This is a genomic window from Leptotrichia sp. oral taxon 221 (genome assembly GCF_018128245.1).
In the GTDB taxonomy this organism is placed as follows: domain Bacteria; phylum Fusobacteriota; class Fusobacteriia; order Fusobacteriales; family Leptotrichiaceae; genus JABCPH02.
In genome coordinates this window covers 115343-346028 of sequence record NZ_CP072378.1, presented here as the reverse complement: position 1 = coordinate 346028, position 230686 = coordinate 115343, and the positions used below count along the sequence as shown (strand labels likewise).

Sequence of the window (230686 nt, the reverse complement as noted above, 5' to 3'; positions counted from 1 at the left end):
AAGGCTGAAACCGTTGAAATAATTATTGAATTAAATGATGGAGAGTTTGAAGCGACTGCTTGGGGATGTGACTTGAGTTATGATTATGTGAAAATTAATGCGGAGTATCATACTTAATAATTTTTAAAATAAATTTATGATTTTAAGAATTTTTTGTTAGTAGATTTTTCAAGATAATTTTTTAAAAGAATTATTTATAAAATTAAATTTTTGAAAAACTAAAAAAATAAGAAAAATTTTAATAAAAGAAAGGGAAAATATGATTTCAAATTTAGATAAAGCGAAAATTTTAGTAAAGGCGTTGCCATTTATAAAAAAATATCATAATAAAACGATTGTTATTAAATATGGCGGAAGTGCGATGGTTAATCCTGTTGCTCGGGAACAGTTCATTCAAGATGTGGTTCTTATGAAATATGTTGGAATAAATCCTGTGCTTGTGCATGGTGGAGGGCCTGAAATAAATGAGATGCTTCAAAAAATTGGAAAAGAAAGCAAATTTATTGCAGGAAATCGTGTGACTGATGAAGAAACGATGGAAATTGTGGAAATGGTTCTTTCTGGAAAAGTTAATAAAGGAATTGTGTCAGATATCAATAAATATGGCGGAAAAGCTGTTGGCCTTAGCGGAAAAGATGGAAATATGGTATTCGTTGAGAAAAAGTTTGTTGAAGTTGATGGAGAAAAGGTTGATATTGGATTTGTCGGAGAGATTAAGGAAATTAATACGGAAGTTATAAAATTATTGGAGTCGAATGATACGATTCCTGTGATTTCTTCAATTGGAGTTGACAAAAATGGTCAGACATACAATATTAATGCAGATTATGTGGCAGGTGCAATTGCTGGAAAATTACAGGCTGACAGACTGATATTTTTGACAGATGTTGATGGAATTTTGCTTGATTACAATGATAAAAAAACTCTTATTGATGAAATTGATGTGAAAAGAGTAAATGATTTAATAGAACGGGAAATTATCAGTGGAGGTATGCTTCCAAAAGTTACAACTTGCCTAAATGCGATAAAAAATGGCGTAGAAAATGTTGTTATTCTAAATGGGAAATTGGAACATTCCGTAATCCTTGAGTTGTTTACAGTTGAAGGAGCTGGAACTTTAATAAAAAAAGAGGAAAATTCTGAAAGTTAAAATTATCCTAAAAATAAAAATTTGTAATGATAGATAATTCATTTACTTAAAGCAATTATTCTAAAATTAAAAATTATAAATCTATTGAATATTTAGAAGATTAAGAAAAATAAGAAAGAGGTAATAATATGTTATTAAATGTATATAGCCGTTACAATAAAGTTTTTGAAAAAGGGAAGGGAACATATATCTATGATGATGAAGGCAATGAATATTTAGACTTTGTATCAGGAATTTCAGTAAATTGTTTAGGGCATGCAAGTCCTGTAATTACAGAGGCTTTAACGGAGCAAAGTCAAAAATTAGTACATATTTCTAATTTGTATTATAGTCAGCCACAGTTAGATTTAGCTGATAAGCTTACGGATAATAGTGAAATGGAAAGCGTTTTTTTCACAAATAGCGGTACTGAAGCAATTGAACTGGCATTAAAAATTGCTAGAAAATACGGAAATAATTTATCTTATGATAAAAATGGAAATAAAATTGCCGATAAGACAGAAATAATCTATATGAAAAATTCTTTTCACGGAAGAAGTACTGGAGCATTGGCAGTCACTGGTCAGCCGAAATATCAAAAACCGTTTGAACCATTGATGAAAAATGTTACTGAATGTAATTTTAATGATGTTCAAGATTTAAAAGCGAAAGTAAGCGAAAAAACTGCTGCCATTATCCTGGAGCCAATTCAGGGAGAAAGTGGACTTGAGAGTGCTAAGCCTGAATTTATCGAAACTATAAAAGAATTGAGTGAAAAATATAATACTCTTGTGATTTTTGATGAAATTCAATGTGGAATGGGAAGAACTGGAAAATTGTTCGCTTACGAGAATTTTGATTTAGTGCCAGATGTAATTACGATTGCAAAATCTCTTGGTGGCGGAGTTCCAATCGGAGCTTGCCTGACAAAAGGAAAGGCAAATGATGTGTTAGCTCCTGGCGACCATGGTTCAACTTACGGAGGAAATCCTTTAGTTTGTGCCGTTGCAAATGCTGTTTTATACGAATTAATTGACAACAAATTAATTGAAAAAAATGTTGTGGAAAAAGGTCAGTATTCTGTGGAAAAATTGGAAAAATTAAAGGAAAAATTCGATTTTATCGAAGAAATTCGTGGAAAAGGACTTCTTTTAGGAATAAAATTTGATGAGAAAAAAGTTTTGGCAAAAGATGTTGTTTTAAAAGCGTTGGAAAATGGATTGTTGCTAGTCGGAGCTGGAAATAATGTTGTGAGATTTTTTCCACCATTTAATGTAACAAACGATGAAATTGACAAAGCTATTTCGATTTTGGAAAAAGTTTTTGAAAAAATTTCTTTTTAGTAATTGAAAATTATAATTGTAAATTAAAAATTATTAAGGTAAAATTATACTGAAAGAATGAAAAAATTTAGAGTTAAAGGGAGATTTTTATGAAAACCTTTAGAAAAATTGCGATACTTTTTCTTTTGGTAAGTTTGATGAATTTTGGTGCGTCGAATATCGAAGGGAAAATTGCTCAGATTAGGAAAGATTTTGCAAGTACTAATGCTGTGAAAAATTATGTTATTAAGGAAGTTGAAGATCCAGAGCAAAGTACAGATGGTGGCGTTGTGAAGTATTTTTCGCAAAATAGAATTGTTAAAAAAATTGTAGTTGAACATTTTGGAGAAAGTTGGAATAGTTTGACAGAATATTATGTAAAAAATGGAAAAGTTTATTTTATTTTTGATAAGTCTGAAAAATATAATGTGCCATATTATGTGGATTCTAAGTGGTATAAAGAAAATAAGCTAAAAAATGGAGAAGTTTTTGATAAAAGAAAATCGAAATTTTCTGAACAACGATACTATTTTGATGAAAATGAAAAATTGATTCGGTATATAGGTGAGAATAAAAAGGTTGTTGAGAATAGACAAAAATTGAAGGAAATTGAGAAAGATATATTGAAAGAATATTATAGAATAAAAAATTAATATAGTATAGAGTTATAAATAAAAATTGGCAAAATTAAATAATAGCAAGGGACAGAATCTTTTGTTATGATATGATAAAAAATAAAAATTAAGGAGAAATTATGTTAAAAGGAAAATCATTTTTAAAATTATTAGATTTTACGACGGAGGAATTGCAGTATTTACTGGATTTAGCGAAAAAATTGAAGATAGATAAGAAAAATGGGACTGAGAAAAAAACGATGGTTGGAAAAAATATCGCTTTGATTTTTGAGAAAACTTCTACTAGAACGAGATGTGCGTTTGAAGTGGGAGCTTATGACCAAGGGGCAAATGTCACTTACATTGGGCCTTCTGCATCACAAATTGGAGATAAAGAATCTATGGAAGATACTGCAAAAGTTTTGGGAAGATTTTATGATGGAATTGAATATCGAGGATACGGTCAAGAATTGGTCGAAACTTTGGCTGAACATTCGGGAGTGCCTGTTTGGAATGGACTTACAACTGAGTTTCATCCAACACAGATTTTGGCGGATTTTTTGACAATTACAGAGAAAAAAGGTAAATTGAAAGGAATAAAATTCGCATTTTTAGGCGATGGAAAAAATAATATGGCAAATTCTTTAATGATTGGTGCTGCCAAATTTGGAATGGATTTTAGAATTGTTTGTCCAAAAGAATATTTTCCTGAAGAAAAATTAGTTGAAAAAGCTAAAAAAATTGCCGAAAAAACTGGTGGAAAAATTTTGTTGACAGAAGATAAAATTGAAGGTGTGAAAGATGCCGATGTCGTTTATACTGATGTTTGGGTGTCGATGGGAGAACCAAAAGAAATTTGGAAAGAAAGAATCGACAAATTGCTTCCATACCAGGTAAATGCTGATTTAGTAAAGCATTGTTCAAACGATTACTTATTTATGCACTGTTTACCAGCGTTTCATGATTTAAATACGAAAGTTGCGAAAAATATTGAAAAAGAATATGGTTTGAAAGAAATGGAAGTTACTGACGAAGTTTTCAGAAGTAAAAATTCTGTTGTATTTGATGAAGCAGAAAATCGTATGCATACGATAAAGGCTGTGATGGTGGCAACTTTGGGAGAAGGAGAATATCCATTATAAAAAATACAAGAGTGTCTACAAATTTGTAAAAAGAGAGTGTCCATAATTTTGTGTAAATTAATAGATGAATTCAGTAAATTCAATACTTTGCTATTTGGTTCTATTTACACAAAAATTTTTACACTCTCATAAAATATAAGATTTTTATACACCTTTTTACACAGAAATTACACTCTCTTTTTTATTTTATTTAATTATTAAAAATACAAATATAATTATAATCTATCAGATTTTCAACTTCTGTTTCATAGATTTTTTGCTCAGAAAATTTTGATAAGAATTTTCTTTTCCCCTCAGATATTTTCTTCTCTTTTATTAAAGTTTCATCTTTTGAAAATCCTAAAATTCCTAAAAATAAAAAAATCAAAATTAATTTATTCATATATATTCCTTTCATGATTTTATAAAAGTTCCAAATCCAATACTTTTCCTTTTCCCAATTGAGAAATAATCTGGAAATTTCAAATTTACAGAGAAACTTCCTATAAACGCTATCATATTTACATTTTTTAAATCTCTTGATCTTATTTCTAAATTTTGAGATACATAAATTTTATCTTCTCTATCAAGCCAAATTCCTAATCCTTTTAAAACTTCTAATATATTATTCGTAATAGCTTGTTCCAATGTATATTCTCTTTTCAAGTATTTTGCATAATTTTTTTCATTTAATGGCAAATAAGGCGTCACAAATCTATACTCATACATTTTATCGCCTGTATATTTTATCTCTTCATCGCATATTTCCAGCTCTTTCTGAATATCAAAAATAAAATTTCCATCAATATTTAAATAATCAACTTCCTCAAAAAGTTTTTTATTTATTTCAATAACCTCTTCACCAATTCCCATCACAGAAAGTGTATTCATAATCAATTTATACTGTAACTTAGGATATGAATAATTATATCCATCTGATAAATGATTATGAAATAATACATTTTCTTTATATTTATCTGCCAAAAAGCCTCTTAATTTTTCTAGATCTCTCATTGAGTGTTTTTCGTTTCTTTTGAATTTTAATATTGAGTATTTCACTAGTAGAACTCCTTAAATTTTATTCATATTTATTTAAAAAATTTTATTTAATAATTATAAAACTCAAAGTTTTATAATTATTTGTCCAAATCCGTAATTAGAAAATTTCCCTATTCCATAAAATTTAGCAAATATAAATATCGCATAAATTAAATTTTTATATTGTTCTTCTATTATTTTAATTTCAATCTCTCCTAAATAAGAATTTTTAATTTTTTTATTTCTTTTTATTTCTTTTATATAATATTTCTCTTTTTTAACAAGAAAATTTTTTCTATTATTTATCCAATTAAAATTCTCGTTGCAGTATTCAGAAAAGTTTTTTAAAATTTCACAAAAGATTTTATCAAATTCAAATATAAATTTATTACTTTTTTCCTCAATTACAGGTGTCACAATTTTTATTTTCAAGTTACTTGTCAGTTCATCAAAATCCTTTTTCAATATTTCTTCTAAATTATAGTATCCAGTCCAAATTTTATCATTTGAAATTATGCCCTTTATTTTAAACTCATTTTCACCAATAAAAATAATTTCTTTATTTAAAGCTTTTCTAAATAATTTTTGAATGACCGAAGAAAAATATTCTGTTTTTTTTATTGTTATCATTATTTTATAGTTTTTTTCTTTATCAACTATAAAAACATTTTCAAAAAAATATCCAAAAAAAGATGATACTCTAAAATCATTTATACCCATTTTAGGAAATATTTTATTAAAAGCTTCATGTATTTTTATGCTGTAATCAGCTTCTGTAATAATAGTATTTTTAACAGGGGATAATGCAACTAAAAAACTATTCATTAAATATCTACCTCTTCTACTTTTATTAAGACCCATCCCATAGGATAATTATTTTCATCTAAAATTGTTCTTGAATTTTCACTGGGATTTGTTGTTAGCAAGTTTATAGTTTTATCATTAAATCCTGTATATTTCCCTATTCTAACTAAACTTATATTCTTATTCTTAAAACTATTAAATATTTTTTTTAAAAATTCATAAAAATTTCTTAGATTGTAGCTGTCTTTTTCCCTTTCTTTTTCAATTTCAAAGTTTAATATATTTTCCATTTTATCATCTAAAGAATCCAACAATTTTTTTATCCCTAAATTTTTTTTATATTCCATTTTAAAATTATTTTTTAAATAATATTCTGTCAACACAATATTAAAATTTATTCCTTGTTTAAAATCTATTTCATTTCCAAAATTTATTTTTTCAATGTTATCAATTTTTTTATACATTCCACCTAAAACTTCACAAAATAAATTTCCTTCTTTTATTTGAAGAATATTTACAGAAAATTTTTCCAACTCAATTTCTTCTGTATCAAAAATTTTAACTGTTTTGAAAGGATCTTTTTTAGGCTCTAAGCCTAGTTTTTCTCCTTTTTTATCTATTTTATTTCCATATCTGTCTTCTTTTTCAGCTAATAAAACCTCTGATTCCATTATTTTAACTTCTTTATCAATCTCTTTTCGATTATAGACTCTTTTCCCATTTTTTATTTCATAGCTACTTTTTATTTCATATTTTTTCTCATTTTCTAAAAAATCACTGTATATAAAAGCTGTTCTTAACGCTCCTTTTATTGAACTTCCTGGAATATATTTTTTATTATTATATCCGATAAATTCAGAAATACTTAGCTGACTATTTTCTTGACTTTTATCATCTAACTTCTCTTTATAATACTTTTCAAAATCAGAAGATACTTTTTCTTTATAAATATATCCCCATTCTTCCTTATAATTATTATATATCCAACTTCTTATATTAAAAAAATTATTTTCTTGAAGTATTTTATAAAAATTTTCTTTTTCAGAATCATTCATCTTATCAAAAACTTCTGACATATCAATTCTATACATATATTTATCTTTAACTGTATATTCATATGCCTCTATATCTTTTCCGCTTCCAATATAAATATCTGTCAATGGAATTAATTTCACATTGTATTTTTTTGCTACATTCATTAGTCATCAACTCCCACAATAAAAGGAATAAGACACTGAATACTTTTCTCATCATCTTTTTTCAGATTTTTCAATACTCTCCCTTTAACTGAATCAGGATTCCCTTTAAAATAAGAACCCTCTGTATAGCAAATAAAATAATCTTTAAAAGGATTTTCTGTCATATATGCTTTAGGTTTTTTAGTAAGAAGTTTAGAATTTATAACTTCTATATTATCCTTTTTATTTGGAATATAGTTAGAAAGAACTACAAAACTATTCTTAGCTTTTCTTTCACTAAATACTTTTTCTGGTTCCATTTTAATGATTTCAAATTGTCCTTTACCTGTACTTGCACTTTTTCCATATCCATTAAAAGATATATATTTTAATCCTTGTTCAAATTTTTTCATATTAAAATTATCTCTTATTTTTACAAAAATTTCTATTTCTGTTTCTTCAAAAAATCTAATTTCATTTTGTTCAAATAATCTTATATCATTTTCTTTTTCACTAATAATTCCAAGTCTGTTTATTTGATTTCGTATTCTTCCTTCTATCTTAAAAAATTTATTTTCTTTATTTATTTTCTTATTTTCATCTGTTGTTCCATTTAACATTTCTTCCAAAAAATTTTCATTAATTCTTGAATTACGAGGATTTTTTCTTTTTTCTAATGTAGAAAAATCCCTTTTTCCTTCTAAAACCTCCAAATATATTTGTTCTAATTTTTTACCATTTAAAAGTTCTTCAAATACACTTCTGCTAATATATTTTTTCTTTTTCATAGCTTTATAAAATTCTATTCTTTTTCTATCAAATTTTTTTAATTTAGTATTATCTATTTCATCTAAAAATTCTTCACTCAATTCTCCAAAAATAGGATAATTTCCATTAATTATAGGATTCGAAAAAATAAAAGGTGGATTATAATTTTTTGTTTCTTCTACAATATTTTCAATAAATTTTTCTCCTTCTATCATTTTCAAGGCCCAGATCATTGATCCAAATAAAGTATCCGACTGAATAGGTGTTATAAATGAACTTTTTGGTTTTAAGTCTATTTTCCAAATACTATAATTCATGTTCTAATCTCCTAATTTTATATCATTTAAATTTAAATTTTCTTCTTTTTGTTGTTCATCAAATAAATTTTTTATTTTTAAATTTTCAAATTTTATTTGTCCACTTCCTCTTGAAACTGCTCCTCCAAGCCCTTCTATTTCAACTAATTTTAATCCATCTTTTATTATTTTTTCTATTTCATCTTTTTTATCTATATTTAAAACTTTAAAATTAATTTCCATATCAAAAATTAGATTTCTTGGAACTCTCTCTAAATTTCTTGGATTAGCACTTGAATCAAGTCTATTTATACTATTCTCTATTTTTAATTCTGTATCCGTTCCCGTTCTCTCTTTCATTTTCTTTACTTCTTTTTCTGAATCCTCACTCAAAAATATATCTTTTACTGTTATTCTTGTAGGACCTTTTCTACCATTTCCACCTGCCGTTCCACCAAATACATTTAAAAGTGTATCACCTTCACTATCTTTTGATAAATTTTTTCCATCATATACCTTTCCATCGCTAGTCACTTTTCCAGTATACCATTCCAATAAATATCTCATTTTCCCTTTTAAACTACTTCCTGGTATATAAGGATTTTCTGTTGCTATATCTCTTACAATAGGATTATCATTTCCTCCAATTTCTATAACACCTTCATCTCCACCGATATGTAATCCTGTTTCTAATTTTATTTGTCCACTTATTTTATATATTCCCATTAATTTATATTCTGACATTTTTTATTCTCCTTTTCTATCTATTATTTACCCCACCAAGTCCGTACATATATCCTAATACTGTTTCAAAAAATACTAAAAAATCTTTATAACTTTGTATTGTATTTTCTTTAATGACAATGTCAATATTTTTTTCCATAAATTCAGAAAATTCATTTGTTATTTTCTTTCCACCTTTTTTATACTCTAATTTTGATTTTAATATCAATAACTCTATATGTAATTTATCTACATTTTTCTCATTTTCATCTATATATTTTTGCTTTAATTTTTTTAATTCATTAAAAAATGCTCTTAACTGACTATTTGTTATTTTCATATTTTCTGCTATATTTTTAGCTTCTATCGATACAAGCTCTTTTCTTAATACATTTTTTGATTTGTCTCGATAACCTTTTTCTAATATTTCTTTCATTATTTCTGTCACTTTAAATTTTGGACTATTCCAATTATTATTTTGTATATTTTTACCATTCCGATTTCGACTATTACTACCTCTTCTTTCTGAATTATTTTCTTTCTTAAAATCACTAAAAAACATTTTACTATTTCCCATATTCTTCACCTGCTACTTTCTATTCAAATAAATTATATAATTTAAAACTATTCTCATATATTTCGTTAAAAAATTACCTTTTTTATTGTCTATTTCTTCCATAAATTTATTTCTTAATTCTTTAATTATTTCAACTTTTTCTTCCTTATCTTTAATTATTTTTACTATTTTATTTTTTTCTTCATTATCTCTTACTTTTTCAAGTTTTTTTCTATTTTTTTCAATCTCAGATTCAAGTTCCTTCAATTTTGGCAATATATTTCTACCATAGTCATATTCAAATTTTGAAATATATGTTAATAAATTAAAATCTATATTTTTCCCAGCTTTACTATTTTTATCAATTCCTGACAAAGATTTATATAACTTTTCGGCCATTTCTGTATAATTTAAACACCTATATAAAAATGTTTGTGTAATCATTTCTCCTTCTTCTTTATTTCCATATATTTTTTGTAGTCTTTCAGCAAACTCAAATATTTTTTCAAATTCATCCCATTTAAATGATTTATCAAATAAAGTAAGAGCATTTTTATCTTTGTCAATTTCTTTAGATTTTTCTTCAAGTTCTCCAGCTTCATTAATTCCATTTATTATTTTTAATTTTGGGTGTGAAATAGCTATTCCACCAGATAGAGTTATTTCTTCGTTTTCTGTCACAAACTTTTCAAAATTATTTTTTATAAAATATGATACAAAGATAATTTTATCCCAAGGACCTATTATGACTAAATCATCTCCTCCAGAATAAAGAACATATATTTCACTCAGGTCTATTTCTTTCTTAATCTTGTTGCCTAAATAGATTTCTACCTTTCCTTTTTCAAAAATCGAATTCATCCAATACGAAAAAAAGTATTCCATATTTCTACTTAAAGTAGAAATTCTTGAGATAGAACGATAATCTTTTTTTTCTTTTTCATCAGTTTCTTCTAATTTTTCCAATTCTTCATCTGAAAGATTCTTTTTTTTCTTAAGTCCTATACTGAATATCATTCCTAAATTGTCTACATCTGCTTTATAAACTGCTATTTTTTTATTTCCCGTTGCTGTACTAGAAATATCTTCAAAACTTTTCAATGAATTTTTATTTTCTTCTAAAGGAGCATAGTTACTAATAAATCTTAATATTGTGGGATAATTTTCAACTATTTCAATATTATTGAGAGATATTACTAAATCTATTTTCTCATTTTTTCCTGAAATATCAATATCTTTCTTTGATTTAAAAAACTGAATAGACATATTTTCAATCACTTCAAAAGTTTTTTTATTATCTGCTTTATGATTGTATCTTATACCTATAAATTTAGCTTTTGGAATTTCCCCTCCCATTTCCTTAAATTTTTCATTTAATCTATCTAGAGCAGTTGTTCCATCGCTTCTATATCTTACATCAAAAATTGGATTTTCTTTTATTTGATTAAAGAATCTTTTATCTTTTTGCCAATTTAATTTTCTATTCCCCTTTTCAAGAATTTTAGTAAAATTTCTAGCTATTTCATTACCATTTGATTCAATAGTTACAATATTTACAAAAAGCTGCCCAAAAAATTCTTTATACAAATAATCATTCAATTTTTCTTTTATTTCCTCTACTTTTTTCGTTAAATCATCCGTATTTTGAAGTAAAATATAAAACTTTCCACCAGCAGTTAAAATAATATTTGTTAAATTTAACTCAAATTCTTTTATTAAATGTAATGCTATGGCGTCGCTTATCATTTTTACAAAAAAAGATTTCCCTCTCAATGTTTTAGCAGCACCTTCTGATTTTATACCATCATAAATAAAATTCTGAATCCCACTAACATCTCCAACTAAAACTGTAAATTGCTTAATTTCTTTTCTAGGCTGATTCCCATTTTCTAATATGTTATTTTCTTTATGATATTTATAAGAAGCCAATGCTAATGCTGAAGTGCTTTTTAAATGATCAAACAACGAGATATCCGATATTTTTGTTTGTGTGTCCGATGCTATACACCACATATATTTTTCCATTAATAAATATAATTGTGAAAAAAATACATCATAGTTACTACTATTTATATTTTTTATTTCATCAAAAAAATTACATATATGTTTATATAATTCTTCTTCATTGTTTCCTCTAAAATTATTCGCATCTATTCCTGTTGCAAGTCGTTGACAAAAAATAGATTCATAACTAAGGGAATTTAATTTATATGCAAAATATGACGAATCATTTTTGTTTTCATCATTTTTTAAAGAAATTGTTTCAAATATTGGATTTAAAGGTTTTCTTCTCCAATGAGTGTCCTCTCTTTGATCTTTTTCAATAGACTCTTCTCTTCTTTCAAAAGCAGAATAATTATCTACTCTTGCTACTATATTTCCAATTCTTTGTAATTTTTTATCTTCAATATCCTTAACTGAAAGCTTAACTTCATTAAATTCTTTGCTTTCATGATGTTTTAAAACAAGTTCCTTCAAATTTTCTAACAATTCAGAACTTTCTATTATTCTATTTTCTTCTAAAAAACATATAAATTCTTTTGACAACACAGGATGCTTAAATGTTCTATATTCTTTATTTTTTATATTTTTTACATAACTTGATGATCTATTTGTAAACTTTCCAAAATCATGTAACAGTCCAGCCAAGGAAACAACTTGTTCCATATTTTCTAACTTAAACATCGCTCCTCCTTTTTTATATTTAACATTGTTATATATATCCATCTAATTTTATTTTTATTACTATATTTATACCACATTTCTTAAGAAATAACAATTTTTCACTAAATTTTTTTAACAAAAATCTAATTAAAGTAATAAAAATTATCATAATTTTTTATAAATATGCTCGACAATTTCTCTAATTCATTATTTAACCATTTCTCTCACTCCCTTTTCTTTTATAATCTTATTATATACCATTGTTCTAACCTATTTTTATTAATAATTCACCTATTTTTTCTAAAAAAAATAACAACCTTATAAAAGTTGTTATTTTAATTTATATTCTGACTCTATTTCAATCCTTGTTTTAATGGATTCACTTCTTTAACCAATAAGCAAAAAGAACGACAACAACATGCATTTGAAGGTTTCAATCCTTGTTTTAATGGATTCACTTCTTTAACTATAAAGACATGCTAAAAGACAAATACTTCTTTACGAGGGGTTTCAATCCTTGTTTTAATGGATTCACTTCTTTAACGGTTTATAGAAGAATACGGTTGGGAAATAACAGGAACAGCGTTTCAATCCTTGTTTTAATGGATTCACTTCTTTAACTTCCAAAAGGAAATAATTCCTGAAATTAAAAACTTCATGTTTCAATCCTTGTTTTAATGGATTCACTTCTTTAACGGAGCACTTTCTTTTTTTGTTTCTTTGAAGACTCTACCGTGTTTCAATCCTTGTTTTAATGGATTCACTTCTTTAACGAAAAGAGTATCATTAGAAAAAGGAAGACAATTTAGAGTTTCAATCCTTGTTTTAATGGATTCACTTCTTTAACTACTTACAAATTACAAACAAAAAGTATGGAGTTAAAAGTTTCAATCCTTGTTTTAATGGATTCACTTCTTTAACATCAAAAGGATGGTTCAAAGGATATGGTGATGGATCGTTTCAATCCTTGTTTTAATGGATTCACTTCTTTAACTTTGCACATCTTGTCGCATTTGTTGATTCAATCTGTGGGTTTCAATCCTTGTTTTAATGGATTCACTTCTTTAACAAGATAATACACCTAAGGAAAACGCAAAAGTTACAGTATGTTTCAATCCTTGTTTTAATGGATTCACTTCTTTAACGTAGTAAGATTTATGACGATTTGTATGCGATTGAATCGTTTCAATCCTTGTTTTAATGGATTCACTTCTTTAACAGACAAGAAAAACTTATTCATTCAAGAGGACACTAGCAAGTTTCAATCCTTGTTTTAATGGATTCACTTCTTTAACAATGATTTAATTGTTTTATCCATAGCTTTCTCATCTGTTTCAATCCTTGTTTTAATGGATTCACTTCTTTAACACTTAGAAAACAATATCCAAATTGCGGTGCTATGAAATGTTTCAATCCTTGTTTTAATGGATTCACTTCTTTAACAGAACGATGAAGTAGATTTCGTTATCGAACCATCAGGGTTTCAATCCTTGTTTTAATGGATTCACTTCTTTAACTATCCCATACTTTCAAGAAAATCCTTTATTTATAGGTGCTACAGAGATTTTTTCAAACATTAAAATCGTATTTTTTTGATTAATTTTTATCATTTTTTGCTGTTTTTTTAGCATTTTCCGTAACTCCTAACCCTCATTTTTATTGACTTTGAGTAGATTTTCTTTCTCTTTTTTTATTTTTAATAGTGGTAGGAATTTTTACCACGAACTTATTTTACCATACTTTTTTATTTTTTCAAAATTTTTTTTGATTTTTTTGCAAAAAAAAGAGAAAATCTATTTTTGATAATTTTACTAAAAAATGATTTCCTCTATTTTATTTTTTAATATTATCTTCCACAAATTTTTTTGTAATAACAATCTCGACATTTTGTTCCGCCTTCTGCTTCTATCGGGTATCGCTCAGTTTCAATTATTTTTAATACTTCAGCAGCACTTTCTTTTACTTTTTCCAAATCTTTATTTGTACTTTCTATTTTCTTTAATGATAAACCATCTAAAAACAAAATATACCCTTTTTGAGATTTAATTTTATACTTTTCTTCAATTAATATTAAAAACATGGCTACTATATATTTGTATCTATTTTCTTCTCTTGCTGTATATTTAGCATTGTAGTAATAAACTGGAACTATTGTTTCGTCTTCTAAAAGAAGTATGTCGTCTAATTTCCCATAAAAATGATATTTTTCTGAAGATAATTCTTTGTTAAATTCTCTATTATACCAGTATAGTATATTTTCTTGATTTGAATTTATCATTTGTTCTATATTTTGTTTTTTTAATTTCAATCTATCCCATATCCATTTCCTATTTATACGATTTTTTCCTTTCACCCTTTCTTCTTCTTCCTTGTTAGAATCTTCCTTTTTTTCTCCAAACATTTTTAGCACATTTTCATAATATATTATTCTAGGACAAAAAATATAGTCCAAAACTTCAAATATTGATATTTTCTGAGATTTAATAACTTCCATTTTTATTCACCTCTTTTAAAAAAATAATACTGGCTTCTCATCTTTAACGATATCTTGTTCAAAAGATAATCCCAGCAATGTTGCCTTTTTGTAATCTGCTTCACAAACTGGGAAAATATATACTGAATCTTCTCGTAAATCAATTGCTTTTTTTGTTTCCACTATAATTTCATCAACTTCATCTTTTTCTATATTTCCTAGAAATACCGACTTCTGAACTCTGTATAATCCATGCTTCTGTGCTATTCTAATAATTTCTCTTCTATTTCTATCATCTGTTATATCGTATATTAACCAAGTCATCATTTTCAATCACCTTCTATAAATAATTCAAAAATAGTCCTCAAGTCCCCAAAATTTTAATTTTACTTTGATATCAAAAAATTTGCTAATTCGTGACATTCAAACTGTAACTTATCTAAACTCGAAATATTTCTGTTATTGTAACGCACCTTTTTTTCCAATCTGTTATAAAAACTCTCAACCAAAACTTTTTTTCCATCGCCTACCAACATAACGCTATTTCCTTCTCTTTTAAAAAAATATTTTTGAACTCTTTTTTGTGTAAAAAGTGAAAATACCGTTCTACTAGCCAAATGTCTGTAACTTTCTATTAAATCAAAAACAAGCGATTTTTTCCCATAATTATCTGTATGAATTATTCCAACATAAGGATCAAGTCCCGCAATTATACAAGCTTTTTCAACTTTACTGTACAGTATTCCAAAAGCATAGTTTAACATTGCATTAAATTCATCTTCTGCTGGATGCATACTTCTTTTTTCAAATTTAAACTCTTCTGGTATTAATTCCGACAATGTTTGGTAGTATATTTTTGCTGCATTTCCTTCATACCCCATCAAAGTTCCTCTTTTTTCACTAACATTTCCTTCTACTAATTTTATTTGATAAATATATCTTTTCATTTCTTTTATTTGTTTATCCAAAAATGCTTTTTTCGCTTCTCTTTTTATCTTCAAATCTTCCAAATGTTCTGCACAATTTTTAATTTTTTGTATCAATATCTGTTTTGCCAATTCAATTCCCTTTTGAGTCCCAAATATTTCCAACTGTTTTCTTCTAATATTAGCTGTTGAACCAAATTTACTTTGCCAAAATCTTCCATAAGGATTTCCAAAATCATCAACAATCACTATATCAATATTATTATCCACTGCCAATTTTATTACATCTGTTGTCAAAAATATTCCTTTAGATAGCACTAATGATTTTATCTTTTGTGGAGCTACTGCCACTTTCTTCTCACTCGTAGTTATTTCAAACAAATCATCTCTCTTTTTTACCACTGTTCCCAAATCTGTTATATATAGTTCCATAGTTTTTTATCCTTTCGTAAATAAATTTTTGATTTTAAATCCAGTTCCAAATTTGACTCAAACTCTTGATTCTTACCCCTTAAAAAACTTTTTTCAAGAGTCCAAGTTACATTTGGCATTAATTTTTACAATTACTTTACTATTCCGAAAATACTTTTTTTGCTATATTCCCTATCGTTAATGTCATTCCTGTGTCAAATACTCCACCTACTACTCCGCCTACTAATGGCATCATTTTTCCAAAATTCACTAAACCTTTTTGTCCAAACTTTGTTACTAATCTGAATCCAACTTGTTGATTTATCTTTACTAATACTTCTACTGGAATTTTTTTTATCACATTAATTACTACTTTTTCACCAATTTTTATTCCTACATTTTTTAATACTTTTGTTGCTGAACTCCCTGTTAAACATGCATAAGCTATTGTTCTTACTTGATCGCTGTAAATATCATAACCATTTATATATGCTATTGCTGCTATCATTCTTAACTGTATATAAATTGTACTCAATATATTTGTTGGTATTGCTACTGGTAATACTAATAATCCACCTAATCCTGTTATAAACCCATTTGTTCCGCACAATAATGTTTGATATCCTATTAAATCGTCAATTGCTTTCTTTTTACTACTACTTTTGTATAAATAATCTTCTGCTAATTCTTCAATTGATTTTTCTCCTGGTAATACACCTTGTAAAGCCTTATCATAACACACATCCAACAAATTCATCATTTCTCTTTCTAGCATAGCTAATACCTCCTAATATTTTTTATAAGATTATGATATCACTTTTTTTTAACTCATCTTTTTCTAAAATAACATACTTTTTTATTTTTCCACTCAAATCCCCTCAGTTTGAAGGGATTCAAGCAGAACAACTTTTCATTTCATTAAATTTTCTTTTTTATGCAGTTTCTAACATTTCGTTTCTTTCAAATAATCTCTTCACTTCTATAAATAAATTAGAAAGTTCATCAAGAAATCCTTCATCCATATCATTATAAACATCATCATTTGTAATCGGAAATTCATACCCATTTTTTAAAATTTTTCCTTTGTTACATTTAGTAAATATTCCTATTGATCTAAAATAAAAAACTATAAAATCATCATTTTCATTATTTCTGAATACTAACATTTGTTCACCGAATAACGATTCCTCACTAGTTTCCAAATCAATCATTGCAATATTAGTTTCAAATATACTTTCAACATAATCCAATACTCTAAAGAAATTTTTTTCCATCAATTTTATTTTAGATTTACCAAGACGAATTTTTGAATCTGTTTTTATTTCAGTATCTCCACAAGAGTAGTATCTTTTTCTCAAAACTAAATTTTTACTTAACATTACAATCACTCCTAAAATTAATTTTTTAAATTTTCTTAATTTCTCTTCTATATTGATATTTTACTACTATTATCTAACTTATTTTTCCCTTATTTTGACTTATTTTTTCTATCCCACCCACCCAAACCCTTAATTCATTTAAAACCAACTACCAAATAAACTTCCAATCGTATCACACACACTACTTACTGCCGAACTAACTGCTCCTACTACTCCACCAACAACTCCTCCAACTACTGAACCCACTGCTGAACCTATTGTTTCTCCAACTTCTCCAAATATACTACCTATCGCTCCACCAACATCTGATCCTGTATCACTACCTTCTGAAATCCCATCTGATGCACCTTCAACTACATTTGCAACTCCATTTACCACATTTGCCACACCTTCTGCTAACACTCCAACTGCTGCTCCTAAAATACTTTCTAAAATACCTTTTCTATAATCTTTCAAATCATCATTATCTTTCCACATTACTTCTTCTTGATTCAAATTTTGCACATAAACTACTCTTTTTTCTTCTGGTGTATTTTGTAATATGTAATATAATAATTTTGATAAGTTGTACGGTTTTTGTTGTAAATATCCTTCTTCTTTGTATCCTGCACTATAATATATTGGTTCTACTTCTATTCCTGTCGCTTCTTTAATTCTCTTCTTTACAGATTCTACTTTTCTATCTAAAAATTCTTCTAGCTCATCCTCAGGCCCATTTTCTTCTTCGTTCCAATATTTCCCCTTCATCGCTACATCCGCTTGATTAATTGCCACTAATATTCTATTTTCTTTATTTTTTCCTAAATTCGGTATAATCACATTATTTATTAACTCATACGATGTTCCTAAATCTCTACTACCACCATCTAAAATCACCAAAACTAAATCTATCAACAAATTCCCATTTTCATCTTTTTCATAAAGTTTATCAATCATTCTTTTACTGTGTCTGTTATCCGCTTCTTTTCCATCACCTAATCCTGGAGTATCCCATACTACTAAATTGTCTAACTCATATCTTTCAATATCCATTGTTTCAGGATCCACACTTGTTCCAACTTTAGCCACTTCTACACCAAATAACGCATTTATCGTACTACTTTTCCCACAACCTGTTGCACCTGTAACCATCAAATTAACTTTCTGTTTTTTCAATCTCAATAAATTACCTAATAATTTTTGTTTCACATTTTCATTTAACTTTTGTTTCATAATAATACTTTCAAATTCTTTCAATAAATCACGTTTCATAATCAATACCTTCTTTCTACTTTTTCTTTTTACATTGTAATTATAATCTATTTCTTTAACTTATTTTTTTAAGTAATTAACTTATTTCTAAAAAAAAGAAACTGCTCCAATAATTTGAAACAATTTCTTTTATTAGTTGTATTTTATCCACACTATTTCAAATGAGATTTTCTAACTTCTTCCTCTGCTTTTTTTCCACCTTTTAATGTTTCTTTATATGATAAATAGCCAGAAACTCTTCTTAATTTTTTTATTTCAATACTTCCGCAACAACTGCATTTTTCTTCAAATATTCCAGTAGTTTTACAACTTTCACAATAATCTAACGGGAAATTTATTCCTAAATAATTTATACCTTTGGAAATTCCAAATTTAACAACATCCATAATCGCTTCACTATTATTTAACACAGGCGTTGAAAATTCGATATAAGAAATTGAACCTCCGTTACAATATTCAACAAAATTTGATTCTAATTCTAATTTCTTAAATGCGTCTAATTCAAGATAAACTGGTATATGAAACGAATTTGTATAAAATTCCTTAGTTTCTTCATCTTCACAAAATCTCCCACTAATTCCTTCACCAGGAGTTGCCAAAACTGAAAAATTCAAACTATACTTTTTGGTCCATTTATCTGTCATTTTTCTCATAAATCTCAATATTTCTCTCGACAATTCTAAATTATTTTCTATCATATCTAAAGATATTTCTTCTTTTACTAAGTAACTTACACATTCAGCCAATCCAATAAATCCAATTGAAAGTGTACCATTTTTAAAAATTTTTTCCATATCATTATTGTTTATTGCCTCTTCAGAATTTTCATAAAAATTATTTTCTAAAATATATTTAAAGTTATTAATTTCTAATTTACATAAAGCTTCATATTTTTGAATTAAGATATCTTTTGATTCTTCACAGATTTTATTCAATTTTTTATAAAAATTATTTAAATTTGTACTTTCTCTTGCTATTTTTGGTAAATTTATTGAAATTGATGCAATGTTCCCTCTTTTTAATGCTCCTTTTTCTCCATTTACATTTTTTGCAACTAATGTTCTGCACCCCATTATTCCAACTTTTTTCTCATCAATATCTTTTACTAAAATGCTATCACAATTAAAATATGTTGGATTCATTCTTTTTCCTGTAACTCTTGTCGCTAATGAAAATAAATCATAATTCTTATCACCTAAATCAAAATTAATACCTTTTTTTACTTTGAAAATTATATTTGGAAAAACAAAAGGCAATCCATTTAATATTTCACCATATTCAAAAGCCTTTAAAAAACATCTAGTTACTTTTCTACCATTTTCACTAGTATCTAATCCTAAATTAAATGAAACATACGCCTTTTCATACCCATTTCTCAATGGTAAATTCAATTTTTGATACAATCTTCTAATTTTTGTTATTAATTTTTCTTCTGAAACTTCTTGTACAAATTCCGCCAAATCACTATCAATATTAATAAACCCTATTCCACCTGATTGATCATTTGTTAAATTTACAATTACTTGAAAAATATAGTCTAGTGCATCATCAATTTCCATTTCTTCTAAATTTTCTTTCAGTTGGTTTAATTTTTCTCTTAATTCAATCCCAATGCAATTATATGAAACCCCTGTATACTCTTTATCATGAATATGAATCCATCTTTCTTCATGCAATTGATTCTTAAATTCTTCATTTTTCAAAATTCTATATGCTGCATTTGTATTTGCATTCGCTTGATTAACTCTCATTTATAATCTCTCCTTTTTCCAATGAATAAAATTTTTGATTACTTGATCCATAAAACTTTTCTTGTATTCTCAATGTATCTATGTATTTTCCAACTTTTAAATACTTTAATTTTTCTAAAATGTTTTTTGGAACTTCCTCTAAATCATATGAAGTATAAAGTGCGATTTCAAAATTTTTCTTGTACATTTCATTAATAAATTCTTCTAAGGCTTCTTTTTGTATCATAGGCTCTCCACCTGAAATAGTAATTTTTTTTACTGGCAAGTTATACGCTAATATTTCTTCACATAAATCTCTTACTTCATACTCTTTTCCATATCGTATATCTTGTATTCTTTCATTGTGACAACCTTTACATTTTACATTACAACCTTGAAAAAATATTGTTGTTCTAATTCCAGGCCCATCTTCATATCTGTTTTTCTTAATTGATGCAATTTTTACTTTCATTTTATACCTCCGCTTACTATCTCTATTACATCAATAATTTTAACAAATATTTTTTCCCCTATTTTTCTCTAAAATAACTCATTTTTCTCTTTAGTATTTACTTATTATAATTTTTTAGTTATATGATTGGCAAAGAACCATCTTAAATTCTAATTTCAAGATGGTTCTTTCTGTTAATCTATCTGTATTTTAAATTTATCTTTAATCCATTTTCATAAATAATAAAATCTTCAACATCGTCTTTTTTAGGATATTTTTCTTCAATTTTTCTCCTGATTATTTGGTTTATCCCAAAAATAATATCTTTTAATTTAGTAACTTTTTGATCTTTTATTCCAAATTTATATTCTAAATCTTTTTTAGAAATCTCAAATTTATTTTTTTCAATATTCTTAAATAACTCTACTATCGGAACATTAATTATACTATCAGAATTATTAAAAAAGATATTTTTTACTTTAGTCTTTCTATCACTCTTCGTAACTATTTTACCATTTTGTATTTCAACTATATCCGATTTTTCTGAAATTTTAAAAGGAAAGTTTATCTCATCTTTATTATTTTTATCAAGTATTTCTTCTAATTTCATTTTTATTTCTATTTTTTTATTTAGTTTAATCCTATTTTCCACTTTTGAAATATCAAATTCTTGTCTTTTATCTCTTTTTCTTATAAAATATTCTTCTTTAAAATTAATTTTTAATATTTCCAATTTCCCTTCATCTTCAAAAGGTATATCTAGTATTCCGCCTTTATATTTAAGCAATCCTACATTTTTATCTGCTAAATCAGGTATTTCAAGCTCTTCTAATTCATATTCTTCAGTAAATTCTTCAAACAAGACATTTTTTATAAGTTTAATTTTTTCATCTTCACTTATATCAACCGAATCTCTTACTCCAATAATCTCTTGAATCATTTCTTCTTCATAATACTCTTCTAAAATACTTTTTAAATGATAATTCGAAATTTTTTCAAAAATAGCTTGTTTTAATAAAAGATACAAAAAATAGTCAACCATATCAATATTTTTCTCTAATCCTTGATCATTTTCATCTTCATCATCTCTATCTGAATTAAAATCTATATTTTTTAAACTCTCGTCACTTTCTCTTATTTTTTTTATTTCATCATCATCTAATTTTTTCCCTACTACTCCTATTTCTATTTTTTCATCTTTTTCTCTTTTTATCTCATTTTCTGTTATCCCAAAAATATTGTTACTAAATTTTAACCACTTTATATCTATGCAATCGCTTTCAACTCTATAAATTACTCTCGCCAGATACTTCACATATTCTCGCAATCTTGAAATATTTTCTGATAAAAACTTATATTTAAATATTTTTTTCAATGCTTCATTTAAATCGCTATAAAAATTTTCAATATCTTCGTTATACTCTAACATTTTAAAAAAATTAAATAGTTTTCCAATTTCTTCATAGAAAAATCTTAAGTCATCAATTCCTACTACTTCATATAAATCTGAAACAGCTTTACAATTTACTTTTAAAATATTTTCATTTATTTTTCTATATATTCTATTCGATTCTTCTAATGGCTCTTTCATCAAGTTTAATTTTGTAACCAGACTCATTCTAGGTCCTTGACCTTTTCCTTTTACAAATTCATTTTTATTATCATCAACAGGCTTATAATTAGGTAACATTGTTTCACGCCAGTTAATTGATTTAATTTGTTTTTCAACTGAGATTCTATAAAATACAATTCCTATTTCCTTAAAACCAAGTGTTGTATCTAAAACTGTATTATTTTTTGAAATTTTTCCATCTTGTATTAACTTCACTATTTCTTTATATAACATTTCTATACTGTTCTCAATTAAAATACCTTCTATTTCTATTTTATCTCTATATTTACTTGATTCTTTATATTCTAAAAATTTACTTTCAGTTTGATCGGTATACAATAAATAAAGTGTTTTTATATTTGGAAATATTCTTAGATCTTTTTCAAACGGTAATTCTTCAAGAATAGAGTTTTCACTGTAACTATGACTAAAAGCTGACACTATTTTTGTTATTTCGCTTGTATCTACTCCTTCTTCTTCAAGTAGTTTCTTTTCACTTAATAAATGATTCTTAAAATCTTCCTCAAAAATTTTCAAATTAAAATTATTTTCATCAATTTTCATTCCTGATTTATTATTTCTTTCATCATATCTATTAAAATAATAATCTACTAAAAAATTATCATCTATTTTTGAATACTCCTGAATATTTCTATTTTTTACAAATAATTTTCTTATTTCTCGTGCTAATTCTATTCTTGAAATTTTATTTTTTTCCATTTTTTAATTCCTCCTATGTATCATCATTCTAAACTATATAAAATACTAAATAATTTTTTATTTTATTTATTCTATTGCTTCATATTCTTTCTCATATTTTTCAATATCTTTTAAAGTTAATTTATTCATAATTTCAATTGCTTTTTCTAATGAATCTGAAAAATTAATTAGATTTAATCCCTCTCTAATATTAATATGTCCTGCATAATTTCTTACATTATTTAATTTATTTAGATAGTCAATTAATGTTTTTAATTTATTATCTACATATTTATTTTTCAACTTTTCTATTTTTTTATAAAAAGTTTCGCTTTTTTCTTTTGAATCAATTTTAAAAATTTTATATTTGTAAATATCTATTAAGAAAAATGACGCCAATGCATAATTTTTAGAATTTTTCTGATTTTTTACAAATTTCATTAATTCTTCATATGTTTCATTTTTTATTAATTTTACTTCTATAATTTCATATATTTTTTTATTTATTAGATCTAATTCTTTATTATTTATTTTTTCAAATTCTTTGGATATTTCTATAATCTTTTTATATTCATTATATGTATATGCTTCTGAAATTTTTCTCATAATTTTTAATAATTTTTCGTCTATCATTTTAGTATTTTCTAAAAAATTTGTATACTTCGTATAATCTTTAAATTCTACTATTGATTTATACAAATTAATTATTTCTAAAATTGGTATTTTATAAATACTTCCATATTCAGAGTTTAATATTCTTTCTCCATAATAAATCGAACGAAGTACAATATTATCATTTAACAATTCAAACAATCTCAACGAAGTCAACAAATTAAACGGAATATTTCTAAATGAATGAGTAACATCCATATCTATTTCTATTATTTCTTGTTTTTTTATCTTTATTTCATTTCCTATCTTTTGATTTAATTCATTTATATTTCCAAAATTATCAACATGAACATATTTTATTTTCTCATTTGGTAACATTATATCCTTATTTTTAAAATATTCTGTTAAAAGATCCCATCTACCTGTTTCAAGACCAAAAATATAAATTTCATCATAATTTTCTATATAAGGTTCAAATGTATACTGTGTTTCAATAATTTCTTCTTGTCCTTCACTATCACTATTTATATATTTATATAATATTTTTTCATATCCTCTTCCAAATTCGCCTGTTCCTAAGTTCCAAATTAATATTTTTCTTTTTGATAAATTTTTGCAAGCATTATTATTTTCTATATATTTCCCAAATTTATTTAAAGGATGAACAATCTTATTTCTTTGATCCTTTAAACTCTTATATTTTTTATTATCACTTTCATATTTATTGACTATTTCTATTCCATAATTTTTCACATTATTATGATATTTTTCATTTTTCAATGTTTTTAATTCTTTAATTCTTTCTTTTAAAATTTTTTCATTCTCATTATTTACATTTATTTTTGCTAAATCTTTGTAAGTATCATTAATATTTTTAAAATTAAATTGTAATTTTATATACAATTCTTCTAATTTATTCAATAAATTATTATTTTGAATGATTTCTCTTAATTTATTTACACTTCCATATTTTGTAAAAGAACTAGCAGCATCTACAAAATCCAATTTTTCTAGCACATTTGTTATATCAATTATTTGAAAATAATCTAAATTTATATCATTTTGAGAATATAATACTTTTAATTTTAATTTGCTATAATATATTTTTAAAATATTAATAATTGAAATCAATGACAAAAATATTATTCTAAGTCCTCCTGTTATATCAACATAAACCTGATTTCTGCTTTGTTCATCTAAAATTTTTTTTATTTCTTCTATTTGAAAAACTAAATCTGAAACAATATTTTCGTTATCAAATTTATTTTTACTTTCTATAAAAAATATTTTACATTTATCTGGAAATCTTTCTTTAAAAACTTTTCTTATATATTCAACATCATTTTTTTGTTCTTCTAAAAAAACAACATCTTCTTTTTCAGAATAAAAATACTCGTTTAATAAATTATATAAATAATTCCAACTACTTTGATCTGTTCCAAAAACTATTATTTTATTAGGTTTTAATTCTTCTAAATATACTTTTGTCAAATACTCATATTTTTCCAAATCATATTTTTTATTTTCCCATCTGTATTCTTTTTTATTTTTTTTTGCTTTTTCTATATTTTTTTCAAGATTATTTGATAAAGACATTATTAAAATATTATTTTCCATTTTTTCCTTCTTTCTATAAATTTATCGAAAATTTATTTTTTATTACTACTCATACTCAATAAACTTCACATGTTTAAAATAACTAATCTTCTTCACATTCTCCCCATCTTTTATTTCTTCAACATTTCTTTCAGTATAACTATACACAGGAACTAATCTTTTTTCTATCGACCATTTAACAATATTATATGTATATCCCCAGTTTCCTTGAACCAACATCACATCATTTTCATTAAAATTTTCTTCAATGTATTTTTTTATTTTTTTCAGATTCTCTTTATAATTTTCCTTAATTGACACATTTGACCACATTTCTTGTAACTCACTAGACAAACTTACTATTTTTTTTACCTTAAAATTTTCTACCAATTCTTTTTCTTGATTTTCCGTCAACTGATGTGAAAATAATAAAAGTGCTTTTCTCTCCATAATATCATCTCCCTCATTTTTTCTACATTTCAAACTAAACTTTCAAACTTCTTTATTTTACAATAACTATTTAAAATCACAAAAATTCCTATAAACATAATTTTGAAATTTAATATTCATAAAATTCTACTTTAAGTAAAAAATTATCACTCACTTTCTCAACTCCATAAATTGCAACAATTCCTTTTTCTTTTGCCCAATTTACTAATTCAAAAGTTATCCCAACTTCTCCTTCTATCAATAAAATATCACCTGAATCAATATTTCTGTCTATTATATCTTTAAATCTTTTTATATTTTTTTCTTTGTTGCTATCATTTTCAAGATTTTTCCATTCTTTTGCAGTTTCACTGCTCAATTTACTTATTCTTTTTATCTTATATTTTTTTATTACTTCACTTTTTTCCTGCTCTCCAAATATTTCTTTAAATACTAAAATTTTTCTGTCTTCTTTATTTAAATTTATTTTAGGTGCCTGTTTTATTTGAGAACTTCCTTTATCATTTAAATTTACATTTTCAATAGCTTCTAAAAATGACTTTTTCGTTAATATATTTTGTAAATGTCTTATCTTCTTAATTATTTCTTTTGCTGTGATACTTCTAGTATTATTTTTAACTTCTAAAAACAATTTCATTAATTCAGACAACTGCTCTTTTTCTAATTCTTTTTCAAAATTTCCTTTTTTATTATCCAGCCAATTTTTTACAGTATTTTTATTTTCTCCTGACTTTTGTACTCCAAGTTCCTCAAACAAAAAATCATAAATTCCATTAGATGCAACTCTACCAATTTCTGCAAACTGACCATTTTCAGCTAATTTTTCTAAAAAAGTATATGTCTGTTGCATTTTTAAATCTTGTGATTCATAAATCTCACCTTTTTTATATTCAGTTTTAAATATTTCTCTTAATTTTTTTATATTTTCTGGAATTTTTGAAATAATTTCTTGCATTTCTGCTCTACTTTCCAATGTATGCGAAATATTATTTCTAATAATCCTAGAACTTTCAAAAATTTCACTTAATTTTATTCTATTACTTATTTCTTCTTCTGACAAATCTTTATATTTTATTTTATTTTCTTCAGTTATTCTATTTATCCATTCTCTTAATACTTCTTTACCTTTATTTATATCTTCAACTTCTAAAATTTTTCCTGTAAAAGTATAAATAGCTTCAATAATATTTACATAACTCATTGAATATCTTTTTTGATTATAGTGCCATTCTGCTAAATCTAATAATATCTCAAATGTCTCCTGTTTCTCACCAAAATTTTGTGCGAATCTTTCTAAAATATCTGGTAATAATAGTTTGGCAGGTCCATCCAATTTTTTTATTGTTTTTTCCATTTGATTAATTTTTCCGATATTTTCTTTTATATTCCCAATATAGTTCATATTCATTGAATTTGAAAATTCTTCCAATGTATTTTTCAACTTATTATCTTCAATCATATCTAAAAATTCATAAGTATTCCCATATTGCTTAAAAGCGTTCGCTCCTTTTATCCATTTCATTAAATCATAAAATGATTTCAAATTAATTATTGGAGCTACTTTTAAAGGATTCCCATTTAAATCTTTTTCTATTTCATCATCATCCATTTCTTCTAGCATTCCATATGTTATCATTTTTATTTTTATATTTTTATCAATAACTTCTGTAATATAGTTCATCACTAAAAATATCCACATTGCATTTGATCTGAAAGAATGGGTTATATCCAAATAAATTTCATCTTCTTTATTTAAAGAATTTACGATTTCTATAATTTTATTAAAGTTTTCAAATATTTCATTTTTATTCATTCCATATTTTGTCACTATTATTTGTACTTTTTTCTCTGTATTCTCAAATATAGAATTAAATTTTTCACTGTTTATATTTAAAACATCTGTATTTTTATTTGCATTTTTAGTAACATTTCTCAATTCATCTCTATATTTTTCATATTCTTCACTTTCAGTCGAAAATCCATTTTTCTTACAATAATGTGTATAAAGTTTATCCCACATCGACCCTGCTGTTCCAATATATATTGTTTTATCTATATCATAATGTTTTTCTAATACCGATGTTACAAAATATTCATCTCTATAAATTTTATATTCTCCTGTTTCTTCAATTTTTATTTTATAATCTGCTTTTCTGTAATCTCTTTCTTCACTATTACGATCTATCATCCCTTTTCCCAACCCTGCTATCAATATTTTAGCCATCTTTTTCTCCTTCTAATTATAATTTTTCTTTCTCTAAATTATTCTCAATAATATTATTTTACCGCATTTATTTTAAAAATCAATACAACAACTAATTTAGTCCAAGTTATTCCACTTTAAATTCCGAATGATTCTTCCTTCAAAATAGAACTACCATTTTCTCTAAAGATCTCCTCCTAAAATTACTAAACCTATTAAACACAACAACATATTTATCACCTTCCTTTCATTTTTATTCTATTTAATTAAATTCTAATAATCTAGCTTGTAGCAATCCCATTTTAGATTCAGAATAATTCCTCTTCTAAAATAGAATTACTACTTTTACTAAAAATTACCAACAAAAACTATCAAAAAAATTAGACACTTCATTACAAAAATCTTCTGCCATATCTCCCATTGTTGTAAACATTTCATCTGCTGTATTCACTGTTTCATTCAATAATTTTGCTGTTTCATTTACACCTTCTGCCACTGCAACTACGCCTGCTGTTACTAATAATACTGTGCCTACTGTTTCTTCAATTCCTGTCATTTTTATCACCTCCTTTTTTATTTTAGATTCATTATATATTAATTCAATAACTTATTTATGTAATTTTTTCACCAACTTTTTATTCCCACCCACCCAAACCCTCTATTTATCTTCTAAAATATTCCTTCAAAAAAATCAACAACTCCACTAATTATATTTGCTCCTACTCCAACTATTGCTCCACCTACTGTACCTATTACTCTTCCAACTGAACCTAATCCTACTAAACTTCCTATTGCTTGACCTATTGTTCCACCTATTGCCATTCCTCTTGTTACTGATTCCACAAATTTTTCTAAAACTCCCGCTCTGTAATCTTGTAAATCATCATTGTCTTTCCACATAGCTTCTTCTTTATTAATATTTTGTGCATAAACTAATCTTTTTTCTTCTGGCGTATGTTGTAATATGTAGTATAATAGTTTTGATAAATTGTACGGTTTTTGTTGCATATATCCTTCTTCTTTGTCTCCAGCACTGTAGTAAATTGGTTCAACATCTATTCCTGTAGCTTCTTTAATTCTTCTTCTCACTGATGCAACTTTATCTTCCAAAAAATCTTGTAATTTTCTCTCAGGTCGATTTTCTTGTGCATTCCAATATTTTCCCTTCATTGCTACATCCGCCTGATTAATCGCCACTAATATTCTATTTTTCTTATTTTCTCCTAAATTTGGTATAATCACACTATTTATTAATTCATACGATGTCCCTAAATCTCTACTGCTACCATCCAATATTACCAAAACCAAATCAATTAACAAATTTCCATTTCTATCTTTTTCATAAAGTTTATCAATTATTATTTTACTATGTCTGTTATCAGCTTCTCTTCCATCACCTAATCCTGGAGTGTCCCATATTACTAAATTATCCAACTCATATTTATCAATTCCCATTGTTTCTGGGTTTACACTTGTTCCTACTTTTGCTACTTCTTCTCCAAACAACGCATTAATAGTACTACTTTTCCCCACTCCTGTTGCACCTGTAATCATTAAATTAATTTTTTGCTCCTTCATTCTCAATAAATTACCCAATAATTTTTGTCTCGTAGTTTCATCCATTTGTTCATTCATCACTCTTCTTTCAATTTCCTTAAATATATTTCTTGCCATAATCAATACCTCTTTCTTTTATTTATTTTTATTATAATTCTCTAACCATAAACTATTTTTCAAAAATTTATCCTATTTTTTGCTTGAATACATCAATTTATTTCCTAAAATTTGTTTGTCTCTTTTTATTTTAACTCCGTAATATCTCATTTCATTTTCCTTAATCAATCTTCCCATATTTCATTCCTCCAAAAATCAAATTTTTATTATAACTTATGATAACATTTTTAAATAACTCATTTTTCTTTTTAATTAACTTACAAAAACAATTTTTTATACCAAAGTTTCAGCATTCACCACTCCAAAGAAAATTGAATATTTACATTATGCTCTAACTAACGGTCTTCTCTCTACAATCATATTATCTATTATGAAATCTAATAATTTTTCTATGTTATAACCATATTCTGCTGAATAATATACTGGTTTTCTTATTGTTACTCCTGTTGCTTCTTTTACCCTATTTTGTATAGATAACGCTTGTCTTTCTAAAAAATCTACTAACACTTCATCCGGTCTATTTGTTTCCTTATTCCAATGTCTGCCTTTCATCGCCATATCTGCTTGATTAATCACTACCAATATTCTATCTGCCTGTATATTTGGAACTATTACCTCATTTAACAATGTATATGTACTTCCCATATCTCTATTTAAACCTTCTAAAACCACAATTGCCGAATCTATCCAACCATAAATATTTCCATCTAATGAATAAGTTTTATACAGCAAATCCACCAATTTTCTTTTATGAATCTCATCATTCGCAACTCCATCTCCTAATCCAGGAGTATCCCACAATCTAAATACATCATTTAACGAATAAGAATCTAAATCCATTGTTTCAGGATCCACACCATTACCAACTGTTGCCACATTTTTCTTAAAAATTGTATTTAATGTTGTCGATTTACCTGCTCCTGTTACTCCTGTTACCATCACATCCAAAGGTCTAAATCTAGCTTTTTCCAATTTCTTTTCTATATCATTTTTTCTATAATATTTAAAACTCGTCATAATCAATCACACTCCATCTTTTTTATTCTCTTTCTCATTTACAAAATCATTATACCTTTTCTCTCTAACCTATTTTTTCCTAAAAATAACTCTTTTTATTTTTAAATTTCAAAAATTTTTCTCTCTCATTCTTTTCATAATAATTATATCTAATCCTTATAACTTATTTTTTTTACTAATTAACTTATTTCTAAAAAAATATAATCTTATAACTTAACTGTGATTAAATACTTTTTATAAACTTTTAAATTTTATTTTCATTCCTAATACTTTATTTCAAAATTTTATTAAATAAAAATGTAGCAGTTTTATAATTTCTAAAAAATAAAATTACGATATCTTTATAAAATTACCAACTTAAATTATTAAAAAAATCTGTTACTCCTTCACAAAATTCACTTGCACTATTTCCAAATTCTTTTCCCATATCTCCCATTTTTGTAAACATTTCGTCCGCTATATACACTGTTTCTTTCATTATTTTTACTACTTCTTTAATATCTTCTGCTGCTCCAACTATTTCTTCTGTTATTCTTTTTACTACCATGAAACCAACTTCCTTTTATTAATTTTATGATTTATTATATATTATTTTTTTAACTTAAATATATCTTCTGATAACTTACTTTTTTCTCCTCCTTTTATGTCGATAAAAACCAAATAATATGATATAATTAACCTATAAAAATTTGAAATTTTCAAAAAGGAGAATCTTTATGCTAATTAGAGAAGTATCAGAAAAAACCGGCATAACAAGTGATACTCTTAGATATTATGAAAAAATAGGATTAATAAAAAATATTTCTAGAGATAAAAATGGTATTAGAAATTACTCGGATGAGGATATCCAGTGGCTCGAATTTGTAAAATGTATGAGAGGAGCTGGTCTCTCTATTGATGTATTGAAAAAATATGTGAACCTTATGGATAAAGGAAATAATACGATACCTGAAAGAAAGCAACTTTTGGAATCTCAATTAGAAATATTAAAAAATAAAAAGAAAGAAATTGAAAAAACTATTAGTAAATTAAAATATAAAATACAAAATTACGAAAAAATTTTTAATAAATGATATATAGAAAATTATTTTCAAATGTAAAAACAATTTACTACAAATTAATAAAAAAAAGAGAAAAGAAAGAGTAAAATGATGAAAATATTGATAATACGATTTAGTTCATTTGGAGATGTTGTTTTGACAACACCAGTAATAACAAAGATAAAGGAAAAATATCCTGAAGCACAAATAGACTTCATTGTCTACACTACTTTTTCTGAAGCAATAACTCTAAATCCAAAAATACGAAAAACTATTTTGTTTGATAAATCCAAAAGCAAAGATAAAAAATACATTCGTGATTTAATTGATCAATTAAAATTAGAAAATTATGATTACGTAATTGATTTACATTCAAAATTATTATCTCGAATTATTGGAAAAGGAATTTCTTTAGGAAAAAATACAAAATATCTAAAATACAAAAAAAGAAAATGGTGGAAAACTCTGTTGGTAAAATTAAAATTAATACCTTATCATGCAGATTGTACGATTGTGGAAAGCTATTTTTCTGCTTTAAAAAAATTAAATTTGAAATTTGAGACAAAAAATATTGAAGAAGGAAAAGGAGATGCTCTCGAATTTTATTTCAGTAAAGAAATGGAAGAAAATCTAGTACAAAAATATTCTTTAGATAAAAAAGATTATATTGTTTTAGCTCCAGGAGCTTCTAAATTCACAAAAAAATGGCCTTACTACAATGAATTATCAAAAAAATTTTTAGAAAAAACCAATTTTAGAATTTTCGTTATTGGTGGAAAAGAAGATTTTGAAAGTGTTGAAAATAATAATGAGAGAGTAATTAATTTATGTGGAAAAATATCTTTTAAAGAAAGTGGAATAATTTTAAAATATTCTAAATTATCCGTAGTAAATGATTCTGGACCATTCCATATATCCAGAGCTGTAGGAGCAAAAACTTTTGTATTTTTTGGACCAACAGATCCAAAATTATTTTCTTTTGAAGAAAATACGTATTTATTCCAAAATCCAAATTGTCCACCACATTCTTTATATGGTGATGATAAATTTCAAAAAAAATATTCAAGATGTATGTCAGACATAAAATTAGAGGATGTTTTTAAAAAAATTATTTCAGAAATATAGAAAATTTAACAATAGATAAATAAATTATCTATTTACAATCAAAAATTTTTAGAAAGGAGATATCAAAATTTTAATTAAATTAAGAATTTGATATAGAAAATATGAAAATATTAGCTTTTGAAACTTCATGTGATGAAACTTCAGTTGCAATTGTTGAAGATGGAAAAAAAGTTTTAAGTAACATTATATCAACTCAAATTGATATTCATAAAGAATATGGAGGTGTTGTTCCTGAAATAGCATCACGTCATCACATTGAAAATATATTACCTGTTTTTATGGAAGCTTTAGAAAAATCAAAATGTAGCCTAAATGATATTGATTATATCGCAGTCACAAATACACCTGGATTAATTGGTTCTTTATTAGTAGGATTAATGTTTGCAAAATCAATAAGTTATGCAAACAAAATACCACTATTACCTGTAAACCACATTGAAGGTCATATTTTTTCAAACTTTATAGAAAATGACATCCAATTACCAGCTATTTCTCTAGTTGTTTCAGGTGGACACACAAATTTATACTATTTAACAGAAAAAGATTCAAGTATTAATATTGAATTATTAGGCGAAACTCTTGACGATGCTATCGGTGAATCTTATGACAAAGTTGCACGAGTATTAGGATTACCATATCCTGGCGGACCTGAAATTGACAAGTTATCTTTAAATGGAGAAGATACTTTAAAAATTAAAAAACCTAATGTCGAAGGATACGATTTTAGTTTTAGTGGAATCAAAACATTTGTAACAAACTATGTCAATAATCAAAAAATGAAAAACAACAATATTTCAAAAGAAAATGTTGCAAAATCATTCCAAGAAACAGTAATTGAAGTCTTATACGACAAAGTATCCAAAGTAATTGAAGACAAAAAAGTAAAAACTGTACTTGTAGCAGGTGGAGTTTCAGCAAATAAACGATTACGTGAAAAGTTTGAAAGTTTAAAAAATAAAGTGGAAAATATATATTTTCCAAAATTTGAATACTGTACTGACAATGCAGCAATGATTGCTGCTGCCGCATATTATAATTTAAAGAAAGAAAAAAATTTAAAAAATATGTATGAAATCGATGCTAAATCAACTAAAGAAATATAAATATTTATAAAAAGAGCTCAAAATAATGCATCGTAAAATATTGTAGAAATGGATAAAACTTAACAAACAGATAAAAGCCTATATCAATAAAAAATTGATGAAGTAGGCTTTTAATATTCTCATCATAAATATGACTGGAACCAAAAAGGGGACTATTTAAGGGAAAAGAAGTGTATCAATAGAATAATTATGATTACTATAAAAATAGTGAATGTACTAATAAGGAAACATGATATATAGGAAAACGATGGAAAGTAAATTTTTTTAAAAATAGTTCATAGAAATATTTTTAAGAGCTATTAATAAACGAAAGAAACAGGACGTCTATTACTTCTCCCATCATCTTCATCTTCACCAAATTTAAATCCAATAAAAAAATTATGGACTAATCTCAAAAGAAAAGTAAAATATATCACCCATAATTTTACTTGAAGAAACAATTAATTCTATTTTATAGTAAAACTACTTTAAAACCAAACTTAAAAGTTATGCTTGTTTACTCGAAATCTAAAGTTATACAATTTTAATAGTTTGATTTTAAATAGGTTCAAGTATATTTAAGTTTAAGAGTGTGAAAATTTTTGTGTAAATAAGAATTCTGGATTTATATAATCAGTTTACACAAAATTCTGGGCACTCTTTTAATTTTATATAAATAATTGTTCAATATATTTATCACGTAACTCTACAAAAAATTTCGCTTTTTTTGAATTTGGCTTTATTGATTGAAATAAATGAAATACTCCAGATATTACATTCAAATCAACTTTTACCCCTGCTTCTAATAATTTCTTTGCAAAACTTATATTCTCATCAACAAATAAATCCAATCCTCCTACAATAATAAAAGTTTTTGGTATTCCTTTAAAATTACTTGCCATAATAGGTGAAAAATATGGAATTTGATCTTTAGGAATCATCTTATCACCTGCTAAAACTTTCCATGCAAACTGATTAGAAGCTTTCGTCCAGACAAATTCTCCAGCATAATTATTATTATAAGGACAATCATCCCCACCTGTTCTATAATCAAGCATTGGAGCAATTAATATTTGTCCAATAAGATGATACTCTCCTTCATCACGCACCTTCAAAGACAATCTTGCAGCTAATCCTCCTCCAGCACTTTCCCCCATAATTGCTACTTTTTTCTCATTTATTCCAAGACTTTCAGCATTCTCAAATAAATATTTCAACCCCACATATGCATCTTCTAAATCTTGTGGAAATGGTAATTCTGTCGCTAATGTATACTCTACACTGATAATTTTCACATTGTTCTTGTTAGCTATATCTTTTAAAACATTTTCATTCATTCTAGCATCACCCATTATATAACCACCACCATGCATATAATAGATAACTGGTAATTTCTCAGTCATTAAAGTATCTGGTTCAAAAACATACAAAGTAACGTCTCTATCACCATTCTTCACAAGAATTTTCTCACTATACTTAACCGTTTTCGATGCCCTTTTACCTCTTACTAGATTTTTTAATATTCTACTATCTGTTATATCCAGCAAAAAATTATTAGCTATCATTTTATATTCTATATCTACTAAACAAAGTGATTTAAACATTTTAACACCTCTATTCATAAAATAATAAATTTTTATTCACTATATAAATTAATAAAAATTCTTAAATTAACAATAAATATACTCAAAACTATTTAAAATTATGTAAATTTAAGAGTTGAGTAAAATAGTCATAGTTTTTGAGTTTAGTTTTAAAGCAGTTTTACTATATTTAAACTTATAAGTTAATATTAATATTTTTTATAAATATTAAAGAAAAAGACCAACTCAATTTTTTAAGTTGGTCTATATAACACTTTCCAAAGTTCTATAAAAAAAGTTTGGCAATTTCCTATTTTCCCTAGATAACTCTAAGTATCTTCGGCGTAAACAGACTTAACTACTGGGTTCGAAATGTAACCAGGTGTATCCCTGTCGCTATTGTCACCAAACTTAAAACTTAATAAAGACAATGAGAAATAAATAGTACGGTAAAAAGAATATTAAAAGCTTTCGTAATATTAGTACTGGTCAGCTAAATATATCTCTATACTTACACCTCCAGCCTATCACCACCTGTTCTCGATGGATACTAAAAGAACACTCATCTCAAAGTGGGCTTCTCACTTAGATGCTTTCAGCGATTATCCCTTCCAAACGTGACTACTCAGCCATGCCACTGGCGTGACAACTGATACATCAGAGGTTTGTCCATCCCGGTCCTCTCGTACTAAGGACAGATCTTTTCAATATTCTAGCGCCTGCAGTGGATAGGGACCGAACTGTCTCACGACGTTCTGAACCCAGCTCGCGTGCCTCTTTAATGGGCGAACAGCCCAACCCTTGGGACCTTCTCCAGCCCCAGGATGAGACGAGCCGACATCGAGGTGCCAAACACTTCCGTCGATATGGACTCTTGGGAAGTATCAGCCTGTTATCCCCGGGGTAGCTTTTATCCGTTGAGCGATGGCCCTTCCATACGGAACCACCGGATCACTAACTCCTACTTTCGTACCTGCTCGACCCGTCAGTCTCGCAGTCAAGCTCCCTTATGCGTTTGCACTCTTAGGTTGATTTCCATCCAACCTGAGGGAACCTTTGAACGCCTCCGTTACTCTTTTGGAGGCGACCGCCCCAGTCAAACTGCCCACCTAGCACTGTCTCCGATACCAGATTAGAATTTCAACAACATATGGTTGGTATTCCAACAGCGACTCTGTAACAACTGACGCCATTACTTCATAGTCTCCCAACTATCCTATACACACATTGCCAAAACCCAATGCCAAGCTACAGTAAAGCTCCACGGGGTCTTTCCGTCCTACTGCAGGTAGTCGGTATCTTCACCGACATTACAACTTCACCAGGCCTCCAGCCAAGACAGCTCTCAAATCATTTCACCATTCGTGCAGGTCGGAACTTACCCGACAAGGAATTTCGCTACCTTAGGACCGTTATAGTTACGGCCGCCGTTCACCGGGGCTTCAATTCGGATCTCTCAATCCTCCTCTTAACCTTCCGGCACTGGGCAGGTGTCAGCCCATATACGTCGCCTTTCAGCTTAGCATAGACCTGTGTTTTTGGTAAACAGTTGCTTGAGACTCTTCACTGCGACCTATTTCCCCTTGAAGTGTTTCTCTTCTCAAGTAATATAGGCACCCCTTCTCCCGAAGTTACGGGGCTATTTTGCAGAGTTCCTTAGCTAGAGTTAGCCTGTCGGCCTTAAGTTTCTCACTCTGTCCACCTGTGTCGGTTTACAGTACGGGCACTTAATTTCCTCCTTAGAAGTTTTTCTTGGCAGTGTAGGATTTGTGACTTACACCAAGAGGTGCTTACCCATCAGTTCTCACGTTTAAGCATACGGATTTACCTATATGCTCACGCTACTTCCTTAGAAAGGCTAAACCGTCAGCCTTCTCACATACCTTCCTGCGTCACTCCATCAGTAAAAACGTTAATTAAGTGGTATAGGAATATTAACCTATTTTCCATTCGCCTGCGCTACTTAGCCTCGGCTTAGGTCCCGACTTCCCCAGGGCGGACAAACCTTCCCCTGGAAACCTTGGACTTCCGGCCGGCGGGATTCTCACCCGCCTTCTCGCTACTCATTCCTGCATTCTCACTTCTGATACCTCCAGCAGGCCTTACAGCCTGCCTTCATCGGCTTACAGAACGCTCTCCTACCAAGATGCAAAAGCATCTTCCACAGCTTCGGTTTATGTCTTAGCCCCGTTACATCTTCGGCGCAGATACTCTCGACCAGTGAGCTATTACGCACTCTTTTAAGGTATGGCTGCTTCTAAGCCAACCTCCTGGTTGTCTGTGAATATCCACCTCCTTTCCCACTTAGACATAATTAGGGACCTTAGCTGGTGGTCTGGGCTGTTCCCCTTTTGTCCACGGACCTTATCATCCATAGACTCACTCCTAATCATTAATATATGGTATTCGTAGTTTGCTTGATTTCGGTAAGCAATACGCCCCCTAGATCATACAGTGCTCTACCCCCACATATCTTAAAATTAAGGCTGCACCTAAATGCATTTCGGAGAGAACGAGCTATCTCCTAGTTCGATTGGCTTTTCACCCCTAGACCTATCTCATCTCCCAACTTTTCAACGGCGGTGAGTTCGGTCCTCCACTAAGTCTTACCTTAGCTTCAACCTGGACAGGCCTAGATCACTAGGTTTCGCGTCTATGACATACGACTTATCGCCCTATTAAGACTCGGTTTCCCTTCGGCTCCATTCTTTTTAACCTTGCCATATATCATAACTCGCAGGATGATTAACCAAAATCCACGCAGTCACTCTTGCGAGCTCCTACCGTTTGTAAGCACACGGTTTCAAATTCTATTTCACTCCCTTACTCAGGGTTCTTTTCACCTTTCCCTCACGGTACTCTTCTCTATCGGTCAACAAAAGTATTTAGCCTTACGTGATATGGTCCACGCTGATTCACACCAAATTCCTCGTGCTTGATGCTACTCGGGTGCTTTAAGTTTCACTAATAGTTTTACGTTCTACAGGACTATCACCTTCTTTGGTCCAGCTTCCCAGCTGTGTTCCACTTACTCTACTAGTAAAATAACTTTATGGCTATCAGTCTATTAAAGTCCCTCTACCCCATATACACAACGTCGCCAACTTACATGTATATGGTTTAGGCTATTCTCCGTTCGCTCGCCGCTACTTAGAGAATCGTTTTTACTTTCTTTTCCTCCCGTTACTTAGATGTTTCAGTTCACGGACTTACCTCTTTCGTATATGTGATTTACACATATAGGTTTTCCCATTCGGACATCTTGGCATCAAAGGTTATGTGCACCTCTACCAAGCTTTTCGCAGCTTATCACGTCCTTCATCGGCTTTTGTTGCCTAGGCATCCTCCGTGTGCCCTTAATAGCTTTTTATTCTAACTCTAACAGTTTTCCTGTTTTCATTGTAATCTTTTTACCTACTATTCATTTCCCATTGTCCTTATGCTAGAAGAAACATAATCCAAACAGATTTAGTATTTATATACTCCTTAGAAAGGAGGTGATCCATCCGCACCTTCCGGTACGGATACCTTGTTACGACTTCACCCCAATCACTATCCACACCTTAGGTACCTTCCTCCTTACGGTTGAACCAGTAACTTCAGGTGCAAACAACTCTCGTGGTGTGACGGGCGGTGTGTACAAGACCCGAGAACGTATTCACCGCAACATTGCTGATTTGCGATTACTAGCGATTCCAACTTCATGAAGTCGAGTTGCAGACTTCAATCCGAACTTAGATTGGCTTTTTAGTTTTGCTCCACGTCACCGTTTTGCTCCTCTTTGTACCAACCATTGTAGCACGTGTGTAGCCCAGATCATAAGGGGCATGATGACTTGACGTCATCCCCACCTTCCTCCTGCTCTTCGCAGGCAGTCTAGTTAGAGTCCCCAACTTAATGATGGTAACTAACTATAGGGGTTGCGCTCGTTGCGGGACTTAACCCAACATCTCACGACACGAGCTGTCGACAGCCATGCACCACCTGTCTCTACGTTCCCGAAGGCACGGCCTGTTCTCACAGGCCTATGTAGGATGTCAAGATCTGGTAAGGTTCCTCGCGTTGCGTCGAATTAAACCACATGCTCCACCGCTTGTGCGGGTCCCCGTCAATTCCTTTGAGTTTCAACCTTGCGGTCGTACTCCCCAGGCGGATTACTTATCGCATTAGCTTCGGCACAGACACTCTTCATGCCCACACCCAGTAATCATCGTTTACAGCTAGGACTACCAGGGTATCTAATCCTGTTTGCTCCCCTAGCTTTCGCACTTCAGCGTCAGTTGCTGTCCAGTGGACTATCTTCATCATCGGCATTCCTACACATATCTACGAATTTCACCTCTACTCGTGTAGTTCCGTCCACCTCTCCAGCACTCTAGATATACAGTTTCAAAGGCAAGCTTTGAGTTGAGCCCTAAGTTTTCACCCCTGACTTGTATATCCGCCTAGATGCCCTTTATGCCCAATAATTCCGGATAACGCTCGCGACATACGTATTACCGCGGCTGCTGGCACGTATTTAGCCGTCGCTTCTTCTGCAGGTACCGTCACTTTCTTCTTCCCTGCTGAAAGCACTTTACAATCCGAAAACCGTCTTCGTGCACACAGAATTGCTGGATCAGAGTCTCCTCCATTGTCCAATATTCCCCACTGCTGCCTCCCGTAAGAGTAAGGGCCGTATCTCAGTCCCCTTGTGGCCGTTCATCCTCTCAGACCGGCTACCTATCTTCGTCTTGGTGAGCCGTTACCTCACCAACTAACTAATAGGACGCAAAGCTCTCTCTTAGCATCTCTTTTCATTAAAGCTTCATGCGAAACTTTAATAATATCTAGTCTTATCAGTCGTTTCCATCTGTTATCCCAGACTAAGAGGCAAGTTCTTTACGCGTTACTCACCCGTCCGCCATGGTTATCACGGTGCAAGCACCGTTTCCCCATTGACTTGCATGTGTTAAGCATTCTGTCAGCGTTCATCCTGAGCCAGGATCAAACTCTTCATTCAATATTTATTTTCACCTTTTAAAGTCTTATTGACAGGAACTTTTTATTATTAAAAGTCCTTATTTATCACATCTTTCATGGTATATGCTTCTTCTATTTATTTGTTTATTGTACATGATACATTTTCGTATCGACAAGAAATATTATATCAAAAACAAAAAAAATTGTCAACTACTTTTTTTGTTTTTTTCAATAATTTTTATTTTTTAAGATTTTTTATTCTCCAGCCATTCTTTTTGATTTTTCTGTACAAGCAACAACTGCTTCTATCAAATTTCCACGAAAATTACCATTTTCCAAAGCTCTTACCGCTTCGATTGTTGTTCCACTAGGAGAACACACTTCATCTTTTAACTGTCCAGGATGTTTTTCTGTTTCAAGAAGCATTTTTGCTGAACCTAATACAGCTTGTGATATGATTTTGTAAGCTTTATCACGAGGCATTCCTTCTAAAACACCTCCATCGGCAAGTGCTTCCATAAACATATACACATAAGCTGGTAATGAACCACTAATTCCAGTATATGCATGCATCAATTTTTCTTCGATTTCAATACTTTTTCCAAAACTGTTTAATAATTCAAAAATTGTTTTTTTCTCATTTTCTAAAATATTTTTATTGAAACAAACTGCTGTCATTCCTTCTAAAACTTGTGCTGGAGTATTTGGCATTGTTCTAACAATTTTTTTATCTGCTCCTAAAGTATTTTCCAATACAGAAATACTTATTCCTGCTGCAATTGTCAAAATAATTGTATTTTCTTTTACATTTCCTTTCAATTTTTCTAAAACACTTGGAATTATATGAGGTTTTACTGCCAAAATGACAATATCACTATTTTCAACTAATTCTTTCTCACTGCTTAAAGCATTAACTTCATATTTTTCAACTAATGTTCTCACTTTTTCTTTATCTAAATCAAAAATATTTATATTTTCACTTTCTACAAATTTTGAAATAGAAATACCTTTGATTATAGAACTTCCCATATTTCCTGTACCTATAAATCCTATTTTCATTTTTCCTCCTTCTCAGTTTTTTACAATAGTACATTTTTCTAAAATTCTAATAAATATACCCGAACCTATTTGAAATCAAACTACTAAAATTGTATAAATTTAGATTTTAAGTAAGTAACCATAACTTTTAAGTTTAGCTTTAAAGTAGTTTTACTATAATTTCAGATTTAAAAATTATTCTCTAATTTGTCCATTTCCGCGGATTACATACTTAGTTGTTGTTAATTCTCTTACACCCATAGGCCCACGAGCATGTAATTTTTGTGTAGAAATTCCAATTTCTCCACCAAATCCAAATTCTCCTCCATCTGAAAATCTTGTTGAAACGTTTAAATAAACTGCTGCTGAATCTACTTCATTTAAAAATTTTTCTGCATTATCAATGTTTTTGGTCATGATTGAATCTGAATGATGAGTTCCGTGTTCATTTATGTATTCTATAGCTTCTTCGACATTATCTACTAATTTCAACGACATTATCATATCCAAATATTCTGCTCCAAAATCTTCTTCTGTAGCTAATTTCAAATTTTCCTTGTGATCAAAATCAGTATTTTTCACTATTTCATAAGCCTCTTCACTATATCTCAACTCAACCTTATCTTTCAATAACATTTCTGTCAATTCTGGTAATATTTTTTCAGCTATTTTTCTATGAACTAAAACTGTTTCAATCGAATTACAAGTACTTGGTCTTTGTGTTTTCGCATTTTCTATTATTGGAAGCGCCATTTCAATATCTGCACTTTCATCAACAAAAATATGGCAAACTCCTGCTCCTGTTTCAATTACAGGAATAGTTGCATTTTCAATTATAAATTTTTTCAGTCCTTTTCCGCCTCTTGGAATTAAAACATCAATAAATTTATCTAAAGTTATCATTTCTTTTACTAATTTTCTATCTGTTTTTTCAATTAATTGAACTGAATTTTTAGGTAATCCAGCTTTTTCTCCAACTTCATTAAAAAGTTTATTTAGATAAATATTTGAATTTATTGCATTAGATGAACCTCTTAAAATTACTGCATTTGACGATTTTATTGAAAGTCCTGCTGAATCAATTGTTACATTCGGTCTTGATTCGTAAATCATTCCAATTACACCAAGTGGAACTCTTTTTTTGGCAATCGACATTCCATTTTCATGATTCCAACCTGTCAAAATTTCTCCAATTGGATCAACAAAAGCTGCAATTTCTCTTAAACTTTGTGCCATCCCTTCAATTCTACTGTCTGTCAATTCCAATCTATCCAACAATGCAAAACTCAATCCAGACGCTTTTCCATTTTCCAAATCAATTTTATTCGCTGCTTTAATTTCATCCTTTTTATTAATCAATTCGTCTGCAATCGCCAATAAAGCTCTATTTTTCGTTTTTGTATCTAATGTCAACAACTTTTTTGACGCAATTTTTGCTTTTTCTCCAAGTTCTTCTATATAACTCATATTTTCCCTCATTTCTCATTTTTTAATTTATATATATTTTTTTATTTTTTTACTACAACATTATCAATATGAATCACTGCATCATCATATTTATAACCTAAAATTTCTTCAATATTTTCACTTTTAACACCTTTTATAAGATTAATTTCTTCTGCCGAATAATTTGAAATTCCTGTTGCGATAACTTTTCCTTCTAAATTTTCGATTTCAATAACAGCTCCTTTATCAAAATTTCCTTCAACTGATTTTATTCCAACAGATAATAGGCTCTTACCATTTTTCAAGGCTGTTTTTGCACCATTATCAATTGTTACTACGCCTTCTTTGTTAGGACCGTAAGCAAGCCAATATTTTTTCAAGCTGATTTTTTTATTTTTCTTCACAAAAAGTGTTCCAATATTTTCTTTTTCAACAATTCTAGTTATGTTTCTAGGGTCGTCTCCACTTGCAATAACTAAACTTGTTCCTATTTTTGTTACCATCTCTGCAGCAACAATTTTTGTAATCATTCCACCAGTTCCAAATTTTGAGCCTTCTGCTCCTGCCATATTTTTTATGTCTTCGTTAATGTCTCCAACCATATTAATTAGATTAGCATCCTCATATTTTCTAGGATTTTTATTATAAAGCCCATCAATATCCGACAAAATAATCAATAAATCAGCATCAATCAATCCTGAAACAAGTGCTGACATCGTATCATTATCACCAACCTTTATTTTTAAAGCATTTGATACAATCGCATCATTTTCATTTATAATTGGAATAATCTTTCTTTTCAAAAATGCGTTACAAACGTTTCTCATATTCAAATATCTTTTTCTATTTGAAAATTCCTCTTTTGTCAACAAAAGTTGCCCAATTATTTTGTTATGTTCTTTAAAAAGCGTCTGATAAATCTGCATAAGCGAAACCTGACCAACAGCTGATAACATCTGTTTTTCTGCCAATGTTTTAGGTTTTTCATTTATATTAAGAAGTCCCATCCCAGCACCAACTGCTCCAGAAGTTACAAGTATCACGTCATATCCCTTATTTTGCAAATTACTTAGTTCCATTACAATTTTTTTTATTTTATCAATATTTAAACGTCCATCTTCAGTCGTAAGGGTCGATGTTCCCACTTTTACAACGACTCTTTGAACATTCTCTAATATTTCTTCTCTCTTATTATTATTTTTCATTTTTTTCTCCTGTTCAAACATTTCTATATCATACTTCCTTGATTCTAGCTAATTTTTTCGCACCCAAACAGCGATTTTTTCAGCTTTTACTCTAAAATCACCTTTTCCTTCTTCATTAATCACAACATCCTCAAATCCACTTCCAGTAACTTCTTGCCAAATTTGTCCAGCTCTTTCTCTTCCAACTTCTACTTGAATTTCACTATCATAATCAGAATTTGAAAGTACCGCAACACAACCTGTCCATTCATCTTTACCAGTTCTATGAACCGCAACTACATTTGGATTATCGAAATAATTTATTTGGTCTCCGTAAGCATTGTTTTTTCTCACTTCTAAAAGTTTGTCAATTATCCATTGATGTGGACTTTTTTCACCACCTATACCGTAATAATTTCCATAAAATAGGCATGGATATCCATCTTTTGCTAATAAAATCAAAGCATATGCATGTGGAACAAACCAATCTTCAATTTGTGATTCTAAAGCACTACCTCTTTGTGAATCGTGATTATCTACAAATGTCACAGCCTCTAACGGACTTGCAGCAACTATCGTATTATCAAAAATTCTTCTCAAATCATAATCTCTTCTATTTTTTGATGCTTCAAACATATTGAAATGCAGTCCAACATCAAATAAATCAGTTTCATAACCAACATTGTTCAAATATTCCTTCAATTTCCCCAAATCATTACGCCAATATTCTCCCACAGAATAAAAATCTTCTCCATAAGTCTCTCTTATTCTCGTCAAAAATTCTGCCATAAATTCATCATTTATATGTTTTACGGCATCCATTCTAAATCCATCGATTTTCAATTCATTCACAACCCATTTTCCCCATCGAATTATTTCTTCACGCACTTCTGGATGTGAAAAATCAATGTCAGCGTTCATTAAATAGTCATAATTTCCCAATTCAGAATCTACTCCCTGATCCCAATTCTTATTATCTCCAACAATTTTATAAATTCCATTTTTTCCAGTCCGATTATCGTAATCAACACCATCAAAAAGAGTAAAATTCCACTTAAACGCAGAATACTTATTGTTTCTTCCAGGAAAAGTGAATTTCGTCCATCCATCAATATCGAATGGTGCTGATATTTCCACATTTCGATTTTCAGGATCAACTTCTATTGCTAAAAACGTTTCAGTTTCATCTGCTCCACCTTTATGATTCAAAACAGCATCCAAATAAACTTCAATATCGTATTTATGCAATTCTTCAATCGCCTCAATCAATTCCTGTTTCGTCCCATATTTTGTTCTAACAGTTCCTTTTTGATCAAATTCTCCCAAATCCCACAAATCATAAGCTCCATAACCAACATCAAATTGCGAAGTCCCTTTATATGCAGGTGGAATCCAAACTCCAGTAACACCAATTTCTCTCAAATGTTTTGCATCTTCCTTCAATCTTTGCCAATGTTTTCCATCATTCGGTAAATTCCACTCAAAATACTGTATCATTACTCCATTTTCCATAAAAATCCTCCTTCAATACCCCTAATCTAATTTTATTCCATTTTTTTCAATAAATTCAATTACTTCTTTTAAATCTTCCTCTGTATCAACACCAATCACGCTCGATTTTGTCTCAAGAACCTTTATTTTGTGACCATTTTCCATAAATCTCAACTGCTCAAGTGACTCAATTTTTTCAAGCACCCCTTCTCTCAAATTCTTCAATTCATTCAAAAATTTCGTTGTGTATCCGTAAATTCCAATATGTCTAAAATGTTTAAAATTCTCATTTTTATTACGTTCATAAGGAATTGGCAAACGACTAAAATATATTGCATTCTCATTAAAATCTGTTATCACTTTCACAATATTTGGATTTAAAATTTCTCTTTCCTCACGAATTTCCTGCTTCAACGTAATAATCTCCGATTTTTCATTTCGATAATTATTCGCTAAAATATTAATTGATTCAATATCAATCAAAGGTTCATCCCCTTGAATATTTATTACAAAATCATAATTTTTAAACTCATTTTTATTTATAACTTCAATTATTCTTGAAGTCCCATTTTCATGCTCACTCGATGTCATAACCACATTTCCACCAAAATTTTTCACAGCCTCAAAAATTCTCTCGTCATCAGTCGCCACAACTAACTCATCAATATCTGCATTTTTAGCTCTTTTGTAAACCCACTCAATCATAGAATGTCCACAAATATCTTTTAATGGTTTCCCCTCAAATCTTGTTGAAGCATATCTCGCTGGTATTACTCCTAGTATTTTCATCTCCATCTCCTTTTCTATTTTAAAGTTCTTCTAATTACTGATATTTTCATATTTTTCAAATTAAATTTTTATTACTCTCTATTATGCTTTTTTCAATATTCATTATACCTTATGCAAAAATTTATTTCAAATTTTTTATGAACTATCATATTAAAATGACAGAATAAAAGTATTATATTTAAAATATTATAATATTAAAATAAAAAACGCCAGTTATCTATGTCAAAAGACATTTGCAATCTGACGTATTTTTTATGAAAATTTCTTAAATATTTCAAAATATTAAATTAAACCAAAAGTCACCGTTCTCAATACTTTTTCAAACAAAGTAAGCGCCTTAGAATCTTCTTCTGCTAAAATATCAACATTTTCAACAACTCTTCCTTTAGATAAAACTTCTAATTTACCGATAACATCACCTTTTTTTATTCCATCTTTTCCAGCAACTGTTTCTAAATCTTTTACTCTAAATTTGTAATCAGTCGTATTACTTAATTGATACACGTTTTCAGATAAAATCCCTTTAATTTGTTTTTTCTTAACATTTTTTACTTTGAATTTACTCATTTCTTGACCTTCTTTGTAAATCATTTTTGTCTTTTTCTTGATGTCAATAAATTCTGTTTCTTGATCTTTTGTTCTATCCAAATCACTCTTACTTCCAAGAGAAACTGAAATTATATCTAAATTCCCCATTTTACTAGCTACCATCATATTATATCCAGCTTGAGCATGAAATCCTGTTTTCAATCCATAAATTCCATATTTATCCAACAAATGATTTCTATTATTATAAACCACTTGTTCCCCTCTAGGATTCATTAAAACTAACTCTTCTTCACTTGCCCATTCGCTAATCCTTTTATCTTTAACCGCCGCTTTCGCCAATAAATAAACATCATATGCTGTAGACATATCCATTCCTTTTTTTGTAATAGAAGTTGGCAGTCCAGCTGGTGTATGAAATTCGGTATTTTTCATTCCTAATTCTTGTGCCTTTTTATTCATCAATTTCACAAAATTATCCAAATTCCCTTTCCCAATATGACTAGCTGCCAAGTATGCCGCATTATTTGCAGAATAAATAATTTCTGCTCTCAGCAAATCTTTTAATGCATAACAATCTCCAGGTTGAGCATTTAACCAGCTTCCACCAGTATTAACCGTATCAGATGTAAAACAAACTTTATCACTTAATTTTGCATTTCCTTTATCTACTTGGTCCAAAACAACTAAAATATTCATAACTTTCGTCAAAGATGCAATCGGATGTTTTTTAGTTTCTTCCTCTTTTTTCAACACCTCTCCATCAGTTGTCGCTACAAACTGAATTAAATTACCAGTATATTGAGATTCTCCTTCATTTTCTTTTTCCACTGCTTTAACTACAGGTTTTTTACTATCTATTTGTGCTCTTTTTTTATTTAATTCCTTAGCTTTTTTGTCGTTTAAAATCTTATTTGCTGTTTCGTTTACTGGTTTTGAAGAAACTCTTGATATAATTATCTCATTATTCTCTACTTCATTGTTCTCTATATTTTCATTTTTCACAGCAGATTTGTGAGATTTAGAAGAATAATTCTCTGATTTTTTTATTGATTTTTTCTGCTTTTCATGAATTTTACTACTTCCAGATTCTTTTTTCTTAGAATGAATTTCTTCCCTTTTCACTTCAAATTTTGGTGAACTTTTTTCCTCTCTAACTGTCACTTTCTCAGATGTTGCTGATGTTGAAGCTCCTCCTTCCTCAGAAGTTCCCTCTGCATTTAATAAAACTGCAAATAAACTTGTTGCTATAATTACTTTTTTTAACTTACCGACCATTTTCTTCCTTTCTTCAATTTTTATATATAAATTTATTTTTTTATCTTCTGTAATTGCTCATAATGTTTACAAAAATCCCTAATTTCACACTCTTCGCACTTTGGTCTTCTCGCAATACATTTGTCACGCCCCTGTAATATTAAATAATGCGAATACTCAAACCAATTTTTTTTGGAATAAATTTCATCAATTCCTTTTCTATTATTTCTGGATTATCACTTTTCACAAATCCAATTAAATTCGATAATCTCTTAACATGAGTGTCAACCACAATTCCCTCTCGTATATTCCACAATTCTCCCAAAACAACATTAGCCGTTTTTCGTCCAACTCCAGGCAATTCCACTAGTTGCTCCATTTTATTTGGAATTTTATCATTATATTTTTCCAAAAGCATTTCGGCATTCAATTTAATATTTTTAGCCTTATTCTTATAAAATCCAGTTGATTTTATATACTTTTCAATCGTTTCTAAATCCATTTCTCTAATATCTTTTGGCTCTTTCATAACCTTAAAAAACTCTTTTGTTACAATATTTACTCTCACATCTGTACATTGTGCCGATAAAATCACCGCTACCATCAACTGATATGGCGTCTCAAAATCCAATGCACATTTAGGTTTACCAAACTTATTTTCTAATATTGGAAATATTTTTTTAAATCGCTCTTTTTTTGTCATTTTAACTCCTGTTTTTTTACGTACTCCCTTTTCTAAGTTTTTTAAAAAACTCCCTCTAAAACGTCCTTTTATTTTAACATATTTTTCTCATAAAATAAATAATAAAATTTATAAAATCCCATTATTTTTTTATTTAATTAAAAATTTATTAATTAACTCTATCACAAAAAAATGTAATGGATAAAATAAATAGAAAAAATACTTCATACTCTTCCCTTTTTTTCCATTATACAAAAAAATAAATATTAACGAAAATATCGAATAAAACTGTATTTCACTCAAATCAAATATTTCTGGAAAATATACAATTATTAAATTTAAAAACAAAAAACTGACAAAAATCAATATTTTTCGATTATAAAAAATATTAAAAATCATTATCAACAATATTCCGTATATTGAATAGTCAAATTCAAATTTTTTTGTTATATAAAACAACGAAGCGATTATTAATATTTTTGGAAAAATATTAACTTTTTTTGTGTTCATAATTGTAATAATTAATAAACCTGTAAATAATGTAAAAAATATGTTCATTGGATATTTAGTACTTGAAAAAAATAAAGGTAGTTGTATTACCAAAGCAAGTATCCCTAACCTTATTAAATATAATTTTAAATTTTTTGTATGTCTGTAACCTTCATTTAATGCAAAAGCAAATATTGGAAACGCGACCCTCCCAATAATATTCAGAATTCTTGGACCACCAATAATAAAATAATAGTGATCCAAAAACATTGACAAAATTCCAATTATTTTTAAAATAAATAAACTCATTTTCTATTTATCCTATTTTAAAATCAAAGTTATATTGATTTCAGAATCTTCCAAAGCATTTCCACTAATAAAATTTTTCCCATCAAAATGCAAAATATCTCCTGGAACCAAAATATGTTTTTCTTCTCCATTTAAAAATATTTCCATTTTTCCTTTTAATACAGAAAAAATAATTTCTTCATTTTCATGATTATGAGAAGGTATTTGCTCTCCTAAATTTATCACTTTTTTTACTACCTTGAAATTATTCCCTTTAAACAATAATCCTGCTTTATTTTCCACTGTTCCTAACATTTATATCAACTCCTATTAATTTTTGTTCTGATACCAATTATATAATAATTTTAGTAAAATTTCTATATTTTTTTTATTAATTTTTTTGCATTTTTTTATTTTTTATAAAATCAATTTCCACTAGTATTTTAGCCATTTACAAGCACTTTTTTCATTTTTGCAAAGGAAAAATACACTAAAATCCATACAAAAAATATCTTTTTATCAATTGACTTATAAGTCATTTGAGGTATACTACTGGTACATCAAGGATAACAACAAATCTTTGATAAAAAAATAAAAGGAAAGTTTATAAAGGAAAGGTGATTAACATGAAAAAAATGTTATTAGGATTATTTTTAGTTGCAGGATTAGCTTCTTTCGCTAGTGCTCACAAAATTGAAGTAAAAGGTGGATATGATTTAGGTGGAAAATATAAAATAAAAGATGCTAAAAACAATACTTATATCAAAAATATTGATGAAGATATTGATGCTAAAAGAAATGCTTTTGAAGCAGGAGCTGAATATAGATACGAAGTTACTCCTGGTTTAGAAGTTGGAGCTGGAGTAGCTTATCAACAACATAATGATTTAAAAGATTCAAAAGGTGAACTTTACAATTCAGTACCTATTTACGGAACTGCAAAATATACATTTGACACTCCAACAGTTGTTAAACCATACATTAAAGGAGATTTAGGATATTCTGCTAACACAGATAAAGCTAAAGATGGTTTATACTACGGAGCAGGTGCTGGAGTTAATGTTAATAATGTAAATGTTGACGTTATGTATAAAGAAAACCAAGGAAAATATAAAGCTGGAAACGATAACATTAAAGCTAACTATAAAAGAGTTACTCTTGGTGTAGGTTATAACTTCAATTTAGGACAATAATTTAAAAATCTTAAATGATTGATTCTTAATTATATCTTCAACACAAAAGGAGCTGTTTCATTTTGAGACAGCTCCGATTTTTAATTTTTACACACCTCTACAAAATTATAGTTTCTCTCACATCTGAATTTATTTTATCTAGTAAACTTTCATAATATACTAAAGTCTATTATGATGTCCTTACTATTTTTTACTAAAAAAAACTAATAAAAATATATCTTATAAATATTTCTATTAATAATAAATATTTTAATTATCAATGTATTTATGTTATAATTAAATATTCAATTAAGATGTTTTATAAATCATTAATTAAATTTTATATTTTTGAAAGGAGAAAAACAATGAAAAAATTACTATTCGTAATGTCATTATTGTTATTGTTTGTTGTTAGCTGTGGTAGTAAAAAAGCGGCAGATAGCAACGTAATTAAAATTGGAGTTATCGCACCACTTACTGGTGATGTTGCTCAATATGGTGTGGCTGTAAAAAATGGAGTTCAATTAAAAGTTGATGAATTAAATGCAGCTGGTGGAATCAATGGTAAAAAAATTGAACTTGTTGTCGCAGATAGTAAAGGTGAATCACAAGAAGCTGTTAACATTTTCAAAAAAATGGTTTCACAAGATAAAGTAAACTTAGTTATCGGAGAAGTTATTTCTTCTGCTTCAATCGCAGTTTCAGAATTAGCTCAAAAAGCTAAAGTTCCTATGATTACTGCATCTGGAACAGCTTTAGATATCACAAAAGGTAAAGATTATGTATTCAGAACTACATTTACTGATCCTTTCCAAGGAACTGCTGTTGCAAAATATGCTAAAACAAAAGGTATCAAAAAAATTGCTGTTTTAACTAATACTTCAAGTGATTATTCATTAGGATTAGCTGAAGCATTCAAAAAACAAGCAACTCAAGATGGAATAACTATTGTTGAAGAAAAATATACTAAAGATGATAAAGACTTTAAATCAATTTTAACTAAAATTAAAGGACAAAATCCTGAAGCTCTTTATATCCCAGATTATTACAATACAAATGGATTAATTGCTACTCAAGCAAATGAATTAGGATTTAAAATTCCTTACTTAGGTGGAGACGGTTGGGATGGAATCCAAACTAACTTTGGAAAAGTTGCTGAAGGTACTATCTTCTCGAGTCAATTTGCTCCAGATGATACTGATCCAACTGTAGTAAAATTCATAAAAGATTACAAAACTAAATTTAACTCTAATCCTTTAGTATTTGCTGCATTAGGATATGATACAGTTATTGTTGTTGAAAATGCAATCAAAAATTCTAAAGACTTATCAGGAGAATCTATCAGAACTGCTATGGCAGCTACTAAAGGTTTACCTCTAGTTACTGGAACTTTCCAATTTGACGCTGATAGAAACCCTAATAAAAAAGTTACTTTCATAGAAGTTAAAGGTGGAAAACTTACATTAAAAGAAAAATTATAATTTTAAATTCTATTAAATGATACAATTCAATTTAATTAGAAAATCTTAAAATAATTAGAATATGAGTAATTTTTATGAAAAGAAGATAGGTTATTTTACTATCTTCTTTCAGTTTTTATTCATATAAAAAATAAAATTTGAGGAGTAAAAATGTTAAAAAACTTTATAGAACAGACTATCAATGGTCTTCAAGCTGGTAGTATTTATGCGTTAATTGCATTAGGTTATACTATGGTTTATGGGATTGTTGGACTTATAAATTTTGCACATGGTGATATATTGATGATTGGATCTTACATTGTTTTAGTTTGTCTTTCATTTGGAATACCGTTTATTCCAGCACTTGTAATATCTATTGTTTTTTGTGCTATATTAGGTGTACTTATTGACTTTTTTGCATACAGACCTTTGAGAAATGCACCAAAAATTTCTGCATTGATTACTGCGATTGGAATGAGTTTCTTGTTAGAAAGTGTTGCTTTAATTGTGTTTGGAGCTAATCCAAGAGTAATTAATACAAATGCTATTCCTTCATTCTTGTCGGCTGATAGCAACATTAAATTAGGAGCTATCAACATTAGTGTGCTTACTATTTTTGTTATTGCGATTACTTTAATCTGTATGTATGTTTTAAATTTATTTATCAAAAAAACAAAATTAGGAAAAGCTACAAGAGCCGTTTCTCAAGATACTGGAGCTGCTAAATTAATGGGAATTAACGTTAACTTGACTATCGCAATTACTTTTGCTATTGGTTCTGGATTAGGAGCTTTAGGTGGAGTTTTATATGCGATAATGTATCCAAGAATAGAACCTTACATGGGTATGTTACCTGGATTAAAAGCGTTTATTGCAGCCGTATTTGGTGGAATAGGAAGTATTCCTGGAGCAATGGTTGGAGGTTACGTTTTAGGAATTGTTGAATCTTATACAAAAGGTTATATTTCTTCTACTTGGGCAAATCCTATTGTTTTTGGAGTATTAGTTTTAATACTTATATTTAGACCAAACGGATTATTTGGTAAAAATCAAAAAGAAAAAGTTTAATAGGAGGAAAAATGCAAAAAAATACACAAAAAACTACAAGTGTATGGGGAGATTTGAACTATTTCAATAAATTTAATAAACAAAATTATAGTTTGACTACCATATTCATTATAGTTTTATTCATTATTTTAAATTTTAGTTTTGATAGTAAAGATATGTTTAGTTATACTGCTGGTGTTTATATTAATATTTTGATTTATATATTGTTTGCAGTGAGCTTGAATATCGCAGTTGGATTAATGGGACAACTTAGTTTAGGTCATGCTGGATTTATTGCTATTGGAGGATATACTGCTGCTCTTATTTCTAAATCAATGGTTGCCGCTAATTTACCTGCTTTCGTTCAATTACTTATTTCTTCAATAATTGGTGGAATCGTTGCAGCGGTTTTCGGATTTTTATTAGGAGCGAGTACATTAAGATTAAGAGGAGATTATTTGGCAATTATTACATTGGCTTTTGGAGAAATTATAAAATATGTTATTCAAAACTTAGATTTCTTAGGTGGAGCTGCTGGATTAAAAGATATTCCGACAATAACTAATTTCCAAATTTCATTCATTTTCGTTGTTGTTTCGGTTATCGTTATGACAATGATTATGACTTCAAGAAAAGGTAGAGAAATTATTTCGATAAGAGAAGATGAAATTGCTGCTGAAAATATTGGTATTAATATTAAAAAAGCAAAATTATATGGATTCACCTTATCAGCTTTCTTCGCTGGAATTGGTGGTTCATTGTTCGCACACAATATTGGAATTTTAACACCTGATAAATTTGGATTTATGTTCTCTATTGAAATATTGGTTATGGTTGTATTTGGTGGATTAGGAAGTATCACTGGAGCAGTTATCTCTGCAACTGCCTTAACTGTATTAAATGAATATTTAAGAGAAGTTTCTCAATTTAGATATTTAGTTTATGCGATTATCTTAATTGTGTTAATGATTTTTAGACCATCAGGACTTTTTGGAACAAAAGAATTAACAATACCAAGATTTGTAAGAAAAATTAAGAATATAAAAAATAAAACTTTGAATAAAAACAAAAATAAAAAATAGGAGTATTAATTATGTCATTATTAAAAACGACGAATTTGGGAATATCATTTGGTGGACTTAGAGCCGTTGATGATGTAAACATTGAAATTAAAGAAGGCGAATTGATTGGATTGATTGGACCTAATGGAGCTGGAAAAACGACAATCTTTAACCTTTTAACAGGTGTTTACAAGCCTACTGACGGAGATATTTCAATAAACGGAACAAGCGTTAACAAAAAAACTACTCCACAAATAGTTACACTTGGAGTAGCTAGAACTTTCCAAAATATTAGATTATTTAAAAATTTATCAGTTTTAGATAATGTAAAATTAGCTTTAAACAATAGTATGAGTTATTCTACATTGTCTGCTGTTTTAAGACTTCCTAAATACTGGAGAGAAGAAAGAATAGCGACTGATACTGCATTAGACTTATTAGATATCTTTGATATGGCGGAAATGGCAAATATTACAGCTGGAAACTTATCATATGGTCAGCAAAGAAAATTGGAAATTGCGAGAGCACTTGCAACTTCTCCAAAATTATTATTGCTTGATGAACCAGCTGCGGGAATGAATCCTAACGAAACAAAAGAATTAATGAATACTATCCGTTTCATTAGAGACAAATTTAAAATTTCAATTTTATTAATCGAACACGATATGGATTTAGTAATGGGTATTTGTGAAAGATTATATGTTTTAAATTTTGGAAGAATTATTGCTTCGGGATTGCCTGAAGAAATTCAAAATAATAAAGAAGTTATTACTGCTTATTTGGGTGAGTAAAAATAGGAGGATTTTTGTGGATATTTTAAATGTAAGTGATTTGAATGTTTATTATGGTGGAATTCACGCTATAAAAAATATATCATTCAATATAAAAAAAGGAGAAATTGTTTCTCTTATTGGAGCTAATGGTGCTGGTAAAACTTCTACATTGCACGCAATTTCTGGGTTAGTTCCTATTAAAGCTGGAGAAATTTCTCTAAATGGTGAAAATATAACTAATATTGAAGCTCACAAACTTATAAAAAAAGGAATGGCACACGTTCCTGAAGGAAGAAGAATTTTTACTCAACTTACTGTTGTGGAAAATTTAGAAATGGGAGCTTACACTAGAAACGATAGAGATGAAATAAAAGCTGATATGGAAAAAATGTTTAAACTTTTCCCTAGATTGGCTGAAAGAAAAAAACAACTTGCTGGAACGATGAGTGGAGGAGAACAACAAATGCTAGCAATGGCAAGAGCCTTGATGTCTAAGCCAAAATTGTTACTTCTTGATGAACCATCAATGGGACTAGCACCTTTACTTGTTCAAGAAATTTTTAAAATTGTTGAACGTATTAATAAAGAAGAGGGCGTTACAATTCTACTTGTTGAACAAAACGCCAATATGGCACTTTCTATCGCTGATAGAGGATATGTTTTAGAAACTGGTAAAATTATTTTAGAAGGAACTGGTAGAGGATTATTAGTTAATCCTGAAATTAAAAAGGCATATTTGGGAGGATAAATTATCCTCCTTTTTTTATTAAACTATCTATTTTTCAGAAAAACTTATCATCGCAGTTGCTCTCCCTGCATTTTTCCCTTCTCGTCTATGCGAATGAAATTTGTCGCTCCTATTCCCTAATTTATCAATTTCTCCAAAAGTATCTTCGTAAGAAACAATTAAATTTTCTGGTTTTATGCCAAGTGATAGAGCCATTATCTCATTAAATTTTGTATTATCAAAATGATATTTCCCAGTATTTTCATTCCATTTAAACGATTTTTGTATCAATTCACTTTCTTTTCCAAATTTATTCACAAAATTTTCATAAAAATCTAGACCAACTTCATAATATTTTTGTTGCATTCCAATTCCTAATCCCATTAAAACATCCTTTGGATCAGTCCCAAAAACTTCTTTCATTTTTTCAAGACCACTTTTCATCATCCCTTTAAATGTTCCAGGCCAACCTGAATGCCATACTCCAATAACTTCATTTTTTTTATCATACACAAAAATTGGAAGACAGTCTGCATAAAAAGTAAAAATTGCAATATCTTTCCTTTTTGTCAAAAATCCGTCAATATCACATTCCTTCTCATAATAATATTTATCAATATTTTCATCAATAACAAAAACATTTGCTGAATGTGTTTGAAATGCCATAACTTCTTGCTTTCCTTCAAGATTTAATTTTTCCAATAATTTTTTTCTATTCTCTTTTTGAATACCTTGAACTTGATTTTCAAGGGGACAATAATCCGACATATTTCCAGCATTTTTCTTCGTATAAACTGCTTTTATCCCAAGTTTTTCAAACTCTTCAATAAAATAATAATTTTCCTTTTCTACAAACATCGTTTCTCCCTTTTTATTTTTTTCGATTTCCAAAATAATCTGTCAATTCAACAAATAATTCATTCCCATCAAAATATTTTTCAATAATTTCATTAGCCTTTTTCAAATATTCCGACAACATTTCTTTACTTTTCTCAAGACCATACAAACTCGGATAAGTCATTTTGTGATTTTCCTCATCATTTGATTCTTTCCCAGTTTCCAAAAAATCCCCTTCAATATCCAAAATATCATCTTTTATTTGAAACGCAATCCCAATCAATTCCGAATATTCAATTAATTTTTTCTTCTTCTCCCCTTCAATTCCCAACGCAATTAAAGGCAATTCTATCGCCGCTGTGAGCAATTTCCCTGTTTTATGCTGATGAATATAACTCAATGTCTTTCTCGCTTCAGCCACACCTTTTTCACTCTTTTCAATGATTTGATTTTCCGATTTAATGTCTACAAATTGTCCACCAACCATTCCGTAAAATCCTGCATATTTAGATAATTTCAAGATAATTTCCACTTTACTTTTATCACTAATTTTATCAGAATTTGAAATCACATTAAACGCTTCCGTTAAAAGTACATCTCCAACTAAAATCGCTGGTGCCTCACCATATTTTACATGCGTCGTCAATTTCCCACGTCGATACATATCATCATCCATTGCAGGTAAATCGTCGTGTACAAGCGAATAGCAATGAATAAACTCCAATGCTACCGCCACATCTTCCACCGCTTCATATTCCTTCCCAAACAAATCACAAATCATATACATCAAAATCGGACGAATCCGCTTTCCACCATTCATTACAGCATATTCCATACCTTCTGCCAATTCATCAGGATATTCATACTTTTGTAATTTTTTTTGTAAATTTCCCTCTACAATCTCTTTCTTCTCACTCAAATATTTTTTCAACATAAGCACTCACACCATTTTCTAAAATAATTTTTAAAACACAATTTTAAATTTTTTCAATAAAATCCTCTTTTTTTATCAAAAACTTTTTTAATCTAAATTTTCAGTTTCAAGTTTTCCATTTTTTTCTAAAACTTTTAAAACTTTCCCTTCCCCAATTTCCAACAATTTTTCTGATTCTTTAATCAATTTTATCGCCTTCTCATACTCATTTATCGAATCTTCCAACGATAATTCTCCATTTTCCAATTTTTCCAAAATCTCATCAATTTGTTCAATATTTTCTTCATAAGTTTGTTTTTTTCCTGCCATTTCTATTACTTCCCTTCTTTTTATTTAAATAAATAGTTGCATTTTTATTTATTTTCACAAAAATTATTCATAACAATAAAAAGTTACTATTTTTTTATTGTAATTTCTTTCATCATATTTCACGAAATTTCCTATTTTTTCAGGCATTTTTTCATAGATACTGTGTTCTGAAATAATTATTCCACCTTCAGCTAAAATATTATTTTCAGATACTTTTTCAATAGTTGATATTGATATATTTTCCTTGTACGGTGGATCCAAAAAAATAATATCAAATTTCTCATTTTTTCTTCCTAAAATTTCAATTGCTCTTGAAACATCATTTTTATAGGCCCTACTCACATTTGTCAATCCCAAAGTATCAATATTATCAATAATTATCCGTAATGCCTCTTTGTCTTGCTCAATCATAACAGCTCTTTTCGCACCACGACTCAACGCTTCAATCGCAATATTTCCAGTCCCTGAATACAAATCTAAAAATTTAGCATCCACAACCTTATCTTCTATAATACTAAAAATTGCTTCCTTAATTCTCTCCAATGTAGGACGAGTCTCTCTCCCTTCTCTTGACTTTATTTTCCTATTTTTCAATGTTCCTGCAGTTACTCTCATTCTAATTTCCTTTCTTTTTTTGATTCTCTTTCCCAATCTCTTTATCTATTTTCAAAAAAACTATTTAAATCTAATCACCAAATTATCTTCCAAATTAACATCCCCAACTAACAATTCATAATGTTTTGCTCTATCATTTTTCTTAGTAACATTTTTAAAATTATAACCTTTAAATTCGATATTTTCAATTGGATAATTTGATTTATTGTAAATATTTACATACAAAATTTCTGCTTTATTTTTATTAAAAAAATTGTTTACTAGATTGAAACTATAAATAAATTTTTTAGTTCTAGAAAAATCTGTATTTACTAAATCATAATAAACATTCAATTTACCTTCCTTTTGCGATTCCAATACTTTCGATACTGCAAACCATTCCCTTTGAACATTATCGTTTTTTTGATTTTCGTAAATATTTTCATCAAAATTTATTACAGCTCTTAAATTTTGTGATTTGTCATAATCTGAATAAAATTTTAAATTTTTTAGATATTTCCCTCGATTATTTTTATTTGCGTTACTATAATCTTTTGTAGGATTTTCAAGATTTTGGTCCAACCAAAACATAAATGTCGATTTCACATTGTAATTTCCAATATTTTTAAATGTGTACAAATTCTCAACTTTTATAGTTTTATCCTTCTCAATCGTAATATTTATATCCTCTCTCTTTATAACTAACGGCTCTTCTCTAACAATTTTAACATTTCCAACAGCTAAAAATTGACTTTTTTCTGCGAAAATAAAAGAACTCATAATCAAAAATATCATTATCACAAATAATTTCAAAAAAATTTTTTTCATATTAAATATAGAAAATACTTTTATTTTCTAAAACTCCTCTCTATAAATTATTCTAATATTTGCTAAAATTCCCACTCATTTTAATTAACAAGTGGGAATTTTCTGTTATTTTTATTTTATTTAAATAATTTCAAACATAATGTGAAAAAAATTAATATATTAGCATCGAATCTCCAAAACTATAAAATCTATATTTTTCTTCTATAGCCTTTTTATATGCTGCATCTATCAATTCTTTTCCTCCAAATGCCGAAACTAACATTATCAATGTTGATTTTGGTAAATGAAAATTTGTAATTATCGCATCCACTACTTTAAATTTATAATCTCCATAAATAAAAATACCTGTATAACCTTCTGAAGCAATTAAATTGCCATTTTCATCAACAGAAGATTCCAATGTTCTAACAGATGTCGTTCCAACAGCTATTACTCTGTGATTATTTTTCTTGGCATTATTTATTATTTCAACAGTCTCTTTTGGAACGCTGTATTTTTCTACATGCATCTTATGATCTAAAATATTTTCAACTTGAACTGGTCTAAATGTTCCCAATCCAACATCTAAAAACACCTCTGCAATAATTATTCCTTTTTCTTTAATTTTTTCTAACAATTCCTCGGTAAAATGCAACCCTGCTGTCGGAGCAGCAACTGACTCACCTTCCTTAGCATAAACCGTCTGATATCTATTTTTATCTTCCAATTTTTCTGAAATATACGGTGGCAACGGCATTTCACCTAATCTATCAAGTATTTCCTCAAAACTTCCTTCAAAATTAAATTTCAGTACTCTGTTTCCATCTTCCTTTACTTCCAACAATTCCGCTTCCAATTCCTCAGAAAATATTATCTTTTGTCCAATTTTTAATTTTCTAGCTGGTTTTAATAACACTTCCCAAGTATTCAAGTCTATTCTCTTCAATAAAAAACATTCTAGTACTACTCCATTTTCTTTCTTTCCAAAAAGTCTTGCTGGTATTACTTTCGTTCTATTTAATACTAATACATCACCTTCTTTTAGATAATCAATAATATTATAGAACTTTTTATGTTCCATAGTTTTTTCTTCTTTATTCAAAACTAACAATTTTGAATGATCTCGTGGATTCACTGCATGCTGAGCAATCAATTCCTTTGGTAAATCAAAATCAAATTCTAAAATATTCATTTTATTTTTCCTTTTTATATAAAATTACTAGAAATTGCTACTGTAAGTAGATCCAGCGCTTCCGATTTCAGTAGAACCAGCACTTCCAATTTCAAATGTTTTATATGTATCTACTCTATTATACCACCCTTGTAGCCATCTTCTTTCATTTCTCGGTGCATTGTTTACTCTTCTTGTTAACACAGCTTTTGCTGAATTACTAAATTCTACTAACGCACTTTGACCAACCGCAGTTCCCCTCATATTTTCCAACACTTGTCTTAATCCCCAAGCAACATTATTATATGAAGAAACTCCTGATAATCCTTCACCTTTAAAGTTTACATAATCAATTAAAGCATACAATCCATTTGGTGTTTCAACCATTCTATTAAATTGATTTTTTAAGTTTTCTTTATTTGAAGAAGCATTTAACATTTTATCAAGTGATGATTTTAATCTTTCGTAAATAAACATTACTTGAATATCTCTTGTACTATCAAAGAAAGAAATTAATTCTTGAATATCTTTATCCCCTCTAGCTTTTTTAGCCATTAATTCTGATTTACTTTGCCATGGCGAGAATCTATTTTCTTCTAAAATTTTAGGTAATTTTATACCTTGTTTTCTGTAGTAAGCTACCATTTCTGGCAAACTATCTCCAAATCCACTTCTACCTCCACTTGCTTTAAACCAAGTAAAATGTCCAATTCCTAGTGAAGGAAAGTTTTCTCCATCATTCCAAGCAACTAATTCGTTTATTGAACCTCCTGTTTCATTTTGGAATATTTTATCTGCAACAGACAATAATTGTTCTCTAGTTAAATTCAAGTCTGGTGCACCTTGTATTCTTTTATTTGCTGTATATTCTGGCATTCTATTTACATTTCCAGAATCTCTATAACTTGTATTTGTATTTGCAGATTTTTTATTTATATTTAAATCTGTATTTCCGTCTTTATATTGATTTCTTATTAATTTTTCTAATTCCGTATTTTTAGTAGTGTCAGCTGTTGTTGCAGCAAAACTTGAATATCCTAAAGCTAAACCGAACATTAAAATTGCAGTTTTCTTTAAAATTTTCTCACTCCTACTCATTCTCTCATCTCCCTATTTTTCTTTAATTTGTAATTTTTATAATCATTGAATCAATATCCTTTTAATTTGATTCAAATTTTTTCCGAATATATTATACTCTAAAACTGCAAAAATTACAAGTTTTAGATAATATTCTTTTTAAATATCAGACATTTCATATAACCTCAACTAAAAACACAATCTAAAATTGAAATCTAAAGTCAAAACTGCAAAATTCTGATATTTTTATTAATAAAATAAATTTTATTAATTATTTAATTTTTGTCCTACGACTACTCTGTCATTTCCTGCTAAATCTTTTATTATTTCTACATTCTTGAAACCATATGTTTCCATCATTTTAGCAACAATTTCTCCTTGCTTATACCCTATTTCAAATAACAAATATCCATTCTCATCCAGATATTCCATTGCTTTTTTTGAAATTGAATTATAAAAATACAATCCTTCACTTCCAGCAAATAAAGCCTCGCTTGGCTCATGCAACAAAGCATCTTCAGACATTACATCTGTTTCATCAGACGAAATATATGGCGGATTCGATACAATCATATTAAATTTTTTATACTCAATATTCTTAAATAAATCTGATTTTATAAATTTAATATTCCCAGCCTTTAATATTTTCTTATTTTTAGAAGATATTTCCAACGCCTTTTCAGAAATATCAACTCCCATTACTTTAGAAGTCGGTACTTCCAATGCAATTGTAATTCCAATTACACCACTTCCTACTCCAATATCCAAAACTTTTGGCTCTTCAATCGATTCCTCATTAAGTATATTCAATGCCTTTTCCACAAGAACTTCCGTATCTAACCTAGGTATTAAAACACCTTTATCAACATAAAAACTTCTACCATAGAATTCTTGCTCATTTAATAAATATTGAATAGGAAATTTCTCTTTTCCAATTTTATGAATATACTCTCTTATTTTATTTTTTTTCTCTTCATCTATTTCATCTCTATACTTAGTAAAAAGCATCATTCTTTCAATTCCCAAAACATTTGAAAAAATAATCTCTGTCTTCAATCTTGCTTCAGGAATCTCATTCTTTTCTAAAAAACTGACACTTTTATCTAACAACACTTTCAAATTTTCTTCTCTTTCAGCTGTTATTATATCAGATTTATATTCATCTTTTTTTAATATCCCATTTAATTTTTCTTTTATTTTTGCTATTTCTTTTTGTGATAATTCTCTCTCAAAATTCGCATAAAGCATAATTCTCTGCATCGATAAAACTTCTGCGAGAATACTCTCCACTTTTAATCTTGCTTCTTTAATTTTTCGCTTTTCTAAATAATCAACCGATTTATTTAATATTTCTAGCAAATTACTCATTATCACCAACAGCTTTTAACATTTCTGCTTGATCATAAGCGATTAACGCATCAATCATTTCATCTAAATCTCCATCTAGCACCGCTTCTAATCTGTGTAATGTCAATTTAATTCTGTGATCTGTAACCCTTCCTTGAGGGAAATTATATGTTCTTATTTTTTCAGATCTATCTCCACTTCCTACTTGCGATCTTCTTTCACTTTCAACTTCTTTTCTTTGTTTTTCGTATTCCATTTCATATAATTTTGAAGCTAATACCTTCATTGCTGCTTCTTTATTTTTTATTTGCGATCTTCCATCTTGAGAAGTAACTACCAATCCTGTAGGTAAATGCGTAATTCTAACTGCTGAATCTGTAGTATTTACGTGCTGTCCACCTGCACCACTTGATCTATAAGTATCAATCTTCAAGTCACTTGGATTAATTTCAACTTCACTAACATCATCAATTTCTGGCAATACTGCAACTGTAATTGTCGAAGTATGTACTCTTCCAGAAGATTCTGTAGCAGGAACCCTTTGCACTCTATGAACTCCACTTTCAAATTTCAATCTAGAATAAGCTCCATGCCCTTTAATCAAGAATGTTACCTCTTTTAATCCACCTACTCCAATTTCATTTTTTTCAATGATTTCAGTTTTCCATCTATTTCTTTCTGCATATCGAATAAACATTCTGAAAATATCTGCTGCAAATAAAGCTGCTTCATCTCCACCTGCTCCAGCTCTAATTTCCATAATAACATTTTTATCATCATTAGGATCTTTAGGTAATAAAAGTATTTTTAATTCTTCTTCCAATGTTGGAATTTCTTCTTCTATCGAATGAATTTCTTCAAGCATCATTTCTTTCATTTCATGATCTTTTTCTAATTTTAAATCTTCTTTAAGACTTTCCATTTCTTCTTTTTGCGATTTGTAATATGTATATTTTTTTACTATTTCATCTATGCTGTTTAAAGCCTTGTTGTATTCCATAAGCTTTTTAGGATCTGATATTACTTCAGGATCCATCAGCATTTTCGTTAATTCTTCGTGCTTTAATACAACGTCATCTAATTTTTGAAACATATTTAATTTCAACTCCCATTTTTTATTAATATATTATTTATTTCCGTAACTCAATATTTGTATATTTTATCATATTTTGTCTTTTTTTTCAAACAAAAAACATTGATAAAATAAGAAAAATCGTCCTAAAATTTAGAACGATTTCTTTGAAATATTTTTTCTTGACCTCGGTTATATCTATTATATAATTTTGCTCTCAAAGAAAGATTGTCATATGAAGACATATGCGATTTTTGGACAATGTAACTGTAGTCAGCTTCATATCCGTATAAACTTATTGATTTTTGCATTAACTTTATTGCATCATCAAGTATTCCTAAAGCTGCTGCAAACGGAAGTATTCTTTTAAAATAATTTGCCATCTCATCAACATCATTAAATTTCTTAATTTGACTATCTTCAGCAGTTTTCAAATACAATTTCATACCTTTGATATACTCTTTTTTCTTGATAATATCATTCGTATATTTCCCAATCAATTTTGAATAAATTAGAAAAATAATCAATAAAACCATTAAAATTATAGAAGAGCAAACTACACTTTTTATCATAATAACTACTCCAACAACCGCCAATACCGCAAACACTATTTTAGAACCAATTTTCACTGATGATATCAAAATTTCAACAATAACAATTCCAAACGTCAACACGATAAATGCAAAAAATATATTCTCATCAAATCCCACATCTTGCAAAAATCCATTTCCAATAACTGCCATTAGCACAATCAAAGTAACGCTCAAAATAAACGGCATTAAAAATCCAAGATTCTTTTGATAAACAACTTTTTCATGAATTTCACTAAAATAATTCAAGATTTTATTTGATATAATATACAATTTCTCACTTTCTTGAAATGTGTCATTCTTCTCGATAAAAAAAGTTTCCAACAACATTTTTTCTTCCTTAAACAATTCTTCTCGATTTTTCCCTCTTGAAATCAGATATTCAATATTTTTTCCATCACCTTCTTTATCGACTGCCTTTATAAATCCTTTAGAAATCAACGACAGTACTCCTATGTTTATAATTTCTTTAGGATCTCTCGTCCCATTAATATAAGCAACAAACATAGAAGACATATCTTTTGGTGGATTAAATTCTGGTACAATTGCTCTTTTTACTGGATCTTTTCCAAAAAATGCCCAAGAAAAAAACGCATAAATTATCAAAAGAATTACTAATGCAGGTCCTATTACTAAAACTGGATTAGTTACCAGCAACATTTTCAATGTATCAAAATCAGTAGGTGAAATTTTATCTGTTTTCAAATTTAACCAAAATGTTATTCCATTACTTATATCAAATTGATTTGTCGAATTTATAGTAATTTTCCCAAAATTCTTTACTACTTCATAATCATTAGATGAATCGCCAAACTCTCCCGAATAAACATCAAATTTTGCGATCTCATCTTCCTTAATAACTTCCCCATCATACATTTTTATTGTAACATTTGCCTTTTCTATCGGCATTTGCCAAAATTTTCCAATCACATTAAAATATATTTGATAAGCATCTCTTCTCCTAAGCAGCATGTTATAAATTTTATACTCAATTTCATACTTATTCGAACCAGTAATTTCCTCAAAACCATCTCCTATCGCATATCTCACCCCATCAAAAAAATTCTGAGATCTATATTTTTCTTTCATACCATTTCTTGTTACTGACAACATTTTCACATAAGGTTTATATAAATTATCAATTTTTTCTTTTGAAGCCAACGAAATATCATGATAGATTCCATGCCTCATTCCATCAAATTCATAATCTATTTTTTCTTTTACTGTCAATGTAGCATCTTTATTTATCGTCACTGTTACATCATAATTTTTTATACTTTCAGCATTTAAAAAAATTGAAAATACAAAAAAAATTGTGAGCAATATATTAAAAAATTTTATTTTTTTTAAAATTTTCACAATTTTTTCCTCCTTCATATGCACAAATCTAACTCTTGAATTACAAAATTATTCTCCAGTTTTGTCGTATTCCTCTTTTCTCTTATAAATAAAATCTGTCAATTCTTCCCTTCCAGTATTTTTCAATGATGAATAGAAAAATACATCTTCGTTATCGAACTGTAATTTTTTCTTAATTTCCTTCAATTGTCTAAACTTCTCATTATTTGATAATTTATCTGATTTAGTAAATATAATATAATATTCTACCTCATAATGTTCCAACCATTTCAACATTTCCATATCTTCTCCAGAAGGAATTCTTCTCAAATCCAACAATAAAAATACTATTTTCTTTCTTTTTGAAGTTAAATAAGTTTCTATTGTTTTCCCCCAATCTTTTTTCACTGTATCAGGCACCTTCGCAAATCCATACCCTGGCAAATCAATAAAATAAATTTCATTATCTATCAAAAAATAATTTATTAATTGTGTTCTTCCTGGCGTTTTACTCGTTCTCGCCAAACTTCTTCTTCCTGTCAACGAATTTATCAATGACGATTTTCCTACATTTGATCGCCCTATAAATGAAAATTCTATACTGTTAAATTCTGGATAATCTGCTTCTTTTACTGCAGATTTCACAAAATCAGCTTTTTTTATTCTCAATTTTTTTCTCCTTTTTAATAATTTTTATTCTAAATTTTTTTCAAATACTATTAAAATCCTAAATTAAAATCCATTGAAAAATCTTCTTTTGCCTTTTCCAATGATTCTTCATTCGGAATGAAATAATAAATTCCATTCATCATTTTTCCGTCTCCTGTAATTTCCTTCTGAGTTATCCCATCTTTTTTCAACAATATTGCAGGTAACACAGCTAACGCTTTTATAGGATTAGCAGATATTTCCATTCTTTTATTTACATATTTATAAACTCTTGGAATATATTTCCAACCACTTGGTTTTACTAATTTTTTTATAATTTCTTGCATTACTTGTCTTTGTCTTCCATCTCTTTCAAATGCACCGTCTGATTTTCTATGTCTTGTATACGCTAACGCTCTTTCTCCACTAATTCTATATTTCTTACCTTCATCAAAATGTTGCTCATCTTGTGTAAATGTATGGTTTGCAACGATATCAACTCCACCTATCAAAGTTGTCAAATTTATTACATCATCAAATCTAAATACAACACTATAATTTATCTTTGTTTCCAATAAATTTTCAACAGCTTCAATGGTACATTTTCGTCCTCCATCTTTCCCATCTCTCACACTCCCAAATGCAAACGAGTGCGTTATTTTATCTCTTTTCCAATTATCCTCACAAGGAATTTCTGCATAAGTATCTCTTGGTATAGAAATCATATCAACTTTAGCTAGTAACGGAACAACCTTTACAAGAATCAACCCATCTGCTCTAGTCCCTTTCATTTCTTCCCAAGGTCTCGCATCACTTCCAATTATCAACAAATTATATGGTAAACACAACCATCCAATTAGCAATATTCCAATTACTAATATTACTAATTTAAAAAAATTTTTCATTTTTCCACCTTTCACGAAATCTTCGTCTAAACTTCCAATTCTTTTAAAATTTTTTCAATTTCCAATTCCACTTCTTCAATTTTTTTTGTATTATCTATGACATAATCACTTTTTTTCTTTTTATCTTCTAGATTTATTTGAGAATTTATAATTTTTTCAACTTCTTCAAATGTTCTGCCATCACGCTCCATCACCCTTTTTATCTGTGTTTCCCTATCAACATAAACCAGCAAAATAACATCAAATTCCTTCTCCCACTTCACCTCAAACAAAAGCTGTATTTCCACAAATACAATTTTATTTATTTTTTCCAATAATCGCACTTGCCTTCGCATTTCAGCCAAAATTACAGGATGCATAATCGAATTTATTTCTCTCAATTTTTCTTTATTCCCAAAAACAACTGCTCCCAATTTCCGTCGAGAAATCTTTCCATTCTCATCCAAAATATCTTCACCGAAAGCCTTCACCAATTTTTCAATAACCTCTGGATACTCAATAACCTCATGCGATATTTTATCCAAATCAATCAAAGGATAACCTTTCTTCTGCAAAATCCTACTTACTGTACTTTTTCCACTCCCAATTCCGCCAGTTAAACCAACTACCACTTTTCCCTCCTCAAAAAATTTCACTTCCCTCATATTTTATATCTTTTTTACCTTAATTGCAACAATTATTGAATATTTTTCATATTTTTTTAAACATTTACCATATTTATTGTCACATAACCTAAAATCATTTGCTAATTTCTTTTTTTTGTGCGATAATAAAATCATATATAATTTTTTTGCTTTAATTAGAGCAATGAAAAAATAATTTAGGAGGATGTAAAGTGAATAATAGAATCGTAGTTACAGTTATTGGTAGTGATAAAACAGGTATTGTAGCAAATGTATCAAGTAAATTAAGTGAATTAAAAATGAATATCATTGATATTACACAAAAAGTTTTTGAGGATGATATTTTTGCTATGATTATGCTTGTTGAAGCTGGAGAACACAAGGATATTAAAGCTCTTCAAGATGAATTTAAAGTATTTGAAGAAAAAATTGGTGTAAGAGTATTTTTACAACATGAAGAAATTTTTAAAACTATGCACAGAATATAATATAATATTTAATAAAAAGTAAGGAGAATATAATGAATTTATTACCTGATGAGATACTTGAAACGATAAGCATGATTGATATGCAAAATCTAGATGTAAGAACTGTTACATTAGGAATTAGCTTATTGGATTGTATCGAACATAGTGCTGAAAAAACAGCCGAAAATATTTATAACAAAATTGTAAAAAATGGTAAACACTTGGTAAAATATGCAGAAGAAGTTTCTAGCAAATATAACGTGCCAATCGTGAATAAAAGAGTGTCAGTAACACCTATCGCTATTGTAGGAAACGCAACTGATACAGATGACTACACAATTTTTGCAAAAGCATTAGACAGAGCTGCAAAAGAAATTGGAATTGACTTTATTGGTGGATTTACTGCTCTTGTTGACAAAGGTATGACAAAAGGAGATATTAACTTAATAAATAGTATTCCTAAAGCTTTGAGCGAAACAGACAGAGTTTGTTCATCAGTTAACGTTGGTTCAACAAAATCTGGAATCAATTTAGACGCAGTTAAAATAATGGGAAAAACTGTAAGAGAATTAGCCGAATTATCAGCTGACCAAGATGGACTTGCTGCAGCAAAATTTGTAGTATTTACAAATGCTGTTCCTGACAATCCATTTATGGCTGGAGCATTCCACGGTGTTGAAAATCCTGATTTAGTATTAAATGTAGGAGTTAGTGGACCTGGAGTTGTAAGACATGTCTTATCTCAAATTGATAAAAATGCAAAAATTGATGAAATTACAGAAGCAATTAAAAAAGTTAGTTTCAAAATCACAAGAATGGGAGAATTAGTTGGTAAAGAAGTTGCTGCCAAATTAGGTGTTGACTTTGGAATTATGGATTTATCTCTAGCACCTACTCCTGCAATTGGAGACAGTGTTGGAAACGTTCTTGAAGAATTTGGATTAGAATCTGTAGGAGCTTACGGAACTACACTTGCATTAGCTATCTTAAATGATGCCGTTAAAAAAGGTGGAGCAATGGCTGCTTCTCGTGTCGGTGGATTAACAGGAGCATTTATCCCTGTCAGTGAAGATCAAGGAATGATTGATGCAACAAGTAAAGGTTACCTAACATTAGAAAAATTAGAAGCAATGACTTGTGTATGTTCAGTTGGATTAGATATGATTGCTATCCCAGGTGATACTCCAGAAGCTGTAATTTCTGGAATTATCGCAGATGAAATGGCAATTGGAATGGTTAACAGTAAAACAACAGCCGTTCGTATAATTCCTGTTCCTGGTAAAAAAGCTGGAGATAGAGTAGTATTCGGTGGACTTTTAGGAGAAGCTGACATCATAAATATCAATAGTCTTGATTGTTCAGTATTAATTAATAGAGGTGGAAGAGTTGCCCCTCCAATTCAAGCATTGAAAAATTAATTTATTATTTCGAATTAAACTTAATATAAAAAAATTCGATAGCCTAAATTCTAAATATAATAGTTTTTAGATTATCGAATTTTATTTTACATTAATACTCTATTTTGTTGAAACTAAACTGTCAACAATTCTTTTTCTTTAGCCGCCAATGCAGTATCAATAGCTGCAATATATTTATCTGTAGATTTTTGAACTTTTTCTTCACTTGCTTTTAATTCATCTTCAGTAATTTCGCTATCTTTTTCTAATTTTCTCAATTTGTTATTTACATCTTTTCTAACATTTCTAACAGCTACTTTTCCTTCTTCAGCTTCTTTTTTTACAACTTTTACATATTCTTTTCTTCTATCCTCAGTCAATTCAGGTACTACCAATCTAATGATTTTACCATCATTTGAAGGATTAAATCCTAAGTTTGCTTGTAAAATTGTTTTTTCAATCGCAGGAATTAAAGATTTATCCCAAGGATCAATTACTAATAATCTAGCTTCTGGTGCTGAAACTGTCCCAACTTGATTTAATGGAGTTGGAGTTCCATAAGCTTCTACTGAAACACCATCTAACATAGATACATTAGCTCTTCCTGCTCTTACATGTGAAAATTTTTCTTTTGTATTTTCAACAGATTTTTCCATTTTGCTTTCTGCTTCTGCTAAAATAGTATTTAACATATTTATACCACCTTCTATTTTTTATTTTATTTTTTTCTGAATCAAACTCACAAAGTTATTTTTTTATCTTTCTTCAAGCGAGTATTTTTAAAAATAACCTATCCTTTTCAATTAATCAGTTACAACTGTCCCAATGTTTTCACCTTGAGCCATTTTCAAGATATTTCCTTCTTCCAAAGCATTAAATACAACTATTGGCATCTCATTTTCTCTACATAATGAAAGTGCTGCAGTATCCATAACTTTTAAATTTTTAGAAATAGCTTCTGCATAGCTAACAGTTTCATATCTTACTGCATCTTCAAATTTCATAGGATCTTTATCATAAATTCCATCAACTTTTGTTCCTTTCGCCAACACATCAGCATGTATTTCTACAGCTCTTAACGCTCCAGATGAATCAGTTGTGAAATACGGATTACTTGTACCACCTGCAAAAATAACAACTCTTCCTTTTTCAAGATGTCTTATCGCTTTTCTTCTAATAAAAGGTTCTGCAACTTGTGGCATTTGAAGTGCACTCATCACTCTTGTTGGCACACCTAAATTTTCGATAGAATTTTGCAATGCAAGCCCATTCATAATAGTTGCAAGCATTCCCATTGTATCTCCAGTCACTCTATCAAAACCTTTTTCCATTCCACTTATTCCACGGAAAATATTTCCACCACCAATTACAATAGCTACTTCTACTCCTTGGTCATGAACTTCTTTTATTTGTCTTGCAAAACTTTCAAGTACATCATTTGAAAATCCAAATTCTTTATCTCCAGCAAGTGCTTCCCCACTCAATTTCAATAATATTCTTTTATATTTAAGCATATTTCATTTCTCCCATTCATGAGTATATTATACAAAAATAGGGGGAAAATCCCCCTAATTTCTAGTTTCCAGAAATTTGTGCAGCTACTTCTGCAGCAAAATCTACTTCTTCTTTTTCGATTCCTTCTCCAACTTTAAATCTGTCAAATGAATTTATTGTGCTAGGGGCAATAAACTCTCCGATAGTAACACTGTCATCTCTAACATATTTTTGTTGTACTAAACAGTTTTCTTCGTAGAATTTTCTCATTTTTCCTTCTAATATTTTTTCAATAATATTAGCCGGTTTTCCTTCAGCAGTTAATTGGTGTCTTGCAATTTCTTTTTCTCTTTCTAAATCTTCAACTGTAACTTCTGATTTATCTAAGTATTTAGGATCCATTGCTGCGATATGCATTGCAACTCCTTTTGCTTTTTCAACATTTTCAGGAGTAGCTTCTCCTTCAACATTTAATAATACTCCAATTTTTCCACCTAAGTGAATATAAGTTTCGATGAATCCGTCAGTAGAAACTACTTTTAATCTTCTGATGTTCATGTTTTCACCAATTTTAGCAATTAATTCTGTCAAATGAGTTTCAACAGTTTTTCCTTCAAATTCAATTGCTTTTAATTCATCTTCACTTGTTAAATCATGGTTTAAAGTTAAGTCTACCAATTTTTCTCCAAATGATTTGAATTCATCATTTTTAGCAACGAAATCTGTTTCAGAGTTGAATTCCAAGATAGCACCTTTTTTTCTATCTTCAGAAACTGCTGCGAATACCAATCCTTCAGCTGCTACTCTTCCTGATTTTTTAGCTGCTTTAGCAATTCCTTTTTCTCTTAACCAGTCAATTGCTTTTTCGATGTCTCCACCGTTTTCTTGTAAAGCTTTTTTACAGTCAAGCATTCCTGCTCCTGTTCTTTCTCTTAATTCTTTAATAAGTGCTGTTGTAATTGCCACTTTTTTTCCCTCCTATAATTATTAAAATTTTCTGTGTTTACAAGAATCGGGGAATGGTTTTATTCCCCTATCCTTTTATTTTATTTATTCTGTAATTCAATTATGCTTCTGTATTTTCATTTTCAGTTTCAGTTACTACTTCTTCAACAACTTCTTCTGTAACTACTTCTTCAGGTGCAACTTCTTCAGAAACTCCTTCTACTCCACCGTTTCCTTCAACAGCTGCGTTTGCAATAACTTGTGCGAATAATTTTACTGATCTAATTGCATCATCATTTGCAGGAATTCTGTAAGTTACTAATTCAGGATCTACGTTTGTATCGATTAATGCGATTACAGGTATTCCTAATCTTTTAGCTTCTTCTAATGCTAAGAATTCTTTTTTAATATCTACTACGAATAAAGCTGCTGGTAATTCGTTCATTTCTTTAATTCCACCGATATTTTTAGACAATTTAGCCATTTCTTTTCTTAACAATCCAGCTTCTTTTTTAGTATAAGCTGTATCTAAAGTTCCATCAGCATCCATTTCTTCTAAGTCTTTTAATCTTTGTACTCTTTTTTTAATAGTTTCTAAGTTAGTTAATAATCCACCTAACCATCTGTGGTTTACATAGAATCCTCCAGCTCTTTCTGCTTCTTCTTTAACTGCTTCTTGAGCTTGTTTTTTAGTTCCTACGAATAATACTTTTCCACCTTCAGCTGAAATTTCTCTTACGAATTCGTATGCTTTTTCAGTTGCTCCTAAAGTTTGGTGCAAATCTAAAATATGAATTCCATTTCTTTCTGTAAAAATATAAGGTTTCATTTTTGGATTCCATCTTTTTGCTTGGTGTCCAAAATGTGCTCCTACTTCTAATAATTGTTTCATTGTAATTACTGCCATTACTAATTTCCTCCTAAATTTTTTTTGGTTTATCTCCCACTTATCTCCAAAAACAGATTACCTCTAATAATTATATTCGATAACACCCTATTTTTGAATAAATGCAAAGTGTGATTTATAATCGTTATATATTCTATCATTTTTTTCATTAATTGTCAAACTTTTGAAATCCATTTTTTATTGATATTTTAAATATTTATTATATGACTATCTGAACTATTCCTACATGTAGAAGTCGGAGACTTCTTGCTATCTTTTATCAAAAAACATCATTTGGATCCTAAAATAAAATATCAAAAAAGGCTGGATTTAACTCCAACCTTTGAATGTAATATAACTAATAAACTAATTTCACAAATAAATTTCTCTCCAAAAATTCATTTTAATTTCTTAATGCTTCAACTTCTTTTTCAAGCATTCTGAACATGTTCCTTTTAAGTAAAAATACGTTTCTTCAATTTCAACATTTCCCAATTTTTTCAAATCTAATTTTGAAAGATCAATATCAAAATCAATTATATTTCCACAAGTTTTACATTTAAAATGTCCATGGGTAGCTGTAACTACATCATATCTCACTTCGTTTTCTTCGATAATTATTTCTTGAACGATATCGCTTTTAACAAATATATTCAAAGTGTTATACACTGTTGTCTTTGATAAAGTTGGTATTTCGCCAGAAAGATTTCTAAAAATATCATCAACGGTGGGATGAGTATGATGGTCTAATAAATATTGAAATATTTTAATTCTTTGAATAGAGGGTTTAATTCCATTCTCTTTCAAATATTCTCCTACATTTTCTATATACATTGGCCCTCCTTACTACACAAAATTTTAATTTCTATTTATTATATTTTAACTTTGTATCTATTACAATTCTATAATCTTTTTTGTAGTTTGTCAAATTTTTTTTTATTTTTATTATCAAAGTATTAATAATACAATAGCATTTTTAACAAAATAAAAAGCCGAGAATTTATCTCGACTTTTATTAATGATAATCTCAAGGTTATCGTAATAAATTAATGTTTAAATATTTAATTATTTAACAGTTAATCCTACTTTAACTCCTGCTCTTAATTCATTAGCTTCTGTTGTTGTTTTAGATGTTTTATTAGTAAGTGCATCTCTTTTACTTTCAGTATCTTTGTGAACTGGTCTATATCTTAAGCTTGGATTAATTGAAATTGTTCCAACTGAAGTTTCGAAATCAGCTTTATATCCAACTCCTGTCCATACAGAAAATTCATTTTCATATCCATATTTAGCTGTATGTTTAGACCATTCATTTTCAGGGTTAACAAATGCATATAATCCATGCCATGAAGGAGTATCATAAGTTAATCCTACTGTGTAGTCTAATTTAACATTTGATTTATTGTTTTCTCCATTAGCATCTCTTAAATAGTGTTCCAATGTTGTATAGTAACCAATTGAACCGAATCCACCTTCTAATAATTTACCATCAGTTCCTAAGATTAAGTTAGCTCCCCAACCGTGGTTAGCATTGTTATGGTTAGCTGCTCTATAATATCTACCATCTTGGTCACCAGTACCATTTTGTGTAAAGTAAACTGCTTCTAAAGTAGTTTTAATGTTTTGTCCAAATACATTCATTCCAAAAGTTGGTCCGAAATAAATTTCGTTAGATTCTCCAGTAGTTTCTTTGTGACCTACACCAGCTTTTTTAGTCCAGTGTCTAACTCCTAATTTAGTGTTAGTGTCTAATGATCCCCATTGAATGTTTTTAGATAAGTTTGCATCTACTAAATCAGAACTTTTTTTAGTTGAAGTTCTATCTCCTCCAGCATAGAATCTATCTTCCTCATGTTTGTAGTATAGATTTGCATCTAATCCCCATTCATCGTTTAATCCTAAAGTTGTTCCAGCTTCAGTTTTTACTCTGTATCTTTCTTTGTTAGCTTTTTTGAACCCTTCATTTCCTAATTCATTTGCATCAGTTCCAGATTTATCTGTATAGCTTTGTCTGAAATCTTGATTTAAATAAACATTTTTTACAACGTCTTGATCAGCAGAAGCAATTCCAGAAACTGATAAAGCTAATGCTAAAATTCCTAATAATTTTTTCATAATCTTCCTCCTAAATAATATCTTAAATTATATTTTCAAACAACTTGCGTATATTATAGCACAATTATTGTCTTTTGTAAAGTTTATTACCTTTAATCTTTTTAAAAGGCAATAAACTTCTTATTTTTTAACTAATTTTAAATGTCTTTTACTTCTAGAGTAACTACTATTTAGTAATAGTTGCAACTACTCCTGAAGCTACTGTTCTTCCACCTTCTCTAATCGCAAATCTTAATCCTTCTTCCATTGCAATTGGGTGAATTAATTCTACTGTCATTTCAATGTTATCTCCAGGCATTACCATTTCTACTCCTTCTGGTAAGTTTACTTCTCCTGTAATATCAGTTGTTCTGAAATAGAATTGTGGTTTGTATCCTGTAAAGAATGGAGTATGTCTTCCTCCTTCATCTTTTGTCAATACATATACTTCTGATTTAAATCCTGTATGTGGAGTAATTGTTCCTGGTTTAGCAAGTACTTGTCCTCTTTCCACTTCTTCTTTCTTAGTTCCTCTTAATAATGCTCCTATATTATCTCCAGCTTGTCCTGAATCTAATAATTTTCTGAACATTTCTACTCCTGTTACTGTTGTTTTTGAAGTTGGTTTAATTCCTACGATTTCTACTTCTTCTCCAACTTTTACTACTCCTCTTTCTACTCTTCCTGTTACAACTGTTCCTCTTCCTGTAATTGTGAATACATCTTCAATTGGCATAAGGAATGGTTGGTCAATTGGTCTTTCTGGTGTTGGAATATATTCATCCACTGCATCCATCAATTCTACAATTGCATCTATCCATTTTTGTTCTCCATTTAATGCTCCTAATGAAGATCCTTTGATTACTGGTACGTCATCTCCTGGGAATCCGTATTCGTTTAATAATTCTCTTACTTCCATTTCTACTAATTCTAATAATTCTTCGTCGTCTACCATATCTACTTTATTCAAGTATACTACGATGTAAGGTACACCTACTTGTCTTGCCAACAAGATATGTTCTCTTGTTTGAGGCATTGGACCATCTGCTGCTGATACTACTAAGATAGCTCCATCCATTTGAGCTGCTCCTGTAATCATATTTTTTACATAGTCAGCATGTCCTGGACAGTCTACGTGAGCGTAGTGTCTTTTTTCTGTTTCATACTCAATGTGAGCTGTGTTAATTGTAATTCCTCTTTCTCTTTCTTCAGGAGCTTGGTCAATGTTTTCAAAATCAACTTTTTCAGCCAACCCTTTTTCAGCTAATACTTTTGAAATTGCTGCTGTTGTTGTTGTTTTACCGTGGTCAACGTGACCAATTGTTCCTATGTTTACGTGTGGTTTACTTCTCTCGAATTTAGCTTTTGCCATTTCTTATTTCCTCCATTTTTATTTTTTAATATACTTATTTTTGAATGAATTATAACATATCACTTAAAAAAAATCAACCTTTTCAAATTGAAATTTTCAAACGCTAAAAAAAAAGCTCTCCAAAAAGATAGCTGATTCATTCATTAAAATTTTATTTTATGTTCTTTGTTTTATGTAATTATGGTGCCGCTTGTCGGACTCGAACCAACCACCTACTGATTACAAGTCAGTTGCTCTACCAGATGAGCTAAAGCGGCAACATCATTATGATATCATATCCCCTTCTCTTTGTCAATCATTTTCTTATTATTTCCAAAATAATTTATCTAATATTGTTTTTCTAGAAGGCATTCCTTTTACTTTTTTACCTCTTTTTATCCAATATTTTTCTTTTGCCAAATCGAATAAAGGTTTATCGGCTAAACTATCTGAATAAAATTTTATTATTTCGTATTCGATATTATTTTCTTTCGCCCATTTATTCAATTTTTCGACTTTCTCTTGACCTTTATTGTTTTCCCCTTTAATTTTTGAGATAAATTTTTTTTGACCGTCACCTTCAAATTCTGTTCCAAAAACTAAATCATAGCCTAAAGATAACAAAAAATCATCTATTATGAATTTTGGTGTTGCAGAACTGACTATTACCATATCGGACTCTTGCTTATTTTTAGCCAATTCAGCTTTTGTCCAATCGTAATTCATTTTCCCGTATTCTTCCCAAAATCCTTTTATTAAATTTTTTCTTTCTTCTTCGCTATGTTTTTCCAAAAAAACAAAAAATCTTTCCTTCAATTTTTTTAAATCTATTATTTTTACTAAATAAAAAATTACTTCTTTTATATACGAAAGAGAAAATAGGAACGCTTCCAAAGGATATTTTTTCATATAGTATTGAAAAAAATTTGTCCCACTTTCTCCACCGTATATTGTTTTATCAAAATCGTACACTATTATCTTTTTTTTCATGTGCTTCCACTTTCTGCATTTTTACTAATTTTTTAACTAAATTCAAATGCATCCTTTTCAAAAATTAGATTTTTTTCTATTTTTTCATTTACATCCATTGAAAAATCAATGTATTTTGCTGTTTCTAATTCTTTTATTTCTTTTTTTACTTTTTCTCCTAACTCATTTTTTTTCAGAATATTTTTCACTTCTTCGTTAAGATAAAGTATTTCATTTATGACAATTCGTCCGTCGTAGCCGTTATTACACCTATTACAGCTATGTTCGTCTAAATGATTGCTGTAATTATCGCATTTTTTCCCAATTAATCTTTGAGCTACTACGCCTATCATCGAGTCTAAAATCAAATATTTTGGAATTCCCATATCTACAAGCCTCGTTATCGTTGCAATTGCATTATTTGTGTGAATCGTCGATATTACCAAATGTCCTGTAAGTGCTGCTCTTACGGCAATTTCTGCTGTAATTTCATCTCTAATTTCAGACACAACAATTATATCTGGATCATTTCTTAGACAACTTTTTAAAACTTCTGAAAAAGTTACCCCGATCTCATTATTCACCTGCACTTGCACAATTCCTTTTATTTTATTTTCAACAGGATCTTCCACCGTTATTATTTTTCGCTTTCCATCGTTCAATTTTTCAATCATCGATAACAAAGTAGTTGATTTTCCTGAACCAGTTGGTCCACTAACTAAAATCATACCATATTTTCTCTCTAGCATTTTTTCCAAAATTTCTTCACTTTTATTTGAAAACCCCAATGTTTTTAACTCCGTATTTTCCAAAAAACTTTTCAATATTCTTAAAACTATGCTCTCTCCATTTATTGTAGGCATATATGCTACTCGAACATCATACCTTTTTTCATCCAATAAAAAAGAAAAACTACCGTCTTGTGGCTTTCTTTTCTCTGCTACATTCATTTCAGACAAAATTTTTATACGCGATATTATCTCTACAACATTTCTTTCCAAAATCTTTTTATCAATTACATCAAATAATTCTTCAACTTCCTGCAAAATTCCATCAATTCTATATTTTATTTCCATTCCATCCAAATCATCAAATTTGATATGAATATCACTTGCTTTTTTCAAAATTCCTTTTTTAATAATTTCATTCACATACGAAATTACACTACTCGACAATAACTTATTATTCAATTTTCCCTCACCCTTTTATTTTAATTTTTTATTTTTTCAATTTTTTGTAATTTAAAATTACTATTTATTTCCCTTTTTCCCTCAATTTTTTTACTAAATTATTTCTTTTTAACATTCCCACTGTTAACATTTTCTAAAGTTTCTTCAGTTTGTTTTTTCAACATTTTGTACATACTTTTTTTCAAAAAATTATACCATTTTAAATTTTTTGATTGCATTTCTATCCCTTTTATAGTTTCTTTCAACTGTAATTTCAAGAAATCAACTTCTTCATACGAAAGCAAAACATCTTTTGTTTTTTCTTTTTTGTTTGCTTTAGTCACTTTTGTTTCTTTTTCTAAATAATTAAAAAAGTTAAACAAATTTGGTAATTGTTTTTCGTATGCTATCATTTGTTTTTTCATTTCTTCAATTAATTTTGCTACATAACTTCTCGTAGTTTTATTAAATGTTACAGTCACTCTTCTTTTACCTTTTCCAATTTTTTGAACTAACTGAGACATTTTTGCTTGTGCTTTTGCATTAATTATTTCCATATCGTTAACCGAATTTGGATTCACCATTTTTGCCATTAACCTTATCACCTTTCCTTTTAAAAAATTATTTTTATATTTCTTTTCGTATCTCTTTTAACGAAATATTTCCTTTTCTCAACAATTCAATTTTACCATCATCAAATTTTATAATTGTTGAAGGCATTCCCGTCAATTTCATTCCTTTTTCTTTAATCACAAAATCAACATTTTCTAAAACTTCTACATTAATTTTTTTTAAATCAGTAGTCGCTGGTTCTCCTGATAAATTTGCACTTGTTGTTAAAATTATTCCACCTGCATTTCTTATTAATTCTAAAGCAATTTTATTTTTAGGAATTCTAATCCCTATTGTGTCCAAATTTTTATCAAATTTTTTCGTAAAATTTTTATTTGCATTAAAAATAATTGTTAGTTCTCCAGGCCAAAATTTATCAATAATCTTTTGAATTTTCTTCAAATTTTGAGGTGTCTCGTCAATCATTTCTTGAATTTTTTCTACATCACTCACCAACGCTATAATTTTTTTTGAAAAATCACGATGCTTAATTTTATAGATTTTTTCTACTGATTTTTTTTTAGGGAGAGCCCCTATTCCATACACTGTATCGGTTGGAAATATGACAACTCCCCCTTTTTTTAATATTTCTATTGCTTTATTTTCAATTTTTTCCAATTTGATTATCCTCTTTTGTTAATTTTTTACTATTAATCTTCTACTGGAATTTCAAATAAATCACTTATTGCTTCACTTGTTGTTATTCTCTTAATTGTTTCAGCAAACATTTTACTTGTTGTCAAGACTCTCAATTTATCAAATTGTTGATCTTCTGACAATTCAATTGTATCTGTTATTACAACTTCTGTAAATGCTGAATTTTTTAATCTTTCAATAGCTGGTCCCGAAAATACTGCGTGAGTCGCACATCCATAAACTTCTGTTGCACCTTTATCTATCAATGCTTGAACTGCATTACAAATTGTTCCAGCTGTGTCGATCATATCATCTATCAAAATTGCTTTCTTACCTTTTACATCTCCAATTATGTTCATAACTTCTGACACATTCGCTTTTGCCCTTCTTTTATCAATTATTGCAAGTGGCGTATGCAACCAGTTTGCCAATCCTCTAGCTCTTTTTACTCCTCCAACATCAGGCGATACTACAACTGTATCTTCTGGACTGAATCCATATTTTATGAAATGTTTTGCTAAAATTGGCAATGCTTCCATATGATCTACTGGAATATCGAAGAATCCTTGAATTTGTCTTGCGTGTAAATCCATTGTAATTACTCTTGTCGCTCCTGCTACTGTCAATAAATTTGCAACTAATTTTGATGTAATTGGCTCTCTTGGACTTGCTTTTCTATCTTGTCTTGCATATCCATAATAAGGAATTACTGCTGTTATTTCTCTTGCTGAAGCTCTTCTCAACGCATCAATAAATATCAATAATTCCATTAAACTTTCATTTACTGGTTTTGAAGTTGATTGAATAATAAATACTTTACAACCTCTAACACTTTCATTCGATTTTACAAAAGTTTCTCCATCTGCAAATTTTACTATCTGATTTGAAGATAAATCTATTTCAAGGTACTCTGCTATTTTTTTTGCTAATTCTTTACTCGATGACCCCGCAAAAATTCTTATTTTTTCTTTATCTTCTTTACTCAAAGCTATCATTTTATTTGTTCCACCCTTCTTTGTTTATCTGTTTAGCTCTACCAAATGCTAAAGTTTCATCTGGTATATTTTCGGTAATTACTGATCCAGCTGCAGTAAATGATTTTTCACCTATTTCCACCGGTGCAACTATTATTGAATTACTTCCAATAAATGAATCTTTTCCTATTTTTGTTTTATGTTTATTTTTTCCATCATAGTTACAAGTTATTGTCCCTGCTCCTATATTTGTTCTCTCTCCAACTTGTGCATCTCCAATATATGTCAAATGTCCTGCTTTTACGCCTTCTTCCAAAGTAGCATTTTTAATTTCTACAAAGTTTCCTACGTGAGCATTCAATTTTAAGTTAGCTTTTGGTCTTAAATGTGCAAATGGTCCTACTGTAACACCGTCTTCTAAAGTCGATTGTTCCACAACAGAAGCCTCAATTCTCACATTATCTCCAATTACCGAATTTTCAATTCTCGTATTTCCTAAAATTTCACAATTTTTTCCAATTTTTGTATTTCCTTGAATTGTTACATTTGGATAAATTACTGTGTCTTCTCCAATCTCAACATTTTCTTCGATATAAGTAGTTGCTGGATCTAACAAAATTACTCCATTATCCATTAATTCTACATTTTTTCTTTCTCTTAAAATTCGATTAGCTTGAGCTAATTGGACTTTTGAATTTACTCCTAAAACCTCGTCTTCATCTTCAATTTGAAAACTTTCAACTTTTTGTCCTTCGCCAGATAAAATTTTGATTACATCTGTCAAGTAATATTCACCTTTTGAGTTGTTATTATTAATTTTTTCAACTGCTTCTAACAATTTTTCATTTTTAAAAATATACACACCTGTATTAATTTCATCAATTTTTCTTTGTTCATCAGTCGCTTCTTTTTCCTCAACAATATCAACTATATTTCCATTTTCTTTAATAATTCGCCCATATCCAAAAGGATTTTTTACTTTACATGAAAGAACTATGCAATCTAAATTTTTTTCTTCAAAGATTTTTTTCATTTTATTAAAAGTTTCAGATTTTAATAAAGGTGTATCTCCACAAGTAATTAAAACATCTTCTTTTAAATTTCCTAATTTTTCTTTTGCAATTAAAACTGCATGTCCAGTCCCTAATTGTTCCTTTTGCTCAACATACATTACATCGCCCATTGCTTCAAGAACAACTTCTTTTTTGTGCCCCAAAATGAAAAGATTTTTTTCAATTCCAGAATTTTCCAAAACTTTTACTACTCTTTTCAACATAGGCATTCCATTTACTTCATGCAAAACCTTAGGTTTTTCAGATTTCATTCTTGTACCTTTTCCTGCAGCCAAGATTAATGATATCATTTTTCCTCCTCTAAACAATAATCTAAAATTTGCTTTTTAACCAAATGATAAATTTTTTTGAAAACAATAAATTTTAATAAACATAATATTATCATTTAATTTATATATATTAGATTATAACAATTTTTTCTTTTTTATTCAATCATTATACGCAAAATTTATTTTTCATCGTCATCATCATACTGACAATGATTTAAGTGGATTTTTAATGCTTCCAATGAAATATGTATTTCTTTTAATGTAAAAAATAGCGACGCAATCATCAGTATCAAACTAATCACGAATGTTATCATTCCAAATAAATCTAATTTAAAAAACAAGAAAAACATCGAAAGTACACACATTAAAAGGCTACTAACTCCATAATATTGCATCTTTTTTATGTATTGCAATCTTTTTCTTAAATTCTCAATTTGACTTATCTCATATTCATTAGGATTACAAACATTCATTTGCCGAACCAACCCAGCAATTGTCAAAAATCTATTCGTGTATGCTAACAATAATAACGATACTGACGGAAATAATACTGCCGGTGTTGTAATTTCTAAATTCATCTTATCCTCCTAACTTTTTTAAATTTATAATATTTATTTTTCGCTTTTCTTCCTAGAAAATAAATTTTTAATCGAAAATAACGGTTTATTTCTAACAATTTTTTCATTCCCAATAAAATCTCGCATTGTTTTCAACGTTTTACCTGCATTTTTCACTACAAAATTAAACGTTCCTGCACTTTTTGTATCAACAAAAAATCCTCTTATATATTTATCATTAAAAAATATTTGAGCTCTAACAAGTTTTATTTCTTCCCACGGAATTTGAACATAATCTTCTGGATTCCTCGAATTCTGAACCTCCCACGACTAAAGTCGCAGGGTTCTAAAATCTTTAAAAACATTTAAAAATTTTCTAAGAAGTTTGATAGCTTTACACTACCCTTATTCTTTTAGGTGTGTTCAGTTCACCTCTATTGTATAGGATACTTAAATCCACAACTTTACTTTTTCTTAATATATTTAATGCTCCATTACAATCCGCATTTATGATTTTACCTGTGCTTGTTTGATATAGTCCTCTTTTTATTCTTTTTCCACTGAATATATATTCTTTTTGATTTTCTTTATCATATATTGGAATTTCATCTCCATCAAAGAAACTTGCTTTTGATGTATAACTTTCTTCTTGCAGTTTAAATTCTATTCCATATAGTTTACATAGATATATTAATTTATCTCTTAATTTTCCATATGGTATATTTACAAAGTTTTGATTATTTATACTTCCAATATTTGATTTCCTTTGAAAATCTTCATTGTATCCTAGAACTAGTTTTCCTATATCATTATTAAGACAATAATTTATTATTATTCTTGCTGCTTTTGAAAGATAATCTTCTATACGATTACTTCTCTTTCTAGCTATTCTCTTTTGTCTTAATGTTATATGCTCTATCTTTTGCTTATCTTTAATGCTTTGCAATTTTGCATTTGTCTTGTTATAGTATTGATTTATTGATTTTAATTTTCTACCATCTATTATGAATGATGCTCCGTTATTAGTTACACAAGTACAAAGATTATCTATACCTAAATCAATTCCTAGTGCATTTTCTTTATTTAATTCCCTTTGAATTTCTTCTATCTCATAAGTATATTGAATTTCAAAGTACCTAGAATGTTGTTTTGGTATTATTCTAATTTCTTTTATCTTCTTACCTTTCAATACTGGTGGCAGCTTAATTTTAACTTCCTGATGAGTTTTCTTAAACGAATTTGAATAAGGAACTATCAGAATATCGTCTTTTAATCTAACAAATCCTATAACAAGAGTTGTAAAACCATCTTTAGCAAGATATTTAGGTAATTTTATATCTTTAAAATTATATTGACCATTCCTAGCAAGTTTTAAAAGTCCAAAAAATGATTTGAAACTTCCGTCTACTTCTTTTAGAATTTGCTGAGCCATATTAGAATTTAACTTCTTATAGTTCTCAATATTTTTAAGCATTTTATAGTTTTCATTATAACTTAAATACTTTTTATTTTCAAAATAGTATTGTCTAACATTGTATATAGCTTGATTCTTTAAATTTTTAGCTATATGGCACAAATATTTTAAATTTCTAAATTCTTTTTTGCTAAGGTGTTTTACTTGTTGTTTTAAAGTTAAATACATAGATATCACCTCCTTTTCATCAGAGGTATTATACCATGTATTCTACATTTTATCTGTCAAAAAAGTAATATTTTTATTTATTTTTAAATATTTTTAAAGTTTTTAAAACCCCACAACAGCGGGAAGCGTCGTTCACATAAGTTCGCTACTACTTATGCAGTTCTCTTGGCATATATACTCCTTAATAAATTAAGGAGATTAGCCTTGAACTTCTTGTTATCTCTAACAAGCACAGACTATATCTTATCCATAGTGTATCTCAACACCTTAGGCGAAACCACTTCCAATACCTATCGCTTGTATTGTACTCCCCTCACGAGGGATAGTCGTTGAACTTTCCTTTTCAGGCTTAGCTGCTGATTGTCTATTGTATGCCTTTCTATATGGCTCAGTGTTTAGGATTTAACCTTGCACCATCTAGTATATTTTTTCTGCTTTCGCTACCTTCACACTTATACCATATTTGAACGAAGGTATTATGTTGTGGTTATACTAGCTTTAAGAGTTCCCAGCAATTCAGTTTCTTTGTTGCACGGTTTTGCTCCGTGTCTACATACAAGTTTCCCTATATGCTTACTAAAATTTTCGTGCAATTCATCTCACGACTAAAGTCGCGAGTGTTCTTACACTATTTAATAAAATTCAAATGCTTTATCGCCTACTAAAATATCACCATTTTTATTTCCTACCATTCCACTCAACAAATTTCCTTTTGTGTTAAATAAAACTTTTGTATTTTTTGAAATTGCCAATTGTTTCTCCTTTCCTTTTTATTTTTATTGTAAAATTTAAAATATTTATAAATTAAACGTTATAACTAATTTATCCTAAATGAAAATATCGAATATAATTTTATTCAACACCATTTATTCTATTATACAAAAAAGAACTATTTTTAACAACAATAATTACGAATATTTTTCTAAATTATCTCATTAAAATAGTTCTTTTTCTCATAAAAATCTCCAAATTTAATTTATTAATATTGATTTTTTTTTAAATTTATTAAATATTAGAAAATTCCAACTACGTGTCCTACAATTCCAACTATAAATAATCCGAATATTATTAAAATTGGACTTACTTTTTTCTTAAGTAGCCACATACATAAGAATGTCAATAATAATGCTGCAAATCCTGGAATCAATTGATCTAAGTTATTTTGTAATGTAGTAACTTTTTCTGCTGAAAGTGAAACTCCACTTGCTTGATCTCCTAAAATTTGTTGCAATTGTGCACCTGTAACTGTACCTTTTGGAAATTCAATAAATGCTCCTTTAGATAAAGGTACTTTTGATACTATCATTGGGAAATTAATTGATGTCCATCTTTGAACCAAAATTCCCATAACGAACATACCTAAAATTGAAGCTCCTTTAGTAATTGTTTGTAACAATCCACCTGATAAATCTTTTGTAATTTCTGAACCTTTTTGATATCCAAATTCTTGTGTATACCATAAGAACGAAATACGAATTACATTCCATAAAATAAAGAAGAATAATGGTGCAATTACTGAACCACCTGTAGCAAGTGATGCTGCTATTGCTCCTAAAATTGGACGTACTGTAAACCAGAATACTGGATCTCCAATACCTGCTAATGGTCCCATCATTCCTACTTTAACCCCTTGAATTGCTGCATCATCAATTGCTGCTCCGTTAGCTCTTTCTTCTTCTAACGCCAAAGTAACTCCTAAAATAGGTGCTGCAATGTATGGGTGAGTGTTAAAAAATTCCATATGTCTTTTTAAAGCTGCTGACGCATCTTCTTTTTTCGGATACAATTTTTTCAATGCTGGGATTAATGAATAAGCCCAACCTCCATTTTGCATACGTTCATAATTCCAAGAACCTTGTAAAAATTGAGAACGAAGCATTACACTACGACGATCAGCTTTTGATAATTTTATTTTATTTTCTGCCATTTTTACTTTCCTCCTAAATTATTAATAATCATTCAATATATCTCCAAGTGGATCTCCTGAACCTGATGAAGTTCCTCCACCATTGTTGCTTCCTCCACCATTTTTTGTAACATTTAAGTAAATAATTGCTGCACAAACTCCGATAATTCCTGTTGCAATTAATGTTAATTCTTTTAATGGAGCCAATGCAAATCCTAAGAAGAAGAATGGCCATACTTCTTTAGTAGCCATTAAGTTGATAACCATTGCATAACCTACTGCTACTACGAATCCACCACCGATTGTCATTCCTTTTGTAAACCATTCTGGTAATAAACCTAATGTGTGTTGAATTACTTCTGAAGGGATGAATAACAACAAGATTGCAGGGATAGCAATACGTAATCCTTGACATGCTAATGCAACCATATGCCAAAATTCAACACCACGGAAGTTACCTTGTTCTGCTGCACGGTCTGCTTGGTGAACAATAACTACTGACAATGTACGAACTACCATTGTTAATACTAAACCAACTGTCGCTAGAGTAATTGCTGCTGCAATTGCTACGTTACGACCATCTGCAGTAAAGTTTCCTGCTTTTACAAAAATAATAGCTGAAGCTACTGAAGCTAAAGCTGCATCTGGAGCTACTGCCGCACCAACATTTGCCCATCCTAATGCGATAAGTTGCAATGCTCCTCCTAAAATAATACATTCTGGCATATGCCCTGTTGCTAATCCAATTAATGAACACGCAATAATTGGTTGATGGAATTGGAATTGGTCAAGGATACCTTCCATTCCTGCCAGAAATGCAACTATTAATACTAGAATAATTGAAACTATATTAAAATCCATAATATCCTCCTAAATAAAATTAAAGTTTTAATCCTTCATTTGCTTTTTCTGAAATTAATTTGAATAAATCTGCTCTCTTATCAGCAGCAACTTTTCTTACGTCGAATTTTACACCTAAATCTCTTAGTTTTTTGTAAGTGTCAACATCTTTTTGATCCATTGAAAGTACGTTATTAACCATAACTTTTCCAACAGTATGTGCCATCGAACCTACATTTAACTCTTTAATATCCACACCTTTTTCAATTACATAAAGTGCATCTTGAGGATTTTCAAATAACAACAATGCTTTTGTATTTCCAAATCTTGGATCTTTTGAAACTTCCACCAATTTATCAAGTGGGATAACATGTGCACGTACACCTGGAGGCGCCGCTTGTTCGATTAATTTTTTACGTAATTCATCTTTTGAAACAGAATCTGACACAACGATTATTCTGTTTGGATTAGTTGCTTTTGTCCAACTTGTAGCAACTTGTCCGTGTAACAAACGAGTATCGATACGAGCCAATACAAATTTAATTTTACCATCACCTATAACAGTTCCTTCTGGAATTGCACCTTTTGGTGTGTCATCTTGTGCTGCTGCAGTTGCTTTTGCTTCTTTTGGTTCCAATTCTTCAGGTCTAACTTTAACTTGGTCTTTCCCTTCTGGAACAATAGCTTTTGCTACTTCATGAGCTGTGTCATAATCTTCTCTTTCTGACAATGCTGCAAGTAACATTGGTAAATTAAGTCCTGCAACAATTGCTCTCTTTTCAGGTGCTTCTTCAAAGAAACGATTAGACTGATTAAATGGACTTCCTCCCCATAAATCAACTAAAAATAGAACTTCTTCTGTCCCTAATTTTTCAATGGCGTCTTGAATTTTTTTATATAAGTCATCTGGTCCTTCACTCGGCATAAACACAACTGATTCCAATAACTCTGCTTCTCCCAGAATCATTGAAGCCGATTGTTTAATACCAGCAGCAAATTCACCGTGACTTGCCACGATAATTCCTACCATATTTTTACTACCTCCTCCTGTAATACTTTCGTAAATTTATTATAAAAATATACCTTTACTCTCTACTTTTAAGTTTACCTTACAAATCTACAATTGTCAAATTTGTTTTTTATTTTTTTTCATAAATCTTCAAACTTTTTCAAAATTTCTTTTTTCATAATTTTTATAAATTTTCTAACAATTCATCATTTGAACTAAATCTTTTTATCAATTCTTTTAATTTTCTTATTCCATCACTATCAGATTCTTTATCCAATTCTCTTCTTAATTTCCATATTTTCTCCAATTTATCTTTAGGAATCAATAATTCTTCTCTTCTTGTACCACTTTTCAAAACATCAATTGCTGGGAAAACTCTCAATTGTTGAAGTGCTCTACTTAAAATAATTTCCATATTTCCAGTACCTTTAAATTCTTCGAAAATTACTTCATCCATTTTACTTCCTGTTTCAATAAGTGCTGTAGCAATTATCGTCAAACTTCCACCATTTTTAATATTTCTTGCTGCCCCTAAAAATCTTTTTGGATAATACAAGGCATTTGGATCAATACCTCCTGAAATTAATTTTCCGCTTGAAGGAATTGTAATATTGTACGATCTAGCCAATCTTGTCAAGCTATCCATTAATATTAAAATATCTTTCCCTTTTTCAACTTCTCTTTTAGCCATTTCCAATACTTTTTCAGTAACTTGTGTATGAACTCTTGGATCCTCATCAAATGTCGCTGAATAAACCTCTGCATCTTTAACATTTTCCTTAATATCCGTAACCTCCTCAGGTCTTTCATCAATTAGCAAAATCCAAACGTCAATTTCAGGATTATACTTAATAATATCATTTGCCAATGTCGATAAAAGCACTGTTTTACCAGCTTTAGGCGGTGCCACAATCAATCCTCTTTGTCCTTTACCAATTGGTGCCACAAGATCAATTATTCTTGAAGCAATGTGCCCTTTTCCTAAATTAATTTTTTCATCTGGATAAGATGGAATCAAATCATCAAAATATGGTCTTTGCGATGATTTTTCTGGCAAATCTCCATTTATTAATAACACCTTCAAAATCCCATAATTTTTTTCCGTTCCAATCGGTACTCTCAACTCTCCAAATACCGTATCACCATTTCTCAAGTTAAATCTTTTTATTTGAGAAATCGAAACATACACATCAGGTCCAACACTTGTCTGTCTCAAAAATCCATAACTTCCTTCATTAATTATATCCAATTTCCCAAAACCATATGTTTTCCCGTTTTCTTCACCTTTTTTCATCAAAATCTCATTTACTAAATCATGTTTCGTCATTATTGAAAAATTAGGAATTTTATATTCTTTTGCCATTTTTTTCAGCGGAGTTATCTTCGTTTCTAAAATATTTTTTATCAATATTTCTTCATCAGAATTTTTATCCTCCTCAAAAAAATTTCTCTCTTTTTTCTCTTCTATATTTTTCTCTTTCTCTGTATCTTCTAAATCTACCATTTCTTTCGTAACTTTAACTTCTTCTTTCTCTTTTTCAAAATTTTCAACTTTTTCAATTTCTGTATTTTCTAGTTCTTCTTTTTTCTTTCTACCTCTTTTCACAGGCTCTTTTTTTTCAACTTCTTCAGTCTCAACTTCTACTTTTTTCCTTCTACCTCTCTTAGCAGGTTCTTTCTTTTCTTCTAATTCTACTTCTTCTTTTTTTCTCCTACCTCTTTTTACTGGCTCTTTTTTTTCTTCTGCCATTCGATTCAACCTCTTTTCCTCTTCAAATTTTTAATTTTTTTGAGATAAATTTTTTTAACACTTTTACTCTTCCAATATACATAACAATTTTTTTAATATTTTAAAACATAAATTCTTGATTTTTAATTTGATAAGATTACATAAATCTGTTTTTGAATAGACTTTTATGTGAACTACTCCCACTTTTAAAGGCAGGAACTTTGCTATCTTTTGTAAAAAAAGAGAAACAGAGGCTATCCGAAAATAACCTTGCCTCTTCTTTTTTTCTTACAATTATTTATTTGGTCCTATAGAAGGTATATCCAATATTCTTACTTCTTCTGGTGAACTTTGTGGTTGTACTGTTACTCCTGGTGTATCAGTTGTTGTTGGAACATATCCTCCATCGATATATCCACCATTTTGATACAATTTATCTTCAGGAATTCTGTAATTTCTTATTTTACTTACTGTCAAAACTCCATCTTTTGAAACTGTTCCACTAACTTTAAAAGTTACTAAATCCATATCAGAAACACCATATTTTTCAGCCATAAATTGATAAATTCCATCAATTAATCCTGTTTGATCATTTAATGTATATGTTACTTTTTTGTTAGGTAATACCAATTTATCTTTTACATAATAAAATGTATTAGTTGCTTTTAAGTATTGACCTTCGAATTCTTTTGCTGATGTTTTTTGTTTTTGTTTTTCTTCTTTAGCTTTTTCTTTCGCCTGTGCTTTTGCTTTTGCTCTTGCTGCTCTGTCTTCTCTTCTAGTTTCTTTAGTCTTTAACTCTAAACTAAATGTACATACAGAACATACAAGTAACATCATCAATACTAATAATTTCTTCATTATTCCTCCAAACTTATCTATGAAATCCCAAATCTGCTGGATTTACATCTCCTGAAATTTTTTTTATTTTACCATTTTCTCTTTCAAATTCTTCTCTTAACTTCGAGACTTTTTTTATTAACTCAATAGTATCCATTTCTAAATTATTTGCATTAAATCTACCTTTTGACCAATAATCAATCACAAGCATACTATCACCACAAATAATACTTTTCCCATATTTTGCAGCAATTTTCAAAGCGATAAACAATCCAGTAAGTTCACCAAAATTATTAGTTCTTGTTGGTGCAACATTATAATTTCCATGTTCATTTATCTTTTTTGGAGACATAATTTGATAGAGTAAAGAATTTCCATCAAAATCAGTCACTCTAACTTCAACACCTTCTCCTCTACCAGTTCCCGCATCAAAATAAATCGCATCCCTATCAAGTTTTTCTAATAATTTTTCATTTACTTCTTGCTTTTTCTCATATTCTGCACCATTAATTAACCATTGAGTAGCCTCATCTAAGTCTTTAAAAGATTTATATCTTGCTTTTTTACCTTTTGTTGCTGCTTGACACTCTTCCCAAGTATCTACAATATCAGTTTTCCCAGTTTCTAAAAGATAATATGCATAAACTTTTTTATTTTTTTTCATAAATTATAAGTTTAATCCACCGTCTATTCTTAAAACTTGTCCAGTAATAAATTTAGAATTGTCACTTGCTAAGAATAATGCTGCATTTGCTACATCTTCAGCATCTCCCATTTTTCTTAAAGGTGTGTTATCTAGAACTTTTTCTACAACTTTTTCTGGCAACACATGTGTCATATCTGTTTTAATAAATCCTGGTGCCAACGCATTCGATCTTAAATTTTTTCTTCCAAATTCTTTAGCCCAAGTTTTAGACATTGCAATAACTCCACCTTTTGTTGCTGCATAGTTAGTTTGTCCTAAGTTTCCGTCAACTCCAACTACTGAAGCCATGTTAATTACGCTTGATGCTTTACTTTTTAACAATAATGAAACGAATCCTTGCATTACATTGAAAACACCTTTTAAGTTAATGTCTACAACTAAATCCCAATCTGCTTCTTTCATTCTTTGTAATAAAGAATCTCTTGTAATTCCTGCGTTATTTACTAAAATATCTAATCTTCCATATTTTTCTTTTAATTCTTTTGCAACTTCTTTAATATTTTCTCTATCGGTTACATTTAATTTAATGTGAGTTATATTTTCGTGTGTATAATCAGCATCCATCAAATCTCCTGAAATTACAGTTGCTCCATTTTCTGCAAATTTTAAAGCTATTTCTTTTCCAATTCCCCTTGCTCCACCTGTTATTAAAGCTATTTTCCCATTTAACACTGTTTTTCCACCTTCCTACTTTTTAATTTTTTTTTCTAAATATTTGTATAACTTAAAATTTTAAAATTTCAAATTGTTTATTGAAAAATTTTTTTATTTCATCACTTCTAATTTTACTCTTGTTACTCCTGCACTTATGCTAGCAATTTTTGAAAATGCTGCTTTACTTAAATCTATTACCCTTCCTTTGGTATAAGGTCCTCTATCATTTACTCTTACAATTACTGATTTTCCATTATTTACATTTGTTACTCTAATTTTTGTTCCAAATGGCAATTTTCTATGTGCCGCAGTTAAAGCGTTATTATTAAATCTTTCACCACTTGCCGTTGCTGAACCATGTAAATTACTGCTGTAATAAGAAGCCATTCCTGACTGATAATGTGTGAATTTATCAAGATCCTTTTCTGGTATTGTAATTTTTTTATTACTTTGTTCTGAAACATTGACATCTAAATCATTATCAACGTTGTTCTTTATCATTTCTTCTTTTATAAAAATTGTTCCTGTTTCTTTTGCTGTTGTAATCAATGAAGTTGATAGAGATAATCCCAAAAGTAATGCTATTATTTTTTTCATAAAATCTCCTCCATATCTTTATTATCCACACATTATAGCATATTTTACTAACCCAAGCGCTTAGAACATTCTTAGTTCTTGATTTCTGGTTCTTTTACGTGTTGAATTTTTTCACTACTTGTAGTAATTACTTCAAAGCTATATCCAGCCTTTTTATATCCATCAATAATAGTTTGTAATGCTTGAACAGTTGTTCCTTTAACATTTGTATCGTGCATTAAAACGTCAATTTCTGGGTGATTAGTACAAATTCCATATTTAATTAATTTTTGTACAGGTACTCCATTTCCACTAGCATCTGTTGAATCACAGTTCCAATCGTGATAAATATATCCTTCTCTTGCCATTCTAGTAATAATTTGTTGTTTCAAGGCTTTTGATGCAATTGCATTACTAGAACCTCCAGGGAATCTTGTAATTTTAACATCTTTTCCAGTTTTAGCTTTTACAGCATCACGTAATCTATACAAATCTTCAAAGAAATTATGTTCATTTGCATAAATATATTTGTATTCATGTGTATAACTGTGCAATCCTATTGCATGACCTGCATCTACGATTTTTTTATATTGATCTTGATCACGTCCTATTACAAAGAATGTTGCTTTTATATTGTTTCTTTTCAAAATTGCTAAAATTTTGTCAGTATTGTTAGAAGGTCCATCGTCAAATGTTAAATGAACTATTTTTATTTTCCCTTCTTTTTTCATTTTTTCATATTTTTCTTTCACTACTTCTTCTTTTTTAGATATTTCTGCAAGTTGTTTCTGTTTAGTTGCTTTTTCTTCATTTAATTTTTTGATATTACCTTTTAAACTACTACTTTGTGCAATTTTCGATGTAGATCCATAAATATTCAATCCTGAATAAACAAATCCTGCACAAGCTATTAAAAATCCAATAATTGATAATCCTTTTTTCATTACTTTCTCCTTTATTTACTATATTTTTCTACGATTTCTTGAGTTTTTTTTGTTCCTTCTTCGGTCATTTTAATTCTATCGTCTATTTCTTTAACTTCTTTTGCTACTTTTTCTTTTTCTACTTTCAATGTAGGAATTTCAGATTCTACAGTTGCTTTTTTATTAACTAAAACAAAATGTGTAAACGCTGTCAACACTATTGAAATTAGAAGTAAAATACCTACTTTCTTTAAATTTTTGCTTTCATTTTCTTTTTCTCTTTCACGGGTATAAACATATCCGTAATTGTCTTTTTTTCCCATCTTTCTCCTCTTTTCCTTTTTATTTTTGTACTTATACTAATTTTAATGAACCGCTCCTTTGTCTATTTCTTAACTTTTTATTATTCAAAAACTAAATAATAAAAAGACCTCTTAAAGAAGAGGTCTTTATAAAAGGGGGGGTTAATTGAGGTTTCAGATCTTTTTGATCTGAATGTATTATACTACATTTTCATTATTTTATTATTAACAAAAAATTAATTCTCAATTAAAATAAGCCTCTTCGGTTCCATTACTCATTTAGTATATAATATATTTTGAAAAAAATAAAGACCTATTTTTATATTTTTTTGAAAAATTTCTTTCAATTTTACCATCTTTTCAATAAAAATTATACTAAATATCGGTTCTCGTTTAAATATATTAACCAAATAATTTAGAATAAATTTTTTTACATCGTCAAATGCTTGTAAAATTATAACTTTTAGACTATAATATACACAACATATTGAAATTCATGCAATAAATTTAAAATATAATTTTTTAGAAAGGAGAAAATTGTTTTTAAAAAATAATTGGAAAAATAGAAATTTTACATTTTTTGAAGACAATTTATAATAAATAAATGGAATTATTAACTAATCAATTAAAAAAAATATTTTCAGAAAATATAAATAATATTTTTAAACAAGATTTTTCTGAAAAAATAAATATTGAAAATTCTACAAAAAAGGAATTTGGTGACTTTCAAACAAATTTTGCAATGATGAATTCAAAAGCAATCGGTAAAAATCCTAGAGAAATTGCAACTACCTTAGTTGAAAATTTTAAGGAAAACGATTTAATTGAAAAATTAGAGATTGCGGGACCTGGATTTATTAATATTCATTTGAAAAATAATTTTTTGAATAATGAAGTGAAAAAGATTGATAATGAAAAATATGATTTTTCGTTTTTGAATGTTGATGAAACAGTTATTATCGACTATTCTTCACCAAATATTGCAAAAAGAATGCATATTGGACATTTGAGAAGTACGATAATTGGTGATGCAATTAAAAGAATTTTAGATTTTATTGGGTTTAAGACGATTTCTGATAACCATATTGGAGATTGGGGAACTCAATTTGGGAAATTAATTGTGGCGTATAATAAATGGTTAGATAAAGAGGCTTATGAAGCTGATCCAATTGGTGAATTAGAAAGAATTTATGTTTTGTTTTCTGATGAAGCAAAAAAAGATCCGACTTTGGAAGAGGTCGCAAGAAATGAATTGAGAAAATTACAAATGGGTGATGAGCAAAATAATAAACTTTGGAAAGAATTTATCGAAATTTCTTTAAAAGAGTATAATAAAGTTTATGATAGATTAGGTGTTAAGTTTGATCACTATTTTGGAGAATCATTCTATAATGATCTGATGCCAGATGTGTTGGAAGAATTGAAGGAAAAAAATATTGCGAAGGAAGATCAAGGAGCTTTGGTTGTTTTCTTTGAAGAAGATAAATTGCCACCTGCTCTTGTACAAAAGAAAGATGGAAGTTTTCTTTATGCAACTTCTGATTTAGCGACAATTAAGTTTAGAAAAAATGAATTAAATGTGGATAAAGCTGTGTACGTAACTGATGAGCGTCAACAAAATCACTTTAAGCAAGTTTTTGAAATTAGTGAAATGCTTGGAGCACCTTACAATTATGAAAAATCACATGTTTATTTTGGAATTATGAGATTTGGAGATGGAATGATTTTCTCTTCTCGTAGCGGAAATATCATTAGACTTGTAGATTTGCTAGATGAAGCTAAAAAACAAGTAAAATCTGTTATTGATGAAAAAAATCCTAATATTCCTGAAGATGAAAAAGAAAAAATTGCTGAAATTGTTGGTACTGGAGCTATCAAATATTTTGACTTGAGTCAAAACCGTACTTCTGATATTTTGTTTACTTGGGATAAAGTATTGAGTTTTGAAGGAAATACAGGGCCTTATTTACAATATACTTACGCAAGAATCCAATCAATTTTGAGAAAATTGAAAGAAGAAAATATTTCTGTTAAAAATAATGATATTATTTTAGATGATATGTTTGATATTGAAAGAGAATTGGCAGTAGCTTTATTAAGATTCCCACAAACTGTTGTAAAATCTTATGAAACTTACAGACCAAATATTATTGCAGATTATTTATTCGATACTGCAAAATTATTTAACAATTTCTATAATTCTAAATCTATTTTGAAGGAAACTGATAAAAAGGTTATGGATGCTCGTATTTTGTTAGCTCAGAAAACAGCATCTATCTTGAAACAAGGATTGAATCTATTAGGAATTGAAACTGTTGATAGAATGTAATAAAGGATTTTATGAGAGCTAAATTGTAGCTCTCATATTTTTTATCCTTATCAAAATTTATTTTTCTAAATATTCCTTATCAAATTTTACCATTTTTTCAACATTCACAATTGCTAGTATCATATCATTTTTTAGAATTTTTTCATCTGGAGAAAGCGATATTCTTAGCTCTTCTCCCTCTCTTTGAATTCCAATAACATTCATTTCATATTTTTTTCTCAAATCTAACTCTTTAAGGTTTTTTCCTATAATTTTTTTGGATGCCTTAAACTCAAAAATTCTATATTTTTCAGAAAATTTTAAATGTTCAGTCAAATTTGGTCTTAAAATTTTAAGAGCTAATTCCTTTCCTACACTTTCATCAGGAAATACAACTTGCATTGCTCCTATTTTTTTTAAAACTTTTCCCTCAATTTTCGTAATAGCCTTACAAATAATCTTCTTTATTCCCAGTTCCTTCAACATAACTGTAACTAATGCACTCGTTTGCAAACTCCCTTCAATACAAATGAAAGCCACTTCAAAATCATCACTATTAACCACTTTCTTTAATGCATTTTCTTCTGTCACATCAAAAGAAACTGCCTCTCCAACAATCTCATCATCTATTATCTGCTGTACAAGTTCCTCATTTTTATCAATCACAAGTACAGTTTGATTAAATTTATAAAGTGTTTTTGCAATAGTTCTTCCAAATTTTCCAGCTCCTATAACTAAATATCCTGCCATTTTTCCTCCTAAAATTTATCCAATTAAAATATTTTCTTGTGGACGACTAATATTTTCTTTCTTCATTTTCGATTTTGATAATGCTAAAGCAATTGTAAGTGGTCCAATTCTTCCGACAAACATTGTAACAATAAGTACGAATTTAGAAATACTTGTTAAATTCGGCGTCAAATCTCTCGAAAGTCCAACTGTTCCAAAAGCTGAATATACTTCAAATGCTAAATCTAAAAGATTTCTGTTTCTTTCTAACAAAGTTAATAAAAATACACAAATTGACGTATAAATAAGCGATATGAACAATATTGCAATAGCTTTGTTGTAAATTCTCCAACTTACACTTCTTTTATTATATTCGATTATATTTCTATTTTTTAATGTCGCCCAAGTTCCTAAAACAATCAGTCCAAACGTTGTTGTTTTTATTCCTCCACCAGTTGAACCAGGAGATGCTCCGATAAACATAAAAATAATAAATAAAAATGATGTAGAAATTTTTAATCCCGAAATTGAAACCGTATTAAATCCTGCTGTTCTGGTAGTTACACTTTGAAAAAATGCTGCTCCTAATTTTTGAAAAAGTGGCAAATTTCCTATTGTTTTTGGATTAGAATACTCTAAAATAAATATTGCTATCGTTCCGATTAAAACTAGGAATATCGATATTTTAATACTTAATTTTGTTGTCGTTGTCAATCTTTTTTCTTTTTTTCTAAATACATTATAACAATTTAATATTGTTGAAAATCCAATTCCTCCTAAAAATATCAAAACTGGAATTGTAATATTTATTATAAAACTATTTTTGAATCCATACAAATTATCGGAAAATAATGCAAATCCCGCATTACAAAATGCCGAAATAGAATGAAAAAACGAGTAGTAAACTGCTTTCAAAAAACTAAACTTTTTTATAAATTCAAAAAATAAAATAATTGCTCCAATAAATTCAATTAGAATTACTGCAAAGATAACTTTCGTGACATATTCCTCAATTTTAAAAGTTGTATCAATATTTATATCTTCCTGAACCACTTTTTTTGTGTAATATCCGATTTTCTTAGAAATCAAAATAATGATAACAGAAGTAAATGTTATCACTCCAAGTCCTCCAAGCTGTATCAAAATTAAAATAATTAATTGTCCAAAAGGATTATAAATACTGGCTATATCTATGCTCGAGAGTCCCGTTACACAAACAGCTGATGTCGCTATAAAAAATCCATCAATCAGTTTTACACTTTTTCCATAATTCACTGAAATTGGAAAAGACAATAAAAATCCACCTAAAATTGTAACTCCCATGAATGATAACAATATTATCATATATGGTGAAAAAAATTTATTTTTTAAAAACATTTTATTTTCCTTCTTTCACTTTTTCTTATATCTTTTTTCTTAGAAGAAAGCTCCTATAACTAAAATTTTTGAGATTCACATACTCACAATAAATTTATCCTGTCCACTTCACATCGCAACTCTTATTATTTCGTATCTTTTTTAGAAATAATCACTGTCGAAACCGCATATTCCTTACTGTGAGAAATACTTACTTGAAAAACAAAATTCTTTGTAAAATCCTTCAAATTATTATACAAAATAATATTTGGTTTTCCCAATTCATCATTCAAAATCTCAATATCCCTCAAAGAAAAATTTCTCACTCCTGTCCCTAAAGCCTTAGAAACGGCTTCTTTTGCCGCAAAACGTCCAGCATAACTCGCATATGGATTCCTCTTTTTTTCAATATGCTCAATCTCATTTTTTGTGTAAACTTTCTCTTTAAAAGTTTTCGTCCTATTAATCGACGTTTCTATTCTTGATATCTCTATAATATCTGTCCCAATTCCATAAATTTCCATCATTTCACCTCCAAATTTCAAAAAAATTTGACTAAAATGCCCCAACCTACATTTTTCCTAATTCATAATATTTTTAATCTTTGTAATATTTTTCAATCACATCCAACAATCCATCTTCTGTATATTTCTCAGCTTCGATATTTACTTTAATTCCATATTTTTCAATAGTTTTTGTAGTAACAGGCCCAATCGACGCAATCACTTTCCCATCTAAAATATTTTTCAATTTTTCAGTTTTATTCAAATCATCAATTCCTAAATTTTTTACAAAAGACTCAAAAGTTGAAGAACTTAAAAACATTAAAATTTCACTTTTTCTAACTTCTCTCTCAACTTTTTCTTCTTCAATCTTAACCTGCTCCGTACTATAAACAACAACTTTCTCATATTTTCTACCATATAATTTATCATATTTTTCAGTATCCACAGGTGAAATATTTGAAACTACAAATAACACTCTCTCATTAGGATTTGTAAATTTCACACTTTCTGCTGCCAGACGTTCCACAGTATATTCTTTCGGATAAAAATCAGGAATTATCTTGTAATTTCCCATTTCTTCAGCAGTTTTCGTCCCGACAACTCCAATTTTTACATTAGCCAACTGACGCATATCCTTGATTTTATTCATAAATCCAATTACAGAATTTGCACTATTAAACAAAATCGCTCCATACTGCGACAAATCAGGCATCTCAAACTCGTTGTATTCAATATTAATTAACGGCAACGAAACAGCCTGTCCACCAAGCTCATTTATTTTATCCGCAACCTTTTTCTGTTTTTCTTTATTCCGTGTCACCAAAATATTTTTTCCACTCAGAACTTTCTTCTCAAACCACTGCATTTTTTCCCGTAAATTTACAACTTCCCCAATAATAATTATTACTGGCGATTTTACATTATTTTCCTTCACAATTTCCACAATTGTTCCTAAAGTTCCAGTATAAGTTTTTTGCTTTGAAGTAGTTCCATCTTTAATTATCGCAACTGGCGTATCCACTTTTTTTCCGTTTTCCACAAGGTTTTCCACAATTTTTTCAAGATTTCCTAATCCCATTAAAAATATTAACGTTCCATCTAATTTCGCAATTGTTGAAAAATCATGCTCACTTCCGTCAATTTTTGTGTGACCTGTAAATACGTGAAACGACGTGTTTATTCCTCGGTGAGTCACTGGTATTCCTGCATAAGCTGGAACCGCTATCGAAGAAGTAATCCCAGGAATTACCTCAAACTCAATATTTTCAGCCAACAATGCCTCAATTTCCTCACCACCACGACCAAATACAAAAGGATCTCCTCCCTTTAAACGTAGTACAATCGCATTTTCAAACGCTTTTTCCACAATTGTCTGATTAATTTTCAATTGCAACTCGCCACCCTCGGTATTTTCTTTCCCCATATAAATCAATTCCGCTCTAGGTTTTGAATACTGCAAAATATTTGGATTCACAAGTCTATCATAAATCACACAATCTGCCTTCTCTAAAATATTTTTCAATTTCAAGGTAATCAACTGTTCATCTCCACAACCAGCACCAGCAATATACACCTTTCCTTTAACTTTATTTTTCTCCATTTTTACCACTCTCTTTATTTTTTCAGCCAATTCCTGTGCCAATTTTTCAGCATCATATTTTTTACCCGTAATTTCCTCTAAAATCCGAGTATCTTCCTCATAAAACATTCCTTTCAAAGTCAAATTTTCTCCATCTATCTTCGAAGAACACCCAATCGGCGTATGGCAACCTCCATCAAAAATTCTAGAAAATTCTCTTTCCGCTTGACACATTAATTTAACCTCGTCATCGTTAATTTCCTCTAACAAAGTCCGAATTTTATCATCATTCTCACGACATTGAATACACAAAATCCCTTGTCCTGGTGCTGGTATAAATTCATTTTCCCTAAAATATTGAGTTATTCTATCTTCCAAGCCAACTCTTTTCAATCCAGCCGCTGCCAAAACAATCGCATCATATTCTCCATCATCCAATTTTTTCAATCGAGTATGAATATTCCCTCTAATCGACTTTATTTGAACATCCCTTCTCAAATTCAAAATTTCCTTTTCTCTTCTTGTACTTCCTGTCCCAACAATCGCATTTTCAGGCAACTCCTCTAATTTTTTCCCATTTCTAGAAACCAATACATCTCGATTATCTTCTCTTAGCGGAAACGAAGCATTTAAAAGTCCATTTGGCGTAACCTGTGGCATATCCTTCAACGAATGTACAGCCAAATCAATCTTGTTCTCCAGCATTTCCCTTTCAATCTCTTTCACAAATAAATCTTTTTGTGAAGTCCCTTGAATCTTCTGAAAATCACGCAAATCTTTATCTCCCTTTGTCACAATAATCTTCAATTCCACATCTAAATTTTCAGCTCCACCAAAAATTTTCGACAATCTCGTATCTCCACTTTTTTTCAATTCTAAATATTTATCTTCAATTAATTGCTTTACTTTCTCCGCTTGAGCTAGTGCTAAAATACTTCCCCTAGTCCCAACTACTATTTTATTACTCATAATCCCTCCTAATGCTTACTTTTTAAGATACTTCTCTCTCTTCAACAATTTTTCAATAGTTTCCTTATATTGCTTGTCAATAATGTAATAAAACTCATCCACAACCTCATCTCTCTTCTTGACATTCTTATTATACTCTTCCCAAATGTCATCTAAATGATACAACATAGTATTACTAGCCTCACCAATACTTGTCTCAATATCTCTTGGAACCGCCAAATCCAAGAAAAATCTCTTCTTCCCATCACTCAAAATTTTTCCCATCTTATCCTTTTCCAAAATCAAATGTGGCGCCGAAGTAGCACTTATCACAATATCACTTTTTTCAACAACATCATATTTTTCCTTAAATTCAGCTGTTTCCACATTATTAAAAACTTTTTTCAATTCTATAGACTTCCTATTACTTCTATTCGTCATAATCAAGTTACAATTATCATATTTATGAAGTATTGCCAAAATCGACTGACTTAAATCTCCAACTCCAATAACGAATATTCTTTTTCCATCTAATTCTCCAAATTTATTTTTTATAAATTTTACTGAAATTGAATCTAACGAAAGATTTTTTTCCGTAATTTTACTTTCCGCTCTAAATTTTTTCCCAACTTCAATTGCACTATTAAAAATAATATTTAAAAAACTCGAAGTCTTTTTATTTTCCAAATGCGCCAAATACGATTTTTTAATCTGAGCCAACACTTGATCTTCACCTTTTATCACCGAATCCAAGCCACATATCACCTCAAATAAATATTTAATCGCCTCTTTCCCTCGACATTCCAGCGTACTCTTCGCATTAAATCTACTTCGCAATTCCTCAATATCTAATTTTTCCGTTATCTCTAAATACATTTCCACTCTCAAACAAGTCTCAGTCGTAATATATCCCTTAATCAATCCCTTTTGCAAATATTCTTCCAATATTTCTTTATACTTGCTTCTCACAAAATTTTCTCTCTCTTCCAAAGGCATACTTTTATAACTAAAACTCAAAATATAGAAATTTGTTGTAATATCACTGGTCATCTCTTCTCCATTTCCTTATATTAATTTTGATACTCTTAACCAAAATTTTACTATTTTCATTTCAGAGTATTTTACAATAAACTTTTTTAAAATTAATAATATAATTATACTACATTTTTCATTATTTATGAACTGGGAAAAAAATTTATTAAAATAAAAATTTGACATTTGATTAAAATTGGTATATAGTATTTAATTATAATTAAATGCTAAGTTAGGAGATGAATTTATGGAAGATTTGATTACAGAAGAAACACGTTCAACTTGGAAAACAAAATTAAGAGCGATGGGGCCTGGTATCCTTATGGCATCAGCAGCTGTAGGAGGTTCACACATTGTATCATCGGCACAAGCGGGAGCAATTTATGGATGGCAACTACTTCTTGTCGTTATTTTAGTAAACTTGTTTAAGTATCCATTCTTTAGATTTGGTGTTCAATATACACTGAATACGGAAAAAAGCTTGGTTGAAGGATATAGCAACAGAGGAAAAGCTTATCTTTGGATATTTTTCATACTAAATGTATTTTCAGCAATGGTAAATACAGCAGCTGTAGGTATTCTTACAGGAGCAATTATGATGAATATCATTCCAAAAAGTTGGGGACTTTCAGTTGGACAAATAACAATAATATTAATAATTTTAATTTGGGCAATGATAATTCTTGGAGGATATAGTGTTCTTGATGGAATTTCAAAATTTGTTATGATTACTTTGACACTAGCAACAACAATTGCAGTAATTATCGCTGCTATTAAAGGTGGTCGTCATATTCCAGCAAATTTTGTAGCACCTTCACCATGGAATCTTGCAGCACTTCCATTTATTATATCATTAATGGGTTGGATGCCTGCACCAATAGAAATTTCAGCAATAAATTCAATGTGGCTGGAAGAAAAGAAACGTACATCAGAAGTTTCATATGAAGATGGATTATTTGATTTTAATGTTGGGTATATTGGGACAGCTATTCTTGCAGTTATCTTTTTAGCACTTGGAGCATTAATCCAATACGGTTCACCGGAAAAAGTAAAACCAGCAAGTGCCGCTTATATCGCACAACTTATAAAAATGTATATGTCTGAAATCGGTTCATGGTCAAGATTGCTTATCGCATTCATTGCGTTTATGTGTCTTTTCGGAACAACAATTACAGTTATTGACGGATATTCTCGTGCAAATGAAGAAGCATTACGTATTCTTTTAAGAAAAGAAAAATCTTCGCAAAAAGCTCTTAATATCTGGTTTACAGTAACTTCAATAATAGGTATTTTAATCGTACTTTTATTCGAAGGAAACGTTGCTAAAATGATGCGTTTTGCAATGATTGCCTCATTTATCTCAACACCAGTTTTCGCATGGTTGAACTTACAACTTGTTAAAACAGGAAAACATAAAGTTTCAGGAGCATTATACTGGCTTTCTGTTGTAGGATTAATTTACCTTTCAGGATTTGCAATTTTCTTCTTAATTGCTTATTTTGGAAAACTTGTATAAAAATTTTAAAAAAATAAAATAATTAAAAAATGTACCCAGAACTAATTAACATAAAATTTAAAAAGTTTTAAGGTACATTTTTTATTTCTAATTTCTAATTAAATTTTTTCAATTCATTCATAAATTTAGAATAAGGACAATATCCATCTTTATCTACTTTACAATTTTTCATTTCTAGAACTGCATGTTTCGGAGGATTTGCTTTTGTCAATTTTTCTGTATTTCTTATTTGATCCATTGACTGATAAACATATTCCACTTTCACTTTTTTCTCTCCAGTTTTTTTATCTTTCCAAACTTCAAAAAATACTTTTCCACCAATTGGTGTACTTTCTACTTGATCTTTTAATTTATAATCTTTAAAATTCAATGCTTTCAACATCGCAACAATATTTGAATCATGCCCAACTAATACTGTAACTTTATGATTTGAAGAATCAATATCATTGTAAATATATTTTATTAATGGTGCCGCTACATTTTTAGCTACTTTATCTGTCGCAAATAACAAATCTTCATATCCATTTTTAATATCTGCTATTTGTTGCCATTTTTCCATCGAATTAACGTTGTTACCTGCTATCTCATTCAAAGGATATCCTTCATAATATTCCAACAACAATGCATCTGAAATTTGAGTTCCCAATTTTATTGGTCCATCTACTCCTGGCTCTTTCCCCTTTTCAATCTTCAATGTCCCTTGTTCATTATATAAAACACATTTACCATCTTTCACACATTCTTCTGACTTAGTATAAGAAATTACATCGCTTATTGTTTGGTACGCACCCTTTAATTTTTCATTTCCTTTATCTAATTTCATTCCTTTCAATGCTTCTTCTTTAAATTTAGCATCGTCAGTCGTAATCACTGGATTAAACACTGGATCCATCTTGCCAATTTCCATTTTATGTTCCGCTTTTATATCACACCCTGGAAAAATCCCAGTAGTAAGTGCCTGACCAGTTGCAATCGTTCTTTGTAAACTATTTGTATAAATATGAACATTTTCAGGATTCAAGCATTCTCCTGTTTTCATCACATTATTTTCAGTCAACCAGTCATTTATATATTGTCCAAAATAAGTTTCTAAAATAGCTCCCTTTTTTGTCAAATGACTAGCTGGAACATCCCATTTTGCCCATTCATATGGGGTAACTTTAGACAATTTACTTCCAGATGCCGTTAATGGCGAACGTAATCCATGTCTACTAAAAATCAGAACTTTTTCCAATTCCATATTTTCACTCGAAAATGCTAATAAACCACATACAACAAACATAAAAAATGCCATAATCCATCTACTTTTACCTTTTAGCATAACTCTCTCCTCACTGAATACTTCAAAATCATATTCCTTCTATATAATATTTATTTTCAGTAAAAGTATAACTTTTATTTGATGAATGTCAAGTTATAGAATATATTAATTTTTAATAAAAGAAGTGCCAAAACCAGAAATTTTAGCACTTCTTCATTTCATTATTTCTTAAATATTTTCTTAAATAAAATTATCTAAAAAGTTCATTTAAAATATTAATAATCGAATACAATTGATTTAACTCTTGTCATACTTTCGATACTATATTTAATTCCTTGTACTCCTGCTCCTGAACCTTTAATTCCTAAGAATGGGAAGTTGTCTGGTCCTCTTTGAGTTTTGTTGTTTATATGAACAGTTCCTACTTCCAATCTTGTAGCGATGTCAAATGCTTTTTTGAAATCATTTGTGAATACAGAAGATTGTAATCCATATTCTGATTCGTTACAAATTTTAACTGCTTCATCTAAATCTTTAACTCTAATTATAGGCAACACTGGTCCAAATGGTTCTTCCCAAGCAATTTGCATATCTAAACTTACATTATCAAACACAACTGGCCATAATAAGTTTCCTTCTCTTTTAATTGGTGTTAATGCTTTGGCACCTTTTTCAACTGCATCATTAATTAATCCTTCAACAAAATCAGCTGATTTTGTATCTATTAATGGAGTAATATCCGCATTATCAAATGGATCTCCTACTGTTAATTTACTTACTTTTTCTTGAATCAAGTTAGCTAATTTATCAGCTACTTCTTCCACAACTACAACTCTTTTAATTGCAGTACATCTTTGTCCAGAATAACTGAAAGCTCCACCAATAATATCTTTTGCAGCTTTTTCTAAATCAGCATCTGCAGCTACAATCGCAGCATCTTTTCCACCTAATTCCAATAAAATAGGTCTCATTCCTGCTAATTCTCCAATTTTTCTACCAACTGGTGTACTTCCTGTAAAGTTTATAAAATCAACAGCTTTATGTGCGATTAAATAATCTCCAATTTCAGAACCTTTTCCTGTTACAGAGTTTAATACTCCTGCTGGAATTCCTGCTTCTTGGAATGCTTTAATTAACAATAATCCACTTATAGACCCTTGTGTAGGTGGTTTAAACAATACAACGTTTCCACCAATTAAAGCTGGTGCTATTTTTGAAGCTGATAAGTTTACTGGATAGTTAAATGGTGCAATTGCTAAAACTAATCCCATTGGTTCTCTTCTTACCATAGCTAATTTTCTGTTGCTTCCTGCTTCAAAACTTCCACCTTCTACGATTTCTCCAAAAGTTCTCAATCCTTCATCAGCCGCATATCTAATCAAATCAGCAGTTCTAACAACTTCTCCAATTGCCGCTTTATGACCTTTAGCAACTTCTTTTGCCAAAATTTCTCCAATTTTATCTTTATCTCTTTCTAAAATATCAGCTGCTTTATACAAATATTTTGCTCTTTCTACAGCTGAAAGATTTCTCCATCCTTCTAACGCTTTTTTAGCAGTTTCCATAGCAATATCAACTTCTTCTTGAGACATTGCAGGTACTGTTCCTAATTCTTCATTGTTAATTGGTGAATAAATAGTAATTTCTTTTGCTGAATGTACCCATTCACCGTTTACTAAGTTTTGATATTTCATTAAAAATATTCCTCCTTCTTTATTCTTCTATATATAAATGATATTTTATATCCTAAATTATTTATCCTTTGAATTCAACCATTCTAAAATTTCATCATAAATTTTATGTTTATTAATCTCATTCAAAGATTCGTGTCTCCCATCTTTATTTTCCAACACTCCTATTTTTATTTTATTCTTTCTCAAATTTTTCAATAATTTATTTATATACCCATAATTTAATGCTCTATCCTCTGTCCCATAAACTACTAAAATTTTAGAATCTTTATTTATCTGTTTATACTTTCGGTTAATTATTCTCATCATTTGAAAAATTCCAGAAAAGAATTTTGGCGAAACTGCATATCCACAAAACTCATCTTGCTCATATTTTTTAGCTTCCATTTCATCTCGTGTCAACCAATCCACTTTACTTTTATTTGGTGCAAAACTTTTATTATACCCAATAAATATTTTATTAAAAGTCGACTTTTTCCTAAAAAACAACAATTTTTCAAAAAATGAAACAACACTTGCACTCCATACAGGTATTTTCGGCTTAACTGGCCATCCTGAAAGAATAAAATATTTAAAATCTTTCTCAATTCCAATTTTTGTAGCCATCAACGAACCCATACTATGCCCAAAAATTACAGTATTTTCTGAACTAACTCCATATTGCGACAAATGTTCCAAAAACATATCCACATCACTATAAACATTTTTTATTCCTTTTTTCCCAAAATCACCGATTTCACTATCTTTCAAATCTCCATGACCTCGAATCTCCATAACATAAACATTATACCCATTCGCCGCCAAAAACTCTCCAAATTCCTCGTATCTCGTAACTGGTTCTGTCATTCCATGAAATATAATCACATTATTTTTCGCATCAACTCTTTTTGATTCAAAAAGTAAATACGGTATTTGTAAACCATCGAAACTCTCAAAATACTTTTTTTCCATTTCATTCCCTTCCCTAAATTGCTTATTTCTTAAATACATTATATCACATTTCTCTACTTTTTTTCTTGTATTTTTTTTACAATTTTCAAAGCTAAGTTTCTCGGAATAAATTTTCCAAAGAAAACCGCAATTTTATTCAATTTGCCAGGAATAATTATACTTTTCCCACGAGAAAAATCTCTATAAGCTATTTCTGCAACTTTTTTCGCACTCATTGTCTTCATTTTATTAAATATGCCACTTATCTCTTCCATTTTTTCAAATTCAGTCATTGTCGGACCAGGACACAATGTCGAAATTCTCACATTTGAACCTCTCATTTCTTCACGAATTCCTTCAGTAAAAGTCAAAACAAACGATTTACTAGCATAATACGTCGCCATCAACGGTCCACCAGGCTGAAACGATGCAACTGATGCCACATTCAAAATCCCTCCCTCATTCCTTTCCTTCATTTTTCGTAAAAAAATCCACGTAAGCTCAACAAGTGCTTTCACATTTACATCTATCAATTTCAAATTCTTCTCAAATTCCTCATTCGATAAATCCGAAAACTTCCCAAAAATACCCACTCCAGCATTGTTAACAAGAACATCAACCTGAATACCCTTTTCCTCCAAAAAATCAACCAATCTTTGAATACTTTCACTCCTAGCCAAATCCAAGACCAACCCATTAATCAAAATTCCAGAATTTATATCCTCAAGAATTTCTTTTTTTAATTCATCCAATCGATTCTCTCTTCTTCCAACTAACACCAAATTAAAACCGTTTCTCGCATATACTTTTGCCAATTCTCGACCTATTCCACTACTTGCCCCCGTTATCAGCACTGTTTTCATAAATTTCACCTCAATCTAACTTTATTATTATAGCAAAATTTCCCCAAAATTGTAATATTTCCAAATTTTTCATAATCTAAATCAATATATTTTATTAATCTTTATCTATAAAAAATAAACTTTTTTTATTAATAATTATCTAAATCAAATATATTTTGATAATAAAACCAATATTAATCATAACATTATTTTTTTTAATACTCAAATGTTTTTCATTAATCATAAAAAATATATAATTTCAATTTCAACAATTTACAAATTTACTTTTCCAAATAAATTCCCATTAAATATCTTCGAGAATTATCCCTGTACTCATTTTCAAGCTCCTCAACAACTTCAAATCGCAATTTTCTATATAATCTTTGAGCCCTTTCATTGTCTACTTCCACCGTTAATTCGATATTTTTAATTCCCAATTTTTCCAAATTCTCCAACACAAATTTTAACAATTTTGTAGCATATTTTTTCCCTTGAAACTCTGGAACAGTAAAAACTCCATAAATATAGGCTTTATCACGATTAAAACTACTCAAAACTTCCACCACAGAAACAATTTTTTCATTCTGATTTTCATCTTGAATCAATGTCGCATATATCTTCCCATACTTTGCAAACGGCTTAACATTCCAATTCCCAATAGACGCATCTCCAAACACTTTATTTTCATGTTCAACTATATCAAATAAGATTTTCTCATCCTTTTTAGCATGTAATTCTCGCATAATAACTTTTTCTTCCATTTCACCACTCCTAATAATTTTCCTATAAAACCTTTCCTAATAATAAACTTCTGCTAAATACAATCCCTCTGACGGTGCCAAAATCTTTTGTCCATCAACATCAGGATTCTTCAATTTTTCTTCAATATAATTCCTATCTTTTTTTCCAAAATAAACCGCCAAACTCGATCCAATCATTATTCTAACCATCGTTTTCAAAAAAGAACTTCCACAAATTTCAATAATTATCCTATCTCCTTCTTCCTTAAAACATTTCACAGAAAATATTTCTCTCACAGGATTTTTCTTCACTTTATCTTTTTTCATAAAACTACTAAAATCATGTTTCCCCACAAAAATTTCCATAATTTCCTGTAATTTATCCGTTTTCACATCATCTTTAATCTTTGTCACACAATGCGTCTCAAATGGTGTTATCACTCTCTCAGACTTCATCACATAAACATATTTTCTACTCTTCGCATCATATCTCGAATTAAAATTCTCATCCACCTCTTCAATCGCCAAAACTTTCACTTCCCCATACAAAGCTTTATTTATCTGTCTTTCAACCGCCTCCAACGGAATATTCTCATCAATAAAAAAATTAGAAACCTGTCCAAGTGCATGAACGCCTTTATCTGTCCGTCCTGATGAAATCATATTTACTTCTTGCGAAAAAACCGTTTTCAAAACCTTCTCTATTTCTCCTTGTACCGTTTTTTCATTTACCTGTCTCTGAAATCCAAAAAATTTGCTTCCATCATACTGATAAATCATTTTCACATTTCTCTTTTTCAAATTTTCACCTCAATTCCACTCCATTCTTTGAATAATCATAATTATATATTTTTTTCTAACTTTTATTCTTTATTTTTATTATTTTAATTTTTACAACTCTAAAAAAATAAAATAAATTCATCATTCCTCTGCATCATTTCTTAAAAAAACGAAATAAAAATTTTATTTTATTAATAAACTTTAAAAATTTTTATTGATTTATTAACAAATAATGTGATATACTAATGGTGAATAAATAATTTAACTTTTTCTTCATAACTTCCTAAAAAAGACTTTGATTTTCAAAGTCTTTTTTTCATTTATGTTTATATATATTCACAAAATTATTTTTTATTATATTTTAAACTATATTCAATCTAAGTCATAATCTTTTTTCTCATATAATAAAAATATTAAATTAAAAAAAAATAGAGCCTCTTATGCCCTTTTCTTAACAAAATATTCAAATGGTGCGAAAGGTGGGACTCGAACCCACATGTACAAAGACGCTAGATCCTAAGTCTAGTGCGTATACCAATTTCGCCACTCTCGCATTCACCTAATTACTAAAATGGTGAGCCATACTGGGATCGAACCAGTGACACCTTGATTAAAAGTCAAGTGCTCTACCGACTGAGCTAATGGCTCATATTATGGGGTGATCGACGGGACTTGAACCCGCGACAACCAGTGCCACAAACTGGCGCTCTACCAACTGAACTACGATCACCATAAATATGCAATTTATTTAATTTTAAATACCCAAAATAAAAATGGAGCGGGAGACGAGGGTCGAACTCGCGACATTCAGCTTGGAAGGCTGACGCTCTACCAACTGAGCTACTCCCGCATTTTTATAGATGGTCGGTGTAGCAGGATTTGAACCTGCGACCCCCTGCTCCCAAGGCAGGTGCGCTACCGAGCTGCGCTATACACCGTATTATATTTTTTATCCTCACTGGACAAGAAATATAATACCATACTTTCAAAAAATTGTCAACTACTTTTTTTCATTTTTTTAGTTTTTTTTCTAAAAATAACTTCAAAGACTTATTTTATCAATGTTTTAATTATTTGATTTTTTGAAATTATTTTTTTGAAAATTATTTTGTTCCAAAAATTCTATCCCCTGCATCTCCTAAACCTGGATAAATATACGCCTTTTCCGTCAATCCTTTATCAATAGAAGTAATATATAAATCAACATCAGGATGTTTTTTAGCTACATTTTCTATTCCTTCTGGTGCTCCAATTATACATAACATTGTTATATTTTTTACTCCAATTTTTTTTAAATAATCAATTGTATAAATCATCGAACCTCCTGTTGCAAGCATTGGATCTAAAACAAATACTTGACTTTCAGTTATATTTGAAGGCATTTTTGCATAATAATAAGTTGGTTTTAAGGTTTCCTCATTTCTGTAAACTCCTAAATGTCCTATTTTTGCATTTGGAAGTAATTGCATAATTCCATCAACCATTCCAAGTCCTGCTCTCAATATTGGAACTAATGTAATTGGATCTTCTAGGATTTTGGCTTTCGTTGCTTGAATTGGAGTTTCTATTTCAATTTCTTTTAATTTTAAGCCTTTTGTAGCTTCATATACCATCAATCCTGCTACTTCATTCAAAATCTCTCTAAAATGTTTTGTATCTGTATTTTTATCCCTTAAATTAGTTAATTTATGTTCAATTAAAGGATGTTTTAATTCGTAAACCGCCATTTTTTATCACTCCTATATTTTATTTTTTATATATCAAAATCTATGACAACTAAAACATAAAGATCTTCTTTGTTAATCAATAAATTTATAAGTTTCCATTACTTCTAGTATACCTCATTTTTTGATAAAATTTTACATTTTTTTATTTTCTATTTCTAAATATAATTATTTAGTTATTTATAAACAAAAAAACAGAGCAAACTATTTAAATAGAAACTCTGTTAATATTAATTTTACTAACATTACAATTATGCAATTTTAGTTTTATTTTGATAATTTATCGAATTATAAATTATATTTTTTCTTAAATTTATCAACTCTTCCTGTTTCATCAACAAATTTAGATTTTCCAGTATAGAATGGGTGTGAAGTTGAACTTGTTGCAACTTTAATTACAGGATATTCTTTTCCTTCAAAAGTAGTAGTTTCTTTTGAACCTTTTGTTGATTTACCTAAGAATTTTTCTCCGTTACTTGTATCTTCGAATACAACAAAATCGTATTTTGGATGTAAATCTTTTTTCATTATTGGCTCCTTTCCTTGCTATAATTATTAAATTATATTATTTAATTTCTAACATTTATACTAATCATATCATATTTTAGTATGTTTTTCAAGAAGATTTTTTTAAAATAGCCTTTAAAATGAAGAAGTGAAATTTTTTAAAGCACAAGACACCCGTGAATTTAATCATGAATGAGTTGTGCTTTTTTCTTAAAAGGCCCAATTTCCTTTTCTAAATACAGGAATTTTCGTTCCATCTTCCAAAATTCCGTCAATATCCATTTCAGCATCACCAATCATAAAATCAACATGTGAAATTGATTGATTAATATGAGCTTTTATTAATTCTTCTTCTGTCATTTTTGTTCCATTTTTTACATTAGTCGGGTATGCAGCACCTAATGCTAAGTGGTTTGAGGCATTTTCGTCAAATAATGTTTGATAATAAAGAAGTCCTGAATTTGAAATAGGCGAATCATTTGGCACAAGAGCAACTTCTCCTATTCTTTTCGAACCTTCATCAGTGTCAAGCAACTGTTTCAAAATGTCATAACCTTCTTCTGCTTCAAAATCTACAACTTTTCCATCTTTAAAAGTCAATTTGAATTTGTCAATAATGTTTCCTTGATACGAAAGTGGTTTTTTATTAGAAACATAACCATCTACACGATCTCGGTCTCCAGCTGTAAACACTTCCTCTGTTGGCATATTAGGCAAGAAATCAGCTCCTTTCGCATTAACACTTCCAGCTGCCACCCAAATATGATTTTTAGGAAGCCCAACTGTCAAATCAGTTCCTTTAGAAGTATAGTGAAGTGCCACGAAATTTTTGCTATTCAAAAATTCAGCTTTTTCATTCAAATTCTTTCTATGTTCTTCCCAAGCCTTAACTGGATCATCTTTGTCAACTCTTACAGTTTTCAATATTGCATCAAGCAATTTTTCTTGTGCAACATCGGTATCTGTTTCGTCTGGGAATACAACTTTTGCCCAATCTGCTGAAGGATAACTTGCAATCGTCCATGAATTTACATCTGTCATAATACATGTTCTGTAATGTTTGTAGGCTTCTCCCGCATTTTTTGCCAATGCTCCTAATTTTTCTGGATCAATTCCTGCAAATAAATTTGGAGAACTACTTAAAATGTGGATAAACACTACATTATTATCAAGATAATCATTTCTCTCGTCAATCGCCCATTGAGGAATGTGAGAATAATCTTCTTTTGACTGGTATTCAGCATGAAGTCTCGACAATTTATCATCTGTCAATTTAACATGAACATCACTCGCTCCCTCTTTATAAGCTAATTCCGTAACTTTATAAACCAATGGCAACGCATCAGTCGTACAGTTTACCCAAACTTTCTGTCCTTTTTGAACATTTGCTCCAATTTTTACGATTACTTCTGCATATTTATTTAATTTTTCTTCAAAGTTGTTCATTTTCTAGTTCCTTTCGATATTTTGTGAACTACTCCCACTTTTAGAAGCGGGAGCTTCTTGGGAAGTATCTACTTTTGTTAGCCAAATATATTTACCAAGCTCTTCGGGTAGTTCCTACCCTGTCTTTTTTTATTTTTCTAATATTCCAACATCAATTTCCCAATTTTTTTTATATTCAGTGCCGCATTGTAATCTCTATCAATCTCAATTCCACAGCACTCACATTTATAGCTTCTTTCTGATAACTTCAGTTCCTCTTTAACATTTCCACATTTACTGCAAGTTTTCGATGACGGAAACCACTTATCTATTTTCAAAAATTGTTTCCCTAAAAACATCAGTTTATACTCAAGCATTCTCAAAAACATTCCCCATCCATTATCTCCTACACTTTTCCCAAAATTTAATGCCTGGCTCATCCCTTTCATATTCAAATCCTCGACAATCACAGCATTATGTTCTTTGGACAAATTTTTCGATAATTTATGTAGAAAATCTCTTCGACAATTTTTGATATATTCATGCAATTTTGATATTTTCACTTTTTGTTTATACCAATTTTTAGAAAATCTCACTTTTCTTGATAATGATTTTTGTAATTTTTTTAATTTTTTCTCCAACATCCTAAAATATTTTGGATAATCAGCTCTTTGGTTTTCAGAACTGACAAATAATTCAGACATTGAAAAATCAAGTCCGATTACTTTATCATTACTTGACATTTTTTGAATTTCTTTTTCAAATTCTGTCAAGACAGAAACATAGTAATTTCCATTACTATTTGTCAATGTTACTGACTTTATTCTGTAATCCTTTGGTATTTCTCTATGATATTTTAATTTTATTCTTTTCAATTTTGGCAAAATCAAATATTCATTTTCCTCAATTCGTATTGAATTATTCACACAATTTGTCGTATAACTTTTAACATTATTCTTTTTAGATTTGAACCTTGGAAATTTTGCCCTCTTCTGAAAGAAATTCGTAAACGATCGTTTTACATTCAATTGAGCATTTGAAAGTGCCAGACTATCTACTTCCTTTAAAAATTGATTTTCACTTTTCAAACTAGCAGGTGTAATTATTTTATTTTTCCCAGTTTCTTCATAAAATTTATTTGCAGCATACAAAATCGTATTGTAAATAAAACGAACACATCCAAAAGTCTTTTTTATTAACAATTCTTGTTCCTTATTTGGATAAATCCTGTATTTGAATGCTAAATTATATTTCATAAAATTACACCTCCTTTTGATTTTGAATATTATTTTTAATGATTTCTCCTCAATATTTTATACAAAAATTTTATCATGGATGTATCCTTTTTTCAATTTTTTTTGCAAAAAAAGCAATTCATCTCCCACTTATAGAAGTCGGAAACTTCTTGCTATCTTTTTGTTAAATAAATTAATCTTTAAATCCATTTGGATTTTTCTTTTGCCAATTCCAAGAATCACGGCACATATCTTCAATTGTATATTTTGCTTCCCAATTTAATAATTTTTTAGCTTTTGAAGCATCTGCATAACAGACTGCAATATCTCCAGCTCTTCTTCCGTCAATTACATAAGGAATTTCTTTTCCAACAGCTTTTTCAAAATTACTTAAAATTTCAAGAACGCTGTAACCTTTTTCACTTCCTAAATTTATCGCATCAAAACCAAGATTTTCATTATTAAATAAATAATTTAATGCTGCTGAATGTCCTGCCGCCAAATCATTTACATGAATAAAATCTCTTATACAAGTTCCATCTGGAGTATCATAATCATTTCCAAAAATATGTAATTTTTCCAATTTTCCAACTGCAACTTGAGTTATGTAAGGTGAAAGGTTGTTTGGAATTCCGTTTGGATCTTCTCCAATTCTTCCGCTTTCATGAGCACCTAATGGATTGAAATATCTAAGAGCAATTATATTCCAAGTATTGTCAGATTTTGCCAAATCCATTAAAATATGTTCGATTATTACTTTTGTACGTCCATAAGGATTTGTAACTTCTCCCATCGGATCAGTTTCCACAAAAGGAACTTTTTCAGAAACACCGTAAACAGTAGCTGATGAACTAAATACGATATTTTTTACATTGAATTCTTTCATTACTTCAAGTAAAGTAACCATTCCAAATAAATTGTTATCATAATACATTAGTGGTTTTTCAACTGATTCTCCAACTGCTTTTGATCCAGCAAAATTAATTACTGCATCAATTTTATTTTCTTGAAATATTTTTCTTAACCCTTCTTTATTTCTAACGTCTAATTCATAATATTTTATTTTTTCTCCTGACAATTCTTCCAAAATACCAATTACTTTTTTTGTAGAATTACTAAAATTATCCACAATTATTGGTGTAAATCCTTTTTTTAATAAATCTAAAACTGTGTGTGAACCTATATACCCTGCTCCACCAGGTACTAAAATTGTTTTACTCATTCGTAATACTCTCCCTCTTTCTAACTTTCTTTACTATTTTTTCAATTTCATCATCTTCCATAAAACCAGTAAGTCTTTCAATGATTTCCCCATCTTTCAAAATCATCATAGATGGTAAACTTTTAATTTTAAGCTCTGAAGCTAACTCACTTTCTTCATCAACATTTATTCTGGCTATTCTATAATCTACACGTCCAGATAAATTATTCAATACTTTTTCTAGCATTTTACAAGGTCCGCACCAATTTGCTGAAAAGTCGACTAAAATTAATCCTTTACCTAAATTTTGCTCCCTTTCAAAATCTTTCCGTGTAAAATTAAGCACTTTACTCATTTTTTCCACCTCTATATTTTAATTTACAATTCATTATAGCAAGTTTAAAATGTTTCTTCAATCATTTTTATTTAAAAACTTCTCCAGCTTCCTTGTACCACAACACCAAATCAAGCTCATCCATTTTTATCCTAGAATATTCCGAGTACTTTTTCATTGCCTTTTCAATTTCATAATATTTCTTTTCTGTCAATGTTTTTGGAATTTCCTCAATAACATTCAATCTTTGCAAATTTCGTAAAATATGCCTATCCAAAATCGCAATTTCCTCACCAAATCCTAAATTTCTCAAAACATGATTTGCCTCTTTTAGTCCCATACCTTTAACATTTTTCAAAATCCACTTTCTCTTTTCAAAAGTATTACCTTTACTTTCCAAGATTTTTTTCGGCTGTAATTTCTCATCTTCCGTCATCAAATCCCTAAATTCCACCAAATATCGCGATTTATTATTCTTAAATCTCACAATATTCAAATATTCCACAATTTCTTCTGCTGAACCTTCATAAAGCAAATTATTTTCCACTAAAGTCGTTATCGCCTGCCAAGCATTTTTCGCCTTTGACTGTGGTGTTAAAATACAAAATGCCATTTCTGCAAAAACCTCTTTTTCTGTACCTCTCCACGCCTTTTTATATCCTGAAATTGCCTTTGAAATATCCTTTTTTATCTTTCCATAAATCCCTAAAATTTCCTCATTCAATTCTTTATTTATTTTGCTCTCAAATTCTTGATTTTCCAAGTTTTTATTTTTTAAATTTTTATCTCCCATCAAAAATTCTCCAATCCCATAATCTTTAAGTATATTATAGCACTTTTAAAGTTCATATCCTATTTTTTTCTGTAATTTAATGCCTCCAGCAAATGTTCCATCTCAATATTTTCTGAATTTTCCAAATCAGCAATTGTTCGTGAAACCTTTAAAATCTTATCGTGCATTCTCGCCGATAACTTCATCTTTTCACTCGCATTTTCAAAAATTTGTTGAGTATCCTTATCAATTTTACAATATTTCACAATTTGTCTTTTACTCATGTTCGCATTTAACAATTCTGTTTTAAATCGTTTTTTCTGAATTTTCCGAGCCTTTTCCACTCTTTTCTTTATTTCCTCAGAACTTTCCGACTCTTCCTTTGAAAAAATCTCTTCTTTTTTTAATCTCCTCATCTCCACATACAAATCCATTCTATCTAAAAACGGTCCTGAAAATTTCTTCTCATAACTTTTTATTTCTCGCAAACTATCAATACAAAGTGGATCATCACTAAAGTATCCGCTTGGAGTAGGATTTGAAGCTGCAACAGTTATATTTTTTACAGGATAAACAACGGATACTGCCGCTCGAGAAATCGTTACTTTCCCATCCTCCAAAGGTTGGCGCAATGATTCCAAAGTTTTACTCGCAAATTCTGCCAATTCGTCCATGAAAAAAACTCCATTCAATGCCAAAGTAATCTCACCAACCCTCGACAAACCTCCAACCAAAGAAACTTGTGTAGAAGAATGATGTGGATTCCTAAACGGTCTTTTAGAAATGATCGGATTTTCCTCATTCAATAGTCCTGAAACACTGTAAATTTTTGTTGTTTCGATAATTTCCTCATTCGACATATCTGGCAAAATTGTTACTAATCTTTTAGCTAACATTGACTTCCCAGAGCCAGGATCCCCAATCAAAAATATATTATGTCCCCCAGCCGCAGCAATTTCCATCGCTCTTTTAGCTAAAAACTGTCCTTTCACATCAGAAAAATCTAATTTCTCCTCAAAGTTCTCATTTCTCTCAATCTCTTCATTTTTTTGAACCGCACTAATCCCACATTTCATTTTTTCCACATAATCTTCAATTTCAATCTCTTCATTCAAGATTTTCAACGTCTCAACCACTGATTTTACTGGAATTACATCAATTCCTTCAATTAACCTCGCCTCATTATAATTCTCAAACGGAACAATTACTCCCTTAAAATTATTTTCTTTCGCCAAAATTGTCGCATTAATGACACCTTTAACTGATTTTACCTCACCGTTCAAAGAAATCTCCCCAATTATCAAATATTTCTTCAAATTCTCGATATTACCAATTATCCCCAAATTTGCAACTATTCCCACACAAATGCTTAAATCAAAATGACTCCCTTTTTTCTTAATATTCGCTGGTGACAAATTTACTAACACTCTTTTTATCGGAAAATCAACTCCAATATTTTTAAAACAGCTTCTAATCCGCTCCTTACTTTCTGAAATTGCCAAATCTCCCATTCCTACAATATTAAACACTGGCAATCCATTAGATAAATCAACCTCAACTTCAACAATATACGATTCAACGCCTAAATAACTATAACTAAAAACACTTATAGCCATAACCCCTCCTATTTTTAATGTTTTTTTAATAGTACCATTTTTAAGAATTTTTTTCAATTATTTTATTTTCTAAAAATTAAAAAAGGCATCCTTTTTAAAATGCCTTTTTTGGAGAGAAAAATCAATTTGTGAAAATTGATTATTTTAGTTATATATATAATATATCTAAAATCATATTTATAAATCGTCTTTTAAATAGACTCGTTTTAATTATAACTCTTTTTGAATTTCTTCTACCCAAGCGTCAATTCTTTCATCAGTTAAATCAGGTTGATTAATTTCATCTACAACTAATCCTAAAAATTTACCATCTACAACGGCTCTTGATTCAGAAAATTCATATCCTTCTGTACTTGTTTGTCCGATTATTGTAGCTCCTGTTTTTTTGATTTCATCATTTATAATTCCTAATGCATCGATAAAGGTATCAGCGAATGTTCCTTGGTCTCCTGTTCCAAAGTATCCTACTTTTTTCCCTTTTAAGTCAAGGTTTGATAATTCGTCTAAAACTGTTTGCCAGTCATCTTGCAAATCTCCAAATCCCCAAGTTGATGCTCCTAAAAGTAACACATCGTAATCATTTAATTTATCTTCGTTTCCATCGATATTAAATATATCTGCTCCATCAATTTTATCTGCTATTCTATGAGCGATATCTTCTGTTACCCCTGTTGTTGTTCCATAAAAAATTCCTACTTTTGACATATTATCAATCCTCCAGTTATTTATTTAAGAAGTTTTACAATCTTTAATTAATTATGACTAAATATACCATATTTTACTTTGATTGTCAAATTTTTTCATTCATTTTTTTTATTATATTTTCTCTTTTTTTGATCTATAAATTCTATATCCACCGTCAATTGTTACTGTTTCACAATTTCCAAAAATTTCTTCTAATTTTTTTTGCGTACTTTTAGCACCATGTTTTGTTTGGATCACACAGTAAAATTCTCCATTTTCATTCAAATGCTCATAAGCCTGTGCATATATTTTAAAAATTGTTTCTTTCCCAGCTCTAATCGGTGGATTTGAAAGTACCACATCAAAATTTTCTTTAATTTCATCAAACGCAAATGACTTCACAACTTCAAAATTTTTCGCATGATATTTTTCCAAATTTTCTTTCGTCAACTCTAAAGCTCTCTCGTTAACATCTGATGACACAAGTGTTATTCCTTTGTAAAATGCCTTCATCACAACAGAAACCACTCCATATCCACAGCCAATATCCAACACTTTAAATTCAGATTTTCCTTCAAATTTTGAATTTTTATTCAATTTTATAAATGTTTTTAACATCAAATCTGTTCCAAAATCCACTTTTGCTTTAGAAAAAACACCGTTGTCTGTCGTCAACTCAAATCTTTCCCCTTCAATCGTATATTTTATCAATTTTTTTTGTGATTTTATCTCAGGATTTTCTGAAAAATAATGATTCATTTTTTCATCTCCTTCCTTCTTTAAAAATTTATTTTTTATAAAAATTTTTATTCTTATTTTCTTAATGAAACTTTATCACAAAACAATACTCTTTTCAACTTTTTTCTAAAAAAAACAAGTATAAAATTAAAAAAATATCTATCTGTATATACAAATATTTGTTGAAATATTATTTTTTTTGTTATATAATGAACATAAGAAAAAATTTGGGAGGTTCTAAAATGAAAAAACTTATTAAAATTGAAGGAATGAAATGTGATAATTGTGCTGCTAAAGTTGAAAATGCTTTATACGGTTTAATAGAAACTGAAGGAGTAGATGTTGACTTAAATGACAAAAGTGCTAAAGTTTATTTGAGTAACGATGTTGATAACAAAGTTTTAACTAATTTAATTAATGCTTCTGGTCACTTTAATGTAACTGATATTAAAGAAATTGACGAGGCTTAATTGATTTTACGTGAATAAATTTTGATATTGATTTTACTACACATTTATGTTATACTCAACTTGTAAGAAATTACAAGAACAAAAATAGTTAACATAATAATCACGCCTAATAAGAGAGAAATTGACAGAGAGAAAGTTTAATTTCTCTCTTTTTTATTTTTACAAACTTTTTATTACACCATTTCCTTATCATAATTTTCAACTAACTCATCAACATCATTAAAAATATTTTTATAAGGTACAAAAGGTCTCTTTAACACAAGAACCATCACACCACATTCCTTACATGCTTCCACTTTTTCTGCTTCACCGCCTGTTGCTCCACTTTCCTTCGTAATTAAATAATCGATTTTGTAGCTTTTCAGTGTAGCAACATTCATTATTTTGTCAACTGGTCCTTGAATTGCGATTATTTTCGATGGTAAATATCCTAATTCTTCTGCCTTTTGAATCGAAGCAGTCGTTGGTAAAATTCTAACATAAAGATTATTTTTCTCTGACATTTCTTTTATTTCGCCTAAATTGTTAGAACCCATTGTACTTAAGATATTTTTCCCTTCAAATTGTCGCACATAATCATTAATTTCTTCAAGCGTATCGAATTTTACAACATTTTCTGTACCATAATCCAACATTTTTCGCTCAAATCTAACATATTTTATACCCAATTCTTCTGTCACCTTTATAACAGAGTTACTCACATTTATAGCATACGGATGACTCGCATCAATAATCAACGAAATATTTTTATCCTTTATCAGCTCTTTCATCTGTTCTTCATTCAATTTTTCCGAAATCGCCTGAATATTTTTTGTTTCATCTGAAGTATATTTTTTCAATAATTCTCCACCATAGGCAGTTGCCGTACTCACAATTATGTTATCTTCTCTCTTCTCTTCCACTAATTTTTGCAAAATATCTCTAGAATCTTTTGTTCCTCCAACAATCCAAATCATCTTCACTCCTTGTTATTCTCTTTCCATTATATATTTTCTAATTTTCTCAATTTTTCCTGTTTTTCAATTATCCTTCAACTATTTCTCAATTTCAAAATATTTCCCATCTTCATATCCAAAGATTTTATATTCTCCATTTCCAATTAATTTTCTCTCGTCTAAATCATGTGCCTCAACATTTTGAATGTAATTAAAAAATAATTCCAATACTGTTCCATGAGTTACAACCAAAATATTTCCTTCTTTATTTTCTGAAACAATTTGATTTAATCCCTTCAAAAATCTATCCAATCCATCTTTTAATTCTTCTCCACCAATAGTTTTAGCATCATATTTTTTTACATCATAAAAATAATTATGATATTGCTCTGGATATTTTTTTTCAATTTCAGCAAAAGTTTGTCCTTGCCACTCACCAAAATAAATTTCATTTAATTCGTATAATTTATTCAATTCTAATTTATCTTCTCTTTCAATTTGGTTCTTATTATGCTCCAAAATGATTTCCGCCGTACCAATTGTTCTCCCAACTTGACTTGTGTAAACCTTGCTGAAAACTATATTTTTCAATTCTTCAGCTGTTTTTCTAACTTTCTCTATTCCCGCCTCTGTTAAAGGAGAATTCAATTGTCCTTGGAATTTTTCTAAAACATTCCACTCTGTTTGTCCATGTCTTACAATGTATAACTTCAACTTATTACCTTCTTTCTTTAATTTTAGATATTTAATTCTGGATATTTTCTTACGTTTTTTGTAATTTGGCAAGAAGCCTCAATAATTGGAAACATCGTTACTGCTCCTGTCCCTTCACCTAATTTCATTTTCATGAATAGTGATGGCTCTAAATCTAGCTCTCTCATTATATATTTCATTCCAGGTTCTTCGCTTAAATGTGAAGCAATCATATAATCTCTGGAATTTTTACAAATTTTGAAGGCAATTAAGGCTGCCACTGCTGAAATGAAACCGTCTATTACGACAGGAACTTGATTTTTTGCACATCCTAAAAATATTCCAACTATTCCAGCTATATCTAATCCTCCAACTTTTGCTAAAACATCAATCGCATCTTTTTCATTGATATCATTATTTTGAATCGCTTTTCTAATTACGTTTTTTTTATGCTCCAAAGTTTTATCATCAATTCCACTTCCGTACCCAACGATATTATCTAACGAAAAATCAGTAAATACCTTTAAAATCGCACTACTTGTTGTCGTATTTCCAATTCCCATTTCTCCAGTTGCAAACAAATTATAGCCTTCTTTGACAAATTTATCTACCATTTCTATTCCAACTTCAATTGCCTTTACTGCTGTTTCATAAGTCATTGCTGGACCGTTCACAATATTTTCAGTTCCATTTTCCATCAATTTTTTGTCAATAATTCCAAATAAATCAATCTCATTTTTTGTGTCTGTTGTTTCATCGATTCCCAAATCTACAACTTTTACATCACTATCAAATACTTTTGATAACGCATTTATCGAAGATTTTTTATTCAACATCGCTTCAACTACATATTGAGTTATTACTCTTTTCGATTTACTAACACCTTCTCGCTCAACACCGTTATCCGCCGCTATCACTAGCACTAATTTTTTCATAGGAAAATAATTTTCTCGCATTCCTTCCAATCTTATTGCCAATTCTTCCATTTTTCCTAGTCCATCAGGCGTTTTCAATATCGAATTTAATTCCTTTGCCTTTTTTTGCATTCTTTCTTCACTCGCTGGAACTATTTTATCAATTACTTCTTTCAAAATTCTCATAAAAATTCGACCCTTCTATTTTTATTTTTTAATTTTTTGAAAAACTTTTTCTAATGCAGAAAAATATTTGTTATAATCTTCATCTGAATGAATGTAAGAAATAAAATGTGCTTCGTATTTTGAAGGCGGAACAATTATTCCATTTTCCAACATTACATCAAAATAAATGCTGTAAAAATCATCACTAGTTTTTATGGCATCTTCTAAATTTTCCACTTTTTCTTTCGAGAAAAAAATCGTAAATAAACTATTTGCATAATTTATAGACGCTGGAACATCATATTTTTCAATTAATTTCTCAACTTTTTCCACAATTTCCTTCGTTCTTTTTTCCAGTGCTTCATAAATTTTTGGATTTTCTTTCAAAATAGAAATTGTTTTTATTCCTGCTGCTACAGAAACTGGATTTCCAGAAAGCGTTCCTGCATGATAAACATTCCCAACTGGTGAAATCAAATTCATAATTTCTTCTTTTCCACCGAAACCTCCAACAGGATATCCTCCACCAATTATTTTCCCTAAGATCGTCAAATCTGGCGTAATTCCATAAAGTTTTTGAGCTCCACCAAGTGTAACTCTAAACCCTGTTATTACCTCATCAAAAATTAAAACCACATTTTCTTTAGCTGTCAATTCTCGCAATTGTTGTAAAAATTCTTTTTCAGTCTCGATTAATCCCATATTCGCTGGAATTGGCTCAACGATTACACACGCCACATCTTTTTCATTTCCCAAAATTTCTTTTATTTTTTCAATATCTCCAAAAGGCGCTGTTATCGTATCTTGTGTCACACTTTTCGTAATTCCATTACTGTCTTGATGCTCAAAAGTTAACAATCCAGACCCTGCTTTTACCAACAATGAATCCGAATGACCGTGATAACAACCTTCAAATTTTATAATTTTATTTTTTCCAGTATAAGCTCTAGCCACCCTAACAGCTGCCATTGCCGCTTCTGTCCCAGATGTTGTCAATCTCAATTTTTTTATAGATGGAAAACATTCCTTCACAAGTTCTGCCAAAATAACTTCCTTTTTAGTTGGTAATCCAAACGAAGTCCCATTTTCAATTTCTTCTTTAACAATTTCCAAAACTTCAGGATAATTATGTCCCAAAATCATTGGTCCCCAAGAACCAATCATATCCAAATATTCGTTACCATCTTCATCATATAATTTGCTTCCATTCGCACTTTTTATAAATATTGGATAATCCTTTTTTACTGATTGAAAGGCTCTTACAGGACTGTTTACTCCTCCTGGAATCGATTTTTTTGCTTCTTCAAATAAAATTTTAGAATTATTTGTATTCATTACCTTTCTCCTTCCTATTTTAATAATTTAATTTTTTTGTTAAAATCTGCTATTTCCCTTTACTTTCTTTAATCAAATCATCTGCCGCATCACATTCTACTGCATATTGTTCCATTCTAGATTGATAAAAATTTGCCCATCTTTTTTTACTTTCATTCAAATGAAGCTCACTGTGATCATAACTTTTTATATCTTTTATCAAAATTTCACTGTATTTCGGCAAATATCCTAATAAAGCCACACAATGACCCTTGTAAGTATTTGGATCTTCTTGTTCACCTTTTCCTGTATTTTGCGAAAGTTCTCTTATTTTTTCATCTGTATATTTCGCCTTAACCTGAGCAATCAATCCCTCTAATTTTGCAGCATCTACAGGCTGATTATCTGTTATTTTTTCATTAAGACTCGCATATTCTTCCAAAGCATCTTTCGTATCTAGCTCAATTTGTTTATAAACTGTTTTCTCCTTTTCACTACACCCCATTATAGCCAAAGCTAAAACACCTATTATCATTATTTTTTTTATCATTTCTTCACTTCCATTCATTTCGGTTTTCAAATTTAAACAAAATTATTTAATTTCTAGTATACATTACTTTTTTCTAGTTTTCAATTATATTTATCGTATTAATTAATTATCAATCTTTCCTAAAATGAATTTACTTTTATTTTTTGTGAGTAAATTTACTCATTCCAATCATTAACAAAATTACGCTTCCAACTGCCATTTGAACAAATAAATTGTTGAAATTTTTTGTGCTATCTACAATATATCCAAAAAACACTGGTATAATTCCACCGATTATATATCCAAAAGCTTGGACAACACTGGTTACTACACTCGCTTCGTTTGCAGTTTTTGCATATTTTAGTGGTAAAATCATCGCAATTGGGAAAGATCCTCCCAATCCAATCGACATTAACATTATGAAAACAATTGTTGACAAAATATTTACAGGCATTACAAGTGGAATGATACACCCAATCACTAAACAAAGTGAACTTGTAATCGTCCATTTTCTAATACTTCCAATTTTATGCATAACCAAAGGTATCACAAATCCAAAAAGCATTTGAGCTGCAACAAATACAGTCAATAACATAATTACCTGACTTTTATCAACATTTTTATTCTCTAAGAACGGAACTAACCAAGTCGATATTCCATAAAAAATACCCGATTGAACAGAAAAGAAAATTATCATTTTCCAAATATTAAAATCATTTAAAACAATTTTTTCCTGATTTTCCTCTTCGATAATTGAGTGTTCTTCTTTTGGAGAAAATATTTGCCAAATCACAGCAGCAATTATCGTCAAAATCCCCCAAATTCCCAATCCAAATTTCCAATTAACCGAAATCGTTATAGCTTTTGTAAAACTCGAAACGATTAAAGAACCAACTCCCATCGCAAATGAATAAACTCCAACTAAAATGCTCGAATACTCTGAAAATTCCTCTTTTATAAATCCTGACAACAACGGTCCAATTATCGCAATTGCAAATCCTATACAAAATGTTGTAACTAGCAAAAATACATATCCTGTCACAAATAATCTTCCAATCGTACTAATTCCTAACAATATTAATAACCATAAAATACTTTTTTGTCTACCAAATTTTGCTTGTACTTTGCTTACTAAAAAAGCAAATATTCCCATACAAACTACAGGAATTCCAACCAAAAGACTCACTTGAAAATTTGATAATCTCAAAGATTCCTGAATTATCGTCTGAATTGGTGGAACACTTGATATTCCAAGTCTTAAATTAAATGCTACTAAAAAAATTAATATCACATAATTAAAATTAAATTTTTTCATTTTTCTCCTCTCAATTTTTTTATTTTATTCTGTTATTTAACAAAAAACTCATATTATCATAAAAAAAGGTTGCAAAAAATAGAAAAACAATTTTTACAACCTCGTTTTACAAAATTATTTATTCAAATCGTAACACACTTTTATTTTATTAAACAGTTTCAAGTGCTTTTTGATCTCTTACTAATTTTGCTAAAATTCCATTTAAGAATTCTTTCGTATCATTATAAGAATATTTTTTTGCAATTTCTATTGCTTCATTAATCGCTATTTCATATCCTACTTTTTTAATAATGATTTCATAAAAAGAAAATTTTAATAATACTTTTTCTAGCGTTCCAAGTCTTTCATAAGTCCATCCATCCAAAGTATCTTTTATTCTTTGAATTAAAATATCCTCATTTTCAATGATTCCATTTATATATTCTTCAAAAAACTCAATTTGGTCTTCTTTTTTGATTTTTTCTTCTTCAATGACTTCTTTTATTCTTTTTTGTATGTCATTATCTATTAATTCTCTTTCAAAAAGAAGTTTAAATATTTCTTCTCTAATTTGTCTTCTCGTCATTAAAATCCCTTTCTAACCAACATGAACTTTCAACTACTCCTAGCACCATACTACTAAAATAATGGATTAAGCTTCATCTGTCTTTTGTTCAACATCAGTAACAGCTGTTTCTTGTGGAGCAGTTTCAACTATTTTTTTCTCAACAATTGTTTCAGACAAAACTTTTTTCAATTTCACTTTACTTTTCTTAACTGTAATTCCTGTTGCATTCATTACATGCTCAGTTAATTTATCTTGAATTGCTGATAATTTGTCATTTAAATTATCCACATTATATGTATCCACAACCGCTTCAATAACAACTGCTTTCCCTTTAGGAAACGATTTCACCTTAGAATTTTTTATTATTTCTTGACTAGACAAAAATTCTTTTGTAACTTCATTAATTGTTTTAATAGTTACTTCTATTTCTCCGCTTTTATTTTTAACTTTTCTATTTTGCGAATATTTTGTTAATTTATTAATATAAGATAACAAAAATATTATCAAATAAATTAACGCAACTAATCCTACTAAAACTTTAACATTCGTATTATTCATATCAATGGCATTATCCATCGTTGCCAAATAATCCGTTTTAAACAATAAATCCGATACACTTGAAAAAACTAATCCAATGAAACCTACTACTACAGACAATCTAGCTAAAAAGCCTAATAATGCTATCATTGCTCCTCCTCTTTATTATTCTGCTGTTTCAGTTATTGCTGGTGTTTCTTCAACTGGTTTTTCTTCTTTTACAACTTTTTGAATAAATACGTTTACTTCTTGAACTTTCAATCCTGTAATTTCAGTAATTGCTTTTACTACTTTATTTTGGATTTCTCCTGCTAATGCTGGTAATTGGTGTCCTAATTTAGCTACAATATACAAATCGATTGTACATTCAGTTTCTCCAACTTCCACTTCAATTCCTTTTCCACCTGAAGATACATTTTGGAAAAATTTAACTATTTCGTTTTTAGCGTTTCCTCCTACTAAACTAGCTACTCCATCGATTTCTGAGATTACTGATTCTGCAATTGTTGCTACTACTTCTTGTGATATACTTACATTTCCTAATTCATTCATTTTTCTATTCCTCCTAATATTTAATATCTTCTTTTTGTTGACACAAAAAGAAGCAAAAAAGACTTTCACTAAATTTTTATAAATATAAATAACAATTTATAAATAATAAATTAAAAAACTATTCAATAAATCCTATTTCAAAACTTCTTTAAAATAAGTTTCTATGAAATTCGTATAGAATTTACCTTCTTTGAATGCTTCGTTTTCAAGAACTTTCAAGTGGAATGGGATTGTTGTGTCCACTCCTTCTATCTTAAATTCTTTCAATGCTCTTTTCATTCTTGCAATGGCTTCTTCTCTATTTTTACCTTTTACAATTAATTTTGCAATCATTGAATCGTAATAAGGTGGTATTTCGTAATTTTGGTATGAATGAGAGTCCACTCTAACTCCAATTCCACCTGATGGAATATATTTTTCTAAAACTCCAGAAGATGGTAAGAATCCATTTTCTGAATCTTCAGCATTTATTCTACATTCGATTACATGCCCTCTTATTTCGATATCCTTTTGAGTAAAACTTAATTTTTCTCCTGCTGCAACTCTAATTTGTTCTTTAACCAAGTCAACTCCTGTGATTTCTTCACTTATTGTATGTTCTACTTGAATACGAGTGTTCATTTCCATAAAGTAGAAGTTCATGCTTTTATCAACTAAAAATTCCAATGTTCCAACACTGTCATATCCAATTCCTTTTGCTAATTTTGCAGCAAATTTACCCATTTTTTCACGAGTTTTTGCGTCAATTCCTGGCGATGGAGTTTCTTCAACTAATTTTTGGTTTCTTCTTTGGATTGAGCAATCTCTTTCTCCAAGATGTGCAACATTTCCAAATTTATCTCCAATCACTTGAATTTCAACGTGTCTTGGCTCTTCAACATATTTTTCAATATATACGTCAGGATTCCCAAAATTTGCTTTTGCTTCATTTTGTGCAACAACATAATTTTCAGCTAATTCTTTTTCGTCATGAGCAATTCTCATTCCTTTTCCACCACCACCGGCAGTGGCTTTTATCATTACTGGATAAGTTATCCATTTTGCAACTTTTTTTGCTTCTTCAACGTTTGGCACAATTCCATCAGAACCTTTTGTTATCGGTACTTTATGCTTAATTGCTGTTTCCCTAGCTGTTGCTTTATCTCCCATCATATTGATTAATTCTGGTTTTGGTCCTATAAACACGATATTATTTTGCGTACAAATTTTTGCAAAAGATGCATTTTCTGACAAAAATCCGTATCCTGGGTGAATCGCTTCAGCTCCTGTAATTTGTGCTGCCGAAATAATATTTGGTATTTTTAAATACGATTCTGAACTACTTGCTGGTCCAATACAAATTGCTTCATCAGCCAAAGCCACATGTAACGAATCTGCATCTGCTTCTGAATAAACCGCAACTGTCGAAATTCCCAATTCTCTAGCTGCTCTTATTATTCTAACCGCAATTTCTCCTCTATTTGCTATTAATATTTTTTTAAACATCAGCCCTCCTAATTTTTACTTCAAAAAATAAAATTATATTTCAATTACAAACAATGGTTTTGCAAAATCAACTGCTGCTTGGTCAGAAACTAAAATTTCTTTAATTACACCTTTAACTGTAGATTTTACATCTGTATCTATTCCAATTGTACTTATTTTCGCTAAAACAGTTCCTTTTTCAACAGTTGTCCCTTTTTCAATTCTTCCTAATTTTATTCTACCCACATTTTGTGATTTTATTATTTCTTCTTTAGGTTTAACTTCTTCAACTTTTTTCTCAACTTTACTCTGTTCTACCTGTTTTACTGGCACTTGTTTATTTTCTTCTAAATTTGTTAATGTCAGTTTTACTTTTCCGTATCTTACTTTCAATTCAGTCAACTCTTCTTTTTTCAAAACCTTCATTAACTCTTGAATATCTTTAAGTTCCATTTTCCTCCTCCTATGAGTTACAAAAATCCGTTTTCTCAATTTTATCACATCGAGAAAATTTTTTCAATCTTAAGTAATTCTTATTTTGTCTATTCCTATCAATTTTATTAATTTTTTTAACTCAATTTCTTCCAAATTAATATTTTTTCTATACTTAATTCTTTCTTTTTTTCCATTTTCTATTTTTACAAAATATAGCTCATGCCCTATTTTCCCTCTAGAATTCTCATTATTTTTTATCCATTTTTTTAAATTGTCACTTTTTTCTTGCGATTGATTTTCTTCAATTAAAATATACAATTTAAAATTTCTATTTTCACCCAAATGATTAATATCAACAATATTTCTCAAAACCAAATTTTTAGTTCCATAACTTTCAGCGACAACTCCTTGAACTATCACAATTTTATCTTCCACAATATCAATTTTAAAATTTTCAGTCTCACGTGGATAACTCACTACATTTATTATACCACTAAAATCCTCTAAAACAAACCTTAACATTTCTTCATTATTTTTTATTCGAAATCTTTCTATTTCTTGAATACTTCCAATTAATTGCATTTTCTTTCCTACAATCGTATTTGCCAATTCAGAATTTTCGTTATGCTTAATTATCGAAATTATATCTTTTTTCTTATCGAGTGGATGCCCTGTCAAATATACTCCCAAGCATTCTTTTTCTAGCCGATATTTTTTTTGATCGCTATTCTTTTTTCCCGTCGTTTCCAAAAAAACAAATTCCCTCTCTTCATCTTGTATCTTGTTTCCAAACAACATTCCCTCAATATCATCTTTTCTACGGTATTCCTTCTCGCTCCATTCTATCGCCTTTCCAAGAGACTCCAGTTTTTGCTCTCTACTACCTTTCAAATCATCTAATGCACCTGAATTAATTAATATTTCCATTTGTTTTTTGTTAATAATTGATTTTTTTGTCATTTTTAAAGCATCTTTTAATGTAACGATTTCCATTTCTTTTCTCGCTTCAATTAATTTTCGTAATTTGTATATAAAAACTTGATATTCTGTAAAATTCTTGCCTTCCTTCTCTCTAAGTCTCACAATTTCTTCTACAGTTCCATCTCCAAGCCCTTTTATCGCCAACAATCCATATCTAATCGCATTATTTTCCACAGAAAAATCAGGCTTTGAATAATTTATTGACGGTTGCAAAACTTTTATTCCTTTTTCCCTTGCTTCATAGAAAAATTCTGAAAATCTGTCTAAATTATACGATTCTGTCGTCATTATCGCTGCAAAAAATTCTAATTCATAATTTGCTTTAAAATATGCTGTCCAATAAACAATTAATGCATAAGCTGCTGAATGTGATTTATTAAAACCGTATCCACCGAATTTTTCCACCAAATCATAAATTTCATTTGCCTTTTTCTCAGAAACACCTTTTTCCATCGATTTTTTCACAAATTTTTCTCGATTTTGCTGCATAATTTCAGGAATTTTTTTCCCAATCGCACGTCGCAACTCATCTGCCTCACCTAGTGTATAATCAGCCATTTCACTCACAATTTTCATAATTTGTTCTTGATACAAAATAACTCCGTATGTTTCTTCCAATATTCCCTTCAAAGATTCGTGCGGATATTTTATCTCGCTAGTATGATTTTTCGCTGCAATAAAATCATCAACCATTCCACTTCGCAAAGGTCCTGGACGATACAAAGCCAATAATGCAATAATATCTTCAAATTTTTCAATTTTCATTTTACGCATCAAATTCCGTATTCCAGCCGATTCACATTGAAAAACTCCCATTGTATCTGCCTTTGTCATTAATTCATACGCTTTTTGATTATCCAACGGAATTTCAGATAACTTCAATTTTAAATTTCGTGTTTTTTCAATATTTTCAACTGTTTTTCGCAAAATTGTCAAGTTTTTCAAACCTAGAAAATCCATTTTTAAAATTCCTAAATCTTCCAGTTCTTTCATTTGGTATTGAGTTGAAACAATCGAAGTTTTCCCATCAGAATATGTTGGAATTTCCTCATTTAAAACGTCTTTAGAGATAACAACTCCAGCCGCATGAACAGACGCATGTCTTGCTCTACCTTCTAATTTTATCGAATAATCAATCAACATTTTCACTTCTTCGTCTTTTGCATAAGACTCTCTCAATTCTCGTACAGATTTCAAAGCCTCCTGCAATTCTGCATTAAAAGGTATTAATTTCGCAATTTTATCAACTTTTTTCGCTTGAATTCCTAAAACTCTACCAACATCACGTATCGCCGCTCTAGCTTTTAATGTCCCAAACGTAATAATATGCGCAACATAATCCTCTCCATATTTTTTCAAGACATATTCAATAACTTGCTCTCTTTGCTCTTGATCAAAATCCACGTCAATATCAGGCATCGAAATTCTCTCAGGATTCAAAAATCTCTCAAAAATTAAATTATACTGCAAAGGATCAATTTCTGTGATATCAAGTGCATACGCAACTAAACTTCCTGCCGCCGAACCTCTTCCTGGTCCAACATAAATCCCATTTTCTTTAGAATATTTAATAAAATCCCAAACAATGATAAAATATCCGTTATACCCCATTTTATCGATAATGTCTAACTCATATTCTATTCTTTCAACAACATTTTCAAAGCCATTTTCTTTCAATTTCTCTTTTATATCATCTTCTTGAATCGCCTCAAGTCCTTCTATTTCCTGCTTCAAATACTTTTTTGCTAATCCTTTAAAAACAATTTTTCGAATATAATCTCGTTCACTAACTCCACTTGGTAAATTATATTTTGGAAATTTAAACTCATTAAATTCAAAATCAACATTACATTCTTCAGCAATTTCATTTGTAAATTGAACTCCTTTTGCAAAAAAATCTTCAGGAAAATCTTTAAAATCTTTTTCTAGCTCTTCGTAAGATTTTAAATATAAATCAGAATATTCATTCTCATTGGTATTTTTACTGTTTTCATCAGATATTTTTTTACCTTCTTTTATAGAATTCACTATTTTTCTTAAAATCGCATCTTCTGAATTTGGATAATAAATATCATTTGAAATCACATATTTTAAGTTAAATTTCTCAACAATTTCAAGCAATTTAAAATTACATTTCAAAATTTTTTTCACGCCAGAAAAGTCAACAACAAAATTTTCTCCAAAATCTTCTGAAAATTTCTTTATCAACGTTTCTGCTTCAGAATAGTTTTTTTGAATTATTTGAGCAATTATTTCACTATTTATTCCACCTGACAAAATATACAAATCTTCCGAATATTCTAACAAATCTCCGTATTTTATCTTATTTCTTCCACGCTGAAAATGACTATACGATTTTGATGACAATTTTGATAAATTTCTGTATCCATTTTTATTTTTGGCAAGTAAAACAAGTGAATAATCATCTATCAAGGTAAATCCCTCGATAAACACTTCCAATCCAATAATTGGCTTTATCCCAGATTTTTTACACTTTTTATAGAACTCTATCGCTCCAAACATAGAAACATCTGTTATCGCAAGCGTATCAATTTCCAGTGCCTTCGCCTTTTCAATGTATTCCTCGATTTTCCCAACACCTTCAAGAAGCGAATATTCTGTATGCAATTTCAAATGTGCTATTTTATTTCCCATTGTGCCACCTATTTTTCTCTAATTCTCTATATTATAATTCTTTTATAACCTCGTAAATTCCGTCTTCATCATTTGTCAACGTAATTCTATCCTTAGGAAATTCCTTTTTCAATTCATCTGTCGCATTTCCGATATAAAAAGTCTATAAAAATCAAAATAAACTTTTATTATGTTGACATGTTGACTATCACTAATTCAACTTTCTGTTTCATAAAGTTCTTGCCGAATAAAATTGACAAGTTTTTCTAACTCTCCACAGACTTAAATTTCCGTATATCGAACGGTATGTTAATTTTTTATATTGTATTATAACTTGCTTAAATTAAGACTTGCATTATAGTCTCTATCTATTTCAAGACCACAGCAATCGCATTTATATATTCTATCTTTCAATGTTAAATCTTTTTTTATATTTCCACAGTTAGAACATTTTTTACTACTTGGAAAAAATGTATCTGCTAACATAAATTTAATATTTCTTAATTTACATTTATATTCAAGTTGTCTTCTAAATTCATAAAATCCACTTTCAGATATTGCTTTTGATAATCTTTTATTTTTAAGTATATTAGAAACCCTCAAATACTCAACAACTATTTTACTTGGCTTGGTTTTTACCAAATGTGAAGTTGCTTGATGTATATGATTATTTCTGATATTTTTTTGTCTTCTAAACAATCGGTGAAGCTGTTTTAAAACTTTAATTCTATTAAAACTATTTTTTAAACACTTTGTAAGTTTTCTTTGGTATCTTTTTATTTTCTTGTAAAGTTTTTTCATTGTCAAAGTCTTATTTATATTTGGTATGATTTCATTTTGTGATGTTACTGCAAAATGCTTTATTCCTAAATCAATTCCAAGTGTAAAATCATTTAATTGCTCTTTTATACACTCTGTTTCAATAGAAAATGTTAGATACCAATATTTATTGTCATATACAATATATGGATTATAATATTGTTTGGCTTCAGGTAATGGTTCGCTAGTTCTTATTTCTCCTAATTTTTCAGCTTTAAATCCTAAATTTGTTTTTTTCAAGCTCTCATAATTCACATAGAAACGGTCATTTTTGAATTTCTTTTTAAATTTAGGTTTTCCTCTTAACTTTTTGAAATAATCGGAGTATGCTTTCCCGCAGTTTTTTATTGCCTGTTTAGGGATATTAGCACTAACTTCTTTTAACCAGCTGTAATTTTCTTGCTTTTTTAACCCCGTAACATATTTTCGCACATCACTCTCTTTAATAAACTTTTGGGAACTATTATTTAAACTAATCATTAGATTATAAGAAAATCTTGCAACACCTGCACATTTTCTCAATAATATTTCTAGTTCAGGAGTTGTTTTTATTCTGATTTTTTTACCTATCAGCATTTTCTTTTACGCTCTTTATCAAATTAATTGTTTTCTTGCTTCTTGCTCCATACAGTCTGTTTGCAAAAATAGTTATAATTTGTATTAAATCTTCTGTTAGTTCCTGTTCCTTAGAAATAGTAGAATTATCTACTATTTCTATTTTAGTATCATTAAGTTTGCAAATGTATTCAATTAAATCATAGCCAAATCTTATAAGTCTGTCTTTATATAAGACAATTATTCTGTCAACTTCTCCACATTCAACTAAATTTATCATTTTTAAAAGACCTTCTTTTTTATAATTTATTCCACTTCCAATATCAGTTATTATTTCAAAAGAATATCCTTTGCTATAAGCATATTGCTTTAGATTATCAATTTGTCTATTTAAATCATCTTTTTGATTCTTAGTAGACACTCTTGCATATAATATATTTTTTTTCTTTATTTTATTAACATTTTTGATATTTCTAAATTTATTTAGTAAATCTTCAGAATAGTATCTATATCCATTTTCTGTAACATAAGTAGGTTTTAATTTTCCTTCCTTATCCCAGTTTCTTAGAGTTTGAATACTTACTCCTAAAGATTTTGCAAATTTTCCTATACTTAACATCTTTTATCACTCCTTGATATTAGCATAGCATAACAATATACAAAAATCAACATTTTCTTGTTTATTTTATATTTTATTATAGACTTTTTATGCATTCACCTTGATACGCAACTATCAAAGCAGTCTTTCCATTGCTGGTAGACTTCTAATATTTTCATATTAGCGTAGACTATTTGTTCAACCTTAAAAAATTAAGGCTGTGAATATTTTTCTTCTGTCATTGATATAAAGCCGTGTCAATATATCTGCTTACAGTTTTACTTTCCTAGTTTTTTTTCTAGTTATCTTTTTTTAAAAGGGTGGCTCAACCACCTAGTCGTTGAACCTTCATCATAACTTAACTAGCCTTAGATGATTGGTAACTAAACACCCATTGTAATAGTTAAATACTATGTTATTGATTTTTTATATTTAACGTAACCTTAGGACTATATAAATAATCAGATGTCACATCTCAATAACTAATTAAATATATAGCTTTTATTTCACCATAGTTCATATTTAGATATTTTTTCTGCTTTCGCAACATTCACACTTACCGTTTCCAGTTATGTTGTAGTTATCTAATTCTTTAGGGTTTCCTAGTTTTAAATTCAAGCTATCTCAGCATTGCTACTGAAATAGGGGTTTTCTATACAATTATTAATATATATTTTTGTTTTTTATATATTTTTAATAACAGTTATCTATCCCATCAAATATCCATATTTTACGGTTTTTAACATCTCAAGGTCATTCCACTGATCTCCAAACGCCATCGCCTCATCAGCTGAAATCCCATACTGTTTCAACAATTCTCTAACAGCACCGCCTTTATTCACACCCTCATTCAAAATTTCCAAATAAGTCGGTTGTGAAAATACAAAGTACACTCCTTCAAATGATTTTTCCAACTCTTCCTTCAATTCCAACAACTTATCATTTGGAGCCAGTAACAATCCTTTCGTCGAATTTTTTCCAATAAAATCATCAAAATTTACCACTTCAAAAGGCATTCCTGTTTTCGCAGCATATTTTTCTCCTTCGCCACCATTTCTTTCAAAATACAATTTATCCTCATTGTACAAATTCAAGTGAATGTCCTTTTCTCTTGCCAACTTTATTATCTTTTCAACGATTTCTGGCTTAATTGCATTCTCATAAACAACTTCATCTGTCAATGGATTTACAATTCTTCCACCATTGTAAGTAATTACAGGATTTTTTATCCCAATTAATTCCAAATAACGTTTAGTACCAGAATAACTTCTTCCTGTTGCAACAAAAATTTTTATTCCTTTTTCTTCTAATTCATTTAATTTATTTTTCAGTTTGTCAGAAACTTTGTGTTCGCTCGTAAGAACCGTTCCATCCATATCCATGAATATTGCCTTGATACTCATAACTTCTCCTTATTCATCTTGATTTATTTTATCATCACAAAAATAACCAAAAAAAGACTTTATTTCAAATTTTTATTTACGTTCAATTTCAACAATTTCCTTCAAATTTTCCACAAAATAATCAATTTCATCTTTCGTCGTATCTTTGCAAATACTCACTCTGAATGATGAATTTAACTCGTCTACTGACAATCCCATTGCTTTTAATACGTGAGACGGCTCTTGAGCTCCCGACATACAAGCTGAACCACCACTAATAAAAATCCCTCTCATATCCAGTCCAATTAGCAATGTTTGAATATCACAGCCTTTTGCAGTTATATTTGTAATTGTTTCTACTCTTTTAGCATTTTCACCATTTATTTTAATATCTGAAATTTCATCTTTCAGTCGTTTTTCCAAATATTCATGAACTTCCTTTTCATTTTTCTGAATTTCATCAATATTTTTATAAATTTTTTCCAACACTATTCCTGTCCCTAAAATTCCTTGAACATTTTCAGTACCTGCTCTTCGGTTTCTTTCTTGTGCCCCTCCCCAAATTTCCTTCTCTATCTGAATTTTTTTATCTAAAAATACAAATCCTGATCCTTTTGGACCATGAAATTTATGAGAAGCCGCTGTTAATGCACCAATTTTTAATTCTTTTGGATTTATAATTTCTTTTCCAATCGCCTGAACCGCATCTGTATGGAAAAATATCCCTTTTTCTTCCAAAATCTCTCCAATTTCCTTAATCGGCTGTTTTACACCTGTTTCGTTATTCACGTACATCACAGACACCAAAGCAGTATTTTCTCTCAATGAATTTTTCAACTGCTCAACATTAACCGTCCCATTTTTATCCACATCAAGATATATGACTTCGTATCCTTCATTTTCCAATTGCTGAAATGTTTTCAAAACTGATGAATGCTCAATTTTTGTCGTAATAATATGATTTCCTTTATCTTTGTTTGCATTCAAAATCCCTCTTATCAAAAGATTATTCCCTTCAGCACCACCAGAAGTAAAAATTATCTCTTGCGTATCAACATTCAAAATTTCTGCAACAATTTTTCTTGCTTTTTCAATAATAGCTCTAGATTTTTGCCCAATTCTGTGAGTTGAAGATGGATTTCCAAAATCATTTTCATAAGATTTCATCATCGCTTCAATAACTTCTGGCAACATTTTCGTAGTCGCTGCATGATCTAAATATACTGTCTTCATTCTACTGTTATTTTCTCCTTTCTAAGAGGATTCAGTTGCCATTTTCAAAATCAGCTTTTATTTAAAAATTTTCTACAAAATCCTCTATTGATAAAACTTTTTCATTCATTCCCAATTCTCGCGCCAAATCACTAATATATGGCTGTTTTACCATACTTTTTTCAAGCGTTTCCAATTCCCAGAAAATATCTCTTTTGTCGCCATCTGCTATAATTTTACCATTTGTCATAACTATCACACGCTCAAAATTATTCACAACAAATTCCATATCATGCGTAATTGTAACAATCGTTTTCCCTCTCTTTTGCAATTCATCAATCAAATCATGCAAAATTTTCATTCCTTTAAAATCTTGCCCTGCAGTCGGTTCATCCATCACAATCACCTCAACATCCATCGCTATCACAGCCGCAATCGTAACAAATTTTCTCATCGAATATGGCAAATTATACGGATTTTCCTTTGAAAATTTTTCCAATTTTGTCAATTTCATTGCATCTTCCACTAATTTTTTTATTTTTTCCTCAGAAAACTTCAATTTTTTCGCACCAAAAGCAATTTCATCATAAACATTGTTATGAAAAATTTGATCCATCGGATTTTGAAAAACATACCCAACCTTTTTACTCATTTTTGCTACGGAATATTTTTGTGTGTTCCACTCATCGACAATTACATCACCACTAGTCGGTTTCAAAAGTCCATTTAACATTTTTACTAATGTCGTTTTCCCAGCTCCATTTTGTCCAATAATTGCTACTTTTTCTCCTTTTTCAACTTTAAAAGAAATATCATTAAGTACATTTTCAGTTCCATTAGGATATTTAAAATTCAAATTTTTTACAGTAATAAAACTCATAGTTTTGTCTCCTTTAAAAATTTTATTAAACAATTATCTTCAATAATTATTTTATTGTTCCAGCTCTTCTTTTTTCCTCTTCATGTATTCTGTAACTGTTCTAAAACTGAAAAAAACTCCAAATATTATAAAAGTTACTGATACTATTAATAAATTTTTATAAAAAAACAGTTGATTAAAAACTTCATTTAATGAATAAAAAAACTCTGCTGTAAATTTTGTTTTCTCAGTTGAACTTATAAAATATGCCAGTTCAATCACATTTCCAATATAAATTGTTATAATTGCTGGAATATATGCGAGAAAAAGAGCTGACAGCAATTCTTTATTTGACGGCTCTTTCTTTTCTTTTGGTGCAAATCTGCTTCTATTCTTATCCTTTTCATTTTCAAAATTTTTTTTATCATATCTGTTTAATCCATATGTCCAGCCACTACATATTCCTAAAAAAATCAGTGCTTCAAAAAAAGGTATGTATTTATTAACAAATATTTTAAAAAGGCAATATAGGCAATAAACAATTGTCATCACAAAAAATAACAAAATAATTCCTAATAAGCCTGACAAGCATCTTTTCATCAAAATTTCCCTTTCTCACTTTCCAAATTTTCTTATTTTCTAATAAAATTTAGGATATTTTTTATCAAAATTTTCTATTAAGTTTTTTAATAAAATTTCCTGACAAATTACTGTATTTTTAGCTTCAATTTCAAGAATCGTATTCTTTTTCAAATCACTTACTGTAATTGTGCCGATTTCAAATTCAATATTATAATTTTCCCAATCATAAATCTCATTATCAAATGTTACAGACTTATTTGATACTTGTATTTTGGGTGAATTTTCAAAAATCTGAGTCAATTTCTGCAATCCTTCTTCGCTTGAAAATAAGAATTTGTTTTTCACAAAACCTTGATTTTGAAATGGAAAAATCTCAACTCCACCATTTTCAATATTTTCTACTGCTTTTGAAAAATTCTTTTCTAAAAAACATTTTTGAAATACTGAAAATAAGTCATAATCATACCCGCTTCCATCTATCTTTTTCCAATTACCACCATCAGGTTTATACAAAATTTTAGAAAACTTCTTCATTTGAAATACTCTATTATCCTTAAAGAAAAAATATTTTAAATTTTCATAATACACTTTCTCTTTTTTGAAAATAAAATAATCATCATAAAATTCTATATTAGGAAATTTATTTTTATAGTAAAAAATAAATAATCCATTTAACAACATAAATAATATAAATAAGACTATTGAAGTTGAAACAGAAGATACGCTAAATCCTTTTTCTATTTCTTTTTTTACTGTGAAAAGCAACATTATATCCAAAAATATTAAAATTCCTAAAATTCGTATTCTCGGTTTGGAATAAAATATTGTCCAGTCTATTTTTATAATTTTTTTCAGTTTCCCTTCTTTCATAAAATTCCTTTCTCTTCCAGTAATTTTTGATAAATTTTAAAATTTTCATTTTTTCAATAATTCCACTGTCTTTTCCTTGGTTATCGGAATTTCTTCAAACTTTGCTTTTCCTGCCTTTTCAAGTTTATAAGCAAGCATCGAATACTGTGTCATTCCAATTCCCTTTTCTAATAAACTTTTATTATTTAAAACTTCACTAGCTTTTCCGCTCAAAATTATTTTTCCTTCATCCAAAACTACAATTTTTTCGGCATATTCTGCAATCAATTCCAATTTATGCTCCACTAAAATTATCGTTTTCCCTTTTTTAGCCATAATATTTATTATTTTGAAAATATCCTGTGTTCCTTTTGGATCAAGCTGTGAAGTTGGTTCATCAATTACTAATATTTCAGGATCCATTACAATGATTGAAGCTAATGCAACACGCTGCTTTTGACCTCCAGACATCTCTTGCGGATTTTTATCCTTCAAATGCTCTATTTCAAGTAATTTCAATGTTTCATTTACTCTTTTTATTATTTTTTCCTTTTCAACCGCAAGATTTTCCAAACCATAAGCAATTTCTTCAAAAACTGTATCTTTTACTCCGCTAATTTGTGTAAATGGATTTTGAAACACAAAACCAATTTTTGTCACAAGTTCTTTTGGACTAAAATTTTTCAAATTTTTCCCATCAACTACAATTTCTCCAGTCACTTCTCCCTTGTAAAAATCTGGCACAAATCTTCTCAGAGCATTACAAAGTGTCGTTTTTCCACTTCCATTTTTCCCAATAACTGCCCAAAACTCACCTTTTTCAATCTTCAAATTCAAATTTTCCAAAACATTCTTATCTTCCAGCGGATATTTATAACTAAAATTTTTTATTTCAATACCCATAAAATCCTCCAAGCAATACATAAAATTAAAAAAATCACAAGTATTATTTTTACAATTTTGTCATTTTTTGTCTCTTTTAATTCATTCAATATCGTTCTTTTTTCTCCTATTGAAAAACCTCTTGCTTCTAGTGTAATCGCTCTTTCCTCTGTATTTACAATCGAACCTAGCACAAGCGGAATAAATACAGGTAAAAGCGCTTTAAATCTAACGAAAACATTTCCTTCAGTTTCCACACCTCTTGAACGCTGTGAATCTAAGATTACACTTGCTTGTTTTCCCATTTCTGGTATCATTTGTAAAGTCAAAAGTAAAATGAACGCTATTTTAGGATTAATTCCTTTTTTTTCCAGTGCAGTTATAAAATCTTTTGCTGGCGTTATTAAAATAAGTAATGTAATTGGTGTTATAATAGCCCATAATTTTGATGTTACAGCAATTGCTTTCAATAGACCTTTTTTGTAAATTACAAAAATCCATATTTTTGCAAATACTTCATCTGATACAAATAATAAACTTTGAGCTAAAAATATTACTAAAGTCAATAAAAATAAACTTAAAAATGCTCTTTTAACATAAATTCCCAATTTTCCATATAAAAAGGCAAATATTCCACAAATTACAAAAAGTAAATATCCATAAATAGTGTAAGGAATGATAAATCCTGATATTATTAGTGTCAGAACTAAGTAAAACTTTGTCAGCGGATATAAATTTTTTAAAAAATTATTCATATTTTCTCCATTTTTCCCATTAAATTTTTTAAAGAGATAAATTCTCTATTTCAAAATACAATTTTTATTTTATATAATTTTCTCCATATTTGAATTTTATCAAATATCTATCTGACATACTTTTTGCAATTAAAACAGCAATAATTATTGTCAATGACTTGTCCATAATTTCTGACACAAAAGTTGCCGCTATTACAGAAAAAACTTCCCCAAATCCTAATTTTATTAAAGTTGATGCAACAACTCCAGTTCCATCTGGTGTAATTCCTTTATAAACCAAAAGTGTAATTACTGTATTTGCAATAACAGTTGTTATAGTTAGTGCCAATATTAACAATATAATTTTTACAACAATATTTTTTATTTTTAATTTTGTAAGATTTCCAATAACAACAGCAATAAGTATTCCAACTGGTAAAAATGCTAAATTCACTGGATTAAATCCACCTGTTGCAATACTCGTAATTACTGCAGTTACCGATCCTACCCATGGTCCTGCAATAAGACTTATAAATACTGTCCCAATAGCATCTAAAAATAATGGTAATTTTAGAGAACTTGCAATAAAAGAACCTGTAAAATTAATAGCTACCGCCACAGGTATTAACAATGTTGACATCAACGAAAAATCTTCTTTTAAACTTTTCATAACTATTCCTCCTAAATTTGGTTAAACCTAATTTTTTATAAGTTTTAACCTTAATAATTTTATTTAAATTCATTATATCACATTATTTACTTTTTTTCTAAAAAATGAGTGAAAAAATTTCAAAAAAAAAACTACTCTCAATTTTCATCAAAAGTAGTTTTCGTAAAATATTTTTATTTTTCAAATTTTAAGTTTTCAATAAAATCTCGATATACTGTTTAACTAAAGATATCTTTTCTGGACTCAATTTCATTAAATCTTTAATTGTTTCCTCAATATCTTTAACAGGAATCCCGTCTAATATTTCATAAAATAATTCCTCTTTTAATTCAGCCATATCTTTATCAGTATAGCCTATTATTTTAAATAATTTAAGATGATCAACTTCCAATATTTTTGAGATTTTTTTCAACAGAAGTGGATTAGTCATAGAATGTTTACCCGCTTCTAAATTAGACAAATAAGCTGGACTTATATTTAATCGTTCTGCCATTTCTCTTAATCCGATTTTTTTTTGTAACCTTTTATTTTTTATGTAATATCCAAGAGCTTCAACTAGATTTGGATTTGTTTTAATATCTTGACTATCTTGCATTTTACCCCTTACTATATAAACTTAAATTATCCTAATTATATAAGACATTTTATTATAGCATATTTCTCGAGAAATTTAAAACTTTATAAAAATAAATTTCTTAATCATTTTTTCTTTTGTCCATAATAAGCATTCGCTCCGTGTTTTCTCAAGAAATGTTTATCTAATAATTCTTGTTGCATAGAATTAACGTCTTTGTTTACTTGTTCAGTAAATAGTGCCATTTTTGATAATTCTTCAAGTACTACTGAGTTATGAACTGCTTCGTGAGCGTCTTTCCCCCAAGTAAATGGTCCATGACTTTGCACCAAAACTGCTGGAATCATATCAGGATCAATGTTTCTTTCTTTAAATGTTTCGATTACAACTGTTCCTGTTTCTTTTTCGTATTCTCCTGCAATTTCTTCTGGCGTCATTTTTCTTGTACAAGGGATTGGTCCGTAGAAATAGTCTCCGTGAGTAGTTCCGTAAGCTGGAATATCTCTACCTGCTTGAGCCCAAATTACTGCGTTTGTAGAATGTGTGTGAACAACTCCACCGATATTTGGAAATGCTTTATAAAATTCCAAGTGAGTTGGAGTATCTGATGATGGATTTAAGTCTCCTTCTACTACATTTCCATCCAAATCTACTACAACCATATCTTCTGCTTTCATTGTTTCATAATCAACACCACTTGGTTTAATTACTACTAGCCCTTTTTCCCTGTCAATAGCACTAACATTTCCCCAAGTAAATAACACTAATCCATGTTTTGGCAACTCTAAATTTGCTTTAAACACTTCTTCTTTTAATTTTTCCAACATCTTAAATAAATCCTCCCTCTTTCATTCTTTCAAGCATCCATTCTTTCGCCTTTTTCACTTCTGCAATTGGATCATCTGATTTTTCAGTCCACATTTCAATTAAAAATGGACCTTTGTAATTTAATTCTTTTAATTTCGCAAACACTTTTGGAAAATCAACACATCCTTCACCAAATGGAACTTCCTTGAATTTTCCAGGAAAAGTATCTGTCACAGCTAACGTATCCTTCAAATGAATACCTGTAATAACTGCTTCTTTCATTCCTAATTCCAATTCGTGTAAAGTGTTATTTTCTGGCCATGCTGTTAAGTTTCCAACATCTGGATACACTTTCAACCAAGGTGAATTAATTCTTTTATCAAATTCCATATATTTTGTAATTGAATTAATAAATGGGTGATCCATTATTTCAATCGACAAAGTTACATTATAAGAAGCCGCCCATTCAGTAGCCTTTCTCAAATTTTCCACAAAATATTTTTTTGTTTCAGCACTTCCTGTTTGTCCGTCTGGCTCGTAATAAACATCGTATCCTGCCATTTGAATTGTTCTTATTCCCATTTTATCTGCAAAAATTATTGCTTTTTCCATTAATTCCATCGCCTTTTTACGAGTTTCTGGATTAATACTTCCCATTGGGAATCTTCTGTGTCCACTAAAACACATTGATGGTATTCTAACGCCTGTATCGATTAACGCTTTATGTATTCTGTTAATTTCATCGTCAGACCAATCTAATCTTGCTAATCTTTCATCAGTTTCATCGATAGAAATTTCAACGAAATCGTATCCGCACTCTTTTACTAATTTTATTCTTTCGACCCAGTCAATATCTTTTGGGAGTGCTTTTTCATAAATTCCTAAATTCAATTTATCTAAATTTTTCATAACATCCCTCATTCTTTTTTTTATCATTATCCCCAAATTCTTGCAATTTCGTCTTTAAATGCTTGAGCTGCTGCTGCTGGATTTTCTGCTTCTGTAATTCCTCTTCCTGCGATGAAAGTGAATACATCTACACCTTTGAATAATTTCAATGTGTCAGTATTTAATCCCCCTGTTACAGAAACTCTGAATCCCATTTCGATTAATTTTTTAACTTTGTTCAAATCTTTTTCTCCCCAAGTTTCTCCTGCCAATAATGCATCTCTACTTTGGTGATAAATTGCTTGACTAATTCCTGCATCTAACCATTGTTGTGCTTGTTCATAAGTCCAATCTCCGTATAATTCAACTTGAATTTCACCTTTGTCTCCTCTTACTTCTTTTATTGCTTTTAAAGCTGCTTTCATTGTAGGAATTGTTGCACAACAAATACAAGTCATCCAGTCAGCTCCTCTTTCAGCGTTATTTTTAGCAACTGTTCCACCTGCATCGGCACATTTTGTATCAGCAACTATTGTTTTTTCTGGAAATAAGTTTCTCAATACTTCTACTAATTCACTTCCTACTTGTAATAAACAAACTGTTCCAGCTTCAATAACATCTACTACATCTCCTACTGAAACTGCCGCTTTTATTGCTCCTTTTAAATCTGAATGGTCTAATGCTACTTGTAATAATGGTCTTGCCATGATAATTTCCTCCTAAAACATTTGTTTTTCTATAAACTTATTATTCATCTATTATTTTTTTATAAATTTAATTAAAAATTTAAGCATTTACAGCGTCATTAATAATTTTATAAATATCTTCTGGTTTTTCTGCTGCTCTTATTTTATCGAATACATCTTCATCGTCAAATAACATAACAATTTGTGGAATTGCTTCTCCATTGTGAACATCTGCGTTTTCTGCTGCTAATCCTATTAAAATGTCCACTTCTTGTCCGTCATCGAAAACTACTGGTTCTTCTAAAGTTATAAAGCTAAATGCATTTCTATTTACACCTTTTTCAGGTCTTTCGTGTGGCATAGCAAGTCCTGGTGCCAATACGTAGAAAGGTCCTAATTCTTTCGTTCTTTCGATAATTGCATCTACATATTCTCTTTTAACTGCTCCACTTTTAACCAATGGTTTCATACAAATCTCAATAGCTTCTTGCCATGTTTTTGCACTTTGTCTTAATGATACTGAATCATTTTCAAGTAATGCTTGTTTCAAAGTCATAATCGTTTCCTCCATCAATCTTTTTAATAATTAGAGAGCTGCCTCAAATTTATTTAAGACAGCTTCTTCAAATCTTATTTTACAATTCCTTTTTCTCTTAATTTAGCTTCTAATTCTTTGCTATCAAGTAAATTTTGAAGTCCAATTATTTTTGTGTTTGGTCCTGCTTTTAATTCAGGTACAATATGAGTTGACGCTAATACCAAATCATAATTAGAAAGTCCTGATTTTGCTTCTCCTAAACTACATGAATTTACATCTGCTTGTATTCCTAATTTTTGTAACAATTGACTAACTTTTAATTTCATAATCATACTTGTTCCCATTCCACTTCCACACACTGCTAATACTTTCATTTAACTCACTTCTCTTTCTTAAAGTTTTTATTTCTTTACGAAATACACCTTATTTTATTCTCTTATCTTATAATTTTTTATTATTTTTAACTTTTTCTTACATTATTTGAATTTTTAATATTCTTCATCTTCCAATTCAACTAATCCTTCAAAATATGTATCTGCATCTTTTGCTCTTCTAAATTGTAATTGTGGGATAATTAACATTGTAATAATTACGATTGCATAACCTATATATCCTAAATATTTCATGAATCCACCTTGTACTAACCAAATTGTACTTTGGTCAATATTTCCGTGCCATCCACCTAAACCTTTCATTTGGAAGATTGAAACGGCTACAGCACCTAACACTACTTGCAAGAATCCTGACAATGCTGATAAAATCAATGCTGCTCTAGCTCCACCACGTTTTTCAGCATAAACTGCAATTGTCGCATTATCGAAGAATACTGGAACGAATCCTGTTATAATGAATACTGGTGATTTGAATACCAATAATCCAAAGATTGCTATAAATTGAGCGATTAATCCTGCTAAGAACCCAAATAATACTGCACTTGGAGATCCAAATCCATAAGAAGCCGCACAGTCAACTGCTGGGAATGAACCAGGCAAGATTTTGTTTGAGATTCCTTGGAATGATGTAGTCAATTCAGATACGAACATTCTAACCCCTGTTTTCAATATTGTTAAGTAAACTGCAAATGATAATGTTGTTGAAATTACGTAAGTTCCAAACCATTCTTTTTTACCATCAAATGCACTAACCATAGGGTTAGGAGAAACTCCGTTAGGATTTTTAATAGGACAAATTTGTTTTCCAGCTTCAACTACACATTTTCCTAATTTTGCTGTGAAGAAATCAGGTCCTAACAATAACATAATCGCACCGAAGAATACAATCATAATCAATCCTGTTGAAATAATATCGTCATGTAATATTGATAACCATTTTGGTAATTTAATATCGTCTAATTTTTTCTTAGGATTCCCAATTTTTGGAGCTACTTTATCTACAAACCAAATTGCAAACATTTGTTGGTGACCTATTGCAAATCCTGCATTTCCTGTCAATCTTTGAGTAGGTTCAACTGTTAAGTTTGTTGCTACTGACCAGTAAACTCCCGCAAAAACTCCTGCTAATAAAACTGCTAATCCAGGATTAGCTTTATTTGTTAATACATAGCTTATTACTGCAATCCATAAAGCTGTTGATGCTTGTTGTTGCATAATGTGTCCTGTTATAAATAATGTTCTCAATTTTGTATATTTTCTTAATAAAACTAAAATAATGTTTACGATAAATCCAATCAATAATACCATCATTGTATTATCAACTAAATTGTGTTTTTTCAATCCTTCTGTTACCGCTTGTAATCCGAAATATGGATCGATTACCGCTGCATCTAAATTGAATTTTGTTTTTAATGCTGCCAAGATAGGTCTAAATGTAACAACTAACCCTGCTGCACCAACGTTTAATATCATGTATCCAACTGTCCCTTTTATAAATCCACCGACAGCTTCATATATTTTTTTCCCTAAAAATAAATATCCTACAAATACCAATAACCCAACAAAGAACTGTGGTTTTGTCAAAATATTATTGGCAAAAAATGTTCCTATAGTATAAAGTATATTCATGTCTTTCTCCCTCTCGCTTTATATCTGTTTTATATAAAACCTTCTAATTATAAAACATCCCTATGATTAGAGTTTCGCTAAATTTATCAGTTAATAGACTAACCATAAGGATTTATTTTACTTAACTCTTTTTAATTATAATATTGATTTGAATTGAACATTTGGTTCATGTTCGAAACAATCATCGAATCCTCTTGGGTGATGATATTCAATTAAGTTTTTATCTTGCGGATAAACATATTTTCCACCAACTTCCCAAATGAATGGATGGAATTTATATTGTAATCTGTCTTTTCTCATTCTCCACAATGCTAAGATTTCATCTGTACTTGCCATGAAGTTTGTCCAAATATCGTGGTGAACTGGAATAATAACATTTGTTCTTAAGCATTCAGCCATTCTTAGTAAATCGACAGAAGTCATTTTATCAGCTATTCCTACTGGATTTTCTCCATAGTTGTTTAATGCAACATCGATATCAAATTGTTTTCCATGTTTTGCAAAGTTAATTGAATAATGAGAATCTGCTCCGTGATAAATTGTTCCTCCTGGAGTTTCAAATACATAGTTTACTGCTTTTCTTCCCATTTCTTCATCTGAAGGACATAATCCGTGTAATTCTCCACCTTGTTCTTCAGCACCTTCTACAGGCAATGTTACTAAACAAGTTCTATCAAATGAATCTAATGCGTGAATTTTAACGTCTTTCAATTCGATTGTATCTCCTGGTTTAACAGTGATAATTCTATCTTCAGGTACTCCCCATTCTTTCCAAAGTCTAGCACAATGCCAAGGTCCTACAAATTTAACATGATTTAATTTAGGATTATTAACTACTGCTGCTGCTACATTTGGATCAATGTGGTCACTGTGATAATGTGATACTAACACATAATCTAACTCATTGATTGCAAATGGATCTAATACCATAGGTTGTGCTCTCAAATTTGGTTGTAATTTTCTAACTCCAGCCATATTAGCCATTTGGTGTCCTCTTACCATATCTTTAACTTTTTTAGTGTTTTTCCCTCTTCCACACCACAAGTCCATACAAATGTTTGCTCCACCAGGAGTTTTAATCCAAACACCAACGCATCCTAACCACCACATCGCAAAGTTTCCTTCAGGTACAACTTCATTTTCAATTTCTTCATTTAACCAAGTCCCCCATTCTGGGAATGTTGATAAAATCCAACTTTCTCTAGTAATTTCACTCACTTTACTCATAATCGATTCCTCCTAAAAATTGCTTTAAGTATTATATATTTTTTGTTTACTATTTGCTAACAATAATTTATACCCCACTTTTTTAAAAAGTCAATACTTTTTGTGAAAAATTTTGTTTTATTTTTTTATTACGGTTTTATGGGTATCATAGAATATTGAAAAAATTTAACTCTTTATATTTTTTAGTGTTAACAATTAAAAAACAAATTTATATTATTACAATAATTATTTGATTTTCAAAAATAAAAACACCTCTTTTAAAATTATCAAATATATCAGTAAATAGTTTAAAAAAATATGAATTTAATTTCCCTATAAACAAAAAAAGAACAGCAACTCACTGTTACTGCTCTTTTTTATTTCTATTTTTTAACAATTTCAGAATTAGTAAATCGCTCTAAATCCGATTCCACCTCTAATGTTTTCACCTTTAGTGTCGTATCCAGCATTTACTGTTACTCCAAATCTTGTGTTATCAATTCCGATGTTAAGATCGAATTTACCGTTTCCTTTTCTGTTTTCTTTTTCGTTTCTTAAGTTGTACCAATCAGCCGTTGTATATCTTACTCTTGCTTGATTTAATCTGTTTAATTTTCCAAGTTCGTTTTCATATGCTGCTGAAAGTCCTACTGATAATTGAGTTCTTACTGCCAATGGTTGAACATATTTGAATTCTGCTCCAATTTCTGGTTTTACTGAGAAGTAGTCGTTTCCTTTTACTTCCAAGTTCATTTCTCCTCTGTCTTCATTTACATCTGTAAATCTTCCATATTCCATTTTTAAGGCTCCATAAGGTCTCAAATGTGTTCTTTCGCTTAATCTAATATCGTAACCTAAGTCAGTTTTGAACGCTGCTCCATAAGTGTAATAATCACCTTTTGATTCAAATGTATCGTCTACTACCCAGAATTTACGACGCATATTGTTGATTCCTCCAAACACATCTCCTGCAACTGTCCATCTTAATGAACCGTTATGATCGTTGTAAGGTGACATTGTTTTGAAGATTCCTGCTTTTATCATAGTATCTTGTTCTGTAGATTTTCCTAAATCTTTAAATTTGAATCTATTTGTAACAGCTCCTGCGTACCAACCTGAACTATTTCCCAATTTAACAGTTTCATCTTCATGTACGTAAGCTACTCCGTAAGCATTGCTATCGTAATCAATTACTCCTGCTGTATCAGTGTTATACTCGTCTTTTTGACCGAATACTTTTATCTTGTTATTTTGTTTAGAAGGATTTCTCCATTCATCGTGTAGATATTTAAACTCTTTATCCAAAGCGTTTCCTGTTTCATATATTCTTTGTTGAGTGTTTGAATATTCGTAACCTTTCATTTCGTTTACAGCTTGAGCGAAAATATGTGATTCTCCTTTTCCTAAACTGTTCAACTTATTGAAAATTTGTTTTTCTCTTGAGTGAATTCCTTCAACTCCGTATCTTTGTTCCAATCCATCCAAGAAATGTTCTGTGTCAACATCATTTTTACTTGCAAAGTCTGTATACGGAATTTTAACCATGTATACTGTTTTTATTGGTGCTGCTACATTTCCTGATTCTACTGGTTGTGCTAACCAAGTTAAACTTGCTGAATTTACATTCAAGTCAACTCCTGTCGATACTACACTTGACAATGCGTCATTATATGGTTTTAAAATATTATCTCCAATTTGGATTGCTTTTGCATTTAAGTATTTAGTAACTTCTGTACCCATGATTAAATCTACATCTGTCAATCCTGATAAATTGCTTAATCCTTGGATTGGTTGTGTATAATTTATTCCTGAAGTATCTACATACATTCCAATGCTTGAAATTTCTGCATTTGAATCAGTGTGATCGTGATCCATTTGTTCTACTGCTAGATTTAATTTTGTTACTCCTGATAAATCTGTAATCAATACTTCTGGTGCTTGTGGTGAAGCAATATTTGTATCAACTTTTGTAGGTGCTACATCCACACCGTCTATTGAAATTGAAACTGCACTTGGCAATGATGCAGGCGGAACTTTTACTGATGCTTTTCCAACTGTTTTTCTATCTGTAGCAGTTCCTTCTACGTATGGTCTTGTTGAAATATTTCCAGTTCCATTTTCTTCATAAGGTACATATTTTGAACTTGTTTCATCTCCTCTAAACGCATACACTCCAATATTTTTAGCACCTTGAATATTAATTGTTCCATAGTTTTTAATTACTCCACCATTTGTTACAACTACCCCTTTGATTCCTTTTCCATTCGCAGTCGGCGTTGTTTGAATAGTTCCGTAATTTTCTCCAACCGCATGTCTATCAATATACATTCCAGTTGTATTATTACCACTCAAGTTAATAGTTCCTCTGTTAATCGCTTTTGAGCCAGTTCCAACAGCATACATTCCCACACTGTTATCGTCTGAAACATTGATAGTTCCAACATTTTCAATTGTTCCAATATTTAATTCAGCTTTTGTAGCTTCGTCATAATATCCAGTTGCCATACCAATTCCGTATTCTTTGTTAGTTACATTACTTGGACCAACTGTAATTGTTCCATGGTTTCTACCCATTCCTTGTGTTGAGTAAACTCCTATATTTCCAACTCCTGAAGTTAAGTTAATATCTCCATAGTTTTCTGAATCTTGCGAAGAATAAATACCGTATCCATTATTCTTATCCATTACAATATTTGAATGATTGATAATTTTTCCACCTAAACTTTGTGGTGCTGCTGAATAAACGTAAACTGATTTTTCTCCAACATGTACATCATTTGGTGTTGGATTTATTGTCAAGTCTGTCTTAGCATTTGTAGCTGTTATCAAATATCCAAACGAATCTGTATCTCCTACTTTCATATCAACAGCTGATGTTACTGTTGTTGGTTGTGGATTTTTACTATCGTCTGCAATGTAAACTCCAACTGCATTGTTATTTGCAACTGTAACTTTTCCTGAATTAAGATTTACAGTAGGCCCTGTTGAATAAACTCCAACTCCATCGTCTGCAACGTTAATTTCTCCACCATTCATGTTTACTTTTTTACCATAAATACCGTAAGAAGATTGTCCAACATTGATTTTTCCTGTATTCGTAATAGTTGAATCTTGATCGTCAATGTACATTCCAATTGATTCATTTCCAGCAGAAGTTGCTACAACATTGATTTCTCCATTATTTGTTAAATCAGAATCTTTTGTTCCATACATACCAACTGATTTTGTTCCATTTACATAAATTTTACCAGTTGTATCATTTGTAACTGTACCGTTATCTGCTCCCATTCCTACTGCACTATTGTTTCCATTCATTGTAATAGTACCTCTATTTACAGCAACAAGATCAGATTTAGCTCTATTGTATGTAGCTGTTACACTAGAGTCCTTACTATTATTTTTTACAAACATTCCAACTGCACCGTCATTATCCATTGTAATTGCACCTGTCACTGAATTTTCAATATTAATTTTACCAAAATCAGCTTTATTTGTAGCACTTGCATAATAAGGTTCAGTAGTTGGATCTACAGCTAAACCTGTAGCATGATCTATTCTATATGAAAGTCCCAAAATTCCTATTGATTTATTACCACCAACATTTACTGCTCCATCATTTACAATATTCGTATTATTTGTTCCATATATTCCAATTGCTTTGTCATTAGGTCCGTTTACTGTACCTTTTTCAACATTTATTGTTCCACCATTATAGTTATTAATTTGACCATAATCTACATAAAGTCCAATTCCACCTTGTCCACTATCTGTTCTATCAACAACAATATCACCTTTATTTCCAATTTTTGTTGTCGAATTATTAGTAGAGTTTGCACTTCCAGTTACTGCAAGACCTACAGGAAGGCTAGTTCCAGTCGCTTGTGACTGTGCTGTGTTCAATTCTGCTTTCACCGAAGCACCTGATTCAACGTTTACTCTTGAATTTTGGTACAAGAATCTTTTCGAGAATACTTCACTGTCTGAATCTGTTGTACTATCTGCTTTATCAACAACTGATTTAATATTAATTTCAGCATTGTCTACCACTGCATATTTATGTTTTCCAGTTGCTCCTGATCCCGCTACTGGTGTAATTGTTCCTACTCCTGCACCTAACAATTGCGTTTTCAAAGGCGTTCCTGAACTATCAACATCAACTGTTACTATACCTGTAGCAGAATTCCGTAAATCAGCAATTATTACATCATCTGATTTTACATCTATGTTAGTTCCTGTAAGAACTACAGAAGGTGTTGCTAATCCTTGGTCTTTTACATATCCAACAGCTTTTCCTCCCAGTACTAACTTACCATTTGTTAATTTAATTTCTCCCGCAACAGGTGGCGTTGCAATAGATGTACTTGAGTCAGTACCTGCATATAATGCATATCCTTCTCCACTATATTCAACTTGTGAGTGATCTAAATCTACTTTCCCTCCATTTAACGCAGCTATTGCTGTAGAAGCATTCGTTACATTTATTGAATTATATTTTGCACTAATATTCCCATTATTATTTGCAAACAATCCAAATCCCATATGTTTAGTACCATTCATTCCACCTTCTATTGAAATATTAGCTGCTGTTGGTATTACTGTTCTGTCTATTGTTATAGTCGCTCCATTATTCGCATATGCAGCCCCAACATTATCATCTGGACGACTAGGAGTAGCTTCGTATCTTGATCCAGAAATATTTACTCCTGTAGTTGTTGAAGATGAATTAGTTGCTGAACTATTAACTTTTACAGTCGAATGATCATCTGCTACAATTGCTATTGAGTTTGTAGCACCTATTGACTTAACTTCATTTACTTCAACCGAATTTGAAACAGTATTTGTACTATTTTTTCCAACTGCTACAATTGCTCTATTTCCTCTATCTGAATTATCAGAAGCTCCAGTTATTGTTACAACGTCTCCAATTACTTTACCATCTGTCTGGTGAGTAGGATTTCCTGATGATGAATCTCTACTTCCACCAACTAAAACTCCTATATTACCCGTACTATTTTTACCTGATAAATTGATACTTCCTTTACCAAGTTTATATATAGCCTCATTTCCAGTAAGAACTCCGATATTTTGGTCTGTATTTCCAAAAATATTAATTTGGTGTCCGAATTTATTTATTCCTGTTGTTGTACTAACAGAGTCTTTACTGAAGTCTATATTGTAGTTTGAGAATATACCAAAACTTTTTTCAATTTTAGGGTTAGTGCTACTTCCATTTAAATCAAATGTATCTGGTGTTCCTTCTGTTGAATGTTCATCGATAGTACCTGGATTACTTATTGAAATTGTATTTTTTGAAGTATATTGTTGATTTCCAGTATCACTTGAATCTCCTATATTAACTGCAAAGTTTCCGTAAACTACTGAATCTCCGTTAGCATTGCTCGCTCTTTTGATTGAAGTATTTTTACCAACTTCGCTTGCATCAAATGTATTTCTGTCACTAAAATCTGGTGTCCCTGCAAAATTTTTATCAGATGTATCGTTAATTACTTTTTCAATATATAACCCAATACTATTATCTCCATATAAAGTCATTGGAGAAAAATTTCCTGCACTTGTTTGTGTATCAGAAAAATCTAAATTCAATTGTTTAACATAATTCGGTGTTTTAATATAAACCCCAACAGAATTTTCACCATATTCTTTTATCTGTCCATCTCTATTAATTATACTAATATCTCTTCTTGCTGTAGTATTCCCTGTTCTTTCATATGGATCAGGATTTATAAAAAATACTGCAGATTTTTTATTATACATTTTTATTTCTCCAGAGTTATACAAAAGCTGTGGAATTCCGTTAACTCCACCAGTCTGTCCATTTTTTGCATATACTTCTGCAGATACTAAAAATACTGATGAATCAGAACCTAATTTATTTCCACCTTCATTTAGCGGATGTACAATTATATTTCCTGCATTTATAACTGCTGCCATTGTTTTTCCATTTCCAATAGTAAAACCATCTGTATGATCATAACTGTTTGAAAAAGTTACATTTGAACCTTCGACAACAGTAGTTCCTCTATTTATAAAAGTTTGTGAACGTTCCATCCCTTTTGCAGAAGCAATATTTTTAAAATCCGACCATGCACTTGTAACTTTTGCTTGTTTATCACTTGGTAATTTATTTATAATATTTGATACTCTTGTATCTTCACTATTTGCACCTGTTATTGGTTGAGCACCATGTGTATCTAAATGAACTAATTCTTTTACTACTCCTTCATAGTTCTTAGTAGTGCTATATCCTGTAAGAGAAGCTCCTTTTCTTGTATACATAATATCTGCATTATTAATCATTGTAGAACTTTTTCTATTGTATGAAGCCATTTTTAAAAATCCTGTTTTCCCTGAAGCTGTCGCAAGCATTCTCGAAATAGGAGTAGATAATCTTCCTCCATTTGCTGCAAGAGAACTAACTCCTGAATAATTTGTATTAGATACTGCATCAGATACATTATATGGATCATAATCTTTATATCCATAAGTCCAGTTTTCAGCATGTCGCCATTTATTCCCTAAAAATCCAGCAAAATTAGTATTACCAAGAGAAGTAAGTTCTGTCGCAAAATTTCCACCTAATAATGAAACACCTTCAATTAACCCATCACCAGGAACTGTTTTTTCAAAATAATCATCATTTCCATTTCCGAAAGATTCCCCAACCAAACCAAAAGTCGGTGGTGTAAAAGTTACTGATGTACTAACAACTGGTGCTGATGGTGGTGTAACTGTTCTTGGTGTAAACGAAGGTAAGTCACTAATATCAACTGCCATTGAAACATTTGCTGTTTTTATTCTTGGAATCAATGGTTGAAGTGATGCTGATACTGGAATTACTGCGTTTGGTTCCTGTTTCAATCCAAGTTCTGTTGTATTTCCGTAACCGTATGCTTTGTTTGGATTTGTGTTGTATTTGTATTTTGATAATGTTTTGTCTCTTTCGTATTTCACATCAGGAGTTTTGTCTCCACGACCTTTGTATTTTCCTTGCCAATCGTTGTAAATTCCATTTATTCCATATTGCCAAGAGCTCCAAGGTGATTTTACTACGTGGTCTCCTTGCTCCATTAATTGTATTAACTCTAAGTTATAATCTTTCATTAATTTATCATTTTCAGATTTCACCCTTTTAAATTGCTGATGCATATCTGATATCGATGTATTAATTACTTTTTTCTGCGTTTCGATTTCATCTTGAGCTGCATGAGCATTCAATGTAACACCTAGCTCTACTGTCCCAGTCAATAAAAAAGTAATAAGTGCAGAATCTGTATATTTAAAATCTTTTACTTTTTTTGCAAAAGATTTCAATTCTTTCTTTAAAACCCTTAAATTATTTGTCATTTTCATTCTCTCCTTTTAATTTTCTTTTAATCTAAAACAATACACATCAAATTTTTTTCTTCATAAAACCCCTATGTTTACTACATTTAAACCAATTTATGACTTCAAATTTGAAATGATTTTATTTCGTCTTGTTCATTATTATAACATAAAAAAAAGATTTTTCAAAAAGAAATTTAGCTTTAATGAAATTTTTATTTTTTGATAAGGAACATAAGTAAATGTTATACCAAAGAAGATGCAACAATCATTTCTTAATATCCATATTCTAAAGATAACTTCTAGATACAAAAATTAATTTTAGATATAATTTAATTATTTTACTATATATTGTATATAATAATACTTTACAATTAGTATAAAATATAGTATATTGTATTCAGAAATTATAGAATAATATAAAAAGGAGAGATTTTTATGGCACAAATTAATTTACGAATTGATGATGTTATCAAAAAAAAGGCTGAACAAGCCTGTTCTGATATGGGACTTTCTCTGTCTGCAGCAATAACAATCTATTTAAAAAAATTAGGTTCTGAGAGACGAATACCTTTTGAAGTGACAGCAGACCCATTTTATAGTAATCAAAATATGGAACGTCTAAATCAATCTATTGAAAATGTTAAAAAGGGAAAAACAACACTGAAAGAACATGAACTAATTGAGGTGAAATAGTGAAAAAAGTGTGGTCTGATGAAGCATGGGAAGAATATCTTTATTGGCAAACTCAAGATAAAAAAATTATCAAAAGAATCAATAATCTAATTAAAAATATTGATAGAAATGGGTATAACTGTATTGGTAAACCCGAACAATTATCTGGAAATCTTGCAGGTTATTGGAGTGTTCGAATAGATAAAGCTAATCGTATTGTTTTTAAAATTGTAAATGATACTTTGGAAATATGGCAATGTGGTTCCCATTATAGAGACAAATAATACAAAAAAAGAACAGTGAAATTACTGCTCTTTTTTCATTTCTATTTTTTTAACAATTTTAGAATTAGTAAATCGCTCTAAATCCAATTCCACCTCTAATGTTTTCACCTTTAGTGTCGTATCCAGCATTTACTGTTACTCCAAATCTTGTGTTATCAATTCCGATATTAAGATCGAATTTACCATTTCCTTTTCTGTTTTCTTTTTCTCCTCCAAGACTGTACCAGTCAGCTGTTGTGTATCTTACTCTAGCTTTGTTGTTTACGTCATCTAATCTTCCAAGTTCTTTTTCGTAAGCGGCTGTTAATCCTACTGATAATTGAGTTCTAACTGCCATTGGTTGAACGTATTTAAATTGTAACCCAACTTCTGGTTTAACTGAGAAATAGTCATTTCCGTCTACTTCTAATCTGATTTCTCCAGAATCCTCTTTTATCTTACTGAATCTACCATATTCCATTTTCAAGGCTCCATAAGGTTTTAAGTGCGTTCTTTCAGACATTCTAATATCGTATCCTAAATCTGTTTTGAATGCAGCACCATATGAAGTGTAGTCTCCTTTAGCATTGAATACGTCATCTACTACAAAGAATCTACGTTTCATTTCATTTAGACCGACAAATGCATCTCCAGCAACTGTCCATCTCAATGCACCGTTATGATCATTGTAAGGCGACATTGTTTTAAATACACCTGCTTTTAACATAGTTTGATTTTCTCTAGATTTACCTAAATCTTTAAATTTAAATCTATTGTTTACAGCTCCTGCATACCATCCTGAACTATTTCCTAATTTAACAGTTTCATCTTCATGTACATAAGCTATCCCATACGCATCACTTGTATAATCAACAATTCCAGCTGTATCTGTCTTATACTCATTTCTCATACCAAAGATTTTAACTTTGTTATTTTGTTTAGAAGGATTTCTCCATTCGTCGTGTAAATATTTAAATTCTTTATCTAAAGTATTTCCTGTTTCAAAAATTCTACGTTGAGTATTTGCATATTGATGACCTTTCATCTCATCCACTGCTTGAGTGAAAATATGAGTTTCTGCATTTCCAAGATCATTTAACTTAGTAAATACTGCTCTTTCTCTTGAACCAAGTGCTTCCACTCCGTATCTTTGTTCTAATCCATCTAAGAAGTTATATGTATCTTTATCTCCTTTTCTAGCAAATCCTGTATACGGAACTTTTACTAAGTAAAGTGTATCAAGCAATCCTGTTGCTACAGATTTTACTGGTTGTGCTAGCCAAGTTAAACTTCCAGAATAAGCATTTAATGTTGTTCCTCCAGGACTAATTACGCTTGCCAATGCATTATTATACGGTGTTAATATATTATCTCCAACTTCTATAGCTTTTGAATTAGTATATTTCGTAGCTTCAGTTCCAAAAATCAACTCAACATCGGTAAGTCCGCTTAAATTATTAAGTCCTTGAATAGGATTTGTATAATTTATTCCTGATGTATCTACATACATTCCAATAGATGTTGCTTCTGTTGATGATGGTACGCTAGAATAATTGTAGCTTGTAGCATCTAACACATTTACAGTTCCTTTTGATAAATCTGTAATTGTTACTTTCGATGGAGTTGGACTAGCCACATCTGTATCTACATTTACTACTGACATAATTTCACCTGTTTTATCAATAGTTATTGATACTGGTGTTGCTTTTGGTGGAGTTTTAATAGTTACTCCTCCTAATGTTTTTTCATCTGTTGACGCTGCTACAACCATTTTCGGAGTTGCTGTTCCTGTTTGGTGAACACCAGTACTTGGATTAGTTCCTGTAGCAAGTTCTTCTACATTATCTGCAGTTTTACCATCTGCTGCCCAAATTCCAGCACTTTGCTTATCAGTTGAATCAATTCTGATTGTACCATAGTTTTTAACGATTCCTCCGTTGGCTACATAAATACCTTTAACTTTTGTGAATCCACTAGCTGTTGTTGTAATGTTACCCCAGTTTTCTCCTGTTGCTCCTTGGTCAATGAACATTCCAATTGTATCATTTCCTGATAAATTAATATTTCCGTAGTTTACAGCTTTTGAACCAGTTCCTGTTGCATACATTCCAAATGAATTTGGTTGGCTTACATTAATTGTTCCGTAGTTTTCGATTGTACCTTGGTTACTAGAAGTTTTTGTTACATCATTATAGTATCCAGTCGCCATACCAATACCGTATTGTTTGTTAACGATATTAGAACCACTTACGTTAATTACTCCGTAGTTTTTAGCTGTTCCGGCTGTCGAATAAATTCCAACATTTCCTACACCGTTACTAAAGTCAATATTTCCTCTATTTTCTATATATCCGTTTCCATAAATTCCGTAAATTTCATCTGGCGAATTAGTTCCTGCTACTGAACTTAAATTAGTATAGTTATAAACAGAACCTGTATGATCATTTTGATAAATGTACACAGAATCTTTTTGCAATCCTACATTTGAAGTTCTTGAAGTAATCGTATTTCCTGTTCCTGCATCAATAAATCCAAATGATCCTTCTCCAATATTCAAGTTAGAATTTGCTGTTGTTTCAATATTTTGTCCATTTCCAATTGCATATATAGCGACAGCTTGTTTATCGCCAACATTAATTGTTCCGTCAACAGTTACAGGTGTTGATGCTGTTCCCTCAGCGTAAATTCCAATTCCATTTTCTCCTGCATTAATTGTTCCACTATTAGCCAATGTTACACCTTTTCCATAAATTCCAATTGAATTTTTCCCAACTGTAACATTTCCACTATTTACAACTGAATCTCCTGCATTGTAAATACCAACATTTGCAACAGATTGAGAAGTAGACTCATCCAAAGTGATATTACCACTATTTACGATATTTGCTCCACGAGACGCAATTCCAAATTCTTTTTCTGAAGCAGCTGTTGTTGTACTTGTGATATTTCCTGTATTAGTCAGCGTTCCAGTTGTTGCCGTCGTATAAAGTCCTACTAATCCAGCTGTTGTCATAGTTGAATTTGTTAAATTAATATTTGCGCTGTTAGTCGCACTATTAGTTGCATTCGCTAAATCGTAAACAATTCCTACTCCATTAGCATTATTCGCTCCACTATACTTATAATCTAATGTTCCAGTTACAGTCGAATCTCCTTCAGCAAAAATTCCTACTCCATTATCAAGTGTTTCTATTGCATAATTTCCACCATTTAAATTAATATTTGAATTTTCTGCATAAATACCTTTACCATTTACACCAGTTACAATATCAGATCCAGTACCAGTAGTTGTAACATTAATTGTTCCACCATTTCTAGTAGCTCCATGATTAACTGCACCTGCTGCTGTACTAGGAGTCGTTGCAACTAACGCAATTCCTACTCCATTTGTTCCAACAGAAAGTTTAGAAGTATTGTCAACAGTAACTAAGTTTCTAGCTGCTCCAGTATTATTTTCCGCATAAATTGCAATCGCATCATTTCCAGCTACATTTATAGTGCCATTATTAACAATCTCAACTGTTTTTTCTGAAATATTTGAAGCATTTTTCGTATCTGTTCCATAATTTTTCTTAGCATTAGAATCCGTTCCAAGAGCTGCAATTCCTACTCCACTTCCTGTAACATTAATTGTTCCTGTACTAGCATTTACAATTTTACTTCCATTTGTAGCATAAAGTCCAGCACCGTTATCAACACTAACTTTGTTATTATTTTCAATTGTTCCATAACTTATATTAATTCCCGCAGCACCAGCAGTAGTTGTTCCACCAGTAATATTTACTGTTCCGTCATTAATATATTTTGTCATACCATTACCAGTAGCGCCAGTAACTGCATTCGAAGTTGCTCCACTTAAAGAACCCATTGAAAGACCTTTTCCATTTGCACTAGTAACTGTTGTACCTCCTGAAATAGTAACTTGCTCATTTGCAATACTAATATTATTGAAGTTATTACTTGAATCATCTAATCCGACAGTTCCTTGAGTAACATCTAATTTTCCGTTTGTTAGAGTACTTGTATACGATTTTCCATTATCATGGATGGCTTTAAACTGAGGTATAGTATTTATTGTATTCAAATAAGTTGTTGGATTTCCATCCCAAGTTGCTGATATTCCATCGTAGTTTCCTAAGTTTACTCCATCTGCTTTTATCTCAGCAGTAACTTTTCCCATTCCTTGATATCTTTCAGAACCACCAGTATTTTTTGAATAATCGTTTTTAGTCCCACTGACTAATATTCCATTATACATATTAACAGTCGTGTCTCCAGTGATAACTACTTTACCAGTAGAATCAGCATAGAACGGCGTAGAAGCTGCATGGTCTCCAGACACATTATCTTTAACTTCAATAGTTCCTCCACCGAAATTAACCACACCATTATTTATAGCAGCCAATCCAGTTTGAACTCCTGCTTTAATATCATTATTATTAGCTCCTAAAGTAACTTCCGAACCGGTTCCATTTGCAAATCCACCGATACCGTTTATTGTTGCTTTCCCTTGGATGTTTACTTTTCCTCCGTTTTTAGCATATCCTCCGATGTTTTTGAATTTATTTACATTAGCTGTAACTCCATCATCAGTAGCTGTTACTGCTTTTGAGATTGTTATTTCTGAAGCAGTATTTCCATTTTTACCATCAGCATAACCAATTATAGAAGCTCTACCTGTTGCTTTCGTTGTTCCGTCGACAGTAACTTTTCCTCCATTTTGTGCCATATAAGCAATCCCTTCACGACTCGCCATATTAAGGTCTTGCCCTACTTTAATTTCTGTTGGTTTTCCTTCTATATTAGCTCCAGATTTTTCTGTCAATTCGGTATCAGCATGAGTCCAAACACCTTCTGAATAAGCAATAACTGTACCAAGTCCAGCATTTTCATCATTTGTCAAAGCACTACTATTATCAGAAAAACTTGTTTGAGGCGTTGTAAATTTAGTTCCTGCATCATTTCTAATATCAACTACTGTTCCATTTTGTGCCAAGAACATAAATCCATTTTTAGAATGTTTTCCAAAAGTTATGTCAAAGTTTCTGAATATTAAATCATGTATTTGATCTTTTTCAAAGAAACTTCCGTTATAACCGTGGTTATTTGCATTTTCTTGATATAGTCCTTTTACATCTACACCTGTTCTTTGTCCAGATCTAGCAAATACTGCCACGTTACCATCTACATCTTTATCTGAATATCCTTTTGCTGATAAATTCCCTTTTGTATTCTGAGTTGTCGCTGTACCATTTGAATTTAATTGTTCCCCAATTTTAAATTTCAAATCAAATTCCCCTTGGTGAATACCAACATCAAAATGTTGTTCCATTCCATTATTACTCATATCCATTTTATTAAAGAAGATTCCTACATTTTCATCTCCGTACATGTTAAGAGCATTTTGCATTTTAACGTAAGGAATATAATCTTTTCTATTAGCTTCTCCTTCTCTATCCAAAACTCCTGAAGTATGTTTAGTATCAAAACTTTGTCCTGTAGCTATTGTATAAGTATCATTAATATAATTATATTTATTAGGAACCCATCCCAACATAGAATATCCAATGTTCGAAGCTCCATTAAACGAAGAATTTCCAGAACTATCTACTCTAAGTCCACCAGCAAATCCTTTCACAGCATACATCGTATTATTTTGATGATCTACAGTTAAATCTACATTTGCATTAAATTTAGTAGAAAGTTGCCAACCTCTGTAATCAGTAGGATTATCTCCTGCGTAATAAGGTGAATCTTGCCAAGGACCAAATTCTGTTCTTAAATTAAATATAGTATTTTCATCTTTTTTAACATATACATTTGAATTTGTTATATTAGTTTTTCCACCTCTAAAAGTTTCATTGTTAATAAATGCTGACTTTCCATACAAATACGCAGTTACATGGTCTAAATCTGCATTTCCCACTATATGTATTGCTTCAGTTCCAAGCCCTTGTCCACTTCCTTTTTTATCCAATACAAAATCTTTATCATTGACATCTCCGTGGTTTCCAGCAACATAGAAAGTTGCATTTTTCACAGTAAATCCAGGTTGATTATTCCAAGGACCTGCATGAAGATTTAAAATACTTTGGTGTCTATATCTATAATCGTGTCTTTCGCCATTAAATAAGCTACTTATTTGACTAAATGGATTATTAGCAATTGAATAAGGTAATGAATGATCATAAGTTGCTCCATCATATCCTGCTATACTTGTGGCACTTGCTCCTACATTTCCACTAGTATCAACACCAGACCAAAATGTCCCATTAGTTAAATTAACATTTTCAGCTATAGCATATTGCGACCAGTTAGTATATCCTTGATACCCATAACCTGAATTATCTGGTAGTTTAGTTGAGTTATCATTTCCATTAGCATCTTTAAAATTATAATTTACAAATCCATACCCAGTTTGAAATAATTTTCCACCATTCATCCAACTCCAACCAAAATCAGAAAATGGCTTCGCATTAGGCTCCACTATTGAAACCGTCTTATTTGGTGCTGTAACCGTAGGAATAGTCACATCCCTAATCGGATCAATAACCACATTCAATCTAGGTTTTTGTGGTGTTTGTATATTTGGTAAATTTACATTTATTTTGGGTTTGTTGATTATTTTTGGATTTATTGCAATTTCCACAGGTATGTATGTCACTGGCTCTGTTAAATGTGACAAAGTTGTTGAACCATATGTTGATGTTCTATCTGGAAAATCTTTACTTAATTTACTAACTCTGCTGTAAATCACATCTCCTTTTTTATCTCCACGTCCTTTGTAAGAACCTCCCCATTTCCCTGCAAATGTATTGATTCCAAATTGCCATGAGCTCCAAGGTGATTTTACTACATGATCTCCTTGCTCCATCAATTTTACCAATTCCAAATTATAGTCTTTCATCAATTTATCATTTTCAATTTTTGCTCGCTTAAATTCTTGCTTTATCTCTCCAATCGAAGTATTAATCTCTTGTCTTTGCTCTTTAATTTCTTTGTCTTTCGTTATTACCGTATTTGCCAAAGAAACTATTCCCGTCAACAAAAACGAAAATAATGCCGATTCCGTATAACTAAAATCTTTACATTTCTTCGCAAATGATTTTAATTCTTTTGATAATTGTTTTAAATTATTTGTCATTTTTATGTTTTCCTCCTAGATGTTGTTTTAATTTCATAAATTCCTTTTTTCTTTTTATTAAATTAATTTCCTATTATCTTATAATAATTTTTTTAGATAATACAAATTTTTTTGAGTTCTTTATCGAAGTTATATTATAATAAAAATTTATAATTTTTTCAATACCTTATATATATAATATATTAACTATGTCCTTTATATATTTATTTTATATAGTAATCTTTAAAATTATAAATAAATATTTTCCTTTTCTACCCAATAAAATACTTATAATTAATGCTTTAAAATACAATTAAAATTAAATTTTAAAACATTAAATTTTTGTTCCAATTTTTAATTATTTATTATTTTTTTACTTTTGACTAGCCAAATTATTCAAAAAAACTTTCATTCTAATTTAAAATTTAGATTTGATATTATTTAATCATTTTGATAATGTTAATAAAAGAATATTAATTTAATTTCCTTATAAATCAAAAAAACTATTTTATAAGTAATAATTATTACTTATAAAATAGCCTGTTTGATATTTAAGTTATTATTTTTAAGTCTTTATATTTTAAGTGGTAATTGGTGCCCGAGGCCGGAGTCGAACCGGCACGATATAAAATCGACGGATTTTGAGTCCGTTGCGTCTACCAATTTCACCACTCGGGCAACCTTACTAAAGTAGTATAGCATATTTTTTTTTATTCGTCAAGGAATTTTATTCTTTTTTCTAGTTCTAAATATCTACTATTTCCTACAAGTCGCTCCAAATCTATATTTGAATGAATATTTTTATTTTCAATTTCAGGTAATATTTTTTTTATTTCCTTTTTTGTAAAACCAATTTTTTTCAGTTCTTCCTCGTCAGCTTTTGTAATATTGTACTTCTTAAAGCTAGATTTTTTGTAGTTTTCTTCAACATTTTTTAGTTTTTCTGAATCTACATACAAATATTTTTTAGCTAATTTCAATCCACTTTCACCAAATTTTGGAATTCCCTTCAATTCATCCATTTCAAAAATTATTCCCATTTCATCTCTGAACTCAATGATTTTCTGGGCCTTCGATTTACCAAAATTGAGTTTTAGCAATTCCTCGTAAGTCACACTATTCACATCATATTTCATATTCGTTTCCGATAAATCATTTTCTTTTTTGGCTTTATCCTTTTTGTAGGAAACTTCCTCACTAATCTCGATTTTAGGCACATTCCTATCCTCAACAAACAATCTCAAAAAATTCCCTAAAATTAATAACATCACAAAAATAATCAAATATTTGATTTTCATAAATTTTCCCCCTCAATTAACCTTTTTATTTTTCCTATTTTTTAAATAATTTTTTTATTTCCCCTTTTTTCTTTTCCAACCGCTCATCCAATTCATTCATCCAAACAAGCGGATCTTTCGGATTCACAATCCTTTTTATATTATCCTTCTTTAACATCTCATCTTGCCAAATCAACTTTGTAATTGCACCAGCACCAATCCCAATAATCGTCTTATTTTCCTCAATCATCTCAATATTGTAAATCGACTCACAATTATCAAGTGCGTAACCTAGATTTTCTCCCCACTGAAAACTATTTTTTTGACGATACATATAATATGGCTTCAATCCTTTATTCATCGTAACTTCATCAATTTTTTTAAAAATCATTTCATAATCCAAAACATCTTTATGCTTGTAATTTTCCTTATTTAGTTTACTCGCATTTTTTATTGCTAAATTATGAATTGTCAAATTTTCCATGTCATATTTCGCAACTTCGTCCATCGTGTGTAAAATATCTTCCGTCGTCTCACGTGGCAATCCCAAAATTAAATCCATATTTATTTCTAACCCAAGATTTTTTGCAAGTTTGTAAACAAAATCAAACTGTTCTCTGTCGTGATAACGATTTACGAGTTTTAATGTCGTCTCATTAAACGATTGCGGATTTATACTAATTTTGTTAATCCCATAATTCTTAATAATCGTCAATTTTTCCTCATTCAGCGTATCAATCCGTCCAGCCTCAAACGTAAATTCCTTCAAATAACTTAAATCATAGCTTTCTTTAATTGTTTCCAACATTTTCTTGATCTCTTCAGCTGTCAAAATTGAAGGCGTCCCACCACCAATGTAAATCGTATTTATTTTTAGATTCAATTCACGTGTCAACTCGCCAATTTCACGAATTTCTCGGTAGATCGACTCGATATATTCAGAATATCTCTCAGCATACTTCCCTCGCAACAAATATGCAGGAAACGAACAATACGAACATTTGGTAGGACAAAAAGCAATTCCAATATAAATTCCGATTGTTTCCTTATCTAAATACGGCTCTTGTCTTTTCACAATTCCAATCAGCAAATCTCGTTTCATCTCGCTAACCAAATAAATATTTTCCAATATTTCAGAAATTTTTTCATATGAAAGTCCCATTTTCAAAAATCTTCCTACAATTTTAGTCGGTCTCACTCCAATCAGCGTTCCCCATTTGTAAGACTTTTCCTTCCCAAACAATTTCATCAACACGTTTTTCATCATAACTTCCGCCTGATCAAAATAATCATCACAAATTTTTTCATATGAAAAATCAATCTCTTTCAATATTTTCGCCTTATCCAGCATTTTTATCTCAAAATCTTTTAAAACCTCAATTTTTATTTTTGAATTTTCTTCAATTTCTTTTTCATTGTCCTCTAAAAATTTTTCATTTGTCAAAACTGCTTTTACTTCAATTTTTTCAAAATTTTCTATTACTTCAAAAAAAACATTTTTTCTAGAATTTTCATCTAAAATTTCATACTTTTCCAGTAACAAAACCCTTACAAATTCTTCAAATTTATTTTTATTGATTTCTATATTCGAAATTATCATTTTCTATTTTATCACTCCCATGAAAAATAACAATAAAACAATAATCCCTAAAATAATTCTGTAGTAACCAAACACTTTAAAATCATGCTTTTTGATGTAATCCATAAACACTTTTATAACGGCATAAGCAAAAATAAATGATAATACAAAACCTAGTGCAATCAAGAACCATTCATAACCATTTAATGCTGTCCCAAGTTTTACCAATTTTAAAAGAGTAGCTCCAAGCATTGTAGGAATCGCAAGGAAAAATGAAAATTCTGTTGCAAGTACTCTATTCAATCCAAGTAAAACTCCTCCAATAATAGTAGCTGCAGATCTTGAAGTTCCAGGAATCATTGCAAGACATTGAAATAGTCCCACTCCAATTGCAGTTTTTATAGGCATTTGAGTAATTGAAGTAATTTTACCTTCCTTTTTTTTGCCAGATTCTAGCCAAATAAGTATAACTCCATAAACAATCAGCATTATTGCTACAACTACCGAATTAAACAATAATTTGTCAATAACATCATCAAACAATAATCCTAAAACAACCGCAGGAATTACTGCAATTACTATTTTTATCCACATTTGAATAATATCCATTCGCTGACTTTTACTAAGTCCTTTTGCAAATGGAAAAATTCTTTTCCAATAATATACAACTACTGATAAAATTGCTCCCAACTGTATGATTATCTTAAAGGCATTTGCAAATTCCTCATTTTTTGATAATTGCAAAAATTGATCTACAAGTATCATGTGACCTGTGCTACTGACAGGTATAAATTCTGTAAGTCCTTCTACTAGACTTAGTATAAAAACTTTTATGATTTCTAACATAATTTTTCCTTTCCTAAAATTCTTTTTTTGAATTTATTTAAATATTTTGTAAAATTTTCTAACAAAACCTATTGTCTATTCATCTGCCAAATCTTCAGTTTTATCGCTTTTATTTCCACGAGTGTAGCCGAAAACGTAATCTAAATTGATGTTTCTCATAGAATTGAAGACACTTTGTTTTACGCCTGGATGTTTTTCTTCTAGAGCTGCTAATAAATCTTTTACTTCTCTTCTTTTGCTTGACGTTTTTCCAGCTTCTATTGTACATCCACAGTTCATCGCTCTAATTCCATTTGTTTTTGTATAGTCAATTATATCGGCTTCCTTTACGTAAATTAATGGTCTTATTAACTCCAATTTCCCCGAAGTTGATGATACTTTTGGAGTCATTGTTTTAACTGTTCCTGCATAAAGCATATTTATTAGTGTTGTTTCAATTACGTCATCAAAATGATGTCCTAATGTCAATTTATTGAACCCAAATTCTTCAACTTTTTTGTATAAAATTCCTCTTCTCATTTTTGCACATAAAAAACACGGATAGTCTTTTGCTTTTTCATTTGCAATTTCCCAAATATTCGTATCAATTATTTCACAATCAATGTTCAAATTCTTTAAATTTTGCTTAAATTGATTCAAATCGCTATCTCTAAATCCTGGATTTAAACTAACTGCCTTAAATTCAAAATTCCTTCTTCTATCCTTTTTCAATTCATGAAACAGTTTCACTAAAAGCAAACTATCTTTTCCACCAGACACTCCAATCGCTATTTTATCGCCATCTTGTACAAGATCAAAATCATTTATTGCTTTTAAAAATTTAGATAAAATTGACTTTTTGTACTTTGTTCTCAGGCTATCTTCGATTTCATCGACCTCTTTCATAGGCCCGTCAGGTATTATCGCATCACACAATAAATTTACCATTTTTCCTCCTTTTGATTTTAAATTTATTTTTTAATTTTCCATAATTTTTTAATTTCCTAACAAATAAAAACGAGCTTTCACTAGCTCGATTTTAAAATTTTTACTTTTGAAATTGTAAATAACACCAGAATTAATGAGCCTTTTCATTCTCAGTATTATTCTTACATTTTTCTTCAAGATATTCGATTTTTTCTACCAATCCTTCATCTCTTGAATCAATTTCATACGCAGCTTTATACTCTTTCAATGCCGCTTTATGTCTTCCCATATGCTCATATTTTCTCGCAAAATCAATATGCGCTATATACATGTCAAAATCAAGGAATATCGCCAACTCATAACAATTTACTGCTGTCGATATTTTCCCTTTCCTCGCATAAACATTTCCCAAAAGAAACATTACAAAAGGTTCTGAAATATTATCCAAAACTTCCTCAAAGCACTTTTCCGCATTATCCAAATCTTCAGTTTCGTAATACAAATATCCTAAAAATGCTCTAATTGTATAATTTTCTGGTTTTAACTTAACTAATTTTTCGTATATTTCTATTGCTTTGTCATTTTCTTTTAATGCATGATAAATCGAAGCTAATGTTTGCAAAACTTCTATATCATTTGGATTTTCAGCAATTTTTTTCAAATTTTCTTTAAGAAGTTGCTCATTATTTTCATTGTATCTAATCTCTCTAAATATCATTGTCTCTAGCATTATATCTTTTTGCTACTTCTAACTAATTATTTTTTTATTCTAATTTTTTTCAATTTTAAATTTTAAATTTAAAATTAGTCAATCAATATTTTAAGTAGCCTCTCCTTTCATTAGTTTTACTTTTTTAGTATTTTCCATTTTTACAGACAATTTGACTATATCCTATTTACTAAAATTCTTTATATTCAAAATCCTTCAAAAATCAATTTTTTATTACTTTTTTGAAGTGATATCATCACATTTTTTCTCACTTTATTTTATCATAAATGGGGGTTTTAGTAAACCAGAAAATAAAAATTTTTAGATTGAAATTTAGAGAAAAAAAGAGCAGAAAAAACTTTCTACTCTTATAAAAATATTCTATTTTTCTAATTTTTCTTGCCAATCAGCTGGATAAATCACATACAAAAATCTTGCAAATTTTGGTGCGCTGAATTGAATTTTTGAACCTTTAGGAATTAAAATTGCTTCACCTTTATTTCCAACAACTTTTCTTCCATCTACGATTATTTCTAAAGTTCCTTCTATTACATAATCAATTTCATCATAATTCAACGTCCAATCGAATGCTGATTCTTCCATTTCCATTACTCCGCAACTCAATCTCTTGCTTTCATCAATTGTAAAAACATCAGTTAAGTACACTTTGTCATTTGGATTTCCTGTATCGAATTTTTTTGGTTTAACAGTTGGTATTTTTACAACTCCAACTCCGCTTGGGTCCATATATTTTTCAAAACTATCTCCAGCTTTTCTGCTTAATTCTTCTGCCACTACTTTTCTCAATAATTTTTCTAAAGTTTCTCTATCTAAATCTTGTAATCCCATTTTGTCATCTCTCCTCTTATCTCAAAATTGAGAATATATCTACTTTTGATAATAATCGGTTATCTCATTCCTAATTTTCAGGAACTAATAATCCTGTTTGTTCATTTCTTCTTTGAATTAAAGCTCTTTTATCTTTTGCAACGTCATCCAATTTTCCTTTTCGTTTCATAAGAAGTAAAACTTTAGTTCCTTTGTATTCTGTAAGCATATTTTCGTCTCCACCACTATCTCCTGCTACTAAAATAGGGTCTTTCCCTCCATGTTTTGGTTTTAAAAATTTATTTATTGTTTCCACTTTTCCTTTTGTTTGAGTTTGTGGATAACCTTTTTTATATTGAGACAAATATTTATCTTTATTCATTTCCAATCTCATTCCGTACACGTTTTCTGGTTTTAGATTGTATCCGTATGATTTATCACTTGCAAAAACTTTTACGATATCTTCAAGAGATGCAGAAACTATGTAAACTTCAATTCCATTTTTTTGAAATTCGTGGAATAAATTTGCGATTTCAGGTTGTGTTCTCAATCCACTCTTGTATTCATAAACTATTTTTCCAGCTTCACCTAATAATTTATCGCTAGATTCAATTGTATATTTACCTAATTTATCTCCAATTCCATAATCATTAGCTTCTTTTGCCAATTTTTGAACTTCTTCTTTTGTCATTCCGTTGAATAAGTATAATACCCATGGATAGGCGATGTCATGTGAAAAAGTTCCTCCTATCGCTTCATATAAAAATGCTAATTTCCCTCTAAAATCTTTAAATTCTTCAGTTTTCTTAATTTCATCCAAACTCATCTTTTTATTTTTTATATAATTTTCATACAAAAATGCATATCTTTTATCTAAATCGTTACCAATTTTTGTAATATTAATTTTTTCTCCTTTAGCATTTTCATAACCTTTTGCAAAATTATCTAAAGGAATATCTTTTCTAATCGCTTTAGCAAACTCTTTTGGAGTCATATCAAATTTCAAATTGTCAATTTGATATCTAAATAAATTTTCTTGTGTATCTTGATAAATTGATGTGTAATCCCAATCGAATACCACATAATTTCCTTGATTTTTATTATCGTCAATTAATTTTGATAAAATTTCTTTGTTTTCAGGAACCCATCTTCCTTCATCCAGATTAGCCGCTAATCCGTTCAAAGAGATCGCTATCAAAAACACCATCGCCATTTTCTTAAACATAAGAATCCCTCCGAATTTCTGAACATTTTAATTTTTTAATTTGTACTAATTATTTATGCATTTTTTCCTTTTTTACAAAACAACATTTTTGCTACAAATATTGCTGTTATTCCTGCCACTAATTTTCCAACTATCATTGGGAACATCATGTCTTTGTAAGCTCCATTAGCGTAACCTGCTACAAATCCTAAATGGTCTCCGAATACAAAAGCACCACTTACTGCAAATGCAATATTCATTACTTTTCCGTTTGAATCCATATCTTTTAATATACCAAACATTGGAATATTATTTGCTAATGTGGCAACAAGCCCTGCTGCTCCAGATTCATTCATACCAAGTCCTTTTCCTATCGCTGTCAACGGTTTTTTGAATACTTGTGTTATGAAATGAACTAATGGGAATGCTCCTGCTAATACAATTGCAATTGCACCTATAGTTTCAATTCCACCCATTTTAAGTTCTTTTGCTGCTTGATCATAAACTGTGTATATTGAATCCATTCCTGGTATTATTGTTATAGGTGTTAAAGCTTGAATGATTGCTACAACTAATCCTAAAGTTATGATTATAACAACTGCTTGTCCAAATATTGAAAATCCTTTTGTCATTTTTTCTGGTATTTTCCATAATCCTATACAAATTAATATTGAAAATATAATTATTGGAATTAAGTTTTTAAGTACCATTATTACAGGCATTCCTGCTATAATTCCTCCAAAAAAACACCCTATTGGTATAGTTGTCATTCCTGCCAAAATTCCTTTTGCTAAAAATGGACGATCTTCTTTTTCGATTATTCCTAATGCAACTGGAATTGTGAATACTATTGTTGGTCCCATCATTGATCCTAAAATAAATGAAGCAAATTTAGCAGCTTGTACATCTGTTGTCAATTTAAATGCAAGTGGAGTTCCACCCATATCAGTTGCTAACAAAGTTGTCGCAAACATTGAAGGATCCGCACCTAACATTTTATATATAGGTGTTACGACTGGTTTTAATACTTCTCCCAAAACTGGTGCTAATGCTATTATCCCAACCATTGCTAAGGCTAAAGATCCCATTGCCATTATTCCTTCTTCAAATTTTTCTCCGTAACCAAATTTATTTCCTAGACATTTGTCTATTCCACCAATTATCATGAATATTACCATTATATACATTATTATTTTATCTATACCCATTTTGAATCCCTCCGTTTTTTTATGAGAACTCAATCGCCGCTCTCAAACTCTGATTTTTAAAATTCCTAATTTTTCGTAATTTCACAGTTTTATAGAAAAATATAGAATTGCCTCATTTAAAGGGAAATTTTGTAAATTTAGCGGAATTTGCATAAATTTTAAGGCAATTCTATTATTATAATTCTTTTTTTAGAATTATCAATTAATCTAATGGTTTTTCTGCAACCGATTTAACTGCGTCGGCGAATGCTTCACATGCAGCTTGACATGCGGCTTGGCTTCCAGTTAATAGACCTCCACCAAAGTTTGTTTCTGAAGGTGGTCCGTAGAATGTTACTAATTGAACATCTGCTGATTTAAGTGCTATGTCTAAAGCATACATTGCTTCTAATGGCGGTGCAATTAAATATGCGATTGCTTCTCCTTCTTTTATTCCACAAGCTTCTGACAAATAGCTTCCTGTTCTTGAAATACAATGAGCGTAGTATGCGATTGAATCATCATCATTTGCACTTATAAATGCAGCTTCATTTTCGATAAAGTCTACTGCTGCGTCAAGTCCACTTTTTACTTCAGCTGGAGTTGGTCCTGATAAAATTCCAATTACTTCTCCTGCTAATTTGGTATTTGCATTTGCAGCACCACCATAAAATGATTTCGCATAAGCAACTTCTACAACGGCTTTTTTAGTCGCATCATCCAATGCTGTATATGTTACATCATCGCAATCAGCTGTTAAAATCGCAATACTTCTATGACCTTCTGACAATCCTAATTCTTTTGCCATTCCACGGTCTACATTTGGTATTAATCTCGTAGCTAATACACTAGCTTTCAATCTATCGCCTTTCATATTTTCCTCCTGATTTTTATAATCAAATTTTTACAACTTTTTATTTCAAAAAAATTATTCAAAAAATTTATTTTTTATATTTTCAAAATTTTTATAATTTCAAATCTTGTCCAGACGCTTTAGCATCTAATATTTTCTTAATTAATGTAGCAATGTGAGCTCCTGCTTCTGCTGAAGGTGTCCCATCTCTATGAATATTTGATACAACTGTTCTCTTTGATTCTGGAATTCCCACATATGCCTTGTAAGTAATATAAGCACTCATACTTTCAGCTGTTGTCAATCCAGGTCTTTCCCCGATCAAAATACATACAACTTCGGCATTTACTAATTCTGCTACGTGGTCTCCTGCTCCAACTCTTCCATATTTTACAAAGAATGTAGTTCCTGTATCAATTCCGTATCCTTTTAATCCATTTTCCAATGCTGGTAAAATGTTTTTAGCATTAGCTTCGATTGCTGTAGAACTCAATCCATCTGAAACAATAATTTGTACTTTCGGATTTTTTTTGCATTTTTCATTTATTATTTTTATACCTTCATCACTAATTTTTCTTCCTAAATCAGGTCTTGTTATGTATTGGTCACGACTTTCACATTGTGTAGTCACTTCAAACAATCCTATTTCATCTAAAAATTCTTTTGGAACATCGTTAAACACAGCATCTTGAGCAGCAGCATGGTCAGCTCTAAATCTTAACAAAATATCTGTTTTAAATCTAGTTCCAGCTCTTCCAATTCCTAATCTTGCTGACGTTCTTTGTTTTAATTTCATATATTCGTCTCTATCTTCTGGATTGTCAACTAACAATTGGTCTTTTATATTGATTTTTCCTATATCTTTCAACTCTCCATCTTCAATATCGCTACCAACTTTTTCAGAAACTTTAGCGGCTACTTCTGCTACTTTACTTTCTGACATATTTCCTGTTTCTTTAACCACTTTTTCTATTAATTCCATTAACTCTTTATCTGATAACATTGTTTTTCCTCCCTATTTTAAGAAAATTGAAGCATCTCCGGCTCTTTCTGTAAGTTTACCATCTTTCATTATTCCCATTTTTTCTAACCATTCTTCAAATGGTTTTATAGGTCTTGCATTAGTTAAGTTTCTTAATGCTGCATCATCATGATAAGATGTTGTTTGATAGTTTAACATTATATCGTCTCCTGCTGGAATTGCCATGAAATAGTTAACTCCTGCAATTGATAATAACATTTCTAAGTTTTCAATATCGTTTTGATCCGCTTTCATGTGGTTTGTATAACAAGCGTCAACTCCCATTGAGATTCCTGTCAATTTACCCATAAAGTGATCTTCTAAACCAGCTCTTATAACTTGTTTACTGTCATACAAATATTCTGGTCCAATGAATCCAACTACTGTATTTACAATAAATGGATCAAATCTTTTTGCGAATCCATAACATCTAGCTTCCAATGTTACTTGGTCTGCTCCGTGATGTGCTTCTGATGATAATTCTGAACCTTGTCCTGTTTCAAAATACATTACATTTGGTCCTGTTGCTGTTCCATGTTTCAAAGCTAATTGTCTAGCTTCTTCAATCATTTTTCCATCAATTCCAAACGCTTCATTTCCTTTTTGCGAACCTGCAATACTTTGGAAAATCAAATCTGTTGGTGCTCCTCTTCTTACAGCTTCCATTTGTGTTGTTACGTGTGCCAATACACAGATTTGTGTTGGTATATCCCATTTTGTTTTAATTTCATGGAATCTTTGTAAAACTCTCATAACGCTATCAACACTGTCATCTACTGGGTTCAATCCTAACAATGCATCTCCAACTCCGTAGCTCAATCCTTCATAAACTGACAACATAATTCCATCTGGATCATCTGTTGTATGATTTGGTTGTAATCTTGCTGCCAAAATTCCTTCTCCACCAATTTCTGTGTTACAGAATTTTTTAACTCTAATTTTTTTCGCTGCCACAACTAAATCCATATTACTCATTAATTTAGCAACAGCTGCAACCATTTCACTTGTCAAACCTTTACTAACTCTTTTAATTTTATCCCCTGTAGTTTTCAAATCTAATAACCATTCTCTAAATTCACTAACTGTCCAATTTTTTATTTCATCATAAATTTTTTCATTTACATCGTCTTGAATGATTCTTGTAACTTCATCTTCTTCATATGGTATAACTGGATTATTTCTTAAATCTGATAATTTTAATTCTGCTAAGACAGCTTTTGCTGCTACTCTTTCTTCAGCAGTTGCTGCTGCCACTCCCGCTAGTTCATCTCCTGATTTATATTCATTCGCTTTTGCTAGAACTTCTTTTACACTTTTAAATTCGTAACTATGTCCAAATAATCTTGTTTTTAATATCATTACTGCCACCTCTCAAAAAATATTAATTTTTCAATCTTAATAACTAAAGACTAATGTTTTTACTACAACGGGTAAAACATTTCCACTTCCTAAAGGCTCTCCAATATCGATATAATCTCCGTCACGCACCTTTACGCTATCGATACAAATTATATCTCTACCAGCTAATTCCAATTTCATACACTGTCCTAAAACTTTTGCCATATCATTTTCAACAATAATTATTATTGGATATTTAGAATTTATCTCACTTTTTGCAATGTTAGAAAAAACTTTTGCCAACTCCATTATTTCCAAATAGTCCATATTATGCTTTCCTCTTAACCCAATCGCAACATTTTTATCCTCTTTTTTCAAATTGAACCACTCTAATTTTCTCTTAATAATCTCTTCTAACTCGATTCCTTTTACACTTTCATCTTCTTCGGTTAATTTTAATACAGGGATATTTTTAATTGGGAAAATTCCTTCTGAATAAGTTATCGTACTTCCACTTATTTCAGTCGTATGATTTCCAGCTCCAACAACAGTCGCACCAATTGTTTCACTCAATTGTTTCAAATTAATTTGTTTTTCTTCAATTATTTTCAAGATTTCTTCTCCTAAAATGACCCCGATGTCATTATATTTGAATTTATCTTCTTCTTTTCTTCCGTATATAAAATCAGCTACTCCACCTGTAAATGAATAGTATTTTATATCTTTAATATTTTTTCTAAAATCTTTATCTGTCACAATTTTTCTGTACAACTCTGTCTTTGGAAAAATCCCAACACTTTCAAATATCAATTGTCCCATTCTTTTTGCAATTTTTCTAAATTTGGCTTCATCTGCATAATCGCCTAATTTGATGCTCACATCCACATCTTTCGCAATCTCAAACATTTTCTCAAAAATATATTTAATTTTACGATTTTCATCAAATTTTATAAGTCTTCCACCAATATCAAGGCAAGTCGTATCTTCAACTTCACCTCTATTAAAAATTACATTATTTGTCGTACCACCACCTACATCAAAATTTACAATACTTGTGTTTTTTTCTTCAGAAAATGTATATGCTCCAGAACCTTTTCCTGCAATAATACTTTCTAAATCAGGTCCAGCCGTAGCTACAACAAAATCTCCAGCCATTCCGCTTAATGTTTCCAAAACTTCTTTCGCATTTTCTTTTCTAGCTGTATCTCCTGTTATAATAACAGCTCCTGTTGATACATCTTCATATTTAATATTTGCTTTTTTATATTCATTTTCAATTATTTTTTTTACATTTTTCGTATCTATCACTGTTTCCGATATTAATGGAGTTTCGTAGATTTCACTTCTATAAATTACTTCTTTTCCAATTATTTTTATTTGAGGAACAGTAAAAGATGAACCTCTATTTTCTATATAAATTTTAGAAAATATAAGTTGTAATGTAGATGTTCCAATATCTATTCCTACGCTCAATATCTCTTCAGTCATTTTCGTACCTTTTCTTTCTAGTTTTGATCCAATTTTACATCAAAACTTATATTTGTTCCATTATTATCCGATTTTATATTTAGGTCCCCATCAAGTTTATCTTTTACGAGACTTTTCACAATTTGTAATCCTAAACTATTTTTCTTTATCTTTCTATTTTCCATTCCTATTCCATTATCGACAACAGAAATTCTTGCTTTTTCTCCTTCATTTTTTATTCCTACTATAATTGTACCACATTTTTTATTTTTGAAAGCATGTTTTACAGAATTTTCTATTAATTCGTTAATAATTAATGCAATTGTTGTTGCTTTATCAGAATTTATCTGAAAATCATCGCCTTCGATACTTATTTTTAAATTCAAATTTTCATTTATATTCTCTCTAACCGAGTTTCTCAAAATTTTTTTTATAACTTCTTGAATTTTTAAATTATCAAATCCATTTTGAGCCAACATTTCATGAGTTATTGAAATACTCAAAATTCTATTTATGCTGTCATTTAAAATCTTTTTCACCGATTCATCTTCCGCTTTTCGTGCCTGCATTCTAAGTAAACTCGCTATCGTCTGCAAATTATTTTTTATTCGATGATGAATTTCCTTTATCGCAACAGATTTTAACATTAGCTCTTTTTCTTTTATTTTTATATCTGTTATATCTTTCAAAAACAAAACTAAATTTTTTTTTACTTCATGTTTTATGAAAAAATACTCTAATCTTAAGACTTTATCCGCAATAAAAATTTCTGTATTCCATCCTTCTTTCTTATTTACAAGATCAGAAAATTTTATACTATCTGGCACTATATTATCAAAATGTTCTCCTAAAATAGATGTTTTGTAGTTAATTTCTTTAAAAAGTTCTTTTATTTTCACATTTTGATAAATACAAATTCCCTTGTCGTTAAAAATAATTATTCCATCTTTCACATAATTTATGATTTTTCTTTCTTGTGACATTTTCAATGAATTTAACAGTATTTCCTTCGTCGTATCCGTCAAAAATTTTATTTCATTAGTCTGATTTCCATTCATCTTCTCTTCCACAATTAGTGATGCAATTATCTTTTTATTTTCATCATCTGTAATTGGAACGACATTTTGAGTAACATATTTACTTTCTTGCGTCAAAGCCTTGTAATCTCTCGAAGGATGACCAGTTTCCAGCGTCCTTATCACTGCAGGTTCATTTTTTCTGTAAGCATATTCTCCAACCACGCTTTTCGTGTAATTAGAAGTATGCTCAGGATTTGCTTCTGCTACAACAATCGCTCTATCACTATCCACCAAACAGTCAATAAATATGTCTGTTTCCAACAACTCACTCAAAACTGGCAACCCTTCTGAGATTTTTTCTAACTTTCTGATACTACTTTCTGGTAAATTTGTAAATTTTTCGCATATTTCTCTAATCATTATTTTCTCCAGTTAATATAATGATATCTGCTATTTTCCCCATATCAGTTCTTTTGTTCATACTCAAATTTCTAATATATTCGTATGCTTCATTTTCTGATAGGTTCTGGTTTCTCATTAAAATACTTTTTGCTATATCAATTTTCCTTCTATCTTCCAATTTTTGTGCTGTTTTTAAATATTTCTTTTCTAATTTTTCAAATTCTTCCTGTTTACTAAATATGATTTCAAGATTCGGAATAAATGATTTTTCATCAATTGGTTTTATTATATAACCTATTATTCCTATTTTCTTTGCCTCTTCGATAAACTCTTTATTTGAATAAGCAGTCAATAAAACAACACCTCTTGATAATTTCTTTTCATTTATTACTTTTGCAGCTTTTAAACCATCTAAAAGTGGCATTTTTACATCCATTATTACAAAATCTGGTTTATATTGTTCACATTTTTCTATCGCTTCGTAGCCGTCTTTTGCTTCTCCAACCACATTGTAATTTGCTTCTTTAAGTATTTCGGAAATATCCATTCTTGTTATTGGTTCATCATCTACAACTAATATTCTCTCCATCTTCATCTTTCCTTTAAATTAAAAACTCAATCTATAAAATTTTCATTTTAATTTTTCTTATCGTTTATTACTTCCAAATTTATAAATTAATTTTAATAAACTTCTTCAAGAAGTTCTTTAATTTCTGCATAACTAAATTTTCTAGGATTGTATTCCGTACACATATCATTTTCAATATCGTTTATAATTTTATCAATTTGTTTGAAATATTCATCTTTTGGTATTCCTAAATCTCTCAATCTTTTTGGAATTCCCATTTTTGCGTTTCTCATTTCAATCCCTTTTATTAAGATTTCTACTCCTTCTTGTTCAGTTTTTGGTATAAAATCTAATGCTCTAGCTATTTCACAGTATGCTTTTCTCGCAGCAGGATTTTTAGCATTAAACGCTATAATTTTTGGCATTAAAACTGCATTTAATCTTCCGTGAGGTTTGTGGAATAACGCTCCAACTGAATGTGCCACACTGTGATTAATTCCTAATGATGAAGTGCTAAAAGCTACTCCAGCCATACAAGACGCTATTTGCATATTTGTTCGTTCTTTTTCTAATGATGGATTTTCATAATTTTTCACTAAATCAGAAAATACCGTTCTTATTGCTCCAATCGCCAATGTTCTTGAAAACAAATTTGGATTAGCTGAAACATATGCTTCAATTGCATGAGTTAAAACATCCATTCCTGTATCTCCAATAACTGCTGGTGGCAATGTTTCTGTGAACACTGGATTCAAAATCGCTATATCTGGCAACATTTCCACATCACTCAAAGGTATTTTTTTATTACCTGATGTAACTACTGAATAAGTTGTTACTTCTGATCCTGTTCCGCTCGTAGTTGGTACTGCAATAAAAGTTAACTTTTCAGTTTCATTCATTGCTCTTTTAATTTTTTTCACAAAATAAAGTATTCCTTTACAAGCATCAATTGGAGAACCTCCTCCCAAAGCTATTACACAATCTGGATCAAAAGAAACAAAATCCAACATTCCTTTTATTATTTCTTCATCTTTCGGATCTGGATTTACATCCGAATAAACTTCAATTTCAACATTTCTTTCCTTCAAAATATCTGTAATATTATTGATAACTCCTAATTTTACCATTGTCTTATCAGTTACGATAAAAACTTTTTTCATTTCTAAAGTTTTCAATATATCCAAGGAGTCTGATCCGTAATATATTTTTGGTTTTATATGAAATAAACTCATCTAAACACCACTCCTCTTTTTTATTCCCATTTTTTGGTTCTTAAAATTATTTAATACTCTCTTTAACTTTTTTAAGTATTACTTTTACTCTTTCTACATCCGTGATATTAAATTTTTTCAAAAGAATTTCGATAATTTTTTTCTCTAATTCTTCACTACTTTTTATCTCGTTTCTGTTTCCCTCACAATCATTTTTTTTGCAAGTTCCTTCATTTTTGTTTTCATGAGCAACACAACATTTTTCTTTTTCGTAAATTGTTTCTAAATTTGCTGCTCTAATCTTATCTTTTGCACCTGGAGTAATAATCATATCACTTGTTACAATAAACTTACCGTCACACACATAGTCCAAGTAATTTTTTATTGTTATTAATTTTTTTTTCATTTTTTACTCCTCTTCTATTTTTTAATCAATCGACTTGTTACTTAAAAACTTTGATTTATCTAACTTTTATTTAGTTTCAAGCTCATCAATAATTCCAACAATTGTTGCATCTACTGGTGTTTCCGCATCAAATACCCTTCTTGCAGAACTGCCTGTAACGATAATCACTCTATCGCCAATCCCAGCTCCAATATAATCTGCCGCAACAATTGTTTTCTTTTCTCCCTCAATTGCCACTACCATAAGTTTTAGACCACTTAACTTTTCATCTTTTCTTGTCGCCCAAATATTATCAATAATTGTTCCTATTAGCATTTTCTCCCTCTTTCATTCTATTCGTACTCTAATTGTATATTATTTGATTTTATGTACTCATCTGCAAGTGATGTTATTTTACTACCTTTTTTCACAATAATTTTCTGATTTTCAGCCGATAACTTTTGTAATTTATCTTTTGTAATCACACCACTGATAGAAAATTCTTCTCGTTTTGTAAACATTTTTGAGATTTCCACTCTTTTAAGCACTTTCACTCCAAATTCCTTCAAATTCTGAAAATAACTATCATACACTTTTATCAAAGCTTCTGGCTTCTGATATCTCTTATACTCCAAGCCCTCTTCCACCAAAAATACTTCCTTCGAATTTAAAAGAAATTCTGTCACAATATTTTTTCTACCTTGCGATAAGTCCACCAATTCATCAATACTTAAATCAGATACGACTAATTTTTCTGAATCTGCCTTTTCTAAACTTTCAAAAAATGTTTTAAAATCAATGTTATCATTTATTTTCGCATAAGTTTTTAATTCATCCTTCAAAAGATTATCTTTTCCTAAAAAACTAACTTTTATCGGCTTTTCTTCTTGATTTTTTCTAGAGCTTATATCTATTCCTTTTCTTGAAAGTTCCTCCAACACCTTTTTTAAAATAATTTCGAGCATTTCTTCATTGAGCATACACATCACCGCCTACTCTTTGATAATAGTTCCTGTTACTCCAGAAACATACCCAGCCGCATTAGCTTCATCATAATCAATGTGCATAGCCAATCTAAAACTATCTTTAACTCTCACTAGCACATCATCAAAAATTACAGGTCTTTCACTGTTTATTTTCACTTTTACAATTTCTTTATCTTTTACATTAAGTCGTCTTGCATCTTCTGGTGTCATATGAATATGTCTTTTTGCAACGATAACTCCCTCATCTAACTGCAAATATTTATCTCCAACACCTATCAAAATTCCAGGAGTTCCCTTAATATCTCCACTTTCACGAATAACACCTTTCACTCCAATATCTCTACAATCCGTCAACGATAATTCCACTTGAGTAAAATATCTACAAGGACCTAAAATAACAACATTTGAAAACTCACCTCTAGGTCCTATCACTCTAACTCTCTCTTTAGCTGCATATTGATTCGGTTGAGACAAATCCTTCACTTTCGTCAATTCATACCCTTTTCCAAATAAGAACTCAAGATGTTTCTTGGACAAATGAACATGTCTTCCCGATGCCTCAACCATAAATGAATTATCTTTTTTTTCTGAAACAGATTGCTCGCTAGAATTTTCCATTATTTCTTTCAATTTTTCTCTAATAATTTTCTCTAATTCCGCTCTTTCCATATTTTGCTCCTGTTCCTATTTATAATCTCCATTGTTCGCCTTTAACATCATTAAATAGAAAATACTACTCAATCTATTCAAAGCCTTTAATATATCCAATCTTTCCGTTTTCCCTTCGTGATAAAAAGCATCCACAGCTGCAATTTCACATTCCCGAGACAACGCTCTCAAACAGTTTATATCAATAACCTTTTCGTCATATTCTACATTTATTTCAAACAAATGCCCTGTTTTATAATATTTATGCGTATTGTGAGTAATTTCCTTTAATGTGTCAATATCATATCCTAGAACATCTCTCTCTTTAAATTCTGAATCAACCATTTCACTAATAAATAAATCTCTTATAAATCTATATGCTTGTGCAAAATCGGCTTCCAACTTTTTATTTTTTTCATATTTTTTCCAAAATTTAATAGTTTCAGCCTGTAAAGTGTCAAATTTACCACGCAAAATTATTCTTTTATGATTTTTAACAACTAGATTATCGCCAAATATCTGAGTCATAAATTCAGGTTTTTTATCATAAATCGCACCTGTTACATAATCTCGATATTGTCTTTTCGGTTTTGCTTCTTCCATTGCTAATTTTTTATCATCTTTTTTCTGAATTTCCAATTTTTCTTCTTTTTCTTCTTTTTTCTCTCTATTTCGATCATAAGAAATTCTTTTTTTATTTAAAAATTCTCTTGCTGACGGTGTGAGAATATCTTTTTCTTCAATAACCAATTGGTCTAAAACGCCATCCTTTTCAAGTTTTCTTAACTTTTCTTCAGTTATTACTGGCATATTTATCACACCCTATCTATTTTTGATAGATTTTATCTAACACTTGTTTTATAATATCTTCAATTTCCTTTGCATTTGTTACATCTACATCATTACTTCCCAAATTTGTCGCTTCTTTTACAGCATTCCCCACAACATCTGACAATTCACTTACACACGGCTTCTTAACTAAATCTTCCAATTCTTTTTGTCCATATGCAACTGTTCTAATATTTATTAAATTTTTTGGTCCAATGTTATCAGAAGTTGAACTTCCTCCAACTGTTCCGCATCCTAATGTTAATGCTGGCAATAAGTTAGTTGTAGCTCCTACTCCACCTAATGTCGCTGGTGTATTTACCAACAATCTTGAAACTGGTTTTTTCAAGGCAAATTCCCTAATTACATTAACATTATTTGAGTGCATAGACATTGTATGTCCAATTCCTTCATTTTTCAATATTTCAATACATCTTTCACAAGCTTTTTCCCAATTTTCTTCGCAGTAGAATCCTAATACTGGACACAATTTTTCTCTCGAATATGGATTAAAATGTGACACTTCTGTTTCTTCTGAAACCAAAATTTTTGTATTTGTTGGAACTGTTATTCCAGCCATTGAAGCTATGTAAAGTGCTGTTCTTCCAACAATTTTTGGATTCATTGTATTGTTAGCTCTCATCAAGATTGCTCCAACTTTATCTCTTTCTTCTCTATTCAAGAAATAAGCTCCTTGTGCCTTCAATTCTTCAACAACTTTATCTTTTACTTCTCTTTCCACAACGATTGATTGTTCAGAAGCACAAATTACTCCGTTATCAAAAGTTTTACTTTGAACTATTCTTTTTACTGCTTTTTTGATGTCAGCTGTTTTTTCAATAAATGCAGGTCCATTTCCTGGTCCAACTCCAATTGCTGGTGTTCCAGAACTGTATGCCGCTCTAACCATTGCTTCTCCACCTGTTGCTAAAATCAATGATGTTAATTTATGTTTCATCAATTCATTTGTAGCTTGTAATGTAGGTGTTTTAATAACTCCTATCAATCCTTTTGGTGCACCTTTTCTTTCAGCCGCTTCAATCAAATATTCAACTGTTTTAATAATACTGTTTTTCGCATTTGGGTGAGGACTTACTACAACCCCGTTTCCTGCTTTCAATGAAATCAATACTTTATAAATCGCAGTTGAAGTTGGATTTGTAGAAGGTATCAAAGCCGCAATAACTCCCATTGGAACTCCAATTTCAATTATTCCTTCATCTTTGTATTCATTTAAAATTCCAACTGTTTTTTCATTTTTGAAAGATTCGTAAACATCTATTGCCGCTAATTTATTTTTAATTACTTTGTCTTCCCAATTTCCAAATCCTGTTTCTTCGCAAGCCATTTTTGCCAATTCTGTAACATGTTTTCTTGCTTCTTCACTTACTTCTTTTACTATTTCATCAACTTGTTCTTGAGAAAATCCAGCATATATTTCTTGAGCTTGACTTGCTGCTACTAGCAAATCTCTCGCTTCTTGTATCGATTGTAAATCTTTATCCATTTTTCATTTCCTCTCTAAAACAATTTAAATTCATTCCTACCGTTAATTTATTTTGTTAATTTTTAATTTTTTCTATCTAACTTTTATTCAGCTGTTGGAACTTTTGGTAAAATTCCTTCGATTTCATCATGTGGTCTTGGAATTACATGTACAGAAATTAATTCTCCTACTCTTTCTGCTGCTGCTGCTCCTGCATCTGTTGCTGATTTAACTGCACCAACGTCTCCTCTAACCATTACAGTTACTAATCCTCCACCAATGTGTTCTTTTCCAACTAAAGTTACATTTGCTGCTTTTACCATTGCGTCTGCTGCTTCAATCGCTCCTACTAATCCTTTAGTTTCTATCATTCCTAATGCATTTAAAGTTGCCATAATCCTTACCTCCGTAATTTTTCCTTATAAATTTAACTATAATGTTCTATTAATACATTTATCAATTTTTTCTTTGTCATTCCCTTAATTTGAGAAGGACTATAATCTAATTTTAGTTTTTCTACTTTTTCTTTAAGTTCAGATACTTTCATTTTCTGGTATTTTTTTTTTAAATCTTCTATTTTATTTTTAGAATCCAAATTTTTTTCGTCATGTTCTGAATATTCGATTTTCTCAACTTTATTTTCACTCAAAAGTTTTTGGTCAACATTTTCAATTAACTTTTGTTCTGTTTCACTTTCTTCTATTAATTTAGATTCTTCTTGTATTTCCTCTGTATTTGAGTTTTCTTCAGTATTCTCAATTTCTAAATTTTTTTCAAAATCATCATTTGAATTTAAATCTTTTTCAACATTTTCAATTTCTGAAATTTCTTCCAATTCATTTTTTAAAATTGAATTATCTTCAACATTTTCTTCATTTAAATTTTCTTCAGTTTTTTCTTCTACTTCTGATTTTTCCTCAATTTCAGATGGATTTTTATCCTTTGGGTTATTTCCTTTTGGAGATTCGATATTTACAAGAATTTTTTTCGTTTCATTGTCAACTCTCGCTATTACATTACTCGTTAGGAACGCTCCCATTCTTTTTGCTACTTCAACTCCAGCATCTACTGCGGCAATTACAGCTGCTACATCTCCTGAAAATTCGATTGTAACTATTCCACCTTTTACAAAATAACGATTTTTCAATGTTACATTTGCTGCTTTTAAACCTTCATCAGCTGCTGTTATAGCTGCTACATAACCGTATGTTTCTATATAACCATATGAGTCCATTTTTTCTTATCACCTTCTCACTCGAGTAAAATCATAACTAATTTCTTAAAAATCTAGAGCTTTTTCAAAATCTTTTTATCAATTTGATTTCAAATATTCTGCAAGTTCATCCACTCCTGTGTTGTCATATGAACTTACTACAAATATTTTTGTTGCTCCTGCTTGCTCTAACATTCTTTTTGTTCTCTCGACATCTCCACTAAGATCTACTTTTGTGACTATTCCGATAACTGGCTTATTAAATGCTGAAGAGAAACCTGGTGGAAATTGATTTCTCTCATCATCATTTGCTTGAACCATTCCAATAACATCACAATCATACGAACTCACAATTAAAGCACTGTATCGATTTCTATTTTCCAAATATTCTCCTGGTGTATCAAAAGCGTTGTTTTCATAAGTTATTGTTTGTGTTTTTCTGTATTCCAGCTTTAATCCATTCATTCTTTGAAGCAAAGTCGTTTTTCCACAACCTGATCTTCCAACTAACAGTATTTTCTTCATTTTAAGACCTCGTTATTTCTGTTACACTAAATCTCAAAACATTTTTGAAATAGTCCACAATATCACTTATTGCTGCTTCAACGCTTGATACATCGCCATTTAAAATTACAGAACCACTAAATCTATCAACAAATCCTATTTCAATCGCTGCACTTTTAGTAGCTAAATCACCTGCAATTATAGCTGCTTCTCCAGGAGTTATTGTCAATATCCCAATAGCGTCCACTTTTTCATTCGTAAGACCTACTTTTCTTGCCAATTCATCTTGTGGATTTGCAATTACATGAGCTAGCGTCACTTGTCGTCCAGGAACATACTCTTGTATCATCCTTTGTTTTGCTTCTTCCATATTAACAAATCCCTTTTCTTAAATTTTTTATTCAGCTGTTGGAACTTTTGGTAAAATTCCTTCGATTTCATCATGTGGTCTTGGAATTACGTGTACAGAAATTAATTCTCCTACTCTTTCTGCTGCTGCTGCTCCTGCATCTGTTGCTGATTTTACAGCTCCAACGTCTCCTCTAACCATTACAGTTACTAATCCTCCACCAATGTGTTCTTTTCCAACTAAAGTTACATTTGCTGCTTTTACCATCGCATCTGCTGCTTCAATCGCTCCTACTAATCCTCTAGTTTCAATCATTCCTAACGCATTTAAAGTTGCCATAGTCTTTTCCTCCTAAAATTTATTTTATTTATATTTTTAAATTTAAAAAACCTATTTATATAATACAACTGTTACAATTTCATAGATTATAATAAATCTCTCTACTTTTTTTGTTATGATTATATTTTTGTCACAGTTATATTTTACCTCGATATTTAATTATATCAAGTGCTTAATTAAAAAAAATATTTATTAATTTGTTTTTTTTACACCATTTTAACTAATGTTTTTAACTTCTACAATTCTACAACGAATTTTTATTCCCCTAAATTTTTTTGTTAACAAATTTTCATAACAAAAGTTCTTATCTTATCGAAAAACTTCCACTCAAAACACATCTTCTACGTCTTGCAAAATCCTTCGCACTCACAATTCCTTCTCCTGTTCTTCCAGCAATCGTAAATCCAACGTATCCTTCTCCTTCAAATCCTAATCCAACATATGACGGAGCGTTTTTCACAAAAATCGTCGTTTTTATTTTTTTGGCTGCTTCACTTAATCTTGAAACATTTTGAGAATGGATAATCGCTGTATTATTTCGCTTTCCTTCCACTTGAATCGCATTTTTTAACGCTGTATCAAAATCCTTTTGGCGCACAACAGGAACTACTGGCATCAACAATTCCTCCTGCACAAACGGATGCAAAATATCAGTTTCCACAATTATCAATTTTGGATTTCCCTCAAATTGTATTCCCGCATTTTTCAAAATCACAGCTGGACTTTTTCCAACATAATTCTCATTTGGCTTTCCATCCTTCAAAATACAGTTTTGCAATTTTTCAATGTCACTAGTATTCTCAATCTGAATTGCGCCTTCCTTTTGCATACAAAATGTCAAATAATCAGTCACGTCATCAATCACTAACACCGATTTTTCTGACACGCATAACAAATTGTTATCAAATGAAGCTCCACTAACAATATCCTTTGCTGCTTTTACAATATTCGCTGATTCATCAACTATAACTGGCGGATTACCAGCTCCTGCTCCAACGACCTTTTTCCCACTTCTCAAAGCCTTATTTACAATCTCTGTTCCACCTGTCACAACCAACAAATCCACATCTACATGGTTAAACAACTCTTCAACATCATTTTTTTCAGAAGCCTTCGAAATTGTCACCAAATTTTTAGGATAATCCTTCAAATTCTCAATAATCTCATTAATCACTCGTACCAAGTATTTTGACACTTTCAAAGCATTCGGATGTGGCGAAAAAACAATCGAATTTCCAGCAGCCAAAGCACTGATCGTATTATTTATTATAGTTTCAGTCGGATTCGTAACTGGAGTAACACTTCCAACCACTCCAAATGCTGACAATTCAATGAGTGTCAATCCATTATCACCAGTAAAAGCCTGTGTCGACAAATCTTCAACCCCTGGAGTTTTCTCAATCGCCAACAAATTTGTTTTAATTTTATCCTTCACTTTCCCCATTCCAGTCTCATTAACCGTCATTTCCGAAATCTCTTCCACAAAATTTGTCAACTCTCTTCTCAAATGATTAATCAATTTTTCTCTTTGATTCAAACTATATTTTTCATAATGTTTTTGAGCACTTGAAGCCTTTTCGATAGCAATTTCCATATTACTGCAAACTCCTAATCCTAATCCTTCTGTTTTGGCTGTTTTTTGTTCTGTTTCTAATTTTTCTAAAACCTTTTTTACTATATTTTCAATATTTTTTCTATCCATAACCAAACCTTTCTTCATTTTGAGATTCCATTTTCCAATCTCAAACTCGGCTTGTGCTTCAAAATTTTCTTTTTAAAATTTCTAATGCCGTTTTTTATTGTATTATCTATAGTTTTACCGTTAAGAGTAATTTTTTAGTAACAACTAAGTCCTTCAACGATACTCTCTACGGTCTTTCTTGCTATTTCATCGTCGTCTACCGAACTCCCTCCACTAACTCCCAACGCTCCTATTAATCTACCTTCATACACTATTGGATAACCTCCACCAAAAGTGACAAGTTTTTCTTTAAAAATCCTATCCAATCCTGGAAATTCAACTAAATCTACTTTAGAGGTCGGACTATTTAAAAGTAATGCCGTGTATGCCTTTTTCATTGAAACATCTATACTTGCAATAATCGCTCCATCCGTTCTCTTAAAAAGTACTAAATTTCCACCTTTATCGACAACCGATACGCTTAAATTCAACGATTTTTCTTTTGCATACTTTAATGCTTCTTTCACAAATTTTTCTGCTAATTCAAGATTCACATCTTCATAATTCTTTTTACTAGCTATTTTTTCTTCATTTTCTATATATTTTTTTAATTCTTTTTTGATTAAGTCATATATTTTTTCTTTTTCAAAGTTATCCATTTTTCATTCCTCTTTAATTACTATACTTACAATGAATTAAGTAATGTTCTCTTTAGGGGAATTCCCTTCACAATTCTAGCGATATTACTACCGTAAACTCTCAATTCTTCTTTCTCCGTATCTTCAACATTATTTATAACAAACAATGGTTCCTCTACCTTCAATCTTGAAAAATGAAAAATTGCTTTACTCTCACAAATAGCAATTCCTATGGACAATTTAGATTTGGTAGCTTCCTCATAGGCCTTTTCCACAACATTTTTTTCATCTAAATCATACACAGTTTCCAGCACATACGGTATTTGCTCCTCTTCAATCCCATATGATATTTCTTTCGCTATCCCTATATTTTTTTGCACCGTTACTATTTTTATATTTGGAAATTCTCTAGCCAATTTAATCACCACTATTTCTCACTAAATCGAGAACCAATCCAGTAGCCACAGCATTTCTAGGCCCTTCCGTGCTTCTAATATTTCCTCTTCCAGCGACAATTGAATATTGTGACAATTTATCTGTAACAAATTCTGGCACTTCGAAATCTAAAGCGGATCCTCCAACCAAAATCACAAACTGAATATCTCGAATATTCCCTGTCAAACTCACTGAATTTAATGCTCTAATTGTATTTTCCACAAAAATTCTTTTTTTTGCACTTCTTCTGGTTGCTCTGATTTTTTCCAAAGATTTCTCAATTGGAATAGCGTACATTCCTTCTGGCTTCAAGACAATAACCCTCGAAAAAATCTCAGGTGGTAACGGTTCTTCAAAAAATTGAACAGTCCCGTCTTCATGCCGTATATGAAACAGACTTTCCACTTTCGCCAATGGATATTTTTTTATTTCCTCTGCCAAACTCGTGTCCTCAAGTCCCAATTCTTCATTTATCAACATCGTAACCATATTTCCAGCTCCAGCCAAATGCACTGAACGAATATTTCCACTTTTATCCATAATCGAAGCATCTGTAGACCCTGCTCCCATATCTACAATCGCTAAAGGAAGCGTAGTCCCTGGTGTTGTCAATGACCCTAGAATCGCCATATCAGCCTCAACTCCACCAATCTCAACTTTTATCCCCAATTCTCGTTCCAATTCCTCAGCAATAATTGTCATCTGCAATCTATCCGACTTAACCATCGATGCAATTCCAACTGCATTTTCCATCGAAAACTCATTCGCCAAGCCACCTTTCACTTTCACTGGACTAAAAGTATCAACCGCCAACAAATCTTGAATACAAATATCTGAAATTTTCTTTTTCGTAAGATTTGCCATTGTTTGTCGAACCTTTTCAAGCATTCCACCTACATTTGTTCCAGCTTCACCTCTAATATCCTCAATCTTCTTAATTTTAGAAATTGTCTGCATAATTTTCTCAGCACCATCTTCAATATTCACAAAAATTTCTTTTCCATCTCCGTTAATAATTATTTTTCCAGCTGGAATCGTTCTTTCCTTCACATCTCCTTCTGGCGTCTTAATTACTACTGCTGATCGATTTCCCATTAAAGCTCGTGAAATTGGAACTACCTTTTTTGTTTCCTCAGGCGTTAGATTAAATATACTCGCAATTCCATAAGGATTCGATAATTCCTCGATAACCTTCCCTTGCTCAGCGACTTCCACGCCACATTCCACACCCAAAGGAATTTTTTCAATCATTTCAACTTCATCAATTATTGGAATCCTAAAATTCAATCGATTTTGCACCAAAACTGCATCATCCTTCTGTAAAATTGCACCTTTTATCTTAACACCTTTTCTATTTGCCTCATTAAACGTATTTGCAACATCTTCAAAATCATATTCCTTTGAAACAATAACAATTACATCCCCGTTATCCTCAAAATTTGGACTTAAAATATCCTTAAAATCCACAGTTTTTCCAGAACACAATCCAATTCCACTCGGCGTTTTTGGATTATGTCCAATCATTGTAGACTCAGTTATTATTGTTTCTGTTATTGTTTCCATTGCTACATCGCCAATTACAGGTGCCGCCTCATTTATCCTAATTAAATCAATATCTTTTGCTGTTAAATTTGCCTTTTTCAACAATTGATTGATAACACCGTGTATACCGTATTTATTTTGCGAAGTCCCTTTTATTCCAGTTGTACTCACAATGGCACTCGCTAAAAATATTACTTTTTCATCATCACCTATACTAGCCAATGCCCCTTCTGTTGTTGAATTCCCAATATCTATTCCTACAACATATCTCATAACTGCTCCTCTTATTAATAAATACTAATCTACTCTCAATTTCTTTCTCTTTTCATAAACTTCAGCTGCCTCTCGAATAAAAGCCGCATTTACTTTTGCATCATATTTACTCTCAATTTCACTAGCGATATCCAACAATTCAGATTTTGTTGATCTAAACGGTCTCAATGCATCATATATTTCCAAAATTCTCGCATCTGGTATTTTTGTTAATTCTGCTGCTCTTCTAAAATTTCTTGCCAAAGTTGGTCTTCCCGCTGATTCAGCCACCTGTGCCTGCAATTCTAGAACTTCTGGAGTTATCTTCACATCATCTATCGTAATTGTTCCATCCATAACACTTTCAAGTGTAATGTCGTCCAAAGTCTTATTAGTCGGCGTTCTCAACAAATCTTTCCTATTTTTACCCAAGGGATATTGAGAAGCATCCACTTTTGTCCCATTTTTAGAAGATTTCTTTTGATTTTCTATACTTTCCAATACTTCTTTAACTAATTGTTCTAATGTTTGTTGGTTCATAATTCTGACCTCCATCTAATATTTCGCTTCTAATTCTCGTGGTTTTGCCTGATGAATTACATGCTCTGTTTCTTTTATATGCAAAATTGCTGCCAACGCCTGAAATCTCGGTCTTACCATTTGATCATTTTTCACTGGAACCGGATTAGGTACTTCACCTTTCGCATATTTTGCTGCATTCTTACCAATCGCTCTATAAGTTTCCAAATCAAGCAACGGACATTGAGGAAACAATTCCAAATTACTCAAAGGCGGTAAATCAGCCTGATGAATAACGGTTGTCCCTTTCGATTGAATCCCAATTCCAATTTTTGAACCACTTAATTTAGCCGCATCATTCGCCAAAATCGAAACATCTGATGTTCTCAAAATCCGAACAAATCTAGCTTTTAAGCCTTCTTCTTCAATTCCTGCCACCAATTCCCTAATAATCTTGTAATGTGGCACTTTCGTTATCGATTCCTTTTGATAAATCCCAAAAGCTGGTGCAACTCCGATTACAACTTCATCTGAAGATGATCCTTTTTTCGCTTCACCAATATCTGTCAAAACCAATCGATTCAATTCTGCTTCGTGAACTGCTGGATCTTCCACATTTTTACTTTCTATCTTACATTCTTTCGAAGAACATTTTCCATTCTTCTTATCTTCTATTTCCTGTAACACCTTATTTATCAATACTTTCAATTCTTGATCACTAATGTTCATGGTCTTACCCTCCTAAACCAATAAATTATATTTTACTTGGATCTATAGCCGCTGGAATTTTTTTAATTTCATCCCATCTTTCATCGCTCATTTGATATCCTGTTCCTGGTCCTGCATAGTCATTTACATCGTTTACCGCACTAATTACATTGAAATCCTTATCAACTACTGCCGAAGTATGCAAATAATCCCCAGCTACCCTTTGTTTCAACATATTCAATATCTTTTGTGCTTCTTCTTTGTAACCTGATCTGTAAAGTGCCTTAACTACATCAATACCTGTAATTCCACGTTTCATCATATCTTCAGCACCCTTCAAATCTTCAACTACATTTCTCGGTGGCATATCTTTACTTCCATTAGCATAAGTCGCTGCAGTAACTTCTTCATCAGTAATTTCAGGCAATCCTAATTCTTTAAATACCGCTTGCAAAACCCTAGCCGCTTTATTTCTAGCCGCCACAACATTTTCTTCTAAAACAGGTCTCAATCCCGCGTCAATCTTCAAATCTCTTTGAATTACATTCCAGTCATCAAAATCTTCCGCATCCCAGTTTGATCCAGCAAACATATTATCGTAGTTTGGAGTTGCACTGTATCCTGAGCAGATAAAATCAGTTCCTGGTGCCATTTGCATCAACGATCTAACTGATCTTCTCAAATCTGAATGAGTGAAAGTTTGGTCATTACTAGAAGCACATTCCAAATCTAACATTGCTGCCAATAGGTTTTCTGCTAAAACGGCTCTAATTCCACCTGGTACAGCTGACGGAATACCAATACAACTTACTGAACCATTTTGTATTCCTTGAACTCCAGCTCCCTTCGTAATATACAAACATCTAGCTTCCAAATACAACATTGATTTACCTTCAGCATAACCCATTTGCACTTCTGAACCAGTTCCTGATGTAAAACGCATTTTTAAACCTCTCGACGCATATGCTGATGCTAAAAATCCTTTTGACCAAGGCGTGTCATCTCCATCAGTAAATACATCTTCTGTCCCATACACCGAAATTGTTTCTGCATAACAAGTCAATCCTCTCATTCCCAACGCCAATTCAGTCGCTTCTTCCAACGAACATTGAGTCAAAACTCCACCACGACCAACTTGCGAACCAATTAACAAACTCAACGCATTAAATGGTGCATATCTTGCAATTCCTACCGTAGTTTCTTGTTCAGGAAATCCTCTCAATGCTGCTTCTGCTCCATCTGCTGCAATTTGTGCTGGATTATCCTTTATATTAGTAACGTGACATTGATTCATCGGTGTCTTTCTAGCACGCATTTTTTGCATCGCCATCATCATCTCAACGACATTCATATACCCCAAAACTTGAACCGCTTTTGCAGGCGTCATAGCAGTCGTCAATTGAACCAATTCCTTTCTTGAAACATTAGGATCACAAAGCATGTTTGCTATTTTCTTAGAATCCATCGCCATTACTTCTTTCGTCTTTTCAATGTTAATACCATAATTCGCTATAAAAGTATCAATCGAATCGAATTCCTCTCTCTTTTTACCATCTAACTCAACAATTTTCCCACCTTCAATTTTTATACTTGGTTTCGGGTCTTGCGAACTGTTCATCGCAATAAATCCTACTTCTTCCCACTCTAATACAAATCCATCTTTATTTATCGGTCTATTTCTCAAAGCCTCAAATCTTTTTGATTTCATACAATTTCCTCCTACGCATATTTAAGGGCTTCCAAAATCACCAATTTTTTTACTTTTTTGCCCTTAAATTCTCATTTCATCACAAAATATATGGTTTCGTAGTACTTTCTGGTCTATCTCCCATCGCTGCCAAAAGTTCAATTCCAACTTCTCTAGCCGAAATAATCGCTTGTTTAACAGCTCCTGAATCTCCACTTATTCCCAAAATTACTTCATTACTGTAACTTGTTCCGTGACCAGGTGAAGAATACGCTCTCACTTCAACGGCGGCGGCTTTCACTGCTGTATCTGCTAAAATTACACCAATTGCTGCTGGACTGGCTACTGTTATCCCAAAAGCCTTACCTTTTTCTGCTCCCAATCCTTTAACCAAAGCCTGACTAGCTCTAGCCGAATATTGAAATTCCAAATGTCCCGCATCATTTCCATAAACATCACCAAATGTTCTTTCCAAATCAGCTAAACAAATTTCCACAGCTTTTCTCACATCAGACACATCATCAGCACCAAAAATTATTAACGAACCATGTCCTCCTCCACCTTTAGTGTCTCTCGGTAGTTCAATTGATAAAATCTCTGAATTAGTCGATTTCACAGCCTCATCTGCCGCAAAAATATGTGGTCCAGCTCCTGTTCTAGCACCAACAATCCCAATCGAATTGTATCTAGTACCAATATTCATTTTCTCTTTCAATTGCGAATCAATATTGGCAATAACTAACCCAATTGTATCCCCTAATCTGTTAGTTCCTACAAACTCCGTTACCATTACAATCATCTCCTCATCCAATGATTTCAACTAATTTAATCTAAAAACTATCTACCTAAACCCAAGATTTGCTCAATTTCATTAGCCGATTTTAAATGAGTTCAAGTACAAAATAAAAAAAGACACTTAAAAAAAATAACATTTATACAATTTGTATAACCTGTTTTCTATCTTTAAGCCTCTTTGCTCGCCTTTATTCTTTTGAAATTTTTTAAATTAAATATGCTTACCCCATTGTAAATATATCTATAGTTTCTATATAAATATTACCTCGATTTTTTGATTTGTCAAGTTTTTGAAATCGAATAAAATTCAGTAAATTTATAAATAGTGTAAAAAACTTTTATCCAAAATAAAAAACTATCCCCAAATTTTTGAGATAGTTTCAACTTTTTTATTTTAATATTCTTACAAACTCTCTACTGGTACTTTAAACACTAACTTTCTCACTTTCCCAGTCTCTTCCCTTTTCAATCCTGATTTATGAACATCTTCTGGAAAAAGAATTAACACGTCTCCACTTTTCATTACCACATTAAACATCATTTCTCCAGAATGAATTATCAAATCTTTATCCTCATCAATTTTATCTACTTTCATATTATGAATATTGTTAACTGCAATTCCCTCTCCACCAGACAAAGTAATTTGAACATCCACATTTTTCAAATGCGTCTCAGAAATATTTCCTTCTCCATCTCCAGTTTCATATGAAAGAATATTCATTTTTATTCCACTCCCAATATCATAACTCCCACATTCATCAGTCAATAATTTCTCAAAATTCTCTTTCGTATAATTTATACATTTCTGCAAATTTTCTGGTAAAATTTTATTTTGTAAATCATCCTTCAAATTCGTAAATATCATTATTTTCATCTCCTATATTCTTCAATTTATGTTTTGAAAACTAACACAACTTTGATTATAAGTATAACTCATTTTTCCCATTTTTCAAAGAATATATTTTTAATTTTTTCAAAGTATTTTAAAATTTAAAAAAAATGTGATATACTATAGTATAAGATATAATAAGTACGAAAAAAACAAAAAAATAGGGAGGAATTCTTATGAAGAAAAAATTATATTGTTCAACAAAAGATAAAAAGATTTTAGGAGTTTGTGGGGGAATAGCAGAATATTTTGATATGGATCCTACTATAGTTAGAATTATTGCAGCTGCTGCTATTATCCTATTTGCTGGACTTCCAGGATTAATCATATATTTTGTTTTAGGTTTCATTATCCCAAAAGATACTGAAAAACCTTATGATGATTCTTTAAAAAAAAACAATGACAGCAATGATTACGATAATATAAAAGAAGTTGAAAAAATCGACAGAGAATAAAAAAAGAGCCAAAATGAACTGAACTTTCAAATTTTTAAAGTCAATTCAAATTGGCTTTTATTTTTTATATTTCCACTTTTACAAAACTTTCCTCGCTCCTATCCATTTCAAGAAATTTCTTCCATCCCTTTAAAACTTTCTCAAATTCCTTAAATCTACAAGACCATTTTGGATATTCCTCACATTCTCCAAAAATCGTATGCGCCATTTCCACTCTTGAAAGCGTAATTTCATACTGAAATGCCTGTCCATCCCACTCTAATTTTTTTCGCTTCCCATCCTTCAATTCCTTCAAATTTTCCAAAAAATCCTCAATTAATTCATAATACTGAAAATCTTCCATTATCCCAGTAATCAAATATTTTGTATAACCTTGTTTTTTCACTGTTTCTTCTTCTGATTCATCAGAACTTTTCCCATCTTCTGAAAATAAAATCTCTGGATATTCTATCAATCCAAAATCCTCGTCGTTATAGTAACCAAATTTTATAATCATTATCTATCACCTTCAAATACTGGATAAGCCGTAATTCTAGGCGATTTATATCCACGAATCAAAACTCCACTTTTACTAATTCCTTGCCACATATTCGAATCTCTTCCTTTTAGATCTTTTCTGTTTTCCCAAGCAGAATTTATCTCATCAATAACTCTCGCTTCATCCCAATCTTCTGGAAACATCGTATTTATGCCACCATTACTAGTTTTTGCTTGCCAATTTCCATCTGGAGTTTTCACTTCAATACTCGCTTTATAGACACCACTTTTTGAAGGTTTTCCATATTTTTTCACAATTCTCACATCGCCTTTTAGTAACGTATGCCCTCCAGTCACTTTCCCAGACTTATAATTTATATCTCCACCTAACACATGGTCATAATCAATATTATACTTCCTATCGCCTGTCGTTCCTTGATTTTTCTTGGACTTATCAAATTTATCTTGTGAATTTTTAGCTTTCTTTGATGTTTTTCCATCTTCATCTTTCGAATTTTGAGCCTCTTCCAAAGCTTTCTCTTTCTCAACTTTTTTACTGCTAGTCCCACTTGCCGCCGCAATCAATTCATTTTTCACAGCACCTTTATCCGTGTAAAATTTAGCCGCAAACAAGACAATAATTATAGCTAACATCATTTTTAAAACTTTTGATACATTCATATTTCTCATTTTCTTTTTTCCAATCATTTTAATTTTTTTCAATATTTAAATATCTTAAAATCACGACAAATGTAAAATTCGCCGTGAACTACAATTTTTATTTTTTCAAAATTTTTACTCCAATTTATCATCATCATTATTCTAAAAAATTTAAAACTATGATTTTCTCTTCAATAATCAATAAAAATCTTAACCATTTGCACAAATATCAAAAAAATTGAATAAAATACTTCGAATATTTACATTATTCCGTATGCTATTCTTCAAATTAATCAACTTTTTTAACTCTTCGCTATCTAAAATATTTCTAGAATTAACTACTATTTTTGACAACAAATCCAAAAGAATTTCCTTCTCATCTTTAAATTCTTCAATTATTTCATTTATCAAAAAATAGACCTCTTCCGTATCGAAAAAACGAATTTTTTTACATAAAAAATCTATACTTTTGTTGTATCCTACAACTAAATTCAACGAATTTTCAATTTTGTTCCCTTCATTTTCCCCATTTTTTTTAGAGCTCAAAAATTTTTTCATTTCAATAAAATAATAAAGAACATCATCTATCGTTTCAACTCTGTTCTCATATTCTTCCAGCGCAATCCCTTTTTCTTTAAATTCCTTTATATCCTTTTCATCTCCACCAAAAAAATAGTAAATCTCTTTACTAACTCCCAAATCTTCATTTGATGGACTTTTTAAATGAAATTTTATCGTTCGAGATTTTATCGTTGGAATAATATTCAAACTTCTCGATAACAAAATGAAATAGACATCTTTAGGTGGTTCTTCTAAAATTTTTAATAATGCGTTTGAAGATTCTTTTCTCAAATTTTCTATCCCACATAAAATAAATATTTTTTTTCTCGAATTAAAAGTTGACTCCACTGAAGAAAAAATAATTTCCCGCACTTCATCAATTTTAATATTTTCATTATGCTGATTGATCACTTCAATATCAGGATGTTGCAGTCTATCTATTAAAGTTTTTTCCCTTTTAATTTCAAGCGGATCAACCATATCCTTCGTCATAACAATTTTCGAAAATTCCAAAGCATAAGAGAGCAAGTCAACTCTTTTATCTCCATAAAAAAGGTAACTTGCACTTTCTTTTCCTAATTCTATTTCATTTTCAAATCTATTTAATATTTCATTATTTCCCATAATTTCAATTATTAATTTTCTCTCATTTGTAATGTTCTCAATAATTTTTTGTTATCAAAAGCGGCTCCTCCACCTAACACTACAGAATCTAATGGATTTGGTGATAAATGTACTTTTATACTAATTTCTTTTTCCATCATATCGATAAATTCTCTAATTAACGAACCTCCACCAGTCATAACGATTCCATTATCTAAAATATCTGCTGCTAATTCAGGCGGACATTTTTCCAACACTTCTTTTGTCGCAGAAACGATTTTGAATAAAGAATCTTCAATTGCTTCATAAATTTCATTAGAATTAACTTCAACTGTTTGTGGTATTCCTGATTCTAAATCTCTACCTTTAATTTCCATAACTTCTGGATTTTGTACTTTTAATGCAGTTGCCAATTCTTTTTTAATTTTTTCAGCTGTTCTGTCTCCAATTAACAAATTATATTTTCTTTTAACATATTTTACGATATCTTCATCAAATTTATTTCCAGCAATTCTAATTGATTTACTAGCAATAATTTCATCTAATGACAATATTGCGATATCAGTAGAACCTCCACCTATATCGATTACCATGCTTCCTTCTGGTTGTGAAATATCTACTCCAGAACCAATAATTGCAGCTCTTCCTTCTTCGATAATGTATGTTTTTTTCGCACCTTTTACCGCATCAAACAATGCTTTTCTTTCAACACTTGTTACTTCAATTGGTACACAAATCATTACTTCTGGTTTGAACAATGAGTTTCCATAAATTTTGTGAATGAAGTGACTTATCATTTCTGTTGTAGAATCGATATCAGCGATTACTCCATCTTGCAATGGTTTTATAGCTTCAATACTTGCAGGTGTTTTCCCTAACATTTCTCTTGCTTCTTTACCAACTGCAATTATTTTTCTAGTTTTTCTGTCTCTCGCCACTACAGACGGCTCATTTAAAACGATTTTTTTTCTTTGTTTGTCATAAATTAGTATGTTTGCTGTTCCTAAGTCTATAGATATACTTTTATTTACCCTGAATATTCTAAAAGCATCAAATACTCCCATTTTTCCTCCTAATTTTTTTATTATTTTTATTTTTTCTTTTTTATTAAAAAATTTACTTATTTACAATTATATCATAATTTTTCATAAAAACTACTATAAATTTTATTTTTTTTAATTTTTTTTAATTTTATTCTATTTCAAAACTCGTTGATCCATCTTTATTGTCCTTTATCGCAACTCCAAGTTTCTTCATTTCATCACGAATCTCATCTGACAATTTGAAATTTCTTTCTTTTCTCGCATCACTTCTCAATTTCAACAACAATTCTATCAAATTATTTGTCAATTCGCTACTATTATCTGATTTTTTCTCAATCACCAAATCAATCCCAAACACATTTTGCAATTTAATCTTCAATGAATCATAAGATTTTTTCAATGCTTCCACATCTTCAAACGTAACTTCACCATTTTCAAATACTTCATTCACAAATTTATTCGTCTCACGAATCTGATTAAAAATTGTCGACAATGCTTGTGGCGTATTCATATCTTCATCCATTGCACTCACAAATTTTTCATCAAAATCATTTACACTTTGAATAAATTTTTCAGTTTCCGAAGAAATTTCTCCTTTTTTCTCACTTCCAGAAAATTTCCCAATAGTTTCTTCAAATTTATTAATTGAATTAACCACATTTTGCAAAGTTTTTTTCGTATCTTCCATATTCTCAAATGAAAAATTAATTGGCTTTCTGTAATGCGTACTCAAAATAAATAATCTCACAACATTCCCAGAAAATTTCTCCAAAACTTCTCTCAACAAGAAAAAGTTTCCCAAAGATTTCGACATTTTATCTCCATCAACTTGCACAAATCCATTATGAATCCAGTATCTTGCAAATTCTCCATGATACGCACATCTACTTTGAGCAATCTCATTTTCGTGATGTGGAAAAATTAAATCCTGTCCACCACCATGAATATCAAACGTGTCTCCCAAATATTTTTTAGACATCGCACTACACTCAATGTGCCACCCAGGTCTTCCCTGACCCCAAGGCGAATCCCAATAAATCTCTCCATCCTTCTTCTTTTTCCACAGCGCAAAATCCAACGGATCATCCTTATCTTCCGTAATCGAAACCCTAATTCCTGTTTCCAACTCATCAATTTTCTGATTCGACAACTTCCCATAATCCTCATATTTTTTCACTTTAAAAAATACATTTCCATCTTTCTCATACGCAAAACCATTCTCAATTAATTTTTTAATAATATCAATGATTTCATCCATATTTTCCGTTACTTTCGGTCTTTTCACATCTTGTGAAATATTCAACGCCTCTGTATCCTCAAAAAATCCATTAATATACTTAAGCGTCAATTCTTCAGGCGTAATCCCTTCTTCATTTGCCCGATTTATAATTTTATCATCCACATCCGTAAAATTCTGCACAAAATCAACTTCTAGTCCCTTATACTTAAAATACCTCGCCAGCGTATCAAATACTACAATTGGACGTGCATTCCCTAAATGTATGTAATTATAAACCGTAGGCCCACAAACATACATTTTTACTTTATTCTCTTCTATCGTTTTAAATTCTTCTAATTCATTTGTCATCGTATTGTAAAGTTTCATTTTTTATTCTCCCTATTTCTGAAAACTTTTATTTATATTTTATCGCTTATTATTTTATCATAAAATCTATTTCTAAAATACTAAAATTTTTATTTCAAAATTTCAATATTCTCTATCAAAAATTCCTTTAATGTTGGAAATTCATCAAAATATTTTATAATTCCTATTTTCTCTTCTTCTTTCAAATCTTTAGAAATATTTATTATCTGATTTATATAAACTTTTCTATAATCACATAATTTTCTTTCATTTAAATTCAAAATTTCAATTGTTTTTATAGCTTTTTTATATTCTAATCCGTCATCTATCTTAGGTATTATTTCACCTGTTCTTAATCTGTAAGAAAAATATTCTTGCGGATTTTCCATAACTGGATTAATAAATAATCTGTCCCACTTATTACCTTTTGCTTGCCCACAAGTTTTTTTATCCACACATCCAACTATAAAATTTTCATAATTAGAAAATAATTCTGGAAATTTATCTTTCGGTTTCAAATGTTCTATCTGACTATTTTCCAATAAAATTTTTAATTCACAATATGGACAATATTTCTCTTTCCCAATTTTCTGTTCATTTTCCAACATATATTCTTTCAATTTATTTTTTAGCCTAAAATCAAAATCTCCCCAATTTTTAGGTTTTTCTTTCTTTTTAAACTTTGAAAAAAACTCTGGTTCCTCTTTTTTATTTATTTTCAACATTTTTAGAACCTCTTTTTTTCCTAATTTGAATATCCATATCCATCAAAAGTAAATCCTCATCTTTACTTCCTAACATTTCCCTCAACTCATTATATTTATTTTTAAATTCTTCACTTTCATATTCATTCTTATCTATCAATTCCCCAGCTTCTTTCAATAATTTGGATATTTTTGGATTACGAGTGCTTTCCAATCCCATAATGTCCTTCAACACTCTATCTGTCGGCTGTCCATAAGAATCATATAAATCTTCGTCAGTCTTAATCATAATTTTGCCATCATCGCTTCTATCTAATAAGATAATATTTTCTTTTTTTACACTCCCCAAAATATGCGGAGAATGTGTCGCAATAATTATCTGATTATTCTTCCCAATTTTTTTATAAACATCGACAATTTGTTGTTGCCACTTTGGATGTAACGAAAGCTCAGGTTCATCAATCAAAATAATTGAATTTTCAGGATTCAACATTTTTATTGCCAACGTTCGTAAAAACAACTGTTTTTCCCCAGAAGAAAGTTCATTTATGTCAAACTTTTCTCCTGCTGAATTTTTAAAAATTGGTATATTTCTACCATCTTGTGAAATATCTTCAACCTTTACATTTATTTCCAAAATTTCGAATATTTCATTTATCTCATCAAAAACCTTTTTCTGCACATCTCCAACTTTTTCATTTTTGTTTTGAAATATCGTAGTAATTATTTTCGTAGCAATGAAAGAAGGAATGTCTTTTATCAAATTTGTGTCTACAATATTAATAAATTTATATTTTTGAACTAAAGTCGTCGATGCTGTATCCATTTTTTGGAAATTTATTTCAGTCGGAACATAAATTATTTTAGGAAGTACTTCTAATTTTTCTTTCAATATTTTTCCTTTTTCAAAAAAATCATCCTTTTTATAGTTACCTCCCAACACAAAAGGTTCTACTTTCTTCCAGTTATATCTGTTCAATACTTTAAAAAACATTTCTAAATCAAAACTTTCATTAAAACATTTTTTCTCATTTTCTTGAAAATAAATATCCAATCGATTTTTGTCTTCTCTATAATTAGAATTTATATAATCTTCAAAACAATTGAGTATACACTCCAGTATACGAGTTTTTCCACTTCCATTCGATCCAGTCAAGATAACTAAATCTAAAATCTTATTATCTTTCTTAAAATCCATTTCCAAATTTTTCAAATTTTTATAATTAGAAATATAAATTTTCTCAATTTTCATATATTTTAATCATCCCTTTAATCCTAAATTCTAAAAAATTATTTCAAAGTAGCCACTGTACACCCAATTCCACCTTCATTTTGATTGGCATCTTTAAATTCTGTTACATATTTTGAAGTTCTTAAATATTCGTGTATTTTCTTTCTCAAAACCATTGTTCCTTTTCCATGAATGATATAAACCTCATGATATCCAGTTAACATCGCTCTATCCAAATATGTTTCCAAATCAGCAATCGCTTCATCAGCTGTCATTCCACGCAAATCAATTTCTCCTCGTACTTGCGAAGTTCGTTTCAATGAAGCAAAATTCTTAAATTTATTAACTTTTTTCTTCTTAATTTTCACTAAATCTTCAATTGGAACAACTAATTTCAAGATTCCCGCTTGAACTTGAACATTTCCAGTATTGGCAATCACACGAAGCACTTTTCCATTTTGATTCAATGATTTTACCAGCACTTCTTCTCCTTCATGAATATCAATGTCTTTAGAAAACACTTTTTTCTCTTTAACATTTTTCTTCTTATCCTCAATGAACGAATTTCTAAGCATATTCAGACTTCTTTGCGTACTCTTCGCTTCTTCCTTCTTCAATTCGTCCTTACTAATTTTATCAACCAGACTTCTAGCCTTTGCCTGAACATTTTTCAAATATTCATCAGCTTCTTCATATGCCTTTTTAATTACATTATTTTTATCATTTTCCAACTGCGTCAATTTTTGATTATAATCTGATTTTTGCTCTTCCAATTCTCTTTTAGAGTTTTCCAATTCAGCCTTCAAGATTTCCAACTCATCGTTTTTCTCTTTAATCGACTTAATCATTTCCTCTACTTTTTGATTTTCCTCACTTATGTAAGTTTTCGCATTTTCAATGATTTCATCACTAATCCCATATTTTCTAGCAATAATCAATGCATTACTTTCTCCAGGAATTCCCTCCAATAATCTATACGTAGGCGACAATGTTTCCACATCAAATTCCATCGAAGCACTTTTTATCCCAGTCGAATTAAACGCATGAGCCTTGACTTCACTATAATGTGTCGTAATTATCGAAGTTACGTGTTTCTTATTCAAATAATCAATAATCGACATCGCAAAAGCTGCTCCTTCCATCGGATCAGTTCCACTTCCAAGCTCATCCATCAACACAAGCGATTTACTGTTTGCATGCTCCATGATATCCTTAATTTTGCTAACATGCCCCGAAAATGAAGATAAATTTTGCTCCAAACTTTGCTCGTCTCCAATATCCGCTAATACATTTTGAAAATGTCCAATTTCTGTCTTTTCTCCAGCAGGAATCGGTATTCCCGAAAGCGCCATTATCGTCAACAATCCTGCAACTTTTAGCGTAACCGTTTTCCCTCCAGTATTCGGACCTGTAATAAGCATTATGCTTTCAGGATTTCCAAGCTCAAAATTAATTGGCACAACCACATTTTCATCAATCAACGGATGTCTAGCTTCAACCAATTTCAAATACTCTTTATTAATAATTTTAGGAATTATTGCCTTTTTAGAAATCCCATAATTCGTTTTCGCATCAATAAAATCTAATTTTTCCAAAATTTCCTTTATTTCTAAAATTTCCTCTTTTCTACCACGAATTAATTCTGTCAATCTAAGTAAAATTTTTCTAATTTCTTCTCTTTCTCTCGCCTCATACTCTCTCAACTTATTATTCAACGAAACAACATTCAACGGCTCAATGTAAACAGTACTCCCCGTAGCTGATCTATCATGTTCAATCCCTTTAATCAAACCTTTAAAATCAGTCTTCACTGCAATTACAAATCTATCATTTCTTTGAGTAATTATTCTCTCTGAAACCGCTTTTTGCGTATCTTTTCCATTCATTAAATCATCAAATTTTTCTTTAATATTCGCATTTATATTTTGCTTTTGTCTACGAACATCTCTCAATCCAAGTGATGCATCATCCTTCAATGTCCCATCTTCTCTAACCGCATCATCAATAAATTGTTCAATATCCTTAACTTCCTCAATATTTGCAAATAATTGCCAAATATTTTTATATTTATCCCGCACATTTTTAGCTCGACTTTTTGAAACCCTAAAAATTGTCAAATTTCTCTTCAAATTTGCTAAATCTTCAGAACTCAAGTATGATCCAATCACTTCAACATTTCTCATAAATCTTTGAATATCCGATAATCCAGCCAGTTCAAAACCATCATCATACTTGTAAAAATCTATCATTTCTCCCATTAACATCAACTCTTTATCCAAAGTCGATTTTTCTTTAATAATATCTATATCTAAAAACTTTTCTTTCGTATTTTCCAATCTTGATAAATCGATAAGCTCATTAACTATTTTGTAAAATTCTAAAACATCGTATCTTTTTTCCATTTTTACTTCCTTTTCTAAAAAATTATCAATTTATTTATTCATTTTTTATTTTCTTAAAATTCTATTTTATTTAAGATTATATCATACTTTTTCATATTTTTATAAAATTTTTTGAAATCTGATAAAAGTATATCTTTATTTTACTTATTTTACAAAAAAATTATTATTTTTTAAAAAAAATATTTTAATAATCAAATATTTTTACTTTACAAATAAAAAAATAACAAGTATAATTGTAACAACAAAAAATAGGAGGATTTTTATGAAAAAAATAGGAACTTTATTATTATTAGGAGCATTACTTGCAGTAAGCTGTGGTAAAAATGGGGAAACAAAAGATAACGGAAAAGCAGATTCATCTGTTTCGCAACAATCACAAAAAAATGGAAAAGTAGATCTAAGTAAAGAAACTACTGAGTATAAAAAATTTGTAGAAGATCAAATAGATATGCTTTTAAAGGATACCAAAAATTTTGCACAACTTTTGAAAGAAGGAAAATTGGAAGAAGCTAAAAAAGTATATCCGTTAATTCGTATGGCTTATGAAAGATCAGAACCTATTGCTGAAAGTTTCGGAGAATCAGATGTTAACATAGATTTCCGTTTAGTTGATTTTAAAGAAGAAAAGAAAACTGAAGAGGGATGGAGAGGTTTTCATAGAATTGAAAGAATATTATGGGAGCAAAATACAACAAAAGGGACAGAAAAATATGCTGATCAGTTAGTAAAAGATATTAAGGAATTAAAAGCAAAAATTGCTACTGTAGAAGTTACTCCAGATTTAATGGTTACAGGTGCTATTGATTTACTTAACGAAGTATCAACTTCAAAAATAACAGGGGAAGAAGAAGTTTATTCTCACACCGATTTATATGATTTCAGAGCTAATATTGAAGGAGCACAAAAAATATTTGAATTATTTAGACCTAAACTTGAAAAAAAAGATGCTAAACTTGTAACAACTTTAGATTCAGAATTTAAAGCTGTAAATGATCTATTAAATAAATACATGACTGATGACAAACATTACAAATTATACACAGAACTTACAAAAGAAGATACAAAAGCTCTTGCTGAAGCTGTAACTAAATTAGGTGAACCTTTATCACAAATGGGTATCATTATGGATGTAAGTGAAAAATAATTAAATAAAGAGGTAAAAATAATGAGTAACGAAAATGATAAAAAATGGTTTGAAAAAAAAATATCTCGTCGAGATTTTCTAAAAAAAGCTGGTATAGCTGGAGCAGGAGTTGCTATCGGAGCTAGTGGTGCTAGTGGAATTTTAGCAAAAATGATAAATGGTACATCTGGACAACTTATTGGAAATGAAGAAATTTCATTTTATGGGGAACACCAATCTGGAATTGCAACTCCAGTTCAAAAAAACGTTTATTTTGCAGTACTTGATTTACGTTCTATTGAATTAGAAGAAATCAAGCAAATGTTTAAGGACTGGACTGATTACACAGAAAAACTTATGAGTGGAGAACTAGTTGCACCTGAACTTAAAAATCATCTGCTTCCACCTGCAGACACGGGAGAAACCGTTGGATTAAATCCTTATAGATTAACAGTAACTTTTGGAATAAGTCCTACTTTTCTTGATAAATTAAAACTAGACAGTAAGAAATTACCTGAATTTAAAGATTTACCACATTTTCCAAGAGATCAAATAAAAGATAAATATAAAGGTGGGGACATTTGTATTCAAGCGTGTGCAGATGATGCTCAAGTAGCTTTTCATGCTGTAAGAAACCTTGTACGTAAAGGACGTTCATTAATTGATTTAAAATGGACACAATCTGGATTTCTTCCAATTGGAAACGGAAAAGAAACTCCAAGAAATTTATTTGGCTTTAAAGATGGTACAGAAAATCCCAAAAATAAAAATGATTTCAAAAATGTCGTTTGGTATGATAAAAATAATTGGTTGAAAAATGGTACATACCTTATCGTTAGACGTATTCAGATGCACTTGGAAACTTGGGATCGTACAAACTTGCAAGAGCAGGAAAATACTTTTGGGAGATATAAAGAAAGTGGAGCTCCATTTGGAGAAAAAGACGAATTTGCTACAATTGATATAGAGAAAAAAGGTTCAGACGGAAAACCTATAATTCCTATTGATTCTCACGTATATCTTGCAAAAAAAGCTGGTACTAAAATATGTCGTCGTGCTTTCTCATATTCAAATGGAATTGATGAAATAAGTGGTCAATTTGATGCTGGACTTTTATTCTTATGTTTCCAAAAAGATCCTGAACAATTTATTAAAATCCAAAATAGTCTTGGAAATGAAGATAAATTAAACGAATACATTACTCACGTTGGAACAGGAATTTTTGCGTGCTTTGGAGGAGTAAAGAAAGGAGAATACATTGGTCAAAAATTATTTGAATAAAATATCATTAATGATTATTCTATGCCTTATTCTTTCATTTACAACAATTATTGCGAAAGAAAGTTATAGTGAAATTTATATAAAAATAACTGATGCTACAACTGCATTAAAAAATAATAATCAAAATGAAGCTAAAAAAATTTTTTCTGAAGTAAAGAACGAATTTGAAAAAGTAAAAAATTCTAACTCGCCACAAGGAAAGAAAGTAAAAGAACTTTTAGAAAAAAATAAGGTTACACTTTCAGAAAATGATCTAAAAGAAGTAACTTCTGCTCTTCTTGCATTTGAAAAAGAGCAAAATCCAGTCAATGAAGAAGAGGAAAAGAAAAACTTTAAATCTAAAATGTATCCAGCACTTGAAGTACTTGAAAAATCTATCAAAACAAAAAATGTAGAACTTATGAAAAAAGAATACTTAAAATATAATAGTGTATGGACTAGAAATGAAAGTTTTATTAGAAATAAAGATATTGCTTACTATGGAAAAGTGGAAACTGCAATGTCATTTCTTAGAAGTGCTATGGAAGTAGAACCTTTCGACTATGAAAATACAATAAATTCTTTTAATGAGTTAAAATCAAGTATTCAAGATTATTTGGATGGGAAAAAAATAGAAAATAATGTTTCTAAAACTGTTACACTTAAAGATGCCGTGAATATGTTAAAAGATGCTCTTAAATCTTTTAAAAACGGTGATAAAGCTACAGGACAATCTAAAGTTAAACAATTTATACAAGTTTGGCCAACAGTTGAAGGAGATGTAAGCACTCGTAATTCAGCACTTTATACAAAAGTAGAAACACAAACACCAATTATTATGGTAAAAGGAACTGAAAAACAGTATCAAGATCAACTTCAAAATCTTATAACTGAACTGTCACAAATTGACACAAAAGCTCATTATACCTTTTTAGATGCAATGTTTATTCTTCTGCGTGAAGGTGTGGAAGCATTACTTATAGTATTAGCACTTGTAAGTAGCCTAAAAGCTGCAAATCAGAAAAAAGGTCTTAGATGGGTCTACGCTGGAGCAACTGCTGGTATACTAGCAAGCATTATTATAGCATTTGTACTTCAAGCATTATTCCCAACTGTATCTTCTGGAACAAACCGTGAAATTTTAGAAGGTTTCGTAGGAATTTTTGCCGTATTGATGATGATAGGAATTGGCTTTTGGCTACACAGTAAATCTTCTTTAAAATCATGGAAGAATTATATTGACAAAAAAATGAATATCGTTTTAAGTACTGGAAGTTTTGTATCAATGTTTATTTTGAGTTTTTTAGCAGTCTTTAGAGAAGGAGCTGAAACAATTCTATTTTATGTGGGAATTTTACCATTGATTTCATTACAAAATTTGATAATTGGTATTCTTAGCGCTATTATTATACTAGTTATAATTGCATTTGTACTTATATATGCTTCATCTAAAATAAAAATACACCAAGTATTTTTCGTACTTACATGGACAATTTATTTCCTTGCATTCAAGATGCTTGGTACAAGTATTCACATGTTACAAGTTGTAGGAATTTTACCATTACATGTAATACATTTTGTTCCAACTATAGAAATGCTAGGAATATACGCAAATGTTGAAGTCTTTGTCAGTCAATTAATATTAATTGTTGTAATAGTTATAGCTACATTGAAAAAAAATATCAAAAAATAAAATATAAATAAAACAAAAAAGGAGGAAAACAATGCAAAATATTAATGATCAAACTCTAGTAGAACATCTAACTGAATTTAGAAAAAGATTTATATTTACAATAATATTTTTTATTCTAACTTTCATAATAAGTCTTACCTTCTGTTCAGATATATACAAAATGTTAACTTCCTCCTTTAATCAAAAATTAGTTGTTTTAGGGCCTGATGATATTTTAGGAATTTATCTAACTATTGCAGGAATCTGTGCCTTTAGTGTGACTTTACCCTTTGCAAGCTATCAAATATGGGCATTTGTTCGTCCAGCACTTGAAGACAAAGAAGCCAAAATAATACTTTCCTATGTACCAGCAACCTTTGTACTGTTTATCACAGGACTTGCATTTGGATTTTTCTTCATAACACCTGTACTTTTAAATGTTCTACTTTCTCTTGGAGAAAATCTATTTAACGTACAATTAACTGCAAATAACTACCTTACATTTGTATTACATACTTCACTCCCTTTAGGAGTAATATTTGAACTTCCCGTTATTGCGGCATTCTTAACATCACTACACATTATAACGCCAAAATTTCTTATAAAAAACAGACGATACGGATATTTTCTACTACTCGTTTTAGCAGTTGTCCTAACTCCAGCTGATTTTATAAGTGATTTGACAATGACGGCACCGTTGATTCTATTATATGAAGTAAGTGTTCTTATTAGTAAATATATTTATAATAAAAGGAGATAAAAATGGGAATTTTTAGAGATATTGGAGCACCTGGTGTTATTATTTTAATTCTCGGTGCATTATTAATTTTTGGACCTAAAAGACTTCCTGAATTAGGGGAAGCCATTGGTAAAATGATACGTGAATTTAAAAAATCTGTATCTGATATAGAAAACAAAATTGATAAAAAAGATGAAAAAAACGAAAATGATAAAGAAGAGAAAAATAACTAAAAATTTATTTTTTTAAAGGGACTGTCTTAATAAGTTAATAAATTACTATATAAAAAAATTATAGCTATAAAATTTTGGACTTATTAGACAGTTCCATTTTTTTATAAATCTTCTTTAAATAATAAAATCTAATAATTATTTATAATATTTTATAATTGAAATCTAGTTAATAAAAATTTCTTTATCTAATCATTAATAACATATATACTCAATTATAAATTTATAATTTTTTAAAAATAGTGCTAGAAAAATATCTCGTTTTATTCTATAATAAATTATAGAATTTCAATGTATACTCGACCTCTTTTAAAATCAAACAAATAAATTTTCAAAAAATACTGGAGTTTGAGGCTAATAGTCATTATTCTCAGTTTGATTACTTAAGCGGTATGACTATATATTTGTATCAAAATTACAAATTATACTTTGAAAAATAAATTTATACAAAGGTGGTTAATATTTATGAGTTACCAAAATTTACCTGTAACACCCTTACTCTCGGTTAATCGAGATGAAAGGCAAGAAACTTTATTAGAACACAACAGATTACTAGGTGGTCTTTTAGGTGAAACTATTTTTTCATATGCAGGACTGCATATTTATCAAGTTACAGAAGCGTTAAAAAATGCTTCAGTCGAATTTTATAAAAATCAAACTCAAGAAAGCCGTAAAAATCTTTCTAAATTGTGTTCTGATCTTTCTGATTCTGAAATTTTACGTGTAATCAGAAGCTTTTCACATTTTTCATTATTAGCAAATATTGCCGAAGATGTTTACCAAACTCAAGAACAACGTGCAATAAAATTTTCCAATAAATTGCAATTAGGAACTTTAGAAAAATCTCTAAATAATTTAAAAGCAAAAGGAATTAATAGAGAAAAAATGGCTAAAGCAATGGAAAATGTTTCGATTGTACCAGTGCTAACTGCACATCCAACACAAGTACAAAGAAAAAGTATTCTTGATTTGAATAAAAAAATTACTGATTTGTTAGACCAACACGATAATGTTAGAAATTTTCAAATTGATGAAGTTGAATGGATTGAAGATTTAAACAGAAAAATCCAAATACTTTGGCAAACTTCTATGTTAAGAACTTCAAAATTAAGAGTTACTGACGAAATAAATAATGCTTTAAGCTATTATGATATCACTTTTTTCAATGAAATTCCTAAATTAACAAACAAATTTCACGAATTATCAAAAAAATTAGGAACTGATCCTGAAAAATCTGAAACATTAACACCATTAACAATGGGAATGTGGATTGGTGGAGATAGAGATGGAAACCCTTACGTTACTGTAGAAACATTGGAAAAATCAGCTCAAGCTCAAGCATTAAAATTATTCCAACATTACTTAGCTGAAATCCAACTTCTTTATCGTGATTTATCAATGTCTATCACAATGACAAATGTTTCTGAAGAAGTAAAAGAATTAGCTGAAGCTTCAGGAGAAGTATCTCCTCACCGTACAAACGAACCTTACCGTCGTGCCTTAACAACAATCAAAGACAGACTTTTAGCAACAGCTTACAATTTGTGTGAAAATACAGAATTTTTACCACCAAAAAGAGAAAATGCTTCAAATAATCCATATAAATATTCAGAAGAATTCACAAAAGATTTACAAATCATAGCGGATTCTTTGGCAAAAAATAATAGCAGCCTTTTAGTTAAAGGAAAATTACTTAACTTAATAACTGCTACAAAAATATTTGGATTCCATTTAGCAACTATCGATTTAAGACAAGATTCAAGCATACATGAAGTTTGTGTTGCTGAATTACTAAAAAGTGCCAATATTATTGATAATTATTTAGAATTATCTGAAGGAGAACGTTGCGAAGTATTAATTAGAGAATTAGAACAAGATCCTCGTCCATTAAGCGACGAAAATATTCCAAAAAGCGAATTATTAGCATCTGAACTTGCTATTTACAAAAAAGCTAAATCATTGAAAGACAGATTTGGTAGTAAAATTATTGAAAAGAATTTGATTTCTCACGCAATGAATGTTTCTGACATGCTTGAAATCGCAATTTTGTTGAAAGAAGCAAACTTAGCTAGAGGAACTGCTGGAAATGAATTTTGTGATTTACAAATTGTTCCATTATTTGAAACAGTTGAAGATTTAGAAGCTGCTCCTGAAGTTTTAAAAAAATGGTTCTCATTACCATTAATTAGAAAATGGATGACAAAAAGTGGTAGAAAACAAGAAGTTATGCTTGGTTACTCAGACAGTAACAAAGATGGTGGATATCTAAGTTCAAGTTGGTCATTATACAAAGCTCAAAAAGAATTAACAGCTGTCGGAAAAGAATTTGATGTTCAAATTTCATTCTTCCATGGTAGAGGAGGAACTGTTGGTCGTGGTGGAGGACCTAGCTATGAAGCCATTTTAGCGCAACCAGAAGGAAGTGCTGACGGAACTATCCGTTTAACAGAACAAGGAGAAGTAATCGGTGCCAAATACGGAAATCCTGATTTAGGATTCAAAAACTTAGAAGCTCTAGTTTCAGCCGCTTTAGAATCAAGTGCTTTAACTACTGCTGATGCAAGTTGGGAACCTTACGAAAAGATCGTTGCTGAAATATCTGATTTAAGTTACGATTCTTATCGTGATTTAGTTTATAACACAGATGGCTTCTCAGAATTCTTCTTTGAAGTTACACCAATAAACTTCATTGCAGGATTAAACATTGGTTCTAGACCTTCTTCTCGTAAGAAAACACAAACATTAGAAAGTTTAAGAGCAATCCCTTGGGTATTCTCATGGTCACAAGCTCGTATCATGTTACCAGGTTGGTACGGTGTTGGAACTGCATTCACAAAATGGATAAACAACGACGAAAACAGACTTGAAACATTGAAAAAAATGTACAACGAATGGCCATTCTTTAAATCAACAATTTCAAATGTTGATATGGTGCTTTCAAAATCAGATTTAGGAATTTTCTCTGAATATGTAAAATTAGCTTCAAACCAAGAAGTAGCACAACATATTTTCAAAGAAATCGTAAAAGAATGGGAATTAACAATCGACGTCTTGAAAAAGATCACAGGAAACGACGTTCTTTTAGCTGACAACCCTGAATTGGCAAGCAGCCTTTCAAACCGTTTAGCTTACTTCGATTCAATGAATTACTTACAAATCGAATTAATCAAAAGAGCGAGAGGTGGAGATACATCAGAAGATCTAAAAAAAGCAATCCACATTTCAATAAACGGACTGGCAACAGGTCTTCGTAATAGTGGATAATTACTCAATTACAATAAAACTTATTTTAAAACCAAACTCAAAAACTTTGGTTATTTACTTAAAAAGTAAATTTATACAATTTTAACAGTTTAATCTTAAATAGATTGAGTAAAAACATTGAAGTAAATACATTAATAGTTAAACAAAACTATTTATTCAACATTCAAAATAGCACAGGTGAACTACTCCCGCTTTTAGAAGCGGGAGTTTCTTGGGAAGTATCTGCTTTTGCTAGCCAAATATATTTATCAAGCTCTTCGAATAGTTCCTACCCTGTTTTTTTATTTTCCTAATATTCCAACATCAATTTTCCAACATCTCTTATATTTAGTGCCACATTGTAATCTCTATCAATTTCAATTCCACAGCACTCACATTTATAACTTCTTTCTAATCATTTCAGTTCCTCTTTAACGTTTCCACATTTACTGTATATAGTTGCCAAACATTTGTTACAAAAACTTTAAAAATAAATAGAAAAGTTATCTTACTAATGTCTTAGCCTAATTGTTTGTCCTGTATTCTTTCAGCATTTCATTTGGATTTTTAAAATTTAATACTTTTCTTGATATATTATTGTATCTACTGCAATATCTTTTTACTAACCTTCTTAATTCTTCCAGACTTCTAAATCTTTTTCCTAAATAATAATTGCTATCTAGCCTGTGGCTCCTTTCCACTTTTCCGTTCTGCCACAGCGAATACGGTCTTGTTCTCATGTATTCTATCCCTAGTTCTTCCAGCTTTAACTCAAATAGTGTCTTTTTGCCATTTTCCGAATTCATAAACTCCCTGCCGTTATCACTTTGTATTTTTTCTATTTTAAAGTCTTTTAAGCTTTTTGGGCTTATGATCCCTAATTTTTCTTATTATTTTGCACATAGTTCCATAAGAACGGCTGTATCCCAGTTTTCTAGCTTCGGTATATACCTGTGCCAGTCCTTCATATGAAAATCTCCTGTATTTTTTCATAATTAAATCTATTTCTTCCTGAGTATGTTGATTTGGATGACTTTTAGGTCTTCTGCTTTTTGGCATTAGTGACTGCACTGTTCCGTCATATCTGTCACGCCATCTCTTAATCTGCTGTCTTGATGTTTTATATTTTAATGCCGCCTTTGAATTATTGTTATGTTTTATTGCATACTCAACTGCCCGTTAACGAACACGGTACTCTTCTGATATACTATTCATAGAAAGGTTTCTCCTTATGTAGTTTTGGTTGGCTTACATTATATCAGAAACCTTTCTTTTTTTCTTCTTTTTTGTCACATATGTATTGTACCACGACAAAGATTTTTTCAAATTTTTTTCATATTTTCTTGTAATAATTCAAAAAATATGTTAAAATATAAACCGATATTTGAAGTGAAGGTAACTACATTTAATTATTAAAAAAAATAATTAAAATTATAGTTAATTATTTGAAATTTCATGTAGTAAATTCATATACACTAATTAATAGTTAAAAACCCATAGCAAAAGCTATAAATAAATTAAAAAGGAAAGGAGACTACTTAATTTTTTAGTTTAAGTAGAACGTAGAATATTATGCAAAGATGTGAAATTTTTGGAACTAAAGTGAGTCACGGAAATAATGTAAGTCACTCTAAAAGAGCTACTAAAAGAATCTGGAGACCTAATCTTCAAGCTATGAAATTAAATATCAATGGTGAAGAAGTTAAAGTAAGAGTTTCTACAAAAGCAATGAAAACTTTAAAAGGTAAAAATGACGATCAAATTAAAAAAATATTATTAGCTAACAAAGAAAATTTAAGCCCAAGAGTAGCTAAAGCATTATTTTCAGTTAAGTAAGTTTTTTTGTAAAACTTACTTTTTTTATTTCTTTATTACAGCTCTTTGTCAAGAGTGGGGTGGAAAAAGTTCGGTAACGAATAAGCTTTTTAAGGTTGTCGAATTTTTTTATCCCATAAGATTGCCTTTTTATTACTTTTATCTTGTTATTTTTACCTTCAACAAATCCATTATTTATATTATATTTTTGTATATTATTTATTTCTTTTTCCCAGTTTGATAATGTTTCCCCTAACTTAATAATTCCTTTTTTCCTGATTCCTTCAACTCTCCTATCAGATTCTTCAGTTCATAACTGAATATAGTGACATCCTTTATTTCAAATATACTGAAAAATTTTGTCCTAAGATCATAAGCCCTTGAGAATATCTCTGAAAGGTTCTTCAGTTTCTTTAGCCTCTTCTTCTGTGAAGGACTGAATGCACTGTTTGGATTCTTTGCTATAGCTTTCAGTATTTTTTGTATTCCCTGTACTTTGCATCTGAATTGAATAATCTTATCCTCACATCCCCTATCATCCAGTTTGCCTGCCTTATGACATGATATTTGTCTGCCACAATATCAACATGTGGAAGACAGGAGTACACTGTATTCCCGAACTGCATAAACATGTCCATTCCAACCTTTTTTATACTGTCCTTATGACAGAGAAGGAATTCCCTTATGGTTGATGATTTCCTGTCCTTTAAAATATCTATAAGGATATGGTTTGTATCATATATTGCCAGCTGGTACTTTTCTTTATCTGCATTCCCCTTAAATTCATCAAGGTATACAGTTTCATAGTCCAGCTCCTTATGAGGAACTTCAATGTCATGAAATATCCTCATGACAGTTGATATGCTCGTATTTTCTTCCCTTCCTATCTGAGTGAATGACTTCATCTCAGAAAGTTTTCTTCTTATCTCATCCTTGACTTCGTTTGAGATGCTGCAGTTCCTGTCCACAATATCTATTGAGGAAGTCGTTCTTTTACTGCATAAGGACATACATACCTCTGTTTTTCTATATGGAGGATAACTTTCCTGTTTCCGTAGCTAAGGCTTCTTATTGTAACAGTCCTGTAGTCATGTATATTCATTTTTCTGCCACAGCAGTTCTGACTTATATCAGTTCTTATTCCATATACATGGTAGGTGTTCCACTTTTTTTATTTCTTTTTCCACCCCCATAAATATTATAGAGCCTTTATTACTAAAACTCTCTCTCAATATTAAAAAATTTTAACTCTTCCTATTTCAAAACATTTATTATATATATTCAATTATTCTTTTTTCTCATAAATAGTAATTTTACTATACAAATTTTCACTCTTATGATACAATAGTATTAAATAAATATTTGAATAATAAATTATCAAAATAAAATATAACAAAGGAGTGATTTTATGTCAAATTTATGGAAAACACTAGAAACATTAAAAAATCATCAATGGATTGAATTATCACATGAATTATCAAATGAAAGCCCTTATTGGCAAGGGATGCCTAAAGGTGTTTTAGAACTTAATAAAACTGTTATAGATTTCTCAGAAATGAATTTAAGAATACAAACTTTCAAATTCCCAGGACAATTTGGTACTCACATCGATTATCCAGGACATTTTATACAAAATGCTCGTTTAGCAAAAGATTTTAATATTTCTGATACTATCTTACCTCTTGTCGTTATTGATCTTAGTGAAAAAGTAAAAGAAAATAATGATTACGAAATTAGTATCGAAGATATTTTAGAATTTGAAGAAAAATATGGAAAAATCCCAGAAAATTCTTTTGTTGCATTTAGAAGTGATTGGAGTAAAAGATGGCCTAATTTAAAAGCATTAGAAAATGCTGATGAAAATGGAAATGCACATACACCTGGATGGCCAATTCCTACCCTAGAATTTTTATTCGATAACCGAAATATTGCTGGAGTTGGACACGAAACATTTGATACAGATGCTGCCGTTACATGCGCTAAAAACGGAGACTTAGCAGGAGAAAGATACATTCTAGGAAGAGATAAATTCCAAGTTGAAGTATTAAATAATTTAGATAAATTACCACCAATAGGAGCAATTATATTCATAGCTGCACCTAGAATTAGCGATGCAAACGGATTACCAGTAAGAGTTTGGGCAATTGTCTAACTAACTTCTCAAAAAATCTGATAAATACAATTTATTAATAACCCAAATAAATAAGGATTGATTCTTGCTACATAAAAAAACAAAAGTCAATCCTTATTTTTATAGTGAAACTACTTTAAAACCAAACCTAAAAGCTATGACCATTATAGTCAAAACTTAAATTTATAGAATTTTAGTAATTTTATTTTAAATCGATTCTATATACTTATCTTTATTCATTTTGTTAATTTATTACTATTGAAAATGAACCTATCGGTGTTTATACAAGAGGAACAGGTTATCTGATAAAAGCTGATATCGGTTCTCAAATGACAATCAGTACTACTTCAATTATTATTTAATTACTTTAATCATACTACAGTAAAACCTATTTAATTATAAAATAGAAATACTCGTTTAAAATTAAATTACTAGAAATTTAAAGAATGTATAAATTCAAAAATTAAATAGAATAGACACAGTTCTTTCTTTTGGTTCTAATAAAGTCTTGCTATAATATATCGAACTAATAATTATTTATCTAAATATTCCATTTAAAAATATTAAAACGTTATTCTAATTTCTTTACAAATAAAAAAATGGCGTCCCCGGTTGGACTCGAACCAACGACCCTCTGATTAACAGTCAGATGCTCTAACCAGCTGAGCTACGGAGACACTCTTTTTTAATAAGAATATATATTAAAAAGTTTGGCAATTTCCTATTTTCCCTAGATAACTCTAAGTATCTTCGGCGTAAACAGACTTAACTACTGGGTTCGAAATGTAACCAGGTGTATCCCTGTCGCTATTGTCACCAAACTTAAAATTTAATAAAGACAATGAGAAATAAATAGTATGGTAAAAAGAATATTAAAAGCTTTCGTATTATTAGTACTGGTCAGCTAAATATATCTCTATACTTACACCTCCAGCCTATCACCACCTGTTCTCGATGGATACTAAAAGAACACTCATCTCAAAGTGGGCTTCTCACTTAGATGCTTTCAGCGATTATCCCTTCCAAACGTGACTACTCAGCCATGCCACTGGCGTGACAACTGATACATCAGAGGTTTGTCCATCCCGGTCCTCTCGTACTAAGGACAGATCTTTTCAATATTCTAGCGCCTGCAGTGGATAGGGACCGAACTGTCTCACGACGTTCTGAACCCAGCTCGCGTGCCTCTTTAATGGGCGAACAGCCCAACCCTTGGGACCTTCTCCAGCCCCAGGATGAGACGAGCCGACATCGAGGTGCCAAACACTTCCGTCGATATGGACTCTTGGGAAGTATCAGCCTGTTATCCCCGGGGTAGCTTTTATCCGTTGAGCGATGGCCCTTCCATACGGAACCACCGGATCACTAACTCCTACTTTCGTACCTGCTCGACCCGTCAGTCTCGCAGTCAAGCTCCCTTATGCGTTTGCACTCTTAGGTTGATTTCCATCCAACCTGAGGGAACCTTTGAACGCCTCCGTTACTCTTTTGGAGGCGACCGCCCCAGTCAAACTGCCCACCTAGCACTGTCTCCGATACCAGATTAGAATTTCAACAACATATGGTTGGTATTCCAACAGCGACTCTGTAACAACTGACGCCATTACTTCACAGTCTCCCAACTATCCTATACACACATTGCCAAAACCCAATGCCAAGCTACAGTAAAGCTCCACGGGGTCTTTCCGTCCTACTGCAGGTAGTCGGTATCTTCACCGACATTACAACTTCACCAGGCCTCCAGCCAAGACAGCTCTCAAATCATTTCACCATTCGTGCAGGTCGGAACTTACCCGACAAGGAATTTCGCTACCTTAGGACCGTTATAGTTACGGCCGCCGTTCACCGGGGCTTCAATTCGGATCTCTCAATCCTCCTCTTAACCTTCCGGCACTGGGCAGGTGTCAGCCCATATACGTCGCCTTTCAGCTTAGCATAGACCTGTGTTTTTGGTAAACAGTTGCTTGAGACTCTTCACTGCGACCTATTTCCCCTTGAAGTGTTTCTCTTCTCAAGTAATATAGGCACCCCTTCTCCCGAAGTTACGGGGCTATTTTGCAGAGTTCCTTAGCTAGAGTTAGCCTGTCGGCCTTAAGTTTCTCACTCTGTCCACCTGTGTCGGTTTACAGTACGGGCACTTAATTTCCTCCTTAGAAGTTTTTCTTGGCAGTGTAGGATTTGTGACTTACACCAAGAGGTGCTTACCCATCAGTTCTCACGTTTAAGCATACGGATTTACCTATATGCTCACGCTACTTCCTTAAAAAGGCTAAACCGTCAGCCTTCTCACATACCTTCCTGCGTCACTCCATCAGTAATAACGTTAATTAAGTGGTATAGGAATATTAACCTATTTTCCATTCGCCTGCGCTACTTAGCCTCGGCTTAGGTCCCGACTTCCCCAGGGCGGACAAACCTTCCCCTGGAAACCTTGGACTTCCGGCCGGCGGGATTCTCACCCGCCTTCTCGCTACTCATTCCTGCATTCTCACTTCTGATACCTCCAGCAGGCCTTACAGCCTGCCTTCATCGGCTTACAGAACGCTCTCCTACCAAGATGCGAAAGCATCTTCCACAGCTTCGGTTTATGTCTTAGCCCCGTTACATCTTCGGCGCAGATACTCTCGACCAGTGAGCTATTACGCACTCTTTTAAGGTATGGCTGCTTCTAAGCCAACCTCCTGGTTGTCTGTGAATATCCACCTCCTTTCCCACTTAGACATAATTAGGGACCTTAGCTGGTGGTCTGGGCTGTTCCCCTTTTGTCCACGGACCTTATCATCCATAGACTCACTCCTAATCATTAATATATGGTATTCGTAGTTTGCTTGATTTCGGTAAGCAATACGCCCCCTAGATCATACAGTACTCTACCCCCACATATCTTAAAATTAAGGCTGCACCTAAATGCATTTCGGAGAGAACGAGCTATCTCCTAGTTCGATTGGCTTTTCACCCCTAGACCTATCTCATCTCCCAACTTTTCAACGGCGGTGAGTTCGGTCCTCCACTAAGTCTTACCTTAGCTTCAACCTGGACAGGCCTAGATCACTAGGTTTCGCGTCTATGACATATGACTTATCGCCCTATTAAGACTCGGTTTCCCTTCGGCTCCATTCTTTTTAACCTTGCCATATATCATAACTCGCAGGATGATTAACCAAAATCCACGCAGTCACTCTTGCGAGCTCCTACCGTTTGTAAGCACACGGTTTCAAATTCTATTTCACTCCCTTACTCAGGGTTCTTTTCACCTTTCCCTCACGGTACTCTTCTCTATCGGTCAACAAAAGTATTTAGCCTTACGTGATATGGTCCACGCAGATTCACACCAAATTCCTCGTGCTTGATGCTACTCGGGTGCTTTAAGTTTTACTAATAGTTTTATGTTCTACAGGACTATCACCTTCTTTGGTCCAGCTTCCCAGCTGTGTTCCACTTACTCTACTAGTAAAATGACTTTATGGCTATTAGTCTATTAAAGTCCCTCTACCCCATATACACAACGTCGCCAACTTACATGTATATGGTTTAGGCTATTCTCCGTTCGCTCGCCGCTACTTAGAGAATCGTTTTTACTTTCTTTTCCTCCCGTTACTTAGATGTTTCAGTTCACGGACTTACCTCTTTCGTATATGTGATCTACACATATAGGTTTTCCCATTCGGAGATCTTGGTATCAAAGGTTATGTGCACCTCCACCAAGCTTTTCGCAGCTTATCACGTCCTTCATCGGCTTTTGTTGCCTAGGCATCCTCCGTGTGCCCTTAATAGCTTTTTATTCTAACTCTAACAGTTTTCCTGTTTTCATTGTAATCTTTTTACCTACTATTCATTTCCCATTGTCCTTAATTAATATTGGTGGAGATAAGCGGGTTCGAACCGCTGACCTCTGCCTTGCAAGGGCAGCGCTCTCCCAACTGAGCTATATCCCCATACAATAAAATTCTTTGGTGGGCATGGCTGGACTCGAACCAGCGACCCCTGCGTTATCAGCACAGTGCTCTAACCACCTGAGCTACACGCCCTTAAGAATAAACACGAAGAAACATAATCCAAACAGATTTAGTATTTATATACTCCTTAGAAAGGAGGTGATCCATCCGCACCTTCCGGTACGGATACCTTGTTACGACTTCACCCCAATCACTATCCACACCTTAGGTACCTTCCTCCTTACGGTTGAACCAGTAACTTCAGGTGCAAACAACTCTCGTGGTGTGACGGGCGGTGTGTACAAGACCCGAGAACGTATTCACCGCAACATTGCTGATTTGCGATTACTAGCGATTCCAACTTCATGAAGTCGAGTTGCAGACTTCAATCCGAACTTAGATTGGCTTTTTAGTTTTGCTCCACGTCACCGTTTTGCTCCTCTTTGTACCAACCATTGTAGCACGTGTGTAGCCCAGATCATAAGGGGCATGATGACTTGACGTCATCCCCACCTTCCTCCTGCTCTTCGCAGGCAGTCTAGTTAGAGTCCCCAACTTAATGATGGTAACTAACTATAGGGGTTGCGCTCGTTGCGGGACTTAACCCAACATCTCACGACACGAGCTGTCGACAGCCATGCACCACCTGTCTCTACGTTCCCGAAGGCACAGCCTGTTCTCACAGGCCTACGTAGGATGTCAAGATCTGGTAAGGTTCCTCGCGTTGCGTCGAATTAAACCACATGCTCCACCGCTTGTGCGGGTCCCCGTCAATTCCTTTGAGTTTCAACCTTGCGGTCGTACTCCCCAGGCGGATTACTTATCGCATTAGCTTCGGCACAGACACTCTTCATGCCCACACCCAGTAATCATCGTTTACAGCTAGGACTACCAGGGTATCTAATCCTGTTTGCTCCCCTAGCTTTCGCACTTCAGCGTCAGTTGCTGTCCAGTGGACTATCTTCATCATCGGCATTCCTACACATATCTACGAATTTCACCTCTACTCGTGTAGTTCCGTCCACCTCTCCAGCACTCTAGATATACAGTTTCAAAGGCAAGCTTTGAGTTGAGCCCTAAGTTTTCACCCCTGACTTGTATATCCGCCTAGATGCCCTTTATGCCCAATAATTCCGGATAACGCTCGCGACATACGTATTACCGCGGCTGCTGGCACGTATTTAGCCGTCGCTTCTTCTGCAGGTACCGTCACTTACTTCTTCCCTGCTGAAAGCACTTTACAATCCGAAAACCGTCCTCGTGCACACAGAATTGCTGGATCAGAGTCTCCTCCATTGTCCAATATTCCCCACTGCTGCCTCCCGTAAGAGTAAGGGCCGTATCTCAGTCCCCTTGTGGCCGTTCATCCTCTCAGACCGGCTACCTATCTTCGTCTTGGTGAGCCGTTACCTCACCAACTAACTAATAGGACGCAAAGCTCTCTCTTAGCATCTCTTTTCATTAAAGCTTCATGCGAAGCTTTAATAATATCTAGTCTTATCAGTCGTTTCCATCTGTTATCCCAGACTAAGAGGCAAGTTCTTTACGCGTTACTCACCCGTCCGCCATGGTTATCACGGTGCAAGCACCGTTTCCCCATTGACTTGCATGTGTTAAGCATTCTGTCAGCGTTCATCCTGAGCCAGGATCAAACTCTTCATTCAATATTTATTTTCACCTTTTAAAGTCTTATTGACAGGAACTTTTTTATTATTAAAAGTCCTTATTTATCACATCTTTTATGGTATATGCTTCTTCTATTTATTTGTTTATTGTACTTAAATATGTTTCCATATCACAAGAATTAGTATATCAAATATTTTTTCTTTTGTCAACTACTTTTTTTATTTTTTTTAAAAAAAAATTGTACCTCTAAACTTTATAATACTTTTAATTAGTCTTTTGGTACAATTTTTGATTTTATAATTTTGAAATAAAATAATTTATTTACTTATTTCTTTTTCATATTCTTTTAAAACTTCTGCTGTTAATTCTGTTCTTAATTCTGGTGTAACAGGATGAACGATATCTTTATATTCTCCGTTTGGCATTCTTCTAGATGGCATTGCTACAAATAACCCATTTTGTCCTTCGATTATTTTTAAACCGTGTATAACAAAACTTTCATCAAATGTAATATCTACGTAAGCCTTCAATTTCCCGTCTTCTTCTACATTTTTATTGACTCTTAATCTAATATCTGTTATTTTCATACAAATTTCTCCTTAATAATTAAAATTTTAATACTTTTTTATAAAATTAATCACTATATTTTAACTTTTATTTAAAGATTATTACTTTAAAATAAAAATTATTGATATCTTTCCTCCACTTAAATTATACCCTATTTATTAAAAAAAACAAGGAGAATTTGTATTTTTTTTTTATATAATTTCAATATATTCTTCGATCAATTCTTTTCTTAGAGTTTCTGGTGGTAATTCTTTTATTTTAACTTTTATGTTTTTGTTGAAATACTTTATTTCTAAGACATCTCCTTTTTTTACACTGTATGATGACTTTTTTGCATCTCCATCAACTATAATATTTCCATTATCTGCTAATTCTTTTGCTACTGTTCTTCTTTTTATAACTCTTGTAATTTTTAAAAATTTATCTAGTCTCATTTTTATATCCTTCTTAATTAATTTTTATTTTATTATCTGTATTATTTTGAGGCTGTTGATTTTTTATATTTTCCATTATTGTATTGTTTAAATTTGTTTTTTGTTCATTTTTATCACTTTGAACCTCATTTTGTGGTTGCGAAACTGATTGAGTTTCTTCAATTGTAATCATTGTATTCAATGATAGCAAATCTTTTTGTAATTTATCAAGTTTATTTTTATTTTCATTTAATGAATCTATTAATTTTTGTATAGCTTGTGTTTGTTCTTCATATTTTTTTGTTATTTCTTGATATTCAGTTTCTTTTAAAGTAGTCATTTTTTGTACTAATAGACTTTCTTCTTCTGGATTTAACACTGTTTTATTTGTAGTTTTTATTTCATCCTTATTTAATGACACTTCTGACGCGATTTTTATTTTTTTTCCTTCTAAAATATTATTTTTATCGTATTCAATATTGGAAATTATTGCATCTTTTCCATTGTAAATTGTTTTTGCTTTTAAGTCATTTTCGTCATATTGAATTTCGTAGTTGCTTCCTGATTTTGTAATAATTGATTTTAAATTATTTTCTGAATTTACTTCAATTTTTTCTTTTGATTCAGTATCTAAATTTTCTGCTTTTATAATACCATTATTAATATTTAATTTTTTGACTTTTAATGGTAATCTTTCAATTTCATTAATTAATTTTGCTGTTTTCAACGAATCATTAGTAACTATTTTTAAATTTTTACCTTTATCTAAAAAAATGTATGAATCAAGATTTTTTACATCATTTAACGAAATTTCTTTTTCTAATTTAGATAAGTCTACAGAAATATTCTCTAACATCATATTTCTATCCAACTCAATTTTTTCAATTTTATTTTCTAAATTTTCTTTTTCTGAATTAATCAATTTTGCCAAAATTTCTGATTTTGCATTTAATTCTTTTATTTTAGCAGCTTTTTCTTTTAAATCTGTCGATTTTGCATAAATTTCTTTAATGTTATTTGTTGCTAACAGATCTTCTCTTATTTTTTGATTTATGAAAGTATTTACGTTATTATTTAAAGTTTCTGTTTCTTTTGTTGTTTCTTCTACAAATTGGTCTGTTGTTTTAGAATTTTTTATTTGAGGAACTATTTCCATTTTTTCAGAAAAACTATCAATTGCTTTGTCTTCTTGTGCGTAAATTGCTTCTAAATCAACATTTTCTAAATTCATTTCTTCTAATTCTACTTTTGGTATAATTCCAAATAATCCGCCTCTCGAAAGTGTAACTATTGCTTTTCCTTTTCCTAATTTTTTGTTATTTAATATAAAATTATCATATGTAATTTCTCCATTTTTCATTGAAAATTTTAGATTTTCAAAACGAGAATTTTTTGTAGTTGTCATATGAGTCAAAATTTTATCTGAAAAAATTACTCCTCCAACTAATAACATTACTAAAATTAGTACGAGAGAAAGTAAAATTTTTAAAAATTTCATAAAAAAACCTCTTTTCTTAATTTTATTTTAGTGAAAAATAGGACCATTCCAAAATTATTTTATTATTTTGAAATAGTCCTGACACTTCATTTAATATCTTTTTTTGCTATTTTATTTAATGTTTTTTATAGCATCGTCAATTTTTGACAAACCATATTTATCTGTTACAGTTTGTAAATATTTTTGTGTTTCAATTTGTCTTTTTTGTGTTCTAATTTGATTTTTAATTGAATCTTTTACTTTTTCAAAAGGTATTAAACCTTTAGGATTTTTTTCAAGAACTTTTATTACGTACAATTCATTTCCTACTGTAACTACGCTATTTACTACTTGTCCTGGTTGTACACTTGCAATAGCTTGACTTATTGGACCGTAACCTTGTGATAATTGAGAAGCCGTAATTTCAGGAGTTTCTCCATTACCTGTTTTTGCTGCATTTGCACTATATTTTTGAACTACAGCTGAGAAATTAGCTGGATTTGCAGTTGCTTCTTTTAAAGCAGCTTCAGCTTTTGCTTTATCTGCAGAAGGAACTACTACTAATTGTAATTTTACAGTATCTTCTTTTTTCTCAAAATTTGCTTTGTTTGCTTCATATGCTTGTTTTGCATCTTCATCAGTTACACTTGCTTTATTTGCTTCAGCAGTTAAAGTTAAAGTCGCTAACAATCCTTCTTTTGCGCTTTCGATACTATCTACATATTTTTTCTCTTTATCGATTTTCTTATCTTTACCATCCAAAGCTACAGCTCTATTTAAAGCTATATTTTTTACAATATTTTGTTTCAATTGAGTTAATTGTTCAGGAGTTACTTCGTTTGCTTTCAATCCTTGTGCATCTAAACTTTTTTCTAATTCAGTTTGAACTTCTGATTCATATACCTTTATTTTTTTATCTCCTGATTCATATAAAACTTTTCCACTTTGTCCTGAATTTCCACATGATACAGCTAATACACATAATGCTGTCATTAATCCAATTTTCAATTTATTCTTCATTTTTTCCTCCATTTATTTATTTTTCAAGTTTTGTTATATTTAAATTATCCATTCTGTTTATTATACTCTACTTTTATTAGTTTTTTATTTGAAAGATTGCTTTTTTAACATTTTATTTTACTAATTTTTGAAATATAATCTTTCAATTTTATTTTTTTCAATCTTTTTACAATATATTCTTCAGTTTTTTTCTCATTCGATATATCTTTCCAATCTAGATTTTCTGAAAGTTTATTGATTTTTTCTTCTGGAATATTTTTTAAAAAATAAAGTTCATAATAATCTGAGTTTTCGTCTATTCTCTGAATGTGATTCTGTTCTGCAAACAATTTTAATTCGATACTTAATATAAATTTTTTCATTGAATTTGGTATTTTTCCAAATCTATCTTCTATTTCATTTTTCATCTCATTTAATTCTTCAAATTTTTCAAGCATTGCGAATCGCTTATAAATATTAAGTCTTTCTTCTTTTTGAATGTAAGTTTCTGGAATATAACCTTTTTCCCTAAGTAAAATTTCGACATTTTCAATTTTTTCTCTAAATTCACCTTTTTGACGTTTAATTTCTTTATTCAACATTTTTATATACAAATCATATCCAAAAGTTTCAATTGTTCCATGCTGTTTATCACCTAAAATTTCTCCAGCTCCACGGATTTTCATATCTTCCATTGAAATTTGAAAACCACCTGATTTAATTCCTTCTATTTTTTCCATACTTTCTTCTTTTTTCTTACCTTTTGCTGTTGTTCCTCGTGTTTTTACTAGATAACAATAGCCTTGCCTATCGCTACGACCTACCCGACCTCTAAGCTGATACACTTGAGAAAGTCCTAAATGTGTGAAATTTTCAATTAAAATCGTATTTGCATTTGAAACATCAATACCATTTTCAATAATTGTTGATGCCATTAAAATATCATATTCTCCTTGCTCAAATCTTTTTAGCTTATCTTTTATTTCTTTTGGTGGAAGTTGTCCGTGAATAAATTCAATTTTCACAAATTCTGGCAAAATATCCTGTAATTCCTTCAATTTGTTTTTCATATTTTTTACATCGTTATAAATGTAGAAAACTTGACCATCTCGTGAAAGTTCCTTTAAAATTGCGATTTTCACAGCTTCCTCTTCCCAATCGAAAACTTCTGTTATAATTGGTAATCGGTTTGTTGGAGGCGTGTCGATAATAGAAATTTCACGGATTCCTAATAATGCTAAATTTAATGTTCGTGGAATCGGTGTTGCAGTTAAGGTCAATACATCTAATTTTTGTCTTTTTGCTTTTAATTTTTCTTTTGCTTTTACACCAAATTTTTGTTCTTCATCAATTATTAAAAGTCCTAAATTTTTAAATTGAACATCGTCACTAAGTAATCGGTGCGTTCCAATTACTAAATCTGTCGTTCCATTTTTGATATTTTTCAAGATATCTTTTGCCTTGCTCTGTGTTAATCTTGATAAATTTTCAATTGTAATCGGATAATTTTCATATCGTTGCTTAAATCTTTTGTAATGCTGTTCTGCCAAAACTGTCGTTGGTGCAATCATTACAACTTGCTTTGAATTGTCAATCGCTTTGAATGCAGCTCTCATTGCAACTTCTGTTTTCCCGTAGCCAACGTCTCCACATACAATTCGGTCCATAATATACGGACTTTCCATATCTCTTTTAACATCATTAATTGCTTTTTTCTGGTCTTCTGTTTCTTCAAATGGGAAAGCTGCTTCAAATTCTTCTTGCCAAACAGTGTCTTTTTGATACACAAATCCATTTTGACTTTGTCTTTGAGCTTGAATTTTTATCAATTCATGAGCAAATTTTTCGATATCTTCTTCTAATTTTTTACGTTTTCTCTTAAATCCTCTCGTTCCAAGTTTAAATAATTTCGGCTCAACACCGTAGGAAACATATTTTTCAAGCCTATCCAATTTTTCAACAGGGATGTACAAAATATCTTCATCGGCATATCGAATTTTCAAATAATCCATTTCTTCA

At 30.1% G+C, this 230686-nt stretch carries 208 protein-coding genes, 10 tRNA genes, 6 rRNA genes, 5 pseudogenes and 1 CRISPR repeat array (2 of these 230 cut by a window edge); of the genes and pseudogenes, 30 read left to right on the top strand and 199 right to left on the bottom strand.

Features of this window, described 5'->3' with window-relative positions:
- The 5 genes from argJ to argF all read left to right on the top strand — a co-directional run.
- Positions 1-117: the 3' end of a bifunctional glutamate N-acetyltransferase/amino-acid acetyltransferase ArgJ gene (gene argJ / locus J4863_RS01640; protein ID WP_211618761.1), read on the top strand. Its footprint begins 1104 nt before the window's first position; the window shows 117 of its 1221 coding nt (coding positions 1105-1221); its start codon lies beyond the left edge, outside the window; the stop codon is at positions 115-117.
- A 142-nt stretch (positions 118-259) separates the two neighbouring features.
- Positions 260-1150: an acetylglutamate kinase gene (gene argB, locus J4863_RS01635; protein ID WP_211618760.1), complete on the top strand. Its 891-nt coding sequence runs from the start codon at positions 260-262 to the stop codon at positions 1148-1150.
- Between the two features lie 128 nt (positions 1151-1278).
- The gene (locus J4863_RS01630; RefSeq protein WP_211618759.1) at positions 1279-2472 is read left to right on the top strand and encodes an aspartate aminotransferase family protein; all 1194 of its coding nucleotides are present in this window, start codon (positions 1279-1281) and stop codon (positions 2470-2472) included.
- An 89-nt stretch (positions 2473-2561) separates the two neighbouring features.
- Positions 2562-3104, top strand: coding sequence for a hypothetical protein (locus tag J4863_RS01625; RefSeq protein ID WP_211618758.1), 543 nt, complete (start codon positions 2562-2564; stop codon positions 3102-3104).
- Positions 3105-3205: 101 nt separating this feature from the next.
- Positions 3206-4207: an ornithine carbamoyltransferase gene (argF, locus tag J4863_RS01620; protein ID WP_211618757.1), complete on the top strand. Its 1002-nt coding sequence runs from the start codon at positions 3206-3208 to the stop codon at positions 4205-4207.
- A gap of 190 nt (positions 4208-4397) precedes the next feature.
- Here argF and J4863_RS01615 read toward each other — a convergent pair whose 3' ends face one another.
- From J4863_RS01615 to J4863_RS01500, 24 genes are all read right to left on the bottom strand, one after another.
- Positions 4398-4589 (bottom strand): hypothetical protein, encoded by a 192-nt coding sequence (locus tag J4863_RS01615; protein WP_211618756.1) that lies wholly within the window; start codon positions 4587-4589, stop codon positions 4398-4400.
- Positions 4590-4600: 11 nt separating this feature from the next.
- Positions 4601-5245 carry a CRISPR-associated endonuclease Cas6 gene (locus tag J4863_RS01610; protein WP_211618755.1) on the bottom strand — a complete coding sequence of 215 codons (645 nt, stop codon included), beginning with the start codon at positions 5243-5245 and terminating at the stop codon, positions 4601-4603.
- Positions 5246-5308: 63 nt separating this feature from the next.
- The gene (gene cas6, locus J4863_RS01605; protein WP_147003558.1) at positions 5309-6049 is read right to left on the bottom strand and encodes a CRISPR system precrRNA processing endoribonuclease RAMP protein Cas6; all 741 of its coding nucleotides are present in this window, start codon (positions 6047-6049) and stop codon (positions 5309-5311) included.
- On the bottom strand, positions 6049-7227 hold the full coding sequence (csm5, locus tag J4863_RS01600) for a type III-A CRISPR-associated RAMP protein Csm5 (RefSeq protein WP_211618754.1): 1179 nt from the start codon (positions 7225-7227) through the stop codon (positions 6049-6051). Before csm5 ends, cas6 begins: the two co-directional genes overlap by 1 nt.
- Positions 7227-8291: a hypothetical protein gene (locus J4863_RS01595; RefSeq protein ID WP_211618753.1), complete on the bottom strand. Its 1065-nt coding sequence runs from the start codon at positions 8289-8291 to the stop codon at positions 7227-7229. The genes csm5 and J4863_RS01595 overlap by 1 nt, the downstream gene beginning before the upstream one ends.
- 3 nt (positions 8292-8294) lie before the next feature.
- Positions 8295-9014 (bottom strand): type III-A CRISPR-associated RAMP protein Csm3, encoded by a 720-nt coding sequence (gene csm3 / locus J4863_RS01590; protein WP_147003555.1) that lies wholly within the window; start codon positions 9012-9014, stop codon positions 8295-8297.
- 16 nt (positions 9015-9030) lie between these two features.
- Positions 9031-9570 (bottom strand): type III-A CRISPR-associated protein Csm2, encoded by a 540-nt coding sequence (csm2, locus tag J4863_RS01585; protein ID WP_211618752.1) that lies wholly within the window; start codon positions 9568-9570, stop codon positions 9031-9033.
- A 12-nt stretch (positions 9571-9582) separates the two neighbouring features.
- The gene (gene cas10 / locus J4863_RS01580; protein WP_211618751.1) at positions 9583-12234 is read right to left on the bottom strand and encodes a type III-A CRISPR-associated protein Cas10/Csm1; all 2652 of its coding nucleotides are present in this window, start codon (positions 12232-12234) and stop codon (positions 9583-9585) included.
- 334 nt (positions 12235-12568) lie between these two features.
- Positions 12569-13730: a CRISPR direct-repeat array (repeat unit 37 nt; unit sequence GTTTCAATCCTTGTTTTAATGGATTCACTTCTTTAAC).
- Positions 13731-14059: 329 nt separating this feature from the next.
- Entirely contained in the window at positions 14060-14707 is a 648-nt protein-coding gene (locus tag J4863_RS01575; protein ID WP_211618750.1) for a Dna2/Cas4 domain-containing protein, read from the bottom strand.
- 15 nt (positions 14708-14722) lie between these two features.
- Positions 14723-15010 (bottom strand): CRISPR-associated endonuclease Cas2, encoded by a 288-nt coding sequence (gene cas2, locus J4863_RS01570; RefSeq protein WP_249111541.1) that lies wholly within the window; start codon positions 15008-15010, stop codon positions 14723-14725.
- 62 nt (positions 15011-15072) lie between these two features.
- Positions 15073-16044, bottom strand: coding sequence for a CRISPR-associated endonuclease Cas1 (cas1, locus tag J4863_RS01565; protein ID WP_211614155.1), 972 nt, complete (start codon positions 16042-16044; stop codon positions 15073-15075).
- A gap of 139 nt (positions 16045-16183) precedes the next feature.
- Entirely contained in the window at positions 16184-16798 is a 615-nt protein-coding gene (locus J4863_RS01560) for an EcsC family protein (RefSeq protein WP_211618749.1), read from the bottom strand.
- A 157-nt stretch (positions 16799-16955) separates the two neighbouring features.
- On the bottom strand, positions 16956-17402 hold the full coding sequence (locus tag J4863_RS01555; protein ID WP_211618748.1) for a hypothetical protein: 447 nt from the start codon (positions 17400-17402) through the stop codon (positions 16956-16958).
- Positions 17403-17540: 138 nt separating this feature from the next.
- The gene (locus J4863_RS01550) at positions 17541-18653 is read right to left on the bottom strand and encodes a GTPase family protein (RefSeq protein ID WP_211618747.1); all 1113 of its coding nucleotides are present in this window, start codon (positions 18651-18653) and stop codon (positions 17541-17543) included.
- A 152-nt stretch (positions 18654-18805) separates the two neighbouring features.
- Complete coding sequence (gene nrdD / locus J4863_RS01545) at positions 18806-20404, bottom strand: anaerobic ribonucleoside-triphosphate reductase (protein ID WP_211618746.1); 1599 nt, start codon at positions 20402-20404, stop codon at positions 18806-18808.
- On the bottom strand, positions 20394-20855 hold the full coding sequence (locus J4863_RS01540) for a 4Fe-4S single cluster domain-containing protein (RefSeq protein WP_211618745.1): 462 nt from the start codon (positions 20853-20855) through the stop codon (positions 20394-20396). Before J4863_RS01540 ends, nrdD begins: the two co-directional genes overlap by 11 nt.
- Before the next feature lie 178 nt (positions 20856-21033).
- Entirely contained in the window at positions 21034-23166 is a 2133-nt protein-coding gene (locus J4863_RS01535; protein ID WP_211618744.1) for a hypothetical protein, read from the bottom strand.
- Positions 23167-23232: 66 nt separating this feature from the next.
- The gene (locus J4863_RS01530) at positions 23233-25374 is read right to left on the bottom strand and encodes a TM1812 family CRISPR-associated protein (RefSeq protein WP_211618743.1); all 2142 of its coding nucleotides are present in this window, start codon (positions 25372-25374) and stop codon (positions 23233-23235) included.
- A gap of 45 nt (positions 25375-25419) precedes the next feature.
- The gene (gene csx20, locus J4863_RS01525) at positions 25420-25803 is read right to left on the bottom strand and encodes a CRISPR-associated protein Csx20 (RefSeq protein ID WP_249111540.1); all 384 of its coding nucleotides are present in this window, start codon (positions 25801-25803) and stop codon (positions 25420-25422) included.
- A 109-nt stretch (positions 25804-25912) separates the two neighbouring features.
- Positions 25913-28027, bottom strand: a complete 2115-nt coding sequence (csx2, locus tag J4863_RS01520) for a TIGR02221 family CRISPR-associated protein (RefSeq protein ID WP_211618742.1) — start codon at positions 28025-28027, stop codon at positions 25913-25915.
- Between the two features lie 334 nt (positions 28028-28361).
- The gene (locus J4863_RS01515; RefSeq protein WP_211618741.1) at positions 28362-28562 is read right to left on the bottom strand and encodes a hypothetical protein; all 201 of its coding nucleotides are present in this window, start codon (positions 28560-28562) and stop codon (positions 28362-28364) included.
- A 113-nt stretch (positions 28563-28675) separates the two neighbouring features.
- On the bottom strand, positions 28676-29680 hold the full coding sequence (locus tag J4863_RS01510; RefSeq protein WP_211618740.1) for a GTPase: 1005 nt from the start codon (positions 29678-29680) through the stop codon (positions 28676-28678).
- Between the two features lie 324 nt (positions 29681-30004).
- Positions 30005-30697, bottom strand: coding sequence for a GTPase family protein (locus tag J4863_RS01505; RefSeq protein WP_211614175.1), 693 nt, complete (start codon positions 30695-30697; stop codon positions 30005-30007).
- A 349-nt stretch (positions 30698-31046) separates the two neighbouring features.
- The gene (locus J4863_RS01500; RefSeq protein WP_211618739.1) at positions 31047-31244 is read right to left on the bottom strand and encodes a hypothetical protein; all 198 of its coding nucleotides are present in this window, start codon (positions 31242-31244) and stop codon (positions 31047-31049) included.
- A gap of 169 nt (positions 31245-31413) precedes the next feature.
- Here J4863_RS01500 and J4863_RS01495 point away from each other — a divergent pair, with 169 nt between their 5' ends.
- From J4863_RS01495 to tsaD, 3 genes are all read left to right on the top strand, one after another.
- Entirely contained in the window at positions 31414-31770 is a 357-nt protein-coding gene (locus J4863_RS01495) for a MerR family transcriptional regulator (RefSeq protein WP_211618738.1), read from the top strand.
- 78 nt (positions 31771-31848) lie between these two features.
- Positions 31849-32862, top strand: a complete 1014-nt coding sequence (locus J4863_RS01490; RefSeq protein ID WP_211618737.1) for a glycosyltransferase family 9 protein — start codon at positions 31849-31851, stop codon at positions 32860-32862.
- Between the two features lie 101 nt (positions 32863-32963).
- Positions 32964-33965: a tRNA (adenosine(37)-N6)-threonylcarbamoyltransferase complex transferase subunit TsaD gene (gene tsaD, locus J4863_RS01485; RefSeq protein ID WP_211618736.1), complete on the top strand. Its 1002-nt coding sequence runs from the start codon at positions 32964-32966 to the stop codon at positions 33963-33965.
- 647 nt (positions 33966-34612) lie between these two features.
- On the opposite strand, the gene J4863_RS01480 is transcribed toward tsaD, so the two are convergent.
- The 13 genes and pseudogenes from J4863_RS01480 to J4863_RS01420 all read right to left on the bottom strand — a co-directional run bounded on the left by J4863_RS01480 (position 34613) and on the right by J4863_RS01420 (position 50014).
- Positions 34613-35548, bottom strand: coding sequence for an alpha/beta hydrolase (locus tag J4863_RS01480; RefSeq protein WP_211618735.1), 936 nt, complete (start codon positions 35546-35548; stop codon positions 34613-34615).
- Between the two features lie 276 nt (positions 35549-35824).
- A 5S ribosomal RNA gene (rrf, locus tag J4863_RS01475) occupies positions 35825-35937 on the bottom strand.
- A 49-nt stretch (positions 35938-35986) separates the two neighbouring features.
- A 23S ribosomal RNA gene (locus tag J4863_RS01470) occupies positions 35987-38897 on the bottom strand.
- Between the two features lie 120 nt (positions 38898-39017).
- Positions 39018-40529, bottom strand: a 16S ribosomal RNA gene (locus J4863_RS01465).
- The 16S, 23S and 5S rRNA genes sit together here, the layout of an rRNA operon.
- A 215-nt stretch (positions 40530-40744) precedes the next feature.
- Positions 40745-41548 carry a pyrroline-5-carboxylate reductase gene (gene proC, locus J4863_RS01460; RefSeq protein WP_211618734.1) on the bottom strand — a complete coding sequence of 268 codons (804 nt, stop codon included), beginning with the start codon at positions 41546-41548 and terminating at the stop codon, positions 40745-40747.
- A gap of 174 nt (positions 41549-41722) precedes the next feature.
- A complete protein-coding gene (locus J4863_RS01455) occupies positions 41723-42994 on the bottom strand; it encodes a glutamate-5-semialdehyde dehydrogenase (protein WP_211618733.1) in 1272 nt (423 codons plus the stop codon).
- 41 nt (positions 42995-43035) lie between these two features.
- The gene (gene proB, locus J4863_RS01450; protein WP_147004046.1) at positions 43036-44178 is read right to left on the bottom strand and encodes a glutamate 5-kinase; all 1143 of its coding nucleotides are present in this window, start codon (positions 44176-44178) and stop codon (positions 43036-43038) included.
- Positions 44179-44226: 48 nt separating this feature from the next.
- Positions 44227-45669, bottom strand: coding sequence for an alpha-amylase (locus tag J4863_RS01445; RefSeq protein WP_211618732.1), 1443 nt, complete (start codon positions 45667-45669; stop codon positions 44227-44229).
- 21 nt (positions 45670-45690) lie between these two features.
- Entirely contained in the window at positions 45691-46437 is a 747-nt protein-coding gene (kdsB, locus tag J4863_RS01440; protein ID WP_211618731.1) for a 3-deoxy-manno-octulosonate cytidylyltransferase, read from the bottom strand.
- A 282-nt stretch (positions 46438-46719) separates the two neighbouring features.
- Complete coding sequence (locus J4863_RS01435; RefSeq protein WP_211618730.1) at positions 46720-48261, bottom strand: D-alanyl-D-alanine carboxypeptidase family protein; 1542 nt, start codon at positions 48259-48261, stop codon at positions 46720-46722.
- 32 nt (positions 48262-48293) lie between these two features.
- Positions 48294-48943, bottom strand: a pseudogene (gene nth, locus J4863_RS01430) (endonuclease III).
- 129 nt (positions 48944-49072) lie between these two features.
- The gene (locus J4863_RS01425; RefSeq protein ID WP_211618729.1) at positions 49073-49720 is read right to left on the bottom strand and encodes a TraX family protein; all 648 of its coding nucleotides are present in this window, start codon (positions 49718-49720) and stop codon (positions 49073-49075) included.
- A 12-nt stretch (positions 49721-49732) separates the two neighbouring features.
- Positions 49733-50014 carry a cupin domain-containing protein gene (locus tag J4863_RS01420; protein WP_211618728.1) on the bottom strand — a complete coding sequence of 94 codons (282 nt, stop codon included), beginning with the start codon at positions 50012-50014 and terminating at the stop codon, positions 49733-49735.
- Between the two features lie 311 nt (positions 50015-50325).
- Here J4863_RS01420 and J4863_RS01415 point away from each other — a divergent pair, with 311 nt between their 5' ends.
- The 6 genes from J4863_RS01415 (at position 50326) to J4863_RS01390 (ending at position 55960) form a co-directional block, all read left to right on the top strand.
- A complete protein-coding gene (locus J4863_RS01415) occupies positions 50326-50892 on the top strand; it encodes an outer membrane beta-barrel protein (protein WP_211618727.1) in 567 nt (188 codons plus the stop codon).
- Positions 50893-51236: 344 nt separating this feature from the next.
- Positions 51237-52352: an ABC transporter substrate-binding protein gene (locus tag J4863_RS01410; protein WP_211618726.1), complete on the top strand. Its 1116-nt coding sequence runs from the start codon at positions 51237-51239 to the stop codon at positions 52350-52352.
- 150 nt (positions 52353-52502) lie between these two features.
- Positions 52503-53399 carry a branched-chain amino acid ABC transporter permease gene (locus tag J4863_RS01405; protein ID WP_211618724.1) on the top strand — a complete coding sequence of 299 codons (897 nt, stop codon included), beginning with the start codon at positions 52503-52505 and terminating at the stop codon, positions 53397-53399.
- A gap of 11 nt (positions 53400-53410) precedes the next feature.
- Positions 53411-54460, top strand: a complete 1050-nt coding sequence (locus tag J4863_RS01400; protein ID WP_211618722.1) for a branched-chain amino acid ABC transporter permease — start codon at positions 53411-53413, stop codon at positions 54458-54460.
- 11 nt (positions 54461-54471) lie between these two features.
- Entirely contained in the window at positions 54472-55230 is a 759-nt protein-coding gene (locus J4863_RS01395; RefSeq protein WP_211618720.1) for an ABC transporter ATP-binding protein, read from the top strand.
- Between the two features lie 22 nt (positions 55231-55252).
- Positions 55253-55960 carry an ABC transporter ATP-binding protein gene (locus J4863_RS01390; protein WP_371815584.1) on the top strand — a complete coding sequence of 236 codons (708 nt, stop codon included), beginning with the start codon at positions 55253-55255 and terminating at the stop codon, positions 55958-55960.
- A gap of 27 nt (positions 55961-55987) precedes the next feature.
- Here J4863_RS01390 and J4863_RS01385 read toward each other — a convergent pair whose 3' ends face one another.
- The 13 genes from J4863_RS01385 to coaE form a co-directional block, all read right to left on the bottom strand.
- Positions 55988-56797, bottom strand: coding sequence for a polyphenol oxidase family protein (locus tag J4863_RS01385; protein ID WP_211618717.1), 810 nt, complete (start codon positions 56795-56797; stop codon positions 55988-55990).
- A gap of 13 nt (positions 56798-56810) precedes the next feature.
- Positions 56811-57710, bottom strand: a complete 900-nt coding sequence (locus tag J4863_RS01380) for a polyprenyl synthetase family protein (protein ID WP_211618715.1) — start codon at positions 57708-57710, stop codon at positions 56811-56813.
- An 87-nt stretch (positions 57711-57797) separates the two neighbouring features.
- Positions 57798-58019 carry an exodeoxyribonuclease VII small subunit gene (gene xseB, locus J4863_RS01375; RefSeq protein WP_211618713.1) on the bottom strand — a complete coding sequence of 74 codons (222 nt, stop codon included), beginning with the start codon at positions 58017-58019 and terminating at the stop codon, positions 57798-57800.
- Positions 58020-58082: 63 nt separating this feature from the next.
- Positions 58083-58658, bottom strand: coding sequence for a 16S rRNA (guanine(966)-N(2))-methyltransferase RsmD (gene rsmD, locus J4863_RS01370; RefSeq protein ID WP_256439029.1), 576 nt, complete (start codon positions 58656-58658; stop codon positions 58083-58085).
- 36 nt (positions 58659-58694) lie between these two features.
- Positions 58695-59393 carry a hypothetical protein gene (locus J4863_RS01365; protein ID WP_249111539.1) on the bottom strand — a complete coding sequence of 233 codons (699 nt, stop codon included), beginning with the start codon at positions 59391-59393 and terminating at the stop codon, positions 58695-58697.
- A 199-nt stretch (positions 59394-59592) separates the two neighbouring features.
- Positions 59593-60612 (bottom strand): tRNA preQ1(34) S-adenosylmethionine ribosyltransferase-isomerase QueA, encoded by a 1020-nt coding sequence (queA, locus tag J4863_RS01360; RefSeq protein WP_211618707.1) that lies wholly within the window; start codon positions 60610-60612, stop codon positions 59593-59595.
- 27 nt (positions 60613-60639) lie between these two features.
- A complete protein-coding gene (locus J4863_RS01355; RefSeq protein WP_211618705.1) occupies positions 60640-61689 on the bottom strand; it encodes a hypothetical protein in 1050 nt (349 codons plus the stop codon).
- Between the two features lie 246 nt (positions 61690-61935).
- Entirely contained in the window at positions 61936-63036 is a 1101-nt protein-coding gene (gene prmC / locus J4863_RS01350) for a peptide chain release factor N(5)-glutamine methyltransferase (protein ID WP_211618704.1), read from the bottom strand.
- Positions 63029-64108: a peptide chain release factor 1 gene (prfA, locus tag J4863_RS01345; protein ID WP_211618702.1), complete on the bottom strand. Its 1080-nt coding sequence runs from the start codon at positions 64106-64108 to the stop codon at positions 63029-63031. The genes prmC and prfA overlap by 8 nt, the downstream gene beginning before the upstream one ends.
- Before the next feature lie 125 nt (positions 64109-64233).
- The gene (locus J4863_RS01340; protein WP_211618699.1) at positions 64234-66036 is read right to left on the bottom strand and encodes a DUF2207 domain-containing protein; all 1803 of its coding nucleotides are present in this window, start codon (positions 66034-66036) and stop codon (positions 64234-64236) included.
- Between the two features lie 48 nt (positions 66037-66084).
- A complete protein-coding gene (gene yihA / locus J4863_RS01335; RefSeq protein ID WP_211618698.1) occupies positions 66085-66684 on the bottom strand; it encodes a ribosome biogenesis GTP-binding protein YihA/YsxC in 600 nt (199 codons plus the stop codon).
- A gap of 50 nt (positions 66685-66734) precedes the next feature.
- Positions 66735-67568 carry an LCP family protein gene (locus J4863_RS01330; RefSeq protein ID WP_211618696.1) on the bottom strand — a complete coding sequence of 278 codons (834 nt, stop codon included), beginning with the start codon at positions 67566-67568 and terminating at the stop codon, positions 66735-66737.
- Positions 67569-67594: 26 nt separating this feature from the next.
- On the bottom strand, positions 67595-68179 hold the full coding sequence (gene coaE / locus J4863_RS01325) for a dephospho-CoA kinase (protein WP_211618694.1): 585 nt from the start codon (positions 68177-68179) through the stop codon (positions 67595-67597).
- A gap of 224 nt (positions 68180-68403) precedes the next feature.
- Here coaE and J4863_RS01320 point away from each other — a divergent pair, with 224 nt between their 5' ends.
- Both J4863_RS01320 and J4863_RS01315 read left to right on the top strand, forming a co-directional pair.
- Positions 68404-68679, top strand: coding sequence for an ACT domain-containing protein (locus J4863_RS01320; protein WP_211618692.1), 276 nt, complete (start codon positions 68404-68406; stop codon positions 68677-68679).
- A gap of 32 nt (positions 68680-68711) precedes the next feature.
- Positions 68712-70076, top strand: a complete 1365-nt coding sequence (locus tag J4863_RS01315) for a PFL family protein (protein ID WP_211618691.1) — start codon at positions 68712-68714, stop codon at positions 70074-70076.
- Between the two features lie 113 nt (positions 70077-70189).
- On the opposite strand, the gene frr is transcribed toward J4863_RS01315, so the two are convergent.
- The 28 genes and pseudogenes from frr to J4863_RS01175 all read right to left on the bottom strand — a co-directional run bounded on the left by frr (position 70190) and on the right by J4863_RS01175 (position 94232).
- The gene (gene frr / locus J4863_RS01310) at positions 70190-70747 is read right to left on the bottom strand and encodes a ribosome recycling factor (protein WP_211618689.1); all 558 of its coding nucleotides are present in this window, start codon (positions 70745-70747) and stop codon (positions 70190-70192) included.
- 111 nt (positions 70748-70858) lie between these two features.
- Entirely contained in the window at positions 70859-71569 is a 711-nt protein-coding gene (gene pyrH / locus J4863_RS01305; RefSeq protein WP_211618686.1) for a UMP kinase, read from the bottom strand.
- Between the two features lie 61 nt (positions 71570-71630).
- Complete coding sequence (gene tsf, locus J4863_RS01300; protein ID WP_211618685.1) at positions 71631-72515, bottom strand: translation elongation factor Ts; 885 nt, start codon at positions 72513-72515, stop codon at positions 71631-71633.
- Positions 72516-72615: 100 nt separating this feature from the next.
- On the bottom strand, positions 72616-73401 hold the full coding sequence (gene rpsB / locus J4863_RS01295) for a 30S ribosomal protein S2 (RefSeq protein WP_211618683.1): 786 nt from the start codon (positions 73399-73401) through the stop codon (positions 72616-72618).
- Positions 73402-73791: 390 nt separating this feature from the next.
- Positions 73792-74214 carry a Fur family transcriptional regulator gene (locus J4863_RS01290; RefSeq protein ID WP_211618681.1) on the bottom strand — a complete coding sequence of 141 codons (423 nt, stop codon included), beginning with the start codon at positions 74212-74214 and terminating at the stop codon, positions 73792-73794.
- A gap of 231 nt (positions 74215-74445) precedes the next feature.
- Positions 74446-75495 carry a succinate dehydrogenase/fumarate reductase iron-sulfur subunit gene (locus J4863_RS01285; RefSeq protein ID WP_211618679.1) on the bottom strand — a complete coding sequence of 350 codons (1050 nt, stop codon included), beginning with the start codon at positions 75493-75495 and terminating at the stop codon, positions 74446-74448.
- Between the two features lie 166 nt (positions 75496-75661).
- Complete coding sequence (tuf, locus tag J4863_RS01280) at positions 75662-76846, bottom strand: elongation factor Tu (RefSeq protein WP_147002960.1); 1185 nt, start codon at positions 76844-76846, stop codon at positions 75662-75664.
- Positions 76847-77027: 181 nt separating this feature from the next.
- Positions 77028-77103 (bottom strand) — tRNA-Thr (locus J4863_RS01275).
- Between the two features lie 49 nt (positions 77104-77152).
- A complete protein-coding gene (locus tag J4863_RS01270; protein ID WP_211618677.1) occupies positions 77153-77815 on the bottom strand; it encodes an HAD family phosphatase in 663 nt (220 codons plus the stop codon).
- A gap of 32 nt (positions 77816-77847) precedes the next feature.
- On the bottom strand, positions 77848-78984 hold the full coding sequence (locus tag J4863_RS01265; protein ID WP_211618676.1) for a GspE/PulE family protein: 1137 nt from the start codon (positions 78982-78984) through the stop codon (positions 77848-77850).
- Between the two features lie 98 nt (positions 78985-79082).
- A complete protein-coding gene (locus J4863_RS01260; protein WP_211618675.1) occupies positions 79083-79556 on the bottom strand; it encodes a viral A-type inclusion protein in 474 nt (157 codons plus the stop codon).
- A 34-nt stretch (positions 79557-79590) separates the two neighbouring features.
- The gene (locus J4863_RS01255; RefSeq protein WP_249111538.1) at positions 79591-80193 is read right to left on the bottom strand and encodes an L-threonylcarbamoyladenylate synthase; all 603 of its coding nucleotides are present in this window, start codon (positions 80191-80193) and stop codon (positions 79591-79593) included.
- A gap of 32 nt (positions 80194-80225) precedes the next feature.
- Positions 80226-81206: a ribose-phosphate pyrophosphokinase gene (locus tag J4863_RS01250; RefSeq protein ID WP_211618674.1), complete on the bottom strand. Its 981-nt coding sequence runs from the start codon at positions 81204-81206 to the stop codon at positions 80226-80228.
- Position 81207: 1 nt separating this feature from the next.
- Positions 81208-82548, bottom strand: coding sequence for a bifunctional UDP-N-acetylglucosamine diphosphorylase/glucosamine-1-phosphate N-acetyltransferase GlmU (gene glmU, locus J4863_RS01245; protein ID WP_211618673.1), 1341 nt, complete (start codon positions 82546-82548; stop codon positions 81208-81210).
- A 158-nt stretch (positions 82549-82706) separates the two neighbouring features.
- On the bottom strand, positions 82707-83105 hold the full coding sequence (locus J4863_RS01240) for a DUF2721 domain-containing protein (RefSeq protein ID WP_211618671.1): 399 nt from the start codon (positions 83103-83105) through the stop codon (positions 82707-82709).
- Positions 83106-83138: 33 nt separating this feature from the next.
- Positions 83139-83399 (bottom strand): annotated as a pseudogene (locus tag J4863_RS01235) (DUF956 family protein); the annotation flags it as partial.
- A gap of 79 nt (positions 83400-83478) precedes the next feature.
- The gene (locus J4863_RS01230) at positions 83479-84726 is read right to left on the bottom strand and encodes an RNA-guided endonuclease TnpB family protein (RefSeq protein WP_211618669.1); all 1248 of its coding nucleotides are present in this window, start codon (positions 84724-84726) and stop codon (positions 83479-83481) included.
- Between the two features lie 632 nt (positions 84727-85358).
- Positions 85359-85478, bottom strand: a complete 120-nt coding sequence (locus tag J4863_RS01225; protein ID WP_249111537.1) for a DUF956 family protein — start codon at positions 85476-85478, stop codon at positions 85359-85361.
- A 260-nt stretch (positions 85479-85738) separates the two neighbouring features.
- Positions 85739-86653, bottom strand: a complete 915-nt coding sequence (locus J4863_RS01220; RefSeq protein ID WP_211618667.1) for a PTS system mannose/fructose/sorbose family transporter subunit IID — start codon at positions 86651-86653, stop codon at positions 85739-85741.
- A gap of 21 nt (positions 86654-86674) precedes the next feature.
- Positions 86675-87493: a PTS mannose/fructose/sorbose transporter subunit IIC gene (locus J4863_RS01215; protein ID WP_211618665.1), complete on the bottom strand. Its 819-nt coding sequence runs from the start codon at positions 87491-87493 to the stop codon at positions 86675-86677.
- 19 nt (positions 87494-87512) lie between these two features.
- The gene (locus tag J4863_RS01210; RefSeq protein ID WP_211618663.1) at positions 87513-88502 is read right to left on the bottom strand and encodes a PTS sugar transporter subunit IIB; all 990 of its coding nucleotides are present in this window, start codon (positions 88500-88502) and stop codon (positions 87513-87515) included.
- Positions 88503-88665: 163 nt separating this feature from the next.
- The gene (gene rho / locus J4863_RS01205) at positions 88666-89886 is read right to left on the bottom strand and encodes a transcription termination factor Rho (protein WP_371815583.1); all 1221 of its coding nucleotides are present in this window, start codon (positions 89884-89886) and stop codon (positions 88666-88668) included.
- Positions 89887-90504: 618 nt separating this feature from the next.
- The gene (locus J4863_RS01200; protein WP_211618662.1) at positions 90505-91071 is read right to left on the bottom strand and encodes a hypothetical protein; all 567 of its coding nucleotides are present in this window, start codon (positions 91069-91071) and stop codon (positions 90505-90507) included.
- Between the two features lie 13 nt (positions 91072-91084).
- On the bottom strand, positions 91085-91714 hold the full coding sequence (locus J4863_RS01195; RefSeq protein WP_211618660.1) for a ribonuclease H family protein: 630 nt from the start codon (positions 91712-91714) through the stop codon (positions 91085-91087).
- A gap of 3 nt (positions 91715-91717) precedes the next feature.
- Positions 91718-92428 carry a 3-oxoacyl-ACP reductase FabG gene (fabG, locus tag J4863_RS01190; RefSeq protein ID WP_211618658.1) on the bottom strand — a complete coding sequence of 237 codons (711 nt, stop codon included), beginning with the start codon at positions 92426-92428 and terminating at the stop codon, positions 91718-91720.
- A 93-nt stretch (positions 92429-92521) separates the two neighbouring features.
- Entirely contained in the window at positions 92522-93007 is a 486-nt protein-coding gene (locus J4863_RS01185; protein ID WP_211618656.1) for a septal ring lytic transglycosylase RlpA family protein, read from the bottom strand.
- A 71-nt stretch (positions 93008-93078) separates the two neighbouring features.
- Entirely contained in the window at positions 93079-93930 is an 852-nt protein-coding gene (locus tag J4863_RS01180) for a polysaccharide deacetylase family protein (protein WP_211618654.1), read from the bottom strand.
- A gap of 11 nt (positions 93931-93941) precedes the next feature.
- Entirely contained in the window at positions 93942-94232 is a 291-nt protein-coding gene (locus J4863_RS01175; protein ID WP_211618652.1) for a hypothetical protein, read from the bottom strand.
- A 583-nt stretch (positions 94233-94815) separates the two neighbouring features.
- Between J4863_RS01175 and argS the strand changes: the two genes are divergently transcribed.
- Positions 94816-96540, top strand: coding sequence for an arginine--tRNA ligase (argS, locus tag J4863_RS01170; RefSeq protein WP_211618650.1), 1725 nt, complete (start codon positions 94816-94818; stop codon positions 96538-96540).
- A gap of 57 nt (positions 96541-96597) precedes the next feature.
- Here argS and J4863_RS01165 read toward each other — a convergent pair whose 3' ends face one another.
- From J4863_RS01165 to hemA, 6 genes and pseudogenes are all read right to left on the bottom strand, one after another.
- On the bottom strand, positions 96598-97269 hold the full coding sequence (locus J4863_RS01165; protein ID WP_211618648.1) for a TrkA family potassium uptake protein: 672 nt from the start codon (positions 97267-97269) through the stop codon (positions 96598-96600).
- A gap of 15 nt (positions 97270-97284) precedes the next feature.
- Positions 97285-98625 carry a TrkH family potassium uptake protein gene (locus J4863_RS01160; RefSeq protein ID WP_211618646.1) on the bottom strand — a complete coding sequence of 447 codons (1341 nt, stop codon included), beginning with the start codon at positions 98623-98625 and terminating at the stop codon, positions 97285-97287.
- Positions 98626-98750: 125 nt separating this feature from the next.
- Positions 98751-99128, bottom strand: coding sequence for a holo-ACP synthase (gene acpS / locus J4863_RS01155; RefSeq protein ID WP_211619271.1), 378 nt, complete (start codon positions 99126-99128; stop codon positions 98751-98753).
- 73 nt (positions 99129-99201) lie between these two features.
- Positions 99202-100710, bottom strand: a complete 1509-nt coding sequence (gene cobA, locus J4863_RS01150; RefSeq protein WP_211619270.1) for a uroporphyrinogen-III C-methyltransferase — start codon at positions 100708-100710, stop codon at positions 99202-99204.
- Positions 100699-101661 (bottom strand): annotated as a pseudogene (gene hemC / locus J4863_RS01145) (hydroxymethylbilane synthase); the annotation flags it as partial. The pseudogene hemC and the gene cobA, both read right to left, overlap by 12 nt.
- Before the next feature lie 12 nt (positions 101662-101673).
- Complete coding sequence (gene hemA, locus J4863_RS01140; protein ID WP_211618644.1) at positions 101674-102687, bottom strand: glutamyl-tRNA reductase; 1014 nt, start codon at positions 102685-102687, stop codon at positions 101674-101676.
- A gap of 229 nt (positions 102688-102916) precedes the next feature.
- Here hemA and J4863_RS01135 point away from each other — a divergent pair, with 229 nt between their 5' ends.
- The gene (locus J4863_RS01135; RefSeq protein ID WP_211618642.1) at positions 102917-104185 is read left to right on the top strand and encodes an NRAMP family divalent metal transporter; all 1269 of its coding nucleotides are present in this window, start codon (positions 102917-102919) and stop codon (positions 104183-104185) included.
- A gap of 94 nt (positions 104186-104279) precedes the next feature.
- On the opposite strand, the gene agp is transcribed toward J4863_RS01135, so the two are convergent.
- The 21 genes from agp to J4863_RS01030 form a co-directional block, all read right to left on the bottom strand.
- Positions 104280-105506, bottom strand: a complete 1227-nt coding sequence (agp, locus tag J4863_RS01130; RefSeq protein ID WP_249111536.1) for a bifunctional glucose-1-phosphatase/inositol phosphatase — start codon at positions 105504-105506, stop codon at positions 104280-104282.
- 215 nt (positions 105507-105721) lie between these two features.
- The gene (locus J4863_RS01125) at positions 105722-107140 is read right to left on the bottom strand and encodes an NADP-dependent glyceraldehyde-3-phosphate dehydrogenase (protein WP_211618640.1); all 1419 of its coding nucleotides are present in this window, start codon (positions 107138-107140) and stop codon (positions 105722-105724) included.
- A 57-nt stretch (positions 107141-107197) separates the two neighbouring features.
- Positions 107198-108088 carry an alpha/beta fold hydrolase gene (locus J4863_RS01120; protein WP_211618638.1) on the bottom strand — a complete coding sequence of 297 codons (891 nt, stop codon included), beginning with the start codon at positions 108086-108088 and terminating at the stop codon, positions 107198-107200.
- A gap of 53 nt (positions 108089-108141) precedes the next feature.
- On the bottom strand, positions 108142-108930 hold the full coding sequence (locus tag J4863_RS01115) for an SDR family oxidoreductase (RefSeq protein WP_211618637.1): 789 nt from the start codon (positions 108928-108930) through the stop codon (positions 108142-108144).
- Positions 108931-109190: 260 nt separating this feature from the next.
- Positions 109191-109670 (bottom strand): N-acetyltransferase, encoded by a 480-nt coding sequence (locus tag J4863_RS01110; RefSeq protein ID WP_211618635.1) that lies wholly within the window; start codon positions 109668-109670, stop codon positions 109191-109193.
- Between the two features lie 36 nt (positions 109671-109706).
- A complete protein-coding gene (truA, locus tag J4863_RS01105; protein WP_211618633.1) occupies positions 109707-110450 on the bottom strand; it encodes a tRNA pseudouridine(38-40) synthase TruA in 744 nt (247 codons plus the stop codon).
- Positions 110451-110897: 447 nt separating this feature from the next.
- Positions 110898-110982, bottom strand: a tRNA-Leu gene (locus J4863_RS01100).
- Between the two features lie 19 nt (positions 110983-111001).
- Positions 111002-111077 (bottom strand) — tRNA-Lys (locus J4863_RS01095).
- A 6-nt stretch (positions 111078-111083) separates the two neighbouring features.
- Positions 111084-111159: transfer RNA gene (locus J4863_RS01090), tRNA-His, on the bottom strand.
- A 44-nt stretch (positions 111160-111203) separates the two neighbouring features.
- Positions 111204-111279, bottom strand: a tRNA-Gly gene (locus tag J4863_RS01085).
- 11 nt (positions 111280-111290) lie between these two features.
- A tRNA-Pro gene (locus J4863_RS01080) sits at positions 111291-111367 on the bottom strand.
- Positions 111368-111532: 165 nt separating this feature from the next.
- A complete protein-coding gene (gene upp / locus J4863_RS01075) occupies positions 111533-112156 on the bottom strand; it encodes a uracil phosphoribosyltransferase (protein WP_211618631.1) in 624 nt (207 codons plus the stop codon).
- Between the two features lie 285 nt (positions 112157-112441).
- Positions 112442-112681: a type B 50S ribosomal protein L31 gene (locus tag J4863_RS01070; protein WP_211618629.1), complete on the bottom strand. Its 240-nt coding sequence runs from the start codon at positions 112679-112681 to the stop codon at positions 112442-112444.
- 189 nt (positions 112682-112870) lie between these two features.
- Positions 112871-114106: an aminopeptidase gene (locus J4863_RS01065; RefSeq protein WP_211618627.1), complete on the bottom strand. Its 1236-nt coding sequence runs from the start codon at positions 114104-114106 to the stop codon at positions 112871-112873.
- Positions 114107-114243: 137 nt separating this feature from the next.
- A complete protein-coding gene (locus J4863_RS01060) occupies positions 114244-115341 on the bottom strand; it encodes an RNA-guided endonuclease TnpB family protein (protein ID WP_211618625.1) in 1098 nt (365 codons plus the stop codon).
- 172 nt (positions 115342-115513) lie between these two features.
- On the bottom strand, positions 115514-116542 hold the full coding sequence (gene galE, locus J4863_RS01055) for a UDP-glucose 4-epimerase GalE (protein ID WP_211618623.1): 1029 nt from the start codon (positions 116540-116542) through the stop codon (positions 115514-115516).
- Positions 116535-116876 (bottom strand): co-chaperone YbbN, encoded by a 342-nt coding sequence (locus tag J4863_RS01050; protein WP_211618621.1) that lies wholly within the window; start codon positions 116874-116876, stop codon positions 116535-116537. The genes galE and J4863_RS01050 overlap by 8 nt, the downstream gene beginning before the upstream one ends.
- A gap of 67 nt (positions 116877-116943) precedes the next feature.
- The gene (locus tag J4863_RS01045; protein WP_211618619.1) at positions 116944-117648 is read right to left on the bottom strand and encodes an N-glycosylase/DNA lyase; all 705 of its coding nucleotides are present in this window, start codon (positions 117646-117648) and stop codon (positions 116944-116946) included.
- Between the two features lie 59 nt (positions 117649-117707).
- Positions 117708-119243 (bottom strand): YifB family Mg chelatase-like AAA ATPase, encoded by a 1536-nt coding sequence (locus tag J4863_RS01040; protein ID WP_211618618.1) that lies wholly within the window; start codon positions 119241-119243, stop codon positions 117708-117710.
- A 210-nt stretch (positions 119244-119453) separates the two neighbouring features.
- Entirely contained in the window at positions 119454-119948 is a 495-nt protein-coding gene (locus J4863_RS01035; RefSeq protein WP_211618616.1) for a flavodoxin, read from the bottom strand.
- Between the two features lie 111 nt (positions 119949-120059).
- Entirely contained in the window at positions 120060-120686 is a 627-nt protein-coding gene (locus J4863_RS01030; RefSeq protein WP_211618614.1) for a class I SAM-dependent methyltransferase, read from the bottom strand.
- A 221-nt stretch (positions 120687-120907) separates the two neighbouring features.
- On the opposite strand from J4863_RS01030, the gene J4863_RS01025 reads away from it, so the two are divergent.
- Positions 120908-121135: a heavy-metal-associated domain-containing protein gene (locus J4863_RS01025; protein ID WP_211618612.1), complete on the top strand. Its 228-nt coding sequence runs from the start codon at positions 120908-120910 to the stop codon at positions 121133-121135.
- A gap of 173 nt (positions 121136-121308) precedes the next feature.
- Here J4863_RS01025 and J4863_RS01020 read toward each other — a convergent pair whose 3' ends face one another.
- From J4863_RS01020 to J4863_RS00870, 31 genes are all read right to left on the bottom strand, one after another.
- Positions 121309-122091 (bottom strand): cobalt-precorrin-6A reductase, encoded by a 783-nt coding sequence (locus tag J4863_RS01020; RefSeq protein ID WP_211618610.1) that lies wholly within the window; start codon positions 122089-122091, stop codon positions 121309-121311.
- A gap of 78 nt (positions 122092-122169) precedes the next feature.
- Entirely contained in the window at positions 122170-122784 is a 615-nt protein-coding gene (locus J4863_RS01015; RefSeq protein WP_249111535.1) for a histidine phosphatase family protein, read from the bottom strand.
- A gap of 23 nt (positions 122785-122807) precedes the next feature.
- Positions 122808-123863, bottom strand: coding sequence for a nicotinate-nucleotide--dimethylbenzimidazole phosphoribosyltransferase (gene cobT / locus J4863_RS01010; protein WP_211618608.1), 1056 nt, complete (start codon positions 123861-123863; stop codon positions 122808-122810).
- 21 nt (positions 123864-123884) lie between these two features.
- Complete coding sequence (gene hemL, locus J4863_RS01005) at positions 123885-125177, bottom strand: glutamate-1-semialdehyde 2,1-aminomutase (RefSeq protein ID WP_211618606.1); 1293 nt, start codon at positions 125175-125177, stop codon at positions 123885-123887.
- Positions 125178-125226: 49 nt separating this feature from the next.
- The gene (locus J4863_RS01000; protein WP_211618605.1) at positions 125227-125706 is read right to left on the bottom strand and encodes a hypothetical protein; all 480 of its coding nucleotides are present in this window, start codon (positions 125704-125706) and stop codon (positions 125227-125229) included.
- 136 nt (positions 125707-125842) lie between these two features.
- Positions 125843-127000: a CynX/NimT family MFS transporter gene (locus tag J4863_RS00995; protein WP_211618603.1), complete on the bottom strand. Its 1158-nt coding sequence runs from the start codon at positions 126998-127000 to the stop codon at positions 125843-125845.
- 148 nt (positions 127001-127148) lie between these two features.
- Entirely contained in the window at positions 127149-127565 is a 417-nt protein-coding gene (nusB, locus tag J4863_RS00990; protein ID WP_211618601.1) for a transcription antitermination factor NusB, read from the bottom strand.
- A gap of 66 nt (positions 127566-127631) precedes the next feature.
- Positions 127632-128234, bottom strand: coding sequence for an alkaline shock response membrane anchor protein AmaP (gene amaP / locus J4863_RS00985; protein ID WP_211618599.1), 603 nt, complete (start codon positions 128232-128234; stop codon positions 127632-127634).
- Between the two features lie 15 nt (positions 128235-128249).
- On the bottom strand, positions 128250-128636 hold the full coding sequence (locus J4863_RS00980; protein ID WP_211618597.1) for an Asp23/Gls24 family envelope stress response protein: 387 nt from the start codon (positions 128634-128636) through the stop codon (positions 128250-128252).
- A 132-nt stretch (positions 128637-128768) separates the two neighbouring features.
- Entirely contained in the window at positions 128769-130121 is a 1353-nt protein-coding gene (accC, locus tag J4863_RS00975) for an acetyl-CoA carboxylase biotin carboxylase subunit (protein ID WP_211618596.1), read from the bottom strand.
- A 33-nt stretch (positions 130122-130154) separates the two neighbouring features.
- Positions 130155-130553, bottom strand: a complete 399-nt coding sequence (locus J4863_RS00970) for a biotin/lipoyl-containing protein (RefSeq protein ID WP_211618594.1) — start codon at positions 130551-130553, stop codon at positions 130155-130157.
- A gap of 69 nt (positions 130554-130622) precedes the next feature.
- Positions 130623-134171: a DNA polymerase III subunit alpha gene (dnaE, locus tag J4863_RS00965; protein WP_211618592.1), complete on the bottom strand. Its 3549-nt coding sequence runs from the start codon at positions 134169-134171 to the stop codon at positions 130623-130625.
- A 306-nt stretch (positions 134172-134477) separates the two neighbouring features.
- A complete protein-coding gene (locus tag J4863_RS00960; RefSeq protein ID WP_211618590.1) occupies positions 134478-135545 on the bottom strand; it encodes an RNA-guided endonuclease TnpB family protein in 1068 nt (355 codons plus the stop codon).
- On the bottom strand, positions 135532-136143 hold the full coding sequence (locus tag J4863_RS00955) for an IS607 family transposase (RefSeq protein WP_211618588.1): 612 nt from the start codon (positions 136141-136143) through the stop codon (positions 135532-135534). The genes J4863_RS00960 and J4863_RS00955 overlap by 14 nt, the downstream gene beginning before the upstream one ends.
- A gap of 686 nt (positions 136144-136829) precedes the next feature.
- Positions 136830-137525 (bottom strand): Cof-type HAD-IIB family hydrolase, encoded by a 696-nt coding sequence (locus tag J4863_RS00950; protein ID WP_211618586.1) that lies wholly within the window; start codon positions 137523-137525, stop codon positions 136830-136832.
- Positions 137526-137597: 72 nt separating this feature from the next.
- Positions 137598-138737, bottom strand: coding sequence for a cysteine desulfurase family protein (locus J4863_RS00945; RefSeq protein WP_211618584.1), 1140 nt, complete (start codon positions 138735-138737; stop codon positions 137598-137600).
- Between the two features lie 61 nt (positions 138738-138798).
- Positions 138799-139596, bottom strand: coding sequence for an energy-coupling factor ABC transporter ATP-binding protein (locus J4863_RS00940; protein ID WP_211618582.1), 798 nt, complete (start codon positions 139594-139596; stop codon positions 138799-138801).
- Positions 139597-139647: 51 nt separating this feature from the next.
- Complete coding sequence (locus J4863_RS00935; RefSeq protein ID WP_211618580.1) at positions 139648-140175, bottom strand: hypothetical protein; 528 nt, start codon at positions 140173-140175, stop codon at positions 139648-139650.
- A 39-nt stretch (positions 140176-140214) separates the two neighbouring features.
- The gene (locus J4863_RS00930; RefSeq protein WP_211618579.1) at positions 140215-141027 is read right to left on the bottom strand and encodes a hypothetical protein; all 813 of its coding nucleotides are present in this window, start codon (positions 141025-141027) and stop codon (positions 140215-140217) included.
- A gap of 45 nt (positions 141028-141072) precedes the next feature.
- On the bottom strand, positions 141073-141909 hold the full coding sequence (locus J4863_RS00925) for an energy-coupling factor ABC transporter ATP-binding protein (protein WP_211618578.1): 837 nt from the start codon (positions 141907-141909) through the stop codon (positions 141073-141075).
- A complete protein-coding gene (locus J4863_RS00920) occupies positions 141894-142643 on the bottom strand; it encodes an energy-coupling factor transporter transmembrane component T (protein ID WP_211618577.1) in 750 nt (249 codons plus the stop codon). Before J4863_RS00920 ends, J4863_RS00925 begins: the two co-directional genes overlap by 16 nt.
- A gap of 64 nt (positions 142644-142707) precedes the next feature.
- A complete protein-coding gene (locus tag J4863_RS00915; protein WP_211618576.1) occupies positions 142708-143292 on the bottom strand; it encodes an ECF transporter S component in 585 nt (194 codons plus the stop codon).
- Positions 143293-143479: 187 nt separating this feature from the next.
- On the bottom strand, positions 143480-143887 hold the full coding sequence (locus J4863_RS00910) for a helix-turn-helix domain-containing protein (RefSeq protein WP_211618575.1): 408 nt from the start codon (positions 143885-143887) through the stop codon (positions 143480-143482).
- Positions 143888-143991: 104 nt separating this feature from the next.
- Positions 143992-144693 (bottom strand): L-ribulose-5-phosphate 4-epimerase, encoded by a 702-nt coding sequence (gene araD, locus J4863_RS00905; RefSeq protein ID WP_305798608.1) that lies wholly within the window; start codon positions 144691-144693, stop codon positions 143992-143994.
- A 1-nt stretch (position 144694) separates the two neighbouring features.
- Entirely contained in the window at positions 144695-145582 is an 888-nt protein-coding gene (locus J4863_RS00900) for an L-ribulose-5-phosphate 3-epimerase (RefSeq protein WP_211618574.1), read from the bottom strand.
- A 26-nt stretch (positions 145583-145608) separates the two neighbouring features.
- Positions 145609-146268, bottom strand: coding sequence for a 3-keto-L-gulonate-6-phosphate decarboxylase UlaD (locus J4863_RS00895; RefSeq protein ID WP_211618573.1), 660 nt, complete (start codon positions 146266-146268; stop codon positions 145609-145611).
- Positions 146269-146347: 79 nt separating this feature from the next.
- A complete protein-coding gene (locus tag J4863_RS00890) occupies positions 146348-146803 on the bottom strand; it encodes a PTS sugar transporter subunit IIA (RefSeq protein WP_211618572.1) in 456 nt (151 codons plus the stop codon).
- 74 nt (positions 146804-146877) lie between these two features.
- Positions 146878-147159, bottom strand: a complete 282-nt coding sequence (locus J4863_RS00885) for a PTS sugar transporter subunit IIB (protein ID WP_211618571.1) — start codon at positions 147157-147159, stop codon at positions 146878-146880.
- A gap of 114 nt (positions 147160-147273) precedes the next feature.
- Positions 147274-148806: a PTS ascorbate transporter subunit IIC gene (locus tag J4863_RS00880; RefSeq protein WP_211618570.1), complete on the bottom strand. Its 1533-nt coding sequence runs from the start codon at positions 148804-148806 to the stop codon at positions 147274-147276.
- Between the two features lie 135 nt (positions 148807-148941).
- Entirely contained in the window at positions 148942-150033 is a 1092-nt protein-coding gene (gene ulaG / locus J4863_RS00875) for an L-ascorbate 6-phosphate lactonase (protein WP_211618569.1), read from the bottom strand.
- 384 nt (positions 150034-150417) lie between these two features.
- Positions 150418-157377 carry an autotransporter-associated N-terminal domain-containing protein gene (locus J4863_RS00870; RefSeq protein WP_211618568.1) on the bottom strand — a complete coding sequence of 2320 codons (6960 nt, stop codon included), beginning with the start codon at positions 157375-157377 and terminating at the stop codon, positions 150418-150420.
- Between the two features lie 417 nt (positions 157378-157794).
- Between J4863_RS00870 and J4863_RS00865 the strand changes: the two genes are divergently transcribed.
- Positions 157795-158052 carry a type II toxin-antitoxin system RelB/DinJ family antitoxin gene (locus tag J4863_RS00865; protein WP_211618567.1) on the top strand — a complete coding sequence of 86 codons (258 nt, stop codon included), beginning with the start codon at positions 157795-157797 and terminating at the stop codon, positions 158050-158052.
- Positions 158052-158315: a Txe/YoeB family addiction module toxin gene (locus J4863_RS00860; protein WP_211618566.1), complete on the top strand. Its 264-nt coding sequence runs from the start codon at positions 158052-158054 to the stop codon at positions 158313-158315. The genes J4863_RS00865 and J4863_RS00860 overlap by 1 nt, the downstream gene beginning before the upstream one ends.
- Positions 158316-158379: 64 nt before the next feature.
- Here the strand turns inward: J4863_RS00860 and J4863_RS00855 are convergent, their stop codons facing one another.
- From J4863_RS00855 to J4863_RS00675, 37 genes are all read right to left on the bottom strand, one after another.
- Positions 158380-165438 carry an autotransporter-associated N-terminal domain-containing protein gene (locus tag J4863_RS00855; protein ID WP_211618565.1) on the bottom strand — a complete coding sequence of 2353 codons (7059 nt, stop codon included), beginning with the start codon at positions 165436-165438 and terminating at the stop codon, positions 158380-158382.
- Between the two features lie 571 nt (positions 165439-166009).
- Positions 166010-166095: transfer RNA gene (locus tag J4863_RS00850), tRNA-Leu, on the bottom strand.
- Positions 166096-166127: 32 nt separating this feature from the next.
- Complete coding sequence (locus J4863_RS00845; RefSeq protein ID WP_211618564.1) at positions 166128-166715, bottom strand: helix-hairpin-helix domain-containing protein; 588 nt, start codon at positions 166713-166715, stop codon at positions 166128-166130.
- A gap of 34 nt (positions 166716-166749) precedes the next feature.
- Positions 166750-168294, bottom strand: a complete 1545-nt coding sequence (locus tag J4863_RS00840; protein ID WP_211618563.1) for a coproporphyrinogen III oxidase — start codon at positions 168292-168294, stop codon at positions 166750-166752.
- A 3-nt stretch (positions 168295-168297) separates the two neighbouring features.
- The gene (locus tag J4863_RS00835) at positions 168298-169119 is read right to left on the bottom strand and encodes an undecaprenyl-diphosphate phosphatase (RefSeq protein WP_249111534.1); all 822 of its coding nucleotides are present in this window, start codon (positions 169117-169119) and stop codon (positions 168298-168300) included.
- 75 nt (positions 169120-169194) lie between these two features.
- The gene (locus J4863_RS00830) at positions 169195-170046 is read right to left on the bottom strand and encodes an ATP-binding protein (protein WP_211618562.1); all 852 of its coding nucleotides are present in this window, start codon (positions 170044-170046) and stop codon (positions 169195-169197) included.
- Between the two features lie 130 nt (positions 170047-170176).
- A complete protein-coding gene (locus tag J4863_RS00825) occupies positions 170177-170755 on the bottom strand; it encodes a lipopolysaccharide assembly protein LapB (protein ID WP_211618561.1) in 579 nt (192 codons plus the stop codon).
- Positions 170756-171115: 360 nt separating this feature from the next.
- Positions 171116-171583 (bottom strand): cupin domain-containing protein, encoded by a 468-nt coding sequence (locus J4863_RS00820; protein ID WP_211618560.1) that lies wholly within the window; start codon positions 171581-171583, stop codon positions 171116-171118.
- Positions 171584-171653: 70 nt separating this feature from the next.
- Positions 171654-172751, bottom strand: a complete 1098-nt coding sequence (locus J4863_RS00815) for a haloacid dehalogenase-like hydrolase (protein WP_371815582.1) — start codon at positions 172749-172751, stop codon at positions 171654-171656.
- Positions 172752-172840: 89 nt separating this feature from the next.
- Positions 172841-173974, bottom strand: coding sequence for an ethanolamine utilization protein EutH (gene eutH, locus J4863_RS00810; RefSeq protein ID WP_211618559.1), 1134 nt, complete (start codon positions 173972-173974; stop codon positions 172841-172843).
- A gap of 202 nt (positions 173975-174176) precedes the next feature.
- Positions 174177-174827 (bottom strand): ethanolamine utilization microcompartment protein EutL, encoded by a 651-nt coding sequence (gene eutL, locus J4863_RS00805; protein ID WP_211618558.1) that lies wholly within the window; start codon positions 174825-174827, stop codon positions 174177-174179.
- 91 nt (positions 174828-174918) lie between these two features.
- Positions 174919-175809 (bottom strand): ethanolamine ammonia-lyase subunit EutC, encoded by an 891-nt coding sequence (gene eutC / locus J4863_RS00800; protein WP_211618557.1) that lies wholly within the window; start codon positions 175807-175809, stop codon positions 174919-174921.
- A gap of 12 nt (positions 175810-175821) precedes the next feature.
- Complete coding sequence (locus tag J4863_RS00795) at positions 175822-177186, bottom strand: ethanolamine ammonia-lyase subunit EutB (protein WP_211618556.1); 1365 nt, start codon at positions 177184-177186, stop codon at positions 175822-175824.
- A gap of 36 nt (positions 177187-177222) precedes the next feature.
- The gene (eutA, locus tag J4863_RS00790) at positions 177223-178653 is read right to left on the bottom strand and encodes an ethanolamine ammonia-lyase reactivating factor EutA (protein ID WP_211618555.1); all 1431 of its coding nucleotides are present in this window, start codon (positions 178651-178653) and stop codon (positions 177223-177225) included.
- 17 nt (positions 178654-178670) lie between these two features.
- A complete protein-coding gene (locus J4863_RS00785; RefSeq protein ID WP_211618554.1) occupies positions 178671-180071 on the bottom strand; it encodes a sensor histidine kinase in 1401 nt (466 codons plus the stop codon).
- Positions 180064-180642: an ANTAR domain-containing response regulator gene (locus tag J4863_RS00780; protein ID WP_211618553.1), complete on the bottom strand. Its 579-nt coding sequence runs from the start codon at positions 180640-180642 to the stop codon at positions 180064-180066. The genes J4863_RS00785 and J4863_RS00780 overlap by 8 nt, the downstream gene beginning before the upstream one ends.
- Before the next feature lie 92 nt (positions 180643-180734).
- Entirely contained in the window at positions 180735-181853 is a 1119-nt protein-coding gene (locus J4863_RS00775; RefSeq protein WP_211618552.1) for a 1-propanol dehydrogenase PduQ, read from the bottom strand.
- A gap of 46 nt (positions 181854-181899) precedes the next feature.
- Positions 181900-182238, bottom strand: coding sequence for a hypothetical protein (locus tag J4863_RS00770; protein WP_211618551.1), 339 nt, complete (start codon positions 182236-182238; stop codon positions 181900-181902).
- A 66-nt stretch (positions 182239-182304) separates the two neighbouring features.
- Positions 182305-182553, bottom strand: a complete 249-nt coding sequence (locus J4863_RS00765; RefSeq protein ID WP_211618550.1) for a EutN/CcmL family microcompartment protein — start codon at positions 182551-182553, stop codon at positions 182305-182307.
- A 17-nt stretch (positions 182554-182570) separates the two neighbouring features.
- Complete coding sequence (locus tag J4863_RS00760) at positions 182571-183197, bottom strand: ethanolamine utilization protein (protein ID WP_211618549.1); 627 nt, start codon at positions 183195-183197, stop codon at positions 182571-182573.
- Between the two features lie 12 nt (positions 183198-183209).
- The gene (gene eutD / locus J4863_RS00755; RefSeq protein WP_211618548.1) at positions 183210-183872 is read right to left on the bottom strand and encodes an ethanolamine utilization phosphate acetyltransferase EutD; all 663 of its coding nucleotides are present in this window, start codon (positions 183870-183872) and stop codon (positions 183210-183212) included.
- Positions 183873-183887: 15 nt separating this feature from the next.
- Positions 183888-184661 (bottom strand): cobalamin adenosyltransferase, encoded by a 774-nt coding sequence (locus J4863_RS00750; protein ID WP_211618547.1) that lies wholly within the window; start codon positions 184659-184661, stop codon positions 183888-183890.
- A 16-nt stretch (positions 184662-184677) separates the two neighbouring features.
- Entirely contained in the window at positions 184678-186186 is a 1509-nt protein-coding gene (locus J4863_RS00745; protein WP_211618546.1) for an acetaldehyde dehydrogenase (acetylating), read from the bottom strand.
- Between the two features lie 83 nt (positions 186187-186269).
- Positions 186270-186560: an ethanolamine utilization microcompartment protein EutM gene (gene eutM / locus J4863_RS00740; RefSeq protein WP_211618545.1), complete on the bottom strand. Its 291-nt coding sequence runs from the start codon at positions 186558-186560 to the stop codon at positions 186270-186272.
- Positions 186561-186592: 32 nt separating this feature from the next.
- Positions 186593-187399, bottom strand: coding sequence for a BMC domain-containing protein (locus tag J4863_RS00735; protein ID WP_211618544.1), 807 nt, complete (start codon positions 187397-187399; stop codon positions 186593-186595).
- A 78-nt stretch (positions 187400-187477) separates the two neighbouring features.
- Positions 187478-187903 carry a EutP/PduV family microcompartment system protein gene (locus J4863_RS00730; protein WP_211618543.1) on the bottom strand — a complete coding sequence of 142 codons (426 nt, stop codon included), beginning with the start codon at positions 187901-187903 and terminating at the stop codon, positions 187478-187480.
- 1 nt (position 187904) lies between these two features.
- Entirely contained in the window at positions 187905-188252 is a 348-nt protein-coding gene (gene eutS, locus J4863_RS00725) for an ethanolamine utilization microcompartment protein EutS (RefSeq protein ID WP_211618542.1), read from the bottom strand.
- A gap of 27 nt (positions 188253-188279) precedes the next feature.
- A complete protein-coding gene (gene eutM, locus J4863_RS00720) occupies positions 188280-188570 on the bottom strand; it encodes an ethanolamine utilization microcompartment protein EutM (RefSeq protein ID WP_211618541.1) in 291 nt (96 codons plus the stop codon).
- 304 nt (positions 188571-188874) lie between these two features.
- Complete coding sequence (locus J4863_RS00715) at positions 188875-190290, bottom strand: aldehyde dehydrogenase family protein (RefSeq protein WP_211618540.1); 1416 nt, start codon at positions 190288-190290, stop codon at positions 188875-188877.
- A 116-nt stretch (positions 190291-190406) separates the two neighbouring features.
- Positions 190407-190910: a heme-binding protein gene (locus J4863_RS00710; RefSeq protein ID WP_211618539.1), complete on the bottom strand. Its 504-nt coding sequence runs from the start codon at positions 190908-190910 to the stop codon at positions 190407-190409.
- Positions 190911-190936: 26 nt separating this feature from the next.
- Complete coding sequence (locus tag J4863_RS00705) at positions 190937-191305, bottom strand: glycerol dehydratase reactivase beta/small subunit family protein (protein WP_211618538.1); 369 nt, start codon at positions 191303-191305, stop codon at positions 190937-190939.
- Between the two features lies 1 nt (position 191306).
- Positions 191307-193139, bottom strand: a complete 1833-nt coding sequence (locus J4863_RS00700; RefSeq protein ID WP_211618537.1) for a diol dehydratase reactivase subunit alpha — start codon at positions 193137-193139, stop codon at positions 191307-191309.
- A 24-nt stretch (positions 193140-193163) separates the two neighbouring features.
- Positions 193164-193658 carry a diol dehydratase small subunit gene (locus tag J4863_RS00695; protein WP_211618536.1) on the bottom strand — a complete coding sequence of 165 codons (495 nt, stop codon included), beginning with the start codon at positions 193656-193658 and terminating at the stop codon, positions 193164-193166.
- A 15-nt stretch (positions 193659-193673) separates the two neighbouring features.
- On the bottom strand, positions 193674-194366 hold the full coding sequence (locus J4863_RS00690) for a propanediol/glycerol family dehydratase medium subunit (RefSeq protein WP_211618535.1): 693 nt from the start codon (positions 194364-194366) through the stop codon (positions 193674-193676).
- Positions 194367-194391: 25 nt separating this feature from the next.
- Positions 194392-196053 carry a propanediol/glycerol family dehydratase large subunit gene (locus J4863_RS00685; protein ID WP_211618534.1) on the bottom strand — a complete coding sequence of 554 codons (1662 nt, stop codon included), beginning with the start codon at positions 196051-196053 and terminating at the stop codon, positions 194392-194394.
- 79 nt (positions 196054-196132) lie between these two features.
- Positions 196133-196822 (bottom strand): propanediol utilization microcompartment protein PduB, encoded by a 690-nt coding sequence (pduB, locus tag J4863_RS00680; protein WP_305798607.1) that lies wholly within the window; start codon positions 196820-196822, stop codon positions 196133-196135.
- A 408-nt stretch (positions 196823-197230) separates the two neighbouring features.
- A complete protein-coding gene (locus J4863_RS00675; RefSeq protein WP_211618532.1) occupies positions 197231-197692 on the bottom strand; it encodes a YhcH/YjgK/YiaL family protein in 462 nt (153 codons plus the stop codon).
- Between the two features lie 200 nt (positions 197693-197892).
- Between J4863_RS00675 and J4863_RS00670 the strand changes: the two genes are divergently transcribed.
- Positions 197893-198171 carry a PspC domain-containing protein gene (locus tag J4863_RS00670; protein ID WP_211618531.1) on the top strand — a complete coding sequence of 93 codons (279 nt, stop codon included), beginning with the start codon at positions 197893-197895 and terminating at the stop codon, positions 198169-198171.
- 64 nt (positions 198172-198235) lie between these two features.
- Here J4863_RS00670 and J4863_RS00665 read toward each other — a convergent pair whose 3' ends face one another.
- The 8 genes from J4863_RS00665 to J4863_RS00630 all read right to left on the bottom strand — a co-directional run bounded on the left by J4863_RS00665 (position 198236) and on the right by J4863_RS00630 (position 207437).
- Positions 198236-198667, bottom strand: a complete 432-nt coding sequence (locus J4863_RS00665; protein WP_211618530.1) for a hypothetical protein — start codon at positions 198665-198667, stop codon at positions 198236-198238.
- Positions 198667-199338 (bottom strand): EndoU domain-containing protein, encoded by a 672-nt coding sequence (locus J4863_RS00660; RefSeq protein WP_249111533.1) that lies wholly within the window; start codon positions 199336-199338, stop codon positions 198667-198669. The genes J4863_RS00665 and J4863_RS00660 overlap by 1 nt, the downstream gene beginning before the upstream one ends.
- 180 nt (positions 199339-199518) lie before the next feature.
- Positions 199519-200493, bottom strand: a complete 975-nt coding sequence (locus J4863_RS00655; protein ID WP_211618529.1) for an ATPase — start codon at positions 200491-200493, stop codon at positions 199519-199521.
- Between the two features lie 11 nt (positions 200494-200504).
- Complete coding sequence (locus tag J4863_RS00650) at positions 200505-201536, bottom strand: rod shape-determining protein (protein ID WP_211618528.1); 1032 nt, start codon at positions 201534-201536, stop codon at positions 200505-200507.
- Between the two features lie 127 nt (positions 201537-201663).
- Entirely contained in the window at positions 201664-203121 is a 1458-nt protein-coding gene (gene cysS / locus J4863_RS00645; RefSeq protein WP_211618527.1) for a cysteine--tRNA ligase, read from the bottom strand.
- A gap of 89 nt (positions 203122-203210) precedes the next feature.
- Complete coding sequence (locus J4863_RS00640) at positions 203211-203825, bottom strand: retron system putative HNH endonuclease (protein ID WP_211618526.1); 615 nt, start codon at positions 203823-203825, stop codon at positions 203211-203213.
- Positions 203809-205056 carry an AAA family ATPase gene (locus J4863_RS00635; RefSeq protein WP_211618525.1) on the bottom strand — a complete coding sequence of 416 codons (1248 nt, stop codon included), beginning with the start codon at positions 205054-205056 and terminating at the stop codon, positions 203809-203811. Before J4863_RS00635 ends, J4863_RS00640 begins: the two co-directional genes overlap by 17 nt.
- A gap of 38 nt (positions 205057-205094) precedes the next feature.
- The gene (locus tag J4863_RS00630; protein ID WP_211618524.1) at positions 205095-207437 is read right to left on the bottom strand and encodes an endonuclease MutS2; all 2343 of its coding nucleotides are present in this window, start codon (positions 207435-207437) and stop codon (positions 205095-205097) included.
- A 262-nt stretch (positions 207438-207699) separates the two neighbouring features.
- On the opposite strand from J4863_RS00630, the gene efeO reads away from it, so the two are divergent.
- From efeO to ppc, 6 genes are all read left to right on the top strand, one after another.
- A complete protein-coding gene (gene efeO, locus J4863_RS00625; RefSeq protein ID WP_211618523.1) occupies positions 207700-208581 on the top strand; it encodes an iron uptake system protein EfeO in 882 nt (293 codons plus the stop codon).
- Between the two features lie 21 nt (positions 208582-208602).
- The gene (gene efeB / locus J4863_RS00620) at positions 208603-209841 is read left to right on the top strand and encodes an iron uptake transporter deferrochelatase/peroxidase subunit (protein WP_211618522.1); all 1239 of its coding nucleotides are present in this window, start codon (positions 208603-208605) and stop codon (positions 209839-209841) included.
- Positions 209819-211513 (top strand): FTR1 family protein, encoded by a 1695-nt coding sequence (locus J4863_RS00615; protein WP_211618521.1) that lies wholly within the window; start codon positions 209819-209821, stop codon positions 211511-211513. Before efeB ends, J4863_RS00615 begins: the two co-directional genes overlap by 23 nt.
- A gap of 31 nt (positions 211514-211544) precedes the next feature.
- Complete coding sequence (tatC, locus tag J4863_RS00610) at positions 211545-212252, top strand: twin-arginine translocase subunit TatC (RefSeq protein ID WP_211618520.1); 708 nt, start codon at positions 211545-211547, stop codon at positions 212250-212252.
- Positions 212253-212254: 2 nt separating this feature from the next.
- Positions 212255-212464, top strand: a complete 210-nt coding sequence (locus J4863_RS00605; RefSeq protein ID WP_291818109.1) for a twin-arginine translocase TatA/TatE family subunit — start codon at positions 212255-212257, stop codon at positions 212462-212464.
- A 462-nt stretch (positions 212465-212926) separates the two neighbouring features.
- Positions 212927-215725 (top strand): phosphoenolpyruvate carboxylase, encoded by a 2799-nt coding sequence (ppc, locus tag J4863_RS00600; RefSeq protein ID WP_211618519.1) that lies wholly within the window; start codon positions 212927-212929, stop codon positions 215723-215725.
- Positions 215726-216014: 289 nt separating this feature from the next.
- Here the strand turns inward: ppc and J4863_RS09525 are convergent.
- The 4 genes and pseudogenes from J4863_RS09525 to J4863_RS09390 all read right to left on the bottom strand — a co-directional run.
- A pseudogene (locus J4863_RS09525) lies at positions 216015-216155 on the bottom strand (zinc ribbon domain-containing protein); the annotation flags it as partial.
- A 73-nt stretch (positions 216156-216228) separates the two neighbouring features.
- Complete coding sequence (locus J4863_RS00595; RefSeq protein WP_211618518.1) at positions 216229-216510, bottom strand: integrase core domain-containing protein; 282 nt, start codon at positions 216508-216510, stop codon at positions 216229-216231.
- 37 nt (positions 216511-216547) lie between these two features.
- Positions 216548-216763 (bottom strand): hypothetical protein, encoded by a 216-nt coding sequence (locus J4863_RS09395; RefSeq protein ID WP_249111532.1) that lies wholly within the window; start codon positions 216761-216763, stop codon positions 216548-216550.
- A 36-nt stretch (positions 216764-216799) separates the two neighbouring features.
- A pseudogene (locus tag J4863_RS09390) lies at positions 216800-216865 on the bottom strand (hypothetical protein); the annotation flags it as partial.
- A gap of 411 nt (positions 216866-217276) precedes the next feature.
- On the opposite strand from J4863_RS09390, the gene rpmB reads away from it, so the two are divergent.
- Entirely contained in the window at positions 217277-217540 is a 264-nt protein-coding gene (gene rpmB, locus J4863_RS00585) for a 50S ribosomal protein L28 (RefSeq protein WP_211618517.1), read from the top strand.
- Here the strand turns inward: rpmB and J4863_RS09520 are convergent.
- The 3 genes from J4863_RS09520 to J4863_RS09515 all read right to left on the bottom strand — a co-directional run bounded on the left by J4863_RS09520 (position 217533) and on the right by J4863_RS09515 (position 218621).
- Positions 217533-217799: a transposase gene (locus tag J4863_RS09520; RefSeq protein ID WP_211619262.1), complete on the bottom strand. Its 267-nt coding sequence runs from the start codon at positions 217797-217799 to the stop codon at positions 217533-217535. The genes rpmB and J4863_RS09520 overlap by 8 nt on opposite strands.
- Positions 217800-217989: 190 nt before the next feature.
- Complete coding sequence (locus J4863_RS00570; RefSeq protein ID WP_211618516.1) at positions 217990-218529, bottom strand: transposase; 540 nt, start codon at positions 218527-218529, stop codon at positions 217990-217992.
- Positions 218493-218621 carry a transposase family protein gene (locus J4863_RS09515; RefSeq protein ID WP_211618515.1) on the bottom strand — a complete coding sequence of 43 codons (129 nt, stop codon included), beginning with the start codon at positions 218619-218621 and terminating at the stop codon, positions 218493-218495. Before J4863_RS09515 ends, J4863_RS00570 begins: the two co-directional genes overlap by 37 nt.
- 306 nt (positions 218622-218927) lie before the next feature.
- On the opposite strand from J4863_RS09515, the gene J4863_RS00560 reads away from it, so the two are divergent.
- A complete protein-coding gene (locus J4863_RS00560; protein WP_211618514.1) occupies positions 218928-219671 on the top strand; it encodes a cyclase family protein in 744 nt (247 codons plus the stop codon).
- Positions 219672-220250: 579 nt separating this feature from the next.
- On the opposite strand, the gene J4863_RS00555 is transcribed toward J4863_RS00560, so the two are convergent.
- The 11 genes from J4863_RS00555 to J4863_RS00505 form a co-directional block, all read right to left on the bottom strand.
- Positions 220251-220327: transfer RNA gene (locus J4863_RS00555), tRNA-Asn, on the bottom strand.
- Positions 220328-220358: 31 nt separating this feature from the next.
- A 5S ribosomal RNA gene (gene rrf, locus J4863_RS00550) occupies positions 220359-220471 on the bottom strand.
- Positions 220472-220520: 49 nt separating this feature from the next.
- Positions 220521-223431 (bottom strand): 23S ribosomal RNA (locus J4863_RS00545).
- Positions 223432-223509: 78 nt separating this feature from the next.
- Positions 223510-223585, bottom strand: a tRNA-Ala gene (locus J4863_RS00540).
- Between the two features lie 16 nt (positions 223586-223601).
- Positions 223602-223678, bottom strand: a tRNA-Ile gene (locus tag J4863_RS00535).
- A gap of 59 nt (positions 223679-223737) precedes the next feature.
- A 16S ribosomal RNA gene (locus J4863_RS00530) occupies positions 223738-225249 on the bottom strand.
- A 279-nt stretch (positions 225250-225528) separates the two neighbouring features.
- Complete coding sequence (spoVG, locus tag J4863_RS00525) at positions 225529-225798, bottom strand: septation regulator SpoVG (protein ID WP_211618513.1); 270 nt, start codon at positions 225796-225798, stop codon at positions 225529-225531.
- A gap of 171 nt (positions 225799-225969) precedes the next feature.
- Positions 225970-226212, bottom strand: a complete 243-nt coding sequence (locus J4863_RS00520) for a S4 domain-containing protein (RefSeq protein WP_211618512.1) — start codon at positions 226210-226212, stop codon at positions 225970-225972.
- 13 nt (positions 226213-226225) lie between these two features.
- Positions 226226-227689, bottom strand: a complete 1464-nt coding sequence (locus J4863_RS00515) for a hypothetical protein (RefSeq protein WP_211618511.1) — start codon at positions 227687-227689, stop codon at positions 226226-226228.
- A gap of 111 nt (positions 227690-227800) precedes the next feature.
- The gene (locus J4863_RS00510) at positions 227801-228688 is read right to left on the bottom strand and encodes a peptidyl-prolyl cis-trans isomerase (RefSeq protein WP_211618510.1); all 888 of its coding nucleotides are present in this window, start codon (positions 228686-228688) and stop codon (positions 227801-227803) included.
- A 104-nt stretch (positions 228689-228792) separates the two neighbouring features.
- A protein-coding gene (locus J4863_RS00505; protein WP_211618509.1) for a DEAD/DEAH box helicase crosses the window boundary here: on the bottom strand, positions 228793-230686 show its 3' portion. It continues 1172 nt past the right edge of the window; the window shows 1894 of its 3066 coding nt (coding positions 1173-3066); its start codon lies beyond the right edge, outside the window — the gene reads right to left on this strand; it ends in the stop codon at positions 228793-228795.

What these genes read in the sequence shown, in the direction of transcription:
- argB (WP_211618760.1), top strand. Translation starts at nt 260, where the DNA reads ATGATTTCAAATTTAGATAAAGCGAAAATTTTAGTAAAGGCGTTGCCA.
- J4863_RS01630 (WP_211618759.1), top strand. Translation starts at nt 1,279, where the DNA reads ATGTTATTAAATGTATATAGCCGTTACAATAAAGTTTTTGAAAAAGGG.
- J4863_RS01625 (WP_211618758.1), top strand. Translation starts at nt 2,562, where the DNA reads ATGAAAACCTTTAGAAAAATTGCGATACTTTTTCTTTTGGTAAGTTTG.
- argF (WP_211618757.1), top strand. Translation starts at nt 3,206, where the DNA reads ATGTTAAAAGGAAAATCATTTTTAAAATTATTAGATTTTACGACGGAG.
- J4863_RS01615 (WP_211618756.1), bottom strand. Translation starts at nt 4,589, where the DNA reads ATGAATAAATTAATTTTGATTTTTTTATTTTTAGGAATTTTAGGATTT.
- cas6 (WP_147003558.1), bottom strand. Translation starts at nt 6,049, where the DNA reads ATGAATAGTTTTTTAGTTGCATTATCCCCTGTTAAAAATACTATTATT.
- csm5 (WP_211618754.1), bottom strand. Translation starts at nt 7,227, where the DNA reads ATGAATGTAGCAAAAAAATACAATGTGAAATTAATTCCATTGACAGAT.
- J4863_RS01595 (WP_211618753.1), bottom strand. Translation starts at nt 8,291, where the DNA reads ATGAATTATAGTATTTGGAAAATAGACTTAAAACCAAAAAGTTCATTT.
- csm3 (WP_147003555.1), bottom strand. Translation starts at nt 9,014, where the DNA reads ATGTCAGAATATAAATTAATGGGAATATATAAAATAAGTGGACAAATA.
- csm2 (WP_211618752.1), bottom strand. Translation starts at nt 9,570, where the DNA reads ATGGGAAATAGTAAAATGTTTTTTAGTGATTTTAAGAAAGAAAATAAT.
- cas10 (WP_211618751.1), bottom strand. Translation starts at nt 12,234, where the DNA reads ATGTTTAAGTTAGAAAATATGGAACAAGTTGTTTCCTTGGCTGGACTG.
- J4863_RS01575 (WP_211618750.1), bottom strand. Translation starts at nt 14,707, where the DNA reads ATGGAAGTTATTAAATCTCAGAAAATATCAATATTTGAAGTTTTGGAC.
- cas2 (WP_249111541.1), bottom strand. Translation starts at nt 15,010, where the DNA reads ATGACTTGGTTAATATACGATATAACAGATGATAGAAATAGAAGAGAA.
- cas1 (WP_211614155.1), bottom strand. Translation starts at nt 16,044, where the DNA reads ATGGAACTATATATAACAGATTTGGGAACAGTGGTAAAAAAGAGAGAT.
- J4863_RS01560 (WP_211618749.1), bottom strand. Translation starts at nt 16,798, where the DNA reads ATGCTAGAAAGAGAAATGATGAATTTGTTGGATGTGTGTTATGATAAG.
- J4863_RS01555 (WP_211618748.1), bottom strand. Translation starts at nt 17,402, where the DNA reads ATGTTAAGTAAAAATTTAGTTTTGAGAAAAAGATACTACTCTTGTGGA.
- J4863_RS01550 (WP_211618747.1), bottom strand. Translation starts at nt 18,653, where the DNA reads ATGAAACGTGATTTATTGAAAGAATTTGAAAGTATTATTATGAAACAA.
- nrdD (WP_211618746.1), bottom strand. Translation starts at nt 20,404, where the DNA reads ATGAGAGTTAATCAAGCGAATGCAAATACAAATGCAGCATATAGAATT.
- J4863_RS01540 (WP_211618745.1), bottom strand. Translation starts at nt 20,855, where the DNA reads ATGAAAGTAAAAATTGCATCAATTAAGAAAAACAGATATGAAGATGGG.
- J4863_RS01535 (WP_211618744.1), bottom strand. Translation starts at nt 23,166, where the DNA reads ATGGAAAAAAATAAAATTTCAAGAATAGAATTAGCACGAGAAATAAGA.
- J4863_RS01530 (WP_211618743.1), bottom strand. Translation starts at nt 25,374, where the DNA reads ATGGAAAATAATATTTTAATAATGTCTTTATCAAATAATCTTGAAAAA.
- csx20 (WP_249111540.1), bottom strand. Translation starts at nt 25,803, where the DNA reads ATGGAGAGAAAAGCACTTTTATTATTTTCACATCAGTTGACGGAAAAT.
- csx2 (WP_211618742.1), bottom strand. Translation starts at nt 28,027, where the DNA reads ATGGCTAAAATATTGATAGCAGGGTTGGGAAAAGGGATGATAGATCGT.
- J4863_RS01515 (WP_211618741.1), bottom strand. Translation starts at nt 28,562, where the DNA reads ATGACAGGAATTGAAGAAACAGTAGGCACAGTATTATTAGTAACAGCA.
- J4863_RS01510 (WP_211618740.1), bottom strand. Translation starts at nt 29,680, where the DNA reads ATGGCAAGAAATATATTTAAGGAAATTGAAAGAAGAGTGATGAATGAA.
- J4863_RS01505 (WP_211614175.1), bottom strand. Translation starts at nt 30,697, where the DNA reads ATGACGAGTTTTAAATATTATAGAAAAAATGATATAGAAAAGAAATTG.
- J4863_RS01500 (WP_211618739.1), bottom strand. Translation starts at nt 31,244, where the DNA reads ATGGTAGTAAAAAGAATAACAGAAGAAATAGTTGGAGCAGCAGAAGAT.
- J4863_RS01495 (WP_211618738.1), top strand. Translation starts at nt 31,414, where the DNA reads ATGCTAATTAGAGAAGTATCAGAAAAAACCGGCATAACAAGTGATACT.
- J4863_RS01490 (WP_211618737.1), top strand. Translation starts at nt 31,849, where the DNA reads ATGAAAATATTGATAATACGATTTAGTTCATTTGGAGATGTTGTTTTG.
- tsaD (WP_211618736.1), top strand. Translation starts at nt 32,964, where the DNA reads ATGAAAATATTAGCTTTTGAAACTTCATGTGATGAAACTTCAGTTGCA.
- J4863_RS01480 (WP_211618735.1), bottom strand. Translation starts at nt 35,548, where the DNA reads ATGTTTAAATCACTTTGTTTAGTAGATATAGAATATAAAATGATAGCT.
- proC (WP_211618734.1), bottom strand. Translation starts at nt 41,548, where the DNA reads ATGAAAATAGGATTTATAGGTACAGGAAATATGGGAAGTTCTATAATC.
- J4863_RS01455 (WP_211618733.1), bottom strand. Translation starts at nt 42,994, where the DNA reads ATGAGTTATATAGAAGAACTTGGAGAAAAAGCAAAAATTGCGTCAAAA.
- proB (WP_147004046.1), bottom strand. Translation starts at nt 44,178, where the DNA reads ATGAAAAATAATAATAAGAGAGAAGAAATATTAGAGAATGTTCAAAGA.
- J4863_RS01445 (WP_211618732.1), bottom strand. Translation starts at nt 45,669, where the DNA reads ATGGAAAATGGAGTAATGATACAGTATTTTGAGTGGAATTTACCGAAT.
- kdsB (WP_211618731.1), bottom strand. Translation starts at nt 46,437, where the DNA reads ATGAAAATACTAGGAGTAATACCAGCGAGATATGCTTCAACAAGATTT.
- J4863_RS01435 (WP_211618730.1), bottom strand. Translation starts at nt 48,261, where the DNA reads ATGGTCGGTAAGTTAAAAAAAGTAATTATAGCAACAAGTTTATTTGCA.
- J4863_RS01425 (WP_211618729.1), bottom strand. Translation starts at nt 49,720, where the DNA reads ATGAGTTTATTTATTTTAAAAATAATTGGAATTTTGTCAATGTTTTTG.
- J4863_RS01420 (WP_211618728.1), bottom strand. Translation starts at nt 50,014, where the DNA reads ATGTTAGGAACAGTGGAAAATAAAGCAGGATTATTGTTTAAAGGGAAT.
- J4863_RS01415 (WP_211618727.1), top strand. Translation starts at nt 50,326, where the DNA reads ATGAAAAAAATGTTATTAGGATTATTTTTAGTTGCAGGATTAGCTTCT.
- J4863_RS01410 (WP_211618726.1), top strand. Translation starts at nt 51,237, where the DNA reads ATGAAAAAATTACTATTCGTAATGTCATTATTGTTATTGTTTGTTGTT.
- J4863_RS01405 (WP_211618724.1), top strand. Translation starts at nt 52,503, where the DNA reads ATGTTAAAAAACTTTATAGAACAGACTATCAATGGTCTTCAAGCTGGT.
- J4863_RS01400 (WP_211618722.1), top strand. Translation starts at nt 53,411, where the DNA reads ATGCAAAAAAATACACAAAAAACTACAAGTGTATGGGGAGATTTGAAC.
- J4863_RS01395 (WP_211618720.1), top strand. Translation starts at nt 54,472, where the DNA reads ATGTCATTATTAAAAACGACGAATTTGGGAATATCATTTGGTGGACTT.
- J4863_RS01385 (WP_211618717.1), bottom strand. Translation starts at nt 56,797, where the DNA reads ATGTTTGTAGAAAAGGAAAATTATTATTTTATTGAAGAGTTTGAAAAA.
- J4863_RS01380 (WP_211618715.1), bottom strand. Translation starts at nt 57,710, where the DNA reads ATGTTGAAAAAATATTTGAGTGAGAAGAAAGAGATTGTAGAGGGAAAT.
- xseB (WP_211618713.1), bottom strand. Translation starts at nt 58,019, where the DNA reads ATGGCAGGAAAAAAACAAACTTATGAAGAAAATATTGAACAAATTGAT.
- J4863_RS01365 (WP_249111539.1), bottom strand. Translation starts at nt 59,393, where the DNA reads ATGAGTTCTTTTATTTTCGCAGAAAAAAGTCAATTTTTAGCTGTTGGA.
- queA (WP_211618707.1), bottom strand. Translation starts at nt 60,612, where the DNA reads ATGAATATTTTAGAATTTGATTTTGATTTACCAAAGGAATTGATTGCT.
- J4863_RS01355 (WP_211618705.1), bottom strand. Translation starts at nt 61,689, where the DNA reads ATGAGTAGGAGTGAGAAAATTTTAAAGAAAACTGCAATTTTAATGTTC.
- prmC (WP_211618704.1), bottom strand. Translation starts at nt 63,036, where the DNA reads ATGAGTAATTTGCTAGAAATATTAAATAAATCGGTTGATTATTTAGAA.
- prfA (WP_211618702.1), bottom strand. Translation starts at nt 64,108, where the DNA reads ATGTTTCAAAAATTAGATGACGTTGTATTAAAGCACGAAGAATTAACG.
- J4863_RS01330 (WP_211618696.1), bottom strand. Translation starts at nt 67,568, where the DNA reads ATGAAAAATTTTTTTAAATTAGTAATATTAGTAATTGGAATATTGCTA.
- J4863_RS01315 (WP_211618691.1), top strand. Translation starts at nt 68,712, where the DNA reads ATGAATTTATTACCTGATGAGATACTTGAAACGATAAGCATGATTGAT.
- frr (WP_211618689.1), bottom strand. Translation starts at nt 70,747, where the DNA reads ATGTTAAATACTATTTTAGCAGAAGCAGAAAGCAAAATGGAAAAATCT.
- pyrH (WP_211618686.1), bottom strand. Translation starts at nt 71,569, where the DNA reads ATGCTTAAATATAAAAGAATATTATTGAAATTGAGTGGGGAAGCACTT.
- rpsB (WP_211618683.1), bottom strand. Translation starts at nt 73,401, where the DNA reads ATGGCAGTAATTACAATGAAACAATTATTAGAAGTAGGAGCACATTTT.
- J4863_RS01290 (WP_211618681.1), bottom strand. Translation starts at nt 74,214, where the DNA reads ATGTATATAGAAAATGTAGGAGAATATTTGAAAGAGAATGGAATTAAA.
- J4863_RS01285 (WP_211618679.1), bottom strand. Translation starts at nt 75,495, where the DNA reads ATGAAAAAATTATTAGGAATTTTAGCATTAGCTTTATCAGTTTCTGGA.
- tuf (WP_147002960.1), bottom strand. Translation starts at nt 76,846, where the DNA reads ATGGCAAAAGCTAAATTCGAGAGAAGTAAACCACACGTAAACATAGGA.
- J4863_RS01270 (WP_211618677.1), bottom strand. Translation starts at nt 77,815, where the DNA reads ATGAAAAAAAAGATAATAGTGTACGATTTTGATAAAACAATATACGGT.
- J4863_RS01260 (WP_211618675.1), bottom strand. Translation starts at nt 79,556, where the DNA reads ATGGCAAAAATGGTGAATCCAAATTCGGTTAACGATATGGAAATAATT.
- J4863_RS01250 (WP_211618674.1), bottom strand. Translation starts at nt 81,206, where the DNA reads ATGATAGCTTTGAGTAAAGAAGATAAAGAAAAAATAAGAATTTTTGCG.
- glmU (WP_211618673.1), bottom strand. Translation starts at nt 82,548, where the DNA reads ATGATATCATTAATCTTGGCTGCAGGAAAAGGTACAAGAATGAAATCT.
- J4863_RS01240 (WP_211618671.1), bottom strand. Translation starts at nt 83,105, where the DNA reads ATGAATTTAGAAATTACAACACCGGCAGTATTATTTCCGTCAGTATCG.
- J4863_RS01230 (WP_211618669.1), bottom strand. Translation starts at nt 84,726, where the DNA reads ATGTATTTAACTTTAAAACAACAAGTAAAACACCTTAGCAAAAAAGAA.
- J4863_RS01220 (WP_211618667.1), bottom strand. Translation starts at nt 86,653, where the DNA reads ATGGCAGAAAATAAAATAAAATTATCAAAAGCTGATCGTCGTAGTGTA.
- J4863_RS01215 (WP_211618665.1), bottom strand. Translation starts at nt 87,493, where the DNA reads ATGGATTTTAATATAGTTTCAATTATTCTAGTATTAATAGTTGCATTT.
- J4863_RS01210 (WP_211618663.1), bottom strand. Translation starts at nt 88,502, where the DNA reads ATGGTAGGAATTATCGTGGCAAGTCACGGTGAATTTGCTGCTGGTATT.
- J4863_RS01200 (WP_211618662.1), bottom strand. Translation starts at nt 91,071, where the DNA reads ATGAAGAAATTATTAGTATTGATGATGTTACTTGTATGTTCTGTATGT.
- J4863_RS01195 (WP_211618660.1), bottom strand. Translation starts at nt 91,714, where the DNA reads ATGAAAAAAAATAAAAAAGTTTATGCATATTATCTTTTAGAAACTGGG.
- J4863_RS01185 (WP_211618656.1), bottom strand. Translation starts at nt 93,007, where the DNA reads ATGAAAAAAATAATAGCATTACTTTTGGGATTATCTCTATCAACTTCA.
- J4863_RS01180 (WP_211618654.1), bottom strand. Translation starts at nt 93,930, where the DNA reads ATGAAAAAAGGATTATCAATTATTGGATTTTTAATAGCTTGTGCAGGA.
- J4863_RS01175 (WP_211618652.1), bottom strand. Translation starts at nt 94,232, where the DNA reads ATGGGAAAAAAAGACAATTACGGATATGTTTATACCCGTGAAAGAGAA.
- argS (WP_211618650.1), top strand. Translation starts at nt 94,816, where the DNA reads ATGGAATTATTAACTAATCAATTAAAAAAAATATTTTCAGAAAATATA.
- J4863_RS01165 (WP_211618648.1), bottom strand. Translation starts at nt 97,269, where the DNA reads ATGGCAGGATATTTAGTTATAGGAGCTGGAAAATTTGGAAGAACTATT.
- J4863_RS01160 (WP_211618646.1), bottom strand. Translation starts at nt 98,625, where the DNA reads ATGTTTTTAAAAAATAAATTTTTTTCACCATATATGATAATATTGTTA.
- acpS (WP_211619271.1), bottom strand. Translation starts at nt 99,128, where the DNA reads ATGGAAATTTATGGAATTGGGACAGATATTATAGAGATATCAAGAATA.
- cobA (WP_211619270.1), bottom strand. Translation starts at nt 100,710, where the DNA reads ATGGAGAAAAATAAAGTTAAAGGAAAGGTGTATATTGCTGGTGCTGGT.
- hemA (WP_211618644.1), bottom strand. Translation starts at nt 102,687, where the DNA reads ATGACCAGTGATATTACAACAAATTTCTATATTTTGAGTTTTAGTTAT.
- J4863_RS01135 (WP_211618642.1), top strand. Translation starts at nt 102,917, where the DNA reads ATGGAAGATTTGATTACAGAAGAAACACGTTCAACTTGGAAAACAAAA.
- agp (WP_249111536.1), bottom strand. Translation starts at nt 105,506, where the DNA reads ATGCTAAAAGGTAAAAGTAGATGGATTATGGCATTTTTTATGTTTGTT.
- J4863_RS01125 (WP_211618640.1), bottom strand. Translation starts at nt 107,140, where the DNA reads ATGAAATATCAAAACTTAGTAAACGGTGAATGGGTACATTCAGCAAAA.
- J4863_RS01120 (WP_211618638.1), bottom strand. Translation starts at nt 108,088, where the DNA reads ATGGAAAAAAAGTATTTTGAGAGTTTCGATGGTTTACAAATACCGTAT.
- J4863_RS01115 (WP_211618637.1), bottom strand. Translation starts at nt 108,930, where the DNA reads ATGAAAACAGTGCTGATAACGGGGGCAAGTAGTGGAATAGGTCGAGAA.
- J4863_RS01110 (WP_211618635.1), bottom strand. Translation starts at nt 109,670, where the DNA reads ATGGAAGAAAAAGTTATTATGCGAGAATTACATGCTAAAAAGGATGAG.
- upp (WP_211618631.1), bottom strand. Translation starts at nt 112,156, where the DNA reads ATGGCGGTTTACGAATTAAAACATCCTTTAATTGAACATAAATTAACT.
- J4863_RS01070 (WP_211618629.1), bottom strand. Translation starts at nt 112,681, where the DNA reads ATGAAAAAAGATTTACATCCAAAATACGATTTTGTTGTATTCGAAGAT.
- J4863_RS01065 (WP_211618627.1), bottom strand. Translation starts at nt 114,106, where the DNA reads ATGAACAACTTTGAAGAAAAATTAAATAAATATGCAGAAGTAATCGTA.
- J4863_RS01060 (WP_211618625.1), bottom strand. Translation starts at nt 115,341, where the DNA reads ATGAAATATAATTTAGCATTCAAATACAGGATTTATCCAAATAAGGAA.
- galE (WP_211618623.1), bottom strand. Translation starts at nt 116,542, where the DNA reads ATGAGTAAAACAATTTTAGTACCTGGTGGAGCAGGGTATATAGGTTCA.
- J4863_RS01050 (WP_211618621.1), bottom strand. Translation starts at nt 116,876, where the DNA reads ATGAGTAAAGTGCTTAATTTTACACGGAAAGATTTTGAAAGGGAGCAA.
- J4863_RS01045 (WP_211618619.1), bottom strand. Translation starts at nt 117,648, where the DNA reads ATGGGAGATAAAAATTTAAAAAATAAAAACTTGGAAAATCAAGAATTT.
- J4863_RS01040 (WP_211618618.1), bottom strand. Translation starts at nt 119,243, where the DNA reads ATGGCTATAAGTGTTTTTAGTTATAGTTATTTAGGCGTTGAATCGTAT.
- J4863_RS01035 (WP_211618616.1), bottom strand. Translation starts at nt 119,948, where the DNA reads ATGTCAAAAGTAGGAATTTTTTATGGAACAACAACAGGGGTAACAGAA.
- J4863_RS01030 (WP_211618614.1), bottom strand. Translation starts at nt 120,686, where the DNA reads ATGAATCATTATTTTTCAGAAAATCCTGAGATAAAATCACAAAAAAAA.
- J4863_RS01025 (WP_211618612.1), top strand. Translation starts at nt 120,908, where the DNA reads ATGAAAAAACTTATTAAAATTGAAGGAATGAAATGTGATAATTGTGCT.
- J4863_RS01020 (WP_211618610.1), bottom strand. Translation starts at nt 122,091, where the DNA reads ATGATTTGGATTGTTGGAGGAACAAAAGATTCTAGAGATATTTTGCAA.
- cobT (WP_211618608.1), bottom strand. Translation starts at nt 123,863, where the DNA reads ATGAGAATTTTGAAAGAAGTAATTGATAAAATAGTTCCAGCGAGTGAA.
- hemL (WP_211618606.1), bottom strand. Translation starts at nt 125,177, where the DNA reads ATGAATACAAATAATTCTAAAATTTTATTTGAAGAAGCAAAAAAATCG.
- J4863_RS01000 (WP_211618605.1), bottom strand. Translation starts at nt 125,706, where the DNA reads ATGATAAAAAAAATAATGATAATAGGTGTTTTAGCTTTGGCTATAATG.
- J4863_RS00995 (WP_211618603.1), bottom strand. Translation starts at nt 127,000, where the DNA reads ATGAAAAAATTTAATTTTAATTATGTGATATTAATTTTTTTAGTAGCA.
- nusB (WP_211618601.1), bottom strand. Translation starts at nt 127,565, where the DNA reads ATGACGAGAAGACAAATTAGAGAAGAAATATTTAAACTTCTTTTTGAA.
- amaP (WP_211618599.1), bottom strand. Translation starts at nt 128,234, where the DNA reads ATGATAGCATTATTAGGCTTTTTAGCTAGATTGTCTGTAGTAGTAGGT.
- J4863_RS00980 (WP_211618597.1), bottom strand. Translation starts at nt 128,636, where the DNA reads ATGAATGAATTAGGAAATGTAAGTATATCACAAGAAGTAGTAGCAACA.
- accC (WP_211618596.1), bottom strand. Translation starts at nt 130,121, where the DNA reads ATGTTTAAAAAAATATTAATAGCAAATAGAGGAGAAATTGCGGTTAGA.
- J4863_RS00970 (WP_211618594.1), bottom strand. Translation starts at nt 130,553, where the DNA reads ATGGAACTTAAAGATATTCAAGAGTTAATGAAGGTTTTGAAAAAAGAA.
- dnaE (WP_211618592.1), bottom strand. Translation starts at nt 134,171, where the DNA reads ATGGGAAATAAAATAGCACATTTGAAATTGCATACAGAATATTCGCTT.
- J4863_RS00960 (WP_211618590.1), bottom strand. Translation starts at nt 135,545, where the DNA reads ATGCTGATAGGTAAAAAAATCAGAATAAAAACAACTCCTGAACTAGAA.
- J4863_RS00955 (WP_211618588.1), bottom strand. Translation starts at nt 136,143, where the DNA reads ATGTTAAGTATAGGAAAATTTGCAAAATCTTTAGGAGTAAGTATTCAA.
- J4863_RS00950 (WP_211618586.1), bottom strand. Translation starts at nt 137,525, where the DNA reads ATGAGTATCAAGGCAATATTCATGGATATGGATGGAACGGTTCTTACG.
- J4863_RS00945 (WP_211618584.1), bottom strand. Translation starts at nt 138,737, where the DNA reads ATGAAGACAGTATATTTAGATCATGCAGCGACTACGAAAATGTTGCCA.
- J4863_RS00940 (WP_211618582.1), bottom strand. Translation starts at nt 139,596, where the DNA reads ATGAGTTTTATTACTGTAAAAAATTTGAATTTTAAATATCCTAATGGA.
- J4863_RS00935 (WP_211618580.1), bottom strand. Translation starts at nt 140,175, where the DNA reads ATGAAAAGATGCTTGTCAGGCTTATTAGGAATTATTTTGTTATTTTTT.
- J4863_RS00930 (WP_211618579.1), bottom strand. Translation starts at nt 141,027, where the DNA reads ATGAAAGAAGGGAAACTGAAAAAAATTATAAAAATAGACTGGACAATA.
- J4863_RS00925 (WP_211618578.1), bottom strand. Translation starts at nt 141,909, where the DNA reads ATGGGTATTGAAATAAAAAATTTTAGTTATAAATATCCGCTGGAAGAT.
- J4863_RS00920 (WP_211618577.1), bottom strand. Translation starts at nt 142,643, where the DNA reads ATGAATAATTTTTTAAAAAATTTATATCCGCTGACAAAGTTTTACTTA.
- J4863_RS00915 (WP_211618576.1), bottom strand. Translation starts at nt 143,292, where the DNA reads ATGAAAAGTTTAAAAGAAGATTTTTCGTTGATGTCAACATTGTTAATA.
- J4863_RS00910 (WP_211618575.1), bottom strand. Translation starts at nt 143,887, where the DNA reads ATGCAAGATAGTCAAGATATTAAAACAAATCCAAATCTAGTTGAAGCT.
- araD (WP_305798608.1), bottom strand. Translation starts at nt 144,693, where the DNA reads ATGTTGGAAAAATTAAAAGAAGAAGTGTTTAAAGCAAATTTAGAGTTG.
- J4863_RS00900 (WP_211618574.1), bottom strand. Translation starts at nt 145,582, where the DNA reads ATGAAAAATTTAGATAAATTGAATTTAGGAATTTATGAAAAAGCACTC.
- J4863_RS00895 (WP_211618573.1), bottom strand. Translation starts at nt 146,268, where the DNA reads ATGGCAAGACCATTATTACAAGTAGCATTAGACCATTCAGATTTAAAA.
- J4863_RS00890 (WP_211618572.1), bottom strand. Translation starts at nt 146,803, where the DNA reads ATGACTTTGAAACAAGCATTACTTGAAAATGATTCAGTATCATTAAGA.
- J4863_RS00885 (WP_211618571.1), bottom strand. Translation starts at nt 147,159, where the DNA reads ATGAAAGTATTAGCAGTGTGTGGAAGTGGAATGGGAACAAGTATGATT.
- J4863_RS00880 (WP_211618570.1), bottom strand. Translation starts at nt 148,806, where the DNA reads ATGAATATACTTTATACTATAGGAACATTTTTTGCCAATAATATTTTG.
- ulaG (WP_211618569.1), bottom strand. Translation starts at nt 150,033, where the DNA reads ATGAGTAAAGTGAGTGAAATTACTAGAGAAAGTTGGATTTTATCAACA.
- J4863_RS00870 (WP_211618568.1), bottom strand. Translation starts at nt 157,377, where the DNA reads ATGACAAATAATTTAAGGGTTTTAAAGAAAGAATTGAAATCTTTTGCA.
- J4863_RS00865 (WP_211618567.1), top strand. Translation starts at nt 157,795, where the DNA reads ATGGCACAAATTAATTTACGAATTGATGATGTTATCAAAAAAAAGGCT.
- J4863_RS00855 (WP_211618565.1), bottom strand. Translation starts at nt 165,438, where the DNA reads ATGACAAATAATTTAAAACAATTATCAAAAGAATTAAAATCATTTGCG.
- J4863_RS00845 (WP_211618564.1), bottom strand. Translation starts at nt 166,715, where the DNA reads ATGAAAATCAAATATTTGATTATTTTTGTGATGTTATTAATTTTAGGG.
- J4863_RS00840 (WP_211618563.1), bottom strand. Translation starts at nt 168,294, where the DNA reads ATGATAATTTCGAATATAGAAATCAATAAAAATAAATTTGAAGAATTT.
- J4863_RS00835 (WP_249111534.1), bottom strand. Translation starts at nt 169,119, where the DNA reads ATGTTAGAAATCATAAAAGTTTTTATACTAAGTCTAGTAGAAGGACTT.
- J4863_RS00830 (WP_211618562.1), bottom strand. Translation starts at nt 170,046, where the DNA reads ATGGTAAATTTATTGTGTGATGCGATAATACCTGACGGGCCTATGAAA.
- J4863_RS00825 (WP_211618561.1), bottom strand. Translation starts at nt 170,755, where the DNA reads ATGCTAGAGACAATGATATTTAGAGAGATTAGATACAATGAAAATAAT.
- J4863_RS00820 (WP_211618560.1), bottom strand. Translation starts at nt 171,583, where the DNA reads ATGGGATTACAAGATTTAGATAGAGAAACTTTAGAAAAATTATTGAGA.
- eutH (WP_211618559.1), bottom strand. Translation starts at nt 173,974, where the DNA reads ATGGGTATAGATAAAATAATAATGTATATAATGGTAATATTCATGATA.
- eutL (WP_211618558.1), bottom strand. Translation starts at nt 174,827, where the DNA reads ATGAAAGGCGATAGATTGAAAGCTAGTGTATTAGCTACGAGATTAATA.
- eutC (WP_211618557.1), bottom strand. Translation starts at nt 175,809, where the DNA reads ATGTTATCAGATAAAGAGTTAATGGAATTAATAGAAAAAGTGGTTAAA.
- J4863_RS00795 (WP_211618556.1), bottom strand. Translation starts at nt 177,186, where the DNA reads ATGATATTAAAAACAAGATTATTTGGACATAGTTACGAATTTAAAAGT.
- eutA (WP_211618555.1), bottom strand. Translation starts at nt 178,653, where the DNA reads ATGACTGAAGAGATATTGAGCGTAGGAATAGATATTGGAACATCTACA.
- J4863_RS00785 (WP_211618554.1), bottom strand. Translation starts at nt 180,071, where the DNA reads ATGATTAGAGAAATATGCGAAAAATTTACAAATTTACCAGAAAGTAGT.
- J4863_RS00780 (WP_211618553.1), bottom strand. Translation starts at nt 180,642, where the DNA reads ATGGAGAGAATATTAGTTGTAGATGATGAACCAATAACAAGAATGGAT.
- J4863_RS00775 (WP_211618552.1), bottom strand. Translation starts at nt 181,853, where the DNA reads ATGAGTTTATTTCATATAAAACCAAAAATATATTACGGATCAGACTCC.
- J4863_RS00770 (WP_211618551.1), bottom strand. Translation starts at nt 182,238, where the DNA reads ATGAAAAAAAAATTAATAACAATAAAAAATTACTTGGACTATGTGTGT.
- J4863_RS00765 (WP_211618550.1), bottom strand. Translation starts at nt 182,553, where the DNA reads ATGCTAATAGGAACAATTATTGATAATATTTGGGCGACAAGAAAAGAT.
- J4863_RS00760 (WP_211618549.1), bottom strand. Translation starts at nt 183,197, where the DNA reads ATGCTCAATGAAGAAATGCTCGAAATTATTTTAAAAAAGGTGTTGGAG.
- eutD (WP_211618548.1), bottom strand. Translation starts at nt 183,872, where the DNA reads ATGGAAAGAGCGGAATTAGAGAAAATTATTAGAGAAAAATTGAAAGAA.
- J4863_RS00750 (WP_211618547.1), bottom strand. Translation starts at nt 184,661, where the DNA reads ATGCCAGTAATAACTGAAGAAAAGTTAAGAAAACTTGAAAAGGATGGC.
- J4863_RS00745 (WP_211618546.1), bottom strand. Translation starts at nt 186,186, where the DNA reads ATGGATAAAGATTTACAATCGATACAAGAAGCGAGAGATTTGCTAGTA.
- eutM (WP_211618545.1), bottom strand. Translation starts at nt 186,560, where the DNA reads ATGGCAACTTTAAATGCATTAGGAATGATAGAAACTAAAGGATTAGTA.
- J4863_RS00735 (WP_211618544.1), bottom strand. Translation starts at nt 187,399, where the DNA reads ATGGACTCATATGGTTATATAGAAACATACGGTTATGTAGCAGCTATA.
- J4863_RS00730 (WP_211618543.1), bottom strand. Translation starts at nt 187,903, where the DNA reads ATGAAGAAAATACTGTTAGTTGGAAGATCAGGTTGTGGAAAAACGACT.
- eutS (WP_211618542.1), bottom strand. Translation starts at nt 188,252, where the DNA reads ATGGAAGAAGCAAAACAAAGGATGATACAAGAGTATGTTCCTGGACGA.
- eutM (WP_211618541.1), bottom strand. Translation starts at nt 188,570, where the DNA reads ATGGCAACTTTAAATGCGTTAGGAATGATTGAAACTAGAGGATTAGTA.
- J4863_RS00715 (WP_211618540.1), bottom strand. Translation starts at nt 190,290, where the DNA reads ATGAAGAAAGGTTTGGTTATGGATAGAAAAAATATTGAAAATATAGTA.
- J4863_RS00710 (WP_211618539.1), bottom strand. Translation starts at nt 190,910, where the DNA reads ATGGATAACTTTGAAAAAGAAAAAATATATGACTTAATCAAAAAAGAA.
- J4863_RS00700 (WP_211618537.1), bottom strand. Translation starts at nt 193,139, where the DNA reads ATGAGATATGTTGTAGGAATAGATATTGGGAATTCAACAACAGAAGGG.
- J4863_RS00695 (WP_211618536.1), bottom strand. Translation starts at nt 193,658, where the DNA reads ATGAACCAACAAACATTAGAACAATTAGTTAAAGAAGTATTGGAAAGT.
- J4863_RS00690 (WP_211618535.1), bottom strand. Translation starts at nt 194,366, where the DNA reads ATGAACATTAGTGATCAAGAATTGAAAGTATTGATAAATAAGGTGTTA.
- J4863_RS00685 (WP_211618534.1), bottom strand. Translation starts at nt 196,053, where the DNA reads ATGAAATCAAAAAGATTTGAGGCTTTGAGAAATAGACCGATAAATAAA.
- pduB (WP_305798607.1), bottom strand. Translation starts at nt 196,822, where the DNA reads ATGGTAACGGAGTTTGTAGGAACTAACAGATTAGGGGATACAATTGGG.
- J4863_RS00675 (WP_211618532.1), bottom strand. Translation starts at nt 197,692, where the DNA reads ATGATATTTACGAATTTGAAGGATGATTTACAAAATAAAATTTTACCA.
- J4863_RS00670 (WP_211618531.1), top strand. Translation starts at nt 197,893, where the DNA reads ATGAAGAAAAAATTATATTGTTCAACAAAAGATAAAAAGATTTTAGGA.
- J4863_RS00665 (WP_211618530.1), bottom strand. Translation starts at nt 198,667, where the DNA reads ATGATTATAAAATTTGGTTACTATAACGACGAGGATTTTGGATTGATA.
- J4863_RS00660 (WP_249111533.1), bottom strand. Translation starts at nt 199,338, where the DNA reads ATGAGAAATATGAATGTATCAAAAGTTTTAAAAATGATGTTAGCTATA.
- J4863_RS00655 (WP_211618529.1), bottom strand. Translation starts at nt 200,493, where the DNA reads ATGGGAAATAATGAAATATTAAATAGATTTGAAAATGAAATAGAATTA.
- J4863_RS00650 (WP_211618528.1), bottom strand. Translation starts at nt 201,536, where the DNA reads ATGGGAGTATTTGATGCTTTTAGAATATTCAGGGTAAATAAAAGTATA.
- cysS (WP_211618527.1), bottom strand. Translation starts at nt 203,121, where the DNA reads ATGAAACTTTACAATACGATGACAAATGAATTAGAAGAATTTAAAACG.
- J4863_RS00640 (WP_211618526.1), bottom strand. Translation starts at nt 203,825, where the DNA reads ATGTTGAAAATAAATAAAAAAGAGGAACCAGAGTTTTTTTCAAAGTTT.
- J4863_RS00635 (WP_211618525.1), bottom strand. Translation starts at nt 205,056, where the DNA reads ATGAAAATTGAGAAAATTTATATTTCTAATTATAAAAATTTGAAAAAT.
- J4863_RS00630 (WP_211618524.1), bottom strand. Translation starts at nt 207,437, where the DNA reads ATGGAAAAAAGATACGATGTTTTAGAATTTTACAAAATAGTTAATGAG.
- efeO (WP_211618523.1), top strand. Translation starts at nt 207,700, where the DNA reads ATGAAAAAAATAGGAACTTTATTATTATTAGGAGCATTACTTGCAGTA.
- efeB (WP_211618522.1), top strand. Translation starts at nt 208,603, where the DNA reads ATGAGTAACGAAAATGATAAAAAATGGTTTGAAAAAAAAATATCTCGT.
- tatC (WP_211618520.1), top strand. Translation starts at nt 211,545, where the DNA reads ATGCAAAATATTAATGATCAAACTCTAGTAGAACATCTAACTGAATTT.
- J4863_RS00605 (WP_291818109.1), top strand. Translation starts at nt 212,255, where the DNA reads ATGGGAATTTTTAGAGATATTGGAGCACCTGGTGTTATTATTTTAATT.
- ppc (WP_211618519.1), top strand. Translation starts at nt 212,927, where the DNA reads ATGAGTTACCAAAATTTACCTGTAACACCCTTACTCTCGGTTAATCGA.
- J4863_RS00595 (WP_211618518.1), bottom strand. Translation starts at nt 216,510, where the DNA reads ATGAATTCGGAAAATGGCAAAAAGACACTATTTGAGTTAAAGCTGGAA.
- J4863_RS09395 (WP_249111532.1), bottom strand. Translation starts at nt 216,763, where the DNA reads ATGCCAAAAAGCAGAAGACCTAAAAGTCATCCAAATCAACATACTCAG.
- rpmB (WP_211618517.1), top strand. Translation starts at nt 217,277, where the DNA reads ATGCAAAGATGTGAAATTTTTGGAACTAAAGTGAGTCACGGAAATAAT.
- J4863_RS00570 (WP_211618516.1), bottom strand. Translation starts at nt 218,529, where the DNA reads ATGTCCTTATGCAGTAAAAGAACGACTTCCTCAATAGATATTGTGGAC.
- J4863_RS09515 (WP_211618515.1), bottom strand. Translation starts at nt 218,621, where the DNA reads ATGAATATACATGACTACAGGACTGTTACAATAAGAAGCCTTAGCTAC.
- J4863_RS00560 (WP_211618514.1), top strand. Translation starts at nt 218,928, where the DNA reads ATGTCAAATTTATGGAAAACACTAGAAACATTAAAAAATCATCAATGG.
- spoVG (WP_211618513.1), bottom strand. Translation starts at nt 225,798, where the DNA reads ATGAAAATAACAGATATTAGATTAAGAGTCAATAAAAATGTAGAAGAA.
- J4863_RS00520 (WP_211618512.1), bottom strand. Translation starts at nt 226,212, where the DNA reads ATGAGACTAGATAAATTTTTAAAAATTACAAGAGTTATAAAAAGAAGA.
- J4863_RS00515 (WP_211618511.1), bottom strand. Translation starts at nt 227,689, where the DNA reads ATGAAATTTTTAAAAATTTTACTTTCTCTCGTACTAATTTTAGTAATG.
- J4863_RS00510 (WP_211618510.1), bottom strand. Translation starts at nt 228,688, where the DNA reads ATGAAGAATAAATTGAAAATTGGATTAATGACAGCATTATGTGTATTA.